General features: G+C 71.2%; 219 protein-coding genes, 4 pseudogenes and 2 riboswitches (2 of these 225 running past the window's edge). Of the genes and pseudogenes, 137 read left to right on the top strand and 86 right to left on the bottom strand.

All coding sequences use genetic code 11. The features are described from left to right. The 5 genes and pseudogenes from trxA to QWU11_RS07150 form a co-directional block, all read right to left on the bottom strand. On the bottom strand, positions 1–311 hold the 5' portion of the coding sequence (trxA, locus tag QWU11_RS07170; RefSeq protein ID WP_290104244.1) for a thioredoxin. 4 nt of this gene lie to the left of the window's left edge; 311 of the gene's 315 nt are visible here — the first part of the coding sequence; its start codon is at positions 309–311; the stop codon falls past the left edge of the window. A 16-nt stretch (positions 312–327) separates the two neighbouring features. Then, positions 328–687, bottom strand: a pseudogene (locus QWU11_RS07165) (MerR family transcriptional regulator); the annotation flags it as partial. 56 nt (positions 688–743) lie between these two features. Further along, a pseudogene (locus tag QWU11_RS07160) lies at positions 744–1,570 on the bottom strand (membrane dipeptidase). Next, on the bottom strand, positions 1,570–2,571 hold the full coding sequence (locus QWU11_RS07155) for an NAD-dependent epimerase/dehydratase family protein (protein WP_290104242.1): 1,002 nt from the start codon (positions 2,569–2,571) through the stop codon (positions 1,570–1,572). The pseudogene QWU11_RS07160 and the gene QWU11_RS07155 overlap by 1 nt, the downstream one beginning before the upstream one ends. Positions 2,572–2,629: 58 nt before the next feature. Beyond that, positions 2,630–3,052, bottom strand: coding sequence for a rhodanese-like domain-containing protein (locus QWU11_RS07150; protein WP_290104241.1), 423 nt, complete (start codon positions 3,050–3,052; stop codon positions 2,630–2,632). A gap of 71 nt (positions 3,053–3,123) precedes the next feature. Between QWU11_RS07150 and QWU11_RS07145 the strand changes: the two genes are divergently transcribed. Both QWU11_RS07145 and QWU11_RS07140 read left to right on the top strand, forming a co-directional pair. Further along, a complete protein-coding gene (locus QWU11_RS07145; protein ID WP_290104240.1) occupies positions 3,124–4,074 on the top strand; it encodes a helix-turn-helix domain-containing protein in 951 nt (316 codons plus the stop codon). After that, a complete protein-coding gene (locus tag QWU11_RS07140) occupies positions 4,074–4,778 on the top strand; it encodes a TioE family transcriptional regulator (RefSeq protein ID WP_290104239.1) in 705 nt (234 codons plus the stop codon). The genes QWU11_RS07145 and QWU11_RS07140 overlap by 1 nt, the downstream gene beginning before the upstream one ends. A 207-nt stretch (positions 4,779–4,985) precedes the next feature. Here the strand turns inward: QWU11_RS07140 and QWU11_RS47235 are convergent. After that, positions 4,986–5,174, bottom strand: a pseudogene (locus QWU11_RS47235) (aldo/keto reductase); the annotation flags it as partial. A 15-nt stretch (positions 5,175–5,189) separates the two neighbouring features. On the opposite strand from QWU11_RS47235, the gene QWU11_RS47230 reads away from it, so the two are divergent. Then, on the top strand, positions 5,190–5,588 hold the full coding sequence (locus tag QWU11_RS47230; RefSeq protein WP_354670814.1) for an AraC family transcriptional regulator: 399 nt from the start codon (positions 5,190–5,192) through the stop codon (positions 5,586–5,588). On the opposite strand, the gene QWU11_RS07130 is transcribed toward QWU11_RS47230, so the two are convergent. From QWU11_RS07130 to QWU11_RS07120, 3 genes and pseudogenes are all read right to left on the bottom strand, one after another. Then, positions 5,579–6,517, bottom strand: a complete 939-nt coding sequence (locus QWU11_RS07130) for a DUF523 and DUF1722 domain-containing protein (RefSeq protein WP_290104237.1) — start codon at positions 6,515–6,517, stop codon at positions 5,579–5,581. The genes QWU11_RS47230 and QWU11_RS07130 overlap by 10 nt on opposite strands. Positions 6,518–6,565: 48 nt before the next feature. Next, positions 6,566–6,709 (bottom strand): hypothetical protein, encoded by a 144-nt coding sequence (locus tag QWU11_RS07125; protein WP_290104236.1) that lies wholly within the window; start codon positions 6,707–6,709, stop codon positions 6,566–6,568. A 701-nt stretch (positions 6,710–7,410) separates the two neighbouring features. After that, positions 7,411–7,647, bottom strand: a pseudogene (locus QWU11_RS07120) (phospho-N-acetylmuramoyl-pentapeptide-transferase); the annotation flags it as partial. Between QWU11_RS07120 and QWU11_RS07115 the strand changes: the two are divergent. Beyond that, complete coding sequence (locus tag QWU11_RS07115) at positions 7,601–7,909, top strand: hypothetical protein (protein WP_290104277.1); 309 nt, start codon at positions 7,601–7,603, stop codon at positions 7,907–7,909. The pseudogene QWU11_RS07120 and the gene QWU11_RS07115 overlap by 47 nt on opposite strands. A 138-nt stretch (positions 7,910–8,047) precedes the next feature. Here the strand turns inward: QWU11_RS07115 and QWU11_RS07110 are convergent, their stop codons facing one another. Then, positions 8,048–8,173: a hypothetical protein gene (locus tag QWU11_RS07110; protein ID WP_290104235.1), complete on the bottom strand. Its 126-nt coding sequence runs from the start codon at positions 8,171–8,173 to the stop codon at positions 8,048–8,050. Between the two features lie 153 nt (positions 8,174–8,326). Continuing rightward, a complete protein-coding gene (locus QWU11_RS07105) occupies positions 8,327–8,893 on the bottom strand; it encodes a TetR/AcrR family transcriptional regulator (RefSeq protein ID WP_290104234.1) in 567 nt (188 codons plus the stop codon). 159 nt (positions 8,894–9,052) lie between these two features. Between QWU11_RS07105 and QWU11_RS07100 the strand changes: the two genes are divergently transcribed. Further along, positions 9,053–10,585, top strand: coding sequence for an MFS transporter (locus QWU11_RS07100; protein WP_290104233.1), 1,533 nt, complete (start codon positions 9,053–9,055; stop codon positions 10,583–10,585). A 28-nt stretch (positions 10,586–10,613) separates the two neighbouring features. Here the strand turns inward: QWU11_RS07100 and QWU11_RS07095 are convergent, their stop codons facing one another. Genes QWU11_RS07095 through QWU11_RS07085 form a run of 3 tightly spaced genes read right to left on the bottom strand, consistent with a single transcriptional unit; the run spans position 10,614 to position 12,942 of the window. Beyond that, a complete protein-coding gene (locus QWU11_RS07095) occupies positions 10,614–11,666 on the bottom strand; it encodes an ABC transporter permease subunit (RefSeq protein ID WP_290104232.1) in 1,053 nt (350 codons plus the stop codon). Continuing rightward, the gene (locus QWU11_RS07090; RefSeq protein ID WP_290104231.1) at positions 11,663–12,553 is read right to left on the bottom strand and encodes an ABC transporter ATP-binding protein; all 891 of its coding nucleotides are present in this window, start codon (positions 12,551–12,553) and stop codon (positions 11,663–11,665) included. The genes QWU11_RS07095 and QWU11_RS07090 overlap by 4 nt, the downstream gene beginning before the upstream one ends. Further along, positions 12,550–12,942 carry a GntR family transcriptional regulator gene (locus QWU11_RS07085; RefSeq protein WP_290104230.1) on the bottom strand — a complete coding sequence of 131 codons (393 nt, stop codon included), beginning with the start codon at positions 12,940–12,942 and terminating at the stop codon, positions 12,550–12,552. Before QWU11_RS07085 ends, QWU11_RS07090 begins: the two co-directional genes overlap by 4 nt. Positions 12,943–13,157: 215 nt before the next feature. Here QWU11_RS07085 and lon point away from each other — a divergent pair, with 215 nt between their 5' ends. Both lon and QWU11_RS07075 read left to right on the top strand, forming a co-directional pair. Beyond that, positions 13,158–15,551, top strand: a complete 2,394-nt coding sequence (gene lon, locus QWU11_RS07080) for an endopeptidase La (RefSeq protein WP_290104229.1) — start codon at positions 13,158–13,160, stop codon at positions 15,549–15,551. Between the two features lie 119 nt (positions 15,552–15,670). Further along, positions 15,671–16,132, top strand: a complete 462-nt coding sequence (locus QWU11_RS07075) for a hypothetical protein (RefSeq protein ID WP_290104228.1) — start codon at positions 15,671–15,673, stop codon at positions 16,130–16,132. Between the two features lie 5 nt (positions 16,133–16,137). Here the strand turns inward: QWU11_RS07075 and QWU11_RS07070 are convergent, their stop codons facing one another. Further along, positions 16,138–16,626 (bottom strand): nitroreductase/quinone reductase family protein, encoded by a 489-nt coding sequence (locus tag QWU11_RS07070; protein WP_290104227.1) that lies wholly within the window; start codon positions 16,624–16,626, stop codon positions 16,138–16,140. Beyond that, on the bottom strand, positions 16,626–17,654 hold the full coding sequence (locus tag QWU11_RS07065) for an NAD-dependent epimerase/dehydratase family protein (protein ID WP_290104226.1): 1,029 nt from the start codon (positions 17,652–17,654) through the stop codon (positions 16,626–16,628). The genes QWU11_RS07070 and QWU11_RS07065 overlap by 1 nt, the downstream gene beginning before the upstream one ends. Positions 17,655–17,889: 235 nt before the next feature. On the opposite strand from QWU11_RS07065, the gene ectA reads away from it, so the two are divergent. The 9 genes from ectA to QWU11_RS07020 all read left to right on the top strand — a co-directional run bounded on the left by ectA (position 17,890) and on the right by QWU11_RS07020 (position 24,957). Next, on the top strand, positions 17,890–18,351 hold the full coding sequence (gene ectA / locus QWU11_RS07060; RefSeq protein WP_290104225.1) for a diaminobutyrate acetyltransferase: 462 nt from the start codon (positions 17,890–17,892) through the stop codon (positions 18,349–18,351). Positions 18,352–18,356: 5 nt separating this feature from the next. Then, positions 18,357–19,604 (top strand): diaminobutyrate--2-oxoglutarate transaminase, encoded by a 1,248-nt coding sequence (ectB, locus tag QWU11_RS07055; RefSeq protein WP_290104275.1) that lies wholly within the window; start codon positions 18,357–18,359, stop codon positions 19,602–19,604. Positions 19,605–19,632: 28 nt separating this feature from the next. Next, positions 19,633–20,025, top strand: a complete 393-nt coding sequence (locus QWU11_RS07050) for an ectoine synthase (RefSeq protein ID WP_290104224.1) — start codon at positions 19,633–19,635, stop codon at positions 20,023–20,025. Further along, positions 20,022–20,930, top strand: coding sequence for an ectoine hydroxylase (gene thpD / locus QWU11_RS07045; RefSeq protein ID WP_290104223.1), 909 nt, complete (start codon positions 20,022–20,024; stop codon positions 20,928–20,930). Before QWU11_RS07050 ends, thpD begins: the two co-directional genes overlap by 4 nt. 383 nt (positions 20,931–21,313) lie before the next feature. Continuing rightward, on the top strand, positions 21,314–21,898 hold the full coding sequence (locus QWU11_RS07040) for a transporter substrate-binding domain-containing protein (RefSeq protein WP_290104222.1): 585 nt from the start codon (positions 21,314–21,316) through the stop codon (positions 21,896–21,898). Positions 21,899–21,904: 6 nt separating this feature from the next. Then, on the top strand, positions 21,905–22,597 hold the full coding sequence (gene ehuC, locus QWU11_RS07035; protein WP_290104221.1) for an ectoine/hydroxyectoine ABC transporter permease subunit EhuC: 693 nt from the start codon (positions 21,905–21,907) through the stop codon (positions 22,595–22,597). Further along, the gene (gene ehuD / locus QWU11_RS07030) at positions 22,594–23,247 is read left to right on the top strand and encodes an ectoine/hydroxyectoine ABC transporter permease subunit EhuD (protein WP_290104220.1); all 654 of its coding nucleotides are present in this window, start codon (positions 22,594–22,596) and stop codon (positions 23,245–23,247) included. Before ehuC ends, ehuD begins: the two co-directional genes overlap by 4 nt. Continuing rightward, a complete protein-coding gene (gene ehuA, locus QWU11_RS07025) occupies positions 23,234–24,016 on the top strand; it encodes an ectoine/hydroxyectoine ABC transporter ATP-binding protein EhuA (protein ID WP_290104219.1) in 783 nt (260 codons plus the stop codon). Before ehuD ends, ehuA begins: the two co-directional genes overlap by 14 nt. A 44-nt stretch (positions 24,017–24,060) precedes the next feature. Next, positions 24,061–24,957 (top strand): hypothetical protein, encoded by an 897-nt coding sequence (locus QWU11_RS07020; RefSeq protein WP_290104218.1) that lies wholly within the window; start codon positions 24,061–24,063, stop codon positions 24,955–24,957. A 317-nt stretch (positions 24,958–25,274) separates the two neighbouring features. On the opposite strand, the gene QWU11_RS07015 is transcribed toward QWU11_RS07020, so the two are convergent. Continuing rightward, on the bottom strand, positions 25,275–25,616 hold the full coding sequence (locus QWU11_RS07015) for a hypothetical protein (protein WP_290104217.1): 342 nt from the start codon (positions 25,614–25,616) through the stop codon (positions 25,275–25,277). Between the two features lie 138 nt (positions 25,617–25,754). Between QWU11_RS07015 and QWU11_RS07010 the strand changes: the two genes are divergently transcribed. Further along, on the top strand, positions 25,755–26,594 hold the full coding sequence (locus QWU11_RS07010) for an MHYT domain-containing protein (RefSeq protein WP_290104216.1): 840 nt from the start codon (positions 25,755–25,757) through the stop codon (positions 26,592–26,594). Positions 26,595–26,657: 63 nt separating this feature from the next. On the opposite strand, the gene QWU11_RS07005 is transcribed toward QWU11_RS07010, so the two are convergent. Beyond that, positions 26,658–27,395, bottom strand: coding sequence for a GntR family transcriptional regulator (locus QWU11_RS07005; RefSeq protein ID WP_290104215.1), 738 nt, complete (start codon positions 27,393–27,395; stop codon positions 26,658–26,660). Between the two features lie 177 nt (positions 27,396–27,572). Here QWU11_RS07005 and QWU11_RS07000 point away from each other — a divergent pair, with 177 nt between their 5' ends. From QWU11_RS07000 to QWU11_RS06960, 9 genes are all read left to right on the top strand, one after another. Then, positions 27,573–28,571 (top strand): Gfo/Idh/MocA family oxidoreductase, encoded by a 999-nt coding sequence (locus tag QWU11_RS07000; RefSeq protein ID WP_290104214.1) that lies wholly within the window; start codon positions 27,573–27,575, stop codon positions 28,569–28,571. After that, on the top strand, positions 28,568–29,419 hold the full coding sequence (locus QWU11_RS06995; RefSeq protein WP_290104213.1) for a TIM barrel protein: 852 nt from the start codon (positions 28,568–28,570) through the stop codon (positions 29,417–29,419). The genes QWU11_RS07000 and QWU11_RS06995 overlap by 4 nt, the downstream gene beginning before the upstream one ends. Continuing rightward, entirely contained in the window at positions 29,416–30,363 is a 948-nt protein-coding gene (gene iolC / locus QWU11_RS06990) for a 5-dehydro-2-deoxygluconokinase (protein WP_290104212.1), read from the top strand. The genes QWU11_RS06995 and iolC overlap by 4 nt, the downstream gene beginning before the upstream one ends. Continuing rightward, positions 30,360–31,247 carry a hypothetical protein gene (locus tag QWU11_RS06985; RefSeq protein ID WP_290104211.1) on the top strand — a complete coding sequence of 296 codons (888 nt, stop codon included), beginning with the start codon at positions 30,360–30,362 and terminating at the stop codon, positions 31,245–31,247. The genes iolC and QWU11_RS06985 overlap by 4 nt, the downstream gene beginning before the upstream one ends. Continuing rightward, positions 31,244–32,098: a 5-deoxy-glucuronate isomerase gene (iolB, locus tag QWU11_RS06980; RefSeq protein ID WP_290104210.1), complete on the top strand. Its 855-nt coding sequence runs from the start codon at positions 31,244–31,246 to the stop codon at positions 32,096–32,098. The genes QWU11_RS06985 and iolB overlap by 4 nt, the downstream gene beginning before the upstream one ends. Next, a complete protein-coding gene (gene iolD / locus QWU11_RS06975; RefSeq protein ID WP_290104209.1) occupies positions 32,095–33,957 on the top strand; it encodes a 3D-(3,5/4)-trihydroxycyclohexane-1,2-dione acylhydrolase (decyclizing) in 1,863 nt (620 codons plus the stop codon). The genes iolB and iolD overlap by 4 nt, the downstream gene beginning before the upstream one ends. Positions 33,958–34,060: 103 nt before the next feature. Beyond that, positions 34,061–35,038, top strand: coding sequence for a sugar ABC transporter substrate-binding protein (locus QWU11_RS06970; protein ID WP_290104208.1), 978 nt, complete (start codon positions 34,061–34,063; stop codon positions 35,036–35,038). A 60-nt stretch (positions 35,039–35,098) separates the two neighbouring features. Continuing rightward, the gene (locus QWU11_RS06965; protein ID WP_290104207.1) at positions 35,099–36,148 is read left to right on the top strand and encodes an ABC transporter permease; all 1,050 of its coding nucleotides are present in this window, start codon (positions 35,099–35,101) and stop codon (positions 36,146–36,148) included. Next, the gene (locus QWU11_RS06960) at positions 36,145–36,978 is read left to right on the top strand and encodes an ATP-binding cassette domain-containing protein (protein WP_290104206.1); all 834 of its coding nucleotides are present in this window, start codon (positions 36,145–36,147) and stop codon (positions 36,976–36,978) included. The genes QWU11_RS06965 and QWU11_RS06960 overlap by 4 nt, the downstream gene beginning before the upstream one ends. Here QWU11_RS06960 and QWU11_RS06955 read toward each other — a convergent pair. Further along, the gene (locus tag QWU11_RS06955) at positions 36,968–37,591 is read right to left on the bottom strand and encodes a TetR/AcrR family transcriptional regulator (RefSeq protein ID WP_290104205.1); all 624 of its coding nucleotides are present in this window, start codon (positions 37,589–37,591) and stop codon (positions 36,968–36,970) included. The genes QWU11_RS06960 and QWU11_RS06955 overlap by 11 nt on opposite strands. 82 nt (positions 37,592–37,673) lie before the next feature. On the opposite strand from QWU11_RS06955, the gene QWU11_RS06950 reads away from it, so the two are divergent. Together QWU11_RS06950 and QWU11_RS06945 are read left to right on the top strand one after the other, a co-directional pair. Continuing rightward, positions 37,674–38,324 carry a hemerythrin domain-containing protein gene (locus QWU11_RS06950; RefSeq protein ID WP_290104204.1) on the top strand — a complete coding sequence of 217 codons (651 nt, stop codon included), beginning with the start codon at positions 37,674–37,676 and terminating at the stop codon, positions 38,322–38,324. A 130-nt stretch (positions 38,325–38,454) separates the two neighbouring features. After that, positions 38,455–40,500 carry a TIM-barrel domain-containing protein gene (locus QWU11_RS06945; protein ID WP_290104203.1) on the top strand — a complete coding sequence of 682 codons (2,046 nt, stop codon included), beginning with the start codon at positions 38,455–38,457 and terminating at the stop codon, positions 40,498–40,500. Here QWU11_RS06945 and QWU11_RS06940 read toward each other — a convergent pair. Next, entirely contained in the window at positions 40,489–41,067 is a 579-nt protein-coding gene (locus tag QWU11_RS06940; protein ID WP_290104202.1) for a TetR family transcriptional regulator, read from the bottom strand. The genes QWU11_RS06945 and QWU11_RS06940 overlap by 12 nt on opposite strands. Positions 41,068–41,147: 80 nt before the next feature. Between QWU11_RS06940 and QWU11_RS06935 the strand changes: the two genes are divergently transcribed. The 3 genes from QWU11_RS06935 (at position 41,148) to QWU11_RS06925 (ending at position 44,396) form a co-directional block, all read left to right on the top strand. After that, entirely contained in the window at positions 41,148–41,993 is an 846-nt protein-coding gene (locus QWU11_RS06935) for an SDR family NAD(P)-dependent oxidoreductase (RefSeq protein ID WP_290104201.1), read from the top strand. Between the two features lie 97 nt (positions 41,994–42,090). Then, positions 42,091–43,482 carry a hypothetical protein gene (locus tag QWU11_RS06930; RefSeq protein WP_290104200.1) on the top strand — a complete coding sequence of 464 codons (1,392 nt, stop codon included), beginning with the start codon at positions 42,091–42,093 and terminating at the stop codon, positions 43,480–43,482. Positions 43,483–43,496: 14 nt separating this feature from the next. Then, positions 43,497–44,396, top strand: coding sequence for an arginase family protein (locus QWU11_RS06925; protein ID WP_290104199.1), 900 nt, complete (start codon positions 43,497–43,499; stop codon positions 44,394–44,396). Here QWU11_RS06925 and QWU11_RS06920 read toward each other — a convergent pair. Next, a complete protein-coding gene (locus tag QWU11_RS06920) occupies positions 44,393–46,087 on the bottom strand; it encodes an NAD-binding protein (RefSeq protein ID WP_290104198.1) in 1,695 nt (564 codons plus the stop codon). The two genes, QWU11_RS06925 and QWU11_RS06920, sit on opposite strands and share 4 nt — an antisense overlap. A 57-nt stretch (positions 46,088–46,144) precedes the next feature. Then, entirely contained in the window at positions 46,145–47,107 is a 963-nt protein-coding gene (locus QWU11_RS06915) for a Gfo/Idh/MocA family oxidoreductase (RefSeq protein ID WP_290104197.1), read from the bottom strand. A 105-nt stretch (positions 47,108–47,212) separates the two neighbouring features. Between QWU11_RS06915 and QWU11_RS06910 the strand changes: the two genes are divergently transcribed. The 4 genes from QWU11_RS06910 to QWU11_RS06895 all read left to right on the top strand — a co-directional run bounded on the left by QWU11_RS06910 (position 47,213) and on the right by QWU11_RS06895 (position 49,724). Beyond that, positions 47,213–47,611, top strand: a complete 399-nt coding sequence (locus QWU11_RS06910) for a GntR family transcriptional regulator (protein WP_290104196.1) — start codon at positions 47,213–47,215, stop codon at positions 47,609–47,611. Then, entirely contained in the window at positions 47,608–48,693 is a 1,086-nt protein-coding gene (locus tag QWU11_RS06905; RefSeq protein WP_290104195.1) for a DUF1648 domain-containing protein, read from the top strand. Before QWU11_RS06910 ends, QWU11_RS06905 begins: the two co-directional genes overlap by 4 nt. A 72-nt stretch (positions 48,694–48,765) precedes the next feature. Continuing rightward, positions 48,766–49,581: a helix-turn-helix transcriptional regulator gene (locus tag QWU11_RS06900; protein ID WP_290104194.1), complete on the top strand. Its 816-nt coding sequence runs from the start codon at positions 48,766–48,768 to the stop codon at positions 49,579–49,581. Beyond that, positions 49,578–49,724, top strand: a complete 147-nt coding sequence (locus QWU11_RS06895) for a DUF397 domain-containing protein (protein WP_290104193.1) — start codon at positions 49,578–49,580, stop codon at positions 49,722–49,724. The genes QWU11_RS06900 and QWU11_RS06895 overlap by 4 nt, the downstream gene beginning before the upstream one ends. A 16-nt stretch (positions 49,725–49,740) precedes the next feature. Here the strand turns inward: QWU11_RS06895 and QWU11_RS06890 are convergent, their stop codons facing one another. Further along, positions 49,741–51,168, bottom strand: a complete 1,428-nt coding sequence (locus QWU11_RS06890) for an aldehyde dehydrogenase (RefSeq protein ID WP_290104192.1) — start codon at positions 51,166–51,168, stop codon at positions 49,741–49,743. A 336-nt stretch (positions 51,169–51,504) separates the two neighbouring features. Here QWU11_RS06890 and QWU11_RS06885 point away from each other — a divergent pair, with 336 nt between their 5' ends. Beyond that, positions 51,505–51,933, top strand: coding sequence for a hypothetical protein (locus tag QWU11_RS06885; RefSeq protein ID WP_290104191.1), 429 nt, complete (start codon positions 51,505–51,507; stop codon positions 51,931–51,933). 9 nt (positions 51,934–51,942) lie between these two features. Then, a complete protein-coding gene (locus QWU11_RS06880) occupies positions 51,943–52,152 on the top strand; it encodes a hypothetical protein (RefSeq protein WP_290104190.1) in 210 nt (69 codons plus the stop codon). Between the two features lie 543 nt (positions 52,153–52,695). Here QWU11_RS06880 and QWU11_RS06875 read toward each other — a convergent pair. The 5 genes from QWU11_RS06875 to QWU11_RS06855 all read right to left on the bottom strand — a co-directional run bounded on the left by QWU11_RS06875 (position 52,696) and on the right by QWU11_RS06855 (position 55,585). Continuing rightward, positions 52,696–53,556, bottom strand: coding sequence for a hypothetical protein (locus tag QWU11_RS06875; RefSeq protein ID WP_290104189.1), 861 nt, complete (start codon positions 53,554–53,556; stop codon positions 52,696–52,698). Further along, on the bottom strand, positions 53,553–53,777 hold the full coding sequence (locus tag QWU11_RS06870; protein ID WP_290104188.1) for a hypothetical protein: 225 nt from the start codon (positions 53,775–53,777) through the stop codon (positions 53,553–53,555). Before QWU11_RS06870 ends, QWU11_RS06875 begins: the two co-directional genes overlap by 4 nt. Before the next feature lie 821 nt (positions 53,778–54,598). Further along, a complete protein-coding gene (locus QWU11_RS06865; RefSeq protein ID WP_290104187.1) occupies positions 54,599–54,754 on the bottom strand; it encodes a hypothetical protein in 156 nt (51 codons plus the stop codon). Further along, positions 54,751–55,047, bottom strand: coding sequence for a hypothetical protein (locus tag QWU11_RS06860; protein WP_290104186.1), 297 nt, complete (start codon positions 55,045–55,047; stop codon positions 54,751–54,753). The genes QWU11_RS06865 and QWU11_RS06860 overlap by 4 nt, the downstream gene beginning before the upstream one ends. Positions 55,048–55,303: 256 nt before the next feature. Beyond that, entirely contained in the window at positions 55,304–55,585 is a 282-nt protein-coding gene (locus tag QWU11_RS06855; protein WP_290104185.1) for a helix-turn-helix transcriptional regulator, read from the bottom strand. Positions 55,586–55,826: 241 nt separating this feature from the next. Here QWU11_RS06855 and QWU11_RS06850 point away from each other — a divergent pair, with 241 nt between their 5' ends. The 6 genes from QWU11_RS06850 to QWU11_RS06825 all read left to right on the top strand — a co-directional run bounded on the left by QWU11_RS06850 (position 55,827) and on the right by QWU11_RS06825 (position 62,691). After that, positions 55,827–56,957, top strand: a complete 1,131-nt coding sequence (locus tag QWU11_RS06850; RefSeq protein ID WP_290104184.1) for an exonuclease SbcCD subunit D — start codon at positions 55,827–55,829, stop codon at positions 56,955–56,957. Continuing rightward, the gene (locus tag QWU11_RS06845; protein ID WP_290104183.1) at positions 56,954–59,923 is read left to right on the top strand and encodes an SMC family ATPase; all 2,970 of its coding nucleotides are present in this window, start codon (positions 56,954–56,956) and stop codon (positions 59,921–59,923) included. Before QWU11_RS06850 ends, QWU11_RS06845 begins: the two co-directional genes overlap by 4 nt. A gap of 3 nt (positions 59,924–59,926) precedes the next feature. After that, positions 59,927–60,235, top strand: coding sequence for a YbaB/EbfC family nucleoid-associated protein (locus tag QWU11_RS06840; protein ID WP_290104182.1), 309 nt, complete (start codon positions 59,927–59,929; stop codon positions 60,233–60,235). Positions 60,236–60,243: 8 nt separating this feature from the next. After that, a complete protein-coding gene (locus tag QWU11_RS06835; RefSeq protein ID WP_290104181.1) occupies positions 60,244–60,537 on the top strand; it encodes a hypothetical protein in 294 nt (97 codons plus the stop codon). Further along, entirely contained in the window at positions 60,534–61,439 is a 906-nt protein-coding gene (locus tag QWU11_RS06830) for a hypothetical protein (RefSeq protein ID WP_290104180.1), read from the top strand. Before QWU11_RS06835 ends, QWU11_RS06830 begins: the two co-directional genes overlap by 4 nt. 172 nt (positions 61,440–61,611) lie before the next feature. Beyond that, entirely contained in the window at positions 61,612–62,691 is a 1,080-nt protein-coding gene (locus tag QWU11_RS06825) for an alpha/beta hydrolase (protein ID WP_290104179.1), read from the top strand. Here QWU11_RS06825 and QWU11_RS06820 read toward each other — a convergent pair. Next, positions 62,688–63,014: a cupin domain-containing protein gene (locus QWU11_RS06820; protein ID WP_290104178.1), complete on the bottom strand. Its 327-nt coding sequence runs from the start codon at positions 63,012–63,014 to the stop codon at positions 62,688–62,690. The genes QWU11_RS06825 and QWU11_RS06820 overlap by 4 nt on opposite strands. Before the next feature lie 111 nt (positions 63,015–63,125). Between QWU11_RS06820 and QWU11_RS06815 the strand changes: the two genes are divergently transcribed. From QWU11_RS06815 to QWU11_RS06800, 4 genes are read left to right on the top strand one after another with little or no spacing between them, the layout of a single operon-like run. Then, the gene (locus tag QWU11_RS06815; RefSeq protein WP_290104177.1) at positions 63,126–63,650 is read left to right on the top strand and encodes a PadR family transcriptional regulator; all 525 of its coding nucleotides are present in this window, start codon (positions 63,126–63,128) and stop codon (positions 63,648–63,650) included. Further along, positions 63,647–64,333 (top strand): ABC transporter ATP-binding protein, encoded by a 687-nt coding sequence (locus tag QWU11_RS06810; protein ID WP_290104176.1) that lies wholly within the window; start codon positions 63,647–63,649, stop codon positions 64,331–64,333. The genes QWU11_RS06815 and QWU11_RS06810 overlap by 4 nt, the downstream gene beginning before the upstream one ends. After that, a complete protein-coding gene (locus QWU11_RS06805; RefSeq protein ID WP_290104175.1) occupies positions 64,330–66,585 on the top strand; it encodes an FtsX-like permease family protein in 2,256 nt (751 codons plus the stop codon). The genes QWU11_RS06810 and QWU11_RS06805 overlap by 4 nt, the downstream gene beginning before the upstream one ends. Before the next feature lie 46 nt (positions 66,586–66,631). Further along, complete coding sequence (locus tag QWU11_RS06800) at positions 66,632–67,009, top strand: VOC family protein (protein WP_290104174.1); 378 nt, start codon at positions 66,632–66,634, stop codon at positions 67,007–67,009. Between the two features lie 44 nt (positions 67,010–67,053). On the opposite strand, the gene QWU11_RS06795 is transcribed toward QWU11_RS06800, so the two are convergent. From QWU11_RS06795 to QWU11_RS06785, 3 genes are all read right to left on the bottom strand, one after another. Beyond that, entirely contained in the window at positions 67,054–67,725 is a 672-nt protein-coding gene (locus QWU11_RS06795) for a hypothetical protein (RefSeq protein ID WP_290104173.1), read from the bottom strand. A gap of 68 nt (positions 67,726–67,793) precedes the next feature. Then, positions 67,794–69,194, bottom strand: coding sequence for a glycoside hydrolase family 47 protein (locus QWU11_RS06790; RefSeq protein WP_290104172.1), 1,401 nt, complete (start codon positions 69,192–69,194; stop codon positions 67,794–67,796). Between the two features lie 176 nt (positions 69,195–69,370). Next, the gene (locus tag QWU11_RS06785) at positions 69,371–70,576 is read right to left on the bottom strand and encodes an MFS transporter (protein ID WP_290104171.1); all 1,206 of its coding nucleotides are present in this window, start codon (positions 70,574–70,576) and stop codon (positions 69,371–69,373) included. A gap of 76 nt (positions 70,577–70,652) precedes the next feature. Between QWU11_RS06785 and QWU11_RS06780 the strand changes: the two genes are divergently transcribed. From QWU11_RS06780 to mgrA, 3 genes are all read left to right on the top strand, one after another. Further along, a complete protein-coding gene (locus tag QWU11_RS06780) occupies positions 70,653–71,606 on the top strand; it encodes a LacI family DNA-binding transcriptional regulator (protein WP_290104170.1) in 954 nt (317 codons plus the stop codon). A gap of 93 nt (positions 71,607–71,699) precedes the next feature. Continuing rightward, a complete protein-coding gene (locus QWU11_RS06775) occupies positions 71,700–71,900 on the top strand; it encodes a hypothetical protein (protein WP_290104169.1) in 201 nt (66 codons plus the stop codon). Between the two features lie 60 nt (positions 71,901–71,960). Next, positions 71,961–72,986, top strand: coding sequence for an L-glyceraldehyde 3-phosphate reductase (mgrA, locus tag QWU11_RS06770; RefSeq protein WP_290104168.1), 1,026 nt, complete (start codon positions 71,961–71,963; stop codon positions 72,984–72,986). Between the two features lie 42 nt (positions 72,987–73,028). Here mgrA and QWU11_RS06765 read toward each other — a convergent pair whose 3' ends face one another. Beyond that, a complete protein-coding gene (locus tag QWU11_RS06765) occupies positions 73,029–74,054 on the bottom strand; it encodes an aldo/keto reductase (RefSeq protein ID WP_290104167.1) in 1,026 nt (341 codons plus the stop codon). Between the two features lie 63 nt (positions 74,055–74,117). Here QWU11_RS06765 and QWU11_RS06760 point away from each other — a divergent pair, with 63 nt between their 5' ends. The 4 genes from QWU11_RS06760 to QWU11_RS06745 all read left to right on the top strand — a co-directional run bounded on the left by QWU11_RS06760 (position 74,118) and on the right by QWU11_RS06745 (position 76,767). Continuing rightward, positions 74,118–74,759 (top strand): TetR/AcrR family transcriptional regulator, encoded by a 642-nt coding sequence (locus QWU11_RS06760; protein WP_290104166.1) that lies wholly within the window; start codon positions 74,118–74,120, stop codon positions 74,757–74,759. Between the two features lie 219 nt (positions 74,760–74,978). Beyond that, positions 74,979–76,037 carry a pyruvate dehydrogenase (acetyl-transferring) E1 component subunit alpha gene (pdhA, locus tag QWU11_RS06755; protein ID WP_290104165.1) on the top strand — a complete coding sequence of 353 codons (1,059 nt, stop codon included), beginning with the start codon at positions 74,979–74,981 and terminating at the stop codon, positions 76,035–76,037. A 130-nt stretch (positions 76,038–76,167) separates the two neighbouring features. Further along, positions 76,168–76,395, top strand: coding sequence for a hypothetical protein (locus QWU11_RS06750; RefSeq protein ID WP_290104164.1), 228 nt, complete (start codon positions 76,168–76,170; stop codon positions 76,393–76,395). Between the two features lie 54 nt (positions 76,396–76,449). After that, a complete protein-coding gene (locus QWU11_RS06745) occupies positions 76,450–76,767 on the top strand; it encodes a co-chaperone GroES (RefSeq protein ID WP_290104163.1) in 318 nt (105 codons plus the stop codon). Between the two features lie 19 nt (positions 76,768–76,786). Here the strand turns inward: QWU11_RS06745 and QWU11_RS06740 are convergent, their stop codons facing one another. Together QWU11_RS06740 and QWU11_RS06735 are read right to left on the bottom strand one after the other, a co-directional pair. Next, a complete protein-coding gene (locus QWU11_RS06740; protein WP_290104162.1) occupies positions 76,787–78,733 on the bottom strand; it encodes a serine/threonine-protein kinase in 1,947 nt (648 codons plus the stop codon). A 63-nt stretch (positions 78,734–78,796) separates the two neighbouring features. After that, a complete protein-coding gene (locus QWU11_RS06735; RefSeq protein WP_290104161.1) occupies positions 78,797–80,125 on the bottom strand; it encodes a PLP-dependent aminotransferase family protein in 1,329 nt (442 codons plus the stop codon). An 83-nt stretch (positions 80,126–80,208) separates the two neighbouring features. On the opposite strand from QWU11_RS06735, the gene QWU11_RS06730 reads away from it, so the two are divergent. Beyond that, entirely contained in the window at positions 80,209–80,973 is a 765-nt protein-coding gene (locus QWU11_RS06730; RefSeq protein WP_290104160.1) for an enoyl-CoA hydratase-related protein, read from the top strand. 11 nt (positions 80,974–80,984) lie between these two features. Here QWU11_RS06730 and QWU11_RS06725 read toward each other — a convergent pair whose 3' ends face one another. Together QWU11_RS06725 and QWU11_RS06720 are read right to left on the bottom strand one after the other, a co-directional pair. After that, positions 80,985–81,656: a response regulator transcription factor gene (locus QWU11_RS06725; protein ID WP_290104159.1), complete on the bottom strand. Its 672-nt coding sequence runs from the start codon at positions 81,654–81,656 to the stop codon at positions 80,985–80,987. Further along, positions 81,653–82,456 (bottom strand): histidine kinase, encoded by an 804-nt coding sequence (locus QWU11_RS06720; protein WP_290104158.1) that lies wholly within the window; start codon positions 82,454–82,456, stop codon positions 81,653–81,655. Before QWU11_RS06720 ends, QWU11_RS06725 begins: the two co-directional genes overlap by 4 nt. 190 nt (positions 82,457–82,646) lie before the next feature. Here QWU11_RS06720 and QWU11_RS06715 point away from each other — a divergent pair, with 190 nt between their 5' ends. The 4 genes from QWU11_RS06715 (at position 82,647) to QWU11_RS06700 (ending at position 87,162) form a co-directional block, all read left to right on the top strand. Further along, positions 82,647–83,978 carry an FAD-binding oxidoreductase gene (locus QWU11_RS06715; protein ID WP_290104157.1) on the top strand — a complete coding sequence of 444 codons (1,332 nt, stop codon included), beginning with the start codon at positions 82,647–82,649 and terminating at the stop codon, positions 83,976–83,978. 27 nt (positions 83,979–84,005) lie between these two features. Next, the gene (locus tag QWU11_RS06710; RefSeq protein ID WP_290104156.1) at positions 84,006–85,487 is read left to right on the top strand and encodes an MFS transporter; all 1,482 of its coding nucleotides are present in this window, start codon (positions 84,006–84,008) and stop codon (positions 85,485–85,487) included. 153 nt (positions 85,488–85,640) lie between these two features. Next, positions 85,641–86,369 carry a GAF domain-containing protein gene (locus QWU11_RS06705; RefSeq protein ID WP_290104155.1) on the top strand — a complete coding sequence of 243 codons (729 nt, stop codon included), beginning with the start codon at positions 85,641–85,643 and terminating at the stop codon, positions 86,367–86,369. A 58-nt stretch (positions 86,370–86,427) separates the two neighbouring features. Beyond that, positions 86,428–87,162, top strand: coding sequence for a GAF and ANTAR domain-containing protein (locus tag QWU11_RS06700; protein WP_290104154.1), 735 nt, complete (start codon positions 86,428–86,430; stop codon positions 87,160–87,162). 49 nt (positions 87,163–87,211) lie between these two features. Here the strand turns inward: QWU11_RS06700 and QWU11_RS06695 are convergent, their stop codons facing one another. Beyond that, the gene (locus tag QWU11_RS06695) at positions 87,212–88,627 is read right to left on the bottom strand and encodes a hypothetical protein (protein WP_290104153.1); all 1,416 of its coding nucleotides are present in this window, start codon (positions 88,625–88,627) and stop codon (positions 87,212–87,214) included. Between the two features lie 80 nt (positions 88,628–88,707). After that, positions 88,708–89,961 (bottom strand): serine hydrolase domain-containing protein, encoded by a 1,254-nt coding sequence (locus QWU11_RS06690; protein ID WP_290104152.1) that lies wholly within the window; start codon positions 89,959–89,961, stop codon positions 88,708–88,710. Positions 89,962–90,274: 313 nt separating this feature from the next. Between QWU11_RS06690 and QWU11_RS06685 the strand changes: the two genes are divergently transcribed. From QWU11_RS06685 to QWU11_RS06650, 8 genes are all read left to right on the top strand, one after another. After that, on the top strand, positions 90,275–90,943 hold the full coding sequence (locus QWU11_RS06685) for a ThuA domain-containing protein (RefSeq protein ID WP_290104151.1): 669 nt from the start codon (positions 90,275–90,277) through the stop codon (positions 90,941–90,943). Beyond that, entirely contained in the window at positions 90,928–91,830 is a 903-nt protein-coding gene (locus tag QWU11_RS06680; RefSeq protein ID WP_290104150.1) for a nucleoside hydrolase, read from the top strand. Before QWU11_RS06685 ends, QWU11_RS06680 begins: the two co-directional genes overlap by 16 nt. Before the next feature lie 40 nt (positions 91,831–91,870). Further along, positions 91,871–93,058, top strand: coding sequence for a Gfo/Idh/MocA family oxidoreductase (locus QWU11_RS06675; protein ID WP_290104149.1), 1,188 nt, complete (start codon positions 91,871–91,873; stop codon positions 93,056–93,058). A gap of 56 nt (positions 93,059–93,114) precedes the next feature. Next, positions 93,115–94,188 (top strand): Gfo/Idh/MocA family oxidoreductase, encoded by a 1,074-nt coding sequence (locus tag QWU11_RS06670; protein ID WP_290104148.1) that lies wholly within the window; start codon positions 93,115–93,117, stop codon positions 94,186–94,188. A gap of 148 nt (positions 94,189–94,336) precedes the next feature. Then, positions 94,337–95,095 (top strand): phytanoyl-CoA dioxygenase family protein, encoded by a 759-nt coding sequence (locus QWU11_RS06665; RefSeq protein ID WP_290104147.1) that lies wholly within the window; start codon positions 94,337–94,339, stop codon positions 95,093–95,095. Then, complete coding sequence (locus QWU11_RS06660) at positions 95,092–96,009, top strand: sugar phosphate isomerase/epimerase (protein ID WP_290104146.1); 918 nt, start codon at positions 95,092–95,094, stop codon at positions 96,007–96,009. The genes QWU11_RS06665 and QWU11_RS06660 overlap by 4 nt, the downstream gene beginning before the upstream one ends. Before the next feature lie 25 nt (positions 96,010–96,034). After that, a complete protein-coding gene (locus QWU11_RS06655) occupies positions 96,035–98,110 on the top strand; it encodes a hypothetical protein (protein WP_290104145.1) in 2,076 nt (691 codons plus the stop codon). Next, on the top strand, positions 98,107–99,060 hold the full coding sequence (locus tag QWU11_RS06650; protein WP_290104144.1) for a zinc-binding dehydrogenase: 954 nt from the start codon (positions 98,107–98,109) through the stop codon (positions 99,058–99,060). Before QWU11_RS06655 ends, QWU11_RS06650 begins: the two co-directional genes overlap by 4 nt. 16 nt (positions 99,061–99,076) lie before the next feature. Here the strand turns inward: QWU11_RS06650 and QWU11_RS06645 are convergent, their stop codons facing one another. Further along, entirely contained in the window at positions 99,077–100,060 is a 984-nt protein-coding gene (locus tag QWU11_RS06645; protein ID WP_290104143.1) for a LacI family DNA-binding transcriptional regulator, read from the bottom strand. 95 nt (positions 100,061–100,155) lie between these two features. On the opposite strand from QWU11_RS06645, the gene QWU11_RS06640 reads away from it, so the two are divergent. From QWU11_RS06640 to QWU11_RS06610, 7 genes are all read left to right on the top strand, one after another. Further along, on the top strand, positions 100,156–101,079 hold the full coding sequence (locus tag QWU11_RS06640; RefSeq protein ID WP_290104142.1) for an AraC family transcriptional regulator: 924 nt from the start codon (positions 100,156–100,158) through the stop codon (positions 101,077–101,079). A gap of 67 nt (positions 101,080–101,146) precedes the next feature. Beyond that, positions 101,147–102,463 carry a sugar ABC transporter substrate-binding protein gene (locus QWU11_RS06635; RefSeq protein ID WP_290104141.1) on the top strand — a complete coding sequence of 439 codons (1,317 nt, stop codon included), beginning with the start codon at positions 101,147–101,149 and terminating at the stop codon, positions 102,461–102,463. A 77-nt stretch (positions 102,464–102,540) separates the two neighbouring features. Further along, positions 102,541–103,539 (top strand): sugar ABC transporter permease, encoded by a 999-nt coding sequence (locus tag QWU11_RS06630; protein WP_290104140.1) that lies wholly within the window; start codon positions 102,541–102,543, stop codon positions 103,537–103,539. After that, positions 103,536–104,528: a carbohydrate ABC transporter permease gene (locus QWU11_RS06625; RefSeq protein ID WP_290104139.1), complete on the top strand. Its 993-nt coding sequence runs from the start codon at positions 103,536–103,538 to the stop codon at positions 104,526–104,528. The genes QWU11_RS06630 and QWU11_RS06625 overlap by 4 nt, the downstream gene beginning before the upstream one ends. Before the next feature lie 2 nt (positions 104,529–104,530). After that, positions 104,531–105,742, top strand: coding sequence for a hypothetical protein (locus QWU11_RS06620; RefSeq protein WP_290104138.1), 1,212 nt, complete (start codon positions 104,531–104,533; stop codon positions 105,740–105,742). After that, complete coding sequence (locus QWU11_RS06615; RefSeq protein ID WP_290104137.1) at positions 105,739–106,737, top strand: Gfo/Idh/MocA family oxidoreductase; 999 nt, start codon at positions 105,739–105,741, stop codon at positions 106,735–106,737. The genes QWU11_RS06620 and QWU11_RS06615 overlap by 4 nt, the downstream gene beginning before the upstream one ends. Further along, the gene (locus tag QWU11_RS06610) at positions 106,738–107,766 is read left to right on the top strand and encodes a Gfo/Idh/MocA family oxidoreductase (protein WP_290104136.1); all 1,029 of its coding nucleotides are present in this window, start codon (positions 106,738–106,740) and stop codon (positions 107,764–107,766) included. 27 nt (positions 107,767–107,793) lie between these two features. Here QWU11_RS06610 and QWU11_RS06605 read toward each other — a convergent pair whose 3' ends face one another. Further along, entirely contained in the window at positions 107,794–108,144 is a 351-nt protein-coding gene (locus QWU11_RS06605; protein ID WP_290104135.1) for a Rieske (2Fe-2S) protein, read from the bottom strand. Between the two features lie 105 nt (positions 108,145–108,249). On the opposite strand from QWU11_RS06605, the gene QWU11_RS06600 reads away from it, so the two are divergent. The 3 genes from QWU11_RS06600 to QWU11_RS06590 all read left to right on the top strand — a co-directional run bounded on the left by QWU11_RS06600 (position 108,250) and on the right by QWU11_RS06590 (position 111,113). Next, on the top strand, positions 108,250–109,389 hold the full coding sequence (locus QWU11_RS06600; RefSeq protein WP_290104134.1) for an amidohydrolase family protein: 1,140 nt from the start codon (positions 108,250–108,252) through the stop codon (positions 109,387–109,389). 106 nt (positions 109,390–109,495) lie between these two features. Continuing rightward, entirely contained in the window at positions 109,496–109,867 is a 372-nt protein-coding gene (locus tag QWU11_RS06595; RefSeq protein ID WP_290104133.1) for a YciI family protein, read from the top strand. A gap of 31 nt (positions 109,868–109,898) precedes the next feature. Further along, the gene (locus tag QWU11_RS06590; RefSeq protein WP_290104132.1) at positions 109,899–111,113 is read left to right on the top strand and encodes a DUF6596 domain-containing protein; all 1,215 of its coding nucleotides are present in this window, start codon (positions 109,899–109,901) and stop codon (positions 111,111–111,113) included. Positions 111,114–111,203: 90 nt separating this feature from the next. Here the strand turns inward: QWU11_RS06590 and QWU11_RS06585 are convergent, their stop codons facing one another. Continuing rightward, complete coding sequence (locus QWU11_RS06585) at positions 111,204–112,106, bottom strand: LysR substrate-binding domain-containing protein (protein WP_290104131.1); 903 nt, start codon at positions 112,104–112,106, stop codon at positions 111,204–111,206. 93 nt (positions 112,107–112,199) lie between these two features. On the opposite strand from QWU11_RS06585, the gene QWU11_RS06580 reads away from it, so the two are divergent. Both QWU11_RS06580 and QWU11_RS47225 read left to right on the top strand, forming a co-directional pair. Beyond that, positions 112,200–112,955 (top strand): SDR family oxidoreductase, encoded by a 756-nt coding sequence (locus QWU11_RS06580; RefSeq protein WP_290104130.1) that lies wholly within the window; start codon positions 112,200–112,202, stop codon positions 112,953–112,955. A 158-nt stretch (positions 112,956–113,113) separates the two neighbouring features. Next, positions 113,114–113,737 (top strand): helix-turn-helix domain-containing protein, encoded by a 624-nt coding sequence (locus tag QWU11_RS47225; protein ID WP_354670810.1) that lies wholly within the window; start codon positions 113,114–113,116, stop codon positions 113,735–113,737. Between the two features lie 68 nt (positions 113,738–113,805). Here QWU11_RS47225 and QWU11_RS06575 read toward each other — a convergent pair whose 3' ends face one another. Beyond that, positions 113,806–117,045 carry a glucodextranase DOMON-like domain-containing protein gene (locus tag QWU11_RS06575; RefSeq protein ID WP_290104129.1) on the bottom strand — a complete coding sequence of 1,080 codons (3,240 nt, stop codon included), beginning with the start codon at positions 117,043–117,045 and terminating at the stop codon, positions 113,806–113,808. A gap of 176 nt (positions 117,046–117,221) precedes the next feature. Here QWU11_RS06575 and QWU11_RS06570 point away from each other — a divergent pair, with 176 nt between their 5' ends. Then, a complete protein-coding gene (locus QWU11_RS06570) occupies positions 117,222–117,914 on the top strand; it encodes a maleylpyruvate isomerase family mycothiol-dependent enzyme (protein WP_290104128.1) in 693 nt (230 codons plus the stop codon). A 3-nt stretch (positions 117,915–117,917) separates the two neighbouring features. Here the strand turns inward: QWU11_RS06570 and QWU11_RS06565 are convergent, their stop codons facing one another. Further along, positions 117,918–118,247 (bottom strand): helix-turn-helix domain-containing protein, encoded by a 330-nt coding sequence (locus QWU11_RS06565; RefSeq protein WP_290104127.1) that lies wholly within the window; start codon positions 118,245–118,247, stop codon positions 117,918–117,920. Positions 118,248–118,330: 83 nt separating this feature from the next. Between QWU11_RS06565 and QWU11_RS06560 the strand changes: the two genes are divergently transcribed. Further along, a complete protein-coding gene (locus QWU11_RS06560; protein ID WP_290104126.1) occupies positions 118,331–118,684 on the top strand; it encodes a DoxX family protein in 354 nt (117 codons plus the stop codon). A gap of 47 nt (positions 118,685–118,731) precedes the next feature. Here the strand turns inward: QWU11_RS06560 and QWU11_RS06555 are convergent, their stop codons facing one another. Then, positions 118,732–119,742: a CU044_5270 family protein gene (locus QWU11_RS06555; protein WP_290104125.1), complete on the bottom strand. Its 1,011-nt coding sequence runs from the start codon at positions 119,740–119,742 to the stop codon at positions 118,732–118,734. Further along, positions 119,739–120,335 carry an RNA polymerase sigma factor gene (locus QWU11_RS06550; RefSeq protein WP_290104124.1) on the bottom strand — a complete coding sequence of 199 codons (597 nt, stop codon included), beginning with the start codon at positions 120,333–120,335 and terminating at the stop codon, positions 119,739–119,741. The genes QWU11_RS06555 and QWU11_RS06550 overlap by 4 nt, the downstream gene beginning before the upstream one ends. Positions 120,336–120,467: 132 nt before the next feature. Between QWU11_RS06550 and QWU11_RS06545 the strand changes: the two genes are divergently transcribed. Beyond that, positions 120,468–121,907 (top strand): NAD(P)/FAD-dependent oxidoreductase, encoded by a 1,440-nt coding sequence (locus QWU11_RS06545; protein ID WP_290104123.1) that lies wholly within the window; start codon positions 120,468–120,470, stop codon positions 121,905–121,907. 14 nt (positions 121,908–121,921) lie between these two features. Then, positions 121,922–122,812, top strand: a complete 891-nt coding sequence (locus tag QWU11_RS06540) for a hypothetical protein (protein ID WP_290104122.1) — start codon at positions 121,922–121,924, stop codon at positions 122,810–122,812. 463 nt (positions 122,813–123,275) lie between these two features. On the opposite strand, the gene QWU11_RS06535 is transcribed toward QWU11_RS06540, so the two are convergent. Continuing rightward, complete coding sequence (locus tag QWU11_RS06535; RefSeq protein WP_290104121.1) at positions 123,276–123,671, bottom strand: acyl carrier protein; 396 nt, start codon at positions 123,669–123,671, stop codon at positions 123,276–123,278. Between the two features lie 72 nt (positions 123,672–123,743). Then, a complete protein-coding gene (locus QWU11_RS06530) occupies positions 123,744–124,985 on the bottom strand; it encodes a D-alanyl-D-alanine carboxypeptidase (protein ID WP_290104120.1) in 1,242 nt (413 codons plus the stop codon). A gap of 120 nt (positions 124,986–125,105) precedes the next feature. On the opposite strand from QWU11_RS06530, the gene QWU11_RS06525 reads away from it, so the two are divergent. Next, entirely contained in the window at positions 125,106–125,840 is a 735-nt protein-coding gene (locus tag QWU11_RS06525) for an SDR family NAD(P)-dependent oxidoreductase (RefSeq protein WP_290104119.1), read from the top strand. Positions 125,841–125,945: 105 nt separating this feature from the next. Next, positions 125,946–126,725, top strand: coding sequence for a serine protease (locus QWU11_RS06520; protein WP_290104118.1), 780 nt, complete (start codon positions 125,946–125,948; stop codon positions 126,723–126,725). Positions 126,726–126,780: 55 nt separating this feature from the next. Here the strand turns inward: QWU11_RS06520 and QWU11_RS06515 are convergent, their stop codons facing one another. Both QWU11_RS06515 and QWU11_RS06510 read right to left on the bottom strand, forming a co-directional pair. Continuing rightward, positions 126,781–127,143, bottom strand: coding sequence for a hypothetical protein (locus QWU11_RS06515; protein ID WP_290104117.1), 363 nt, complete (start codon positions 127,141–127,143; stop codon positions 126,781–126,783). A 70-nt stretch (positions 127,144–127,213) separates the two neighbouring features. After that, positions 127,214–127,738 (bottom strand): MarR family transcriptional regulator, encoded by a 525-nt coding sequence (locus tag QWU11_RS06510; RefSeq protein WP_290104274.1) that lies wholly within the window; start codon positions 127,736–127,738, stop codon positions 127,214–127,216. A 67-nt stretch (positions 127,739–127,805) separates the two neighbouring features. Here QWU11_RS06510 and QWU11_RS06505 point away from each other — a divergent pair, with 67 nt between their 5' ends. Together QWU11_RS06505 and QWU11_RS06500 are read left to right on the top strand one after the other, a co-directional pair. After that, a complete protein-coding gene (locus QWU11_RS06505) occupies positions 127,806–128,984 on the top strand; it encodes a cupin domain-containing protein (protein ID WP_290104116.1) in 1,179 nt (392 codons plus the stop codon). 190 nt (positions 128,985–129,174) lie between these two features. Next, complete coding sequence (locus tag QWU11_RS06500; RefSeq protein ID WP_290104115.1) at positions 129,175–129,519, top strand: hypothetical protein; 345 nt, start codon at positions 129,175–129,177, stop codon at positions 129,517–129,519. A 119-nt stretch (positions 129,520–129,638) separates the two neighbouring features. Here the strand turns inward: QWU11_RS06500 and QWU11_RS06495 are convergent, their stop codons facing one another. The 5 genes from QWU11_RS06495 to QWU11_RS06475 all read right to left on the bottom strand — a co-directional run bounded on the left by QWU11_RS06495 (position 129,639) and on the right by QWU11_RS06475 (position 135,128). After that, positions 129,639–131,234: an ABC transporter ATP-binding protein gene (locus QWU11_RS06495; protein WP_290104114.1), complete on the bottom strand. Its 1,596-nt coding sequence runs from the start codon at positions 131,232–131,234 to the stop codon at positions 129,639–129,641. Then, entirely contained in the window at positions 131,231–132,220 is a 990-nt protein-coding gene (locus QWU11_RS06490; protein WP_290104113.1) for an ABC transporter permease, read from the bottom strand. Before QWU11_RS06490 ends, QWU11_RS06495 begins: the two co-directional genes overlap by 4 nt. Positions 132,221–132,227: 7 nt before the next feature. Next, positions 132,228–133,184, bottom strand: coding sequence for an ABC transporter permease (locus QWU11_RS06485; RefSeq protein WP_290104112.1), 957 nt, complete (start codon positions 133,182–133,184; stop codon positions 132,228–132,230). 6 nt (positions 133,185–133,190) lie between these two features. Next, entirely contained in the window at positions 133,191–134,900 is a 1,710-nt protein-coding gene (locus QWU11_RS06480) for an ABC transporter substrate-binding protein (protein WP_290104111.1), read from the bottom strand. A 138-nt stretch (positions 134,901–135,038) separates the two neighbouring features. Next, complete coding sequence (locus QWU11_RS06475; RefSeq protein WP_290104110.1) at positions 135,039–135,128, bottom strand: putative leader peptide; 90 nt, start codon at positions 135,126–135,128, stop codon at positions 135,039–135,041. 169 nt (positions 135,129–135,297) lie between these two features. Here QWU11_RS06475 and paaI point away from each other — a divergent pair, with 169 nt between their 5' ends. From paaI to QWU11_RS06455, 4 genes are all read left to right on the top strand, one after another. After that, entirely contained in the window at positions 135,298–135,678 is a 381-nt protein-coding gene (gene paaI / locus QWU11_RS06470) for a hydroxyphenylacetyl-CoA thioesterase PaaI (protein WP_290104273.1), read from the top strand. 219 nt (positions 135,679–135,897) lie between these two features. After that, positions 135,898–136,827, top strand: coding sequence for a hypothetical protein (locus QWU11_RS06465; protein ID WP_290104109.1), 930 nt, complete (start codon positions 135,898–135,900; stop codon positions 136,825–136,827). A 234-nt stretch (positions 136,828–137,061) separates the two neighbouring features. After that, positions 137,062–137,655, top strand: coding sequence for a hypothetical protein (locus tag QWU11_RS06460; protein WP_290104108.1), 594 nt, complete (start codon positions 137,062–137,064; stop codon positions 137,653–137,655). Between the two features lie 90 nt (positions 137,656–137,745). After that, positions 137,746–138,267, top strand: coding sequence for a hypothetical protein (locus QWU11_RS06455; protein ID WP_290104107.1), 522 nt, complete (start codon positions 137,746–137,748; stop codon positions 138,265–138,267). 1 nt (position 138,268) lies between these two features. Here QWU11_RS06455 and QWU11_RS06450 read toward each other — a convergent pair whose 3' ends face one another. Further along, a complete protein-coding gene (locus tag QWU11_RS06450; protein WP_290104106.1) occupies positions 138,269–139,006 on the bottom strand; it encodes a M50 family metallopeptidase in 738 nt (245 codons plus the stop codon). 100 nt (positions 139,007–139,106) lie between these two features. Here QWU11_RS06450 and QWU11_RS06445 point away from each other — a divergent pair, with 100 nt between their 5' ends. Further along, complete coding sequence (locus QWU11_RS06445) at positions 139,107–140,231, top strand: DegT/DnrJ/EryC1/StrS family aminotransferase (protein WP_290104105.1); 1,125 nt, start codon at positions 139,107–139,109, stop codon at positions 140,229–140,231. Between the two features lie 66 nt (positions 140,232–140,297). Here QWU11_RS06445 and QWU11_RS06440 read toward each other — a convergent pair whose 3' ends face one another. Then, positions 140,298–141,626 (bottom strand): tetratricopeptide repeat protein, encoded by a 1,329-nt coding sequence (locus QWU11_RS06440; protein ID WP_290104104.1) that lies wholly within the window; start codon positions 141,624–141,626, stop codon positions 140,298–140,300. Between the two features lie 179 nt (positions 141,627–141,805). Here QWU11_RS06440 and QWU11_RS06435 point away from each other — a divergent pair, with 179 nt between their 5' ends. Beyond that, positions 141,806–143,137: a class II 3-deoxy-7-phosphoheptulonate synthase gene (locus QWU11_RS06435; RefSeq protein WP_290104103.1), complete on the top strand. Its 1,332-nt coding sequence runs from the start codon at positions 141,806–141,808 to the stop codon at positions 143,135–143,137. Position 143,138: 1 nt separating this feature from the next. Here the strand turns inward: QWU11_RS06435 and QWU11_RS06430 are convergent, their stop codons facing one another. From QWU11_RS06430 to grpE, 10 genes are all read right to left on the bottom strand, one after another. Further along, positions 143,139–144,368: a hypothetical protein gene (locus QWU11_RS06430; protein ID WP_290104102.1), complete on the bottom strand. Its 1,230-nt coding sequence runs from the start codon at positions 144,366–144,368 to the stop codon at positions 143,139–143,141. Positions 144,369–144,436: 68 nt separating this feature from the next. Then, positions 144,437–145,462, bottom strand: a complete 1,026-nt coding sequence (locus QWU11_RS06425; RefSeq protein WP_290104101.1) for an NlpC/P60 family protein — start codon at positions 145,460–145,462, stop codon at positions 144,437–144,439. Positions 145,463–145,470: 8 nt separating this feature from the next. Next, a riboswitch (cyclic di-AMP (ydaO/yuaA leader) is annotated at positions 145,471–145,635 on the bottom strand. 575 nt (positions 145,636–146,210) lie between these two features. Beyond that, complete coding sequence (locus tag QWU11_RS06420) at positions 146,211–147,176, bottom strand: CHAP domain-containing protein (RefSeq protein WP_290104100.1); 966 nt, start codon at positions 147,174–147,176, stop codon at positions 146,211–146,213. Further along, a riboswitch (cyclic di-AMP (ydaO/yuaA leader) is annotated at positions 147,175–147,325 on the bottom strand. Its footprint overlaps the gene before it by 2 nt. 418 nt (positions 147,326–147,743) lie before the next feature. Further along, a complete protein-coding gene (locus QWU11_RS06415) occupies positions 147,744–148,673 on the bottom strand; it encodes an NADP-dependent oxidoreductase (RefSeq protein ID WP_290104099.1) in 930 nt (309 codons plus the stop codon). A gap of 24 nt (positions 148,674–148,697) precedes the next feature. Continuing rightward, on the bottom strand, positions 148,698–150,401 hold the full coding sequence (locus QWU11_RS06410; protein WP_290104098.1) for a hypothetical protein: 1,704 nt from the start codon (positions 150,399–150,401) through the stop codon (positions 148,698–148,700). Positions 150,402–150,405: 4 nt separating this feature from the next. Beyond that, on the bottom strand, positions 150,406–152,550 hold the full coding sequence (locus QWU11_RS06405) for a hypothetical protein (RefSeq protein WP_290104097.1): 2,145 nt from the start codon (positions 152,548–152,550) through the stop codon (positions 150,406–150,408). Continuing rightward, positions 152,550–153,734 carry a GTPase gene (locus tag QWU11_RS06400; RefSeq protein ID WP_290104096.1) on the bottom strand — a complete coding sequence of 395 codons (1,185 nt, stop codon included), beginning with the start codon at positions 153,732–153,734 and terminating at the stop codon, positions 152,550–152,552. Before QWU11_RS06400 ends, QWU11_RS06405 begins: the two co-directional genes overlap by 1 nt. Next, a complete protein-coding gene (locus QWU11_RS06395) occupies positions 153,734–156,265 on the bottom strand; it encodes a hypothetical protein (RefSeq protein WP_290104095.1) in 2,532 nt (843 codons plus the stop codon). Before QWU11_RS06395 ends, QWU11_RS06400 begins: the two co-directional genes overlap by 1 nt. 20 nt (positions 156,266–156,285) lie before the next feature. Further along, positions 156,286–157,869, bottom strand: coding sequence for an Hsp70 family protein (locus QWU11_RS06390; protein ID WP_290104094.1), 1,584 nt, complete (start codon positions 157,867–157,869; stop codon positions 156,286–156,288). Position 157,870: 1 nt separating this feature from the next. After that, positions 157,871–158,341, bottom strand: a complete 471-nt coding sequence (gene grpE, locus QWU11_RS06385; RefSeq protein ID WP_290104093.1) for a nucleotide exchange factor GrpE — start codon at positions 158,339–158,341, stop codon at positions 157,871–157,873. A 299-nt stretch (positions 158,342–158,640) separates the two neighbouring features. On the opposite strand from grpE, the gene QWU11_RS06380 reads away from it, so the two are divergent. Next, positions 158,641–160,083, top strand: coding sequence for a wax ester/triacylglycerol synthase family O-acyltransferase (locus QWU11_RS06380; protein ID WP_290104092.1), 1,443 nt, complete (start codon positions 158,641–158,643; stop codon positions 160,081–160,083). 4 nt (positions 160,084–160,087) lie between these two features. Here the strand turns inward: QWU11_RS06380 and QWU11_RS06375 are convergent, their stop codons facing one another. The 5 genes from QWU11_RS06375 to QWU11_RS06355 all read right to left on the bottom strand — a co-directional run bounded on the left by QWU11_RS06375 (position 160,088) and on the right by QWU11_RS06355 (position 165,302). Next, complete coding sequence (locus QWU11_RS06375; RefSeq protein WP_290104091.1) at positions 160,088–161,020, bottom strand: ankyrin repeat domain-containing protein; 933 nt, start codon at positions 161,018–161,020, stop codon at positions 160,088–160,090. 4 nt (positions 161,021–161,024) lie between these two features. Beyond that, complete coding sequence (locus QWU11_RS06370; RefSeq protein WP_290104090.1) at positions 161,025–161,639, bottom strand: ATP/GTP-binding protein; 615 nt, start codon at positions 161,637–161,639, stop codon at positions 161,025–161,027. After that, a complete protein-coding gene (locus tag QWU11_RS06365; protein WP_290104089.1) occupies positions 161,620–161,982 on the bottom strand; it encodes a DUF742 domain-containing protein in 363 nt (120 codons plus the stop codon). Before QWU11_RS06365 ends, QWU11_RS06370 begins: the two co-directional genes overlap by 20 nt. Before the next feature lie 111 nt (positions 161,983–162,093). Beyond that, positions 162,094–162,498, bottom strand: coding sequence for a roadblock/LC7 domain-containing protein (locus tag QWU11_RS06360; RefSeq protein WP_290104088.1), 405 nt, complete (start codon positions 162,496–162,498; stop codon positions 162,094–162,096). Beyond that, positions 162,498–165,302, bottom strand: a complete 2,805-nt coding sequence (locus QWU11_RS06355) for a nitrate- and nitrite sensing domain-containing protein (protein ID WP_290104087.1) — start codon at positions 165,300–165,302, stop codon at positions 162,498–162,500. Before QWU11_RS06355 ends, QWU11_RS06360 begins: the two co-directional genes overlap by 1 nt. A gap of 484 nt (positions 165,303–165,786) precedes the next feature. Between QWU11_RS06355 and QWU11_RS06350 the strand changes: the two genes are divergently transcribed. From QWU11_RS06350 to QWU11_RS06320, 7 genes are all read left to right on the top strand, one after another. Continuing rightward, on the top strand, positions 165,787–166,632 hold the full coding sequence (locus QWU11_RS06350) for a hypothetical protein (RefSeq protein WP_290104086.1): 846 nt from the start codon (positions 165,787–165,789) through the stop codon (positions 166,630–166,632). Next, on the top strand, positions 166,629–167,801 hold the full coding sequence (locus QWU11_RS06345) for an ABC transporter substrate-binding protein (RefSeq protein ID WP_290104085.1): 1,173 nt from the start codon (positions 166,629–166,631) through the stop codon (positions 167,799–167,801). Before QWU11_RS06350 ends, QWU11_RS06345 begins: the two co-directional genes overlap by 4 nt. An 8-nt stretch (positions 167,802–167,809) precedes the next feature. Then, on the top strand, positions 167,810–168,865 hold the full coding sequence (locus QWU11_RS06340; protein ID WP_290104084.1) for an ABC transporter ATP-binding protein: 1,056 nt from the start codon (positions 167,810–167,812) through the stop codon (positions 168,863–168,865). 117 nt (positions 168,866–168,982) lie between these two features. After that, a complete protein-coding gene (locus QWU11_RS06335; protein ID WP_290104083.1) occupies positions 168,983–170,188 on the top strand; it encodes an ABC transporter substrate-binding protein in 1,206 nt (401 codons plus the stop codon). Positions 170,189–170,198: 10 nt separating this feature from the next. Next, positions 170,199–171,089 carry an ABC transporter permease gene (locus tag QWU11_RS06330; RefSeq protein ID WP_290104082.1) on the top strand — a complete coding sequence of 297 codons (891 nt, stop codon included), beginning with the start codon at positions 170,199–170,201 and terminating at the stop codon, positions 171,087–171,089. After that, a complete protein-coding gene (locus QWU11_RS06325; RefSeq protein ID WP_290104081.1) occupies positions 171,086–171,892 on the top strand; it encodes an ABC transporter permease in 807 nt (268 codons plus the stop codon). The genes QWU11_RS06330 and QWU11_RS06325 overlap by 4 nt, the downstream gene beginning before the upstream one ends. Before the next feature lie 10 nt (positions 171,893–171,902). Next, complete coding sequence (locus QWU11_RS06320; RefSeq protein WP_290104080.1) at positions 171,903–173,333, top strand: gamma-aminobutyraldehyde dehydrogenase; 1,431 nt, start codon at positions 171,903–171,905, stop codon at positions 173,331–173,333. Here QWU11_RS06320 and QWU11_RS06315 read toward each other — a convergent pair. Further along, on the bottom strand, positions 173,302–174,495 hold the full coding sequence (locus QWU11_RS06315; RefSeq protein ID WP_290104079.1) for a hypothetical protein: 1,194 nt from the start codon (positions 174,493–174,495) through the stop codon (positions 173,302–173,304). The genes QWU11_RS06320 and QWU11_RS06315 overlap by 32 nt on opposite strands. A gap of 139 nt (positions 174,496–174,634) precedes the next feature. Between QWU11_RS06315 and QWU11_RS06310 the strand changes: the two genes are divergently transcribed. Beyond that, positions 174,635–175,393, top strand: a complete 759-nt coding sequence (locus QWU11_RS06310) for a dienelactone hydrolase family protein (protein ID WP_290104078.1) — start codon at positions 174,635–174,637, stop codon at positions 175,391–175,393. On the opposite strand, the gene QWU11_RS06305 is transcribed toward QWU11_RS06310, so the two are convergent. From QWU11_RS06305 to QWU11_RS06295, 3 genes are read right to left on the bottom strand one after another with little or no spacing between them, the layout of a single operon-like run. After that, positions 175,390–175,641 (bottom strand): non-oxidative hydroxyarylic acid decarboxylases subunit D, encoded by a 252-nt coding sequence (locus QWU11_RS06305; RefSeq protein ID WP_290104077.1) that lies wholly within the window; start codon positions 175,639–175,641, stop codon positions 175,390–175,392. The genes QWU11_RS06310 and QWU11_RS06305 overlap by 4 nt on opposite strands. Positions 175,642–175,663: 22 nt before the next feature. Further along, complete coding sequence (locus QWU11_RS06300; RefSeq protein WP_290104076.1) at positions 175,664–177,094, bottom strand: non-oxidative hydroxyarylic acid decarboxylases subunit C; 1,431 nt, start codon at positions 177,092–177,094, stop codon at positions 175,664–175,666. Positions 177,095–177,115: 21 nt separating this feature from the next. Continuing rightward, a complete protein-coding gene (locus tag QWU11_RS06295) occupies positions 177,116–177,706 on the bottom strand; it encodes a non-oxidative hydroxyarylic acid decarboxylases subunit B (RefSeq protein ID WP_290104075.1) in 591 nt (196 codons plus the stop codon). Positions 177,707–177,919: 213 nt separating this feature from the next. On the opposite strand from QWU11_RS06295, the gene QWU11_RS06290 reads away from it, so the two are divergent. The 5 genes from QWU11_RS06290 to QWU11_RS06270 all read left to right on the top strand — a co-directional run bounded on the left by QWU11_RS06290 (position 177,920) and on the right by QWU11_RS06270 (position 183,274). Continuing rightward, the gene (locus QWU11_RS06290) at positions 177,920–178,804 is read left to right on the top strand and encodes an AraC family transcriptional regulator (protein WP_290104074.1); all 885 of its coding nucleotides are present in this window, start codon (positions 177,920–177,922) and stop codon (positions 178,802–178,804) included. Positions 178,805–178,839: 35 nt separating this feature from the next. Then, positions 178,840–179,574, top strand: a complete 735-nt coding sequence (locus QWU11_RS06285) for a hypothetical protein (protein WP_290104073.1) — start codon at positions 178,840–178,842, stop codon at positions 179,572–179,574. Positions 179,575–179,612: 38 nt separating this feature from the next. Next, positions 179,613–180,749, top strand: a complete 1,137-nt coding sequence (locus tag QWU11_RS06280; protein WP_290104072.1) for an XRE family transcriptional regulator — start codon at positions 179,613–179,615, stop codon at positions 180,747–180,749. Positions 180,750–180,792: 43 nt separating this feature from the next. Then, complete coding sequence (locus QWU11_RS06275; RefSeq protein ID WP_290104071.1) at positions 180,793–182,850, top strand: helicase-associated domain-containing protein; 2,058 nt, start codon at positions 180,793–180,795, stop codon at positions 182,848–182,850. A 175-nt stretch (positions 182,851–183,025) separates the two neighbouring features. Then, entirely contained in the window at positions 183,026–183,274 is a 249-nt protein-coding gene (locus QWU11_RS06270) for a hypothetical protein (protein ID WP_290104070.1), read from the top strand. 209 nt (positions 183,275–183,483) lie between these two features. Here the strand turns inward: QWU11_RS06270 and QWU11_RS06265 are convergent, their stop codons facing one another. Then, complete coding sequence (locus tag QWU11_RS06265; RefSeq protein ID WP_290104069.1) at positions 183,484–184,602, bottom strand: 5-methyltetrahydropteroyltriglutamate--homocysteine S-methyltransferase; 1,119 nt, start codon at positions 184,600–184,602, stop codon at positions 183,484–183,486. Positions 184,603–184,662: 60 nt separating this feature from the next. After that, entirely contained in the window at positions 184,663–185,415 is a 753-nt protein-coding gene (locus tag QWU11_RS06260; protein WP_290104068.1) for a Clp protease N-terminal domain-containing protein, read from the bottom strand. Positions 185,416–185,541: 126 nt separating this feature from the next. On the opposite strand from QWU11_RS06260, the gene QWU11_RS06255 reads away from it, so the two are divergent. From QWU11_RS06255 to QWU11_RS06195, 13 genes are all read left to right on the top strand, one after another. Continuing rightward, positions 185,542–187,191 (top strand): serine/threonine-protein kinase, encoded by a 1,650-nt coding sequence (locus QWU11_RS06255; RefSeq protein ID WP_290104067.1) that lies wholly within the window; start codon positions 185,542–185,544, stop codon positions 187,189–187,191. Between the two features lie 167 nt (positions 187,192–187,358). Beyond that, entirely contained in the window at positions 187,359–188,363 is a 1,005-nt protein-coding gene (locus QWU11_RS06250) for a DUF4331 family protein (RefSeq protein ID WP_290104066.1), read from the top strand. Between the two features lie 51 nt (positions 188,364–188,414). Continuing rightward, positions 188,415–190,277 carry a helix-turn-helix domain-containing protein gene (locus tag QWU11_RS06245; RefSeq protein ID WP_290104065.1) on the top strand — a complete coding sequence of 621 codons (1,863 nt, stop codon included), beginning with the start codon at positions 188,415–188,417 and terminating at the stop codon, positions 190,275–190,277. Between the two features lie 173 nt (positions 190,278–190,450). Beyond that, entirely contained in the window at positions 190,451–191,029 is a 579-nt protein-coding gene (locus QWU11_RS06240) for a GAF domain-containing protein (protein ID WP_290104064.1), read from the top strand. Beyond that, positions 191,026–192,573, top strand: coding sequence for an ATP-binding protein (locus QWU11_RS06235; RefSeq protein WP_290104063.1), 1,548 nt, complete (start codon positions 191,026–191,028; stop codon positions 192,571–192,573). The genes QWU11_RS06240 and QWU11_RS06235 overlap by 4 nt, the downstream gene beginning before the upstream one ends. 12 nt (positions 192,574–192,585) lie before the next feature. Further along, positions 192,586–193,017 carry a roadblock/LC7 domain-containing protein gene (locus tag QWU11_RS06230; RefSeq protein WP_290104062.1) on the top strand — a complete coding sequence of 144 codons (432 nt, stop codon included), beginning with the start codon at positions 192,586–192,588 and terminating at the stop codon, positions 193,015–193,017. 2 nt (positions 193,018–193,019) lie between these two features. Next, positions 193,020–193,385: a DUF742 domain-containing protein gene (locus QWU11_RS06225; protein WP_290104061.1), complete on the top strand. Its 366-nt coding sequence runs from the start codon at positions 193,020–193,022 to the stop codon at positions 193,383–193,385. Beyond that, a complete protein-coding gene (locus QWU11_RS06220; protein ID WP_290104060.1) occupies positions 193,366–193,959 on the top strand; it encodes an ATP/GTP-binding protein in 594 nt (197 codons plus the stop codon). The genes QWU11_RS06225 and QWU11_RS06220 overlap by 20 nt, the downstream gene beginning before the upstream one ends. Positions 193,960–194,009: 50 nt before the next feature. After that, the gene (locus QWU11_RS06215; RefSeq protein WP_290104059.1) at positions 194,010–194,870 is read left to right on the top strand and encodes a MoxR family ATPase; all 861 of its coding nucleotides are present in this window, start codon (positions 194,010–194,012) and stop codon (positions 194,868–194,870) included. Next, positions 194,854–196,200, top strand: coding sequence for a VWA domain-containing protein (locus tag QWU11_RS06210; protein ID WP_290104058.1), 1,347 nt, complete (start codon positions 194,854–194,856; stop codon positions 196,198–196,200). The genes QWU11_RS06215 and QWU11_RS06210 overlap by 17 nt, the downstream gene beginning before the upstream one ends. A 41-nt stretch (positions 196,201–196,241) precedes the next feature. Beyond that, on the top strand, positions 196,242–197,327 hold the full coding sequence (locus QWU11_RS06205; protein ID WP_290104057.1) for a hypothetical protein: 1,086 nt from the start codon (positions 196,242–196,244) through the stop codon (positions 197,325–197,327). Between the two features lie 33 nt (positions 197,328–197,360). Beyond that, positions 197,361–198,017, top strand: a complete 657-nt coding sequence (locus QWU11_RS06200; RefSeq protein ID WP_290104056.1) for an HAD family hydrolase — start codon at positions 197,361–197,363, stop codon at positions 198,015–198,017. Between the two features lie 116 nt (positions 198,018–198,133). Further along, positions 198,134–199,417, top strand: coding sequence for an alkaline phosphatase family protein (locus tag QWU11_RS06195; protein WP_290104055.1), 1,284 nt, complete (start codon positions 198,134–198,136; stop codon positions 199,415–199,417). Here QWU11_RS06195 and QWU11_RS06190 read toward each other — a convergent pair. Next, positions 199,410–200,579: a winged helix DNA-binding domain-containing protein gene (locus QWU11_RS06190; protein ID WP_290104054.1), complete on the bottom strand. Its 1,170-nt coding sequence runs from the start codon at positions 200,577–200,579 to the stop codon at positions 199,410–199,412. The genes QWU11_RS06195 and QWU11_RS06190 overlap by 8 nt on opposite strands. Positions 200,580–200,649: 70 nt before the next feature. On the opposite strand from QWU11_RS06190, the gene QWU11_RS06185 reads away from it, so the two are divergent. Then, positions 200,650–201,276, top strand: a complete 627-nt coding sequence (locus tag QWU11_RS06185; RefSeq protein WP_290104053.1) for an RNA methyltransferase — start codon at positions 200,650–200,652, stop codon at positions 201,274–201,276. On the opposite strand, the gene QWU11_RS06180 is transcribed toward QWU11_RS06185, so the two are convergent. Then, positions 201,262–201,891 (bottom strand): TetR family transcriptional regulator, encoded by a 630-nt coding sequence (locus tag QWU11_RS06180; protein WP_290104052.1) that lies wholly within the window; start codon positions 201,889–201,891, stop codon positions 201,262–201,264. The two genes, QWU11_RS06185 and QWU11_RS06180, sit on opposite strands and share 15 nt — an antisense overlap. Before the next feature lie 82 nt (positions 201,892–201,973). On the opposite strand from QWU11_RS06180, the gene QWU11_RS06175 reads away from it, so the two are divergent. Continuing rightward, complete coding sequence (locus tag QWU11_RS06175) at positions 201,974–203,437, top strand: FAD-dependent oxidoreductase (RefSeq protein WP_290104051.1); 1,464 nt, start codon at positions 201,974–201,976, stop codon at positions 203,435–203,437. On the opposite strand, the gene QWU11_RS06170 is transcribed toward QWU11_RS06175, so the two are convergent. Both QWU11_RS06170 and QWU11_RS06165 read right to left on the bottom strand, forming a co-directional pair. Then, the gene (locus QWU11_RS06170; protein WP_290104050.1) at positions 203,434–205,332 is read right to left on the bottom strand and encodes an ABC transporter ATP-binding protein; all 1,899 of its coding nucleotides are present in this window, start codon (positions 205,330–205,332) and stop codon (positions 203,434–203,436) included. The genes QWU11_RS06175 and QWU11_RS06170 overlap by 4 nt on opposite strands. A gap of 192 nt (positions 205,333–205,524) precedes the next feature. Then, positions 205,525–206,121 carry a TetR/AcrR family transcriptional regulator gene (locus QWU11_RS06165; protein WP_290104049.1) on the bottom strand — a complete coding sequence of 199 codons (597 nt, stop codon included), beginning with the start codon at positions 206,119–206,121 and terminating at the stop codon, positions 205,525–205,527. Between the two features lie 81 nt (positions 206,122–206,202). On the opposite strand from QWU11_RS06165, the gene QWU11_RS06160 reads away from it, so the two are divergent. Next, positions 206,203–207,648, top strand: coding sequence for an NAD(P)/FAD-dependent oxidoreductase (locus tag QWU11_RS06160; protein ID WP_290104048.1), 1,446 nt, complete (start codon positions 206,203–206,205; stop codon positions 207,646–207,648). Beyond that, entirely contained in the window at positions 207,573–208,109 is a 537-nt protein-coding gene (locus tag QWU11_RS06155; protein WP_354670809.1) for a MazG nucleotide pyrophosphohydrolase domain-containing protein, read from the top strand. Before QWU11_RS06160 ends, QWU11_RS06155 begins: the two co-directional genes overlap by 76 nt. Positions 208,110–208,513: 404 nt before the next feature. Here QWU11_RS06155 and QWU11_RS06150 read toward each other — a convergent pair whose 3' ends face one another. The 3 genes from QWU11_RS06150 to QWU11_RS06140 form a co-directional block, all read right to left on the bottom strand. Continuing rightward, positions 208,514–209,365: a maleylpyruvate isomerase family mycothiol-dependent enzyme gene (locus QWU11_RS06150; RefSeq protein WP_290104046.1), complete on the bottom strand. Its 852-nt coding sequence runs from the start codon at positions 209,363–209,365 to the stop codon at positions 208,514–208,516. Further along, entirely contained in the window at positions 209,362–213,222 is a 3,861-nt protein-coding gene (gene hrpA, locus QWU11_RS06145; protein ID WP_290104045.1) for an ATP-dependent RNA helicase HrpA, read from the bottom strand. Before hrpA ends, QWU11_RS06150 begins: the two co-directional genes overlap by 4 nt. An 82-nt stretch (positions 213,223–213,304) precedes the next feature. Next, entirely contained in the window at positions 213,305–214,249 is a 945-nt protein-coding gene (locus QWU11_RS06140; protein WP_290104044.1) for a cation diffusion facilitator family transporter, read from the bottom strand. 223 nt (positions 214,250–214,472) lie between these two features. Here QWU11_RS06140 and QWU11_RS06135 point away from each other — a divergent pair, with 223 nt between their 5' ends. From QWU11_RS06135 to QWU11_RS06080, 12 genes are all read left to right on the top strand, one after another. Beyond that, complete coding sequence (locus QWU11_RS06135; protein WP_290104043.1) at positions 214,473–215,219, top strand: CoA transferase subunit A; 747 nt, start codon at positions 214,473–214,475, stop codon at positions 215,217–215,219. 26 nt (positions 215,220–215,245) lie between these two features. Further along, positions 215,246–215,875, top strand: coding sequence for a CoA transferase subunit B (locus tag QWU11_RS06130; protein ID WP_290104042.1), 630 nt, complete (start codon positions 215,246–215,248; stop codon positions 215,873–215,875). Positions 215,876–215,884: 9 nt separating this feature from the next. Beyond that, entirely contained in the window at positions 215,885–216,556 is a 672-nt protein-coding gene (gene pcaH / locus QWU11_RS06125) for a protocatechuate 3,4-dioxygenase subunit beta (RefSeq protein WP_290104041.1), read from the top strand. After that, positions 216,556–217,101: a protocatechuate 3,4-dioxygenase subunit alpha gene (gene pcaG, locus QWU11_RS06120; protein ID WP_290104040.1), complete on the top strand. Its 546-nt coding sequence runs from the start codon at positions 216,556–216,558 to the stop codon at positions 217,099–217,101. The genes pcaH and pcaG overlap by 1 nt, the downstream gene beginning before the upstream one ends. After that, positions 217,094–218,332, top strand: coding sequence for a lyase family protein (locus tag QWU11_RS06115; RefSeq protein WP_290104039.1), 1,239 nt, complete (start codon positions 217,094–217,096; stop codon positions 218,330–218,332). The genes pcaG and QWU11_RS06115 overlap by 8 nt, the downstream gene beginning before the upstream one ends. Continuing rightward, positions 218,329–219,075 (top strand): 3-oxoadipate enol-lactonase, encoded by a 747-nt coding sequence (gene pcaD, locus QWU11_RS06110; protein WP_290104038.1) that lies wholly within the window; start codon positions 218,329–218,331, stop codon positions 219,073–219,075. The genes QWU11_RS06115 and pcaD overlap by 4 nt, the downstream gene beginning before the upstream one ends. Then, positions 219,072–219,449 (top strand): 4-carboxymuconolactone decarboxylase, encoded by a 378-nt coding sequence (gene pcaC / locus QWU11_RS06105; protein WP_290104037.1) that lies wholly within the window; start codon positions 219,072–219,074, stop codon positions 219,447–219,449. Before pcaD ends, pcaC begins: the two co-directional genes overlap by 4 nt. A 123-nt stretch (positions 219,450–219,572) precedes the next feature. Next, the gene (locus QWU11_RS06100) at positions 219,573–219,929 is read left to right on the top strand and encodes a hypothetical protein (protein WP_290104036.1); all 357 of its coding nucleotides are present in this window, start codon (positions 219,573–219,575) and stop codon (positions 219,927–219,929) included. A gap of 56 nt (positions 219,930–219,985) precedes the next feature. Then, on the top strand, positions 219,986–220,786 hold the full coding sequence (locus QWU11_RS06095; RefSeq protein ID WP_290104035.1) for an IclR family transcriptional regulator: 801 nt from the start codon (positions 219,986–219,988) through the stop codon (positions 220,784–220,786). 50 nt (positions 220,787–220,836) lie between these two features. Then, positions 220,837–222,000 (top strand): 4-hydroxybenzoate 3-monooxygenase, encoded by a 1,164-nt coding sequence (locus QWU11_RS06090; RefSeq protein ID WP_290104034.1) that lies wholly within the window; start codon positions 220,837–220,839, stop codon positions 221,998–222,000. A gap of 46 nt (positions 222,001–222,046) precedes the next feature. Beyond that, positions 222,047–222,682 carry a LysE family translocator gene (locus QWU11_RS06085; RefSeq protein ID WP_290104033.1) on the top strand — a complete coding sequence of 212 codons (636 nt, stop codon included), beginning with the start codon at positions 222,047–222,049 and terminating at the stop codon, positions 222,680–222,682. A gap of 66 nt (positions 222,683–222,748) precedes the next feature. Beyond that, complete coding sequence (locus QWU11_RS06080; protein ID WP_290104032.1) at positions 222,749–223,480, top strand: hypothetical protein; 732 nt, start codon at positions 222,749–222,751, stop codon at positions 223,478–223,480. A 391-nt stretch (positions 223,481–223,871) separates the two neighbouring features. On the opposite strand, the gene QWU11_RS06075 is transcribed toward QWU11_RS06080, so the two are convergent. Then, on the bottom strand, positions 223,872–224,717 hold the full coding sequence (locus QWU11_RS06075) for a fused MFS/spermidine synthase (protein ID WP_290104031.1): 846 nt from the start codon (positions 224,715–224,717) through the stop codon (positions 223,872–223,874). A gap of 139 nt (positions 224,718–224,856) precedes the next feature. On the opposite strand from QWU11_RS06075, the gene QWU11_RS06070 reads away from it, so the two are divergent. Beyond that, a protein-coding gene (locus QWU11_RS06070) for an MFS transporter (RefSeq protein WP_290104030.1) crosses the window boundary here: on the top strand, positions 224,857–225,737 show its start. The gene runs 1,471 nt beyond the window's last position; the window shows 881 of its 2,352 coding nt (coding positions 1–881); it begins with the start codon at positions 224,857–224,859; its stop codon lies off the right edge, out of view.

Raw genomic sequence — 225,737 nt, 5'->3', positions numbered from 1 at the left:
AAGAGCCCGTCGAGGTCGGCCAGCAGGTTGCGCCTGGACCGGGCCCCGACGATCTGCCGGACGACCTCGCCGCCCCGGAAGAGGTTCAGCGTGGGGAACCCCATCACGCCGTACCGCATGGCGATCTCCGGATGCTCGTCACCGTTGATCTTCGCGATGGTCAGCCGGTCGCCGTACTCCTGCTCGATCTGCTCCAGGATCGGCGCGATCATCTTGCAGGGCGGGCACCACTCCGCCCAGAAGTCGACGAGGACCGGCTTGTCGCCGTGGAGCACCTGCTCGTCGAAGTTGTCGGTCGTCAACGTGATCATTGTTCTCCTTGGGGGACAGCACGCAGCCGGGACAGGCCTGCGCCAGTTGCTCGGCCACCTCGGCCCTGCGCCTGATCAGGGTGCGGATCTCCCCGTCGATCTCGGCGAGCTTGCGCTGGTAGACCGCGACCGACTCGGGACAACTGCTCCCGGCCTCGTTCCCGGCCCGCAGGCAGTCGACGAACGGCCGGGCGTCCTCCAGGGAGAAGCCGGCGTCGAGCAGTGTGCGGATCTCGGCGACGAGCCGAAGGTCGGACTCGTCGTACTCCCGGTAGCCGTTCTCCGCCCGCCGCGCGAGAATCAGGCCCTGCTGCTCGTAGTAGCGCAACGCCCGCTTGCTCACCCCGGCCCGCTCGGCCAACTCCCCGATCCGCATCGATCCTCCCTGATCAGTGGCGTCAGCGACGCTATCCCTTGACACCGACGTCAATGTCAAGCCCAGGATTCCCGCGCGACACGAAGGAAGTTGCCGCCGAGGATCCCCCGGACCGCCTCGCCGGGGTAGCCGCGCGCGGACAGCGCGTCCGCGAGAGGCGCGAGGTCCTCGGGCGGCATGAAGCGGATCGGCCCCCATCGCCGGTAACTCTCGGGGAACAACTCCGGGTTCTCGGCGAACTCGCGGTCGAGGTCGGTGGCGTCGAAGGGGAAGTCGGTGCCGATGCCGACGTGCTCCGGGCCCTGGCCTGCTCGTCGGTGATGTTCCGTTCGTGCTCCCACACCGACCGCATGCACGAGTGGCTGTAGACCACCGGCCGGGTGGACACCTCGCACAGGTCCAGCCCCGTACGGGCGCTGCAGTGCGAGCCGTCCGGGACCATGCCGACGCGGTTAATCTCCCGCACGAGATCTCGCCCGTACGCGGTGAGGCCGCCGTCGTCGGCGTCCATGCACCCCGACCCGGCCGCGTTGCGGTAGTTGTACGTGGGCACCAGCGTCCGTACGCCCAGCTCGTGGTAGCGCCCGACCAGGTCGAGGCGGCCGTCCAGCGGGTTGGCGTCCTCCAGGTCGAACGCCACCGCCAGGCGATCCTGCGCGTGCGCGGTGAGCACGTCCTCGGCGGAGGCGGCGAGGAGGAACCGCTCGTCGTCGGAGAGCTGCCGCCGGAACGACTTCAGGATCGCCAGCGTGGAGTCCGCGTCGTTCGGCGCGTAGCCGACGTTGACGGACATGAAGCCCGCCCCGATCTCACGGAACCGCAGCAGGTCCGCGACGTCGGCGGACGGTGACAGCGGCAGGGCGCAGTGCTGGTCCCAGAGCATCATCGGTCACCGGCGATCTCGTCGAGGACGCGCTGCTCCTTGGCGGGGTCGAGGCCGAGCGGCGGGCGGTCCGGGCGTGGTGCCGGGTCGCCCTCGGCCTGGAGCCAGGCCCACGTGTCGGCGATCGTCTCGGGCATCGGGCGGCAGGTGAGCCCGTTCTCGTACGCCGCCGAGACGTCCGCGTCGTGCATCCCGCCGTACTCCTCGTCCTGGGGCAGCCAGATCGGCAGTTCGGTCCACGGGCTGATGCCCGCCTTCTCGATCACCGAGGGGGAGACCCAGACGAGTTCGGCGTCCGACCCGGTCACCCGTACGGCCTCCTCCAGCAGCTCGCCCATCGTGCAGATCCCCGGGCGGCCGACCGCGTTGAAGGCGCCCCCGATCCCGCGCGAGGCGGCCGAGAGCATCCAGGCGGCCAGGTCGCGCGCGTCGATGTACTGCAGCGGCCGGGACCGCTCCGGGGCCAGCACCCGCCCGCCGCGCGAGATCCGGCGCAGCCACCATGGCATCCGGCCCACGTTCTCGTACGGGCCGAGGATCAGGCCCGCGCGGGCGAGCAGCGCCCGGTCGCCGAAGGCCCGGAGCGCGGCCAGCTCTCCGCCCCGTTTGGCGGCGGCGTAGTCGTCGTCGGTGGAGTCGTCGGCGTCTCCGCCGGCCAGCGGCGCGCTCTCGTCGGCGCCCAGCGGCATCGGCCAGGCGTACACCGACCGGCTGGACACGTACCCGTAGTGTCCGGCCCGCCCGGCGAGCAGCTCCGCCGCGTCGCGGACCACCCGCGGCGCGCCGCTCCAGGTGTCGATCACGGCGTCCCACTCCCGGCCCGCGAGCGCGAGGCGCAGCGCGGCGACGTCGGTACGGTCCGCCGTCAGCGCCTCGACGCCGGGCGCGGCGGCCCGGGTCAGCCCCCGGTTGACCGTCGTGACGACGTCGCCCCGCGCCAGCGCCGTCTCGACGACGGCCCGTCCGACATGCTGCGTTCCACCCAGTACAAGAAGCCTCATGACGGTCATCCTGACCGGCGGCCGTACGTACCGCATCCCCGTTTCGCCGGAGGTGTGATCAGCAGCCGCAGGCGTCGGCCGGCGCGGTCAGCGGATCGGCGGGCCGCACGACGCGCCCGCTCGCGGTCTGCACCGCGAACCCCTCCCGCACCCAGTACTCATAACCCCCGATCATCTCCTTGACCTGGTACCCGAGGCGGGCGAAGGCCAGCGCGGCACGGACCGCGCCGTTGCATCCCGGCCCCCAGCAGTACGTCACGACGCTCGTCCCGGCCGGGACCAGGGACGGCGCGCGCGCGGCGATCGACGCGGTCGGCAGATGGACGGCGCCGGGCAGGTGGCCCTGGTCCCAGGACTCGGCGCTGCGGGAGTCGACCACGACCAGGCCGGGCGTCCCGGCCTCCAGGCCGGCGTGGACGTCGGAGACGTCGGTCTCGAAGGCGAGGCGCTCGGCGAAGTGGCGTTCGGCGGAAGATGGCATGACAGAGATGGTCGCGGGCGGCCCGCGGCCGGAGAAGTGGCGGAAACGTCGCCGATCGATAAGATCCCGCCATGAAGCGTACGGTCGCGGTGCTCGCCTACGAGGGCATGTCGCCGTTCGAGACCGGGATCGTCACCGAGGTGTTCGGCCTGCCACGTCCCGAGCTGGGCGTTCCCTGGTACGACCTGACCCTCTGCGCCGAACGCCCCGGTCCTCTGCGCATCGTCGGCGGCGCGAAGATCGACACCGAGCACGGCCTGGACGTCTTCGCCTCCGCCGCCACCGTGATCGTGCCGGGCGTCAGCGACGTACGGGCCGACTGCTCGCCCGAGCTGGTCGCGGCGCTGCGCCTGGCCCGCGACCGGGGCGCCCGCGTCGTCTCCATCTGCTCCGGAGCGTTCGCCCTGGCCGCCGCCGGGCTGCTGGACGGCCGGCGGGCGGCCACGCACTGGCAGTACACCGAGCTGCTCCGCCGCCGTTTCCCGCTCGTACGGGTGGATCCGGACGTCCTCTACATCGACGACGGGAACGTCCTCACCAGCGCCGGCAGCGCGGCGGGCCTGGACCTCTGCCTGCACCTCGTGCGCCAGGACCACGGGCCGAGCATCGCCAACGCGGTGGCGCGGCGGCTGGTGATCGCGCCGCACCGCGAGGGCGGGCAGGCCCAGTTCATCGAGGCACCGGTGCCGTACGACCTCGACGACGACCGGATCACCCAGACCATGACCTGGGTCCTGGCCAACCTCCGGGAGGAGATCAGGGTCGAGACGCTGGCCCGCCGCGCGCACATGTCCTCCCGCACGTACCTCCGGCACTTCGCCCGCTGCACCGGCACGAGCCCCACGCGCTGGCTGATCGCCCAGCGCGTCCAGGCGAGCCTGCCGCTGCTGGAGAAGACCGCGACGCCGGTCGAGGAGATCGCCCGTACGGTCGGGTTCGCCAGCCCGGTCACCTACCGCTCCCACTTCGTACGGGCCATGCGCACGTCACCGTCCGCCTACCGCCGCGCCTTCCGCGCCTGATGGCCACGCGACTGCGGCCCGTCGACCTCGCGCGCGAACACGGCCTCTCCTCGCAGGCCGTACGCAACTACGAGGACGCCGGCATCCTGCCCCCGGCCGGGCGTACCGCGCACGGGTACCGGATCTACACGCCGCTGCACGCCCTGGCCCTGCGCGCCTTCGTCGCGCTGATCCCGGCCCACGGCCACCAGACGGCGACGGCGATCATGAGCGCCGTCAACGAGGACGCGGTCGAGGAGGCCCTCACGCTGATCGACGAGAGCCACGAGCAACTCCTCGGCGACCGGCGAACCCTCGCCGCCGTCGAGCAGGCCCTCCGCGACCTCGCGCCGTCCCCTCCGGCCGGACCGGGAACGACCTTCGTCGGCCCCCTGGCCCGGCGGCTGGGCGTCCGCCCCGCGACCCTGCGCAAGTGGGAACAGGCCGGCCTGATCACGCCGCGCCGCGACCCGCGGACCGGCTACCGCGTCTACTCGCCCGCCGACGTACGCGACGCCCACCTGGCCCACCAGCTCCGCCGCGGCGGCCACCCGCTGAGCCAGATCGCCCCGCTGATCGCCCAGGTACGGACGGCCGGCGGCGTGGAGCCGCTGGAGGCCACGCTGAATGACTGGCGCGCCCGCCTCACCGCCCGCGGCCGCGCGATGCTCCGGGGAGCGTCCGAACTCGACACCTACCTGGCCGAACGCGCCGAGGCTCAGTAACGAGCCGGGCTGGTGAGCAGCGACGGCCACACCGGGAGTTCGACGCCGTCCACGCTCGTCCCGCCGAAGCCGAGCATCGGCCCTGGACCCGCGGTGATGGCGGCCGGGAAGTCGAGCGCGGGCGTGGAGACCGCCTCCAGCGCGGCGGGCCTGCCCGGGCGTGAGGGTCACCTCCAGCGACGCCAGGTTCGCGCGCAGCTGCTCGACCGTACGCGCGCCGACCAGGCACGAGGTGACGGCGGCCCGGCCGCGTACCCAGGCCAGCGCCACCTCCGCCGACCCGACGCCGAGCTCGGCCGCGACCCGCGCGACCGCCTCGATCACGTCCCAGTCCCGCCCGGACGGGCCGGGCACGAGCTCGGACCGCGGGCTCGCGGCGGGCGCGCCGTCCCGCACGTACTTGCCCGAGAGCTGGCCGCCGCGCAGCGGGCTCCACGGCAGGACGCCCAGGGCGCGGCCGTACGGCAGATCGGGCTGGCCGACAGCCGGATCGCCCACCTGGCCCGCGCGATCCGCTGGATCCGCCGCCACGACGACGAGACGCTGCGCTTCGAGGACCTCGCCGGGCCGGCCGCGATGAGCGTCTCCTCGTTCCACCGCCACTTCCGTACGGTGACCTCGATGACGCCGGTCCAGTTCCAGAAGCGGATCCGCCTGCACGAGGCGCGGGTGCGCCTGCTCGCCGAGCCGGGCGACGTCGCGGGCGTGGGGTTCGCGGTCGGCGATGACAGCCCGTCGCCGTTCAGCCGGGAGTACCGCCGGATGTTCGGCGTGCCAGCGAGCGGTGAGAGTGCGGCCCGCTACAGGTGATGCCGGAGCCGTAGCCCTGCGGGGAACGGCGCGAGGTAGGTCTGCTCGGCGGTCCAGGCGACGGCCTCGGCATGGGCGTGGTGGCTCAGCAGCGCGACCGGCACGCTGAGCGGGGTGTCCCCGGTACGGAAGGACTCGACGCTGGCCAGGATGTCGTGCCGCCGCGTGTCGTCGAGCAGCTCGCTGATCTGGCTGAATGCGTGCTGAAGCGCGTTGGCGTGCATACCGCGCGTCGCCTTGTGCGCCAGCGCCGCGCGGAACACCGCGCCGTACTCCTCCTCGGTCTCGGCGCGCGGCCGTGTCCCGGCCTGCGCCACGACCCGCCCGGCGGCGCGGTACCCCTCCGGGTCGTGCGCGAGAAGCTGGAGCTTGTGGCGGGAGTGGAAGGCGACCAGGTCACGGGGGCGCCAGCCGTCGCCGAACAACTTGCGCAGCCGTGCCCCGGCGAAGATACGCTCGACGAACGCCTCGCGCAGCACCGCGTCGTTCAGCCGTCCCTCGTCCTCGACCGGCAGCAGCGGGTCCGCCTCCATCAGCCGTTCGGCGTACACGCCCTTGCCCCGGCGGTCGGCGGGCTGCCCGGAGCCGGCGTAGCGGGGGATCCCGTGGATGCCGCAGCTCGGCGACTTGGCCTTGAAGACGTAGCCGTCCAGGCCCACCGGCAGCGGCAGCGCGGCCATCGCGTCGGTGTGGTCGGGGGCGCCACTGTGGGCGATCAGCCGCCCGGCGTCGGTGAGCCGCAGCGTCTCGCGCGGCGTACCCAGCCCGATCTCCATCTCCGGGCAGTACGGCACCCAGTCGACGTACGCCGCGAGCACGTCGGTGAGGAACCGGCTGCGGCTGTGCCCGCCGTTGTAGCGGACCGGCTCGCCGAGCAGACAGCTCGAAACCCCGATCCGCGGCCTGACGTCACAGGCGCTGGCCTCCATACCCTCGACTCTATTTCGGCTGGACCGTTCCACAAACCCGCCGTGCGGTCAGGTGGGGTCGAGTATCCGCTGCGCGCGCACGAACCACCGGCCCTCGTTCACCTCACACCCGGTAAGCCGTAACCCGTTGACATCGCCCAGCAACTCACCCGGCACGATCACGGCCACGAGAGCCGCCTCGGCGGCGTCCATCAGGACGAGACCGATCCGGTCGGCGACGGCCCCGAAGCACCCGCCCGGCGCCGGAGCACCCGCATCACACCACCTCGGAAACGCCGCCGTACGACCAGTCGATCATGATCTCCGGCCGTGGACGGACCGAACTCCTAGTTCGGCCACTTCCACGCAGAATCGGCCGTCGCTACGGGAGCTGGACTTCCATCTGAAACCGACGCCATCGGCTACGAAGCTGCCACGGATGCCCGGAACGGAGGCCACCGTCTCATCCACCGGGGTTCCGGCGCCTTGCCACGGGGGAATGGTGCCGGATGTAGGGGCGCGGTTCCTCAGCGATCCGACACGGACCGACCTGGCGTTGCCGTTGACGGGGGTCAGGAAGAAGGCCGTGGAGTCGGTGTTCACCCGAGCGGGCCCACGGCGCCAGCCGATGATGTAACGGCCGATGGCGGCCAGGCAACGTGGCCGAACCATGCCGGTAGCGGTTCGCGGTGTTGCAGCCAGATGGCCGGACTGCCGGGAGTGCACGCCGCGATGGCGCCGCACACGATCGCCGCGCTGGTGTCCATGTCACCGCCGACGGCGGCGCAGGTCCGTAGCTCTGTCCATCCCCCTGTCTGACCGGGCCATGCGTCAGGTGGTCCAGCACGACCCGAAGAGGTGGTGCGGTCCGGGACCCGCGACGTGTGAGGCGGCCACCTGCTCATGCCGCTCGGTCACCCGAGGAAGGAAGGACGCGGGTTGTCCAGGTAGAAGAGACTGAGGCCGATGGCCACGCAGAGCGCCGAGATCAGCCAGGACCGCACCACGATGGTGGTCTCGGCCCAGCCGGAAAGCTCGAAGTGGTGCTGCAGAGGAGCCATTCTGAAGACACGTTTCTTCGTCATCCTGAAGCCGCCGACCTGGATGATCACCGACACTGTGATGATCACCGGCAGCCCGGCGAGGATGACCCGGCTCGGCGTGAATGACGGAGCGTTGCGGGCCGACGTAGGCGTCCTGGTCCCGGGACCCGCTGCGGTGCCGGACGGCCGGCCGGTCGGCAACCGGCCGTCCCGCGCGGGTCATCCGCTGAACGCGCGGGACCGCCGTCCCGCCGGCCCAGGCGAGCGGTCGTGGCCGGCGGCCCGGCCGTACGGCCAGGTGACCCGCGCCGGTGACCGGCGCGACCGGCCCGGCGACGATCAGGGCCGCCAGTGCGCTCAGGCCGATTGATGAGCCGAGCGGGTGGCTCGCCGCCGTCAGTGTGATCGCGGCGCCGGGTGGAAGGTGGCCGCCGACGTGTTTCGCGCGGCGGGTCCAGCACGGTGACCGCGACAGGAGCAGGACGCTGATCGCCGGACCGGCGGGCAGTCAGGGGAGCGCGATCGCGCCGGCGGTCATGGCGAGCAGTACGGCGATCTCCAGCGGGCCGGCCGTCGCCTCGGGCAGGCCGAACCGGCGGCGCCCCTCATCGGCGATCTTCCGCGGGTCGCCCAACCGGTCCAGGATGGCGTGGGGGTCCGTCTCCGTCGGGAGTCGGGGCGCCGGCGTGGCCGGCCGATCTTGCCTCGTACCGGCGGGATCGCCTCGATCAGCGGCATCAGGGGCCGCCATGCAGACGCCGAACCTCTCGCAGGGCTCAGGTTGAGGTCATAGCAATCGGTCGACCAGCCCGTCGACGTAGTCCGGGGTGAGCGGGCCGGCGCCGAACAGGACGCGGATGTACATCGGGGCCAGGATGTGGTCGACCACTCCCAGCGCGTCGGGCGGGTGTTCGCCGCGTTCGCGAGCGCGGTCGAGCATGGTCTGGAGTTGCCGGGTGCGTTCGGCGAGGAAGTCGTCACGCGCCTGCAGGCCCGGTTGGCCTTTGCCGGACAGGGCGACGGTCAGGCGCAGCACCGCCAGGCCGTCGGGTCCGGTGACCTCACGGGCCACGTTGGCCGCGTAAGTGCGCAGGTCGCCGGCCAGGCTGCCGGTGTCGGGCATCGGCGACTGCGCGGTGAGGCGTGTGATCGCCACGTCGGAGAGCAGGGCTTCCAGGTTGCCCCACCGGCGGTAGACGCTGGTGTCGGCCACGCCTGCGCGGGCTGCGACCTCGCCGACGGCGAAGTTGCCGTAGCCGCGTTCGCTGACCAGGTCGGTGACGGCCTGGTGCACCGCCGCGCGGACGCGGGCGCTGCGCCCGCCGGGCCGCCGGGCTCGCAGTCGCTCGTCCATGCCCTCCACCTTAACGCAGTCAGAACTTGCGTTTGTACGATGACCCGCTTTATGGTCCTCCTAACGCAGTCCAAGACTGCTTTTTGGGGTGCGCCCTAGCGCGGGGTAGAGCGTCGGGCCGGCCGTGGCCGGACTCAACGGACGAATGAGAGGGAAGCGTTGAGCGCACACGAAAGCACGGCGAAGGCCGGAACGGCCGTGGCCGCAGGGATCGGATCGAACCGGGCAGCGTTGCTCACGGTGACCTGCCTGGGGCAGTTCATGGTCCTGCTCGACAGCACGATCGTCGGCGCGGCGCTGCCCGATATGCAGCAGCGGCTGCACACCCAGTTGAACGGCCTGCAGTGGATCGTCGACGCCTACGTGCTGCTGGTCGCCATGCTGTTGCTGTCCGGCGGCGTCTTCGCCGACCGCTTCGGCCGCAAGCGGGTGTTCCTGACCGGGGTCGCGGTGTTCACCGTCGCGTCAGTGCTGTGCTCCGTCGCGCCCTCGATCGGCTGGCTGATCACTGGACGGGTGATGCAGGGGATCGGGGCCGCGGCGCTGAGCCCCGCCTCGCTGGCCTTGCTCGCCGCCGCGCATCCCGTTCCGCAAGAGCGCGTCAAGGCGATCGGGCTGTGGGCCGGATTCAGCGGAATCGGCCTGGCCGCCGGACCGTTGGCCGGTGGCCTTCTGGTGGAGGCATTCGGCTGGCCCGCCATCTTCCTCGTCAATGTGCCCATCGGCGCGGTCCTGTTGCTGGCCGGTCTGCGCATCCTGGGCGAGTCCTGCAATCCGAACGCGCCGGCGATCGACATGCCGGGCACGGTCCTGTCCGTCCTGGGTGTGGGGGCGCTGACCTATGGGCTGATCGAGGGCGGTTCCCGTGGCTGGACCTCGCTGCTGATCCTGGGCGGCTTCGCCGCCGCGGCGGTGATCCTCGCCATCTTCGTCGTCGTCGAAGGGCGTGGTTCGACGCCGATGCTGCCACTGCGGCTGTTCCGGCAGCGGCTGTTCACGGTGTCCAACACGGCGATGGTCGTCGTGGGTTTCGCGCTCATGGGTTCGTCCTTCTTCTTCTCCCAGTTCTTCGTGTACGTCCAGGGCAGTTCAATTCTGCGGGCCGGCCTGCAGACCCTGCCCACCTCGCTCGCCATGGTGATCGTCAGCCCATACGCGGGCCGGCTCGCCGCCAGGTACGGCTTCCGGATCATGGTCACCATCGGCCTGAGCCTGGCCGGGCTGGGGCTGGTGGCGCTGGGCTTCGTGCACGCCGACACCGGCTACGGGGACGTGTGGTGGCGGCTGGCGATCGTCGGTATCGGTTTCGCGCTGACCATGTCCCCGCTGACCGGCGCCGCCATCCAGGCGGTCGACCCACAGGAGGGAGGACTCGCCTCGGGCGTCAGCAGCACCACCCGGCAGGTCGGCGCGGTGCTCGGCGTGGCCCTCCTCGGAGCCATCGTCCACACCCGGCAATCCGGCGGCGCGTCCTTCGAGGCCGGCCTCGACAGCGCCTTCGTCGCGGCCGGCGCCGTCACCTTGGCCAGTGCCATGTTCACCGGCCTGTGGCTGGCGAGATCCAAGCCCGCCGAAGACCCCCGACCACGCACGACGACACCGTCGAGCCCCCGGACTTCGCGCGGTGAACGCGACGAACGTGGGGGCGATCCTGGTGGGCGGGACGAACCAAGGGACATCGTCCGAAGCTGATCGTTTCAGTCGGTCAATGGCATGCGGGTCAGGACAGGCGCCGGCGGATCAACCAGAAGCCGAGTCCTGCCAGGCTGAGGGCGAAGGCGGTGTAGATCCCGGTCTCGATCCACTGGAAGGTCCAGAAGCGGGTGGACGGCTGGTAGGTCAGCTGCTGCCGGTAGCCGAGCCGGTCGATCTCGGTGAGGCACGCCTGCGTCCCCGCCCCAGGTTTCTGCTCGGTCGGTGGTGCGCAGGGTCCTGTGGACGTGGACACGGAGATGTTCCCCGGGACCGTGTGTCCTGAGGCATCCACGATGTGGCTGGACAGGACCCAGGCACCGGTGTCGTTGGGGGCCTGCTCCTTCGCGCTCAGGCGTATTGAGCCGCCGCGTAGCCAATGTATGTCGTCGATGTTCGACGTGGTGAACTCGACGGCCGAGCGGGTCGGGGGAAGAAGGTGGGGGCGGACCAGCAGCGGCATGGCGATCTGGGCGGCGACGAAGACGACCAGGGTGACGGTCATGGCGGGCAGGGTGCGGTGGACCAGCATTCCGAGGGTCACGCCGAGAGCGAAGGTGAAGGCCGCATACCCGATGGGGGCGATGCCGCGTGCGCCGAACAGCAGCGGCCCCATCCGCGGGAAGCCGGGGGTGTTTCCGCCTGAGGCCTTGTCGATGGGGCCGGACCACCAGGTCACCGCGATGCTGCCCAGCCCTGCGGCGATCATGGCAGCCAAGCCGGTGAGACCGAGTTTGACGGCCAGCCAGCGGGTGCGGGAGATGCTCTGGTTCCACACAAGCCGGTGCGTGCCGGCCTCCAGCTCACGGGTGATCAGCGGAGCTCCCCAGAAGAGCCCGATGAGGGCGGGCAGGACCAGCACGACAGCGGTGACCGCGAGAAAGGGCGCCTGGTGGTCGTGGAAGAAGTCCTGGAAGAAGTTCGCGCAACCGTCGCGTTGGGTGGTGCAGCCGGCGACCCCGGTGGAGAAGTCATCAGCCAGGCCCGGACCGGTCAGGCCGAGGAGAGCGGCGAGCGCGGCGAGCACGGCGGCCATCATCGCCACGGCGGCGCGCGACTGGCGCCAGGTCAGCCAGATCATCGCTGTACCTCCAGGATGGGTCGGCGGCCGGTGCCGGCGGGCTTGGCCATGTAGGCGAGGACGAGGTCTTCCAGGTTGAGTCGGCTGACGGTCAAGGCGGGGTCGTGGATCGGAGCGCTGGTGCGGACGATCAGGGTGGTCTGCCGGTCGGTGTGGCTGGCGGAGATGACGTGCTGGTCTGCGGGGATCCGGGTGGGGTCGCGGCGCGGGCCGGTGAGCCGGTGGTGGGTGGTCAGCAGTTCCTCGACCTCTCCGGCGGCCTGGACGCGCGAGTCGACGAGAACGATCAGGTAGTCGCAGGTTCGTTCCAGATCAGAGACCAGGTGGGAGGACAGCACCACGCTGAGCTCCTGCTCGGCGGCGGCCTCCATCAAGCCCTGCATGAACTCGCGGCGGGCGAGTGGGTCGAGGGCGGCGACCGGTTCGTCCAGGATCAACAGTTCCGGCCGTTTGGCGATGCCCAGGGTGAGGGCGAGCTGGGCGCGCTGCCCGCCCGACAGCTTCCCGGCCCGGCGGGCGGGGTCGAGACCGAGCCGCCCGACGCGTTCCCGTGCCAACGCGTGGTCCCACCCGGGATTGAGGCGGGCGCCCAGCTTCAGATGCTCCGCAACGGTCAGTCCGGCGTAGGTAGGGGTGTCCTGGGCGACGAACCCGACCTTGGCCAGTTGCGCGGGGCCGGCCCCGGGGCGGCCGCCGAGTACCGTGATGCTGCCCGACGTCGGTGCCAGCTGGCCGCTGGCCAGGTTCAACAGTGTCGTCTTGCCGGCTCCGTTAGGACCGACCAGCCCCACGACGTGCCCGGCTGGGATGTCCAGGGTGCAGTCGGTCAGCGCCCAGCGCTTCCCGTACCTCTTGCCCAGGCCGTGGGCCTTCAAGACGGCGGTCATGCTATGTCCTCCTCAGTGGCGGCCCGAAAGGTCGTCATGAACAGCGCCTCGATGCTCTCCTCATCGAGGCCGGCCCTTCGCGCCCTGGCCAGCCAGCGCCGTAGCTCCTGACGCAGGGGGCCGTGCGCGGCGAGCGACGCGTCGGTCAATGTCGCCGTCACGAACGTCCCAACCCCCGGCCGGGCGGCCACGAGGCCCTCGTGCTCGAGTTCCCGGTAGGCCTTGAGCACGGTGTTGGGGTTGATCGCCAGCCGCGCCACGACCTCCCTGACCGTCGGGAGTCGGTCCCCGTCGTGCAACAGGCCCAGCCGCAGGGCCTGTCGCACCTGCCGGACCAACTGCTGGTACGGCGAGAGGCCGGACCGGTCGTCCAGGTGAAACTCGATCATGTCCCAAGCTCCATTTATCTAGTTAGCTAGCACTATAGATTGCTAACAAGATGCGCTGTCAACCCGGGGTCGAGCCGCTACCTTGAGTCCGGAACTCGCAAGGTGCGCCCGGACAGGACAGTCGGAACCCGTGCTCGCTGAGAGCGAACACCCCTCGGAAATAGATCACGGCTCTCCTTTCTTGAGTGTGAGTGACTCAATCTTTGGAGGCCCTGATGAGCAAGTCCGTCACCTTGCCGGTGCTGCCCCTTGACGACGAGGTCGTGCTCCCCGCGATGGTCGTGCCCCTGTCCCTGTCCGAGGACGAGGTGCGCGCCGCGATCGACACCGCGAGTACGACGTCGCCCGGGCTGGACCGCGAGCCGGATGACAAGCCGCGGGTGCTCATCGTGCCCCGGCTGGATGGGAAGTACGCCGCGGTCGGCACGCTGGCCGTCATCGAGCAGATGGGCCGGCTCCCCGGCGGTGACCCGGGTGCCGTCGTACGCGGTGTGGCGCGGGTGCGGATCGGCACGGGCACGTCCGGGCCCGGTACCGCGCTGTGGGTCGAGGGCACCGTGCTGGAGGACGGCGGCCTGGGGGACCGGGCCGAAGAGCTGGCCAAGGAGTACCGCGCCCTGGTCATCGGCGTCCTGGAGAAGCGTGGCGCCTGGCAGGTCGTGGACATGGTCCGGCAGATCGACGACCCGTCGGTCATGGCGGACCGGTCCGGCTACGCGAGCTACCTCGATGCCGAGCAGAAGGTCAAGATCCTCGAGACGGCCGACGTCGCCGAGCGGCTGGAGCTGGCCATCGGCTGGACGCGGGCGCACCTGGCCGAGCTCGACGTCGCCGAGACGATCCGCAAGGACGTCGAGGAGGGTGTGGAGAAGCAGCAGAAGGAGTTCCTGCTCCGCCAGCAGCTCGCCGCGATCCGCAAGGAGCTGGGCGAGCTCAGCGGCGACCCCTCCAGCGAGGAGGAGGACTACCGCGCCCGCGTGGAGGCCGCCGACCTGCCCGAGAAGGTACGCGAGGCGGCGCTGAAGGAGGTCGACAAGCTCGAACGCACCTCCGAGCAGTCTCCCGAGGTCGGCTGGATCCGTACCTGGCTCGACACCGTCCTGGACATCCCCTGGAACGACCGGACCGAGGACGAGTACGACATCGTCGGCGCCCGGGCGATCCTCGACGAGGACCACACCGGTCTCGACGACGTCAAGGAACGCATCGTGGAGTACCTCGCGGTGCGCAAGCGCCGCGAGGAGCGCGGGCTCGGCGTGATCGGCGGGCGGCGGTCCGGCGCGGTGCTCGCCCTCGTGGGCCCGCCCGGTGTCGGAAAGACCTCGCTCGGGGAGAGCGTGGCGCGCGCGATGGGCCGCAAGTTCGTCCGCGTCGCGCTCGGCGGCGTACGGGACGAGGCCGAGATCCGCGGCCACCGGCGCACGTACGTCGGCGCGCTGCCCGGCCGGATCGTCCGGGCCGTCCGCGAGGCGGGCACGATGAACCCCATCGTGCTGCTGGACGAGATCGACAAGGTCGGCGCCGACTACCGCGGCGACCCGACCGCGGCCCTGCTGGAGGTGCTGGACCCGGAGCAGAACCACACGTTCCGCGACCACTATCTGGAGGTCGAGCTCGACCTGTCGGACGTGGTCTTCCTGGCCACCGCCAACAGCCTCGACACGATCCCCGGCCCGCTGCTGGACCGTATGGAGCTGGTCTCGCTCGACGGGTACACCGAGGACGAGAAGGTCACCATCGCCCGTGACCACCTCCTGCCGCGTCAGCTCGACAAGGCCGGCCTGACCGCCGATGAGGCGTCGATCGGCGATGACGCGCTGCGGCTGCTCGCCGGGGAGTACACCCGTGAGGCGGGCGTACGGAGCCTGGAGCGGTCGATCGCCCGCGTGCTGCGCAAGGTGGCGGCGAACGTCGCGACCGAGAAGGCGGAGCTGCCGGTCACGGTCGGCGCGGACGACCTGAACGACTACCTCGGACGCCCCCGGTTCACTCCGGAGACGTCGCTGAAGGAGTCCGAGCGCCGTACGGGCGTGCCGGGCGTGGCCACCGGCCTCGCGGTCACCGGCGCGGGCGGCGACGTCCTGTACGTCGAGGCGTCGCTGGCCGACGCGGAGACCGGCGACACCGGCCTGACCCTGACCGGCCAGCTCGGCGACGTGATGAAGGAGTCGGCCCGGATCGCGCTGTCATACCTTCGCTCGCGCGGTGCGGAGCTGGAGCTTCCGGTCGGCGACCTGAAGGAGCGCGGCGTGCACATCCACGTGCCCGCCGGGGCCGTGCCCAAGGACGGGCCGAGCGCCGGCGTCACGATGACCACGGCGCTCGCGTCGCTGCTGTCGGGACGGCTCGTACGGTCCGACGTGGCGATGACCGGCGAGGTCTCGCTGACGGGCCGGGTCCTGCCGATCGGCGGGGTCAAGCAGAAGCTGCTCGCGGCGCACCGGGCGGGGATCACCACGGTCCTCATCCCCAAGCGCAACGAGCCCGACCTGGACGACGTGCCGGCCGAGGTGCGCGACGAGCTGACGGTGCACCTGGCCTCCGACGTCCAGGAGGTGCTGGACTGGGCGCTGGAGCCGGCGACCACCGCCCACGCCGTCGCGGTCTGACATAACGGAAAAGGGCGGCCCCGCAACGGCGGGGCCGCCCTTACGCCGTGTTTACCGGCCAATGTCGACAATAGTCCTGACAATTGGACTTCCAGGCCTGCTCCACTGAGGAGAACGTCATGGCCGAGCACGACGAACAACCTCCCGCAGAGAGCGGGGCGCCGGCGTCACACGGCGGCACGCCGGAGCCCACGCCCGCGACGAGAGAGACCACGCCCCCGCAGCGCGAGACGATCGAGCACGGCGCTCCGCCCAGAGAGGACCGCGGGCCCGGCCGGTTCCGCCGCCTGTCGGCGAGCGGAACGGCGCGGGTCGGCGCGGTCGCGATCGCGGCCGGCCTGATCGGCGGGCTGGTCGGCGGCGGCGTCGTGGCCCTGTTCGACCACGATGGCGGGCACGACCGGTCCGGCCCGGTGCGCTTCCAGCGGGGCTTCCCCCAGGGCGCGCCCGGCTTCCGCGGCGGGCCGTACTCGCAGTTCCGGCAGGGGCAGCAGGGCCGGCCGGGCCGGGGGCTGCCCCCGCAGCAGCTCAACCCGCCGACGATGCCGACCCCGGCGCCCTCGCCCACGGCGTCGGGCTGAGCCGATCAGGACGGCGTGAGGCGGAACACCCGTAGCTTGCGGTCGGCCCGCGCGACGTAGGTGTCGTACACCGACCAGACGCGGATGAGCTCGGGCCAGACCCGCGCGCGCTCCTCGCCCTCCAGGAGCTCGGCGATGACCGCGATCCGGCGGCCCTGGTAGGCGACCTCGGCCTTCGGCTCGGCCATGAGGTTCGCCGTCCAGGCCGGGTGGTGGTCGCGGCCGAAGTTGCTGCCCACGACCACGAAGGCACCGTCCGCCTCCGGCATGCAGATCAGCGGCGTCTGCCGGGCGAGCCCCGTACGGCGCCCGGTGGTCGTCAGCACGATGCTCGGCAGCACGATCTGCGGCAGCAGGACGCGCCCGCCCGTCAGACGGTGCAGCGCGCGGTCGAGCGGGGGTACGACCCTCGGGCCGATCTTGGCGAACCACGGGGCGCTCGCGAGCCGCCGGGCGACGGGGAAGAGCACGGACTGCAGAGCGTTGACGGGCATCAGGTGCTCCTAGGTGGGGCGAGCCGTCCGGCCCTGGACGGGCGGAGGTGTCCTGCCGCCGCGAGCCAGCGCAGGGTGTCGGCCACACTCTCCTCCACCGGGCGCAGCGTCAGGCCGAGCGCGTCGAGGGCGGCGCTGTCGTCCGAGGGGACGAGCGTCACCATCAGCTCGGCCGCGTCGCGCGTCAGCGGATACCGGAACCCGTGCACATGTTTCGCGGTATCCAGCAGGGTACCGAGGGCGATCATGAGAGGACCAGGCAAGGGGATCCGCCGGCATCGCACCCCGGTGAGCGCGTCGCACAGGTCGGCGAGTTCGGGCCAGGCGATGTAGTGGCCGCCGAGCAGGAGCCGCCGGGGCCTCTCGCCGGGCTCGACGCTCCGCGCCAGCGCCTCCCCGAGGTCGCGCACGTCGAGCAGCGACACCCCGCCGCGGCAGAGCGGCCAGGCGATGCCGAGCCCGGCGGCCAGGCCGGCCGGCATGGCGTCGAGGTGGGGCTGCGCGGGCCCGAGCACGCCGCCCGGATAGACGATGGTCACGGGCGCGCCGTCGTCCTGCAGGCCGCGTACGTAGTGCTCGGCGGCCATCTTCGAGCGCCCGTAGGCCGTACGCGGATGGGCGAGCGCCCCGGACGCGGTGATCACCGGCTCGGCGGGCGGCACGAACACCGCGATCGTGGACGTGTGGATCACCGGGTCCAGGCCACGGGCGACGGCGCCGCCGACCACGTGGCGAGTGCCGGTGACGTTGACCGAGACCAGGTCCGTACGGCGGTCGGTCACGCCGAGGGCGGCGGCGGCGTGGATCACGGAGTCGCAGCCGTCGAGGGCGCGTGCCACGGCCGCCTCGTCGAGCATGTCGCCGGGGTACATCTCGGTCGCCTCGGCGTTCACCCCGAGGTCGCCGAGCGCCTTGCCGGCCCGGCCGGGATCGCGGACGAGCAGCCGGGGCCGGTGGCCCGCGGCGAGAAGTGACTTCACCGCATGTGAACCGACATAACCCGACGCCCCGGTGACCAGTACGCGCATGGGTTCAAACTAGCGCTTGGCGATAACACCGGGATGGAGGGATTAACACAGACGCACACCATCTGTTACATGCTTGCAACATAGCGTGTGATTTACATCTCATGGAATAACCTGACCGGTGAACGACTGCCAAGTCGGATTCAATCGTCATAGGTGATCAACTTCGGCGATGAAGGGGCGCTAAAACGCGCTCGGCATGCCGGGTCATCACTGGTCGGACACCATGCCGACCGCCATGAACGACCATTCGCCCCTGGTCGACTCCGGCTCGGAAACCCGAAAACGTAGCGGTTCTCCCTACAGCTACGTCCTGTGGTGCCGTGACTTCGCGGCCACCTCCGTGGTCGCGCGGGCCGACGGCCGGGTACGCGGTTTCGTCACCGGCTTCGACCGTCCGCAGGACCCCGGGGCGCTCTTCGTCTGGCAGGTCGCCGTCGACGAGCGGTGGCGCGGCCGCGCCCTGGCCGGCCGCATGCTCGACCACCTCGCGGACCGTGGCCACCGGTTCGTCGAGGCCACCGTGACCCCGGACAACGTCCCTTCCGACCGTCTCTTCGCCGGCTTCGCCCGCGACCACGGCGCCGAGCTGCGCCGTACCCCTCTCCTGGACGGGGACCTGTTCCCCGGCGACCACCAGCCAGAGGTGCTCTACCGGATCGGTCCGCTGAACGCCCACGTCACTTCAGGAGCCAGGTGAAACGTATGGACGTGTTCGAGTCGCTCGAGTCCGAGGTACGCAGCTACTGCCGGGGATGGCCCGCCGTCTTCAACAAGGCCTCCGGGAGCCATCTGTACGACGAGGAGGGAAACGCGTTCCTCGACTTTTTCGCCGGTGCCGGGACGCTCAATTACGGCCACAACCATCCGCAATTGAAAGAGCGGCTGATCGACTATCTGGCCGGTGACAACATCGTCCACAGCCTGGACATGTACACCGTGGCCAAGCGGCGTTTCCTGGAGACCTTCCAGGAGGTCATCCTGGCGCCGCGCGGGCTCGACTACCGAGTCCAGTTCCCCGGCCCGGCGGGCGCCGCCGCGGTCGAGGCGGCGCTGAAGCTCGCCCGCAAGTACACCGGGCGCGAGACCGTCATCAGCTTCACGAACGCGTTCCACGGCATGTCGCTCGGCGCCCTCGCGGTGACCGGCAACTCGATGAAGCGCAGCGGGGCGGGCATACCGCTCAACCACACCGTCCCGATGCCGTTCGACAACTACCTCGACGGGCAGACCCCGGACTTCCTGCTGTTCGAGCGCCTCCTCGACGACAGCGGAAGCGGCCTGGACATCCCCGCCGCGGTCATCGTGGAGACCGTCCAGGGCGAGGGCGGCCTGAATGCCGCGACCCCCGAATGGCTCCGCGGCCTGGCCGCCCTCTGCGAGCGCCACGAGATCCTGCTGATCGTCGACGACGTGCAGATGGGCTGCGGGCGTACGGGCCCGATCTTCAGCTTCGAGCAGGCCGGCATCGTGCCCGACATCGTCTGCCTGTCCAAGTCCCTGAGCGGCTACGGCCTGCCGTTCGCGGTGACGCTGCTCAAGCCCGAGCTGGACGTCTGGGAGCCCGGCGAGCACAACGGAACGTTCCGGGGCCCGAACCCGGCGTTCGTCACCGCCACCGCCGCCATGGAGTTCTGGACCGGCGAGGGCATGGAGAAGGAGACCCTCACCAAGGGCGAGCAGATCGAGGAGGCGCTCACCCGGATCGCCGCGGCGTACCCGGACGCGATCGGCGGCGTACGCGGCCGCGGGCTGGCGCAGGGCCTCGTCTTCGCCGATGCCGAGGTGGCGCCGGCCGTGTGCGCCCAGGCCTTCGACCGGCGGCTGCTGATGGAGACCTCCGGCCCGGAGGGCGAGGTCGTCAAGCTGCTGCCGCCCCTCACCACGACCTCGGACGAACTCGCCGAGGGGCTCGACATCATCGCGGCCTCCGTGGACGCGGTCCTCGTCTGAGACCACCCCCTGTCGAAAGGAGACATGAATGATCGTGCGCTCGCTGAAGGAGCTCGACGGCACCGAACGTGACGTCGAGGCGCCCACCTGGCGGAGCCGCCGGTTCGTGCTGGCGAGCGAGAAGGTCGGCTTCTCGATGCACGACACCGTGCTGTACGCGGGCACGGAGACCCACATGTGGTATGCGAACCACATCGAGGCCGTCTACTGCATCGAGGGCCGGGGCGAGCTGGTCAACGAGGACACCGGCGAGAAGCACCGGCTCGAGCCCGGGACGCTGTACCTCCTCGACGGCCACGAGCACCACGTCGTGCACGCCCACACCGACCTGCGGACCGTCTGCGTCTTCAACCCGCCCTGCACCGGCAGGGAGGTGCACGACGAGAACGGCGTCTACCCCCTGATCACTGAGGAGGCATGAAGTTGATCGAACATCCCTGCCCCGGACCCAGCGATCCCTACCCCACCCGCAAGGCCGGCGAGCCCGCCCTGCTCTACCGTACGGACCCGGTCGTCTACGGAGGCACCGGCGACGGACCCATCGACGCCGAGACCCTCACCTCGTTCGAGGAGAAGGGCTTCCTGTCGGTCGAGGAGCTCCTCGGCGCCGAGGAGATCGAGCGCTACCGCGCCGAGCTGCGCCGCCTCTCCGAGGACGAGGCCGTCCTGCGCGACGACCGTACGGTCACCGAGCGCGGCTCCGACGAGGTCCGGTCCATCTTCGAGGTGCACCGCATCAGCGAGGTCTTCGCCGAGCTCGTGACCGACCCGCGCCTGGTCGGCCGGGCGCGGCAGCTGCTCGGCTCTGACGTCTACGTGCACCAGAGCCGCGTCAACTACAAGCCCGGTTTCAAGGGCAAGGACTTCTACTGGCACTCGGACTTCGAGACCTGGCACGCCGAGGACGGCATGCCGCGCATGCGCGCCGTGAGCATCTCCATCGCGCTGACCGAGAACTTCGTCCACAACGGCGGTCTCATGATCATGCCGGGATCGCACCGGACGTTCGTGTCATGCGTGGGCGAGACCCCCGATGACCACTACAAGGAGTCGCTGCGCGGCCAGGAGATCGGCACGCCGGACCCCGACAGCCTCTCCATCCTCGCCAACAAGCACGGCATCGACCTGTTCACCGGGCCGGCCGGCTCGGCGACGATGTTCGACTGCAACTGCATGCACGGCTCCAACGGCAACATCACGCCGTTCCCGCGCTCGAACGTCTTCATCGTCTTCAACAGCGTCGAGAACACCTGCGAGGAGCCCTTCGCCGCGCCGTCGCGCCGCCCCGAGTTCATCGCCGCGCGGGACTTCACGCCCATCCGCTAGCCGACGAGACACGACGTGGCCGCCCAGGGGCTCCCGCTCCCCGGGCGGCCACGCCGGACCCCGGACCCTGGAGATCCAACGATGACCTCATCACGACGAGACTTCCTCCGTACCGCCGCGGTGCTGGCCGGCGCCGCGCCCCTCGCGGCGGCGTGCTCCACCACCGACCCGGCCAAGGAGCGTTCCGGCGGCGGCACGCTCGCCAAGGCCAAGCAGCAGGGCTACATCCAGGTGGGCTTCGCCAACGAGTCGCCGTACGGCTTCACCGACAAGAGCGGCAAGCTGACGGGTGAGGCGCCCGAACTCGCGCGGGTGGTCTTCAAGGAGCTCGGCATCGCGGACGTCCGGGCGTCCAGGTCGACTTCGGCGGGCTCATCGGCGGGTTGCAGGCCCGCCGCTTCGACACCATCGCGGCCGGCATGTTCATCACGCCGGAGCGGTGCTCCCAGGTCGCCTTCGCCGACCCGGACTACGTCGCGACGACCGCGTTCATGGTGCCCAAGGGCAACCCGAAGGGGATCAAGCGCTTCGAGGACGCGGCCAAGCAGAACATCAAGGTCGGCGTGCTGACCGGCGCCGTCGAGGGGGACTACTGCGCCAAGCTCGGCGTGAAGAAGGGCAACGTCAAGACCTTCGCCGACCAGCCCAGCGCGTACGAGGGCCTCAAGGCCGGGCGCATCGACGCGATCGCGCTCACGCGCATCTCGCTGGCCGACACGCTGTCCAAGCACCCGGGCGCGCCGTACGAGATCACCGAGGCGTTCGTGCCGCAGATCGACGGCAAGGAGCAGTTCGGCGCCGGTGCCTTCGCCTTCCGCAAGGCCGACAACGACCTGCTCAGCGCCTTCAACGGCAAGCTGGCCGAGCTGAAGCAGGGCGACCGCCTGCTGCCGATCATCCAGCCTTTCGGGTTCAGCCAGTCCGAGCTGCCCGGCAGCCACACCGCCGCCGAGCTCTGCAAGGGCTGATCCACGGTGTCGGACGTCCTCAGCGGCTACCCCCTGCTGCTCCGCGGAGCGTGGGTCACCATCCAGCTGACGCTGTACGGGAGCGCGCTCGCGCTGGTGCTCGCCTTCGTGTTCGGCCTCATCGGAGTCGCGCGGTCGGCGTGGCTGCGGGCGCTCGGCCGGGTCTACGTGGAGTTCTTCCGCGGCACCGCGACCCTCGTGCTGATGTACTGGCTCTTCTACGCGCTTCCGCTGGTCGGAGCCAGGTTCGCGCCGATGTTCGCGGCCGTCCTGGCGCTCGGCCTCAACGTCGGCGCGTACGGCGCCGAGGTCGTACGCGGCGCGGTCAAGGCGGTGCCGAAGGAGCAGTACGAGGCCACGGTCGCACTGAACATGCGGCCGGCGCAGCGCCTGCGGCGGGTGCTGCTGCCGCAGGCGGTCGCGCTGATGCTGCCGCCCTTCGGCAACCTGCTGATCGAGCTGATGAAGGGCAGCGCGGTCGTCTCGCTGATCTCCATCGCCGACCTGATGCTCCGCGCGCAGCAGCTCCGCCAGTCCACCGGCCAGACCACGTCGGTCTTCCTGGTGATCCTGGTGATGTACTTCGTGATCGCGCAGGTGCTGCAGCTCCTGGTGCGCTACCTCGAACGCCGCGCCGACGTCATGCTCGGCCGCCGCCCGGCGCGCTCTGAGCTGGAGACACTGGGGGGCGCCAAATGATCTGGGACTGGCACTTCGCCGGGAAGATCCTTCCCGACCTGCTCCGCGGCCTCGTGGTCACGGTCGAGGCCACGCTGCTGGGCTACGTCGTGGCGCTGGCCCTGGGCCTGGTGTGGGCCATCCTGCGCCGCTCGCCGAGCCGCGTCATCAACCAGACGGTGCGGTGGGTCGTGGAGTTCATCCGCAGCACGCCGCTGCTGGTGCAGCTCTTCTTCCTGTTCTTCGCGCTCCCGTCGGCCGGCGTGACCTTCAGCGCGCTGGTCACCGGCGTCATCGGCCTCGGCCTGCACTACTCCTCCTACACCTCGGAGGTGTACCGGGCGGGCATCGCGGACGTGCCGGCCGGCCAGTGGGAGGCGGCCACCGCGCTCAACCTCCCGCGCCGCCGGGTGTGGTTCGGCGTGGTGCTCCCGCAGGCCGTACGCAAGGTCATCCCGACCCTGGCCAACTACCTCATCGCGATGTTCAAGGACTCGCCGCTGCTACTGGCCATCACGGTGCCGGAGATGCTGCACAGCGCGTACGACGTGGGTGCCAGGTCGCTGCGCTTCCTGGAGCCGATGACCATCGTCGGCGTGCTGTTCGTCATCGTCAGCGTTCTGTCCTCCCTCCTCCTGCGACGCCTGGAGTTCCGCTATGGCAACCACTGATCCCGGCATCCGGTTCGAGGGGGTCGTGAAGCGCTTCGGCGACAACGTCGTCCTCCGCGAACTGGACTTCGCGGTCGCCCCCGGCGAACGCGTGACGCTCATCGGCCCGAGCGGCTCGGGCAAGACGACGATCCTGCGGTTGCTGATGACGTTGGAGAAGGTGGACGGTGGTGTCATCTGGGTCAACGGCCGCTCGCTGTCCCACATGCGGCGCGGGGAACGCCTCGTGCCGGCCGACGAGAAGCACCTGCGCCGCATCCGCAGCGACATCGGCATGGTCTTCCAGCAGTTCAACCTGTTCCCGAACATGCCGGTGCTCCGCAACATCACCGAGGCACCGGTGCACGTGCTGGGCCTGTCGAGGGACGAGGCGAACGAACGCGCCCGCGGCCTGCTGGACCTCGTGGGCCTGGCGGACAAGGTCGACGCTCACCCGAGCCGATTGTCCGGCGGCCAGCAGCAGCGCGTGGCGATCGCCCGCGCCCTGGCGATGCAGCCGAAGATCCTCCTGCTGGACGAGGTGACGTCGGCGCTGGACCCGGAGCTGGTGGCGGGCGTCCTGGACGTGCTGCGCGACATCGCCAACGAGACCGACATCACGATGCTGTGCGTGACACACGAGATGGGCTTCGCCCGCGACGTGTCGAACCGCGTCCTGATGTTCGACCAGGGCCAGATCGTGGAAGAGGGCACCCCGGAAAAGATCTTCAGCGAGCCGGAGAACCAGCGCACCAAGGACTTCCTCCAGGCGGTCCTCGACCAGCACTGACAAGAGTTATCACGTTATGAAATCATGGTGTAACTTACCGTGACATGTCGTCCCCTCGTCATGACGCGATCAACCGGTTGTTCCGTGAGCGTCCCGAGCTGGCCGTTGAGATCCTTCTTGAGCTGATGGGCATCGACGTGCCGCCGGACATGCCCGTACGGCTGGACAGCAACGACTTCAATGACCGGCCGTCCAAGGACTTCCAGCCCGACACGGTGATCGCCGTCGGGCCTCCGCAGAAACCGGCGTACGGGATCGTGGTCGAGGTTCAGCAGGAGAAGTCCGATTCCAGGCGACGGCAGTTACCCCGTTACGCCGCCGCGTTGTGGCTGTTGCTGCGGTGTCCGGTCACCGTGTTGTGCATCTGTCCCGACGCTGACGCGGCCACGTGGTACGCCAAGCCGATTCGTACTGAGTTGCCGGGTTTCGTCTTTCGGGCCGAGGTATTGGGGCCGCGCGATGTCCCCGCGATCGACAGCCCGGACGATGTCGCCGCCCGACCTGAGATGGCGGCGCTGGCGGTGATGGTCCACGGGCGCGACCGACTGGTCGTCGAGACGTTCATGGCCGGGCTGGAGCTCGTGAAGCCCGAACACGCTCCGCAGTATTATGAATACGCTTATGGTATGGCCGCGCCTGCGGTTCGACGCATCCTGGAGGAGATCGTGGCTTCTTCGACCTGGCCCGTCTACAGTCCCTTCGCCCGCGAACACTACGGCCGCGGAAAGGACGACGGCCGAGCGGAGGGCAAGGCAGAAGGCAAAGCGGAAGGCAAGGCGGAGGGCAAGGCCGAAGCGGTCCTCAAGATCCTGGCAGTGCGGGAGATCGAGGTGCCCGAAGACGTCCGTGCCCGCATCAGTGCCTGCGCGGACCCGCGGCAACTCGACACTTGGCTCGACCGCGTCGTCGCCGCGACCTCCATCACCGACCTGCTCGAATGATCGGAAGTCGACGCCAGGTCCGCCGGAGCGTCAGCCGAATTTCCCATCAGAAGCCGTACGGGCCCGGCGGGCGATGCGGGCCCTCCTGGCCATGGCTGATGCGGAATTCCGCCCGGTCGGTATTGGCATACTCGCTGCGATAGCCCACCGGCTGGAAATAGACAGCGCGGCGATTTCACGGTATCCCTCGGAATCTCCCGAGAAAGAGGCCGACGCCGGCAATCTCAATGCGAACCATTTCCCGGTAGAGACCGCTAAGGAGTCCCTGTCCCGCGCGAGATGATCGCTCTAGAGATGGCCGCGGTGACGAGGCGAGGTCACACCCCGGACAGGCCGTTGAGCGCCCAGCCCGTTCCGGCGTGGCTGACCGTGCACGTGTAGCTCACCGCGGCGCGCCCGTCCGTCAGTGCCGTCCCGGTCACCACATGCCGTACGGACGACACGTCGCGCACCCTCTCGTGGGAGAAGTGCACGTCGGACACTCCCAGCCGGCCTCTGACGAAGCGTTCGCAGGCGGCTCTGGCCTCGGCCTGATGGCCCTGGCCGGTGAGCAGGAGCGTCCCGCAGCCCGCCATGACGAAGAGCAGGAGGAGGATCGCCAGGACGACCGGCCTGGTCAGTACCCGGCCCGACTTCTCAGTTGAATCCGGCAAGCTCATCTGTCAACACCCGACCACGGAGAGTACACAGTACCTGTCTCTACGAGTTTGTCCGTTTTGTCCCTTGAATCGCATAATGCGCGGAGGCCACTCTGTCACCTTGACGGTGGATGTCGGGGCGGAGCTGGGGGAATGGTCGTGGCCCATCTGAATGACTTTGCTTTGGGATGGTTCACACCCGTCCTGGCCTACGTGGCGTCGGTCACCGGCTCGCTGCTCGGTCTTCTCTGTACGGTACGCGCGCAGCAGTTCCGCGGGATCGGGCAGCACGCCCGCTGGCTCCTGCTCGCCGCCATCGCGATCGGCGGCACCGGCATCTGGCTCATGCACTTCTCCGCCATGATCGGCTTCGGCATCACCGGTTCCGTCGTGCGGTACGGCATCGTGCTCACGGTCGGCAGCGCGGTCGTCGCGGTGGTCGTGGTCGGCTGCGGCCTGTTCATCGTCGGGTACGGCGAGCCGACGCTGGCCAAGGTGGTCGCCGGCGGCGTCTTCACCGGCTTCGGCATCGCCGGCATGCACTACATGGGCATGGCCGGGATGCGCGTCGACGGGAAGATCGGCTACAACATCCCGCTGGTGATCCTGTCGCTGGTGATCGCGATCGTCGCCGCGACGGTGGCGCTCTGGTTCACCGTCGCGCTCAACGACTGGCGGGCGCTCGTCGCCGCAGCGCTGATCATGGGTATCGCGGTCTGCGGCATGCACTACACGGGCATGGCGGCGCTGCACGTGAGCATCGGCAAGGGTCAGGAGTACGTGAGCGGGGTCGACCCCGTGAACTTCATGATCCCCGTGGTCGTCGTGGCGTTCATCGTCCTCACGATCCTCCTGCTGGCGGTCATCACCGGGCCGACCAAGGAGGACATCGAGGTCCGCACCAAGCTGTTCGAGCGCCTGAACGACCCCGTGCGGCTCCCGTCGCACATGCCGCAGGACGCCGGTCCGGGCGGCCAGCACCGCGCCCCCCGCTACTAGGGCATTTCTCGAAGTCCCCGTTCGTGGCGCGCGGCGCGACGGACGGGGACCTCGAAACAGGACCTAGCGTTCGACCAGGGTGAGCGTGAACGAGTAGCGGCTGGCCCGGTAGACGTGGGTCCCGTACTCCACGGCGCGGCCCTTGTCGTCGAAGGCCGTACGGCTCATCGTCAGCAGGGGCACGCCGCGGCGCTCGTCCAGCAGGACGGCCTCCGCCTTGGTGGCGCCGCGGGCGCCGATGGTCTGGTTGGCGATGCGCAGGTTGACCCCTGCCGCGCGCAGCGTCTCGTACAGGCCGCGGCTTTCGAGCCCCTCGGCGGTGAGGTCGACGATGTCGATCGGCAGGTGGTTGGTCAGCAGCGCGAGCGGTTCGGTGTCGGTCAGCCGGAGCCGCTTCAGGCGGATCACGGGAGTGCCCGGCGGCACGCCGAGGTCCTTGGCGATGTCGTCGCCGGCCGGCACCGTGACCAGCTCCAGCACCTTCGTACGCGGTGAGCGCTGCGCGGCGGCCAGGTCGTCGTACAGGCTGGTCAGCTCGATCGTGCGCCTGACCTGCGCCTGTACGACCTGAGTGCCCACGCCGCGCTTGCGCACCAGCAGGCCCTTGTCGACCAGGTGCTGGATCGCCTGCCGTACGGTCGGGCGGGACAGGCCGCACCGGTCGGCGAGCTGGACCTCGTTCTCCAGCCGGGATCCGGGTATGAGCGTGCCGTCCACGATCGCGGTCTCCAACTGCTCCGCGAGCTGGAAGTAGAGCGGCACGGGGCTGCTCCGATCGACGATCAGTGCCGGTCGCTGCACTACTGGATCCTCAGGGTCGGGTGGAGGCGATCTTAGCGGCGCTCACCAACTTAGGTATTACCTCTTAATGTCATTACAAATCATTGACATACGCGGAGATCGCGCAGCAGACTGCGGGCACATCCAGTTAACCCATTCGTAACTCAGCTGGCATACCTCGCTACCGCGGAGGACCCTATGAGAATCGGGCTCGCCGGAGCCGGGCGAATCGGGGCCCGGCACGCCGAAACCCTGTCTGAACTGCCCGAAGTCGATTCGGTGGTGATCGCCGACGTGGACACGGGGAGGGCGCGGGCGCTCGCCGGCCAGCACGGGACGCAGGTGGCGGACTCGGTGGACGATCTCTTCGCGGCGGGGCTCGACGGGCTCGTCGTGGCCGCCGCGACCGATGCGCACGCGGAGCTGGTGACGCGCGCGGCGGAGGCCGGGCTGCCTTCGTTCTGCGAGAAACCCGTCGCTCCGGACATCGTTGGAACGCTCCAAGTCATGGCCGCCGTGAAACGGACCGGATCGCCGGTCCAGGTCGGCTTCCAGCGCCGCTTCGACGCAGGTCACGTGGCCGTTCGCGACGCCGTGGCGGCGGGGCGGCTCGGCTGGCTCCACACCGTACGGTCCTGCACGCTCGATCCGGCCCCGCCGCCGCCCGGCTACATCCCGGTCTCCGGCGGAATCTTCCGCGACTGCGCGGTCCACGACATCGACGGCGTACGGTTCGTCACCGGCCGGGAGGTCGTCCAGGTCGTCGCGGTCGGTGCCAACAAGGGCGAGGACTACTTCGCCGAGAGCGGCGACGTCGACACGGGCGCGGCCCTGCTGACGCTCGACGACGGCACGATCGCGATCATCTGCGAGACCCGCTACAACGCCGCCGGCTACGACGTACGGCTGGAGGCGCTGGGAGCCAAGGACAGCCTGGTCGCGGGCCTGAACGAGCACACGCCGCTCATGTCGGCGGACGGCCGCGGGCTGGAGGACGGCACGCCGTACACCGGTTTCCTCCAGCGGTTCGGCGACGCGTACGTCGCCGAGATGCGCGCCTTCCTGCGGGTCGTGACCGGGCAGGCCGAGAGCCCGTGTCCGCCCGCCGAGGCGCTGGAGGCGTTCTACGTCGCCGAGGCCTGTGAGCGGTCCCGCCGGGAGGCCCGCGCGGTCACGATCGAGGAGGTTCGCAAGTGAGGATCGCCGGTGCGCCGATCTCCTGGGGAGTGTGCGAGGTGCCGGGCTGGGGCCACCAGATGTCCCCGGACCGGGTGCTCGGCGAGATGCGCGACGCGGGCCTGCTGGCGACGGAGTTCGGCCCGGACGGGTTCCTGCCCGCCGATCCGGGTGAGCGGTCCGCGCTGCTGAAGTCGTACGGGCTCGGCGCGGTCGGTGGTTTCGTCCCCGTGGTCCTGCACGACCCGGGCGTCGATCCCTTTCCCGACGTCGAACGAGCGCTCGCCGGGTTCGGCGACGCCGGGACGCTCGTGCTGGCCGCGGCCACCGGCCTGCACGGTTACGACGAGCGGCCGGCCCTGACCGAAGACGCCTGGCGCACGCTCCTCGCCAACCTCGACCGCATCACCGAGTACGCGGCCGGTCTCGGTGTGCTCGCGACCCTGCACCCGCACGTCGGCACGGTCGTCGAGGGGCCGCAGGAGGTCGACCGGGTGCTCGCCGGCTCACGCGTACCGCTCTGCCTGGACACCGGGCACCTGCTCATCGGCGGCACCGACCCGCTCGACCTGGCCCGTACGGCCGGCGACCGGGTCGCGCACGTCCACCTCAAGGACGTCGACGCGGGCCTGGCCCGCCGCGTGCGGGCCGGCGAGCTGACCTACACCGAGGCCGTACGGAACGGCATCTACCGGCCGCTCGGCGACGGCGACGTCGATGTTCCGGGCATCGTCGGCGCTCTGACCACGGCGGGCTACACGGGCTGGTATGTCATGGAACAGGACACGATCCTCGGCGCCGAGCCGGCGCCCGGCGCGGGTCCCGCCGGAGACGTGCTGCGCAGCGTGGCGTTCATGGAGGCCGTATGAGTGGTCATGACCTCATCACGATGGGGCGGGTGAGCGTCGACATCTACCCGTTGCAGGTCGGCGTACGGCTGGAGGACGTGGAGACCTTCGGCAAGTATCTCGGCGGCAGCCCGACCAACGTCGCGGTGGCCGCCGCCCGGCACGGCCGGAACGCCGCGGTGATCACCCGGACCGGCGACGACCCGTTCGGCCGCTACATCCACCAGGCCCTGCGCGGATACGGCGTCGACGACCGGTTCGTCACGCCGGTTCCGGGCCTGCCCACGCCGCTGGCGTTCTGCGAGATCTTCCCGCCGGACGACTTCCCGCTGTACTTCTACCGCTATCCCAAGGCCCCCGACATGGAGATCCGCGCCGGGGAGCTCGACCTGACCGCGATCCGCGCGGCCAAGGTCTTCTGGGCCACCGTGACCGGGCTGTCGGACGAGCCGAGCCGCTCGGCCACGCTCGCCGCGCTGGAGGCGCACGACGGCATCACCGTCCTCGACCTGGACTACCGGCCGATGCTCTGGTCCTCACCGGACGAGGCGCGGCACTGGGTCGACAAGGCGCTGGACCACGTCACCGTCGCGGTCGGAAACAGGGAGGAGTGCGCGGTCGCGGTAGGTGAGAGCGACCCGCACCGCGCGGCCGCCGCCCTGCGGGACCGCGGCGTACGGCTCGCCATCGTCAAGCAGGGGCCCAAGGGCGTCCTCGCGGCCGACGACGAGGGTGTGGTCGAGGCGCCGCCGGTCCCGGTCGAGGTCGTCAACGGCCTGGGCGCGGGCGACGCGTTCGGCGGCGCGCTCTGCCACGGCCTGCTGGACGGCTGGGACGCCGGCCGCATGATCCACTTCGCCAACGCGGCCGGCGCGATCGTCGCCTCGCGGATCGCCTGCTCCGAGGCGATGCCGACCACCGGAGAGGTCGAGGCGCTGCTCTCCGGGCGAGGGGAGGAGTCGTGATCGATGACTTCGCGGAGCGTCTCGCCTCGCTGACCGAGACCCGCGCCCGCCACCCGGAGGCGGTGGCCGAGGCGGCGGCCCGCCGGGTCCGGCGGCCGTCACTGCTCGGCCCGTCCGGCCGGCTGATGATCGTCGCGGCGGACCATCCGGCGCGCGGCGCGCTCGCCGCCGGCGACCGGCCGATGGCCATGGCCGACCGCACGGAGATGCTGCGCCGCGTCTGCGTCGCGCTCGGCCGGCCCGGCGTGGACGGCGTGCTCGGCACGCCCGACGTCATCGAGGACCTGCTCCTGCTCGGCGCGCTGGACGGCAAGGCCGTCATCGGCTCGATGAACCGCGGCGGGCTCGCCGGGTCCGCGTTCGAGATCGACGACCGGTTCACCGCGTATGATCCCGCGACCATCGCCGCGCAGGGCCTGGACGGCGGCAAGATGCTGCTGCGCATCGTCGATGAGGACCCGGACACCGTCCGTACGCTCGAGTCCTGCGCGCACGCCGTGACCGGGCTGGCCCGGCAGGGCCTGATGGCGATGATCGAGCCGTTCGCGTCCCGCCGCGAGGGCGGCCGGGTGCGCAACGTGCTCACCGCGGACGCCATGACGCGCGCCGTGGCGATCGCCTCCGGGCTCGGCGCGACCTCGGCCTACACATGGCTGAAGGTGCCGGTCGTGGACGACATGGAACGGGTGATGGCGGCGTCCACGCTGCCCGTGCTGCTGCTCGGCGGCGAGGTCTCCGACGACCAGGACGCCGCGCTGGCGGCCTGGCGCAAGGCCTTCGCACTACCCGGCGTGATGGGCCTGGTCGCCGGCCGCACCATGCTGTACCCACCCGGAGACGACGTAGCGGCCGCCGTGGACGCGGCGGTGGAGGTCATGGCATGACAAAGCACCACCTGCCCTTTGGAAGCACGAAGGCCGAGCCGTACGGGCTCGTCGTCACGCCCGAGGACGCGGGCTGGACCTACTCCGGCCTGCGGACGCTGGAGCTGGACGGCGGCGGGCACGTCTTCGAGACCGGCGGCGACGAGATGCTCGTCCTGCCGCTGAGCGGGAGCTGCGCGGTCGAGTGCGACGGCGAGACCTTCGAGCTCACCGGCCGCCGCGACGTCTTCTCCCGTGTGACCGACTTCGCGTACGTGCCGCGCGACGCGACCGTACGGGTGCGGGGGAGCGGGCGGTTCGCGCTGCCCGCGGCGCGGTGCGGGAACCGCCTGACGCCGAGGTACGGCCCGGCCGGGGACGTGCCCGTCGAGCTGCGCGGCGCGGGCGTCGCGAGCCGCCAGGTGAACAACTTCTGCACCCCCGAGGCGTTCCCGTACGCCGACAAGCTGATCGCGTGCGAGGTGCTCACGCCCGGCGGCTGCTGGTCCTCCTATCCGCCGCACAAACACGACGAGGACGGCCCCGGCGAGTGCCGCCTGGAGGAGATCTACTACTTCGAGGTGGCCGGGGAGGGCATGGCCTACCAGCGGGTTTACGGCACCGAGGAGCGGCCGATCGACGTGCTCGCCGAGGTGCGCACCGGCGACGTCGTGACCATCCCGCACGGCTGGCACGGCCCGTCGATGGCCACCCCGGGCTATGACCTGTACTACCTGAACGTCATGGCCGGCCCGGGTACGCAGCGGCAGTGGCTGATCTGCGACGATCCCGCGCACACGTGGATCCGTGGGACCTGGGAGGGTCAGGAGCCCGACCCGCGGCTCCCCCTCACCTCGGCGGAGGAGCGATGAGGCTCACCACCGGACAGGCGGTCGTCCGGTTCCTCGCGAACCAGTGGACCGAGCGCGACGGCGTCGAACAGCGGTTCTTCGCGGGCTGCTTCGGCATCTTCGGGCACGGCAACGTGGCGGGCGTCGGCGAGGCGCTGCTGGAGTACGGCCTGGAGGAGAACGCCGAGGAGCTTCCTTATTACATGGCCCGCAACGAGCAGGCGATGGTGCACACCGCCGTCGGCTTCGCGCGGGCGCACGACCGGCTGCGGGCCTTCACCTGTACGAGCTCGATCGGTCCGGGCGCGACCAACATGGTGACCGGCGCGGCCCTGGCGACCGTCAACCGGATCCCGGTGCTGCTGCTGCCCGGCGACGTCTTCGCCACCCGCGTGGCCAACCCGGTGCTGCAGGAACTGGAGGACCCGCGCTCGTACGACGTGTCGGTCAACGACGCCTTCCGGCCGGTCTCGCGCTTCTGGGACCGGATCAACCGGCCCGAGCAACTCCCCTCGGCGCTGCTGGCCGCGATGCGCGTGCTCACCGACCCCGCCGAGACGGGCGCGGTGACCCTGGCCCTCCCGCAGGACGTCCAGGCCGAGGCGCACGACTGGCCGGACGAGCTGTTCGCCAAGCGTGTGTGGCACGTCGCGCGGCCGGTGCCCGAGCCCGCCGCGCTGGAGCGGGCGGTCGCGCTGATCCGCGGCGCGGAGCGGCCGCTGATCGTGGCGGGCGGCGGAGTGATCTACTCCCGCGCCACAGACGAGCTGCGCGCCTTCGCGGAGGCGACCGGCGTCCCGGTGGGGGAGACCCAGGCCGGCAAGGGCGCGCTGCCGTGGGACCACCCGCAGGCGGCGGGCGCGATCGGCGCCACCGGCACCACGGCCGCCAACGCCCTGGCGCGCGAGGCCGACGTGGTCATCGGGATCGGCACCCGCTACAGCGACTTCACCACGGCCTCGCGCAGCCTGTTCGGCCGCACCCGGTTCGTGAACCTCAACGTGGCCGCGTTCGACGCGGCCAAGCACGCGGGCACCTCGCTGGTCGCCGACGCGCGCGCCGGCCTGGCCGCGCTGCGCGGGGCGCTGGACGGCTGGTCGGTGCCCGCCGCGTACCGCGAGGAGACCCGCGAGCGCGTCGCCGGCTGGAACGCCCTCGTGGACGAGGCGTTCCGCGGCACCGGCGAGGGCCTGCCCTCGCAGTCGGAGGTGCTCGGCGTCGTCGGCGAGGCGGCCCACGCACGCGACGTCGTGGTCTGCGCGGCCGGGTCGATGCCCGGTGACCTGCACAAACTCTGGCGTCCACGGGATCCGAAGGGCTACCACGTCGAGTACGGTTACTCATGCATGGGGTACGAGATCGCCGGCGGTCTGGGCGTGAAGATGGCCCTGGACCCCGGCCGCGAGGTGTTCGTCATGGTGGGCGACGGCTCGTACCTCATGATGTCCAGCGAGCTGGTCACCGCCGTGCAGGAGGGCGTCAAGCTCATCGTCGTCCTCGTCCAGAACCACGGCTTCGCCTCGATCGGCGCGCTGTCGGAGTCGGTGGGCGCGCAGCGGTTCGGCACGCGTTACCGCTACCGGACGGGCTCGGGCCTGGACGGCGACGTGCTCCCCGTCGACCTCGCCGCCAACGCGGCCAGCCTCGGCGCCCAGGTGATCACCGCGCGTACCCCCGTTGAGCTGCGTGACGCCCTCGCGAAGGCCCGCGCCGCCTCCGTCACGACCGTCGTGCACGTGGAGACCGACCCGCTGCGGCCCTCCCCGGACGGCGAGGCGTGGTGGGACGTCCCGGTGGCCGAGGTCTCCGCGCTGGACACCGTACGCGAGGCCCGTGCGCGTTACGACAAGGACAAACAAGGCCAGGGCGACTACCTGTAGCTGGATCCCCTGTAACCGAACAGAGATGGTGTGCCCCGGTTTGGTGGCGGGCGTAGCCGATAACCTCCACGGTCAGCGTGCCACCGAGAGGAGACCGATACATATGAAGCGCAAGGTGATCGCCGCGGCCTTGACGGGGCTGCTGGCGCTGAGCGCGTGCAGCAGCTCGGGCGGAAAGAAGGCCGACGACCAGGCGACGAAGGCGCTGGGCGGCGGCGGCCCCCGGATCAAGATCGCCATGGTCACGCACTCCGCTCAGGGCGACGCGTTCTGGGACATCGTGCAGAAGGGCGCCCAGTCGGCCTCGGCCAAGGACAACGTCCAGTTCCTGTACGCCGCCGACCCGGACGGCGGCAAGCAGGCCCAGCTCGTGCAGTCCTACATCGACCAGCACGTCGACGGGATCATCGTCACGCTGGCCAAGCCGGACGCGCTGAAGGACGTCGTCGCCAAGGCCGTCGCGGCCAAGATCCCGGTCGTGACGATCAACTCCGGTGCGGAGGACTCGGCCAAGTTCGGCGCGCTCGCCCACTTCGGCCAGGACGAGAACATCGCCGGCCAGGCGGCCGGTGAGCAGCTCAACAAGGCCGGCGTCAAGAAGGCCGTCTGCCTGATCCACGAGCAGGGCAACGTCGGTCTCGAGGCGCGCTGCGCCGGCGCGAAGAAGACCTTCTCCGGCCAGATGCAGAACCTCTTCGTCCAGGGTTCGAACATGCCGCAGGTCAAGTCGGCGGTCACCGCCAAGCTCCAGGCCGACAAGGGCATCGACGGCATCCTGGCGCTGAACGCCCAGATCGCCCTCACCGCCTCCGACGCCGCCAAGGACAGCGGCGGCAAGGCCAAGGTCGCCACGTTCGACATGAACAAGGACCTCATCGCAGCGATCAAGGACGGCCGCATCCAGTTCGCCGTCGACCAGCAGCCCTACCTCCAGGGCTACGAGGCCGTCGACGAGCTGTGGCTGTACAAGCGCAACGGCGACATCCTCGGCGGCGGCCAGCCCGTGCTCACCGGGCCGGCGATCGTCGACAAGTCCAACGCCGACGCCGTCGCGCCGTACGCGGATCGCGGCACTCGCTAAGCCAGCCGCGGGCCCGCCCGTGCCGTGGGCGGGCCCGCACCGAAACCCTGGAGTTTCCCCGTGAGTCAGACCATCGCGCCACCCGCGCCGGCCGGGGACGAACGCCTCGCCGCCCGCTCGCCGTTCCGCAAGCTGCTGGGCCGCCCCGAGATCGGCGCGCTCGTCGGCGCCATCGTGTTGTTCGTCTTCTTCTCACTGGTGGCCGACGCCTTCCTGCGCGCGTCGTCGTTCTCCACCGTCCTGTACTCCAGCGCGTCGATGGGCATCATGGCCGTGTCGGTGTCGCTGCTGATGATCGGCGGAGAGTTCGACCTGTCGGCGGGCGTGATGGTCACGTCCTCGGCGCTGATCGCGTCGATGTTCAGCTACCAGCTCACGCTCAACGTCTGGGCCGGCGTGGCGGTCTCCCTCGTGGTCACGCTCGCGCTGGGCTTCGTCAACGGCCTGATCTACGTCAGGACGGGCCTGCCGAGCTTCATCGTGACGCTCGGCACGTTCTTCATGCTCGCCGGCCTGAACCTCGGCTTCACCAAGCTCATCACGCACAACGTCGCCACGCCGTCGATCGAGGACATGGACGGCTTCTCCCAGGCGCGCGACGTGTTCGCCCGCAACTTCACGGTCGGCGGCGTGCAGGTCAACATCAGCGTGCTGTGGTGGATCGTGTTCGTGGCCATCGCGACCTGGCTGCTGCTGCGCACGCGTTCCGGCAACTGGATCTTCGCCGTCGGCGGGTCGGCCTCCAGCGCCCGCGCGGTGGGCGTCCCGGTCACGCGTACGAAGATCGCCCTGTTCATGGGCGTGTCCTTCACCGCGTGGTTCTACGGCATGCACATCCTCTTCAACTTCAAGTCCGTGCAGTCCGGTGAGGGCGTCGGCAACGAGTTCTTCTACATCATCTGCGCGGTCGTCGGCGGCTGCCTGCTGACCGGCGGGTACGGCTCGGCGATCGGCGCGGCCATCGGCGCGTTCATCTGGGGCATGACGAGCAACGGCATCGTGTACGCCGAGTGGAACCCGGACTGGTTCAAGTTCTTCCTGGGGGCGATGCTTCTCGCCGCCACCGTTGTCAACCTCGTCGTACGGCGCCGGGCGGAGGCAGGAAAATGAGTGAGCCACTGGTCGCGCTCGAGGGAGTCGGCAAGCGCTACGGCAACGTCATCGCGCTGCGCGACATCGACCTGGAGGTCGCCGCCGGCGAGATCACCTGCGTCCTCGGCGACAACGGGGCGGGCAAGTCGACGCTCATCAAGATCGTCGCCGGCCTGCACAAGCACGACGAGGGCGTGTTCCGCGTCGAGGGCCAGGAGGTGTCCTTCGGCTCGCCGCGCGAGGCGCTCGAACACGGCATCGCGACGGTCTACCAGGATCTTGCGGTCGTGCCGCTCATGCCGGTGTGGCGCAACTTCTTCCTGGGCTCGGAGAAGCGCGTGGGCCCGGTGCCGTTCAAGCGCCTTGACATCTCCTTCATGCGCGAGACCGCCAAGAAGGAACTCCTCGACATGGGCATCGACCTGCGCGACGTCGACCAGCCCATCGGCACGCTGTCGGGCGGCGAACGTCAGTGCGTCGCGATCTCCCGGGCGGTCTACTTCGGCGCGAAGGTCCTGATCCTGGACGAGCCGACCGCGGCGCTGGGCGTCAAGCAGGCGGGCGTCGTGCTCCGTTACATCGCGGGGGCGCGCGAGCGCGGCCTGGGAGTCATCTTCATCTCCCACAACCCGCACCACGCGTACCCGGTGGGGGACCGGTTCCTGCTGCTCAAGCGGGGCCGCAGCATCGGCTACTACACCAAGGAAGAGATCAGCCTGGCCGAGCTCACCGCGCAGATGGCGGGCGGCGCGGAACTGGACGAACTGGCCCACGAGCTGGAGAGCGCGGGCGTCAAGGGCGCCCCGGAGCTCCGCGAGGACGCACGGGACCTGGGCGTCACGGACTGATCGTCTCCAGGAGCAGCACCCTGGCCGTCGCGGCGAGCTGGGCCTGGGCGTCGTCCCAGGTCCAGCCGGAGTCCTCGACCAGCGCCCGCCAGGCATGGGGGCCGAAGCAGAACCACAGCACGTCGGCGCAGCGGTCCACCGGGGTGCTCACCGCGCCCAGCTCCGCGAGATGGGCGGCCACCGCCCGGAGGGACGTCCGGTAACTCGCCCTGACCCGGTTCCACAGGGCGTCGGCGGACTCCAGCACCGGCATGGCGCCCGCGAGGATGGTCAGGACCTCGCGGTGACCCTCGTAACCCAGCCTGGTGCCGTGGGCCAGTTCTCCCAGGCACTCCAGCGGGTCCGTCATGGTGAGGATCCGGATCGTCGTCTCCTCCGCGCCCGACTCCTTCACGGCGTCTTCCAGGATCTCCCGCAGGATCTCCGCCTTGCCGCCCACGCTCGCGTACATCGTCTTCACCGCCGTGCCCGCCTCACGGGCGATCTCGGCGACCGTCACGTGGGCGTAGCCCCGGTCGGCGAACAACCGCCGGGCCGCCATGAGCAGATCCCGCCGGGTCGCGGCGGCACCCAGCTCTCGCCTCGGTGAGTGGTACGGGCGCGCCTGGGACATCCGATCAGGATATCGCTCTGCATTCGATGCACTACGCTTCACTTCGTTGCACATTCATTTACCTCAATATTGAGGGGATCCCATGACCGTGCCGACAGCGCCGACCGAGGGCGCGAACATGTACGACGAGCTCATCGCCGTGCACACGATCATGCGACGCGGGGCCGAGCTCACCGCGGACGCCTTCGCCCGGCACGCGGCCGGCGAGAAGATGCGCACCAAGACCCTGCTGAGCACCGCGAACTGGCTCGTGGAGTTCGTCCATCACCACCACGCGAGCGAGGACGAGCTGTTCTGGCCCGTGCTGCGCGAGCTGTTCCCGGCCAAGGTCGCCGAGCTCGACGGGCTGACCGCCGAACACGAGGCCCTCGACGCCGAGCTGCGCAGGCTCGGCGCGGCGATCCACGGAGCCGGGGACGAGGCCGCCCAGGCCGCCCAGGCCGCGGCCAGGGTCCGCGACCTCCTCGTGGCACACCTCGGGACCGAGGAACCGGCCCTCGCCGAGATGTTCCCCCAGGTCCCCGACGCCGAGATCGTCCGGCTCCGCAAGGCCATCGTCGACGGTGCTCCCCGCTCCGGTCCGGACCTGGTGTTCGGCCTGCTCGAAGACCCGGACCGGCCTCGGGGGTACGCGCTCATGATGGGCGCCTTCCCGCCACCGCTGCGGTGGCTCCGCCCTGTACTCCTGGGCCGCTATCGCGCGCGCAAGAAGGCCCTCGGCGCCACGGCCTGACGGCCGCGACTCGGGTCAACACCGGCGAAGATCTTGACGGGACGCTCATTCATGCGCAGTATCCCGGAGTAGTGCGCACGAATGAGCAACCCAGCCGGACGGTTCCCGACCGGCCAAACACCACCGCGAGGTGATCGCGCTGAGACCCCGCCGACTTCCGCTCTCCCTCGCCGCCCTTCTTCTCGTCGCCGCCGCGTCGGTCGACGCGAGCGCCGGCGCCGCGGCGGCCTCCGGTCGCGTCACCTTCCGGGGCGGCGCGACCTCACTCACCCTGACCACCCCCGCGTACCAGGTCGTCATCGCCAAGCGGCACTTCCAGATCACCGCCCGCCGCGCCGGCCGTACCGTCCTGGCCACCACGAACACGGACGCCCTCGACCTCACCGGCCCGAACGGCCGCGCGACCGCCACCGACGTGCGCAAGGCGGTTTGGTCCCACGGCGTTCTCACGCTCGAGGTCGCCACCACCGACGCCTCCGCGACGCTGGAGGTACGCCTCACCCCGGGCGCCGATCGCTACAAGGTCGAGAGCACGGTCCAGGGCGTGACCGCCACCGCGACCGGCATGCACTTCGCCATGGCCTCCGCCGGCCACTGGTACGGCCACGGCGAGGCGACCACCGACGCCGGCGGGCCGTACACCGACCAGCCGTGGCCCCTCGACGCGGGCAAGGTGGCCGATGATGCGTTCGGCCCCGCCTCGTACCAGATGGTGGATCCGTTCTGGTTCACCCAGTCATCGGCCGGTATCTGGTTCGACACCCAGGACCTGATGAACGTCTCGCTCGGCAAGGACACCGCCGGCGTCGCGGGCCTGGAGGTCACCGGGACGCCGAGCCTTGCCGCGACCTTCTTCGTGGAGAAGACCCCGAAGGCGGTCTACGACGACTACATCGGCATCACCGGCAAGCCGGCCAAGAGCGACGCCGAGCCCTACCAGTACGAGACTCCGCTCTGGAACTCCTGGGCGCAGTTCTACACGAACGTGGACCAGCAGGGCTTCCTGGACTACGTACGCCGCCTGCACGCGGCCGGCGAGCCCGGCCACACGGCCTCGCTGGACGACGGCTGGATGAGCCATTACGGCGACTTCACCTTCAACGACAAGTTCCCCGACCCCAAGGGCATGTCGGACGAGGTGCACGGGCTGGGCGACAAGTTCGGCCTCTGGGTGACGCTCTGGATCAACCTCGACGCCGACAACTACAAGGTCGCCGCCGACAAGGGCTACCTCCTGAAGTCCAAGGACGACCCGGCCAAGCCGTGCACCGTCGAGTGGTGGAACGGCAGGGCGGGCATCGTTGACCTGGGCAACCCGGACGCCCGAGCCTGGTACGCCGACCAGCTGCGTGCCCTGCAGAGGACGTACGGGGTGGACGGCTTCAAGTTCGACACCCGTTTCTACGACGAGACGTGCGCGCCGGCGGCCGGTCACACGGCCAACGACTACGTGAAGCTGGGCGCGCAGCTGACCGATGAGTTCGACCAGCAGGGCGTGGGCGTACGGATCCACTGGACGGGTTCGCAGAAGTACGGCTTCGTGACCCGCGAGATCGACAAGGGCACGGACTGGACGTCGCTCCAGGCCGCCGTCCACCAGGACCTGGCCGTCTCGACGATCGGCTACCCGTTCGTGGAGACCGACATGGTCGGCGGCTCGGAGGGCAAACCGCCGCCGTCGAAGGAGGTCCTGATCCGCTGGGCCCAGGCCGCCGCCGCGATGCCGCTCGTCTACTCCTCCACCTCCCCGGTCCGCGTGTACGACTACGTGAACGACAAGTGGGTGAACTACGACCCGGACACCGCCAGGCTGTACGCGCGAGCGCTGGACGTCCACAAGCGCCTGGCGCCGTACATCCTGAAGCAGGTCCAGGCCACCGTGAGGACCGGCGACCCGATCATGCAGCCGCTGTTCTTCGACTTCCCGTCGGACCAGCGGTCGTACACCATCTCCGACGAGTGGCTCCTGGGCGACTCACTGCTCGCCGCCCCGCTGCTGAAGCCGGGCACGAGCCGCGACGTCCACCTCCCGCCGGGCGAGTGGTACGACGTCAAGCGAGGCAGAACCGTACGAGGCGACCTCCACGCGTACGAAGCCGACCTGGGCACCCTGCCGCTGTTCGTCCGTGTAGGCACCCCGGACACGAAGTCCCTGATCGCCGCCCTACGGCACTGAGGGAGAGGACAGGAGGGCGCGTACGGCGTCGATGACGACCTGGCGGCGGTGGGCGCGCGTGTGCCCGCCCACCAACGCCACGTACTCAGGCGTCATCGACGTCCACATCGACGCGATCGTCAGCACCAGCGCCAGGAGGTCCTCCGGCGCCAGGTGACGGGGGAGCAGGCCGCCCTCCTGCGCCCCTGCGATCGCCTCGACCTTGGCGCGGTTGCTCGTCACGATGATGTCCAGCGGCGAGTGCGTGTCCGCGCGTTCCAGCCGGTACCACGTCGCCAGCCGCTGCACGTCCGGGCGCTCCTCGTAGCCGTCGAACAGCCGCGCCGCGTAGCCCGGCAGGTCGGCGGGGTCGATCGGCACCTCCCGTACGGTACGCACGACGAGCTCGTTGAAGACCGCGTCGAACAGCGCGTCCTTGCTCCCGAAGTAGTGGTAGATCTGCGCCTTGTTCGACTTCGCCACGGCGGCGATGCGGTCGACGCGCGCGCCGGCGATGCCGTACGCGGCGAACTCCTGCGTCGCCGCGTCGAGCAGCCGCCGTCGGGTCGCCTCAGCGTCACCTGCCATGCCCCCAACCGTACAGCTAACCGGTTAGTTGACACCGCGACTAGTATCCAACTAACCGTTTAGTCGAAAGGAAATGAAACATGAGCGTCTTCCTCGTCACCGGCACCTCCCGCGGCCTCGGACGGAGCATCGCCGAGGCGGTCCTCGAAGCCGGCCACTCCCTTGTCGCCACCGCCCGCACCCCCAACCTGCCGGACGACCACGGCGACCGCCTCCGCCAGGTGAGGCTCGACGTCACCGACCCGGACGCCGCCGAGGCCGCCGTACGCACGGCCGTCGAGGCGTTCGGCCGCCTCGACGTCGTCGTCAACAACGCCGGCTACGCGAACCTCGTCTCCGTCGAGGACATCACGGCAGAGGACTTCCGCGCCCAGATCGACACGAACCTCCTGGGCGTCGTCAACGTCACCAAGGCCGCCCTGCCGGTCCTGCGCGAGCAGGGCGGCGGCCACATCATCCAGATCTCCTCGGTGGGCGCGCGAGTGACCACCCCGGGCCTGTCCGCCTACCAGGCCGCGAAGTGGGCGGTCGGCGGCTTCTCCGAGGTGCTCGCAAAGGAGGTCGCGCCGCTCGGCATCAAGGTCACCGTCCTCGAACCCGGCGGCATGCGCACCGACTGGGCCGGCTCCTCGATGACGATCCCGCCGGTCAGCGAGCCGTACGCGCCGACCGTGGGCGCGCTGGCCGCACACTTCGGCGGCGGCGGCGTCCCGGCCGCCGGTGACCCGGCGAAGGTCGCGCAGGTCGTCCTCACGATCGCCGGCACCGACGACCCGCCGGTACGGCTGGTGCTCGGCAGCGACGCGGTCCGCTACGCGACGGCCGCCGGACGGGCCCTCGCCGAGAGCGACGCCCGCTGGCTCGGCCTCAGCCTCTCCACCGACCACGACGCCGCCACCGAGGCCGAACTACGCCCCCTCGGGTGAGCGGACGTTACCCCACCCTGCGACCGGGGAATGATCGCCAGGAAGGAAGGGCCGTGATCCCCCCAAAGGCCAACGTCGCCGCTAGTGGGGGTAAGCAGTGTTCATCGGGACCAGACGCGGCATCGCCGTGATCGCATGCGGCGGACTCGCCGTCGCCGGATGTGCCGGGCACTCCGAAAAGCCTCCCGTCGTCTCCAAGGCGACGGCGATCGCTCCGGTCGCCACCGAGGTGCACGGCTACGTGGCCAAGGTGTGGCCGGACGCCGGGCGCATCTGGCCCGGCGTCGTCCTCAAGGACCGCCGGATCATCCTCGGCGACGGGAAGGACGCCCGGCTGATCACGGTCGAGGGCATCAAGAACCTGTCGGCCGCCGATCTCATCCAGCACAAGGTCGTGATCCCGCAGTCCGGCTCGCTCTACACGACGTGGGACGGCCACCCGGCCATCGTGATCAACGCCGCCGACCCCTCGTACGCCGAGGAGGCCAAGAGCGAACACGCGAGCCTGTCGGAGATCCTGTACGGTGCGGCCACCGACGAGCTGTTCCACTCCTGGCAGCAGCGCGGCCGGCCGTCGACGCAGATGCGGGGCACGGAGTACCCCCTCGCGGTCACGCCGAGGCTCTACCGCGCCATGCTCTACGACGACGTGGTCGTCGCCTACCACGACCCGAACCAGCGGCGGCAGCGACTCGGCAACGCCGCCTACTGGTACGGCAAGTGGAGCAAGGAGTACCCCGACGAGGCCAAGCGCGCCGTCGCCACCGACGGCGCCGAAGGTGCCTCCGGCTACTTCGACGCGATCTCCGCCGCCATGGCCCAGGGCGCCGACCGCAAGAATCGCGCGGACATCCGCGAGCACGTCGCGTACCAGCCGCTCGACCAGGGCGGCATGGACCCGCGGCACCTGACCGTCGACGGCGAGGCCGCGCCGCTCGGTGCCCTCGCCGGCCTGATCCTGGACGAGGAGAAGAAGCCCTGGCAGAAGCAGATGGTCCAGGGCGGCCAGACCCCGGTCGGCCTGCTGCTGCAGGGGGTTCCGCCGACCGCCGAGCAGCCCTCGGACGAGCTGCGGCAGGCGATCCAGGACGCGCTCGCCAAGCAGAACAGCGACCTGATCCCGAGGTTCAACCCGCTCGTACGGGCCTACAACGACAATGGCGACAAACTGCTGCTCATCCCCCTGGAAGCGGCGACCGGCGACCTGGAGACCGGCGGCTACTACACGACCAAGAACGTCCCGTACGCGATGCTCGCCCGGCTGACCGGGACGTTCGAGTTCCCGAGCGGCCGGCTGCAGGCCAAGGAGGCGTCCGTGCTGACCGGGACGATCGACGGCCGGCAGTACGTGATCGTGCCGCTCGACACCGAGCACAAGAGGACCCGCGTGTCCGACAACCGGATCCGGCTCGACACCGGCCCGCTCGTCGGCGCGTTCAAGGTGAAGACGCACAGGATGCACGGACGGGACGGGCTCGTCGCGCAGTAGGGCACACTGTGGCGATGACGATCGGCCTGCTGTCCGCACCGACCAACCTGGGCCTGCGCCCGCCGGCGCAGACCAGCGTTCCCGGCTGCGCCAAGGCGCCGGAGGCGCTGCGCGAGGCTGGCCTTCACCGGCGCCTCGCCGAACTCGGCGCGCAGGAGCGGGGCGTCGTGCTGCCGGGACGGTACGCCGACGAGGCGAAACCGGGCGAGCTCCGCAACCAGCTCGCCATCGTCGAGCACGCGCGGCGGCTGGCCGACCGCATCGGGGGACTGCGCGCGGACGGGCTGGCCCCGCTCGTCCTCGGCGGTGACTGCAGCATCCTGGTGGCGGCGGGCCTCGCGCTGCGGCGTACGGGCCGTCATGGCCTGGTCCACCTCGACGGGCACACCGACTTCCGCCACCCCGGCAACTCCGAGCTGTGCGCGAGCCTGGCCGGTGAGGACCTGGCCGCCGCGGTGGGCCGCCACTGGCCCGCGGTCGCCGACCTCGACGGGCTCGCCCCGTACTTCGACCCGGCCGACGTCGTCCACGCGGGCTGCCGCGACTACGACGAGGAGCTCCAGGAGACCAGGGCCCTGCTCGGCGCCGTCATCCCCGCCTCACGGATCCGGCACGAGGGCGTCGAACGGGCCGCGCACCGGATCCTGGAGGTCGCCGGCGAGGCCGAGGGCGGCTACTGGCTCCACCTGGACGTGGACATCCTCGACCCGAGCGTGATGCCGTCGGTGGACAGCCCCGACCCGGACGGCCTCGACCCCGACGAGCTCACCGGCCTGCTCACCGCCCTGGCCCCACGCGCGATCGGCGCCCAGGTGACCGTCTTCGACCCGGACCTGGACCCGGACGGAGGCCGCGCCCGCCTCCTGGCCGACATCCTCGTCGCCGGCCTGGCCGACCTCGGCCGCGACGCCTAACCCGGCCCCCACGCCGCGGACGGGGAGATGCTCCGGGCCCGTACGTTGCCGATGCCCGTACGGGTGGCCAGCACGATGAGCCGGTCGCCCCGTACGAGCATGTAGCCGTTCTGCGGCTCCCAGTCGAAGTGCTGCCCGCCGCGGCGGCCGACCGCGAGCACGCGTGACTCGCCCGGCTGGTTGGCGTCGCTCAGCGGGCAGCCCTCCAGCGCCGAGCCCGGCACGACGGGCACCTCCGCGATGAGCATCACCTTGCGGCCGACCGGGATGGTGCCGATGACCTGGCGCTCCATCATCGCGGCGGCGAAAGCGGGCGCGGCCAGGAAGGACACGCTCCGCGACACCGGGATCCGGAAGTTGCGGTGCACCCGCCCCGCCAGGTCGTCGTCGAACAGCCGCAGCACCACCCGTACGTTGTCCTTCAGCTCGCGCGAGCTCAGCCCGGCCTCGAGGTTGGTGATGTCGTCGCTGGTGACGGTGACGACCGCGCGGCAGGTGTTGACCCACGCGCTCCGCAGCGTCTCCATCCGCGTGGCGTCGCCGATCACGATCGGCAGCCTCTCGCGGCGGGCCATGGGCACCCCGACCGCGTCCTCGTTGATGTCGACGCACACGACGGGGACGCCGAGGTCGTTGAGCTGCGCGACGACGCGTACGCCGACGCCGCCGAGCCCGACGACCACCACGTGCCCGCTGATCGGCTGGCGCAGGCGGTCGAACGGTCCCGCGAGCCGGGCGCGCACGATCGCGTCCACGACCGCCGCCGTGACCGCGGGCACCAGGGCCAGGCTCGCGAGCGTGACCACCACCTGCGTCACCTTGCCGAGGGCGCCCATCTTCGGGTCGGGGTCGGCCGCGCCCGCGACGTCGAGCAGCATGAAGTAGATCGCCTTGCCGACGCCGTACCCGTCGGCGACGCTGAGCACGACCGTGCCGGCCACGATCACGCCGAGCAGGACGAGCACCACCTGCATCAGCCGGCGGTTGAAGATCAGCGGCAGGCTGCGCGTCAGCGCGGTGAACGGGCTGCTCTGCGGCCGGTGCTGCAGCAGCGGGTCGCGCGGGGTCTTGTCGGCCACCGCGAGGACGAGGTTCGCGCTCTCGCCCGGGTCCGGCAGCAGCCGCGGATTGCCCTCCGAGTGCCGCGTGTCGGCCAGGCCGCAGATGATCGTCGACGGCCGGTCGCTGCGCCGGGCGACGTACAGCGTCCGCCCCGCCACACGTACGTGGCTGGGCGCCGGGTCGCCGAGCGCGGCGGCCACGAACGACGGTGCGGCCATCGCGCCGTCCGACAGCACCGCGCAGTCGTTGAACAGCGTGCGGATCCGCGCTCCGAGCGAGGTGTTCGACATCCGGATGACGAGCCGGGCGCCGGGGTTGAGCTCCTGTACGCGCAGCGCGGCGTGGATGTTGCCGACCTCGCTGTTGCCGACGAGCGCGACCGCGCGCGCCGCCTCCGCGTTGACGTCGCGGAACGTCTCGTCGTTCAGCTCGGGCGCCTCGTGCACCTTCACCCGCGGCAGCTCGGCGATCTGCGGGCCCTGGTTGCGTTTCTTGGACGGGAGGATGACGGTGACGTCCTGCAGATATCGCGTTGCGAGCTCGTCGGCGAGCCGGAAGGCGAGCGGCGTGTCGCCGCAGACGACCAGGTGCCCACGCATGGCGCTGCGACGTCGGGGGACTGTCGGCACGACGTGATCCTAGTCGCCGTACCTGAATAGTTACGTGACCACCTGCACGTTCGCGGGCTACTCCTGCGACAGGCGGGTGGTGATGGTGTCGAGGGCGCGGATGATGGCGACGCTCTCGTCCAGCGGCATCGTGGGCGACTCTGTGAGACCGGCGTCGAGACAGCGGGCGACCTCTTCGGCCTGGTATGTGTAGCCGTGTCCGGACACCTCGACCGTGAACGTCTCCGGCTCGGCGCCGTCGCGGTGCAGCGTCATCGCGTTCGGGTGCCAGAACGGCCCGGCCACCTCGATCCACCCCGCCGTCCCCGTGATCGTCGCGCTCTGCGGCGTCTTGGCGAGGAACCCGCAGTGCAGCAGCGCCACCGCGCCCGACTCGTACCCGAACAGGATCCCGGTGTTCGCGTCCACCCCGGTCGGCGCGGGCGTCGTCACCGCCTGGACGGTCGCCGGCGCGCCGAGCAGCATCCACGCGAACGAGACCGGGTAGACGCCGAGGTCGAGCAGCGCCCCGCCGGCCAGCTCCGGAGCGTACAGCCGGTGCGACGCGTCGAACGGGAAGTTCTCGCTGAAGTCGGCGTACACCGCCTTGACCTCGCCGATCGCGCCGTCGCCGACGAGTTCGCGCACGCGGGCGATGAGCGGGTTGAACCGCGTCCACATCGCCTCCATCGCGAACAGGTTCCGCTCACGGGCCAGACTCACCAGCTCCGCGGCGTCGGCCGCAGACGTCGTGAACGGCTTCTCAACGAGCACGCCGCGCCCCGCCTCCAGGCACGTACGGGCGGCGGAGTGGTGCACGTTGTGCGTGGTCGCGACGTAGACGACGTCGACCTTGTCGTCGGCGGCGAGCTCGGCGTAGGACCCGTACGCCCGCGCGATGTCGTACCTGCCGGCGAACCCCTCGGCGGTCTCCGCCGCACGCGATCCGACCGCCGCCACCTCGTGTCCGAGGAGGAGCAGGTCCTCGGTGAACGTGCGGGCGATCCCGCCGGTACCCAGAATTCCCCACCGAATCGTCACGATCGCCGATGGTACGGGGAACATGCCGCGTTTGGTCGGGCCGGGAGGGTTGCGCGCTCTTTGTTCTAGTTGTTATATAGCAATCAACCGTCCCTGGAGCCTCGGATGATCCTCATGGTCGAGCCGGACGACGAGGTACCGCTGTACCAGCAACTGCGCGACCGCGTCGTCGAGGCGATCGCCGGCGGCGAGCTCCGCGCCGGCGACTCACTGCCCGCGACCCGCGCGCTGGCCGCCGACCTGGGCATCAACATGCACACGGTGAACAAGGCGTACGACCTGCTGCGCCGCGAGGGCCTCATCCGCCTCGGCCGTCGTACGGGCGCGGTGGTCGTCCGCGACGCGTCCCTCCCGCCGGACGGCTCGCTCGCCTCCCAGTGGGAGGGACGCGCGCGGACGCTCCTCGCCGAGGCCGTCGCCCAGGGCCTGTCCGAGGCCGAGATCCAGCGTCGCTGCCGGGCGATCCTCGACGGTTTCCGAACCTCTTTGGAGAGCCGATCATGATTCACGTCGTCTCGGTCCTGCCGGTCGTCCTCGTCGGGTTCACGCAGTGGCTCGTACCGGCGATCGTCCCGCCCACGATCCCGTTCGGCGTCCGCGTCCCGTTCGACCGCGCGGAGGCGCCGGTCGTGCTCGCGGCCCGACGCCTCTATCGAGTCGTGACCGCCGTCGTCACCGTGGCGGCGGCGGTGTTCGCCCTGGTGGCGCCCTGGGCCGGCCCGGTCGCGGTCGGCGCCGAGCTCCTCACGGGCCTGGCTCTCTACCTGGGCGCCCGTCGCCGGATCGCCGAGGCCAAGACCGCCGAGCGCTGGTACGGCGGCCGCCGCCAGGTGACGGTCGCCGACACCTCACTCCGTACCGATCCCGAGCGCTACCCCTGGCCTTGGGCCCTCCCGGCGGTCCTCCTGACGGCCGCGACGGTGGTCACCGGAATCGCCGCGTACCCGCACCTGCCTTCCCGCCTTCCCACCCACTTCGGCCTCTCCGGCCGGGTCGACCGTTTCGCGGCCAAGTCCGTGGCCTCGGTGTTCGCCCCGGTGCTGATGCAGGTCGCCGCGACGGTCCTGCTCGTCGCGGTGGCGGGGGCCGTCCTGCACAGCCGGGCCTGGCTGGACGTGGAGGACCCGGCGGCGTCGGTACGGCACCGGCGGTTCGTCGCGGCCGTCTCCCGGGTGCTGCTCGTGCTGGCCGGCTGCACGAGCGCCACGTTCCTCTTCGGGGCCCTGGCCGCGTGGGACGTGGTGTCACCGCCCGCTCCCGTACGCTCCGCGCTCGGCTTCGCGCCGGGCCTGGTCGGGGTGGCGGTCGTGCTGCTCGTGGCGGTGCGCGTCGGCCAAGGCGGGAGCCGCCTTCACGTCACGGGGGGCGGGCGTACGGGGCGTGGGGCGCGCACGGTCAACCGCGACGACGACGCCCTGTACCGCTGGGGCGTCTTCTACTTCAACCGCGACGACCCGTCGGTGCTGGTGCCCAAGCGGTTCGGCTTCGGCTGGACTCTCAACATGGCCCGGCCCGCGACCTGGCTGATCATCGCCGCGATCGTCGGCTCTCTGGTCCTCGGAGAAGTTGTCCACAGCCTTGGCTGATCAGGGTGACTAAATGGATTCGTTCGATTACTGTTTGCGACGAACCGTTTAGCCCCCCCGGAGGTCGCTGTCATGGTGGCTCAGAAAGACCCTTACGAATCCCCGGCCGTCCGCGCCTTCGCCGGCGAGTTAACGGCCTGGCGCGGCGCGATGTCCAAGGTCGAACTCGCCGAGACGCTCGGATACACGCCGCAACTCATCGGCCAGATAGAGGCGGGCAAGAACATCCCGTCCAAGCAGTTCGCCGAGGACCTGGATACCTACTTCAAGACCAACGGCGTCTTCGTACGCCTCTGGAAGCTCATCACAGAAACCCGTCACCTCACCGCTGTGCCGCCAGGCTTCCCGGAATTCGTGGAACGCGAGCTCGTGGCGACGGTGATGCACGTCTTCGATCCGATCGTGGTCAACGGAATCCTCCAGACCAGGGAGTACGCCTACGAGGTGCTGAAGGCGGGCCGAAATCCGGAGGAGATCGAGCATCTCGTCACGAAGCGTCTGGAGCGCCAGGAGATCCTCGTACGTCCGAAGCCACTTCGCATCGTGGCGGTCATGGACGAGATGGCCTTACGGCGCACCATCGGCGGTCGCGAGGTCATGAAAGGTCAGATCGAGCACCTCATAGAGAGGGCGAGGCAACCCAACGTCACTCTGCAGATTGTCGCGGCTGACAAGGGTTCCTACGCCGGGCTCCCTGGAGCGTTCACGTCAATGGGCTTCGAAAGCGGCCCCGACCTGGTCTATCTCGAAGGGCACCTGGACGGTGAGCTCATCGGGAATCCGGCTACTGTCCGCGAATACGGGTTGCGTTACGACTTGATCAGGGGCGCAGCGATGTCAGACGATGAGTCTCTGAAACTGCTCCAATCAATTCTGGAGAGTCCATGATCACGTTGGACCAGTGGCGCAAGAGCAGCCGAAGTACCGACACCGGCGGTCAGTGCGTCGAACTCGCTGTCACATGGCAGAAGAGCAGCCGCAGTGGTGACACCGGTGGTCAGTGCGTCGAGGTCGCCGCACTGACCCGGTAGCTCGTCCGTTGTTCGCTTATCCCAGGCGGGCGATCGACTTGTACTCCAGGTAGGCGGAGAGGCCTTCCGGGCCGAGTTCGCGGCCGACGCCGCTGTTCTTGTAGCCGCCGAAGGGGGAGGACGATTCGATCATGTACGTGTTGACGCCGTAGGTGCCGGCGCGGACCTGGCGGGCGATGTCGAGTCCGTGGTCCGCGTCGGCGGTCCAGACCGTCCCGGCGAGCCCGTATTCACTGTCGTTCGCGAGGCGCACGGCGTCGGCTTCGTCGTCGTAGGGAATGACGGTGAGAACGGGCCCGAAGATCTCTTCCCGGGCGATCCGCATGTCGTTGGCGACGCCGGAGAAGACGGTGGGGGTGACGTACCAGCCGCGATCGTAGGGGCGGCCGGAGCCGCCGAGGGCGACCTTGGCGCCTTCGTCCTGGCCGATGCGGATGTAGTTCTCGACGCGGTCGCGCTGGCGTGCGGCGACCAGCGGCCCGATCTCGGTCGCGGGGTCGGCCGGGTCGCCGACCGCCATGCCGCGCACGGTCTCGGTGAGGGCGCCGACGACCTCGTCGTAACGCCCGCGCGAGGCGAGAATGCGCGTCTGCGCGATGCAGGCCTGCCCGTTGTTCATGAGCGACGCGAGCTTGAGCCAGCCCATCGTCGAGTCGAGGTCGGCGTCGTCCAGAATGATCGCCGCCGACTTCCCGCCGAGCTCCAGAGTGCACCGCTTGAGCTGTTCCCCGCAGATCGCCCCGATCTTGCGCCCGGCCGCCGTGGAGCCGGTGAACGCGACCTTGTCGACGCCCGGGTGCCGCACGAGGTGCTCCCCGGTCTCCCGCCCGGCCGCAACGATGCTGACCACACCCTTGGGCACGCCGGCCTCGGTGAGCATGTCCGCGAGCGGGTAGGAGTCGAGCGGAGTCTCGGGCGCCGGCTTGATCACGATCGTGCACCCGGCCAGAAGCGCAGGGGCGAGCTTGAGCGCCACGATGAACTGCGGGACGTTCCAGGGAATGATCGCCGCCACCACGCCGACCGGCTCCCGCCGGACGGTGACGGGCCCGAGCATCCCGGCGCGCTCTTCCTCCCAGGGGATGGAAAGCTCGGAGAAGTAGCTGTAGACGGCATGCGCCTGCCCGGTCTGCCCAAGCTGGGAGAACGAGATCGGCGCCCCCATCTCTTCTGTGATCAGCTCAGAGAGCTCCGGCATCCGCTCCCCGAAGATCGCGGTAAGCCGAGAGAGCACCGCCGCCCGCTCGGCGGGCTCCATCCGAGGCCAGGGCCCAGAGTCGAACGCCTCCCGAGCGGCAGCGACCGCCCGATCGATATCGGCCGGCGTGGCATCGGGCACCCGCCCGATCACCTCTTCGGTATGGGGAGAGATGACGTCGATGGTCCCAGTACCAGCGGGAGCAACCCACTCGCCACCAATGTAGAGCCGATCGTGCTGCCGCATGCCGTACCTCCGGAGGCAGGGAGGATGTAACCGAGTGCTTGCTTGGGCATCTTCGCCGCCCGTCCGTACTTTTGTCCACCGCCCCACCGGCCTCGGCGGGGGAAATCAACCGAAATCACACACAGCCCCACCGCCAACCCACTCCCCATAACCCCGCTTGCGCGGCCACGCACCCCGCACGGTCCGTCAACTTCCATTCCGGGCCGTCCGTCAACCGCGGCCCCGCGACGCCTGCCGTTCTCAACCCAGAGCATCCTTGCGCTTACACGGGCGCGACATACCCCGGTCCGGAGGAGGTCCCGCCGCCGTGCCCGAGTCCGTTCCGTCCTGACCGGTGTGCGGCGGCGAGCTACCCGTCCGTGCCACACCGGCAGGCCCGCCGTCTACTGCAGTAAGGCGCACTACCAAGCGGCCAGCCGTGCCAAGCAGCGCGCTCAGATCACCGCCGGGCACGCCGTGCGGTTGCGCACCAGCGTGAACCACGACCTGCAGGCCGCCGCCGAGGCGCTGGCCGAGGTCCGCCGCCTGCTCGCGGAGCCGCTCCGGCTCGGCGAGATGACGGCGGAAAGGAGGAGGACTGGCAGGTCACACCGCACACCGGCTGGGAGGGACCTGTGCGGGAGCTGGCGGCCGCGGCGGCCCGGCACGCGGGCGAGCTGGCCGACAGTCTCGGCGAGCACGCCCGGTCCGCCGCGGAGCATGCTCGGGCCCGTACGGCTGGCCGGGATTCGTCGCGCGCTGGCGCCGAGGCCTTCCCGCGACTAAACACCAGTGGTGGGAAACGTCGCCGTCGCCGAGGCCTCGGCCGCCGCGACGAAACCCGGCGCCGGTCCCGGCGTCGAGCGCGACGTCGACGTCGACGCGGTGTACGACGTGATCGAGGACCTGGTGATGGCCACGGACGTCACCACTGCGGCAGGCGGCCGCCTGGCGGCTGGGCGTCGCCGACGCCGTCGCGGGTCCCGCCAGCGCGCCGATGTCTGAAGGCACGTCCGCGCGTGCGCTCGACAGCCCGGCCCGGGCCGCGTAGCCGGCCACCGTCACACCGGCCGTCCCCGAAGCGGCCGCCAGCTCGGCGAGCTCGTCGGCGGGCAGCCGGAGGTTCACCCGGCACTCCCGCCGTCGGGCCCTCCCGTCGACGCTGCCCCCAACCCCCCTCGCAACGGTGCGACACGAGCCTCTCGCCGACCCCCTCGCAACGGTGCAACGACCGTTCGCCGGGCAAGCGCGGCATCACGTTGAAGGGGAGGCTGGCGGGAAGGACGTCGACCACGACCTGTCGGCTACGGCCGAGGCACCAGGCCGTCCTTTGAGGCCAGATCGCCCGGGCACGCCAGGGGAAAACATGTCGGCAGACTGGCCAACCTTGCCGCACCGTCCCCGAGCTGCCTCGACGGCGAGGGCCTGGCCAACGTCGCCGTAACCAACTCCGGCACCGACGGTGACAATCCCTGGACAACTCTCGGCCCCCGCGCCGTACGGGGACGCGGGGGCCGAGTTTCGCAGGGTTCACCTGCAGGCCGAGACTCAGCCAGTCTCAGCCCATGGGTCGGCGGCCCACGGGGAGATGCTCCTGGGCATCGGCATGACGAACCTGCGCCATGCCGTCATCCACTGCCCGACGTCCTTCTCTTCGAGACCGAGTGCCGTGATGAACGCGCGCACCGGCTCGAACTTGGGCGGCACGGTGGAGACACTGAGCATCTTGCTGAAGCTCGAATGTGTCGGTGACCCCCCACACCGCCGGGAGATCTCCCGGAGACCGGGATTGCCCGCCCACACCACCAGCTCACGCAGGGCCTGGACGAAGTTCTCTTCAGTCTCGACCTCGAGCGGATCAGGCTTATAGACATAGCCGGCCGCATCGGGGATAGCGCACGGTGTCTGCGGCTGGCCAACGGTCCGTAGGGGAGCAAACGCCTCAGCCGCTGCGGCGCCGCGCTGCCGAGCCTCCATGTCACGCAACCGCAGGTTGGCCGAGCGGTAGGCGTCATGAGCCTCATTTTGCATTTGTCGGACGTGGGCCAGGTTCCCGAGGAGATCCTTTAGCCGTTCCCCGTCTTCACGGCTTACAACGGCGACGGTCGACAGCTGTGAGATGAAGTCCTCGGTCTTAGCCGGGTGACGCCCCAGGAGAATCCCCGAGACGATGCTTGGGCTTGTCTCGGTGATCGCCGCGAGCTTGGGTACAGCAGACGGATCGGCGGGGTCGACGATGCTTCTGATCAGATTGCTGAGAGCCAAGACGAGCTGAGCCTGGACGCTCGTCCTCGTCTCCTCCGTCTTGGAGATCTCCTCGGCCGCCAGCGTCTTCTGCCGCTTCGCGCGGTCACGGGGAGAAAGCTCAGAGATGCCTGTTGCGTTGGTCTCGCCGCTGGGGGTAGTCATCGCCGATCCCGACCGTCGTTCCCTCCACGGATGTGCCGGATCACCTGGGCGCCGCCCAGCCCAAGCGTGATGGTGAGCCCCATCGCCTCGTGGGCGGAATACCCCTGCCCGATGAGGGCGAAGAAGCCGACGATCAGGACGACGAAGACGCCGACCTCCACCACGGCATCGGGGTCGGGCAGGTTGTTGGGACCGGGTGTGGGTACGCCGATGAGAGCCATTAAACTTCTCCTCTGCTGTGGGCCCTTTCGAGGGCATGGCTGTGGTGCAGACAGGACTTCGCAGGAAATGGCGTACCGGGGATGTGCAGTCCAAGGCAGCGGCCAAATGCCTGGTGCATATGATGCCATGCCCGGGCGTAGTTCGCGGGGCTCGACAACGTGTCCGGACCCCCGGCTACGCATGGTCTCCGCTCCTACTTAATCAGCTTTTGGCGAACGTTGGCTCTAGATGGTCGAGAGTGGTTCCGAATGGGCGTGAAAAGCCCGTAGCTGGTTTTACGGCTCGCATTGAAGCAGATTTTCTTGTCTAATACAGGACGGGCGATGCACCCTGACTTAGCGGTGCGCTCGCACTCCCTCTGCTTGGTCTGGTGGTGCAGACAGGAGCGGGAACCACAAGGGTGGACTGGTCCAGTGCAGTGGACCGCCCCCACCGAAGGACCCGGGAGATCCCCCGGGTCCTTCGTCGTATCAACCTACATACGCCAGGGGTCCACTCGGGTGAGGCCAGCTGACAGCGGGTAGTCCCGCCCCCCTTCGTGAGTCGACTCACAAACCCCCGGGGAGGAATATGTCGGCAGGCTGGCCTTGCCGCACCATCCCTGAGCTGCCTCGACGGCGAGGGCGCCTGGCCGACGTCGCCGTGACCAACGCCGGCACCAACGGTGACAGTCCCTGGACAGCTCTCGGCCCCGCGCTGTACGCGGACGCGGGGGCAGAGTTTCGCAGGGTTCACCTGCAGGTGTGGGTGCGGTAGTCGATCGCGTTCTTGAATGTGACGGTGCAGGTCTGGCAGGTGACCTTGCCGTCGTCGTGGAGGATCACCGCTTGGTGAAGCTGACGGCGGCCTGGGCATGGGCGCCGTCCGGCTGGGTGCCGGATCGGCGTTCGTTGTCGCGGCGGCGGGCGTGCTGGCGACGTCGGCGACGTTCGGCGGTCGCTCCGGGGTCGTCGGCGCCGAACAGGTGCGTGCTCATCGGGCCACCACGTCCTTGTTCAGGCCGCAGTGGATGATGCCGGTCGCCACGTGCCACAGGTTGATCAACGCGGCGGCCAGGTGCATGCCCACGACCGCGGCCCGGTGGCGGCCGCTGGCGCAGCCGATGGCCACGGTAAGCGGGCCGGCGGACGGGCCGGACAGGCCGGACAGGTAGGCCGCCACCACGGAGGCGGTGGCGTCGATGAGGTCCTGGACGCCCGGCGTGGTGAGCACCTCGGCCGCGGCATGGGCGGTCGCGGCCTCGGCGGCCAGCCGTTCGGCCTCGGCCACCCGCCCGCTGGCAGCCTCCTGGACGAGCGCGCCGGGGGTCGGGGGGTACGGGGGCGTGGCGGTTGAAGGCGACGGCTGCTGCAGATGACGGGGGCCAAGGGCAGCGGGCAACCGGGGCGGGGCCGCCGCGTGAATACTGCGGTCCGCCGGACCAGAGGGAGGTGCGGGCGCTGTCTTTGGCCGGGAAGTCGCCGGTGCCCGGCGATGTACGTGAGCCGTGAGATCACGTCGCACCGCCGGGGCGGGGGCGTAGAGCCTAGATGGCGCCGACCTGGGTGTGGGCCTGGGCGAGGGCGAAGCGGGAGTGTTCGACGCCGTCGGGGGTGAGGCGGTAGTAGCGGCGGCGGGGGCGGCCCTCGTTGTGAGGGTCGGTGTCCTCCCAGCGGGATTCGAGCCAGCCGATGCCTTCGAGGCGGGCCAGGATCGGGTGGATGGTTCCGCTCGACAGACCGGCAATCTGCCCGATCTGCAGGCCGTACATCTCACGCACGGGGTCTTCCAGCAGCGCCCGCAGGACAAGCTGCGTCGGCAGCGTCATTCGTGGCTTGGCTCGTCGGGTCAAGGTTTAACTGCACCTAGGGGCTAGGTAGAGAACAATCCTCTGCATCGGTTGGGTCGGACGATGTGGATGGGCGCCGCATGAGGCTGCTGATCGACGTCATCCGCGGCGGAGACCGCCGCCACCCGCCCGAGTAGCCACAGGCGCGAAAGATGTCAAAGCGGCATCAGACGGCGTGTGAGAGCGATGTTGTCAGTGCGGCCTGTTAGCTTCCGGCCTCATGCGGTTGCTGCACACCTCCGACTGGCACCTCGGCCGGTCCTTCCACCGGGAGGACATGCTCGGCGCCCAGGCACGGTTCGTCGACCACCTCGTCGAGACCGTACGCGCCGAGAGCGTCGACGCCGTGCTCGTCTCCGGTGACCTGTACGACCGCGCGCTGCCGCCCGTCGACGCGGTCGCCCTCTGCGACGATGCGCTGAAACGCCTGGCCGCCGAAAAGGTCCAGGTCGTCGTCATCAGCGGCAACCACGACTCCGCCCAGCGCCTCGGTTTCGGCTCCGGCCTCATGGACGCCGCGGGCGTGCACCTGCGCGCCGACCCGCAGCGCGTCGGCGAGCCCGTGCTCCTCGCCGACGGCACCGCCGTCTACGGCATCCCCTACCTCGAACCCGAGGTCGTACGCACCCGCTGGGACCTCCCCGAACGCGGCCACACCGCCGCCCTCACCGAGGCCATGCGCCGCGTCCGCGACGACCTGAAAAACCGCGACGCACCACGTTCCGTCGTCCTCGCCCACGCGTTCGTCACCGGGGGAGAGGCCAGCGACAGCGAGCGCGACATCTCCGTCGGCGGCGTCGCGAGCGTGCCCATGAGCGTCTTCGACGGCGTCGACTACGTCGCCCTCGGCCACCTGCACGGCCGCCAGCGCATGTCCGAGACCGTGCGCTACTCCGGCTCCCCGCTGGCGTATTCGTTCTCCGAAGAACACCAGGTCAAGGGCGCCTGGCTCGTGGACCTGCAAGACAAAGCGCACGCGGAGTTCGTCGAGGCCCCGGTCCCGCGCCGCGCAGCCCGCATCAAGGGACGGCTCGACGGCCTCCTTACAGAGGAGCGCTACGCCGCGTACGAGGACCACTGGCTCCAGGTCACCCTCACCGACGACGACCGCCCGGCCGGCGCGATGGACCGCCTGCGCAAGCGGTTCCCCCACACGCTCGCGCTGGCCTTCGAGCCCGAGAGCGCCACCGCCGACGACCGCAGCCGGACCGAGCGCATCCGCGACCGCTCGGACCTGGAGATCGCCTACGACTTCGTCAAGGAGGTACGCGGCGCGCCCGCCGACGAGGCCGAGCGCGACCTGCTCCACGAGGCGTTCGAGTCCTGTCGGCAGGCGGAGGCCGCCCGATGAGACTGCACGATCTGACGATCACCGCCTTCGGCCCCTACGCGGGTACGGAGCGGGTCGACTTCGAGGCGCTGTCCGGCGCGGGCCTGTTCCTCATCAACGGCCCGACCGGTGCCGGCAAGACGAGCGTCCTCGACGCCGTCTGTTTCGCCCTGTACGGCCGGGTGCCCAGCGTCCGCAACGACGCCAAGGACCTGCGCAGTCAGCACGCGCCGGCCGACCGCGCTCCCGAGGTCGTCCTCGACGTGACGATCCGGGGCCGCCGCTTCAAGGTCACGCGTTCGCCCAAGTGGGAGCGGCCCAAGCTCCGCGGCGAGGGCACCACCGAGCAGAAGGCCAAGGTCCTGCTGCAGGAGTGGCGCGGCGGTGAGTGGGAGACCTGGTCGACCCGGTTCGACGAGGCCGGGCAGATGGTCACCGACCTGCTCGGCATGTCGGCCGAGCAGTTCTGCCAGGTCGTGCTCCTGCCGCAGGGCGACTTCGCGGCGTTTCTGCGGGCCGGCGCGGAAGACCGCCGCGCGGTCCTGGAGAAGCTGTTCGCCACCGAGGTGTTCGCCCAGGTCGAGAGCTGGCTGTCCGAGCGCCGCCGCGAGGCCGGGCGCGAGGCCGACGACCTGCGGGCGGCGGCCGAGTCCGTCGCCGACCGCGCCGCCGAGGCGGCCGGCGCGGCCCGCCCCGAGCTCGACCCCGCGGCCCTGGCCGCGTGGGCCACCGAGCTGACCGGCCACGTCGAAGACGTCGCCGCGGCAACCGCCGACCTGGCGAAGGAGACCGCGGCCGATCGTGAGACCGCCCAGAAGGCCGCCGCCCAGGCCCGTACGGTCGCCGCACGCCAGGAACGCCACGCCGACGCCCGCCGACGCCAGGCCGACCTCGCCGCCCGCGCCGGCGAGCGCGAAGAGCTCGCCGCCACGCTGCGCGCCGCCGAGCGGGCCGGCCGCGTCCTGCCGCTGCTGCGCGTCGCCACCGCCCGCACGACCGAGCACGACAAGCTGAAGGACGTCATCGCGGACCGCCGCTCCACGCTCGCCGGCCTGCTGCCCGACGACGCCGACGCCGACCTCATGCGCAAGGAAGAACGCGCCCGCCGCGACGAACTCGTCGAGCTCGGCCAGCGGCGCGAGGACGCGGTCCGGCTGACGGCGCTGCACGACCAGCTCCGCGCCGCCGCCGACGAGGCCGACGCGCTGGAGACGAAAGAGGCCGAGCTGGCGCTGTTCCTGACCGAGTCCCCGGCCTACCGCGCGATCCTCCAGAGCCGCCTGGACGAGGCCCGCGCCCGCAAGGCCGGGCTGCCGGTGGCCGCGGCCGCCGTCGACGCCGCGGCCGCCCGGCTGGAGGCCGCGCGGTCGCGCGACGCGCTGGCGGCCGGGCTGGCCGAGGCCGAGGCCGCACATCGCGCGGCCGTCGACGAGGCCCAGGCCGCCCGCGACCTGGCACAGGAGCTCCGGCAGGCACGGCTGGAGGGCATGGCCGCCTCGCTCGCCGAAAAGCTCGCGCCGGGCGAGCCCTGCCGGGTGTGCGGGTCCGAGGAGCACCCCTCGCCCGCCCACGCCGGTGAGGAGGGCCCGGGTGAGGAGGCCGTGGCCGCCGCCGAGGCCGCGTACGACGAGGTCCTGACGCGACGTGAGGAGACGGGCAGCCGCGTCAGCAGGCTGACCGCCGAGCTGACGGCCGCCGCCGAGCGGGCAGGGGAGGCGAGCGAGGCGGACCTGGCGGCCGAGCTGGCCGCCGCCCAGGACGAGCTGACCGCGATGGCCGGCGCCGAGGACGACATCGACCGCGCCGAGGAGGAGATGCGGCAGGTCGACGCGGAGTTCGAGGACGCCCGCGACCGCCACGGTGAGCTCCAGACCGCTTTGGCCGCCAACCTCACGCACCGCGACGCCCTCACCGAGGAGACCGGGCGTCTGGGCGCGCGCATCGACGCGGCACGCGGCGGCGACCCGACCCTGGAGGCGCGCATCCGCCGCCTCGGACGGGAGGCCGACCTGCTCCGCGACACGGCCATCGCGATCGACCAGCTTCGCGCCGCCGCCGGGGACGCCAGTACGTCATGGGCCGAGGCCGGCGACGCGGCGACCGCCGAGGGCTTCGCGACGGCCGGAGACGCCCAGGCCGCCGCCCTGGCCGAGCCCGCCCGCGAGGACCTGCTGCGCAGGGCCAAGACCCTGGACGACGAGGAGGCCAGGGTCGCCGAGCTGCTCGAAGACCCCGAGCTCACCGCCGCGGCCGCCCAGCCGGCCCCCGACCTGCCCGCGACAGAGGCCGACCTGGCCCAGGCCGAGGAGCGTCACCAGACCGTGGGCTCGGCGCTGGACCGCTTGCGCAAGCGCCGCGACCGCCTGACCAGGCTGGCGCACGAGCTGAGCGCCCGCGCCGCCGACTGGCGCCCCGCCGCCGGCCGCCACGCCCTGGCCGTACGCGTCGCCGCCCTGACGTCCGGCGACCCGACCGCGAACCGCACGCGGATGCGCCTGTCCGCCTACGTCCTGGCCGCACGCCTCGAACAGGTCGTGGCCGCCGCGAACGAACGCCTGGCCCGGATGTCGGGCACCCGCTACTCCCTCGAACACACGGTGGACCGTACGGCCGGCGAGCGCGGCCGCCACGGCACCGGTGGCCTGGGCCTGCGCGTCATCGACGGCTGGACGGGCCGCCACCGCGAGCCGGGCACGCTGTCGGGCGGAGAAACGTTCATCACGTCCCTGGCCCTGGCGCTGGGCCTGGCCGACGTGGTCACCACGGAGGCCGGCGGCACCGAGATCGGCACCCTCTTCGTGGACGAGGGCTTCGGCACACTGGACGAGGACACCCTGGACGAGGTCATGGAGGTGCTCGACGCCCTGCGCGACGGAGGCCGGGCCGTCGGCATCGTCAGCCACGTGGCCGAACTCCGCACCCGCATCCCCGCCCAGCTCCGCGTGGGCAAGACCAGGACCGGCTCGTCCCTCACCGTCAGCACCTGACCGATGGGCGGAAAATCGGCTGACGAACGGTCTCTGGACGGCCTGGTGACCGCCGACATCGGGGCCGACGGGCTGCTGGAAGGCCTGCGGCTGAGCCCGCGGGCGCTGCGCCTGGGCTCCGAGGCGCTGGCCGAGCACATCGTGTCGGCCGTACGCGCGGCCCAGCAGGATCAGCGTGACAAGACCGGGGAAGGCGCGCGCGAGGGACTCGACACGATGGTCCGGCGGCTGGACGAGATGGAGGTCCAGGCCGAGCGCGCCTTCGGTCATCTGACCTCGACGCTCGACGAGGCACTGCGGCGATTGGAATGATGATCCCCATGGATGAGCGGATCGTCATCGACGCCGAGGGGCGCGCTTCCTCCGGCCGTTCCTTCCAGACGCTGGCCAGCGATTACGCGCGCTTCGTCGAACGGCTGCGCAGCCAGTGGCCGGAACAATCGCCATTGCCGTACGCGGAGTTCGCGGGCCCTTATCTGGAGTCCAGGAACGCGCTGTTGCAGGGCTGTGAGCAACTGGGCACGGCGACCCGCGACGCCGGCGAGGGCCAGGCCGTCATGGCCGGCCGCAACCGGGAGACCGAGGACATCAACACCGGTCGTGTCCAGGCGTGAGCGGCCTGATGAGCGACCCGTACGTCGTCGCCGGTCTCGCCATTCTCGGAGTCCCCCCGCTGCCGGACCTGAACGCCCTCGACGACCACATCGCCGCCGTCGACGGCGCGGGCACCTTTCACGAGCAACACGCCACGGACGCCGCGCACGCGTACCGGCTCGCCGGTGTCAACGAGGGCCCCGCCGCCGACGCGGTGAACGCGAGCCTGACCGGCCCCGGCGGCGCGCTCGTACACCCGTCCGACATCGCCGGCCACTTCGCCGCCAACGGCGGCGTCCTGCGTACGGCGCGGCAGGTGGTCGAGTGGGCGGCGGCGACCCTCGGCGCGCTCGCCGTCGCCGCCGGGATCGCCTTCGCCTTCTTCCCCGAACTCCTGCCCCGCCTGGTCGCCATGGCGCAGCGGATCACCGCCATGATCCGCGCCGCGATGCAGCGAATCGGCCTCATCTTCACGCGTCTGACGGACCGGCAGATCGCCAAGAAGGTGGACGCCGTGGCGAGCAGCTTCCACGAGGACTGGCGAGCCTCACGCAAGCTGCCCGGCGGAGGCTACGAACCCCGGCCCAAGACGACCGTCGACCAAAAATGGATCCGAGCGCATGGCACTGATCGGGTCGACGTCGCCAACACCCGCTATCGCGACCTGCCCGCGGACTGGCAGCAGAACAACAAGGCGTCGGCGGACGTCGCGGTCAGGTCGATCTACGAGGGAAAACGGCAGGGTGCCGACGTGAGGAGCCCTGAGTTCATCGAGTCGGCCAGCAAGAACGTGCACGATGCCTGGCTGGACCGCAACGGCGAACTCGCCCCACTGGATCAGCGACTGGCGTACGAGGACCTGACGGAGGAGGAGAAGGCGAAGGACCGCGCCTTCGTCCTCAAGGCACTGGCCCTCTTCTAGCCAGGCGTTTTGTCCACGAGATTCCTGTTTCTGGCCTCTTGTCCGTTCTTAACGGAATGGGTTTTGATCTTCCGTTAATGGTATTTCGGACAAGTCCATGTCACTCTTTCCCCGGAAGCGGCCTCACGTCACACCTGCGTCCGTTGGCCGCTCTCCTGGGTGAAGGAGCGACATGCTGAAAAGAGCGACCTTGGCGCTGGTGGCGGGGGTCGCCGCCGGCGTCCTCGCCGCCCCGGCGGCTCGGGCGGACCACGTACGCGACGGCGGACCGAGCCTCTCGGCGGCCGCGATCGCCCGCCGGGACGGCTGTGAGCGTACGACCACCTCGGTGCGCCTGACCGCGGCGGACCCCGGGTCGTACCGGGTGGCCGGCTGGCTGTGCGGCCCACGCGACCCGCGCGGCGGCGAGGTGCAGTTCCTCCTGCCCGGGTTCTCCTACAACCATCTGTACTGGATGGGTCTGGGGATCGACCGGCTCGACTACATCCGCGCCACGACCCGGCAGGGCCGTACGACGTTCGTCATCGACGAGCTCGGCTCCGGCGCCTCCGACCACCCGGATCCGGACCAGGTGACCTTCACGAACCTGGCCTACACGGTTCATCAGCTCGTGGGCGAACTCCGCTCCGGCGGGATCGGCCGTGCCCACACGCGGTTCCGCCGGGTGATCGGCGCCGGGCACTCGATGGGCGCCGGGGTGTGGATGGTCGAAGCCGGCACGTACGGCGACGTGAACGCCGTGATGCTCGCCGACTTCCTGCACGTCACGGACCCGGACTTCGTGAACGAGCTCCGCGCGCACTACATCGCCGCCGCGACCCAGAGCAGGTTCGCCACGCTGCCCGCCGGATACCTCACCGTGCTGCCGCGCAGCCTGTTCTACGACACCGGTCTGGTGAACCCGAGCGTGCTCCAGCGGGACGAGGAGATCGGCATGGACACCGGCACCACCGGCCTGACCACGACGCTGGCGCTGGCCAGGGACCCGAAGTACAGCCAGGCCATCGCGGTACCGGTGCTCCTCGTCACCGGGCGGGAGGACGCCCTGGGCTGCAACGAGGTGACGCCGGGACTGTCATGCGCGACCTCGCAGGCCGTCCTCGACCGGGAGCTGCCCGACTACTCCTCCGCTCCGCGCGTCGACGCCTTCGTCTTCGACTCCGGGCACGACACCAACCTGCACAATGCCGCGCCCGAGTGGTTCGCGTACGCGAACCGGTGGCTGAACTCCGTCGGACGAACAGGACGCTAGTTCCCGTACTGCTGGGTCTCCGGACGTTCGAGCATGAGGGCGTGGGCGGGGTGCTCGGCCACCGGCCGGTGACGCGTGTGCCGGGGGACGACGAAGAGCTCGCCCGCCTTGAGCGTGACGGGCTCTCGGTCCGCCAGCTCGATGACGAAGCTCCCGTCCCAGCAGAGGAAGAGCTCGTCCTCGTCGTGCTCGTGCCAGGGGAACTCGCCCTCGAACCGGGCGATGCGGACGACGGCGTCGTTCGCCGTCACCAGGTCGCGCTGCTGCCAGGGGCCCGGCAGTGTCGCGATCACGTCTTCGATGGACACGGGTCGTGTGGTCATGGATCCCATCCTTCGACCGCACGTGACCACGACACCAGGGCCAATCCACCCGAGTGGCTCACGACGCTGAGCGTATAGACGGCGCGTATACGCTGTGCGTATAGTTCGGCCATGAGCGTCCCCCTCACCCTCCTCGGCCTGCTCGAACGAGAGCCGAGCCACGGCTATGACCTCAAACGCGACTACGACGCCTTCTTCGGCCGCGGCAGACCGCTGTCGTTCGGCCAGGTCTACGCCACCCTCGGCCGGCTGGCCAAGGCGGGAAAGGTCGTGGTCGGCGAGTCCGAGGCCGGCGCCGGGCCCGACCGCAAGCGCTACGTCATCACCGACCAGGGGGCGACCGAGTTCGAGACCTGGCTCGCCGAGCCGGTCGAGGCCGAGCCCCACCTGCAGACGGTCCTGTTCGCCAAGGTCGTGCTCGCGCTGATGCTGGACCGCGACGCCGGGCACTATCTCGACGCGCAGCGCGCCGCCCACCTCCAGCGCATGCGCGAGCTGACCGAGACGAAACGCAGCGGCGGCCTGGTCGACGCGCTCCTCGCCGACCACGGCCTGTTCCACCTGGAGTCCGACCTGCGGTGGATCGACCTGACGGCCGCCCGTCTCGACGCCCTCGCCGAGGTCGTGCGGTCATGAGCGCCCTCATCGAGGCCGACGACGTCGTCCTGTCCTTCGGCCGGACCCCCGCACTCCAGGGCGCGAGCCTGTCGGTGGCCGCCGGGGAGATCCTGGCGATCATGGGCCCCAGTGGCTCGGGAAAGACCACGCTGCTGCACTGCCTGGCCGGCATCCTCACGCCCGACGCGGGCGAGATCCGTTTCGAGGGGCGCCGCCTCGACACCCTCGGCGAGGCCGACCGCAGCGCGCTGCGCCGCGACCGGTTCGGGTTCGTCTTCCAGTTCGGTCAGCTCGTCCCCGAGCTCACCGCCGAGGAGAACATCGCACTGCCCCTGCTGCTCGGCGGCACCCGGCGGGCGGCGGCGCTGAAAGAGGCGGGCACCTGGTTCGAGCGGCTCGACCTGGAAGGGCTGGAAAAGCGCCGGTCCGGCGAGCTGTCCGGCGGGCAGGCCCAGCGGGTCGCGCTCGCGCGCGGCCTGGTCGCCCGCCCCGAGATCCTCTTCGCGGACGAACCCACCGGCTCGCTCGACTCCCTCACCGGCGAGCACGTCATGGACCTGCTGGTCGACGCCGCCCGCGAGCAGGGCACGACCGTCATCGTCGTCACCCACGAGCCCCGCGTGGCCGCGTACGCCGACCGCGAGGTCATCGTCCGCGACGGCAAGGCCAGCTCGTTCTCACCCGTACGGACGACTCCGTGATCGGCTTCGGGCTCCGCCTCACCCTGCGCGGCGGGCGGGAGGCGGCCGTACGCCTGGTCGTCACCGCCGCCGCCGTGGCGCTGGGCGTCGGCCTGCTCCTCGTCACCCTCGCGGGCATGAACGCGGTCAACGCGCAGAACGCCCGGTACGCCTGGCTCAACTCGGGCATCGCCCACTCCGACGCCGCGCCCTCGCCGGACCCGCTCTGGGGCACGCTCGACTTCGACCACTACCGCGGGAGGACCATCACGCGGGTCGACGTCGCCGCCACCGGCCCCCGCTCACCGATACCACCCGGCATCCCACGCCTGCCCGGCCCAGGTGAGTACTACGCGTCGCCCGCGCTGAGCGCACTCCTGCGCACGGCCCCGGCCGCCGAGCTCGGCGCCCGCTATCCCGGTGGCCGGATCGGCACGATCGGCCCGGCCGCCCTCCCCGCGCCCGACTCCCTGATCGTCGTCGTCGGCCACACCGCCGCGGAGCTTTCGCGTACGCCCGGCGCGGTCCGGGTGACCGCCATCGCGACCGCGTCGCCGGACCACTGTTCGGAGTGCCGGGTCGGCACCAACGCGAACGGCATCGACCTCATCCTGTCCGTCACGTCGGCGGCGCTGCTCTTCCCCGTCCTCATCTTCATCGGCACGGCGACCCGCCTCGCCGCCGCGCGCCGTGAGCAGCGCTTCGCCGCGATGCGCCTGATCGGCGCGACGCCCCGGCAGGTATCGGTGGTCTCGGCGGTCGAGTCGACGGTTGCGGCCGTCGTGGGCACGGCCGTCGGATTCGCACTGTTCTTCCTGTTCCGCACCCCGCTCGCGGCGCTGCCCTTCACGGGCGAGCCGTTCTTCCCGGGCGACATGTCGCTCGGGGTGGCGGACGTCCTCGCGGTCGCGCTCGGGGTCCCGCTCGCGGCGGTGGTCGCGGCGCGCGTCGCACTGCGGCGCGTACGGATCTCCCCGCTGGGCGTGAGCCGGCGCGTCACCGCGCGCCCGCCGCGTGCGTACCGGCTGATCCCGCTGGTCGCGGGCGTCGCCGAGCTGACCTACTTCGTCGGCCGGCGCCCCACCACGACGAGCGGCCAGACCGAGGCGTACCTCACCGGGATCCTCCTGATGATGGCGGGCCTGATCATCGCCGGCCCGTGGCTCACCATGACCGGTTCCCGCGTCCTGGCCCGGCGCGCCGGCCGCCCCGCGACCCTCATCGCCGCGCGACGGCTCTCGGACGATCCGCGCGCCGCCTTCCGCGCCATCAGCGGGCTCGTCCTCGCCCTCTTCGTGACCAGCACGGCCGTCGGCGTGATCACGACCTTCGTCGCCGAACGCAGCGAGCCGACCGGTGACGCGACGGCGCGATCGACGCTGGTGTCGGACTTCTCCGACGGCTGGACGAAGGTCATGGGCGTACCGAGGGCGCACGTGGCGCCGGTGCCGGACGCGGTCCTGGCCTCCCTGCGCTCGATGCGGGGCGTCTCCGGCGTGACCCTGGTCCACACGAACCCGCTGGGCACGACACTCCGGCTCGGCGGCCCCGAGCCGGTCGTGGCCGGGCTGGTGTCGTGCGACGAGCTGGCCACCGTACCGGGCTTCGGCCACTGCGCCGCCGGGGCGCACGCGGCGTCGGTCTCACCGCTCCTCGCGTACGACCGGCGGTCCGACGTCATACCGCCGGCCTGGCCCGCGGCCCCCATCTCGGCCGCACGTCTGAGGGGCCTGCCGGTCCAGATGATCATGGTGCGTACGGACGGGTCGCGGCAGGCCGTCGAGCAGGTCAGAACCGCCCTGACGACCACCTTCCCGGGCCGGGACTCACCGGCCACCCTCGCGGAGAGCCAAGCGGACGCCGAGGCCGCCAAGCTGCTGAACGGCTACAAGAAGCTGGCCGACGTCGTGATCCTGGTGAGCCTGTGCATCGCGGGCTGCAGCCTGGCGGTGAGCGTGGTCGCGGGGCTGAACGACCGAAAGCGCCCGTTCAGCCTGCTCCGCCTGACCGGCGTGTCACTGGGCACCCTCCGACGCGTGGTGGCACTGGAGACCACGGTGCCACTGCTGGCGGTCGCGGTGGTCGCGATCGGCAGCGGATTCCTGGCCGCGCACCTGTTCCTCGAATCCCAGCTGGACTACTCGCTCCGGGCGCCGGGAGCCGCGTACTACGTCACGACCCTGCTCGGGATCGCCGCCTCCCTGGGAGTCATCGCCTGCACACTCCCGCTGCTGAGACGGATCACCGGCCCCGAGACCGCGAGGAACGAGTGAGGAAAACCGTTCGACACGGGGCCGCCGGAGCACGTTGAGTCGTCTCATGACGTTGAGGATCCAGTGCCTGGACATCGACTGCCGCGAGCCGGGGACCGTCGCGGACTTCTGGGAGGCGGCCCTGGGCTGGCGCCGTACGCACGAGGCCGCCGACCAGATCGTCCTCGAACCCCCGGAGGGCAGCCCGGAGGACGGCGTGTCCCCGGACCTGCTCTTCCTGCGCGTTCCCGACCCGACCCCGGGCAAGAACCGCCTCCACCTGGACCTACGCCCGGACGACCAGGAACGGGAGGTGGAACGCCTGGAGGCACTCGGCGCGAAACGAGCACGGGTCGGCCAACCGGAGACCGTCCGGTGGATCGTGATGTCGGACCCGGAGGGCAACGAGTTCTGCGTCCTGCCCCCGCTCAGCCCCGACCAGTGACCGCGAGCCACCACTGATCGACGAGGCCGGCCGACGCCCGGGCGTCAGGGCCCTTTCGCCGGTCGAGGATCGTCAGACTCGACGTTCAAAAGCGTTGCGTAGAACGCCTCGGTGAGGGTCTCGTTGACGCGTCGGGAAAGCCGCTCGGCGCGGGCTCGTCCGCGCGGGAGATTCTTTCGAGAGTGGATGTCGTCGGAGACGAACGTGCGTAGCGCGACCAGGAGCGGGTTCGGGTCTCCCTCCTCGACCCACCCGAGAGCGTCGGCCCACTCACCGACGTCGAACGACGGCATGTGCCGGTGGCAGCGCTCGCAGAGCAGCACGTAGTTACCCGGCTCGTTCGCCGCCTCGACCTCGCCGATGTCGCGTAGCGCCCGCCAGTCGATCAGATGCGCGCGTTCAAGCCACCCACCCGCGTTGTTCCAACCACGCCACCCCCGCCCGTCGGCGACGGGAGCGAGCCATCCACAACGAAAACAGAACGGCTCATCAGTGCCGATCTCCCCGAATAGGAAGCCGGGCGCGCCGTCGTCGTCGCGACAATTCTCATACCACCAGCGCGCGATTCTCGCCGCCGACGGTGGCGTTGGTCTGTCGACGACCGGTGCACGTTCGGCCGCCGGGTCGAACGGGATCTGTGCCGCGGCCGGGACCGTACGAAAACGTTTCTCACGCTTTCCGCAGTCGGTCGACCTCGGTACGTCAGTGGCGCTCATGCCATCGAATCATTCCGAAGCGCGATTCCGGCCGAGGGAAGAACCGAGGGTTTCTGCCCTTGTTCAGTTCAGTGCCGGATGACGCCGCGGAGCACCGCGCCCTCGGTAGACAGGTAGTTGTTCCGGTAGTCGAAGCGCGGGCTGTCGGCGAACATCAGGTACCAGTACTTCATCTGTTCCGCCCACCAGTACCCCGACGTCAGGTCGCCGACCTTCGCCGGAGAGGTCGTCACGTCCGTGACGATCGTCCAGCCGTTCGGGACCCGCGACGCGCGCTTCTGCCGCACGTAGTAGTCGTACGCGCGTTCGCGGTAGAGCTCCTTACCCGTCAGCAGCCACAGGTTGAACGCCGCGTCCACGTACTCCGGGCGGAGCTGGTTGCCCGGGTCCGTCGCCGTACCGGTGCCGTAGTCATAGCCCTCCGGCAGCAGCGCGTACGTGTCCAGCACCGACGCCCATGACGAGTGGTACGCCTCGCCCTCGCGCAGGTGGCCGCCCTGGCCCAGCAGGCCGGCGTAGAAACTGGTGAGCTCCGAGGTCTCGCGGCTGACCAGGTCGCCCGTCGCCATGTCCGCGCGGTGGAACCACAGTCTCCCGCCGTACCGCTCCTCCTCGCGCCGCAGCACGGCCGCCGTCAGCGTGTCGTACCAGTGCTTGATCTCGCGGTCGTGGAACAGGTCCCAGCCGTCCCACAGGTACTCGAAGAACGAGTCCACCGGCGGGTCCACGCGGGCGCTGGTGTCCGTCCACTCCCCGGTCTCGATATTGATCTCCGTACCGACCAGGTCCAGCGGCGAGCGGCGGTCGAACACGGCGCGCTGGGCCTTCTTCGCGGCGTCGAAGTACCTCGGGTCGTGCACCAGCCGCGACAGCGTGCCGAACTCCGCGATGATCGTGCCGATCTCGGCGAGCACGTTGACGTTCCCGGTGATCTCGCCCGTGGACGGGTTGACCCGGCGGTACGGCATGCCGGTGGGGGAGTGGGTGAAGCACGGCAGCAGGATGTCGGCGATCTCGCGGGCGTTCGACAGGAGGGCGCGCTCACCGGTGCACAGGTAGCCCGACAGCAGCCCGCCGACCATCCGGATGTTGGTCTCGAACACCTGGACGTCGGCGTTGACCTCGCCGAACGCGAGATTGTCCCGTACCCATCGCACGCCCTCGGCGAGCTCGTCGTCCAGGCCCATGAAGTACAGCGTGCCCAGCGCCTCGACGATGCTCAGCCCCACCGGATGCGCGTCGTCGAAGAACTCGCTGTGCCCGCCGCTCACCGGCAGCAGGTGATCGTGACCCCACGCGAAGCGCTTGTACGACCGCCAGGCGTGCCGCACCTCGGCGCGTACGTCGTCGGCGGCCCGGTGCCAGCGACGGTCGGCGGCACCGGCCGTACCTGCGGAAAGACCGGTCACGGCGAGCCCGCCGGCGGCGGTCAGCGTGCCGAGGAAGGCTCTGCGGGAGAAGGGGGCCATCGTTCACCGCCGTGTTGTCGGGACATTTGACAACGTTGTCGTACCACTCGTAAGGATCGTTGGCGATGAGGCTGACCGATCCCGGCCGCCTCCGCCGCCCGCGGGGCGACGTTGCGGGTGAAGACGTACCGGTCGGCCGTGTCGGTGCCGCGCTGGTTGACCGAACTACGCGGCGATCACAACTGATCCTGGCCGACGGCCGATTCCCGCGCGAGCGGCGCGGGCCGGATCGGGCCGCCGGCGAGCAGCGTCAGCAGCGCGACCGCGCCGCCCGCCCCCGCCACGGCGAACGCCCCGCGCGCGCCCGCGGCGTCGCCCGCCAGCCCGGCCAGCGCCGCGCCGAACGCGCTGCCGACCCCGAACGCCGTCACCAGCCAGGCGAACGCCTCCGTCACCGTGCCGCGCGGCGCGAGCCCGTCCACGAGCGTGAACGTGCAGGCCAGCACGGGGGCGAGGAAGACGCCGCTGAGCAGGGCCAGCAGCACCATCACCGGGAACGCCGGCGCCCACATGAGCGGCAGGTACCCCGCGGCCAGGCCCGCCATCAGCAGGGCCAGCCGCCGGTACGGCGGGCCCGTCCGCGGCCGCCGCCCGTACGCCACGCCGCCGACGAACGCGCCCAGCGCGTTGAGCGCGAGCATGCTGCCGGAGGCGTAGGAGAGATGGCGCTCGTCGGCGTACGTGACGACGGCGACGCTGATCACGCCGAGGGCGACGCCGACGAAGGTCAGCGCGGCGATCAGCACGCGGATGCCGGGGGAGCGCAGCGGCCCGGCCCAGTGCCCGCCGGCGCGTTCGCCCTGCCAGGCGCGCGAGGGCCGCGACGAGGTGACCACGAGCGTGCCGGCCACGCCGAGCAGTCCGGTGAGCAGCAGCGCGACCTCCTTGGAGATGGTGGCGGCGGCGATCACGAGGAGCGGCCCGCAGGTGAACAGGAGTTCCTGGGCGGCGGCGTCCAGCGCGTACGCGGCCTGCACCTCGGCGGGCCCGGCCAGGACCGACGGCCACAGTGCCCGTAGCCCCGCCTCCAGCGGCGGGGTCGCGAATCCGGCCAGCAGTACGCCGGCCACCGCCACCGGCAGCGGGTGCAGCCCGAACGCCGCGAGCGTCGCGAACCCGGCGGCCGCCGCGACCGCCCCGGACGCGAGGATGCGCGGCTGGCCGAACCGGTCCATCGCCCGCCCGAGTACGGGCTGGCCCGCCGCCATCGCCAGCCCGTACAGGGCCGACAGGACACCGGCGAGCGTGTAGCCCCCGCCGTGCGCGCGGACGAACAGGACGATGGCGAGGGCGCTCATCCCGTTCGGCAGCCGGCCGAGCAGCGTGCCGCCGAGCAGGCGGGCGGCGTACGGCTTGCGGAGGAAGTCGAGATAGGCGCGCATCGGGTCCCGTCATACGTATTACGGCGTTGTCCGTCATACGTATCACTAAAGGGGGGTGAGGCTCTACCCTTGTCGCGTGTCCAAGAGACCGACCAGCCGTGACGTGGCGCGAGTCGCCGGGGTGTCCCAGTCGACCGTGTCCCTCGTGCTGGCCGGCAAGTCCGAGGGCCGGGTCAAGCCGGAGACGGGCCGGGCCGTACGCGAGGCGGCGCGCCGTCTCGGCTACCGGCCCAACCTCGCCGCCCGCAACCTGCGCCTGGGCCGCACCCGTACGGTGCTGCTCGTCGTGCCCACCCTGGCCAGCCCGTTCTTCGGCGCCGTGTACACCGGCGCCGCGCGCGTCGCGGGGGAGCGCGGTTTCGGCGTCATCGTCCACCCCTGGAACGACGACGCGGTCCCCGCCCGCAGCCCGATCGACATCGAGGCCATCGACGGCGTGCTCGCCTCCTCGATCGGCGGCGGCATGACGGGCCTGGGCGACCTGCCGCTGGTCGTGATGGACAACGACCCGGCGGGTCAGGCGCCGTCGGTCAACTTCGACGTGGCCGGCGGAATGCGGTCGATCATGGGCCATCTGCACGGCCTCGGCCACCGCCGCATCGGCCATCTGGCCGCCGCGGTCGACGCGTGGACGTTCCGCGTACGCGGCGAGGCGCTGGGCCCGGTCGAGTGCCGCGCGACGACCGCGATCGACGTGGCCGCCGCCCGAGCCGCGGCCCTGACCGTACTCGACCGCCCGGACCGCCCCTCGGCCCTGGTCTGCGACGACGACCTGATCGCGGCGGGCGCGTACAAGGCCGCCCGCCACCTGGGTCTGGACGTCCCGGGCGATTTGTCGGTGACGGGCTTCGACGACATCTTGGTCGCGACCGCCCTGGAGCCGGAACTCACGACGATCCGCCTGCCCGCCGAAGAACTCGGCGCCCGAGCCATGACCGCCCTGCTGGAACGCCTGGACGGCGGAATCCCGGGGGACGTGTCCCTGCCGGGCGAACTGGTCGTCCGCGGCTCGACGGCCCGGCGCGGCTGAATCTGTCGAAAGTCTTACCGCTCGCCCGCCTTCGGCCGGTTTCCGCAGCGGCGGGAGTAGCGTCGAGGCTTCCTTCGGATACGGAGCGGCACCATGGTGATTCGCGGCCTCATCGGCATCGTCCTGTGCGCGTTGGGCGGCATCTGGATCGCCCAGGGCGAGGGAGCGATGAAGGGCTCCTCGATGTCGGGCCACGGCCAGTACGCGGTACTGGGCGCCGTCGCGGTCATCATCGGCCTGGCCTTCCTGGTGTGGTCCTGGCGCGTCCACACCCGCCGCCGCTCCTCCACCTGACCGGCGCCCGCACGGACCTCGCTGTTCACCGGCGGTTGGCGGCAGGGCAGACTGCGGCTTATGAGTTACGAGGCCGCCGATGACAGGTATGACCAGATTTCCTACCGCCGCACCGGGCGGAGCGGGCTCAAGTTGCCCGCCATCTCCCTTGGGCTGTGGCACAACTTCGGGGACGACAAGCCGCTCGAGACGCAGCGTGCGATCCTCCGGCGTGCGTTCGACCTCGGGATCACTCACTTCGATCTCGCCAACAACTACGGGCCGCCCTACGGCTCCGCCGAGGCCAACTTCGGGCAGATCTTCGCGCAGGACTTCCGTCCGTACCGGGATCAGCTGATCCTGTCCACCAAGGCCGGGTACGACATGTGGCCCGGCCCGTACGGCGAGTGGGGTTCGCGCAAGTATCTCCTCGCCAGTCTCGACCAGTCGCTCGCCCGCATGGACGTCGACTACGTCGACGTCTTCTACAGCCACCGCCACGACCCCGAGACGCCGCTCGAGGAGACGATGGGCGCGCTGGACCAGGCGGTCCGTTCCGGCAAGGCGCTGTACGCCGGCATCTCCTCCTACTCCCCGGAGCGCACCGCCGAGGCCGCCGCCATCTTGCGCGGGATGGGCACGCCGCTGCTGATCCACCAGCCTTCGTACTCCATGCTCAACCGCTGGATCGAGGGCGGTCTGCTCGACACGCTGGAGCAGGTGGGCGCGGGCTGCATCGCGTTCTCGCCGCTGGCCCAGGGCATGCTGACCGACAAGTACCTCAACGGGGTCCCCGACGGTTCGCGGGCCAGCCAGGGCAAGTCCCTGTCCACCGACCTGCTCACCGACGAGACCCTTGCCCATGTACGGACGCTGAACGAGATCGCGAAGAAGCGCGGGCAGTCGCTCGCCCAGATGGCGCTCGCCTGGACGCTGCGCGACCCACGCGTCACCTCGGCGCTGATCGGCGCCAGCAGCGTCGCCCAGCTCGAGGACAGCCTCGGCGCCCTGGACAACCTCGACTTCGCCGAGGACGAGCTGGCCGCCATCGACGCGGACGCCGTCGAGGCCGGCATCAACATCTGGGCCGCCTCCAGCCGCCACTGAGAAGATCCCCGGGTCGCCCCCGAAGAGAGGGCGACCCGGGGTTCACCGCGGCGCGTTCCGCGCGACGACGTCCCGGTCCACCGCCCCGTACACGAACTCCTTGGTCGAGCCGATGAAGTCGTGCGGGAACCCGAGCTCGATCGCGCTCGCCTCGTCCAGCCGCCGCAGCGCCTCCTCCGGCAGCCGTACGTCGAGCGCCGCGAGGTTGGCGGCCAGTTGCTCCGGACGGCTCGCGCCGAGGATGGGGTGCACCCACGGCCGGTGCGCCATCGTCCAGGCGATCGCGACCTGGGCGGACTCCATGCCGAGCTCGTCGGCGACGGCGTCGACCGTACGCGCGATCCCCAGGTCGCGTTCGGAGATCTCGGCGCGCTTCACCCGTGAGGACTCCACCGGTGCCGAGCGGGTGAACTTGCCCGACAGCCGCCCGCCGGCCAGCGGCGACCACGCGGCGACGGACAGCTCCAGGGCGTCCGCCATCGGCAGCAGGTCGCGTTCGATGTCGCGCTGCGCAAGGCTGTACGGCACCTGTAGCCCGGTGAACGGCGTCAGGCCGCGCGCCTCGGCCAGCGCGTTCGCCCGCGAGACCACCCAGGCCGGGGCGTCGGAGACCCCGACGTAGAGCACCTTTCCCGCGCGTACGGCGTCGTCCAGGGCGCGCATCGTCTCCTCGACGGGCGTGTGCGCGTCCCAGATGTGCACCCACAGGATGTCGACGTAGTCCGTGCGGAGCCGCCGGAGGCTCTGTTCGAGGGAACGCGTGAGGTTCCTGCGGTGGTTGCCCGCCGCGTTCGGGTTCGCGGCGTCGCGCGTCAGCGTGTACTTGGTGGCCAGCACGAACTGGTCGCGGTCCGCGCCCAGCAGCTCGCCGACGATCCGCTCGCTCGCGCCCTCGGTGTAGTTGCTGGCCGTGTCGATCACATTGCCGCCGGCCTCCGCGTACGCGGTGAGCATCTTGCGGCAGTCCTCCGCCGAGGCGCCCCAGCCCCAGTCGCTTCCGAAGGTCATCGTGCCGAGGAACGCCTCGGAGACCCGCAGGCCGCTACGGCCGAAGATTCGATATCTCATGAGCGCGACCATACGTGCCGTCTAGACACTCTGTCTAGACAGCGTATCGATAGGCTGAGCCGCATGGTGAAAGGCGAGAACCCCGGCCCGCGCCGCGCACGGCGTACGGAGACGGCCGGCCGCGACGACCGCGACATCCGTACGGTGATCCTGGACGCCACCCGCCGGCTCCTCGGCGAGCGCCGGTTCGACGAGATCGCGGTGGCCGACATCCTGGCGGCGGCCGAGATCTCGCGCGGCAGCTTCTACTTCTACTTCGAGAGCAAGCACGACGTGCTGGCCGAGCTGGTCCGCCAGGCCGTCGGCCAGGGACACGTCGCGTCCGAGCCGTGGCTGCGCCACGAGAACGAGAGCGAACGGCACGCCACCGTACGCCACGGCATCAGCGTGGGCGCCCGGCTGTGGCGCGAGCAGGCGCCGGTCCTGCGCGCCATCGTGGAGAACTGGCGCACCGACCCGAAGCTCACCGAGCTGTGGCTCCAGCAGATGAACGGTTACACCGACAACACCACCGAGCGCATCGAGCGGGACGGGGTGGACGCGGTCGACCCGCGCGCGCTCGGGACCGCCCTCACCTGGCTCGGCGAACGCCTCTACTACCTCGCCGCCATCGGCGTCCCGCCGTTCGACGACGAGGAGGCACTCGTCGGCGTGCTCACCCACATCTGGATGTCCTCGCTCTACCCTGGGGACGCCGCGCCGTGATCGGCCGGCGGCGAGCGTTTCGCAAAGTTCCGGCCGGCCGAGAGGGAAAGAATGCTTGGGCGTCCGAGCATCTGTCGGGTCCGGACAGGTCGGGGTTCCCCGGCTTGTACCCGCACGCATGCCGCTGCCTGCCGGGGGACTGGCAAAATCAGCTGACGTGATCGAGCGAAGCGCGGGAACCAGACGGCATGTGGTCGCGGGACCGGCCGAGGAGGCCGCGTGACCGAACTCGTGCAACTCCTCAGCCCGGAGGGCGAGCGCCTCGACCACCCCGACTACCCCCTCGAGCTCACCGCCGGGGAGGTCCAGGGGCTGTTCCGCGACATGACGCTCGCGCGGCGGCTCGACACCGAGGCGATGGCGCTGCAGCGGCAGGGGGAGCTCGGGCTGTGGGCGCCGCTGCTCGGCCAGGAGGCCGCGCAGATCGGTGCCGTACGCGCGCTCGAAACCGAGGACTACGTCTTCCCGAGCTACCGCGAGCACGCCATCGCGCTGTGCCGCGGCGTGACGGTGAGCGAGCTGCTGAAGCTCTGGCGCGGCACCGAGCACGGCGGCTGGAACGCCGAGAAGGTGCGCATGGCCTGCTACGCGCTCGTGCTGGGCACGCAGACGCTGCACGCGGTCGGGTACGCCATGGGCGTCCAGCGCGACGGCGCGGCCGAGGCCGTGCTCGCCTGCTTCGGTGACGGCGCGAGCAGCCAGGGCGACGTGAACGAGGCGTTCGTGTGGGCCGGCGCGCAGAACGCCCCCGTCGTCTTCCTCTGCCAGAACAACCAGTGGGCGATCTCCGCGCCGCTGGAGACCCAGACGCGGGTGCCGCTCTACCGGCGCGCGCACGGCTTCGGCTTCCCGGGCGTACGCGTCGACGGCAACGACGTGTTCGCCTGCCTGGCGGTCACGCGCGCCGCGCTCGACCGCGCGCGCGGCGGCGAGGGGCCGACGATGATCGAGGCCCACACCTACCGGATGGGCGCGCACACCAGCTCGGACGACCCGACCCGCTACCGGCCCAGCGCCGAGCTGGAGGCGTGGCGGATGAAGGACCCGATCGAGCGCGTCCACGCGTACCTCACCAAGAACGAGCTCGCCGGCGACGACTTCTTCGAGGCGGTGGACGCCGAGGCCGACGACCTGGGCCGTCAGGTACGCGCCGACTGCCGCGCGCTGCCCGAGCCGGAGCCGCAGGCCATGTTCGAGCACGTGTACGCCGGCCCGCACCACCAGCTCGCGGAGGAGTACGCGGCCCTGGGTTCCTACCTGGACGCCTTCACCGACTGAGACCGGTTCGGCCACCTCGGGTGGACGTGACCCGGGGTGACCTGCCTAGGATGTCCTTTCCTCGACATCCGCGGTGGCCGCCCCCGGCCGAGCACGGCTTGAGCCGCCGCGATCCGGAGGAGGAGGATCGTTGAGCACCTCGAAGACGCGAGACAACCTCGACCTGGCCACGACCGCACGCGAGATGGCGGATCAGGCGCCGGCCGGGTCTTTGGAGAAGGCCGTCGCCGGCTCGGTGGCCGTGACGTGCGCCACCACCCGTACCTTCGAGGAGGCCAGGGACGTTCTCGGCGGCGTGGTGCCGATCGAGGTACGCCGGCCCGCGATCCAGCTTCTCGAACGCCTCGCGGTCGAGTAGCCCGGATCGGGCTCGGGCCTTCGGAAACTTCCGCCACAAAGTAGACTCCCGACCGTGGCCGAGGCGAAGTTCGAGATCCAGATGCTGGCCGACCGCGTCATGGTGCGCCCCGACAAGGAAGGGGAGCGCCGCAGCACCGGCGGCATCGTCATCCCCGCGACGGCGGAGCTGGCGAACCGGCTCGTCTGGGGCGAGGTGTGCGGTACCGGCCATCACGTGCGCTCGGTCAAGGTCGGCGACAAGGTCCTGTTCAAGGACGAGGACCAGTTCGAGGTCGAGGTCCAGGGCGCGATGTACTTCGTCATGCGCGAACGCGACCTGCACGCCGTCGCCAGCGAACGCCCGGAGTACGGCACCGGCCTCTACCTCTGAGTTCGCCTCCGGGTGCGCGTCAGCCCGCGGAGAGCCGCCACAGAAGGGTCGCCTTGTCGTCGCCGCCGCTGAAGAGCGTCCGGCCGTCCGGGCTGAATCCGACCGACTGAACGCGCTCGGTGTGACCGCGGAGGACGGCGGTGTTGGTCTGATCCGCCGTGGTCCACAGCCGGACCGTGTGGTCCGTGCCGGCGGTGGCGAGCCGCTTGCCGTCGGGACTGAACGCCGTCGTGAGGACGCTGCCCGTGTGCCCGGAGAAGGTGGCGACTTCGAGAGCCTCGCCCACGCTCCACAGTCTGGCGGTCTGGTCCCCTGAACCGCTGGCCAGCCGGGTGCCGTCAGGGTTGAAGGCCAGCGAGTAGACGGTGTCGGTATGGCCCGTCATCGGGGTGAAGATGGTTTTCCCGGCCTGGACGTTCCACACGCGGATGTCGAAGTCGGCGCCGGCGCTGCACAAGGTGGTGAGATCCGGGCTGAACGCCACGGCGTACACGCCGGCGGTGTGGCCACGAAGGGGATCGCCGAGCGCGGTCCGGCTCGGGACGTCCCACAACCGTACGGTCTTGTCGTCGCTTCCGGTGGCCAGAATCCGCCCGGACGGGTGGAAGACCACCGAGTTGACGTCCTTGGTGTGACCGGCGAGATCCGAACCGATCTGGGTGCGGGAGGCGGTGTCCCACAACCGGACCATGCCGGCGCCACCGGCCGTGGCGAGTGTCCTGCCGTCCGGGCTGATCGCCACGGCGAAGACGCCGTGCGTGGGGTGGGGAAGGCTTGCCACCTTGGGGCGGTGCGTCAGGTCCCAGAGGTTGGTCGTTCCGTCGGAATGGCCGGTCACCAGGGTCCGGCCGTCCGGGCTGATCGCCAATGAGTAGACCTTGGCGTTGCCGACGAGGCTGGCTTCTCGAAACGGCCCGCGTGGTGGCTGGGGACGAGGGGGTGAGCGGTGGGTCAGCGATCTCCCCAACGGGACGCCGGCGGCGAGTAACGCGCCGCCGAGCCCGCCCGCCAGCACCGCGCGGCGAGGGACCCGGCGCAGGCCCTTGCGAGCGGGCTTCCGGTCGTCCTCGGTCGTGGCCGGCGACGTGGCCCGCTCGACGGAGAGCGGTGAGACGGGCCGCGGAGGGCCGCCGGCGTCCATACCGGTGCCGCGTCGCCGGTCGTGATCGGCCAGCCCGGCGAGCAACTCGGCGGTCGTGGGCCGGTCGGCGGGGTTCTTCGCGAGACAGGCGCCGATCAGGTGGTGCAGGTCGTGCCCGGTGGGAAGACCGCTCAGGTCGGGTGACGCGTTGATGATGCGGTGGACGACGGCCGGGAGCGGCGCGGAGCCGAACGGAGGGTGCCCGCAGGCGGCGAAGGTCAGCACGCTGCCGAGGGAGAACACATCGCTCGGCTTCTCCACGGGCCGGTCGGCGAACTGCTCCGGGGACATGTAGGGAAGCGTCCCGAGCATCACGCCGGTCTGCGTCATCGAGGGCACGTCGAGTGCCCGCACGATGCCGAAGTCGATGATCCGTGGCCCGTCCTCCGACATGATCACGTTGCCGGGCTTGAGGTCACGGTGCACCAGGCCGCACGCGTGGATCGCGGCCAGCCCCTCGGCGAGCCCGGAGCCCAGAACGCGTACCCCGCCGGGCGTGAGCGGCCCGTGGGCCGCGACGGCCTCGGCGAGGGACGGGCCGGGGACATAGGCCGTCACCATCCACGGTGGGTTCGCGGTGGGGTCCGCGTCGACGACCTGTGCGGTGTGGAACCCGCCCACCCGCCGGGCCGCCTCGATCTCACGGACGAACCGGTCGCGGAACCTCGGGTCGTCGAGTCTGTCGGTGCGCATCAGCTTGACCGCGACCCTGCGGCCTCCCGGAGATCGGCCGAGGAAGACCCGCCCCATGCCGCCCGCGCCCAAGCACTCCAGCAGCCGGTAGCCACCGACATGCGTCGGATCTTCTTTACCGAGCGGAACCATGACCCCTGCGCTTCCTCAACAGTGCCATGAACGAGCTTATCCGTCGGAGCCGGACCTGCTGCCTCATAGCGGTATCGCCTCGATGGCGGTACGCAGGCGGTGCAGCGCGGGTTCCAGCTCATTTCGCGGCGGTGTGCCCAGGGCCAGCCGGAGGGCGTGCGGGCGGTGCGGGCCGACCGCGAAGGCGTCGGCGGTGGAGACCAGGATGCCCTCGCCGGCCAGGACCTCGGCCACGTGGTCGGGCCGCTGGTGCGCCCCCAGACCGAGCCACAGCAGGTACGACGCGGGGTGCCCGGTGACGTCCATGCCGGCGAGCGCCTCGCGGGCGATGCGCTGGCGGGCACGGGCATCCTCCCGGCGGGCGCGTTCGAGGCGGACGACCGTGCCGTCGGCCAGCCAGCCGGTGGCCAGCGCGGTGATCAGTGCCGGCGAGCCCCACGCGGCCGCGCGCAGGCCGCGCGTCACCGGGCCGACGTGCTCGCCGGGGACGACCGCGAAGCCGAAGCGCAGGCCCGTCGCCACGTTCTTGGACAGCCCGGCCACGTAGCACGTGCGCTCGGGGGCCAGGGATCGTACCGGCGGGGGCGGAGCGGCCTCCAGGAAGGCGTACGTCCCGTCCTCGACGATCACGCAGCCGGCGCCGCGGGCGATGGCGACGAGGCGGTCCCGCCACCGCCGGTCCAGCACCCAGCCGAGCGGGTTGTGCATGGTCGGCATCGTGTAGATCGCGCGGACCCGTCGCGTACGGCAGAGAAGGTCCAGCGCCTCCAGGTCCGGGCCGTCAGGCGTCACGGGGACCGGGGCGAGCTCCAGCCCGTGCGCCGCGGCGACGAGTTTGACCCCGGGATAGGTGAGCGCGTCCACGGCGAGGACGTCGCCGGGCCGGGTCAGCGCGCCCAGCACCGTGTCCAGGGCCTGCTGGGCGCCGCTCGTCAGCAGCACGTCGTCCGGCGCGGTGTCGATGCCGCGGTCGAGCAGCGCGGTGGCCACGATCGCCCGGTGGTGGCGGTGCCCGCCGGGCGGGTCCTGGCGGAGCAGCGTCTCGGCCTCGCCCGAGGTCGACAGCGCGCGCAGGGCGGCGCGCAGCTCGCCGGCCTGTTCCGGGGCGAGCGGCTGGTTGAACGACAGGTCGGCGACGCGGGGCACCGGCAGCGCGCGCGAGGGTTCGAGCCCGTCGTAGCCGGACCGCGTCCGTACGAACGTGCCGCGGCCCTGCTCGCCCGTGACCAGGCCCATCGCGGCCAGCTCGGCGTAGACGCGGGTGGCCGTGGCCGGCGCGATCCGCCGTTCGCGGGCGAGCCGGCGGTGGGTCGGCAACCGGGTGCCCGCCGGGAGCGCGCCGGAGCGGATGGCCGCGGCGAGCTCGTCGACGAGAAGCTTGTAAGAAGCCATGTACCTAGGACAATAACTGGATTGTCCCAAGCGAGGCCCATAGCTTCGGCGAGTCCACCCTCCGCAGCCCCGGGGAGCCCCGCATGACCGTCCACGCCGACCAGGACGATCTCCTCGTCACGCTCACGATCGACCGGGAGCACAAGCTCAACGCCCTCGACTACCCCACGATCGACGCGCTGCTCGCCGCGCTGGACCGCGCCGAGGCCGACGACTCCGTACGCGCCGTCGTCGTGACGGGCGCCGGCGGCAGGGCGTTCAGCGCGGGCGCCGACATCCCCTCCCTCGCGCGGAGCATCGAGGGCGGTACGGAACGCGCCCTCCGCGACATCGTCCGGCGTGGCCACGCGCTGACGCGCAGGATCGAGGAGTTCCCCAAGCCGGTGATCGTCGCGGTCAACGGCCTCGCGTACGGCGGTGGCTGCGAGATCGTCGAGGCCGCCCCGCTCGCCATCGCCGCCGAGCACGCGGCGTTCGCCAAGCCCGAGATCACCCTCGGCTTCCCGCCGCCCTTCGGCGGCTCACAGCGGCTGCCCCGCCACGTGGGCCGCAAGCGCGCCCTGGAGATGATCCTCACCGGCGACCCGATCCCCGCCGCACGCGCCGCCGAGATCGGCCTGGTCAACGCCGTCGTACCCGCGGGTGAACTGCCCGCCGCCGCCCGCGACCTGGCCGCCCGCATCGTACGGCACGCGCCCACCGCCGTCGCGGCCTGCCTGCGCGCGGTGACCCGGGGCATCAACCTCCCCATCGAGGAGGGCCTCGCCGTCGAGGCCGCCTGGTTCGGCGCGGTCGTCCCCACCGACGGCGTACGCGACGGGCTCCGCCGGTTTCTCGGGCGGCCCTGAGCCCGGGGGACTCAGGGGCGGCCCGGGTCGCGGGCGCTGACGAGGCCGGACTGATAGGCGAAGACCACCAGCTGAGCGCGGTCGCGGGCGCCGAGTTTGACCATCGCGCGACTGACGTGGGTCTTGGCCGTGGCGGGGCTGAGCACCATCGACGCGGCGATCTCGTCGTTGTTGAGCCCGTGCGCGGCCAGGGCCACCACCTCGCGCTCCCGGTTGGTGAGGGCCTCCAGGCCCGCCGTGCCGAGGGCGTCCGGCGGGCGGGCGACGAACTCGGTGATCAGCTGCCGGGTGACCGCGGGGGACAGCAGGGCGTCGCCGCGCATCACCACGTGCAGCGCCTGCAGCAGGTCGGCCGGCTCGGTGTCCTTCAGCAGGAACCCGCTGGCGCCCGCCCGCAGCGCACGGAAGACGTACTCGTCCAGCCCGTAGTTGGTGAGGACGACGACGCGGACCGCGGCGAGCTGCTCGTCGCCGGCGATCTGCCGGGTCGCCTCGATCCCGTCCAGCACGGGCATCTGGATGTCCATCAGGGCGATGTCGGGCCGGTGCTCCCTCGCCAGGTCGACCGCCTGCCGGCCGTTGGCGGCCTCGCCGACCACCTCGATGTCGTCCTCGGACTCCAGGAGCGCCCGGATGCCGTTGCGGATGAGCGCCTGGTCGTCGGCGAGCAGGATCCGGATCACGCGGACGCCCGCGCCGGGAGCTCGGCCCGTACGCGGAAGCCGCCCTGCGCGCGCGGCCCCGCCTCGAGCCGGCCGCCGAGGGTGGCGACCCGCTCTCGCATGCCGATCAGCCCCAGCCCCCGGGCGTTCGCCGGCTCCGTGGCGTCGGGCCGGATGTCGTCGGCCGTGTCCGCGCCGTCGGCGGCGTCGTTGTCGACCTGTACGGTCAGCGCGTCCGGCGCGTACCGGATCCGCACCGACGCGTACGCCGTGCCGGCGTGACGCGAGACGTTGGTGAGCGCCTCCTGAACGATCCGGTAGGCGGCCTGGTCCACGTCGGCCGGCAACGCCCGCTCGGCCCCGGTCACCGTGACGGTCACCGTCAGCCCGGCCGCCTGCGCCCGGGAGACCAGGCCGGCCACCTGGCCGAGGCCGATCGCGCCGTCGATGTCGCCGTTGCGGAGCACGCTGAGAGTGGCGCGCAGCTCACGGGCGGCGTCGGCGCTCGCCTCCGTGATCGCCAGCAGCGCGGGCGCGACCTCCTCGCCGCGCTTGCGGGCCAGGTGGGCGGCCACGCCGGCCTGCACGCGGATCACCGAGATGCTGTGCGTCAGTGAGTCGTGCAGGTCGCGGGCGATGCGCAGCCGCTCCTCCACCGCCCGCCGCAGGGCGACCTCGTCGCGGGTGCGCTCCGCCTCCTCCGCGCGCTGCTCGACCTCGCGCAGATGGAGGTACCACATGCGGAACGCCACCACGGTGACGCCCGCCGAGATGAGCCAGCCGGCGCCGTAGAACCGCCGCAGGCCACGATCCGTACGCATCCCCCGAGCCTACGTGCCGGGCTCCACGCCGTCGTACCCCCCGCGGAGGCATTCGCGACTGCTCCCGCCGGGGTAGTACGGCCCCTCCCGCGGGAGTAGCGGAACGGTCCGCCCGCTCCCCGCCGACCAGGCGGGAAAGACGCCCTGTGCACGACGACGCGGACCCCCGCGCCCCGGCAGCATCCCCGGCATGACACAGACATCACATTCGGAGATCCACGGGGGCCTGTGCGGTGTCGCCGGGCGGCTGCCCGGCGAGGTGCTGGCACCCGGAATGGACGGCTACGCCGAGGCCGCGGCCGCCCTGTTCGCGACGGGCACGCCCGACCTGGTCGTACGCCCGCCCGACGAGGACGGGGTGGCCGCCGCCCTGCGCCACGCCACGTCCGCCGGGATGGCCGTCACGGTACGGTCCGGCGGGCACAGCATGGCCGGGCTCAGCACGCATACCGGCGGCATGGTCATCGACCTGCGGAACCTGTGCGGCGTCGAGGTCCTGGACCTGCCCGGCCGCCGGGTCCGCGTCGGAGCGGGCGCGACCTGGGGCGCGGTGGCCGACGCGCTGGCACCGTACGGGCTGGGCCTGACCGCCGGCGACACCCGCGAGGTCGGCGTCGGCGGGCTCACCCTCGGCGGCGGGATCGGCTGGCTGGTGCGCCGCCACGGGCTGGCCGTCGACAACCTGGCCGCCGCGGAGCTGGTCACCGCCGACGGCGAACGGGTCCGCGCCGACGCCGGGCACCACGGCGACCTGTTCTGGGCGCTGCGCGGAGGCGGCGGCAACTTCGGCGTGGTGACCTCCTTCGAGTTCGTCGCCCAGCCGGTCACCACCGTGCACTTCGGGACGATCGGCTACGAGTGCGCCGACCCGAGGTCGCTCATCGCCCGCTGGCGGGACCTCGTACGGGACGGCGACGAGAATCTGACCACCATCCTCAACCTGATGCCGTCGGCGGTCATGCTGCAGTGCTGCTACGACGGCCCCGACGCCGAGGCCGCTCTGCGCCCGTACCGCGCGCTCGCCCCGGTGACCGCCGACACCGTACGCGCGATGCCGTACGCCGACGTGCTGGAGTCCTGCCCCGCGCTGCCGCCCGGAGCCCGGATGGAGATGCGCAACGCCCTCGTCCCGGCCCTGGACGACGCGACGATCGAGGGCGCCGCGGACCTGCTGGCCGACGGCGCGATGGTCACGCTGCGCAGCCTGGGCGGCGCGGTCGCCCGCGTCGCGCCGGACGCCACCGCGTACGCCCACCGGGACGCAGAGGCGCTGGTCATCGCGGGTGTGATGGTGCCGTCCGGCGCTCCGCAGCGGATCGCCACCGCGCCGCTCGCCCGGTGGTCCGCGATCGCGGACCGGAGCCGCGGCGCGTACGTCAACTTCCTCGGGACCGCGACCGGCGCCGACGTCGCGCGCGTCTACCCGCCGGACACGTACCGGCGGCTGGCCGAGGTCAAGCGGGGTTACGACCCCGGCAACGTGTTCCGCCGCACCCACAACGTCGCCCCCGCGCGCGGCTGAACCCGCCGTCTCAGGAAGAGGAACCTCATGTACGAGAGCCGCGATGCCGCCCGGCCTCCCCGGCAGGGCCTGTCACTGCTGGTCATCGCCACCGCCCAGCTGATGGTGGTGCTCGACTCGACCGTCACGAACGTCGCGCTGCCCCGCATCCAGGACGCGCTGCACTTCTCCGGCGCGAACCTGGCGTGGGTGGTCAACGCCTACGCGCTGGCGTTCGGCGGCCTGCTGTTGCTCGGGGGCCGGGCCGCCGATCTGCTGGGCCGCCGCCGGATGTTCGTCATCGGCCTGCTGGTCTTCTCCGCCGCGTCGCTGGCCGGAGGGTTCGCCACCTCGCAGGCGTGGCTGCTGGCGGCCCGCGCCGTACAGGGCGCCGCCGGCGCGATCGTCGCGCCGGCCGCGCTGTCGCTGATCGTCACGGCCTTCCCGGAAGGCAGGCCGCGCGCCCGCGCCATGGGTGTGTACTCCGCGATGAGCGTGGCGGGCGGCGCGATCGGGCTGGTGGCCGGGGGACTGCTGGTCAACTATGTCTCCTGGCGGTGGGTGCTGTTCGTCAACGTGCCCTTCGGCGTCGCCGCGGCCCTGGCCGCTCCCCTGGTGCTGGCCGGGACGCCACGGCTGGCCGGCCGCCTGGACATCCCGGGCGCGCTGACCGGTACGGCCGGGCTCTCCGCGCTCGTCTACGGCCTTTCCGGCGCGGCGACCGGCCCGGACGGCGTGTCCCACTGGGGCGACGCCAGGGTGGTCGTCTCACTGACGGCCGGCGTCGTACTGCTCGCCGCGTTCGGCCTCATCGAGGCGCGGAGCCCGCACGCCCTGCTGCCCGGCAGGCTGCTGCGCGACCGCGGCCGGCTCGGCGCGAACCTCCTCATGCTCGGCGTGGGCACCGTGCTGTTCGGCGTCTTCTACTTCCTCACCCTGTTCGTCCAGGAGATCTGGGGGTATTCGGCCCTGCGGGCCGGGGTGGCGTTCCTGCCGCTGACCGCAGCGGTGCTGGCCGGTTCGGTGGCCGCCTCCGCGCTGATGCCGCGGATCGGCGCCCGCCCGCTGCTGCTGGCCGGCACCGCCGGCTGCGCAGGCGGCCTGTACTGGCTGTCACTGGTGTCCGAGCACGCCGGCTACGCGGGCGGACTGCTCGGTCCCATCCTGGTCACCAGCGCCGGGCTGGGCCTGCTGTTCGTGCCGCTGCCGCTGGTCGCGCTCTCCGGCGTCGCCGACGCGGACTCCGGGGTGGCCGCCAGCGTGCTCAACGCCGGCCGGCAGATCGGCGGTGCCGTCGGGCTCGCCGCGCTGAGCACCGTCGCCTGGACGGCGGCCGCGGGCTCCGCCCGTGCGGGCCACGCCTACAAGCACACGCTGGTCACCGGCTTCGACCGCGCCTTCGCCGTCGGTGCCGGGATCGCGATGCTCACCCTGATCGGCACGATCTTCATGATCCGGAACCGCCCCACGGGCGCAGGGGAGTCCGCGCCGGACGAGAGCGTCGTGGCGCAGATGGTGGAGGCGGGGTGAGGACACGGGCCGGGTGACCGCCCTGGCGGACGACACGGACGGCCGGGAGGGGAGAACCCTCCCGGCCGTCATCGCGTCACCGTCACCGGCGAGCGCGGAAGCGAGAAGTGGCCTACGGTGAGCAGATCATGACAGCGGATGCGGGTGCCGGGCGTGGGTGAGAGCCGGGCGGACCGAATCTGGGCGTCGATCGCCGGGTACGCCGTCGGCGGCACGGTCTCGGTCGGGTCCCTGTGCGCCGCGTGTGTGCCCGTGCTCGGGGTGGACGGCGCGGCGTTGTGGCTGGCCAGCGACCTGAACCGGCGGCTGCTGATGCACGCGACCGATCCGGTCTCAAAGGTCCTGCACGAGGCCCAGTTCACGCTGGGAGAGGGGCCCTGCGTGCAGGCATGGACGGAGCGGACGATGGTGCTCGCCCCCGATCTCGCCGCCGGCGACGCCGCGATTCTGTGGCCGATGTTCGTACCGGCGGCGGTCACGGCCGGGGCCGGGGCGGTGTTCGCGTTTCCGCTGCAGGTCGGGGCGATCCGGGTGGGTGTGCTCGACCTGTACCGGGTACGGCCGGGACCGCTGGAGGACGCACAGCTGGCCGACGCGCTGACGTTCGCCTCGGCCGCGCTCCACCTCGTCCTCCACCAGTCGCGGGCCGACGCGGACGGGGTCGCGGAGCCGGAGCAGCGATGGCCCCATGGCGGCCTGTCGTCCGGACAGGTGGAGATCTACCAGGCGACCGGAATGGTCGCCGCCCAACTCGACGCCGGGCTGGAGGAGGCACTGCTGCGGCTGCGCGCCTACGCCTTCGCCCACGAGATCAGCATTGGCCGGACCGCTCGTCTGGTCATCGACCGTCGGCTGCGGTTCAGCGGTGAAGACGATGACTGACGGCCCGGAGCGGACGCCTTCGATGTCCGTGAGCGGCGAAGGGGAAAGAGGAGTGACGATGTCAGCCGAAGAGCGATTGTCGCGCGTGTTCGTGGAGCTGGCCGACACCTTGGTGGCCGACTTCGACGTCATCGACTTCCTGCACACGCTCACCGAACGGTGCGCGGAGCTGCTGGAGGTCGACGCCGCCGGAATCCTGCTGACCGACCAGCGGGACCACCTGCAGCTGGTCGCCGCGTCCACCCTGCAGGTCGAACAGCTCGAGCTGTTCCAGCTGCAGAGCGAACGGGGCCCGTGCCTGGACTGCTTCACCACCGGAGAACCGGTCGCATGCCCCGACCTGCGCGCGGCGCCGCAACGGTGGCCGGAGTTCGCCGCGGCGGCCGCCGAGACCGGTTTCGTCGCGGTGCACGCACTGCCGATGAGGCTGCGGGAACGCGTCATCGGCGCACTGAACCTGTTCAGCGCGCGGCCCGACGGGCTGAACCCGGCCACCACGGCCCTGTGCCAGGCCTTCGCCGACGTCGCCACCATCGGCATCCTGGCCGAGCGCTCGACCCGCGAGCAGCAGGTGCTCTCCCAGCAGCTCCAGAGCGCGTTGAACACCCGCATCATCATCGAACAGGCCAAGGGCCTCCTCGCCGAACGCCGGGGCCTGTCGATGGACGAGTCGTTCACCGCCCTCCGCGGCTACGCCCGCAGCCACAACCGCAAGCTCACCGAGGTCGCCCTGGCCCTGATCGAGGGCGACGAGACCGTCGCCGACCTCGCCCACCCGCCACAGCCCTCCTGACCGACTCAGCGGACCTGGTGATCTCCCGGCAGACGCGCTCTGGCCGTGCTCAGCGCATCGCTTGCTCCACGAGTGCGGCGATTCCGGTATAGACGTTGGATGACACGACGACGTGCACGTCGAGATGACTTATGTACTGGGCAAGGAAATATTGCAGTTCCGCCGTGCATGTCTCCGCCAGAGTGGATGGGAGCGTGCAGAAAATGGTCTCTGCGCCCTGCGGTCCGTTTTTCCCGAGGTAATCCGCGACGAGCTCGACCGAGGGGCCGCCGATTTTCTTGGACGATCGCATGGATCGGCCGGACGGGTCGGATACCAAGGAGGCATAGAGCCCCTCGGAGCCGGTCGGTATCTCGGATACGTGCTGATCACCGGTCGGGTGGGCACTTCCACAGAGATCATCGGTCGGATCGCCACGAAGGATGTAACGCGCAATTTCTGGGAAGAACTCGCATTCGACGATGGAATTCACGGCGACACCACTGGGCACGTCGTACACGATTCCGTTGTCCCTGCTTCCCACGGTCAGTGTTTCGTGGCCGTCTCCACTGACGGTCGCCTTGCACGGCCCTCCGGGTGGCCCTACGACGTAGTACGGCGTATCGCCCTCCCTCCTCGGGAGAGAAGTGCCGTAGACGCTGGTGTCAGGTGGCCGCTGGACGATGGCGGGGAGCTTGACCGAGGCGGGGACCGGTCCGGCCGGCCCCCCGCCTGCCGTGTTCGAGGTGGTGCATTGCCGGACGTCGGCGACCAAGAGCGCTGGTGTCTTCACCGGTATGGCTTCGACGGGTTTTGGGATGATGAGGTGTTTGAGTATCGCGGTCAGGTCGGCAGGTGTCCTGGCGAATTCGGGTGCCTGTGCGTTGACGGCGGAGGCGAGTTGGGTGAGGTTCGCCTGTTCGCCGATGGGGGTCAGGTAGCCGACGAACCGGAAGTCCAGGCCGAGCCCGGCGGCCTTCACCTTCTCCTGCAGCGTCCTCTTCACCGCCGCTTGGTCGCGGGTGCAGGCGTCGGTGCCGCGACCGGTGATCACGATGATGCGGTTGCTCTTCCTGCCGCGGAACGGGTAATGGCCGGAGAAATCCTTGATCGCGGCCAGGACCCCGTCCTCCAGCGTGGCCGAACCCCCGGTCGCCAGCCCGCGGACCGAACGGCTGATCCGCGCGGCGTGCCCGGCACCTGCCCCCACGACCTGTGCCGTGTCGTCCGGGTCGCCGCACCGGCCCCCGAATCGGCGCAGGGACAGCGCGTCATCGTCACCGGTGTTCTGCACCGCGGCGCCCACCGCGCCCGCCACCGCCGTCGAGGCCTCGGCCGTCGAGGTGTCGACCAGGAACGCGATGCGATAGTCCGGCATCGACCGCCACACGACCACGGCGATCGCGCCGATCGTCACTACTACGACGCAGAGCAGCGCCACGACCGAGTGCCGCCGGCGTAAGCGCGGCCGGATAGCGGCGGTCACCGCATTACAGTGTCTGCTAAAACAGTCATTACGGACCTTTCCAGCAGACTATTTTAGTGGCGATATCGGAATGGTTCTGCTCATCCATCCTGGCCGGTGACGGCCTTTGTCTCATGTTCGGCCATCTCCTGCAGCGGCACGCCGTCGCGGTTGCCGAGGATGACGCCGACCCAGCCGCTGTACGGGTAGATGTTCCAGCTGGCTCCGACACCGGGGTTGGCGCCGGCACGTCCGTACACCCACTGGCCGTCGACGATGTGAACCGGCAGGTGGTACGCCCCGAACGACGCGTCGGCGGTGGTCGGCGCCTGGAAGCCCTGGGTCTGGGGCGGGTGGGGGATCTTGGCCCCGGTGAGCAGGTCGGCGTAGGGCCGGTCCAGCACCGTGCCGTCGGCCAGTGCGTGCGCGAAGCGGACCAGGTCCGGGGCGGTGGCGAAGCCGCCGTCCCCGGGGGCGTCGATGAAACCCCGACCCGGGTTCTTGTCCAGCTCGTACGGGTAAGGACTGCCCTTGTCGAGATTGCGGACCGCGTCCACCTGGCTGCCGTCGGCCAGCGTCATGTACGGGTGTGCGAGGTGCTCGTCGGTGAGCCACTGCGGCCTCGTGGAGAACGCCGTGCCGGTCATGCCGCAGCGCTCGAAGACATGCTCCTCGACATAGTCCCAGTAGGTCTTGCCGGTCACGGCCTCCACGATGAGCGCGGGGATGGCGATCTCGGAGCCGGCGTGGTCGGTGGGAGTGCCGGGGGCGGCGACCAGCTTCGACTTCCTGGCCCACTGCTCGTAGTACGCCTGCACCTCATCCCGGCTCTGGAAGACGCGTTGCACGTCCTCGTCCGGGCTGTCCATCCCGGAGGTGCCAGAAAGCATGTGGTGGATGGTCACCTGCTCGGCGATGTCCTTGGCGAAGCCCGTCAGGTACGTGCCCACCGTGTCCCACAAGCGCAGTTCGCCCCGCTGTGCCAGTTGCAGGATGGCCACCGCGCCGAACGGCTTGCCCGCCGAGCTGAGGCTGAACGCGGTGCCCTCGTGGTTGCGGATCCCCTTCTCCTCGTCGGCCATGCCGTAGCTGCGGGACAGCACCGTCCGGCCACGGTGGGACAACAGCACCACGCCGGAGAATTTCCCCTCGGCGGCCAGCTTCGCCACGTACCGGTCATAGGCCCCGCCGGGCCGGGTGGCCGGCGGGACGCCGTCGCCGGTCGAGGCCGGATCGGCGTAGCCGGGGCGGACACCGGCCAGCGGCGCGCCGGCCGCCATCACGCCGACGGCCGCCAATCCGCTCCACCCGAGCAGCCGTCGCCGGTCGACGCCGCGTACGGATTCCGAGTCCATGATCACGATCCTCTCCTGGGGCGAACCGGGCCGCGGACGGCCGATCACCCATGCGTTCCATCCCTCTACTGAAGACAGAGGGCCGTTGCGTTGGCGTATGCGCTTTCCGATACGCCCGCGATACCGGCGGCGGTGCGGGGTGCGGCACGCGTCTCGCCCTGGACGCGAGAGAGCGACGACACCGTCGCCGACCTGGCCCGTACGCCGCAGACCTTCTCGGCCACCCCGCAGCGCGGGTCGCGCCGGCGGATCCCTGGCCTTTCGCAAATCGATTGGCTAGTGTGCCGATCCAGACCTCTCACCTAGGAGAAGCATGGACAGTGGGCGCACCCGTCAGGCTCTGGTCGTCCGGGGCGGCTGGGAGGGGCACAGCCCGATCGAGGCGACCGAGAGGTTCATCCCGTTCCTCGAGGAGCACGGCTACGCCGTCGAGGTGCACGAAGGCCCCGAGGTGTACGCCGACGGCGAGAAGCTGGCCGCGACCGACCTCGTCGTGCAGTGCTACACCCAGGGCGTCGCCACCGACGAGCAGGTGCTCGGGCTGTCCGCCGCGGTCGCGGCCGGCACCGGTCTCGCCGGCTGGCACGGCGGCGTCTGCGACTCCTTCCGCGGCTCACCCGACTACCTCCACCTCACGGGCGGGCAGTGGGCCGCGCACCCGGGCGGCTTCGTCACGCACGAGGTGGCCGTCGTACCGGAGAGGCGCGGGCATCGGATCGTCGAGGGCCTGGACCGCTGGGAGCTGAACACCGAGCAGTACTGGGTACTCACCGACGAGCTGAACGACGTGCTCGCCACGACCACGTTCGGCGTGGGTGACGAGACGCCGTGGCGTGATGAGCTGACCTGCCCCGCGGTCTGGACCCGCCAGTGGGGGAAGGGCAAGGTCTTCGTCTCGACGATCGGCCACAAGCTGGAGGACCTCGACCACCCCGATGTACGGACGCTGACCGAGCGAGGTCTGCTGTGGGCGAGCCGCTGACCTCGGAGCCGACCCGGATCATCCTCGACACGGACCTGGCCATGGGGGCACCGGGGTCGGACATCGACGACGGCTTCGCGCTCGCCTTGGCCCTCGCCGACCCCGGCCTCCGCGTCGAGCTGGTCACGACGGTCGGCGGCAACAGTGACGTCGTGACCTCGACAAGGCTGACCCGCGAGCTGCTCCAGGTGCTCGGCCGCGGCGACGTGCCCGTGGTGCAGGGTGCCCCGGCCGATGGCGTCGCGGCCGAGGAGATCGCGCGCCGGGTGCTCGCCGAGCCGGGGCTGTTGACCATCGTCGCGATCGGGCCGCTGACCAACGTCGCACGCGCGCTCGCGGTCGCGCCGGGGGTCGCCGGCGCGGTCCGCGAGGTCGTCGTCATGGGCGGGGTGTTCCTGGAGCAGACCAACGTCGCGGCGATGCCGGGGGAGTACAACTTCTGGTGCGACCCGGAGGCGGCCCAGGCGGTCTGTGAGAGCGGCGCGCGCCTGCGGTTCGTCGGACTCGACGTGACCCGCCGGGTACGGCTGAGCCGCGAGGACGCGCGGGCCCTGGCGTCCGGAGGAGAGTTCGGCCGGATCGCCGCACGCCACACCGAGGCCTGGATCGACTTCCAGGAGCGGGTCAAGCCGCGCGAGGCGATCGAGCAGGGCAGCTGCGCGCTGCACGACCCCCTCGCCGTCGCGGTGGTCACCCGTCCGGACCTGGTGACCTGGAACGAGGCGCACGTCGCCGTCGAGACGGCCGGCCGGGTCACGCGCGGGGTGGCGGTGGCCGACCTCCTGATGTGGGAGGACCCGCCCGAGTCCAACTGCCGGATCGCGACGGCGGTGGACGCGCCGGCCTTCCGGAAGCTGTTCCTCGAACGGATGGGCGCCCTGCCATGAGCCGGCCGAGGAACAAATCGATTTGCATCAAGGAGCAAGCATGAGTGCGCACAAGCCCGGCGGCCCGCGGCCCGGACTCGGAGTGGCGATGATCGGCTACGCGTTCATGGGCGCCGCTCACTCCCAGGGGTGGCGCAACGCCCACCGGTTCTTCGACCTGCCGGTCCGTCCGGAGATGAACGTGATCTGCGGCCGTACGGAGTCCGCCACCAGGGCGGCCGCCGACAAGCTGGGGTGGGCGGACTGGACCACGGACTGGCGGCGGGTACTCGACCGGGACGACGTCCAGGTCGTCGACATCTGCACGCCGGGTGACACCCACGCCGAGATCGCCCTCGCGGCCCTGGAGGCCGGGAAGCACGTTCTGTGTGAGAAGCCGCTGGCGAACACCGTCGCCGAGGCCGAGGAGATGACCGCCGCGGCCGAGGCGGCACAAGGGCGAGGCGTCCTGTCCTCCGTCGGGTTCAACTACCGGCGTACGCCGGCGCTCGCCTACGCGAGGCGGCTCGTCGAGGAAGGCGCCGTGGGCACGGTGCGCCACATACGTGCCCACTACCTGCAGGACTGGATCGTGGACCCGGAGTTCCCGCTGGTCTGGCGGCTGCAAAAGGACAAGGCCGGGTCCGGCGCGCTCGGCGACATCGGCGCCCATGTCGTCGATCTCTCCCAGTTCCTCACCGGCCAGCGCCTGACCGAGGTCTCGGGCCACCTCACCCGCTTCGTCGAGCGCCGTCCCCTCGCGCAGGAGACGTCCGGCCTGAGCGCGAGCGGCGGCGCCGAGACCGGCGAGGTCACCGTCGACGACGCCGCGGTGTTCTTCGGGCGCACCGACGGTGGCGCGCTCGCGACCTACGAGGCGACCCGGTTCGCCACCGGGCGCAAGAACGCCATGCGGATCGAGCTCAACGGCTCGGCCGGCGGCATCGCCTTCGACTTCGAGTCGATGAACGAACTGCACGTGTACGACGGCACCGCGCACCCCCGCGACGCCGGGTTCCGCCGGATCCTGGTCACCGAGCCCGACCATCCCTACACCGGCGCCTGGTGGCCTCCGGGCCACGGACTGGGCTATGAGCACACGTTCGTGCACGAGATCGCCGACTTCGTACGCGACGTCGCGGCGGGCACGCCGCCGACGCCGTCGTTCGCCGACGGCCTCCAGGTCCAGCGGGTGCTGGACGCCGTCGAGCGATCCTCGGCCGCGGGCGCCGGCTGGACGGCGGTCTGACCCTCGCGTTCTCCACCGGCCGCCCTGCCGGACCACCCTTACCGAGAGGTACAACAGTGAGCAAGCTGCGCGTCGGCGTCATCGGACTGGGCGAGGTCGCCCAGGTCATCCACCTGCCCGTCATCGAGTCACTGCCCGATCGCTACGAGCTCGCGGCGATCTGCGACATCTCGCCGAGTCTGGTGGAGCGCCTGGGCGGTCGCCACCAGGTCGAGCACCGCTACACCGACTTTCGCGAGATGCTCGCCGCCGGCGGCCTGGACTGCGTGATCGTGCTCAACAGCGACGAGTACCACGCGGACTGCACGATCGCGGCGCTCGACGCGGGCCTCGACGTGCTCGTCGAGAAGCCGATGTGCCTCAGCCCCCGCGAGGCCCAGGAGATCATCGCGGCGCGCGACCGGTCGGGGAAGACCGTGATGGTCGCCTACATGCGGCGCTTCGCGCCGGCGTTCACCGAGGCGGTCCAGAAGCTGCCCGAACTCGGCCCGATCCGCTACGCGCGCGTCCACGACGTGATCGGCGAGAACCGGCTGATCGTCGACCAGACGTCATACGTCGACCGGCCGGCCGACGTCCCCCAGGAGGCGGTCGACGAGAAGTGGGCGCGCCGGTCGGCGCTGGTGAAGGAGGCGCTGGGCGAGGTTCCGCAGGAGCTGGAGTGGACCTACGGGTTGCTCTGCGGCCTCGGCAGTCACGACCTCTCGGCCATGAGGGAGCTGCTCGGCCGCCCGAAGGAGGTCTCGGCGGCGAAGATGTGGCGCAGTGGCGGATACGTTGTCGCTCTCCTCGATTACGATGACTTCGTCGTCACCTACGAGACAGGGGTGGACGAACAGCTGCGTTACGATACGTATATCGAGGTTTACGGCGCGAGCGGCACGATGAAGGTGGAGTACGACACGCCCTATGTCCGGCACTTCCCGACGACGCTGCATCTGGAGCTCACCGACGGTGACTCCTACGAGCGTTCCGTGCGGCGCCCGCACCTCAAGGACCCCTACACCTACGAGCTCGAGTACTTCCACGAGGTGGTCACCACGGGGGCGACGCCCAAGACGACCCCGGAGGACTACCTGCAGGACATGGAGCTCTTCGTCGACATCATCCGAGCTCTGGACAAGGGCTGATCGCGCCCGGGACGACGTCCGGCGACGCGCCTTCGGAAGATAAGTCGAGCCCAGCCGAAGATAGGCGTCGTGACCCCCGGCCGCGTGACCGTAGCGTCGTCCTCGCCCACTCCCCGGATCACCTCGTACCTGGAAAGGCGTCACCGCCATGACCGAGACCCTGACCGACGCCGACGTGGCGTTCTTCCGTGAGAACGGCTATCTGCTGCCCGGCCGCCGGTTGTTTTCGGAAGATCGCCTCTCGCAGCTCGAGCTGATCTTCAACGAGCACCTCGACGACAAGGGCGACAAGCTCTCCGACGAGCTCGACACGCCGCACTACCGCGACGAGCGGCTGCTGGACCACCTGCTCTCCGACGAGGTCCTCGACTGGATCGAGCCGCTCGTCGGCCCGGACATCGCCCTCTGGTCGAGCCACTTCATCTCCAAGGACCCCTTCACCGGCCGGGCCACGCCCTGGCACGAGGACAGCGCGTTCTGGAAGGGCCGCTTCGACAGCTACGACCACATCGTGACGATCTGGCTCGCCCTGGAGGACGGCTCGTTCCAGGAGAACGGCTGCATGCGCGTCATTCCGGGCTCCCACCTGAACGGCGGGTTCTCCGACGACTACCGGCCGACCGACATGACCGAGCAGACCTTCCACGCCGAGCTCGCCGGTGTGGACGAGGCGAAGGCCGTCTACTTCGAGCTGGGGCGCGGCGAGTTCTCGATGCACGACGGCCGGATCGTCCACGGCGCCCGGGCCAACACCAGCGCCACGCGTCGCACCGGCTACACCATGCGCTACTTCCCGAGCTCGGTGAAGATGCAGGACGTCCCGCAGAACGAGGGCTGGAGGATCTGGCTGGCCCGGGGGGCCGACCTCGCCGGCAACGACTACGCGAACGCACCCGCCCGCGCGTGAGACTAGGACTTCTGACCGCCTGCCTGCCGGGCGAGTCGCTCGAGGACATCGCCCGGTGGGCCGGCGACCACGGGTACGCCGCTCTCGAGGTCGCCGCCTGGCCGGACCGGCCCGGCCGCGACTGGGAGGCCGGCCACCTGGACGTCGAGACGTTCGGACCGGCCGACGCCGGCCGGGTTCGGTCGATCCTCGACCGGCACGGCCTGACCCTGTCGGCGGTCGCCTACTACGAGAACAACCTGCACGAGAACCGCGAGGTCCGCGAGGCGACGCACGCGCACCTGCGCCGGTGCGTCGACGCCGCCCAGCTGCTCGGCGTGGGCCTGGTCGGCACCTTCGTCGGCCGCGACGTGACGCTCACGATGGCCGAGAACCTCCGGCTGGCCGAGACGGTGCTGCCACCGCTGGTCGAGTACGCCGCGGCCCGCGGCGTACGCCTCGTGATCGAGAACTGCCCGATGGAAGGCTGGCATCCCGACGGCTACCCGGCCAACCTCGCGTACTCACCCGAGCTCTGGGGCTGGCTGGCCGACCTCGGGCTGTGGCTCAACTACGACCCCTCGCACCTGGTCTGGCTCGGCATCGACCCGCTGGCCGCGCTCGAGGCGCACGCCGACCGGATCCTGCACGTTCAGGCCAAGGACATCGAGGTGCACGCCGCCGCCCGCGATCGCTACGGGGTGTTCGGGCAGGTGCTCGGCAAACAGCCCTGGGTGAGCGGGTGGTGGCGCTACCGCATCCCCGGCCTCGGCGAGGTCGACTGGCGGCGCCTGATCGACGCGCTCCACCAGCACGGGTACGACGGCGTCGTCTCCGTCGAGCACGAGGACCCGGTCTGGAGCGGTGACCCCGGCCGGGTCCGCCAGGGCCTGACCATCGCGCACCGCACCCTCGCCCCCCACGTCCACGTCTGATCCACCGCCCCAGGAGGGCCCGCCCATGCACCGCGGTGTCTACTTCGATGCCTGGTTCCCCCGCCAGCACTGCTACCACCCGAGTCTCCCGCCCCGGCGCCTGCGCATGGTCGACGATCTCGTCGACTACCGCGCCACGGTGCTGGTGTGGTCGTCCATGGGCGGTGGCTCGCTGGCCCTGCCGTACCTCGAGCAGGAGGCGTACGGCCCGGTCGACGCCCGCTCGCGCTTCTACGGCTTCGTCAACGACAGCGAGTTCATCGCCGCCTGCCACGAGCGGGGCATCAAGGTGCTGGGCATCGTCTTCGAGGCCCAGGGCTGGGAGTTCCCGGTCGAGCTGACCGAGGCCGAAGATGCCGTCCTCGCCCTCAACGAGCTGCGCGGCGTGGGAAAGCGCGGCTGGCTGGGGTTGCGTGAGTTCTCCTCCAACCGGTACCCGAAGCTCTGGAAGCCGGTCGAGCACTACTTCCCCGGCGGGCTGGTGAACTCCGACGGCGAGCCGGTCACCGACCTGATCGAGGAGTGCGTGGTCCGCGACATCCACGGCCGGCCCTGCCACGCGCACTGGGTGGAGTGCCCGGATCGCGAGCACCAGTGCTTCTACATGGACCGCAACAACCCGGTCTGGCGGGAGTACCTCAAGGCGGTGATCAGGATCCAGGTCGACGCCGGTGTCGACGGGATCCAGCTCGACGAGGCCGAGCTGCCGATGGGCGCGTTCCAGTACGGCGCCTGCTTCTGCAAGGACTGCATGAAGGGGTTCCGCGCCTACCTCCAGGGGCTGAAGCCCTCGAAGGTGGACGTCGCGCTCGACGGGGTCGATCTCGAGACCTTCCACTACGGCGACTGGCTGCTCGCGCAGGGCCACGACTTCATGTCGGACCGCGAGTCGACGCCGTTGTTCGGCGACTACTACGCCTTCCAGTGCCTCTCGATCAAGAAATACTTCGCCGAGCTCGCCGACTACGCCCGCGAGTACGCCCGGTCGTCGGGCCGGGAGATCATCGTCTCCGGCAACTTCTTCAACCTCGAGCCGATGTACCTCGCCCTGGCCGACGACGTCGACCTGGTCATCACCGAGATGCGGAACACGACGTACCGCCAGCCGGATTGGTACCGCTACGTCGCGGCGTTCGCCGGTGACAAGGACGTCGTCGTGGTCGAGAACCCGTACGGCGGCGTGGTTCCGGAGCTGATCGACCTGCTCGGGAAGGGCAAGGGGTATGACCTGTTCCGGCTCTCGCTGTTCGAGGCGGCGGCGCTGGGCGCGAACATGTCGGTGCCCTACGGCTCGTGGATGGGCAGCGTCATCGAGGACTCCTTCTACGCGCCCCACGGGCTGGCGAGCGGGATCCAGGCGTTCCTGGCCGACAACGAGCGGCTGTTCGCGCGCCGGACCGTCAACGAGGTCGCGGTCGTCTTCGGCGTCGAGAGCACCCGCGAGCTGATCGGCAAGGCGGACGCCAGCGACAACACCAGCAACGCGCGCGACGAGTCGGTGGTGGTGCCCTACCGCGTCGTGACGAAGACGCTGTCGGACGCAGCCGTGCCGTACGACGTGGTGATCTGGCCGGACGGCGTCACCGCGCCGGACGGCGCGAGCGCCGAGGCGCTGCTGCGGTACTCGACCGTGATCCTCCCGGACGTCTTCGCGCTGACCGAGGGCCAGGCCGCCGCCATCGAGGGGTACCTCGCGGCGGGCGGGACGGTCGTCGTCACCGACCGGGCGGCGGGCTCCCTCCCGCGGCACGCGAACGTCCGGACCGCGGGCCATGCCGTGCTCGGCGAGCTGCTCCCGCACGGGCGGCAGGTCGAGACCACGGTGTCGGTCGCCGCGAACCTCCAGCACCTGGCCGACGGCTCGTACGCGCTGCACCTGGTCAACTACGACTACGACCACGACACCGACGCGGTGCGCACGCTCACCGACGTCCCGCTCCGCGTGCGATTGCCCGAAGACCGGGAGCACGCGACCGCGGTGGCGAGCGACGGGACGCGAACGCCGCTGGAGGTGGTCCGCGAGGAGAGCGCGCACGTCCTACGCCTCGGCTCGCTGGGCGTCTACGCGATCGTGGTCTTCCACGACGGGGAGCTGCCGTGAGGATCGCGGCGCTGCGCGGGCCCGAGACCTGGGAGGTCGAGGAGGCCCCGGTCCCGTCGATCGAGCCGGACGAGGTGCTGGTCCGCGTCGTGGTCTCGGGCGTGTGCGCGTCCGAGCTCGAGCAGTGGCAGACCGGCCCGCCGGCGGGTGAGGTCCGCTACCTGGGCCACGAGGTCAGTGGCGTGGTCGTCGAGATCGGCGCCGAGGTGACCGCGCCGGCGGTCGGGGACCGGGTCGGCGTCTGGGTCACCGAGCGCGGTTTCGCCGAGTACGTCGCGGTGCGCGCGGCGTACTGCTTCCCGGCGGGCGACGGCCCGCTCGACGAGGCGCTCGCGGAGCCGATCGCCTGCTCCGCCAACGCCGTCGAGGCCGCCGGCGTCCGCCTGGGCGACGACGTGGTCGTCATCGGGGCCGGGTTCATGGGGAACCTGGTGCAGAGGCTCGCCGCCCTGCGCGGCCCGCGGCAGCTGATCGTGGCCGACGCGCGCGCCGACGCCCTGCGGCGCGCCGCCCGGCTCGGCGCCACGCGGACCGTCGACGTGACGAAGGAGTCGCTGCCCGACGTCGTACGGTCCCTCACCGGCGGGACCGGCGCCGACATCACCTTCGAGTGCACCGGCACCCAGCGCGCCCTCACGGTGTGCGGTGACACCACCCGGATGAGCGGCACGATCGCGATCGTCGGCTTCCACCAGGGCGCCGACCGCACCATTCCGCTGGCCTACTGGAACTGGATGGCGTTCACGCTCGTCAACGCCCACTTCCGCGACCTCGCGGTGATCATGCGCGGCATGTCGGTCGGCATGCGTCTCCTCGCCGGCGGGGTGCTGTCGATGGACGGCCTCATCAGCCACCGCTTCCCGCTCGAGGAGATCAACGCCGCCTTCACCACCCTGCGGGAGAAGCCGGAGGGGTTCGTGAAGGCAGTCGTGACGTTTCCGGAGGCGTGAGGTGGCCGGCCGCCGTTCAGGCGGTGCCGCGCTCGATCAGCGGGCAGGGGAGTACGACGGTCCGCCCGGCACCGGTGTAGCGGCCCGACATCCGGCTCATCAGCAGGTCGCCGGCCGTGCCGCCGGCCTCGTACGCCGGGTTGCGGATCGTGGTCAGAAGCGGTGTGACGATGGTGGCGGCGTCGACGTCGTCGAAGCCCACGATGGCGACGTCCTTCGGGACGGAGAGTCCCCGTTCGTGGGCCACGTCGAGCGCTCCGATCGCCATCAGGTCGTTCGCGCAGAAGACGGCGTCGGGCCGGGCCTTGAGCGCCATGAGCGTCTTCATGGCCTCATAGCCCCCCTTACGGGTCCAGTCGCCGCGCACCATGCGTTCGGCCGGGAGCTTGCGCTTCGCGGCCTGCATGGCCGCGCGGAAGCCCGCGGCGCGCGCCACGCCGTAATGAGACGGGCCCTGGATCATCGCGATCCGCTGGTAGCCGCGCGAGGCCAGGAAGGAGCCGGCCGCGCGAGAGCCGGTCTCGTCGTCCGGGACGACCGCGTCGCAGAGGGGGTGGTCGAGCTGGTCACCGATGCAGACGATGGGGGTCTGCTGGTCGGCTTCCCCGAACGTCACCTGCGACGCGGTCTCGCCGGACGCGAAGACGATGCCGTCCACTCCCCGGTCCATGGCGTCCTGGAAGAACTTGCGCTCCCGGTCGTGCTGGCCGTCGGTGTTGCAGACGTACGTCCCGTGCCCGGCGGCGTCGACGGCGTCCGCCAGGCCCCGGGTGAGCACGGCGTAGAACGGGTTGGTGATGTCCGGGACGACGACCGCGATCATGTGCGACTTCCGGGTCCGCAGGTTGCGGGCCACGATGTTCGGCCGGTAGCCGAGCTCGCGGATCGCCTCCATCACGGTGCCCCGGGTGGCGGCCCCGACCGCGCGCTTGCCGGACATCACGTGGGAGACGGTGGTGGGGCTCACCCCGGCGCGGCTGGCGACCTGCGCGATCGTCACGCGCGAGGGTTGGTCGGACGCTGGCTCGCTCCTCGACATGGCCGTATCCTACTGGGAAATCCGGCCGCAAAACGATTTGACAGGATGGGCGGCCCATGACCGACCCGGTCGAGCGGTTCAGCACCGAGTCGCTCCTCCTTCCCGACAGCGGCGCACGGGTGATGCGCCCGCGGCTGCGCACCGTCGACGTGCACTGGCATGACTACTACGAGCTGTGCCTGGTGGTCTCGGGTGCGGCCGAGCACGTGGTGAACGGCGTCGTGCGGCCGATCGGCAGGGGGAGTGCCTTCCTGCTGTCGCCGGCGGACTTCCACGCCATCCGGCCGGCCGGTCGCGAGCCCCTGGGCTGCTACAACACGGTCATCGACCCCGGACTCATCGAGCGGCAGCTCGCCGACCTGGGGCCGCCCTCGGTCGGTGACTTCCCATGGCAGACCGACGACTTCCTCGGCGCGGAACCGGACCTGCGCCGGCTCCAGGCCGAGTTGGAGGAGCCACGGCTGGGCAGCGCGCGGTTGGTCGAGGCGCTGGTGGGGTGCCTGGTGGTCGCGCTGGCGCGCCACCAGCCGCGCGGGGCGGCGGTCGCCGACGACCGTCCGGGCGTGGCCGACGAGCTGCGGGCCGCGGTCCGCTACGTCGACCGGCACTTCCGAGAGCCGATATCGCTCGCCGACGCCGCCCGGCGGGCGCATCTGTCGCCGAACTACTTCAGCGAGCGGTTCCGGGACTACACCGGCTCGTCCTTCCAGCTCTACCTGCAGGAACGCCGTCTTAGGTTCGCCCGTTCCCTGCTGGCGTCGACCTCGTCGTCGGTGACCGAGGTGTGTCACGCCGCCGGTTTCAACAGCCTCTCGCACTTCGGGCGTGCCTACCGGCGCCGGTACGGCACCGCCCCGTCGGACCGCTCGGGCGGGCTCGCGGCCGCCGTCCCGGGGGTCTCGGGGCCGTCACAAGGTGACGTTCGCCACCCGAATCCATTGACAAACGCTCGGCGCTTGACAAAACTGCCCGCCAGTTAGCCAATCGATTTGCATCGTGTTCACGGCTCCGTGTCCTCCACTGAGCGAGTAGTAGGGAGCAGGTCTGGTGAGAGTCCATAGGTCCTGGAAGGCTCCGGCGATCGTCACGTTGGCGCTCGCGACGTTTCTGAGCCTCGCGTCGTGCGGAAGCGATGGAAAGAAGCCGGGCGCCACCGTCGGCACGGGCGCAGGTCCGGTGAAGGACCCGACCTCGCCGCAGACCGTGACGTTCTTCTCCTGGGTCGGCAACGAACCGCAGATGAAGAAGCTGGCCGCCGCGTTCCACAAGCAGCACCCGAACATCACGATCAAATTCGAGAACGCCCCGTCGGAGCAGGCGCAGCAGGTGCTCACCACCCGCATCGCCGGCAACAACCCCCCTGACGTCGCCTACATCAACGCCAGCGACACCAGCGACTACGCCGCCAGAGGGGCGCTCGTCGACCTCGACGACTACATGGGCCGCAGCAAGGTCGTGAAGGCCGACAACTACGTCGACGGCTTCAGGACGTTCGTCACCTGGAACCACAAGATGTGGGGGCTGCCGTTCGACGGCGAGACGACCGGCCTGTTCTACCGGACCGACCGCTTCCAGGAGGCCGGGATCACCGCCCCGCCGAAGACCTGGGACGAGTTCAAGGCCGACGCCGAGAAGCTCACCGACACGGCGAACGACAAGTACGGCTACGAGATGTTCGCCTCGGAGTCGGCGTACTACTGGTACCCCTGGCTCTACCAGGCCGGTGGCGACGCGCTGACCAAGGACGGCAAGGACATCGCCTTCGACAGCCAGCAGGCCAAGACGGCGGCCGACTTCTACGTGAGCCTCGCCAAGTACTCCCCGAAGGACTACCTCAACTCCAACTCCTACGACGGCCGGGTCGCGTTCGCGAAGGGCGACGTGGCGATGTACATGGCGGGCGCCTGGTTCGCCGGCACCCTCGCGGATGAGTACCCCAAGATCAAGGGCAAGTGGGCGGCGGCGCCGCTCCCCAACGGGGTCGCCGGGTGCAAGACCACCCTCGCCGGAGACTCGCTGGTGATGTTCAACCACACGAAGGTCTCCGACGCCGCGTGGCTGTGGATCGAGTTCCTCTCACAGCCCGACAACCTGGCCAACTGGACGTACAAGACCGACGGCACGCTGCTGCCCCCGACGAAGTCGCTGATCGGCGGCGCCGACCTCGCCAAGGCCAAGCCGGTCCTGAAGCCCTTCGCCGACCTGATGTCGTGCGGCGTCGCGAGCACGGTCGCCAATCCGAAGTACCCGCGGGTCGAGACCATCCTCAACGACCAGCTCAGCAAGGCGATCTACGGCGACCAGAGCGCCGGGCAGGCGCTGGACAACGCCGCCCAGCAGGGCCGGGCGATCCTCGCCCACTGACCGAGCGTGCACAGCACCGGATGATGCGTCGCCGGGCCGGCCCGGCCCGGCGGCGCACTGAGGAGGGGGAGATGGTGATGGCGACAGCAGAGCCGCTGGCGCGGACCGAGACGGACGTGGCGCCCGGCAGAGGCAGGCGGCGATGGTCCCGGCCACGCCTCCGGTCCGAGGGCCCGCGCACGAACCGGCGCAGCCTGCCGGCCCGGGTATGGAAGGAACGGTCGGCGTACGTCTTCCTGCTGCCCGGCGTGCTGATCTTCTCGGTCTTCACGCTGGCCGCGCTGATCTTCGCCGTCTACCTGACCTTCCACCGGTGGAGCATCATCGAGCCGGACAAGCCGTTCGTCGGCCTGCAGAACTACCGCGACATGATGCACGACAAGCAGTTCACCGGGTCGGTGCTGAACACCATCTACTTCAGCGGCGCCTCGGTCCCGATCTCGATGGCGATCGGGCTGCTGCTGGCACTTCTGGTCAACCTGCCGCTGCGTTTCCGCGGGGTGTTCCGGACCGCGTTCTACCTTCCGGTCGTCACCCCGTTCGTGGTCTCGGCCATCCTCTGGAAGTGGCTCTACAACGGTGACTACGGATTGTTCAACTACTACCTGCTGAAGGCGCACATCATCGACGGCCCCCTGCTGTGGCTGTCGGACAAGAACCTCGCGATGCCGGCGGTCATCTTGATGAGCGTGTGGGCGGGCACCGGCTTCTCGATGGTGGTCTACCTCGCCGGCCTCCAGGCGATCCCCGAGGAACTGTACGAGTCGGCCCGCCTCGACGGCGCCGGCGCGTTGCAGCGCCTGCGGTACATCACGATCCCCATGCTCCGGCCGACCACCCTGTTCCTGGTCGTCATGGGGGTCATCAGCTCGCTGCAGGTCTTCACCCAGATCTTCGTGATGACCAGCGGCGGCCCGGTCAACAGGACGACGACGATGGTCTATTACATGTATCTCTGGGCGTTCAAGTACTTCGACATGGGCTATGCCAGCACCCTGGCGTTCGCGCTCTTCTTCATGCTGCTCGTGTTCACGGCGTTCCAGCTGCGCTTCGCCCGGCAGGGGTTCGAGGCATGAGCGGCGTCGTCGACGGAGTCGACCTGCGTGAGGCGGCGCCCGCGGTGCGGAAGCCCGCCCGGCGGCCACGGAAGCCGCAGTCCGGGAGCAACCAGTTCAGGTGGCGGCAGAAGGCGTTCACCTATCTGGTGCTCGCCCCGCTCGCGATCCTGTTCGTGGCCCCGTTCGCCTGGCTGATCAGCGCGTCGTTCCAGCCGATGGGGGAGATCTTCTCCTCGACGCCGCACTGGATCCCGAAGAACCCGACCCTGGACGGCTACAAGGGCTTCCTGAACGTCGGTCACCTCACCAACGCCCAGAAGGGCCAGGGACACGGTGACTGGCGGTGGTTCGCCAACAGCGCCTTCGTCGCGCTCGCGATCACCGTGCTGCAGACGTTCTTCAACGCCCTCTGCGCCTACTGCTTCGCCAAGCGCCGGTTCCCCGGACGCAACGTGATCTTCGTGTTCTTCCTGGCGACCATGATGGTCCCCGGGCAGGTCACGCTCATCCCGAACTACCTGATCATCAAGCACATCCCGTTCTTCGGCGGCAACGACTGGATGGGGGGCGGCGGGCACGGCTGGCTCGACTCCTACTGGGGTCTGATCATGCCGGGGACCGTGTCGGCGTTCGGCATCTTCCTTCTGCGCCAGTACATGCTCTCGATCCCCGACTCACTGCTGGAGGCCGCCCGCATCGACGGCGCGGGCGAGTTCCGGATCTTCTTGAGGGTCGTGCTGCCGCTGTGCGCGCCGGCGCTCGCGGCGACCGCGATCTTCACCTTCCAGGGGGCGTGGGAGGACTTCTTCTGGCCCTTGATCATCTTGTCCAGCCCCGACAAGATCACCGCACCCGTCGGCCTCGCCCTGTTCGTGGTGCAGAACCGTACGTCCTGGACGTTGTTGTTCGCCGGGTCGGTGATCGCGGCCCTGCCGATGATCGTGGTGTTCATCATCTTCCAGCGGAAGTTCGTGCAGGGCATCGCGCTCACCGGTGTGAAGGGCTGATCGTGGCGGTGGCGAACACGGGCGGGGCCCGGGACGTGCTCACGCGTCTGCTCGAAGCCGGAAACGGCGTGCTGAGGTGCGAGCCGGCCTGGGTCGCGCGCGACTTCCTGCCGCCGGGCCGGCGGCTGGGCCTTCCGGAGAACGCCTACGACGCCGGGGAACGCGGCGCGATCTGCGAGCGGTGGCTCGCCTCGACGACGAAGGCGGACAACCGCGTCGGTCCTCCGGACGAGGGGCTCAGCCACGTCGTGGGGGAGCACGGCGAGCGGCTCCTGCTGCGCGACGCCGTGGCCGCCGATCCGGCGGCGATCCTCGGCGCGGCGTACGCCGCCGCGCACCCCGCGGGGCTCGGCCGGCTGGCGAAGATCTTCGACTACGCGCACCGGCTGCCGTACCACATCCATCCGCCCCAGGCGTTCGCGTCGCTGGTCGGCCGCAACGCGAAGGACGAGTCCTACCACTTCCTGCCGGGCGCCGACCTGGGCGCGCACCCGGAGACGTTCTTCGGCGTGCACCCGTGGATCGCGGAGGAAGCCGCGCACGAAGTGCTGCTGCCCTACCTCGTCGGCTGGAACAGCGACCTGATCCTCCGGCATGCCCGCGCGGAGCTTCAGGTCGCCGGCGAGGGGTTCCACGTGCCGTCCGGCGTGCTGCACGCCCCCGGCACGGCCCTCACCCTGGAGCTGCAGGAGGACTCCGACGTCCTGTCGATGTTCCAGGCGCTGAACGCCGGCCGGATCATCTCCAAGGATCTGCTGTTCAAGGACGTCCGCCCGCAGGACCGCGAGCAGCACGGCGAGCGGTTCCCGCTCGGCTTCGTGGACTGGGAGCTCAACGGCGACCCCTGGTTCTACGAGAACCGCCACCTGAGCCCGCAGCCCGTCGCCGGCGCGGACGGCGACGGCGCGGAGACCTGGATCTTCTACAACACCGTCAAGTACGCCGGGAAGCGTCTCGTCGTCCCGCCGGGCGGCGTCCACCGGCTGCGCGAGCCCGGCGTCTACAGCGCCTTCGCCTGGACCGGGGAGGGCCGGTTCGCCGGGCAGGAGGTACGCGGCGGCGAGCCCGGCCGGGACGAGCTGGTGGTCACCCGGGACGCGGCGATCCGCGAGCACGAGGTCGCCAACACCGGAGGCGAGGACCTCGTGGTGTTCCTGTTCTTCGGGCCCGACCTCCACACGGAGGCGCCGTCCATCGCGGGCCGTACGCGGTGACCGCAGAGCTGACGGTCGGCCTGCTCGGGGCCGGCATGATCGCCGGCGTCCACGCGCACGCCTACCGCGACTCCCCGGGCGTCCGGCTGGTCGCGGTCGCCGACCCGGTGCCGGGCAAGGCCGAGCGGATCGCTCGCCGGTACGGCGCGAAAGTCCTCCCGGACCTCGGCGCGCTGCTCGAACTCGACGTCGACGTCGTCGACATCTGCACGCCGCCGACCGCCCATGCCGACGCCACGATCGCCGCACTTCAGGCGGGCAGGCACGTGCTGTGCGAGAAGCCGATCACGCGCACCATGGACGAGGCGCGCCGCGTCCTCGCGGCCGCCGAGGCCGCCCCCGGACTGCTCTCGATCGGGCAGGTGGCCCGGTACGGCCCGGACCACCGGCTCGCACGCGACCTGGCGGCGTCGGGAGAGGTCGGGCTCGTGCGCATGCTCACTCACTCGACGACGAGCTCGCCACCGGGGTGGAGCGAGACAGGGTGGCTCGCCGATCCCGCGACGTCCGGTGGGCCGCTGCTCGACCAGGGTGTGCACGGTTTCGACTACGCCCGGTGGGTGATCGGCAGTCCCGCCGTACGCGTGCACTGCATGGCGGCCGGCGGCGGCGCGGGCCCGCTGACCTACACGCTGACGACGGTCCGCCACGAGAACGGCGCCATCGCCCACATCGAGTGCGGCTGGGCCCACCCGGCCGCACGCGGCTTCAAGCTCCGGGCGGAGATCGTCGGCACCGAGGGCCGGCTGTCGTGGGACTACGACCAGATGATGGGTGGCGTACTGCACGCCCGCGAGGGCGACGCGGAGTGGTGGGACGTGCTCGGCGACCGCGAGTTCACCCACGAGCTGAGCGCGTTCTTCGACGCCTGCCGTACCGGCGGGCCCCCGCCGGTGCCCGCCGCCGAGGCGGCCGAGTCGCTGCGCACGGCACTCGCCGCCCTCGAATCGGCCCGTACCGGCCGGACGATCGACCTGACCACGTGGGAGCCGTAGATGAGCCGGAAGCCGGTCGGGGTGGCGATCCTGGGGGCGGCGCACATGGGCCACGCGTGGGCCTACTCGCGCGCGCTCACCGAGTCGCCGAACGCCCACGTCGTCGGCCTGTACGACCCCGAGCCCGAGCACACCCGGTGGATCCACCAGGACTTCGGCGTACCGCTCGCGGATGACGCCGAGTCGCTGCTGGCCTCGGCGTCGGTGGACGCCGTGCTGGTGTGCGGCGCCAACGACGAGCACCGCGTCCAGGTCTCGCTCGCCGCCGCCCACGGCAAGCACGTCCTGTGCGAGAAACCGATCGCCACGACGGTCGAGGACGCCGAGGCGATGGTCGCCGCCTGCGCTGCCGCGGGCGTGCAGCTGCACCTGGCGTTCGTGTCCCGGTTCCTGCCCCTGGTCGAGCGGGCCCGCACGGCGGTCCGCGGCGGCCGGCTGGGCGATCTGATCGGCCTGGTGGGCGCCAACCGCGGCCGCCCGCCACTGCCCCCGGCGTACCCCGGCTGGATCACCGATCCGGCGGCCGCCGGCGGAGGTGCGCTCATCGACCACGCCGTCCACGTCGTCGACGTGATGCGTCACGTCGGCGGGCTCGAGGTGGCAGAGGTGTCGGCCGAGGCCGGTTCGCTGCTCTGGAACCTCGGCGTCGACGACGTCGCGGTGGTCTCGCTGCGCTTCGAGAACGGCGCGGTGGGCAGCATCGACCCGAGCTGGTCGGTGCCGGCGGACCACCCGCAGGACTACGACTTCTCCCTCCGCCTGGTCGGCACCGAGGGCTCGCTGGACATCACCGACGGGGCCGAGGCGCTGAACGTCGTGAGCACGCGCGAGGGCGGTCCGCGGGGCCTGCGCCGGGCGTCGTTCGCCGAGGACGCCGATCGGGCGATGATCGAGGCGTTCCTCGCGTCGGTGCGCGCGGGCGTGATCGAGGACCCGTGCGCGACGGGGCGGGACGGCGCGCGCGCCCTGGAGGTCGCGCTGGCGGGCTACCGTTCCTCGGACCTGGGGCAGGTCGTCGCGCTCCGATAGCCCGGGGCCGGCGCCGTCCCGTGGTGTTCACGCGTGCAGCACGACCTCGCCGTCCTGCTGGGTGACCCGGTAGGTCCTGAGCCCGAAGCGCTTCGGCTCCAGGAGCGACCGGCCGCTCTCGAGGTCGAACTCCCAGCCGTGCCAGGGGCAGCGGATCACCCGGCCGGCCTTGCCGTAGACGTACTCCTGCGGGCCGGCGGCGACGAAGGTGCCGCCGAGGGAGCCCGTGCACATCGACGCACCCATGTGCGGGCACCTGTCGCTCACCGCGAAGAACTCCTCGCCGACGCTGATGACGCCGACCGGCCGCCCGTTCACCTCGACGGTCCGGCACCCGTCCCGGCGCACGTCCTCGACACTGCCGACCCGAATCTCCATGAGACCCACTCACTGATCGAGCTATCGCCATGCCAATCGATTTGCTATGTATGACTCTGACGGCTTCGTGCCATCTCCGCAACACGTGTCCGGACAGGAGTTCCCATGGCCGACCAGCCCACCGCCGAGCCGGTAGCGACGAGCCGCTACCGGCTCGTCGACTGCGACGTCCACCCGATCACCAAGAGCGGCCTCGGGGAGCTCCGGCCGTTCCTGTCCCAGGCCGCGCAGCGCCGGCTGGGCCTCGACGAGCGCCGTGACCTCACCACGATCGGGCATCGCGAGGCGGTGTCGATCCCGCGGAACATGCTGTACGTCAACCAGGCCGGGGTGCTCCGCGACGACGCCCGTGCTCCGGACGGGTCCGCGCCGGGCGCCGACCCGGCCTTCACTGCGCGGCAGCTGCTCGACGGCAACGGCATCGACCGCGCGGTCCTCATCGGCGGCGAGGTGCTCGGGCTGGGGGCCATGCCCGACCCGGACGCCGCGGCGATGATCGCCTCGGCGTACAACCAGTGGCTGGCCACGACCTGGTTCGACGCCGACGACCGCTACCGCGGTTACATCGTGGTCGGCGCGCAGGACCCGCTGCAGGCGGCCGGGGAGATCCGGCGCGCGGCCGGGGACGAGCGCTTCGTCGGTGTGCTGCTGCCGCTCACCAACATCCTGATGGGGCTGCGGCACTACTACCCGATCTACGAGGCCGCGAACGAGGCAGGCCTCCCGGTCGCCGTCCACCCCAACTCGGGCGAGGGCATCTTCCGCACCTCGCCGCCGATGGCCGGCGGGACACCGACGTACTACGTCGAGTGGCACACGGGCCTGAGCCAGGTGTTCCAGGCGAACCTGATCAGCCTCGTCTGCCACGGGGTCTTCGAGCGCTTCCCGAACCTCAAGGTGATCCTCACCGAGGGCGGCCTGGGCTGGCTCCCCGACGTGATGTGGCGGCTCGACAAGAACGTCAAGGGCCTGCGCGACGAGGTCCCCTGGGTCAGGCGGCTGCCCAGCGAGTACATAGTGGACCACGTCCGGTTCACGACGCAGCCGCTCCCGGAACCGAGGCGCCGCCACCACCTGCACGTACTCTGCGAGATCGTGCACGCGGACCGCACGCTGATGTTCAGCTCCGACTACCCGCACTGGGACTTCGACGACCCACGGCACGCCCTGACGTCACTGCCGCCGGCGATCAGGCAGCGGGTGAGCAGCGACAACGCCGTAGAGACCTTCGGCGACCGCCTGTGATGATTCGCGGCGAAAGATTTTCTTGGGCCGTGTCGATCCGCGGGCCGCCCGTTCGACATGTGGGTGCGAGGGCCGAGAGGCGGTCCCGCCGGATGAGGAGAACGCGATGTCGCAGTACATGCTGATCATGCGGGGCACCGACGAGTCGAACGCGGCCATGATGGCCGACATCGACGAGATGATGGCCACGACCCGCCGGTTCATCGAGGAGATGCTCAAGGCCGGCGTTCTCCTCGCGGCCGAAGGGCTGGACGTTCCGAGCCAGGGCGTCGTGGTCGACTTCAGCGGCGAGACCCCGGTGGTCACGGACGGGCCGTACGGCGAGACCAAGGAGCTGTTCGGGGGTTACTTCCTGCTCGACGTGGCCTCGAAGCAGGAGGCGGTCGAGTGGGCCAAGCGGGTGCCGGCGGCCCCCGGGTCCAAGATCGAGGTTCGCCGGGTGGCCGGGAGCGACGAGGTCCCGCAGGTCGACGAATGATCGCCGGGCGCGAGAGCGGCGGCCGGATCTGATGGGTACGGCCGACGTCGAGGCGGTCTGGCGGATCGAGTCGGCGCGGATCGTCGCCGCGCTGACCCGGCTCACCGGCGACTTCGGGCTGGCCGAGGACGCGGCCCAGGAGGCGGTGGCCGAGGCGCTGGTGGCGTGGCCGCTCGCCGCTCCGGACAATCCGGCGGGCTGGCTGATGGCCACGGCCCGGCGGCGGGCGATCGACGCGATCCGCCGCCGGACCGCCCTGCAGGACCGGTACGCCCTGCTGGCGGCCGGCCCGGCGGCCGACGACGAGATCGACCCCGATGGGATCGACGACGACGTCCTGGCACTGATGTTCGTCAGCTGCCACCCGGTGCTCTCCCGCGAGGCCCGGGTGGCGCTGACCCTGCGCGTGGTCGGCGGCCTGTCCAGCGAGGAGATCGCCCGCGCGTTCCTGGTGTCCGTGCCGACGGTGCAGGCCCGCATCACCCGGGGTAAGAAGACGATCGCGGCGGCCGGGGTGCCGTTCGAGCTGCCGGCGGCCGACGAGCGCCGAGAACGGCTGGGCGGCGTCCTCAGCGTCATCTACGTGATCTTCACCGAGGGCTCGACGGCCACGTCGGGCGACCGGCTGCTGCGCCCCGACGTCGCGTACGAGGCGATCCGGCTGGCCCGTACGCTGGCCGCGCTGCAGCCGGACGAGCCGGAGGTGCACGGCCTGCTGGCGTTGTGCGAGCTGACCGCCGCCCGCTTCCCGGCCCGGACCGCCCCGGACGGTTCGCCGGTCCTGCTGGAGGACCAGGACCGGCGGCAGTGGGACCTCTCGGCGATTCGCCGCGGGCTGGCCGCGCTGGCCAGGGCCTCGACCGGCGGCCTCGGCCCCTACGGCCTGCAGGCCGCGATCGCCGCCGCCCACGCGTCGGCACCATCGGTCGAGGCGACCGACTGGGACCGGATCGTGGTGCTCTACGAGGCGCTGGGCCGGGTCGCGCCCTCGCCGGTGGTCGAGCTCAACCGGGCCGTCGCGGTGTCGATGGCCTCGGGCCCGGAGCAGGCCTTGGCCATCGTGGACGAGCTGGTCGCCGCGGACCGCCTCCCCGGCTCACATCTGGTCCCGACCGTACGCGGGGAGCTGCTGACGCGCCTCGGCCGGCGCCCGGAGGCGCGCGCCGAGCTGGAGCTGGCCGCCCGGCTGTGCACCAACCAGCGCGAACGCTCAGTCCTGCTTCGCAAGGCGGCCGCGCTGGACTGACCCGGCCACCGCCGCGTACGGCACGTCTTTCTCCGTCACGTACTTGCCGAACCCCAGCGACCACCGTCAGCGAAACCGGTCCGCGGGTTCTCAGTCGAGTGCGGCCGCCTGCCGGGGATGGTCCGCGGCGACCTCGACGGCGGCGCGGACGAAGTCGGCGACGGCGCGCGATCGGGTGGCGTCCGGCCAGGCGGCCACGACCCTGCCCGGGCTCAAGTCGGCGACCGGTACGAAGACCAGCTCCGCCCGGCCGTGCTGGCGCGCGATAGAGGCCGGTACGTAGGCCACCGCCTGGCCGAGTGCGACCACGTCGAGTAGCTGGCTCATGTCGCTGATTTCGGGTCCGTCCGGTATCTCCCCAAAGCCGTCGGCCCAGTAGGCGGCTGTGGCCGTGTCGGTCTGCCTCGCCCAGCGTGGCATCGGTTCCCCGCTCAGGTCGTCGCGGCGCAGGCTGCGGTGCCGCGCCAGGCGGTGGCCGGCGGGCAGGACCGCGACGCGCGGCTCGACGAACAGCACCTCGGCGTCCAGGCCACGGTCGTCGAACGGGGCGTGCAGAAGCGCGACGTCGGCGGTTCCGGCGCGCAGGGCGGCGGCCGGTCCGCCTTGGACGAACTGGAGATGTACGTCGGGAATGAGCGGATCGTCCGCGCAGCGTCGTGTGATCTTTCGGAGTAGCTCGGTGCCGGCGCCCGCCTTGACGGCGACGGTGAGGCGATCGGCCTGGGCGGCCTTGCGGCGGGTGCGTTCGAGAGCGGCACCGACGGCCTCGACGGCGATTCGGCCCTGTTCGAGCAGTTCCTGCCCGGCCGGGGTGAGGTGGACGTGGCGGCTGGTCCGTTCCAGCAGAGTCACCCCGAGCTTGCGCTCCAGCTTGCCGATGGCGGTGGACAGGGGCGGCTGGGCCATGCCGAGGCGTGCCGCGGCGCGGGTGAAGTTGAGCTCCTCGGCGACCGCGATGAAGTAGCGGAGTTCGCGCACCTCCACGTCATCCATATCCGCAGTGTATGGAACGAGAGCCAACGTGTCCTTCTGCCCGGGCTCGCGCGCTGCTGGACTGGTCCCCGCCCGAAAAGGAAGGGATTCAGCATGAGTCTGAACGGCAAGGTCGCGCTGGTCACCGGCGGCAGCCGCGGTATCGGCGCGGAGATCGTGCGGCGGCTGGCCGCGGACGGGGCCGACGTCGGCTTCACCTACAACACAGGCAAGGACGAGGCGGAGAAGGTGGCCGGGCAGGTACGGGCGCTGGGACGCCGGGCCTTGACGATCAAAGCGGACCTGGCCGAGCCCGCGGCCGCCGCCGAGGTGGTGGAGGCGGTGGTGGGAGAGTTCGCGAGGCTGGACATCGTGGTCAACAACGCCGGGACCGTCTCCTGGGGGCCACTGGCGCAGACCCCGGTGGAGACCTTCGACCATCTTGTGGCCGTCGACGCACGGGCCCCCTACCTGGTGATGCGGGCGGCGGCGGACCGGCTCAGTGACGGCGGCCGGGTGGTGAACGTCTCGTCCGGGGTCACCAGCACGGCGCTGCCGGGCAGCGCGCTCTACTCGGGTGCGAAGGCGTTCCTGGACCAGGTGACCAAGGTCGCCGCGATCGAGTTCGCCGCTCGGGGGATCACCGTCAACGCGGTGGCCCCGGGCACCACCACGACCGCCCACCTGACCGACCCCTCACCGGAACGGCGTGCGCAGATGGGCGCCGCCTTCGTGCTCGGCAGGGTCGGCGAGCCCGCGGACACGGCCGGTCTCGTCGCCTTCCTGGCCTCGGCGGACGCCGCTTTCATCACCGGCCAGGTGATCTACAACACCGGCGGCCAGCACAGCCCTGTCGGCCGCGCCGTCTGACCGGGCGCCCACCGCCAGCGGCAACGTGGGTGGACACCCCCGAACGTACCTCCACCGTAGACGGTGATGGACGCGCCGACCCTGGCCCGCAGGGGGCGTGGGCGGAGCTCCTCACCTTCGGGGGTTCCAGGGAGATCGCCCCCCGGAGCAACACAACGATGCATCGATCGCCTGGGTCGCCGCCCTCGGCGGCGAAGGTCCCAATCAGCGGTCTACGGGTTCTCGACGATGTCGCCTTCGGACAGGATGACGACGCGTTCGGCGCGCGAGTGGCCTACCAGTGCACGGGCGATCACGACGCCCTGGCGTTCGTCTCCCGACAGCGTTCCGGGACGGGCGGTTGGTCATGTCCGGTCGAGGTCGGCCGTCCCGCCTTGGAAGATGTTCTGGATTTCGCTGCAGACCTTTGTGACCTTGATCGGTCCGACAGAGCCGTACGCCGAAGAGGATCGCGAGCGCGCGAGGAGACTCGGATCTGGTCCGGCGCTAAGTCGTTTGTGGCAATACACGACGGAACTCCGGAGGGTGTGGTGCGGGCATGTGGGACATCCTTTCTGATGATCACAGGTGAACTCAGGTCAGGTGTCCGAAGAACGGGGGGAGCCTCGGAACAACGGCAGATGATCGAAGACGCTGCGCGTCTGTACGAGCGGGGATTGACTATCCGCCAGGTGGCGCAACGGTTCGGATGCAGCTATGGAGTCATGCGTCGGCTCCTGAGCGAGCGGACCACATTGCGCAATCGCGGCGGCGTGACATCGGTCGATCTCCGCCGTACCTGAGTGTCTCGACGCAGGTGGTACGGCTCGCCGAAGACACGACGACGATGATGGACGCGCCAACCCCAGCCTCAGGGGATCGATACCGACCGGATCGTCGCCGGGCCCTTCGTCGGGTCAAGCTCGTCCGCCTGGGACACGCCCGGTGGGGTGATGACGTCCATGGCGCGGGGGACCGTGGCCGGGTCGGCGGCGCAGATCGGGCCCGAGGCGTCAGGCCCGCACACCCCGAAGGCGTACGGCTGAGCCGTAGGCGCGAACCCACGCGCCTGGTCCGAACTGAACCCGTCCTGGCCGTGCAGGACGGCCGCGAACTCCCACCCCGTACCCGGCGTGCCGAACGTCGCCTTCGGCAGCGCGATCGTGATCGTGCGGGCGGTCTGTGACGAGCGCACCGCCGCGCCGCCCCGCGAAGAACCGGCGGCGTCCACCCACACGGGCGAGGCGAAGCCCTGGACCTCGATCCGCTGCGTCCACGCGTCGCCGAGCGTGTAAACCCGCTGCGCCGACGCCGCCTGGGACGACGTCGGCGACACCCCGGGCTGCCGGACGTACACGTCGAGGAGCTGCGCGCCGATCGGGCTGCCGAACGTCGGAGTCAGGTCGCGCAGGCGCGCCTGCAGGTAGACCGTGTTCGCGTCGCTGATCACCTGGAACCGCTCGATGTCGTACGCGCCCGCGTGGAAGTCCGCGGCCGTCGGGTAGGCGTAGGTTCCCGGTCCGTTGTCGTCGCCGTCCGGGTCGGTGACGTCCAGGGCCGTCGTGCCGCCGGTGAGTTCGCCGACGACGGTCCGCTGGGCGTAGGCGGTACGGCCGTGGTCGGTCGCCGACACCGTCAGCACGGTGGTGCCGAAGCTCACCGGGACCGTCGCGGAGAACGTCCCGTCCGAACGGGCCGAGGTGACCGACGTGTCGCTCCCGACATCCGTGCCGGCCGAGGCGACGTCGACCACCGCACCGGGCGTAGTCGTGCCCGTGACCTGGACGGTCGTGCCGGAGACCGACGCACCGTCGGCGGGACCGGTGAGAGTGAGCGGGACCGTGCCGGGAGCGCGGGTGTACCGGTCGCGCACCGCCTTCGGCTGCTCCAGCGGGCGCGCGGCGCCGAGGTCCAGCGCGAGCCGGACGACCTGCGCCTGTGCCCAGGTGAGCGGTGAGGCCGAGCCCGCCGCCTGTCCGTTGACGAAACCGATCGAGGCGTTCGCCGGGTCGGTGCCGTACGGGCTCGCGGCCGCGTCCGGATCCTCCCAGGCCTGCTCGGGCACCAGGCCGGTCGGTGAGTAGCGGCTCATCGAGGTGAGCAGCGCCGCCGCCGACCGCTGGTCCCGTACCTGCAGGTCGTGCTCTGCCCGCTCGCCGGACAGGACCGGCCACACGTGCCCCGAACCGGCGTTCCCGGTCGGCCACGGGCGTCCTTCCGGCTCGCACGAGGTGGGGTCGGCGACGTGGCAGTCGCCGTAGCCGTCCTCGGTGCCGGACGTGTCGGAGCCGTAGCGGTACCAGCCCCGGCCGGTCGGCGTCGCACGCCCGATGACCCGGTCGAGGATCGGGAGTGAGGCGGTCACGTCCGGGTCGTCCGGGGCGAGCACGCCCAGGCGGGTCAGCTCCAGGAACCCGGCGTCCAGGACGCGCCGCTGGTCCTCGGTGGGGCCTCCGTTGCCCAGGCCGTACGTCGTCGCGGCGTCCGGGTCGCCGTTCTTGGACAGCCGCAGGAAGTAGCGCGTGCCGTACGGGCCGGTGGTCGTGACCGTCCAGCCCTTGATCGAGCGCGCGTAGTGGTCGGCGGTCGCGCGGTAGAGCCGGGCACGGGCCGCGTCGCCGTGCCGGTCGGCGATCTCACCGCCGGCCACCAGCCCGGCGATCTCGGCGGCGATGGTCGAGGGGGAGTACCCGGACTGCTCCTCCCAGCGCTCGACGCCGAAGGACGGGCCGTGGGAGACGAGGAAGTCCGCGGCCTCGCGCACGTGGTCGCGCCACAGGGCGGTGTCGCCGCCGAGCCCCGCCTGGTAGGCCATCAGCACCGGGTACGCGGTCTCGTCGAGCTGGTCCCCGCCGGTGTCCGGGGCGACCTGCCCGTTGAGCAGCGAGTTGCGCGGCAGCCGCCCGTCGGCCAACTGCTGGCGTTCGAGCAGGAACCGCGCGGTCGCCCTCGCCGTCGTCAGGTCGCCGTCGGTGAGGAAACCGGTGAACGCCTCGTACAGGTCGCGGGAGAACACCTCGCGATAAGAGCCGAAGTAGACCGGTTTCCCGCCGGAGGCGTCCGCCGCGCTGAGAGCCTGCCCCCACGGGCTCGCCAGCGACGCCACGACCGCGCCGGGGAAGGTCTTGTCCTCGCTCGCCTTGATGACGTTGGCGGACGTGAAATAGGCGCCGGCGTACGCCCCGGGCGGCCGCCGGAGGCCCCGGTCGTAGGCGCGCCAGCCGTTGGCGTAGTCGTTCGCGGTCGCGGCGAAGGGCCGCGCGGCGGCGGCGCCGGCCGTGTCGATCGCCTGGTCCGCCGTACGCCCGAAGCCGAGCGCGAAGGTCGACGCGCCGTCGTCGACCGGAAGCCGCGCCGTAGCGACGACGTTGCCGTCCGGCGCGGAGTCGCCCGGCGCGAGCGTGTGGTGCGCGTCCAGCATGGCCGCGCCGTCGCTCGCCGTGCCGACGTAGCCGACACTCGCCTGCGGCAGCGGCCGTGAGGCGCGCAGCGCGAGGTGGGTCGGGACCGCGTAGTCGCGGTTCGCGGCGCTGGTGGCGGTGTTCTCGTCGCCGACCACGGGCACGCCGTGCCGGACGCTGCCGCTGTCCGCGCCGGCGTTGGCCGTACCCCCGCCGCCGTTGCCGTTGACGCTCGTGTCGAGCCGGACGTACAGCCGCAGCGGCGTCCTGGCCTGGAGCGAGGTCCGTATGACGACGGCGTCGCGCCGGGGGTCGGTCACGTACGTCGTGACGAGGCGGTAGCGCCCGGCCTTGCTCGACGTCGTGACGGTGCACGCCATCCCGGTCGGGTCGGTCCGTACGGTGTAGGTCGTGTCGCGGCCCTGGAGTTCGGTGAACGTACGGCCGTCGGTGACCACGAACCGCATCGACTCCACGTTGGTGTTGTCGATGGTCGGCTCGTAGACGTCGGACAGCACGCCGCCGGCCACGGTGAACCAGATCTTCGAGCCGCCGTGCGCCGTGCCGACGCAGTCCTTGCGGGCGAGGTCGAAGTGGGCGGCCGTGCCGGGCCCGCCGGCGGCCGGCGCGGCGTGGGCGGCGCCGTCGATCGCCGCGACGAGCGGGACGGTCAGCGCGACGGCGAGCACGGCGGTGTGCGGACGGCGCATGGCGGGCTCCGTTGGCCGGTACTGGCGTTTGTTGTGCCGCCCAGCAAATGCCCGCCGGTGATCTCTGTCAACGTCCGGATCTGGACGTAACGTCCCGATCTGTCGGGTCCGTGCCGCGCGCGCCGGGGATGGCGGCTGAGCAGGGAAGTCGCCGTGCGGCGGGGAAGATGAGCGGCATGGGACTCGACGACCTTGACCCCTTCGCCATCCTCGACGCGGAGGCGGAGCGGCTCGACCGCCACTTCGCCGGCCTGCGCGACGCCGCCTGGACACGGGCGTCCCGGTGCGCCGGATGGACGGTACGAGACGTTCTCGCCCACCTGGCGGGCCAGGAGGCCTACAACCACGCCTGCCTGGAGGACGACCTGGAGAGTCTGTCGGAGCGGATGGTGAGCGAGGACGTCGCGACCGTCGCGGAGTTCAACGCCTGGACCGTGCGCGTACGCCGGGACCGGCCCGTCGCCCAGATCCTGGAGGAGTGGCGGGACAAGAACGGCGAGACGCGCCGCCGGATGCGCTCGCTCGGCCGGGACGCGACCTTGCCCACGATGTGCGGCCCGTACCCGGTCGGCCTGCAGGTCTTCCACTTCGCCTCGGAGTACGCCACGCACGCGGACGACGTGGGCGTGCCGGACGACGCGTCGCCGGCCCGGGTCCACTGGCGTGCGCGCGTCGGGCGGTTCGCGCTGACCGAGCGGGCGGCGCCGGTCGAGGTGGACCAGGACGGGGACGGCGACTACGCCGTGCGCACCTCGGGCGCGGAGGCCGTGCTGACGCCGCCGGAGTTCGTCGCGGCGACGGTGGGCCGGCTGCCGGAGCCGCACCCGCTCGACCCGCGCCTGCGCGCGGCCCTCCGCTGCCTGGCCTGAGGCCTACAGGAGGGACGGCCGCAGGTGCTCGTGCGCCCAGCGGCTGAGCTCTTCCAGGGCGGGCCGCAACGCCAAGCCGGCCGGGGTGAGGCGGTAGCACACGCCGAGCGGGGGGCCTTCGAGCACCTCGCGTACGACCAGGCCGGAGTCGGCGAGCTCGCTCAGCCGGTCGGACAGCATGCGTTCGCTGATGCCCGGGATCGCCCGGCGCAGATCGGCGAAGCGTACGGGCCCGCCGGTCAGCACGGCCACGACGAGGCCGCTCCAGCGCTTGCCGAGAAGAGCGAAGACCTGCGTCAGCTCCTCGCTCGCCCGCTCACAGCTTTCCCCCACATACGCCAGTGTAGTCAGTTACGTGGTATTAGTGGCTTTAGATAAGTAAGTAGGTAAGAGAGCCATAGCCGTGGAGGCCCCTCATGTTCATCGTCGCGGTCGTCCTCGCCGTCCTGCTCGCCCTGGCGTTCGGCGCGGCCGGTGGGCAGAAGGTCGCCGGCGTCAAGTCGGCCATGGACAACGCCGACCACCTCCGCTTCTCCCACAACACCTGGAAGGGCATCGGCGCGCTCGAAGTCCTGGGCGCGATCGGCCTGCTCGTGGGCCTGGCCCTCTGGCCGCTGGGCGTCGCCGCGGGCGCCGGGCTGGTCCTGCTGATGGCCGGCGCGGTCATCGTCCACATCCGCAACGGCGACCCGATCAAGGTCTTCGCCCCGGCGCTCGTGCTGGGCGTTCTCGCCCTTGCCGAGGTCATCGTCCGGGCTGCCGCCGCCTGAGCCGCGTGGCGGCGGCGGCCACCGCGGCCACCGCCGCCCGCGCGTCATCAGTCGCGCTGCCCCGGCCGGTCGACGACCGCGACGACGGTACGGACAGTGAGGTGCTGCAGGACGCCCTTCTTCACGTACCCGGCCACCTTGTCCAGGTCGCTCCCGACACCCCGCAGCGTGTGACCCTTGATCGAAATGGCCCGTTCTCCCAGGTAGGTGTAGGACTTCGGGTCGAGCATCACCTCCTCGTGGAGCCAGCCCTCGGCGGTGACGCCGAGCGCGATCGCCGGTCGGCCGGCGGCGTCGGCCGCGTGGTCCACCAGGGTCACGCCGGGGATCCTCTTCATGGCCCGGAAGATCGCCGCCTCCGTACGGGGAGGCAGGAGGTTCTCCCTCAAGATCACGCTCAACGTCTCGAAGGCGTTGCGGGGCTCCCCCTTCGAGCCCGGCTTCTCACCGTTCTCCGCGTCGACCCACCGCAGCAGCGCGGCGGGGTCGGTGGGCAGCGCCGCCAGCACGTAGTACCCCTCCGGGGGAATGGTCCGGCCGGTCTCGTCGAAGACCTTCAGGCGGCCTTCCTGGATCTCCGCGCTCTTCTTGCCGTCCGCCCGCTCCCAGTGACGTTGCGTGTAGGTCGTGTACGGGCCTTCGGTCACCCCACCGCTCGCGTGCACAGACGTGCGGACGCGGAGCTCCCTGTAGACCCACTGGCCGGGCCGCGGCGGGGTGAACGGACGGGCGTCGGCGGCTGCGGCGGCCCGGTCCAGCGCCTCGGCCGCGTTCGCGACCGGCCCGGCGGGGATCCCAGGTAGCACCGAGCGGGGCCTTCCGGTCCCGTCGGTGCCACCGGTGGTCCGCACGACGGTCACCCCGGCGGCGATGGCCGCGGCCATCGCGCCGACCGCGACGAGCCGGATGCCGATCCCCGGCGGCCGAAGGCGGCGGCGCGCGTGCCTCCGCCCCGCGGCTCGCTCCAGCAGGGCCATCCGCGCCTGTGCGCGGGCGGTCGTGGAGGGCGCCGCGGCCTCTCCCCACGCGTCCTGAAGGATCTTCAGTTCGTCCATCATGCGTCCTCTCCGCCGGCGGTGGTGTAAGCGTCGCCCAGTGCGGCGCGTACCTTCTTGCGGGCCCGGTGCAGCCGCGACCGCGCGGTGCCGGCCGGAATGCCGAGCGCCCGCGCCGCCTCCTCACCGCTCAGCCCGGCCCAGGCGACGAGCAGGAGCACGTCGCGGTCTCCGGGCGCGATCGCGGCCAGCGCCGCCGCCAGAGGCCCGCGGGCGGACTCGGCGTCGACGCGCCGTTCGATCCGGTCCGCGTGCCCGTCGACGGTGTCGTCCGTACCGGCGCGGGCGAGGGCCCGGTACTGGCGGACCTCGGCACGGCGATGGCGGGAGACCAGGTTGGAGGCGATCCCGTACAGCCACGGCCGCGCGAACGGGTGGGCCGCGTCGTACCGGTCCCGCCGGTCGAACGCGATGAGGAACGTCTCCGCCGCCACGTCCTCGGCGAGACCGGGTCCGAGCCGCCGTACGACATAGCCGTGGACCTCGGCGTAGTAGCGGTCGAAGACCTCGGCGAAGAGCTCCGGCTCCTGTGCCGACGACCGGATTATCTCGGCGTCCGTCACTCCGGTGGCGGGTCTTCGGGTCAGGGCGGTCATACGCGGCTCCGTCGGCTCATGTCGAACCTCTCTCCGGTGGAGGGTCACCCGTCGTTCGCCGACGCGCCCGAAAGCGTTCGCGCCCCTACCCGGCAGAACCGCATTCTGGTTTCATGCGGATGGGAGGCGCTCATGTCCGAACCGCTCAGTGTCGTCATCGTCGGAGCAGGGTTCGGGGGGATCGGGCTGGCCATCCGGTTGCGGCAGGCGGGAGTGCACGACGTCACCGTGCTGGAGAAGGCCGCCGAACTCGGCGGCACGTGGCGGGACAACGTCTATCCCGGTGCGGCCTGCGACATCCCCTCCAACCTCTACTCCTTCTCCTTCGAACGCGCCCGCGACTGGTCGCGGAAGTTCCCCTCCCAGGAGGAGATCCTCGACTACCTGCGCGACTGCGCCGCCAAGTACGGCATCGAGCCGAGGTTCGGCGCCGAGGTGGAGGAGGCGGCATTCGACGAGGACAGCGGCCTCTGGCAGGTCCGTACGACGGCGGGGGAGAAGTTCACCGCGCGCGTGCTCGTCACGGCGTGCGGGCAGCTCAACCGGCCCGCCTACCCGGGCTTCCCGAACGCCTTCGCCGGGACCGCCTTCCACTCCGCCCGCTGGAACCACGACTGCGACCTGACCGGCAAGCGCGTCGCGGTGATCGGCACCGGCGCCAGCGCGATCCAGTTCGTGCCCTACCTCGCCGAGCGGGCCGCGGCCGTGCACGTGTTCCAGCGGACCCCCCCGTACGTCATCGACAAGGCCGACCGGCCGTACCGCTCGTGGGAGCGCGAGGTGCTGCGGCGGGTCCCGGGGCTGCGGACGCTGATCAGGGCGAGCATCTACGCGCGGCTGGAGGCGCGCGGCCTGGCGTTCGTCGCCGCGCCGCGCCTGATGGGCCGGTACGAGCGGATCTTCCGTGACCGGCTCGCCGAGCAGGTCGGCGACCGGGGTCTGCGCGACGCGCTGACGCCGGACTACATCATGGGCTGCAAGCGCATCCTGCTGTCCGACGACTACTACGCCGCCCTCAACCGGCCGGGCGTCGAGCTGGTGACCGAGCCGATCGAACGCCTGTCGGAGACCGGCGTGGTCACCGCCGACGGCCGCGAGCGCGAGGTCGACGCGGTCGTGTACGGCACGGGCTTCCGCACGCAGGCGTTCGTGGCGCCGATGCGGGTACGCGGCCTGGGCGGCCGTGAGCTGAACGAGTCGTGGCGGGACGGCGCGGAGGCCTACCTCGGGATCGCGGTGAGCGGCTTCCCCAACCTGTTCCTGCTGTACGGGCCGAACACCAACCTCGGCCACAACTCGATCATCTACATGCTCGAGTCCCAGTTCAATTACATCGTCGGCTGCGTACGCGCGCTCACCCGCGCCCGCTACATCGACGTACGGCCCGACGTCCAGAACGCCTTCAACCGCGCCGTGCAGCGGAAGTTCCGCAAGACGGTGTGGGCCAGCGGCTGCCGTAGCTGGTACATGACGGCCGACGGCAAGATCGTCAACAACTGGCCCGGCTTCACCCTCGCCTACCGCCGCGCCACCCGCCGCCCCGACCCCCGCGACTTCCGCGTAACGGTCTAGGCGTCTCTACGATCATGAGTACGACGCTGGTGGCCTTCGACGTCGGCGGGCCCGTACGGCCGGAGCTGCGCGTGGAGGTGGCCGGCGGGCGGCGGATGCTCCTGCGCCAGGGGGCACGGCCGCTGCTGCTCGCCCGGACATCCCGCGACCACTACGGCGTGGACCTCCTGCGGGCCGGTGACGTCAGGTCGCCGGTCGCTCCCTGCCGGGCCGGCCGGGCGCGCGCCCTGGCCGGGTCCGAGGCGGACGCGCGGTGGGCGCACGTGTTCGCCGGCGAACTCGCCGCGGCGGCGGACGGGCCGCTGCACACCGGCCGGTGGATCCTCACCCGGCACGAGGCGGCCCGGCGGTACGAGCACCTGCGCCCCTCCGAGCGCTGGCTGCTGCTCGACGGTCGCATCAACTGGTTCACCACGCCCGGCGACTGGGACGTCGTACCCCTGCGCACCCCGTCCGCGCCCGGCAGCGCCCGGGTCAGGGCGTACCGCAAGCAGGCGCGCGACGGCACGCTTCCTCCGATCCTGCTGTGGTGGATCAGCGGCCTGGCCTGCCACGTACTGCTGGACGGCCACGACCGTCTCGTCGCCGCCCTGGCCGAGGACCGCGAACCGTCCGCGCTGGTCCTCGCGCTGCGGGGCGACGAGCGGGAGAAGGCCGCAAGCCGCGACTGGGCGCTGCGGGAGTACGCGCGGGCGACGGCCCACGTGGACGGTCAGGTGGCGGCGGGCACGGCCCACCCCTTCACCGGGTACGTCGCGGTGAACCGGCGGCTGGGCGAGACCCTGAGCGGCATCGAGCGGATCTGGGGACGCACCCGCGCCTGGCCGCTTCCCGGCGGCCCCGGCGCCTGGCAACGCCAGGCGGACGCCGTCGACCCCACCTGGCCCGCCGCCCGAACGGGATGACGCCGGTCGACCCGCGCTGCGTCGCCTCACCGTCGGGGTCGGTGCCTGGCAATGCCGGGCGGACGCCACGGACGCGGCCTGGCGGGCCGCCCGAGCGTGCTGGTACCAGTGAGCCGGTGGTAGGCCGCGCTGCACCGCCTCGCCGTCGGGTGCCGACGCTGGCGGGTTCGGCTTGGCGGGCCGCCTGAGCGGGCCGAGACCGCTGCGCCCGAGGTAGGCCGCCCGTCGTCAGGGCCGGGGCAGGATCGCGCCGAGCAGGCCGGGGAAGAGGCCCCCATCTCCCGGTGCGCAGCACGTTGAGGGCCAGGCCGCCTTCGCGGTGGGTGGCGATGATGCCCGCCTCGCGCAGGATTCCGTCGGCAGCGTCTGCGCGGCCCGGCGCGCCGGCCGTCCGGCCGTCGTCCCGGGCGCCGGCCAGGCGGTCCTGGCCGGCACGTTCCTGGCCGTGGCGTGGGCGGGTACCTCAGGTGCGCTCTGGCCGCCGGCGCTCGCGCTCGTCCCCGCGGGGGTTCGTCTCGGGGCTGCTCGTGACCACCATGACCTCGTGGGCCGTCGCCGCCGTCGAACCCGCCCCGCACGGGGCCGCGTCGGCGGCGTTCAACACCTCACGCCAGATCGGCGCGGCCGCCGGCGTCGCCGTCTTCGGTACCGGAAACGGCTTCGTCACCTGCCTCGTCGCCGGCTCCGCCGCCACCATGGTGACCCTCCTGCTCACCGCGCTCTCGGCCCGCCCGCCGCCGTACGCGCGGAGTGCCACGCGGCCGCGCGTCGGATGGTCGAACACCGCGGACGGCGACAGCCGCAGGCCGGTCGCCGCGCCGAGGCGGTCGCGCAGCTCGACGGCGGTCTGCGAGGTCATCCCGGGAGCGACGGCGTCGGGGAGTTCCCCGAGGAGCCGGGCGTGCGCTGCTCGCGCTGGTCCGCGCGCAGATCAGGCGCGCCGCGTCAGCCGGTCGAGCAGGGTCGGTGCGCGCAGCGGGCGGGCGAGCCGCAGGTGGATCCGGTCGCCGCCGGTCGTCACCGACGCGATCGCGGCCCCGGCCGGCGCGTGCCGGGGGACCGTGCCCTCCACGTGCAGCCGCAGCGTCAGGCCGGGCCAGCCGATCACGGTGACCGGTGTGGCCGCGGCCAGCCGGACGCGGTGGCCGAAGCCGTCGTCGACGCGGGCCACGGTCGCGCCGCGCGGCGCGAGGGTGACGCGGGTCAGGGAGTTCTCGGCGGCCTGGATCAGGGGCTGGGCGGCGGACACCGCGACGGCGGGGCTGCTCGCCTGCGGCTGCGCCATGACGGCGCCGACGAGCAGCTTGCCGGCCGAGCGCGCGGCGAAGACGTAGTTGGCGCCGGCCTGGCTCGTGAAGCCGGTCTTGCCGCCGATGACGCCGTACGACCCGAGCAGCGTGTTGCCGCCCGAACGCGTCTGGCCGCCGGTCCGCGGCGTGAACGTCGACTTGCTCACGACCTCGGTGAAGGCCGGGATCCGCATCGCGGCGCGGAACAGGCGTACCTGGTCGGCGGCGGTGCTCACGGTGGTCGCGTCGAACCCGCTCGGGTCGGTGTAGCGGGTGGCGGTCATGCCGAGCCGGCGCGCCATGGCGTTCATCTTGGCGACGAACGGCACGTCGCCGCCGGAGTCCCAGCGGGCGATCTCGTGGGCGATGTTGTTCGCCGAGACGATCATCAGCGCCTCGAGGGCCTCCCGCTCGGTGAACGGCTGGTTCGCCACCACGTCGACGTGGGTCTCCTCGCGCGCGATGCGCCACGGCAGCCGGGCCGCCTCCTCGGGGGAGACGCGGTAGGTCGGGCCCTCCTGGCCGCTGGGCAGCGGGTGGTCCTTGAGGAACACATAGGCGGTCATCACCTTGGCGACGCTGGCCGTCGGCGTCGGCTGCAGGCTGCCCGAGCTGCCCATCCGGCCGAGCCCGTCGACCTCGACCACCGCCTGGCCCACCGAGGGCCACGGCAGGCTGAGCGTGCCGGGCACGGTGTGGCTCGCGGCCGTGACGAGCCGGAGGCGCGCCGACGGCAGCGGCCGCAGCATCTGCGCCGCGACCAGCGCGAGCAGCAGCACGCCCGCCACCGCACAGATGATCGCAACGATCCGGCCGGTGTGCCGCGTCGGCCCGCCGGTCTCCTTGGCAGGCGGCAGCGCCATGCGTTCCGCGATCCCCGTCACCGCACTACCCCCGTCGTCCCCAGAGCGGCGCAGAAATGCCCCGCGACCAGAGTAGATGCACGGAAGCGGGAATCGGTTCGGACAGGCCGACGTATCAAGCGACGCAGTAACGTACGCCGCATGCCCACCGCACTCATAACCGGCGCCACGGCCGGAATCGGCGCGGCCTTCGCCCGCCGGCTCTCGGCCGATGGCTTCGACCTCATCCTGCTCGCCCGTGACGGAGAGCGGCTCGCCCGCGCCGCGGAGGAGTACGGCGGCGCGGAGGTCGTCGTCGCCGACCTGAACACCGACGAGGGCATCGCCCTGGGCGAGGAGGCCGCGCGCCGCGCCGACCTGCTGATCAACAACGCGGGGTTCGGGCAGAAGGGCCGCTTCCTCGACGTGCCGATCGAGCAGGAGCTGACCATGCTGCGGGTGCACTGCGAGGCGGTGCTCCGGCTGACGCACGCCGCGCTGCCCGCCATGCGCGAGCGCGGCCGGGGCGGCGTGATCAACGTCGCGTCCGTGGCGGCGTTCTTCTCCCGCGGCACGTACGGCGCGTCCAAGGCGTGGGTCGTGAGCTTCAGCCAGGGCGTGGCGCAGGACGTCCCCGGCGTCCACGTCATGGCGCTGTGCCCGGGTTTCGTGCACACGGAGTTCCACGACCGGGCGGAGATGGACATGTCCGGGATGCCGGAGGCGTTCTGGCTGGACGCCGACAGGGTCGTCGGGGACGCGCTGCGCGACTTCCGCCGGGGCGTCGGCGTCTGTGTGCCGGGCGCCCAGTACAAGACGCTCGTGGGGGCCGGCCGTCTCGTCCCGCGCAACCTGGTCGCGCGTATTTCTTCCCGTACGGGCCGGAAGTACCGCTGACCTCACGGTAGGCGCGATCTGACCGTTTCGACAGGCTTTCACCGGCTCGCGCGGTGGGTGTCGGGAACGCTAGGTTTGCCCCATCCGGACGGAGGTTCTCCCCCCATGCCCCTGTTCCTGCGCCGCCTCGCAACGGTCGCCTCGGCGGCTCTGCTGTCCGCCGGCCTCGTCTCGGCCCCGGCCGCGCACGCGGTCGTCGGCGGAGGCACCGTCGCCGTACCGCCGCCGTGGCTCGCCGCCATCGGCACCCCGGCCTTCTTCATCCGGCCCTCAGGTCAGTTCTGCGGCGGGGCGCTCGTCGCCCCGACCAAGGTCGTGACGGCCGCGCACTGCGTCGACTTCCTGCGCGCCGTGCCGAACCTCCTGGCCGCGACGTTCGGCCGCGCCGACCTGTCCAAGAAGGACGGCGAGAGCGTCCAGGTGAAGTCGATCTGGGTCCAGCCGAACTTCCGCGAGACGGAGTTCAAGGGCGAGACCGTCGAACATCACGACGTGGCCGTGCTGACGCTGTCCCGCCCGGTCCTGGACCGCGTGACCGTGCCCCTGATCGACCGCGCGGGCCAGTACCCGCCGGGCGCCCCGGCACAGGTGTACGGCTGGGGCACGACGTCGGAGACCGACCTGGTCAACGACCGCCTGCGCGGAGCGACGATCCCCCTGGTCGCCGACGCCCGCTGCTCCGCGGCGTACGGGGATTCCTTCGACCATCGCGACATGGTCTGCGCGGGCTCGACCCACGGCGACACGTGCCAGTTCGACAGCGGCGGCCCGCTGATCGTCCAGGGCCGCCTGGCGGGCGTGACGTCGTGGGCCTACGGCTGCGCTCGCGAGGGCTACCCCGGCGTGTACACCCGCCTCGCGCCCTTCACCCTGCCCCTGGCCTGACGAAGAGTCCGCGGCGGTCTCGCGACCGCCGCGGACGTCCCGGCCGGCGGACGGGTCAGCGGCCCCGGTAGTGGAACGTGACGCCGTACGTCCCCGTCTTGGGGGACATGGCGAGCTTCACGCCGGTGAGGGTGAAGTGGCCGATCAGCGCGCCGTGGGCGCGGTTCGTCACGGTGATCGTGCGGGCGGCGTGGCCGTTCACGTCCGTGACGGCCACCCTCATGCGGCCCGGGTGCAGGGCGCCCGTGTGGATCCTCAGTCCGTCCGCGGTCTTCACCGTGCCCGCGGACTGCCACCACGTGCCCGAGACCGCTTTCCTGGCCGTCGCCGTCGGGCTGGGGGAGGCCTTCCGCGCTGCGGCGCGTTCCCTCCGCACCGCTCCGGCCGGGTCACTGCAGCCCGCCAGCAAACCGATCACGATGACCATTGCCGGAAGGCGTAGGCCTCCGCGCATGCTTCCTCCTCGATGAAACGCAAACGAGGAAACCCTATCGGCGGCGGCGCACCCCTTCGCGGGCGCCGAGCTTGGCCAGCAGCCGTACGAGGGTCTCGCGCTCCTCGGCGGACAGCGTCTCGGCCCACAGGCTCTCCCGCTCGTTGTGCGTCACGAACGTCTCGCGGATCGCCGCCTCGCCCTCGCCGGTCAGGCTGAGGCGTACGGCCCGGCGGTCCTTCTCGTCGGGGACCTTGCTGACCAGGCCGTCGCGGTCGAGGGTGCCCACGAGCGCCGAGACGGCCTGCCGGCTCATGCCGGACAGCTCCGCCGCGCGCTTGGCCTCCATCGGGCCGGCGATCCAGAGCGTGAACAGGAGCCGGAACCCCGGATAGCTCCAGCCGCGCGGCCGGTGCACCACCGACTCCATGTCGTACACGACCATGTTCGTCACCCGGTAGAGGGTCAGGATGAGGCGCATGGCCTCGGGCTCTATCCCCGGGAGGCGTTCGTCGGCCCGCTCGACGGCCGCGTCGACGAACGTCCAGAAGTCGAGGTCTTGTGCGCTCACGATGCACAGCTTAGAGTCGGATACAAGAACTAATCAAAGCTTTGATTACTTGCCGAGGCCGAGTTCCGGAGACGAGATGCCCTACTACCGCCGCGTCGGGGAGGTCCCCCGCAAGCGCCACATCCAGTTTCGCAAGCCCGACGGGGGCCTGTACGCCGAGGAGCTGATGGGGGAGGAGGGGTTCTCCTCCGACTCGTCGCTGCTCTACCACGTCAACCTGCCGACCGCGATCCTCAAGAGCGAGGGCGTGGACCTGCCGGCCCACAGCGCGGGCGCGAGCCCGAACCACCCGCTGATGCCGCGCCACTTCAAGCCGCACGACCTGACCACCGGCGGCGACCCCGTCCTCGGCCGGCGCCTGCTGATGGCCAACGACGACGTCCGCGTGTCCTACGTCGCGGCGGACTCCGACGGCGAGCTGTACCGCAACTCCGCGGGCGACGAGTGCGTCTACGTCGAGTCCGGCACGGCACGCCTGGAGTCGACCTACGGTGCCCTCGACGTCGGCCCGGGCGACTACGTGATCGTCCCGACCGGCACCATCCACCGCTTCGTACGGGCCGGCACGGACCTGCTGCGGCTCATGGTGTTCGAGGCCTCCGGGCACATCCGGCCGCCCCGGCGTTACCTGTCGCAGTACGGCCAGTTCCTGGAGCACGCCCCGTACAGCGAGCGCGACCTGCGGACGCCGGACGAGCCGCTCGTCCTGGAAGGGGAGGACGTCCCGGTCCTCGTACGCCACCGGGGCGGGCTGTCCCGCCTGACCTACCGGCACCACCCGCTCGACGTCGTCGGCTGGGACGGTCACCTTTATCCGTACGCGTTCAACATCGACGACTTCGAGCCGATCGTGAAGCGCACGCACGCCCCGCCGCCGGTGCACCAGACGTTCGAGGGCCCGAATTTCGTGATCTGCTCATTCTGCCCGCGACCGCTCGATTTCCACGGCGACGCCATTCCAATCCCGTACAACCACCATAATGTCGACTCCGACGAAATGATGTTCTACGTCGGCGGTGACTATTCGGCGCGTAAGGGATCCGGCATCGATGTCGGATCGATCAGCCTGCATCCGTCCGGATTCACCCATGGGCCGGCGCCGGGTGCGGTCGAAGGCGTCATCGAGGCGGTTCGCAAGGGACACACGGAAACGACCGAGATGGCCGTGATGGTGGACACCTTCCGGCCGCTCAACATCGGTTCTCAGGCATCATCGGTCGAGGTGGGAGACTACGCCTGGACCTGGGCGCGCTAGCGCTCCTCCGCATTTTTCGCAGATCTCAGCATGAATAGATCGACCATTGATCATGGCGCAGAAGCTGCGTGTGAAGAATGGTGGTCCGGGTAGAAGACGCTCCAGATCCGGGTGCTCGGCCGTCGCGGTTTCGGGCCGGGTGCCCGGTTTCCGGAAGTCACCACTATTTCTACCTGATCGGAGATCATGTATGCGAAAACTGTGCACCCCCGGTACCGGGGCACTGGCCATCGCCGCGGTGATGGGCACCAGCCCGGCCGCACGCGCGGACAACGTGCGCCCGGCCGCCGAGCACAAGGTCCCGGGCTATCAGATCGTCACGCTTCCCAACGCCAACGTCCCGAACTTCACCCGGCGGACGGTCTTCTGCCCGCTCGGCAAGCACGTGACCGGCGGTGGTGGCGAGGCCCAGGGCCCCGGCGCCGTTCTCGTGGGCAGCTTCCCGAGGACGGACGGGCGCGGCTGGATCGCGCTCGGCCGCCAGGCCGGCGCCGGCTCGGTCGGCATCAGCGTGTACGCGATCTGCGCGTTCTAGCGCTGAAGCACAGCGGTCTCCACCCGCCCCGATGGCGCGAGCGGGCGGCCGGAGACAACGGCCCTCACACCCCGCGACCGCCGGGTGGCCCGGGACGCCGGGCGCCCGGCGGCCTGCGCTCAGGCCAGCGCGGGTACCGCCGCCAGCAGCGTGCGGGTGTACTCATGCCGCGGCTTCGCGTACAGCTCGCCCGCGTCCGCGAGTTCGACCAGCTCGCCGTCGTGCATGACGGCCACGCGGTCGCTCACCTGGCGCACGACCGCCAGGTCGTGGGAGACGAACACGATCGTCAGCTCGTACTCCTCCTGCAGGCCCGCCAGCAGCTCCAGGATCTGCGCCTGCGTCGACACGTCCAGCGCCGACACCGGCTCGTCGCAGACCAGCAGGCTCGGCCGCAGCGACAGGGCGCGCGCGATGCCCATGCGCTGACGCTGACCGCCGGAGAACTCATGCGGATACCGGTCGTGCCGCGCGGCGTCCAGGCCCACGCGTCCCATCAGTTCACGCGCCGTCCGCAGCGCCTCGCGATCGCCGGTGCCCTGGACGCGCAGCGGGTCGGCGATGCTGTCGCCGACCGTACGGCGGGGGTTCAGCGAGGAGACCGGGTCCTGGAAGACCATCTGCAGGTCCCGGCGTACGGGACGCAGGTCGCGCTCTCCCAGCCGCGTGATGTCCCGCCCGGCGAACTCGATGCGGCCCGACGTCGGCGCGAGCAGCCGTACGATCATCCGCGCGAGCGTGGTCTTGCCGCTGCCGCTCTCGCCGACCACGCCGAGCGTCTCGCCGCGCCGGATCTCCAGCGACACGTCGTCGACCGCCCGCAGCGCGTCGTGGCGCAGCCCGCCGCCCGGCCGCCGGAACTCCCGGGTGAGGCCGGTGACCGTCAGCAGCGGCTCGCCGGCGGGCGTGCGCCGGGCCGGGAGCGGGCCGTCCAGGCGGGGGACGGCGGCCAGGAGCGCGCGGGTGTACGGCTCGGCCGGCTCGCGCAGCACCTCGCCGACCGGGCCCTCCTCGACCGCCCGGCCGTCCTGCATGACCAGCACCCGCTCCACCGAGCGCGACACGACGCCGAGGTCGTGCGTGACCAGCAGCAGGGCCATGCCCGTGTCGGCGCGGAGCTCGTCGATCAGGTCGAGGATCTGCGCCTGTACGGTCACGTCCAGCGCGCTGGTGGGCTCGTCGGCGACGAGGATCTCCGGCTCGCAGGCCAGCGCCATCGCGATCAGCGCGCGCTGGCGCATGCCGCCGGAGAACTCGTGCGGCCGGGCCCGCGCCCGCCGCGCCGCGTCCGGGACGCCGACGCGGGACAGCACCTCGACCGCGCGTGCCCAGGCGGCCCGGCGGCTCGCGCCCGAGTGCGTGCGGTACACCTCGGAGATCTGGTCGCCGATCCGGTAGTACGGGTCCAGCGCGGACAGCGGGTCCTGGAAGATCATCGCGATGCGGTGGCCGCGCAGCCGCCGTACGGCCTCGTCGCCCAGCGTGTTGACATCGTCGTCACCGAGCAGGATCTCGCCCGACACCCGCGCGGAGGAGCGCCGGTGCAGCCCGAGCAGCGCGAGCGCGGTCGTGCTCTTGCCCGACCCGGACTCGCCGACGATGCCGAGCGCCCCGCCCGCGGCCAGGTCGAAGGAGACCCCGTCGACCGCGCGCAGCGAGGAGCCGTCGTCCGCGGGGAACTCCACGGTCAGGTCCCGCACCGAGAGGACACTCATGCCAGTACGACCCTCCGGTCGACCACCGCGTACAGCAGGTCCGCGGCGGTGTTGGCGACCACGATGGCGGCGCCGGCCACCAGCGTGAGCCCGGCCACGACGGGCAGGTCGACGTTGTTGGACGACTGCACGATGAGCTGGCCCAGGCCGGGCAGCCCGAACAGCGTCTCGGTGAGCATCGCGCCGACCAGGATGTAGCCGAAGTCGTACGCGCTGACCGTGATGATCGGGGTGAGCGTGCCGCGCAGCGCGTGCCGGCCGACGATCCGCCGCTCCCGCAGGCCGTACGCGCGGAAGGTGCGGATGTGGTCCTCCGACAGCGTCTCCAGCATTCCCGTACGGGTCAGCCGCGCGTAGATCGCGGACTGCGCGATGGCGAGCGTGAACCAGGGCAGCAGGAGGTTCTTCGCCCAGGCGGCCGGGTCGTCGGTGAGCGGCACGTAGACGGGGAAGTCGAGCCAGTGCAGGTAACCGCAGAACAGCATGAGCAGCAGCATCCCGCTCACGAAGATCGGGGCGCCGTACGCGAGCACCGAGGCGGCGGTCACCACCCGGTCGGTGAGCCGTCCCGCGCGCAGCGCGGACAGGATGCCCGCCGACACGCCGATCAGCAGCCACAGCACCATCGCGCCGGTGGTGAGCGACAGCGAGACCGGCAGCCGCTGCCCGATCAGGGACAGCACCGGCTGGTCGTTCTGGAACGAGAAGCCCAGGCAGGGCGCGGCGCAGTGGGAGACGTCCGGGCCGGAGCTGTAGTCGCGGCCGACGAAGATCCCTACGAGGAAGTGCCAGAACTGGACGTACTCCGGCTGGTCGAGGCCCAGCTTGTGGTGGATCGCGGCGAGCTGCCCGCCGCCGCAGCCCTTGCCGCAGACCAGGACCGCGGGGTCGGAGGGCAGCGCGTAGAAGATGACGTAGACGAACGCCACCATCACCAGCAGCAGCACGACCGTGCTGGCGGACCTCCGCAGCAGATAGCGGGTCATCGGTCGCTCACCGCCGGCCTCCCCGCAGTGACGGCGCCTTGGGGTCCAGGGCGGTGCGCACGCCGTCGGCGAGGACGGTGAAGGCGAGCACGTTGACGAGCAGCAGGAGGCCGGGCACCAGGACGTACATCGGGTCGGCCTGGAACCAGGTCGTCGCGCTGGAGAGCATCTGCCCCCACGAGGACGCCGGCGGGCGCACGCCGACGCCGAGGAAGGACAGGCCCGCCTCGGAGATCATGTTGTTCGGGAGCAGCAGCGCGGCGTACGTGACGAGCGGCGCCGAGACGCCGGGCAGGATCTCCCGCAGCGCGATGCGCGTACGCGACGCGCCGGACAGGCGCGCCGCCGACACGTAGTCGCGGGTCTTCAGCGACAGCACCTGGCCGCGGATCAGCCGGGCCGTGCCGCCCCAGCCGAACAGGCCGATGACCATCATCAGCAGGATCGGGCGCGGGAACGTTCCCGGGACGATCGCCAGCAGCGCGATGGCGAAGATGAGCTGGGGGAAGGAGATGGCCAGGTCGATCAGCCGCCCCAGGAAGGCGTCGGCCACCTTGCCGCCCAGCCCGGCCGCCAGCCCGATCCCCACACCGAGCAGGATCTGCACGATCAGGGTGCCGAACGCGACCAGGAAGGAGATGCGCGCGCCGCCCAGGGCGCGGGCGAACAGGTCGCGGCCGGTCGTCGGCTCCACGCCGAGCCAGTGCGCCCCGCTCGCGCCGCCGAACGATCCGCGCGGCACACCGCCGCGCGCGGAGTCCAGCAGTTCGGGGTGGTACGCCGTGGCGTCCTGCCCTTCGAGGTGGACGAGCAGCGGCGCGGCGAGCGCGGCGACGATCATGAGGACGGCGATGACGAGACCGGCCATCGCCATCCGGTCGGCGTACAGCCGCCGCCGTACCTGACGACCACGGGCCGGCGCCTCCGGAGCGGCGCCGGCCTCAGCGATCAGTTCTGTGCTCACCGGTCCCTACTTGACCGACACCATGGCGGGATCGTAGGAGCCGCGCCACTGGTCGAGGTAGGCGTTCTTGACGTTCTTGCCGGTCAGCCGGATGTAGATCGGGTGGATCAGCGGCACGGTGAGCGCCTGCTTGCCGATCGCGGCGTCCAGGGCACCCCAGCGCGGCCGGGCCTGAACCGGGTCGGTGATCTTGTTGATGGCGTCGAACTCGGCGTTGACCTTCGGGTCGTCCAGCTGGGAGGCGTTGAAGTTGCCGCCGTCCTTGAGGATCTGCCGCCCGTCGAAGATCGGCGCGAGGAACGGCCCGCCGGTCGGCCAGTCGGCGCCCCACGTCGTGAGGTACATGCCCGGCTCGCTCGACGGCTTCTGGATCACGTCGCCGTACCCGGCGTCGTCGTAGGGCTTGAGGTTCACCGTGATGCCGGACTGCTTGAGCGAGGCCTGCACGGCGGTGGCCACGGCCGGGCCGTCGTGGTTGTAGTCGGCGTTGCGGTGGGCGAGCGTGACGGTCAGCCCGTTCGGGTGCCCGGCCTGGGCCAGGAGCTCCTTGGCCTTGGCGGCGTTGCCGTTCGCCCCGGCGGGGAAGTAGTCGTACGGCTGGTAGCCGAACGCCGCCTGGTCGGGCAGGAACGTCGTCGCGGGCTTGGCGAGCGAGCTTCCGCCGGCCGCGTTGACCACCGACTGGCGGCCGATCGCGTACGAGATCGCCTCCCGCACGCGGGGGTCGTCGAACGGCTTGACCTTGGGGTTGAACGCGATGTAGTCGGTCTCGCCGAACTCACCCTTGACCGCGCGCTTCTTCAGGTTCGGGTCGCTGGAGATGCGGGCCAGCTCGGCGGGTGACAGGTCGGTGTCGGTGGTGATCGCGTTCGCGTCCTTGCCGGCGCTGGAGGTGAGCCGCTGGTTGATGACGGCCGAGTTCAGGCCGTACGTGCCCTCCAGCCGGTCGGGGCAGGCGAGGCGCTGGTCGTCCACGGTGCGCGACCAGTACGGGTTGCGGACGAGCACCAGGCTCTTGTCCTGCTCGTGCGACTGGACCTTGTACGGCCCGCTGGAGATCGGGTGCTTCTCGTACCCGGTGCCGTCGTCCTTGGCCTTGGGCACGGGCGCGAACTGCGTGGCCGTCGTGACGTACGGGAAGTCTCCCTCGGGCTTGCGCAGCTTGAAGATGATCGTCTTGTCGTCCGGCGTCTGGATCGAGTCCAGCTCCTTGCCCTTGTACGGCCCCTTGTAGTCCGCGCCGCCGGCGAGCCAGTCGCGCAGGTAGGGGATGCCGCCGGGCAGCTCGGGCGCGAACGCCCGCTCCACGCCCCACTTGATGTCCTTGGACGTGATCGGCGTGCCGTCCTCGAACTTCAGGCCGTCCTTGAGGTGGTACGTCCAGGTCTTGGCGCCGTCGCTCGCCGTGCCGGTGTCGGTGGCGAGGTCCGGGGCGACCTCGTCGCCGGCCTGGCCGGGCACCCGGTGCCGGGTCGTCAGCGTACGGAAGATCAGGGAGGTCACCGCGCCGCCGCCGGAGGTGTAGATCCGGGCGGGGTCGAGGTGGTGGGCGGTGGCGTCGGACTGGTTCAGGACGTAGAGCGTGCCGCCCTGGCAGGTCTTGGGGTCGAAGGCCGAGCTACCGGATGAGGAGGAGGACGAGCCGCCGGACGAGCAGGCGGCCGCGGCGGCGGCGAGCAGGGCGGCGGTGGCGAGCAGGGCGGGACTTGTTCGCATCAGGGCTTCTCATTCGCGAAAGGATGACTGCGACATGACACGGCTGTAACAGAGAATGACAGGCGTGACTTGAGCAGGAAAGAGGGAGATCACGAGCGGGGCGCGGACGCGCCCGCCGATGGGTGACGGAGGCTCAGGTCAGGCCGCACACAGCGCGCTGGCCTGCCGCCGAAGATCGACGTGCAGGCGCGCGACGAGGGGCTCGCTCCGGTACACGGTCAGCATCATCGCCGGTTTTTGCTCCTTACGTCAACTCGGGTCAGGGATTCTCCATATTCCAGACGGGAATACTTAAGATAGCCCACGGGCGGCCGGGGTGTTCCCTTGATCATCGATGCGTGGTCCACTGGTGGGCGTGACGGAGGCCGACGAGGTGGCGCGACGCTGCGCGGAGAAGATGTACGCGGCCGACCGCTCCTCTCAGCACCTCGGCATCGAGATCGGCGAGGTCGCCGCGGGCCGCGCCCGGGCGACCATGACCATCGCCGACACGATGACGAACGGCCACGGCATCGCCCACGGCGGCTATGTCTTCCTGCTCGCCGACACGGCCTTCGCGTTCGCGTGCAACACCTACGAGATCGCCACCGTCGCGGCGGCGGCGGACGTGGTCTTCGTGGCCCCGGCCCGAGCGGGCGACGAGCTGATCGCCGAGGCGGCCGAACGCGTCCGCTTCGGCCGCAGCGGCGTCTACGACGTGACCGTCCGCCGAACCGACGGCACCACCATCGCCGAGTTCCGCGGCAACAGCCGCGCCCTGCCGGGAACCACCCGATGACCAGACGAGCCGAGGACGTACGGACGCTGAGGACATCACCGGTGGTGTGCCCCGGCCCCGGCCACGGCCCCGGCCACGGCCGTGACGATGTGCCTGGACCACCCGCGCGCCGAACCGGCGGCAGCCGCCGGGTCCTGCCGGGGACGACCCGATGACCGCGCGGACGCGGGAGCCGTCGCCGCTCACCGCCTCCGATGGTGCCTCGGCGGAGGTGGGGCGATGAACGCGCGGCGTGAGGCGTGGGAACTGCTCGGAGGGGAGTACGACGTCCGGGTTCTGGAGCCTTCGCCGCCGGCCGTGACGGTCGGGCCGTGGTTCGCCGACGATCCGCTGGCCGGGCCGTACGGCGTGCGGCTCGTCACGCCCCTCGCCGGGCTCGGCCGTAGCTGGGACGACCTCAGCCGCGAGCGGCCCGAGCTGGCCGGATTCTGCGCCGACCGCTGGCTCGGCGCCTGGCGCCGGCTCGCGCCCCTGCCGCGCGCCTTCGTCGCCGGCCGCCGGTCGCTGCACGCCCTCGCCGAGCACATCGTCGCCGCGGCGCGCTACACCGCCAACGGCAAGATCGGGCTGAGGTTCACCCGCCAGGGCTTCGGCACGCCGTACTTCGGCGCCGGCCACCAGGTTCGCGTCGAGGCGGGACGGCTGATCGTCGACGGCGCCGCCCACACGCCGGCCACGCTCGGCGAGGCCGCCTCGATCGCCGGGATACCCCTCGGCATGCCGCCGGACGTCTACAGCCCCTCCACGCCCGCCGCGCCCGACACCCACCTGCCGCTCAACCTTCCCGCGGCCGAGGCGCTCGGGGCCTGGTTCGGGTTCGCCTGGTCGGTGCTCGAACAGCTCCGCTTCGACGGCCGGTCGCTGTCGCCCGGCCGCGTACAGCTCTGGCCCGAGCACTTCGACCCCGCCGTCGACCTCGGCGAGGAGTCCGCCGGGCGCCGCGCCTCCTTCGGCGCCTCCCCGGGCGATGACGCCCACCCCGAGCCGTACCTCTACGTCGCCCCCTGGCAGAAACGCCCCGGAGCGTTCTGGAACGACGCGACCTTCGGCGGCGCGGCGCTCTCGTACGCCGCGCTGCTCGGCGCCGACGACCAGCGGGCCGCCGCGCTCGGCTTTTTCCGCCGCGGGCTCGAAGAGCTGAACTCCTGATCCCCCAGGCTCGGGAACCTTTTGCCACGCCGTGCTTTCCCAAGCTCAGTTAAGGACTGCATCGGTTCCCGTTTAACAACGGACGGGCAGTGTCCTCAGTGCGGGGGCACACGGGGGGACGGCCTCGACATGCAGGTCAGACGTTCCCGCCTTCGGCGAACGCGGGGCATAACGGCGGACCACGTCGTGCGCCTGCTGGTGCCTTCCACGTCACCGTGTGAAAGGAGCGATTAAATGCGCAAGGGAGTCAAGGCCGTCTGCGTGCTGGCCATTGGTCTCGGCATGGTCGGGACGGGTTGCGGCGGCAAGCACAAGGCGGTGCCGTCGTCAGGCGGGTTCGCCCAGCCGTCATCGCCTGGGCCGGAGTCTTCGCCGCCGTCGACGGAGGCACCCGAGTCCTCGCCGCCGGCCACGGAAAGCCCGGAAGCCTCACCGTCCGCCGAGTCGATGGCCCCGGCCGGGCCGGCGGAGCTCAAGGCCAAGGACACCAGCGTCGGCAAGATCGTGGTCGATGGCCAGGACATGACGCTGTACGTGTTCGGGAAGGACAAGGGCGGCAAGCCCACCTGTACCGGCGAGTGCGCCACGGCCTGGCCGCCGCTGCTCACCACGGACAAGGTCACCCCGGGGGCCGGCGTCAACGCGGCCTGGGTCGGCATGGTCGACCGGGCCGACGGCACCAAGCAGGCCACCTACCACGGCTGGCCGCTGTACCACTACGCCAAGGACACCAAGGCCGGGGACATGAACGGCCAGGGCGTGGAGGAGTTCGGCGCCAAGTGGCACGTCATCGACGCGACCAAGGGCGACAAGATCGAGAAGAAGTAACCACCGAGCAGGGGAAATCGCCGGTGGCGGCCGTGCCCGTACGGGCAGGTGCCGCCACGGCGACCCATCGCCTGAAGGAGGGGGCTGCGGATGCGGGAGCGAGTCAGGGCGGCCGGCCTGCTGGCCGGCGGCGTCTGCCTGCTCGTCTCCGCCTGCGGCGCGGAGCACCGGCCCGGCACGGAGTCGGGCGGGTACGCCCAGCCGTCGTCGGCCGCTCCCGAGTCGCCGGAGCCGCCCTCGGGCCCCGGCCCGATGGAGATCGTGGCGAAGGAGACGAGGTGGGGCCGGATCCTCGTGGACGGCGACGGCATGACGATCTACGTCTCCGAGCGGGACAACGCCGACTTCGAGTCCACCTGCACCGGGCCGTGTACGAAGGAGTGGCCGCCGTTGTTCACCAACGGCCAGGTCAACGCGGGTCCCGGCGTGAACTCCGCCTGGCTCGGCACGATCGGCCGGTCCGACGGCCCGACCCAGGTGGAGTACAACGGCTGGCCGCTCTACCACTCCGCGCGTGACACCGCGCCCGGAGAGATCAAGGGCCAGGGCGCGACCGCGTACGGCGGCCGCTGGTACGTCATCGACGCCGACAAGGGCCGATCGGTGAGGTGAGTCACCAGTTCGGCAGATCGGGCAGCGAGGACGGCAGCAGCCACACGCCGCCGGCCAGCAGCGACACGACCGCGACCAGGCCGAAGCCGAACACCCACATCAGGCCGGGCATGCCGGTGAGCCGGGCGAGCTGGTCGGCGTCGGAGTCGGGCGCCCGCCCCCGCGCCCGCTTGCTCTGCAGCTCCACGACCGGCCGCGCGCCCGCCAGCAGCAGGAACCAGGTGAAGGCGTACGCGAAGGCGGCCTGCACGGTCGAGGACCCGAACCACGACACCACGAAGAACAGGGCGCCGGTCGTCAGGACCGACACCACGCCGTACACGTTGCGGATCAGCACCAGGATCGCGGCGAGCAGCAGGATGCCCGCCCAGAGCAGCGCCGTGATGTGCCCGATCGCGAGCAGCCCGGCCGCCCCGAGACCGAGCAGCGGCGGCGTGACGTAGCCGGCGAACGCGGTGATGATCATGCCCGGCCCGTACGGCTTGCCGCTCGAGACGGTCACGCCCGAGGTGTCGGAGTGCAGGCGGATGCTGTGGAGCTGGCGGCCGGTGACCAGCGCGGCGAGCGCGTGCCCGCCCTCGTGCGCGATGGTCACGACGTTGCGCAGCACGTGCCACACCGAGTGGACCGAGACCGCCGCGAGCGCCGCCACGCCGGTCACCGTGACGAGCCACCAGGGCGGGTGCGGCTGCGTGCCGATGACGTCATGCCAGACGTCGCCGAGTGTGGACAGATCCATACATCACCTCTGACGGGTACGACGTGCCCGGGGGCCGGGAAGTTTCTGGGGCGGGCGAACCCATATCTTGTCCCATGTCGGCCAGTAGGGTGTTGCCACTATGAGCGACCCGATGATGAGCGTTTATCCGCCACTCGAGCCGGCCTCCCTGGTGACGCGGCGGTCCCGGCTCTTCCCGTTCGATTCGGACGGTCTCACTCTCACCCATCTGGGCCGCGGTGCCATCTGGCTGGCGCTGAAGGCCCTCGGCCTCGGGCCCGGCAGCCGGCTGGCGATGCCGGCCTACCACTGCGGCTCCGAGGTCGAGGCGGCCCGGCTGGCCGGCTGCGAGGTCGTCTTCTACCGCGTGCTGCCGACGCTGCAGGTCGACGAGGAGGACCTGATGCGGGCGTCGAGGCAGAGCGACGCCACCTACCTGATCTCCTACTACGGCTTCCCGATGCCGCCCCTGCCGCCCGGCACCCGGGTGATCGAGGACGCCGCGCACGCGCTGTTCTCCTACGACGGCGGCGGCGCGATCGGCTCGCGCGGCGACGCGGCGATCTTCTGCCCGCGCAAGTCCCTCGGCGTGCCCGACGGCGGCGCCGTGCTGATCCGCGGCGGCTCCATCGAGGCGACCGGCCGCCCGCCGTGGAAGCGCATGGCCCGCTCGGTCGCCTCCCAGGGCATGGGCTGGGCCGCCCAGTCGCGCTCCGGCGTGCTGCGGGCCCCTGCCACCAAGGTCTTCCGCAAGGTCAGCAAGGCCGAGCAGGCGGTCGAGGAGGGCACGCTCACCGAGACCGTGATCGGCGAGTGGAACCTCGAGGTCGCCGACCTGGAGGTGGCCGCCTCCAAGTGCTCCCGCGTCACCGAGTGGGCCGTCCACGGCGCGGACGGCGAGCGCATCCGCGAGCTGCGGCGGCGCAACTACCGGATCCTGCTCAACTCGCTGCCCGAGGTCTGCCTCGACCGCTTCCGCGGCCTGCCGGACGGCGTCGCGCCGCTCTACTTCCCCGTACGCGTGCCCGAGCGCGACCGGACAATCGCCGAGCTGCAGAAACGCGGCGTCCGCTCGATCGAGATCTGGCCGGTGCCGCACCCGCTGCTCGACCGTACGCGCTTCGCCGAGATTGAGCCGCTCCGGCACCAGATGCTCGCCCTCCCGGTGCACCAGGGCCTGAGCGAGTGGCACGTCGAGCAGGTCGCCCAGGCGGCCCGAGAGGCGATCACCGCCGCCCACAGATGAGCGTGAGACGCACAGTGCCCGGCACCGCATCCGCGGTGCCGGGCACTGTCGTTCGCGGAGCGGTGCTCAGATCTTGCGGATGAGCACGATCGGGGTCTGCTCGTCCTCGTTGCCCGCGGGGTTGTCCGAAAGGACCTTCTCCACCCACTTGCGGTCCACGCCGGCCGAGGCGCCGACCACCCACGCGCCGGTCAGGTGGTTGGCGTCCACGACGCAGACGTGGCAGCCGAGCGCCGCGGCGAGGTCCTCCGACAGCTTGTCCGGGCGGCCCGGGCCGAAGAGCAGGTGGTGGTCGTGCGGCGGCAGGGCGGCGGCGACGTCGTCGATCATCGCCGCGCCGGGGCCCGCGACCCGGTAGAACCAGCCGCGCTTGCCGACCAGCTTGCCGGCGGCACCGGCCGCGGCGCCCAGCAGCACCTTCGTACGGCCCGCCTCCAGGATCGCGCCCTGCATGCCGGCCGGGCTGTGCAGCGGGCCGATCTTGCCGACGAACTTGCTGAGCTGCTTGGCCATGCCCTCAGGCGTGATCATCTCGAGCGGGATCATGCGGCCCTGCCCGGCCGAGGCGGGGCTTTCCGACAGCGCGAGGATGTCGTCGGGCTGGAGCTGCCCCTGGGTGGCCTCCAGGATCACCGGCAGGATGCCGCTGCGCAGCGTGATCATCTTGGTCTTGATCGGGATGCGGCGCGCGCCGACGGCCCGCTCGTCCACCGGCGGGATGTTCGGGGCCTTCTCCGGCGCCGTCTCGCCGAACTGGCGGTGCAGCATCTCCTTGATCTGGGCGTTGCGCGGGTAGATCGACGCGCCGCGCTGCAGGATGTCCCGCGCGCCCGCGGTGTCGCGCGCCTCGAGCCGCAGATGGGCCAGGAGCGTGTAGTCCGAGGCGTACACGAGGTAGTCCGGCGCCAGCCCGATCAGCTCGGTCTGGTATTTGAGACCGCGGACGTTGTCGCCCCGGTCCACCGCCCACTTCGACAGGCGCTTCAGCGCGTGCCGGCGGAGCTGGGAGTCGTTCACGACGGACTCGAGCAGGGCCTCGGCCTCGTCGATACGCCCGCCGTCCTTGAGGACGTCGGCGAGCGTCAGCGCGTACCAGGGAATGGTGGGGTACTTCTCGCGCGCGCCGCGGACGATGTCCGCGGCGCGGTTGTAGTCGCCGCGCCACTTGAAGACCTCGGCGAGCGCGGCGGTGGCGAACCTCGTGTCGCCGCCGGCCGCGGCGGCCGCGTTGGCGATCTGCTCGGCCTTCAAGTCGTCGCGCTCGTTGGTGAGGACGAGCCACGACAGCAGCGACAGCCCGTCACCATCGAGCTCGTTCCGCTTCGACTCGAGGAGCTGCTGGGCCTCTTCCGGCTTGCGGAGCCAGATGTCATAGGCGCGGCTGGTGGTGCTCATGTCAGAACCTCATGCGTCGTCGGCTGTCTGTGGGGAGTCGGCCCATCATCGCAGACCTTCGCGGCGGCCGTAGCGTCAGTGATCAACCGGAAAAATGCGGACCAAGCCGGGGTAACGCCGCGACGTTCTGCGTGGTGGGCTGCCGTGGCACGGCGTAGCGGTCGATACCCTAGGTTCTCGTGGACCTCCTTGACGCCTGGCGCACCCTTCCCGCGGCCCAGCAGCCCGAGTGGCCCGACCCCGGGCAGGTGCTCGCGGTGGCCGAAGAGCTGTCCAAGCTCCCGCCGCTCGTCTTCGCGGGCGAATGCGACCGGCTCCGTACGCAGCTCGCCGCCGTCGCCCGCGGTGAGGCCTTCGTGCTTCAGGGCGGTGACTGCGCCGAGACCTTCTCCGGCGCCACCGCCGACGACGTACGCAACAAGCTCAAGACGCTGCTGCAGATGTCGGTCGTGCTGACCTACGCGGCGAGCGTCCCGGTCGTCAAGATCGGCCGGATGGCGGGGCAGTTCGCCAAGCCCCGCTCCAAGCCGGTCGAGGTACGCGACGGCGTGGAGCTGCCGGCGTACCGCGGCGACATGGTCAACGGCTTCGGCTTCACCCCCGAGGAGCGCGCGCCCGACCCCGGGCGCCTGCTGCGCGCCTACCACGCCGCCGCCGTCACGCTGAACCTCTGCCGGGCGTTCACCCAGGGCGGCTACGCCGACCTGCGTCAGGTCCACGCGTGGAACCAGGACTTCGTCTCCTCGAGCCCGGCCGGGCGGCGCTACGAGCGCCTCGCCGGCGAGATCGACCGCGCGCTGGCGTTCATGAACGCCGCCGGGGCCGACCCCGAGGAGTTCCACCGGGTCGAGCTCTACTCCAGCCACGAGGCGCTCCTGCTCGACTACGAGCGCGCGCTGACCCGCATCGACTCACGGTCCGGCCTGCCCTACGACGTGTCGGGCCACTTCCTGTGGATCGGCGAGCGCACCCGGCAGCTCGACGGCGCGCACGTGGAGTTCATGCGCCACATCCGTAACCCGATCGGGGTCAAGCTCGGCCCCACGACGACCGCCGAGGACGCCCTGGCCCTGATCGAGCTGCTCGACCCGCAGCGTGAGCCGGGCCGGCTGACCTTCGTCGTACGCATGGGCGCGGGCCGCGTACGCGAGGCGCTGCCCCCGCTGGTGGAGAAGGTCACCGCGAGCGGCGCGCGGGTCGCGTGGATCTGCGACCCGATGCACGGCAACACCTTCGAGGCGCCGAGCGGCTACAAGACCCGCCGCTTCGACGACGTGCTCGACGAGGTCGCCGGCTTCTTCGACGTCCACCGCTCTCTCGGCACCCACCCGGGCGGCGTGCACATCGAGTTCACCGGCGACGACGTCACCGAGTGCGTCGGCGGCGGCCACGAGATCGTCGAGGACGACCTGCACCAGCGCTACGAGACCGCGTGCGACCCCCGGCTCAACCGGGGTCAGGCGCTCGACCTGGCGTTCATGGTCGCGGAGATGTACCGCACCGCGAAATAGGTCACGTCGATGAGAACGGCTCCGTGGCGCGCAGGCCTCCGGTGGGCGGCTCCTGCTCTCGCCAGTATGTGCCTTCTCTTATTATCGCGGACGAGGACGAGGCGGCCGAGGAATTCTCGGCCGCCGGGATGGCCGTCGCTTCCGGGTCCGACCGGGTGAAAAGGCTCGCCCTCATCGCTACCTCGCTGGGCAGAACCAACGGGAAGTCGGTCAGTCTCTGCAAGGCTTCCGCCGCGTCCACGAAGACGGAGAAGTCGCTCCGGTCGTCGACCATCGCCAGCGCACTGACGGAATCGGCGAGGTCGTCGCAGTGCTCCGCATAGGAACCGCGGAGCCCGTCGTCCCAGTCCGCTAGCAACGCCAGCCGATGTCCGGCGTGCGCCAACCCGTGAATGTCGACTGCTTGACCCCTGACCACTTCCAGCAGCGACGCGTCCCCCGCAGAGTGCAACGCGTCGAGTAGGACGACGAGCTCTTCCCTCTGCGTGTCCAGCGTATCGATGACCTTCGCTAGCTGGGGAGCCAGATCGGGCGGGCTCAACCACGATTTGACGGTGCCGGCGGCTCGCAACGCGACAGCGGTGGCGGTGACCACGATGGTCGCCTTGATCATCTCCGTAACGGGTGAATCATCGACGGTAATGGCGGCGAGGCCAGCCGCCAGGATCTCGATGCAAGCCACCTTGATGAATTCGATGAGAGTCGCGAACAGACTGTCCGTTTCCGGCTCCCGGGACTCGCCCCGCTCTCTGCGGAGTAAGTCCTTGACGACGTTGGACGCGGTCTCGATGAGGGACAAAGGATTTGTCCCATCCGCAGATGTCTTCGCTCGGATTCCGGCGTATCTTTCGAGCTCTGCGGTCAGGTGATCGAGGCGTGCCGTCAGCAGAGGATCCAGGAACTCCTCGTGTCGTCGCCAGACCAGCGCGTCGATTGACACATCAAGGATGTCCATCGAACCGAGTTCGATCAGTTCGGCACGCTCCCGATTTCCTTCCTTGAGGTCTTTGCGGAGTTCATCGAGAGCGATCTCGAGGTTCTTGAGGATCACGCTCGTGTTCCGGGACGCGTCACGCCGCGCGTCGTCCGCATCAGTGGCCCGGTGAAGAAGATCCTCAACTTGGAGACACATCCGGCGGTACTCACCGCATTCCAGGAATCGCGTCCGGATCTCATGGATACGGCGTCGATCGGGGTACGTTTCGTCCCATCCGTACCTGAGCTCGCTCATCCCGGTCACCTCACGAGGCCAAAGATGCTGTGGTCCGACGCTACGTCACGCGTCCCCGACTGGGCGTGTCACACGACGCGTACGGCTCCGGCGAAGGGCCGGGTGGCCAGGTCGGCGACCCGGACCCGGTCGCCGGTGTGCGGCGCGTGCACGAACTTGCCGTCGCCGAGGTACATCCCCATGTGGTGGATGTCGGAGTAGAAGAAGACCAGGTCGCCGGGTTGCAGCTGGCTCCGCGCGACGTGGACGCCGGCGTTCCACTGGTCGCCGCCGTAGTGCGGGAGGTTCACCCCGACCTGGTGGTAGGCCCACATGGTCAGGCCGGAGCAGTCGAAGCCGTGACCGGGCGTCGCGCCGCCCCAGACGTACGGGACGCCGAGCTGCGACAGCGCCGCGCGGATGGCCCCGATCGCCTTCGTGGGGCCGCCGGGGATCGAGGGCACGGCCTGGCCGCGACCGGCCCGCTCGACGGCGTCCCTCAGCAGCGGCTTGCGCACCTTGTCGAAGGTCTTTTGGATGTTCGTCTTCTTCTGCTTGAGCTGGGTCTTGAGCTGCGCGGCCTGCGTGGCCCGGTCCTGGGCGTTCTGCCCGGCCCGCTGGGCGTTCTGGATCGCCTGGGTGAGCTGTCGCACCTGGACGTCGTCCTGCTGGGTGAAGAAGTGCAGGGTGGCCGCCTGGTCCAGCAGCGCCTGCGGGTCACGGGCGGAGAACAGCGCCGGGGCCTCGTCGGGGCCACCGTGCATGTAGCGCAGCGCGGCGAGCCTGCCGACGCGGTGCTGGATGCTCTTGAGAGCGCTGGTCTCGCGCTTGGAGGTCGCCGTGGCGATCTGGGTGGCGCGCTGCGCCTGCTGGAGGCGTACGCGCAGCCCGTCGTACTGCTCGGTGAGCTGCTCGAGCTGGGTGTTCAGCTGACCGGCCTGCTGCCGGAGCGCGTCGATGCCGGGCCCCGGCTTGGTGGCCTTCCTGTGCGCGGCCCTGGCGCCGGCCGCCTGCGTCTGCAGGGCCAGGCCGGCGGCGAGAAGAATGCCGGTGATAACGGTATTTCGCGTGCGGTGCTGCCCATAATGCGCTTTCGCGGGTCGCGAAGGCTCCATCCAGGTGCTCCTCTGCTCCTAGGCCGCCTACCGGGTTAGCTGACGGGTTCGGGCAAGGAGAAAGCCCTACCGGTTACGGATTCACCCCGGGATCGGGGAGCGGTGGGAGAGCCCCAGAAGCTCCGCGAGTGGGTCCCCGGCCCTTTCGCGCGCTGGCTGCGCGACGAACGATTCGGCGGTCCGGCCGGTGACCGGCCGGTGACACCGCTGGACATTAACGGACCGTGACGGGATGGCCAACCGGAACATGCGGAGATGGCCTTCCGTCTTTGAGGATGGTCACTGTGGGTGATGCGAGTCTGGCCCATTCCACCTAGTGCCCCGCCATTGACGCCGCCGAATCGGAAGGTATCTGGCGGCATTTCGTAAATGCGAGTGGCCGAGAGCGACGGCAGGCCAGGCTGCCGTGTCCCGGGCTCCTCAGGCGTCTCCCAGGAGTGGGCCGCGCCCGGACGGGCGCGTGGGGACCACAAGCCACCAGGGACGGCCTCATGGCCGGGCGGCGTAGGGGTGAAGGAGAGGTCGCGCGCCGGGAAAGGCCGCGCGGAGGGCATGCCCTGGGGAAGAGCCTGCGCGGAGGGGCTTACCTTTCCCGGCGCGAGTCACGTGGCAGGCCCACCGCTCGAAACCGGTCACCCGCGCGCGACCCCGGGCAAATCAGCCCGTAAGGTCGCGCGGCTCGGTGACGGCGAGGACTCCGAGAGCAGACCTTCGGGCCCTCCTCCCGGAGGAGGAGGACCCCAGAAATTCAGGCGTCGAGGAACTCGGCGGAGCTCGGCTGGGCGACCGCGGTGTGGAGGGTGTTCCAGAACGCCAGCTCGACGTCGTCCTCCAGCTCGGTGATCTTGCCCCAGAACTCCTTGTCCTCGGCGAGCGCGGCGGCCTCGGCGGACAGGATCGGCATGACCGTCGTGCCGGCGTCGGCGAAGTCCAGGTCGGAGACGCTGACATCGGCGGGCAGCTCGACCGGCGTGCGGTGGTGCTTGCCGCGCTTGCGGACGCGTACGTTCGGCGCCGCCGGCATCGGGACACGGACCTTGGACTTGCTCAGCGCCAGCGCGACCGTGCCGAACACCACGACCGCCAACAGCCCCGTAAGGGCGGCCTGCTGGTCCGGCAGCGGCGGCGCGGAGTCGTGCTGCGCGGTCGTCTGCGTCTCGTGGAGCGCGGTGCCGGGCTGGGTGGTGAGGGACTCCGCCGACGGGGGCGGAGCCGAGTGCTTGGGGACGTACTTCTGCTCCGCCGGGGAGGCCTTGACCTTCACCTTCGACGGGTAGCCGTATCCCACCACCTGGCTGGTGTCGCGCTCCGCGCGGCCGAGGTGGTCGTAGTGGTTGGCCTCGATCGTGTGGAGCGTGTGGCCGTGGACCGACTCGACGATGCCGACGTGGTCGATGTCGCCGATGCTCTTCCCTCCGCCCCAGGAGAAGAAGACGATCGCGCCCGGCTCGGGGTGGTGGCCCCAGGCGTCGTGCTTCTTGAAGAAGTTGGCGTGGGCGGGGGTGGAGGCGAACTCGCCCGCCGAGTCCGCGACTCCGGCCTTGTCCGCTGCCCAGGCGAGGAACATGTCGCACCAGGGAGCGTCCTTGAAGACGGGGTCCTTGCCGACGTGCTTGCCATACCAGTCGCCGTACTTCGTGTACCCGCTGGCCTTCTCGGTATAGCCGAGCTGGCTCTTGGCGACATGCAGCAGTTTCTGACCTATCGGATCCATGTCTCCCCTTATGCCGCCTACCGGGTTAGCTGACGGGTTCGGGCCAGGAGGAGCCCTACCGCACGAGTGCGGATTCACCCCAAGGGACTTCGTGGGTCCCCGGTTCCCGCTGCACTGGGGGCGCAGAAGGGATTCGGCGGTCGGTCTGTCACCTCCCGGGTGGAGGTAAGTCACAGGCCGATTACGGCGCAATGTATCGGAAGTTTCGCGAGAACGGCAACGCGTTCGGAGGGGAAAGTATGGAGCGAACTACTTACCCAGTGTAACCAAGCCCCGCCGGGGTGCCGTATCCAAAGCCGAAATGACCACTCTCACCTGCGGAAATGTGATGCCGCTCACGATGGAGAGGGGCGGCGTCCGGCGCACAGCGTAGCGCCGCGACGACTTCGGGCAAGGAGCCCAAGAAGGCCGAGTCGACCGCTTTGCGGGACATTCGGCGGCTCGTGGTAACGCCAGGGCGGACAATTACCAAAGGGCAACAGATCACTACAAAGAGCGACCGGCCGGAGCATGCCGCGAGTGAGGTTGGTCACCCGGCGCTCCCGCCGGTGCCGGGTGAACCTACTCCTAACCGATCTCCAGCACGACCTTGCCCCGCGTGTGGCCGGAGGCGACCAGCCGCTGCGCCTCCGCCGCCTCCGCGAGCGGGAACGTCCGCGCCACCGAGACCTTCAGCCGCCCGTCGTCGGCGAGGCTCGCCAGCGACGCCAGATCGTGCGGATCCGGCCGTACAAAGACATAACGCCCGCCGCGTTCGGTCACGGACGGGTCGACGATCGAGGCCCATCGGCCCGTGGGTGTCAGCAGCTCCGGAGTGACCTCCAGCGCCTCGCCGCCGACCAGGTCCAGCGCCGCGGACACGCCGTTCGGGGCGAGCCGCCGCACCCGGTCGGCCAGGCCCGAGCCGTACGTCACCGGCTCGGCGCCGAGCTCGCGCAGATGGTCGTGGTTCGGCTCGCTCGCGGTGCCGATGACGTGTGCGCCCTTCGCGACGGCGATCTGCACGGCGAAGGTGCCGACGCCGCCGCTCGCGCCGTGGATGAGCACCGTGTCGTCCTCGTTCACGACGAGCGCCTTGGCGAGCGCCTGGTAGGCCGTCAGCCCGGCGAGGGGCAGCCCGGCCGCCTCGGTCCACGACAGCGTCGCGGGCTTGCGGCCGAGCGTGCGCACCGGCGCGGCCACGAGTTCGGCGTACGTGCCGCGGCCGACGTGGTCCTCGCGGACATAGCCGATGACCTCGTCGCCGGGGGAGTACTCACTGACGGCGGGGCCGACGCTTTCGACCACACCGGCGACGTCCCAGCCCGGGATGACCGGGAAGTCGGTCTGGAAGAGCCCGTCGAGCGAGCCTTCCCGTATTTTCCCGTCCACCGGGTTCACGCCGGCCGCCTTGGCGCGGACGAGGACGAAGTCGGGGCCGACCTTCGGATCAGGCGCGTCCGTGGCGAGTTTCAGCACGTCAGGACCGCCATATTCGTTCATCACGATGGCTTTCACACTATGAGCGTTACCCCGGGCTCCTCAGTGGAATCGTGCGTAGAGGGACAAGCCGAGCACCACCATGATCACCGGGCCGAGGAGGACGAGGGCGGCGAGCAGCGCGCCGCGGCCGGCCTGGTGCCCGTACGGGATCTGCCCGGCCGGGCGGCCGGCGACCGGCCACGGCTCGCGCATCTCGTCGCTGGTCGGCCGGTCGTCGAACGCCGGGTCGGCCCGGCCGCCCAGCGGCAGCCCGGCGGCCCAGCCGAACAGCTCGGCCAGCGCGGCGGGCGGGCTGTCCAGGCCCGACGCGAAGTAGCGGACCTCGCCCGCGGTGCGCTCCAGCGTGCGGATGGTGTTGCCGAGGCCCAGGCCCTCGAGCCAGCCGCGGGCGTCGCCGTCGAGGCCGCCGCCGACCGAGGTGCGCCGCAGCACGTCGGCCTTGGTGACGACCACCGCGATGCGCCGCTGCCGCCCCTGGTCATCGCGGGACCGCAGCTCGGTCAGCAGCCGCTGGAGCGTGTCGGAGGGATCCTCGTCGGAGGAGGCGGCGGCGTCCGCCGCCAACCGGCGCTCGTCCGTGGACAGCGCGAGCCGCAGTTCGGGCAGCGCGAACGGGTCGATGACGAACAACAGCGCCTCGCCGTGGTCGAGATAGCGCAGCCGTTCGACCTGGGTCGCGCCGGTGTGCAGCTCGCCGGCCGGGTCGAAGAGGTACAGGATGCGGTGCGCGGCCGGGAGGTTCAGGTCGAGCATGGTGGCGACGGGCAGCTCGGGGCCGGTCTTGGCGAGCCGCTCGCCGCGGTCGAGCTCGGCCACCGCGCCCGCGTACGCCCGTGCGTCCCGTGCCTCCACGAACTCCGCCCGGCCCTGCGCCCCGGCGGCGCTCGCGCGCAGCGCCCGTACGGCCAGGAACATCAGTGTCGTCTTGCCGGCCGCCGGCCCGCCGACGAACGGCAGCGGCTCGACGCGCGCGCGCCCGATCCGGCCGGGCAGCCGCCGCCGGCAGTGCGGGCAGTACGCGCCGAGCCGGAACCGGCCGAGCAGGATCGTCGTGGGCAGCCGGGTGCCGCAGCGGCACACGTGCCGGAAGGCGCCGAGACGGCCCGGAACGAGCCGCGCGTGCCGCTCCTCGCAGTTCGGGCAGGCGTACTCCGGCAGCGCGAACCGCTGGTAGCAGCCGGGATGCGGGCAGGCGAGCAGGATGCGGCGGTACCCCATCCAGACGCGCTCGACCGCGCCGAGGACGATGACGCAGGCCGACCACACGACCAGCCCCGGGACGACCATCAGGAGCATCGCCGCGCCGAACGCCAGCGCCGCCACGGCGAGCGGCACCGCCGCGAGCACGACGCCGGCGCACAGCCCGAACCACAGCGGGAACAGCGCGAGGCCCTGGGGGACCGGCAGCAGCGTCTCGGTCAGCGTGCCGATCGCCCAGCGGACCTGGGCCACGCACCAGGGCAGGGTGCGGCCTTCGAGACTCCGTACGTCACGCCACACCTGGAAGAGCAGATAGTGCGGGTACGCGGCGTCGGGCGGGCCGGGCGCCGGGCGCGGCACGGGGGAGGGCCCGGCGGCGTCGGTGGTCAGGAGGGTGCGCCACGCGGTCTGGAAGAAGCGGCCGAGCCCGAGACCGAACCCGGCCAGCAGCGCGAGCGCGAGCGCCAGCGGCACCACGAAGACGAACTCGGCCAGGACCAGGCCGACCCACAAGATGGCGACGAGCACGTAGACGAAGGGCACGGCCTCACGCCCCCCGCCGGCGCAGCGCCCGCCACGCGGAGGCGAGCTGCGGGTCGCGGTCGGTGAGCGCGGACTCGACGTGCCGCCGCGCGAACCGCCCGAGCCCGTCCCCCCACGCGGTGAGCCGGGACACCGGCGCGTGCGCCCGGTGCAGGCGCACCTCGATCTCGGCGAGGTCGACCCGGCTCATGCGGTCGCCGCCGGCGTCGAGCCAGTGCCCGGTCAGGTCGGCGCGTACGGTGTCGGGGGAGGCCGCCAGGATCGCGGCGCGCGACCGCGCGGAGCGCTCCGCGAGCGCGCCGGCCACGCTCGCGCACACCCGGCCGGTCAGCGGGTCGGCCGAGTCCATCCGGGCCAGGACGCGGGCCACGTCGTGCTCGCGCTCGGCGCGCAGCGCCTCCTCGCGGCCGAGTACGATCCGGGCGGGCCCGGCCAGCTCGGGCAGCCGGTCGCGGACCAGCTCGGCGAGGCGTACGGTCTCCTCGGCCTCCAGCGGCGCGGCCTCGAAGACCCGCCGCGGCAGCCGCCGCAGCGTCGCGAACCGCGCCATCGCGGGCCCGAGCCGCCCGATCAGCCGGGCGCAGTCGCCCGGGGTCGGCGGGGCGTCCCAGAGCGCGGCGAGGAGCTCGTCGATCTCGGGCAGGCCGTACGGCGCCAGATCGACCAGCCCGGCGGTGGCCTCGTGCCGGTCGCCGCGCGCGGACAGCACGAGCCCGCCGGTACGCGGCGCGCGCGTCCAGTCGTGCTCGCCGAGCGCGTCGCACGCCTCGGGGGTGAGCATGGCCCGGCGGGTCGCGGGCTCGGCCGCCTCCAGACCGGCGAGCACGCCGGAGACCACGGCCGCCCGCCAGGCGCCGGGCGTGGCGCGCAGGGCCGCGGCGACGTCACCGTCGCCGCGCCGCGCGCATGCCGCGGCGGAGGCCGTCACCGCCGCGGTCTCCAGGACGCCGCCCACCTGGTCGGCGAGGCGTACGGTCTCGGCCAGCGCGTCGAGCCCGGGCGCGGCGGCCACGGCGGCGCGGAACCGCTCCGGCAGCCCGTCGTCCAGCCGGAACGCCGGCAGGTCCGGCCGCAGCGCCGGATCGGCGAGCGCGAGCGCCACGCAGTGCTCGGCGATCTGCGGTGCGACGTCCGCGAGGGCGGTGGCGAGGTCGAATCCCAGGCCGGGCAGCGCGGGCGCCAGCGCGGGCCAGACCCAGCCGGGCGCCCCTCCGCGCCGTACGAGGCCCGCCGCGGCCGACTCCTCCGCAGCGGAGACGGAGGCGTCACCCCGGCAGAGCGCCAGTAGCGCCGCCGCGCCGTCCGCCGCCGTCAGCGCGCCGCCGTCCGGCCGGTCGCCGGCCCCGGAGGTGAGGAGCTCGCCGACGGCGTCGATGGCGTCCAGGTCGCCGGTGCGCCAGCAGTCGGCGAGCACACCGGCGAAGCGGCCGGGCTCGGCGCCGGCGTGGGGCTCGTCGAGGCGGAAGCCGCGGCCCGGCCAGGCGTCCGGCACCGTGCCCACCACGAGCTGCGGCGCGGACTCCGGGTCGGCGGTGTAGGTGGTGAACGACAGGTGCGCCGCCAGACCGGCGGGCAGGGAGTAGGACAGCAGCGCGATCCACCGGGCGATGAGCCCGGCGTCCCCGGCCACCAGCACCACCCGGCCGTGCCCTTCGGCGAGCGCGGCCGTCACGGCGTCCAGCAGCGCGGCGAGCCGGGCGTACGCGTCCTCGCGGGCGAGCCAGGCCACCAGCGAGTCGGGGTCGAACGCCTCTCCGGGCACCAGGTCAGGCGCGCCGCCCGCCGGGCCGGACCACACCGGCGACTCCCACAGCTCGATCGGCCGCAGTCCCTCCATCTCCTGCGGGGCCGCCACGACGGCGTGCCCGGCGAAGTTGCCGTAGCGGCCGGAGTAGTCACGGCCGGTGTAGCGGCAGCGGACCAGGACGGCGTGGTCGCCCTCCCGCCCGTAGGCGAGTGAGATCGGGAAGCGGGAGAGCTCCGCCGGGCCGGGCGCGGACGGCGCGGACGGCGGTGGCCGGTAGGTCATGTAGGGCGTGACGGCCAGGGTGACCTCCGGCGGTGTGCCGGGGGTGGTGGCGACGAACTGGAACCCCGACCGGCCGGTCGGGCCGGTCTCGGCCGAGGTGTACCGCAGGTCCCACGCCATCAGCGGACTCCGTCGAGCATCCCGAACTGGTGCAGCAGCCACAGCAGCGGATCCTCGACGCGGTAGGGGCGGATGCCGCCCGTGCCGACCGCGCCCTCGCGCGGCACGCCGCCGAGCGCCGACACCCCGAACAGGCCGTACTCGGCGTACTCGTGGCTCAGATAACGGTCCAGCTCACCGGCCTGCCAGTCGTACAGCAGCGCGCGTACCTGCTCCTGCACCGCCTCCCGGTCGCCCAGGTCGAGGGCGGCCACGGGAGTGCGGTCCTGCTGCAGCGCGCCGTCGAGCGGCAACGCGTCGATCTTGGTGAGGGCGACCGCGGCCGGCACCGGGAGCCGCCGCCCGTGCGGGAGGTCCCGGCCGACGTGCAGGAGCTCGGTGACGCGGGCGATGACGTTGATCGGCTCGCCGTCCGGGTCGCCGCCGCCCGCCTTCAGCTCCAGCGGGTCGACCAGGAAGATGATCGCGTCGGCCGCCGCGAGGTAACGCAGGTGCAGGTCGGTCACGTCGCGGCTGCGCAGGTCCTCGCCCGCGGTGTCGAACAGCACCAGCGTCAGTGACATGTCCTGCTGCCGCATGCGACGGCGCCGGGTGCGGGTGAGGAGGTACACCAGCGGGTCGCGCGGGGTGGTCACCGCGCTGGCGGTGGCGGGCAGCAGCCGGCGGTCGCCGAACAGGGGCCGGTGGAAGTCGCGCTTGTAGCGCTCGATCGTACGGTCGTCGCAGGCGACCAGGGCGGTGCCCAGCTCGGCGCCGATGCGGTGCGACAGCTCGTGCAGCAGCACCGCGATGTAGGTGCTCTTGCCGGAGTTCTTCGCCCCGACCAGCGCCACGATCTTGCCGGGCGTCTCGCAGTACGCCCCCGGCAGTGGGTTGTGGCACTCGGGGCACACGCGCCGGGCGGTGTCCTGCCCGCACTCGGGGCAGGCCGCGCGGCGCACCATGTTTCGCCCCACGGTCCACCCCACGTTTCGCCCCACGTTTCGCCCCAGCCGACGCCCGGCGTCGGGCGCGGCGAAGACCGGCGGCAGCGAGGCCGCCGCGGCCGAGCCGGTGTAGGCGGCGAGCTTGTCATCCAGGCGCGGCGCGCAGCCGGGCCCGCGCCCGGGGCTGCCCGCGCAGCGGAAGGCGATCCGCTCGCGGGCCAGGCGCGCGAAGCAGTAGGGACAGGTGATGGAGGCCATCAGCCCACCTTCAGGTGGCGGACCGGGGGGTCGCGCAGCTCGATTGTCGCGTCTTCGGCGAAGCAGCGTAGCCAGAACGGCCGGGGCAGCCGCGGCATCGCGGCCTGCAGGCGTACGGGGAGTTCGAGGTCCTCCCAGCTCATCACGGTCTCGCCGTCGGCGACGCGCTGCGGCATCGGGCCGGACCGCGCGACCAGCACGAGGCGCCCCAGCCGCGCGGGCGCCGGGGCGGACAGCGAGACGACGAGCGGGCCCCGCAGCCGCGACCGCCGGAGCTCGTACCCGACGATCGTCCGGCCGGGCACCACGACCGTGACCGGTGTGCCGGTGACCCGGCGGCCGTACGCGGTCGCGGCGGCGGCCACCTCGACCGTCACCGTCTCGCCGCCGGGCGCCGCGAGGCGTACGCCGCCGTGCGCGTCGTAGCCGGCCCGGCCGACCGGCATCCGGAGCGTGTCGCCGTCGCCGCACCGCCAGCTGATCTCGGCCTCGGTGACCTCGGCGGGCCAGTCGAAGCCCAGCACGACCACCTCGCCGCGCCGCTGGGTGACCAGCTCGCGCGGCGGCGTGAGGTTGACGTGCTCGCGGTGCGCGCCGATCGTGGCGACGTCGCCGCTGACCGACACCGCGAGCAGCACGCCGGGGCCGGTCCGCAGCGCGACGCCGCCGGGCACCGGGGCCGTGTGCAGGACGCGCCCGGCCCGGTGCACCTCCTCGACCGCGAGCGTCGTGCCGGCCGGCCACGGGGGCGGGCCGCTCATCGCGAGCATCTCCACCTGGCCGTGCCGGGGCTCGTCATAGGTGACGACGAGGTGCCCGGCCGGGTCCTGCTCGACGCTGAGGTCGCCGACCGGGTCGGGCCGGGCGGCCGGCGTCGCCGCCGCGTGCACGCCGTCGGTGATGGTCTCGTGGCCGTCGGCGCCGAGGTAGGCGGCGGCGATGCGGTAGTGGTACGTCGTGCCGTTGCGGACCGTCTCGTCGCGGAAGGCGTTTCGCTCGGACGGGATCGGCGTGCCGTCGCGCGTGACCAGGACGCGTACGGCCTCCGGCGGGCAGGTCCAGTGGGCCGCGACCACGCCGTCGGCGGCGCGCAGGAACAGCTCGGAGGGCTCGGGGCGTACGTGCAGCGGGCCGGCGGCCGAGGCGGGCGAGGCCGCGGTGCCGCGCACCGCGAACACCGCGTAGAAGAGCGGGGCGTTCAGCGGCGGGGCCGTGTCGCGGGCGAAGGCGTCGCCGCAGCGCAGGGCCTCGCCGTCGCCGGGGTGGCGGGGGGTCCGCCCGAGGCAGCGGGTGACGATGTAGCCGATCTCCCCGACCCGCGACGGCGTCGGCGGCCACGACAGCGCCACCTCCCCGTCCTCGACGGTCGCCTCCAGCCGGCCGGGCGTGCGGGGCGGCAGCCCGGCCTGCACGTCGGCGGCGCCGGGCAGGTCGCCGACGAGCCGCAGCGCGTCGGCGAGCCGCAGCCACGCCGCGTCGGGATCGGTCAGAACGAGTGTGGAGGCCTCCTGCCGCAGGGCGGTGGCGGCCGAGATGCGGCGTTTAGCCTCGGCGGCCAGGATCTCCGCGTCGCCGGTCAGCTCGGCCGGGCCGGCCGCGCCGGCCAGCTCGGCGGCGGCGTGGATCTCACCGCCGTCGATCAGGGCCCGCAGCCGCGCGGCGAGGCCGCCCGGCGGCCCGCTCTCGCGCAGCACCGCGAAGACGAGCCGCCGCGCGTCGCCGTCGTCCACGCCCAGGTCGTCGGCGGCGAACCGCAGCAGCGCGCCCTCCGAGGCCCGCTGCTGGTGGCGCTCGCGCAGCCGCTCCGCCACGTCGAACAGGATCAGCTCACCGAGCCGGTCGCCGACCCGCTTGAGCGCGATCAGCACGGTGTCGGCGTTGGTGCGGTTGCCGTCGTGCGGCCGGCGGCTCCACTGCTCGCCGACCTGCCGGATCGCCGGCCGCAGGTCGAGCGTCGCGCTGAGCACCCGGCCGGCGCGCGGCTCCCCGGTGACGAACTCCCGCAGGTGCCGCGAACCGAGGGCGTCGAGCGCGTCACGGGCGCGCGGGTAGGCGGGGTAGGGCGGCGTGGACGGCAGCGCGTCGGGCTCGCGGATCTCGATGCCCGCCTCGCGCGCCAGCTCCGCGGCCTCACCGCCGATCTCGCGCAGGTCGCCCGGCGCCAGCATCCGCATCTCGCCCGCGGCGTCGAGCAGGCGGTGACGGAGCTCGTCGCGCCGGCGGCCGGCCTTCTCCGTCGTGGTGGTCAGCTCGGCGCGCAGCGGCGCGAGGTCGCCCAGCACGGCCCGCTCGAACAGCGGCGCGAGCCTCAGGTGGTCGCCCTCCAGCCGGTCGATGAGCCGGCGGAAGCGGAGCTGCCCGCGCGACTTGCGCCAGCACATCCGCACCTGCTTGACGCTGTCCGCCACCTCGCGTGAGTTGAGCGGCTCGATCAGGGCATAGCGGACACGCAGATCGTCGGGCGGCTGGTTGCCGGCGACCCGGGCGGGGTCCAGCACCTCGCGGACGTAACGCTGTTCGTCGAAGACCATGTTCGTACGAGCTGATCCCCTCAGTCCACGCGGACGTGGGCCAGGTCCGTACGGGAGTCCTGGACGTCGTCCTCCGACATGCCTCCGACGCGCACGTCGAGGGTGAGCTCTTCGGCGGTCTCCTTCTCGATCGCGGTCACGTGCAGCAGACCGGACGTGTCGAGCGCGAACGTCACCTCGATCGGATAGCCCGCCGGTTTGCCGGGCGGGATCTTCAGCTCGCCGTCCGCGATCGGGTTGTTGTGCGCGACCTCGGTCGACTCGGCGCTGCCGGCCTGCTCGACCACGATGATCTTGACGATCGTCTGGTCCTCGTCGACCGTGCCGAACTCGCGGGACTTGCCGCGCGGCAGCGCGTCGTTGGCGTGGACGAGGTGGACGACGTGCTCCTGCTCGGTCACCGGGTCCAGGGCGATCACGCCGAAGGCGCGGGAGGCGACCGTCGTGATCTGGCGGGCCGCCATGCGCTCCTGCTCGGCCTCGGACAGGCCGGCGCGGGCGGCCAGGTCGAGCGCCTTCTCGGTCTCGCCCTTGGCCAGGAGCTGGCGGTAGGTCTCCTCGAAGGCGTACAGCGCCGCGCCCTTGGCGACCGCGAGGTCGGGGTCCTGCAGCCTCGGCTTGAGCGACAGCTCGTTGGACAGCCGCTGCGGCACCGCCGGCATCTTGGTCGAGCCGCCGACGAGCACCAGGTCGTCGTAGTCGCCGACGCCCTTCTCCGCGGCCGTGGCGAGCGTGCGGCCGGTGATCTCGATCGTGCGGTCGAGCAGGTCCTTGGTGATCTCCTCGAACTTGTCGCGGCTCAGCTCGATCGTGGCCACCCGGCCCTCGTGCATGACGCGGACGACGTGCTGCGTGCGCAGCGACAGGGCCTTCTTGGCCTCCTCCGCGTCGTGCCGGAGCTGCTGCTCGGTGTGCCGGTCCTCGAGCGGGTCGCCGACGTCGGGGTGCTCGTCGGCGAAGCGCTCGGCGAGGTATTCGACCAGGCGGGAGTCCCAGTCGGCGCCGCCGAGCTCGTGGTCGCCGTCGGTGCACACGACGCCGATGTCGCCGTCGCGCAGGGTGATCACGGTCGTGTCGAAGGTGCCGCCGCCCAGGTCGTAGACCAAGATGGTGCGGTCCTGGTCGGGGTTGAGCACGCCGTAGGTGATCGCCGCGGCGACCGGCTCGGAGATGATGTCGATGACGTTGAGCCCGGCGATGTGGCCGGCCTTGCGGGTCGCGTCGCGCTCGGCCGCGCCGAAGTAGGCGGGGACGGTGATGACGACGTCGCCGGCCTCCTCGCCGGTGGTGGCCGTCGCGTCGGAGACCAGCTTGCGCAGGACGAACGCGGAGATCTCCTCGGGGGAGTAGTCGCGCCCGTGCAGCTCGCGCGTCACCTCGTGCCCCATGTCGCGCTTGATCAGGCTCACCACCAGGTCGGGGGAGAGCACCGCGGTGTCCTTGGCCGGGGCGCCGACGACGACGTTGTCGCCGGTCTCGAAATAGACGACGGAGGGCGTGGTGTCGGTGCCCTCCATGTTGCGCAGGACGGTGGGCCGGCCGACCTCGCCGATGCGCGCTATGCACGAGTGCGTCGTGCCCAGATCGATTCCGTAGACAGTCATGTCAATCCCCTCCGACCGGGTCGGCCGCCACCCGGGCGACGATCACCTCGGCCCGTCGTACGACCTTCTCGCCACGGACGAATCCGGCGCGCTGGACCGTCACGACGGTGCCGTGGAGCTCCGCGTCGTCCACATCGCAGGTGCCGGCGGGGCGGTGCCTCGCCGGGTCGAACGGATCGCCCTCGTCTACGGGCATGCGTTCGACCCCCGTGCGTGCGATGATCTCGGCCAGCTCGTCGGCGATCGCCGCCAGGAGCTTGGGTACGTGTGCTGGATCCGCCTCGTCCCGCTCCGACTCACGCCGGACCAGGTCGTAAAGGCGGTAGAGCGATGTGCGCACCGGCTCGAAGGCGGCCTGCAGCTCGTTGTGCCGCAGCCGCTGGTTCTCCTCGTGCAGCCGGTCGATGACGCGCTCACGGTGCGTGGCCCGGTCGTGCTCGCGGCCGGCCGCCTGGGTAAGGTCGGCCAGCACACTGTGTATTCGTTCGAGAGATGCCGCGATGACCCCATCGGCCGTGGCCGACGGGGACTCGGTCCCGTCTTTGGGGGAAGAGGGGTCATCGGGCATGGATCTCGCACCATAACTCTGAGTGAGCGAACTCGCCACTCCCCATTGTGTCCATGCCCGGATGCGGACACCAGCCTTATCCGAACTTCGCTTGGTCCAAGTGGAATAACTCGTCCACCGGGCTTGACAGACCGTTGACTTCCAGATCCACCCGTTCTAGGACAGAACGACACTGTTCCGGCACAGGCAGAGAGGCCCAGCCGATGCGCCAGCTCAGCGCGCTCGACGCGCAATTCCTGAATATCGAATCCGGCGGGACCGTCGCCCATATCGCCGGCCTGGCGATTCTCGACGCGTCCGGTACGCCGAATGGCGCGCTGACCTTGGAGGATCTGCTCGATCTCGTACGGCGGAGACTGCCGCGGATCGAGCAGTTCCGCTGGCGGCTGGCCGAGGTGCCGCTCGGGCTGGACCACCCGTACTGGACCGAGGACCCCGACTTCGACCTGGAGTTCCACGTACGGGAGATCGCGCTGCCCGCGCCCGGTGACGACGAGCAACTCGGCGAGCAGCTCGCACGCCTGCACCAGCGCCCGCTCGACCGCCGCCGTCCCCTGTGGGAGATGTACCTCGTGCAGGGCCTGGCCGGCGGCCGGACCGCGATGTACGCCAAGATCCATCACGCCCTGATCGACGGCGTCACCGCCGCGCAGGTCGTGGCCGCCCTCCTGGACCTGGAACCGTCGCCGCCCCAGGCCGACGCCGACGACGACTGGCACCCCGAGCCGCCGCCGGGCCAGTGGGGCATGCTCGCCGGCGCCGCCGCGCGCGCCGCGGTCCACCCCCTGCGCACGGCGGGCGCGCTGCTGCGGGCGGTCCCGCACCTGGACGCGCTGCCGGTCGTCGGGCGGCTCCCGGGGATCGGCCTGGTCGCCGGCACGGGACGCACCGCCGCGCGTACGGGCGAGATGCCGCCCCCGCCGAACCTGAGCGTGCCCCGCACGCCGTTCAACGGCCCGGTGACCGCGCACCGCCGCGTCGCGTTCGGGTCGCTGCCGCTGGAGGAGATCAAGGCGGTACGCCACAAGCTGGGCATCAGCGTCAACGACGTGATCATGGCGCTGTGCGCCTCGGCGCTGCGGCGGTGGCTGATCGACCACGAGGCACTGCCCGCGCGGCCGCTCGTCGCGGCGGTCCCGGTGTCCACCCGCGAGACCGAGGACGGCTCGCACGGCAACCAGATCTCGGCGATGTTCACCTCGGTGCCCACGCACCTGGCCGACCCGAGGGAGCGCGTCGCGGCCGTACGGAGCACGATGGACGTCGCCAAGCAGCGCCTCGGCGCGACGCCGGACCAGTGGCTGGCGCAGCTGACCGCCACGGTGCCGCCGGCGTTCGGGAGCCTTGCCGCGCGTGCGCTGTTCCGGCTGGCCCCGGCCGCCGTACCGCCGATCAACCTGGTCATCTCGAACGTGCCGGGCCCGCAGTTCCCGCTGTACCTGTGCGGCGCGCAGGTGCTCGGCTACTACCCGATCTCGGTGATCAGCGACGTGAGCGGCGGCCTCAACATCACGGTCTTCTCCTACAACGGCAGCGTCGACGTCGGGATCGTGGCGTGCCGGGACATGGTCCCGGACGTGTGGAGCATCGTCGACCACCTGCGCGAGGCGCTGGACGAGCTGACCGCCCTCTCCGCCGAGCCCTAGAAGCTCAGCGGGGCAGTCTCAGCCAGAGGTCCGGCGGGCCCTGGACGGCGCGGCCGTCGGGCGGGCGCAGGCCGGCGTAGGCGAGGGTGTACGCGACGGCGTTGCCCGACGTCAGGTGGCCGGCCAGGACCTCGCGGGCCGTCGCGTCGGGGAACGGGTCGCCTCCCGGGTGCAGGTCCCACTTCTCGCACGCGCCGTCGCGGAAGACGCAGCCCTGGCTTCCGCTCTTGGGGTTGACGTAGAGCCCGTAGGCGAAGGTGCCCGCCGACAGCGGGGCCATGACCTCGGACAGCTGCGGGGCGTACCCCCAGGGCTGGGTGATGACGCAGCCGCCCGGCACGTCGGTGGCGCCGACGATCTTCAGGTCGTCGTCCGGCCGCGGCGGCTCGTGGCAGGGACCGGCCTCGGTGACGGCGAATGGCGTGGCGTCCAACCGCCGTACCGCCTCGGCCGCCCCGATGCCCGCGACGCACGCCAGGCCCAGGCCGTCGAGGTGATCGGCGAAGATCTCGGTCAGCCGCGGAGCGGCGGCGGCCATGGCCGCCTCCTCCCCGGACAGCGCGGCCTCGTTTCCGGGCAGAGTGAACAGGCCGGGGCTCGCGAGGGCGAGCCGTCCGGGCGACCAGCCCGCCATCATCGGCCGCCACGGGTCCGCGCCGGCAGCCAGCAGGGCGCGCACGTTGTCCGGGCGGCGGTGGTAGACGGCGTTCCAGAGCGCGGTGCGGCCCCGGTTCACGGCGTCGACGTCGGTCACGCGCCCGGCGAGTTCGGCGACGACCTCGGGGGAACCTTCCTCGGCCGCGACGTGTAACGGCCGCTCGTCGTCCCAGACCGGGCCGTCGGGGTCGGCTCCGGCGTCGAGCAGCGCCCGGATCCTGGCGAGATCGCCCCAGGATCCGTGGACGACGCCCGACCATCCGGGCCGATCGCCGGCCATGCGCCTAGCGGACGGCCGCGCCGGGCTGGCGCTGCCGTTCGGCCATCACGGCCAGCACGTGCTCCACCAGCGTGATCAGCACCTGCTTGCCCGACTCGCGCTTACGCACGTCGCACAGGATGACCGGGATCTTCGGGTCCAGGTCGAGGGCGGCACGGATCTCCTCGGAGTCATACCTCAGCGCGCCGTCGAAGCAGTTGACCCCGATGATGAACGGGAGCCGCCGGCGCTCGAAGTAGTCGATCGAGGGGAAGCAGTCGGCCAGCCGACGGGTGTCGGCCAGCACGACCGCGCCCAGCGCGCCGAGCGCGAGTTCGTCCCACATGAACCAGAAGCGGTCCTGGCCGGGTGTGCCGAACAGGTAGAGGACCAGGCCGTCCCGGATGGTGATACGGCCGAAGTCCATCGCCACGGTCGTGGTGGTCTTGCGCTCGACGCCAGAGACGTCGTCGACGCCAACGCTGCGATCGGTGAGCTGTTCCTCGGTCCGCAACGGCTTGATCTCGCTGACCGCGCCGACCATGCTCGTCTTGCCGACACCGAATCCACCCGCCACGAGAATCTTCACGGCGAGCGGCATCGCAGCGCCCCGGGAGGGGTCAGAGCGCTTGGAGTCCATTAAGCACTTCCTTCAAAAGCCGTTCATTGGGAAGACGGTTGTCCGGCTCGGGCCGCCGTACAGCGATCAAGCCGTATTCGAGTAGATCACCGAGAAGCACCCGGACGACGCCCAGGGGGAGCCTCATTTTCGCGGACACCTCCGCCACCGAGAGCGGCCGGACGCACATCTCCAGGATCGCGAGATGCTCCGGGCCCGCCCCGGCGGGTGCGAACGTCGAGGTCGCGGCCGTCGCGATGATCGCGATCAGCTCGAAACCCTCCCGGGACGAGCGGGTGCGACCTCGCGTCAGCGCGTAGGGCCGGACAACCGGCCCCGCCTCGTCGTCGAGCCATTCGCTCATTCAACTGCCTCGCCTGAAGGCTTCGCACTGCGGGGCCGGAGAAGCCGCCTCCGCCCGTCTGTGTGAGGACCTCAGCGCATAGGTGTGACCGTTCCCCTGGCTCATCCCGCGTCACGATTCCACGGCCGAGCGAGGAAGGGTGGACATGTGCTGCCCCACCCGCTTGACCAGCATCGCCATCTCGTACGCGATGAGGCCCACGTCCGCGTCGGACCCGGCCAGGACGGCGAGACACGCGCCCGACCCGGCGGCGGTCACGAACAGGAAGGCATGGTCCATCTCGACGATGGTCTGGCGTACCGCGCCGCCGCCGAACTGACGCCCCGCGCTGCGCGCGAGGCTCTGGAAGCTGGCGGCTACCGCGGACAGGTGCTCGGCGTTCTCACGGGTGAGCCCCGTGGAGGCGCCGACCAGTAGCCCGTCGCTCGACAGCACGACCGCCTGGTGCACCTGGGCGACCTGCTTGACGAGACTGTCCAGCAGCCAGTTGAGTTCCCCCGCAGAACCCGCTGACATCAGATGTCCTCCTCTTCGTGGTCGGTCGTGGTCTCCTCGGCGTCCGAGCGACCGCGCAGCCAACCCTTCTGGATGGAGCTCAGCATCGTGCGGAGCTCGTCGGGCGAACGCTCACCGCTCGCGGTGTCACTGACCGGTTCGACCTCGTCGCGAAGCTGTGGTGCCAGACTCGCCTGGCGCACGCGACGGGGCAGTGAGGGCTTGCCCGCGCCGTTCTCCGGGGCGGGCGCAGGGGTCTCCTGCTCGTACGCCGGCGCCTGCTCGTCGGACTCCTCGACCGGCTCGAACACGGAGCGGCCGCCCACCGGCACGTCCCCGGTCGGGATGCCCGGCATCTGCTCGCCGGCGCTGCGGCGTGGCAGAGGCGGGCGTCCGGCCTCACCGGCGGGCGGAAGCGACCAGTGCCCGGTGTCGGGCCCCGCGTCGTACCCGCCGTCGCCCGCGCCGAACTGTCCGGAGGCGGGGCCCGGGTCCTGGTAGGCCGGTTCACCCGACCCGAACGCGTTGGTCTCGTACGGCGTCGGGTCGTACCCGCTCCCGTACGCCGGGCCGGCCTCGTGCGGGTTCGCCTCGTAAGGACCGGCCTCGTAAGGGTTCGCCTCGTAGGGGCTCGGCGGCGGCGCGTCGTACCGGCGCGGGCCCGTGTCGTACGACGGCGCGTCGAACTGTCCGGTGTCGTACGGCACCGGAAGTGCGCCGGTGCCGTAGTGCGCCGGACCCTGCGGCGCCGGACCCTGCGGAGAACCAGGCGGCGGACCCAGTGGCGGGCCCGGCGGAGGCTCGTACGCGGCGGGCGCGACCTCGTTGTGCCGCTGGGGGAGCGGCGGGCGCTCGCCGCCACCGGGCGCCAGCGGCATCGGCCCGGTGTTGTTGCGGTTGTCGTAGGAGGAGGGCGGCCCGATCGCGCCGATCGGCACGAGAGCGTCCTCGCCCCGGCGGGTCACCGCGAGGCGACCGGAGTCGCCCAGCTCGGCCTGGTCGGTACGGACCACGATCGAGTCGGGCAGCAGTACGATCGCGGTCGTCCCGCCGTACGGCGACGTGCGGAGCGTGACCTGGATGGAGTGCCGCTGGGCCAGCCGGCCGACGACGAACAGTCCGAGCTGCGCGCTGTTGGACAGGTCGAAGTCCGGCGGCCGGGCCAGTTTCTCGTTGGCCTGCGCCAGCGAGGCCGGGTCCATGCTCAGACCGCGGTCCTCCACCTCGATCGCGAAGCCGTGCGCGACGACCTGGCCGGTGACCTGAACGGTCGTGTCCGGCGGGGAGTAGAGCGTGGCGTTCTCGATCAGCTCGGCGAGCAGGTGGATGAGGTCGGCGACCGCGGGACCGGAGATGGCGACCCGCGGCATCGTCGTGACCGTGACCCGTGCGTAGTCCTCGACCTCGGCCGCGGCGGCGCGGCCGACGTCGACGGCCGGGACCGGGTTGCGCCAGCCTCGTCCGGGCGCCTGCCCGGAGAGGATGATCAGGCCTTCCGCGTGACGGCGCATGCGGGTGGCGAGGTGGTCGAGGCGGAAGAGGTCGTCCAGTTCCTCCGGCTCGGAGATCCGCCGCTCCATGGCGTCGAGCAGGGCCAGCTGCCGGTGCAGCAGCGCCTGGTTGCGGCGCGCCAGGTTGAGGAAGACCTCGCTGATGCTGCGGCGCAGCGTCGCCTCCTCGACCGCGCCCTGGATGGCGGTGCGGCGGGCGGCGTTGAATGCCTGGCCGACCTGGTCGATCTCGCGGGTGCTGAACGACAGCGGCGGCGCCTCGGCCGCCACGTCGACGTCCTCACCACGGCGCAGCCGCCGGATGACGCCGGGCAGCTTCTCATTGGCCAGGTCGAGCGCGGCGCGCCGCAGCCCGGTCAGCTCGCGGATGACCGAGCGGCCGACCCACAGCGACAGGATCAGCGACGCGATGACCGCGACCAGGCCGAGGGCGCCGGCCAGGACCACGCGCAGGATGATGCCGTTCGAGATCGGCTTCGACCGGTCGTTGGCGGCCGAGGTCGAGACCAGCTCCAGGCCACGGAACCTCGTGAGCACCGAGGAGACCGTGGTGTGCCACTCGGCCTGGGTGCTCGGCGTGATCTTGGCGCCGACCGGCATCCCGGCCGTCGGCGTCTGCGTGGTCGTGCCCATGCCCGCCGGCCGTTTCGGCGCCGGCATGTTGTCGGTGAAGCGGTTCTCCAGCGACTGGAGCCGGGTGTACTCCGGCGTGCTCGTGATCCTCTGGTAGAGGGCACGGTCGTCGGGGCGCAGGTCCGGCAGCAGGTCGGCGTACAGGTTGCGCTGGGTGCCGACGAGCTTGGTGAACTGCACGTGCTCGGGGAAGGTGAGCTGACCGGCGGCGAGCGCGCCGGACAGCAGCGCGTCCTCCTGTGACAGCACCTCGCGGGCACGGGCCAGGGCGACCTGTGTGCTGGCGTCCTTGGTGACCTCGGGGTCGCTCAGTGTCGCCAGCGAGGCCTGCAGCTGGTTGATCGTGGAGATCGTGGTCGTGTACCGGGTGAAGACCTGCGCCCGGGTGACGGACGCGCCGTCGACCTGGCGGCGTCTGGCCGGCAGGCTGTCCAGGTACTGCAGGATCTCCTTGGTCCAGTCCCGCGCTTGGGGACTGATGACGTTCTGCGCGTCTTTGTCGACGGCCAGGCGACGGAACTGCTCCGCCTGCCGGTCGGTGACGAGACGCCCCGATTCCATTGCGGCCCGGTCGCCTTCGGCCTTGCTGCCGAGGAACACCAAGGACAACCGGCGTTCCTGTTCCAGAGCGCTGCCCAGCGCTCCGGACGGATATCCGAGATGGTCCTGGATGGTGTTCACGTGCCGCAGGTTGAGGCCGTCACCCAAGGTGATATTCGCTGCGAAGGCCCACAACGTGCTCAGTGACACGAGAGGCACGATCAGCAGCAGGATGATCTTGAATCGAACTGACCGGAATACGCGGCCGGCCTGGAACCGAGACGGCCGCTCACTGACATCTGATCCCACTCGACGGTCCTTTGATTGCACCGCGCCAGGCTCGACTTTCAGTTAGACGGAGGGGGACCCCGATGGACGGATGAAACACCCAAAGCGAACGCGCAGGACTCTACTACGCAGCGCTTCGAAGGCCGACCATGTCCGTAAATATCTCCCTACCAAGCGCAGCATCGTACGACGAAATAGAGGGGTAGCAGGTCAGATATTGCCTGGTAGCGCGGCATGTCATGGGTTGGGTGCAACTGGCCCGGCCAAGACTCAAATAACGGACGTTCGGTGACAAGCGCCCCACGGGCCCCTCGGACAACCTCTAGACTCCGCCATCGTGATCTATGACGACCAGCCCCCGGAGACGCTCCCTGTACGCGGGCGCTCATCGCTCCCCAGCGGGCGACACCGTCGGCCGGCGTCCGCCGATCTTCCGCCGGACGCCCCCGTCCTCGTGCTGGCGGTCCCCGGCGACCAGCCGGACGTCGCCGACGAGATCGCCTCTCTCACGCGGGCCGCACGCGCCGAACTCGACGTGCGGGTCGCACCTCTCAGAGGTTCGAGATTCGCCGAGACGTTGCGCGGTCTTCCTGAAGACCGTTCCGCCGTGGTGGTGCCGCTGGTCACCGGCCCGCACCCACAGGTCTACCGCGACATAGACGCGGGTCTGGATGAGGCCGGGGTGCCGGCGGTGGTCACCGACCCGCTCGGCCCCCACCCTCTGCTCGCCGAGGCCCTGCACGTACGGCTCGCCGACGCCGGTCTGGCCCGCGCGGACCGCATCCGGCAGTTCAGCATCGGTGCCGCGGTCGACGGCGTGATCGTCGCCGCGATCGGCGGCACGGAGGCGGCACTCCAGGCCGACATGACGGCCGTGCTCCTCGCCGCCCGGCTCGCCGTCCCGGTGGTCACCGCCGCGGTCGACGGCCCGCCGACGGTGTCGGACGCCGTGGCGCGGCTGCGCGAGGCCGGTGCCCAGCGGCTCGCCGTGGCGCCGTACGTGATCGGCCCCGAGCTCGACCACGAGCAACTCGCCAAACTCGCCGCCGAGGCCGGACTCGGCTGCGGGGCTCCACTCGGCGCGCACAGCTCGGTGGTGCGCCTCATCAACCTCCGATACGAAGTGGCCCTGGAACAGCTGGAAAGCAGCAGGGAACCGGACCAGGACGAGGAACGGTCATGAGACTGACGAGGCTCGCCTGCGCGGCTGCACTCATCCTGGCCGTCGGCGCCTGCGGCGCCGGCGGTTCGGAAGGCAAGCAGGCGTCGGCGCCACGGCTCAACGCCCAACAGGAGATCGGGGCCTCCGAAGGCACCCTCAACCTCGTCATCTGGGCGGGCTACGCCGAGAACGGGTCGACGGACCCGACCGTCGACTGGGTCCATGGCTTCCAGCGCAGGACCGGCTGCCGGGTCAACGCAAAGGTCGCCGACACGTCCGACTCGATGGTCGCGCTGATGAACTCCGGCCAGTACGACGGCGTCTCGGCCTCCGGCGACGCCTCGCTGCGGCTCATCTACAGCGGCACGGTCGCCCCGGTGAACACGAATCTGCTCCGCAACTACGGCGACGTCGCGCCGTACCTGCGGGACCAGCCGTACAACTCGGTCAAGGGCCAGATGTACGGCATGCCGCACGGTTACGGGGCCAACTACCTCACCTACCGCACCGACAAGATCCCGCAGAAGCCCACCTCGTGGAGCATCGTCTGGGACAAGAAGTCCGCGGCAGCGGACCACGTCGTCGACTACGACTCCCCGATCTACATCGCCGACGCCGCGCTCTACCTCAAGTCGCACCGTCCGGACCTGAAGATCACCGACGTGTACGAGCTGACGCAGGAGCAGTTCGACGCGGCCATCGACCTGCTGAAGCAGCAGCGGCCCAACGTCAACCAGTACTGGTCGAACTACCTGGACGAGATCCAGTCGTTCAAGGCGGGTGACAACTACGCGGGCACCGCCTGGCAGGTGACCGCCCAGCTCGCCAAGTCCGAGGGCGCGCCGATCGCGACGACGATCCCGCAGGAGGGCGCGACCGGCTGGTCGGACACGTGGATGATCGCCACCCGCGCCGAGCACCCGAACTGCATGTACAAGTGGATGAACTGGATCAGCGAGCCGAAGATCCAGGCCGCGGTGGCCCAGTGGTTCGGCGAGGCGCCGGCCAACCCCAAGGCGTGCCAGTACGCCGCGAAGGGGTTCTGCTCGCAGTTCCACGTCGGTGACGTCGACTTCTACCGGCGTCTGGCCTTCTGGAAGACTCCGGTGGCGGACTGCGGCGACTCTCGCGGCGCCGTCTGCGTGGACTACTCCAAATGGACCGAGCTCTGGTCGCAGATCAAGGGTTGAGCAGCACAATGAAGATTGAGGACAGCGGCGGGGCGTCGGCCGTGAGCCTGCGCGGGGTCCGCAAGACCTTCGGCGACGTCACCGCCGTGGACAACGTGGACCTGGACGTACGCGACGGAGAGTTCTTCGCGATGCTCGGCCCGTCCGGCTCCGGCAAGACGACCGTGCTGCGGATGATCGCCGGGTTCGAGACGCCGACCGAGGGCCACGTGCGCCTCGGCGGCCGCGACGTCACCCGCCAGGCGCCCTTCGACCGTGACGTGAACACGGTCTTCCAGGACTACGCGCTGTTCCCGCACATGAACGTGCTCGCCAACGTGGAGTACGGCCTCAAGGTCAAGAAGGTCCCCGCGAAGGAGCGCCGCGAACGCGCGCTCCGGGCGCTGGCGACCGTACGCCTCGAGGGCTATGACAAGCGCAAGCCGGGCCAGCTGTCCGGCGGGCAGCGGCAGCGCGTCGCCCTCGCCCGCGCGCTGGTCAACCGGCCCAAGGTGCTGCTCCTGGACGAGCCGCTCGGCGCCCTCGACCTCAAGCTCCGCGAGGAGATGCAGGTCGAGCTGAAGGCCATCCAGCGCCAGATCGGCATCACGTTCCTGTTCGTCACGCACGACCAGGAGGAGGCGCTCACGATGAGCGACCGGATCGCGGTGTTCAACGCGGGCCGGATCGAGCAGATCGGGACGCCCGCGGAGGTGTACGAACAGCCGGCCTCGGCGTTCGTGGCCGGGTTCGTCGGCACCTCCAACCTCATCGAGGGCGAAGCGGCCCTCTCCATTCTCGGCCGGGAGGGCGTCTACAGCGTCCGCCCGGAAAAGCTCCGCGTCGACACCGAACTCGACGCGGAACTGCCCGAAGGCGACCACTCCGCGGTAGGTACCGTCGCGGAGGTCGTCTACGCGGGGGCGGCCACCCGATTCGTCGTGGACCTCGACGCGGGTGGCCGGCTGGTGGCCATGCAGCAGAACTTGCAGGCCTCTTCGATGGACGTGCTCAAGCTGCGCGACGCCCGGGTCAGGCTCGCATGGCGGCGGGAGCACGAATTCTCCATCACCGGTCCGATGTGACCCCGATGTGACACCGGCCGGTCTCTGACCGGCCGACCGTCACGCCGCGGTCCCCTCATCGCGGCGTCCACCGGAAGAACCCTCATCCGATACCCCCATTTTTTGATCGGAGTCCCCATGCGGTCCACGCGCCTCGCGGTCATCGCGATGGCAGCCGTCGCACTGCTCGCCGCCGGTTGCGGCAACGACAGCGGCACCTCGAAGAGCAGTGGCGGCAGCGACGCCGGCTTCACGCCACCGAAGATCTCCGCGTTGCAGACCCTCGGCCAGGGCGAAGGCCAGGTCAACCTCGTAGCCTGGGCGGGCTATGCCGAGGACGGCTCGAACGACAAGACGGTCGACTGGGTCCACCCGTTCGAGAAGGCGACCGGCTGCAAGGTCAACACCAAGGTCGCCGGCACGTCCGACGAGATGGTCAACCTGATGAAGACCGGGCAGTACGACGCCGTGTCGGCATCGGGCGACGCGTCGCTGCGGCTCATCGCCGGCGGCTCGGTCGCGCCGGTCAACACGAACCTCGTGCCCAACTACAAGGACATCTTCCCCGACCTGAAGATGAAGCCCTGGAACTCCGTCAACGGCGTGGCCTACGGCATCCCGCACGGCCGCGGCGCCAACCTGCTGATGTGGCGGACCGACAAGGTCAAGCCCGCCCCGACCTCCTGGGGCGCGGTCTTCGACGCGAACTCCCCTTACAAGGGCCACATCACCGCGTACGACTCGCCGATCTACATCGCCGACGCGGCGCTGTACCTGTCGGCCACGCAGCCGAACCTCGGCATCAAGGACCCGTACGCGCTGGACCAGAAGCAGTTCGACGCGTCGGTCAACCTGCTCAAGCAGCAGAAGAACAACATCGGTGAGTACTGGTCGGACTACCTCAAGTCCCAGCAGTCCTTCAAGAGCGGCGACACCGTCCTCGGCACCACCTGGCAGGTGATCGCGAACGGACTGACCGCCGACAAGGCGCCGGTCAAGACGATCCTGCCGGCCGAGGGTTCGACCGGCTGGTCGGACACCTGGATGGTCGCGGCCAAGGCCCAGCACCCGAACTGCGCGTACAAGTGGATGGACTGGATCGTCTCGCCGAAGGCGAACGCCCAGGTCGCCGAGTGGTTCGGCGAGGCGCCGTCCAACAGCAAGGCGTGCGCGCTGACGAGTGACAAGACGTTCTGCGACACCTACCACGCCGCGGACGAGCCGTACTGGACCAAGGTCCACTACTGGAACACCCCGATCTCCCAGTGCCTCGACGGTCGCAAGAACGTCAAGTGCGTCGACTACGCCAAGTGGACGCAGGCCTGGACCCAGATCAAGGGCTGATGACCATCTGATGGCTGGCATCACCTCGCCCGGCGGGCCGGTTCGCCGGCTCGCCGGGCTGTTCCACCGGCGGCCCTGGATCCGGCTCGCCGGACTGCTGTCCGCGCCACTGCTGTGGCTCGTCGTGGCCTACCTCGGCTCGCTCGCGGCGCTGTTCGTCACCGCGTTCTGGACCACGAACGAGTTCACCGGCGACGTGGTCAAGGTCTTCGACCTGGGCAACTTCCAGGACCTCGTGAACCAGAGCGTCTACCGGACGATCACGCTGCGAAGCGTCGGCGTCGCGGTGGCGGTGACGGTCATCGACAGCGTCGTGGCCTTCCCGATGGCGTTCTACATGGCCAAGGTCGCCTCGCCGCGCGCCCAGCGCTGGCTGGTCATCGCCGTGCTCACGCCGCTGTGGGCGGGCTACCTCGTCAAGGCGTACGCCTGGCGGATCATGTTCTCCGGCTCCGGCGTGCTCGACTGGTTCCTCAGCCCGGTCGGCGGCCACGGCCCGGGGTACGGCCTGCCGGCGACCATCGTGACGCTGGCCTACCTCTGGCTGCCGTACATGATCCTGCCCGTCTACGCAGGGCTGGAGCGGCTGCCGAACTCCCTGCTCGACGCGGCGGGAGACCTGGGCGCGCACTCGTTCCGCAGCTTCCGCACGGTCGTGTGGCCGCTCGCCTTCCCGGCGGTCGTCGCCGGATCGATCTTCACGTTCTCGCTGTCCCTCGGCGACTACATCGCGGTGAAGATCGTCGGTGGCCGCAGCCAGCTCATCGGCAACGTGGTCTACGACAACGTCGGCACCGCGAACAACCTGCCGTTCGCCGCGGCCGTCGCGACCGTGCCGGTCGCGGTCATGGTCATCTATCTGCTCGCGGTCCGCCGCACCGGCGCCCTGGAGAACTTGTGAGTCTCTCGCGAGGAGCCCGCATCGCCCTGCGCGTGGCGATGATCCTCGGGCTCGCCGTCATCTACGTGCCGCTGTTCGTCGTGCTCATCAACTCCTTCAACGCGGACAAGACGTTCGCCTGGCCGCCGACGCACCTGACCGGCGAGTGGTGGACGCGCGCGTGGCAGAACGGCGGCGTGCGCTCGGCGCTGTGGACATCGGTGAAGGCCGGGCTCGGCGCCACGGCGGTCGCCTGCGTACTCGGCACGATGGCGGCCTTCGCCGTGCAGCGCTACCGGTTCTTCGGCCGGGAGACCGTGTCGCTGCTGGTCATCCTGCCGATCGCGCTGCCCGGCATCGTGACCGGCATCGCGCTCAACAACGCCTTCCGTACGGTGCTGGCGCCGCTCGGCATCCAGCTCGGCCTGTTCACCGTCGTGGTCGGGCACGCGACCTTCTGCATCGTCACCATTTACAACAACGTGCTGGCCCGGCTGCGGCGGATGGGCACCAGTACCGAGGAGGCCTCGGCCGACCTCGGCGCGGACACGTTCCAGACGTTCAGGTACGTTACGTTTCCGCTGCTCCGTTCCGCGCTGCTCGCCGGTGGCCTGCTGTCGTTCGCGCTCTCGTTCGACGAGATCATCGTGACCACCTTCACGTCCGGCGCGGGCGTGGAGACGCTGCCCATCTGGATCTTCGACAACCTTTTCCGGCCCAACCAGGCGCCCATCGTCAACGTGGTGGCCGCCGCACTCATCGTGCTCTCGGTGGTGCCCGTCTACATCGCCCAGCGCATCTCCGGAGACACCCGCGCCATCTGAGGAGGACGCAATGAAGCGCACCGTCCGAAACTTCGTCAACGGCTCGCATTCGGACGCCACCGACGGTCGTACCGCCGACCTGATCAGCCCGGTCACGGGTGAGGTGTTCGGCACCGCCCCGGTCTCGGGCCAGGCCGACGTCGACACGGCGTTCTCCGCCGCGGCCTCCGCCTTCGAGGGCTGGCGCGACACGACGCCGGGCGAGCGCCAGCTCGCGCTGCTGCGCATCGCGGACGCCTTCGAGGCCCGCGCCGACGAGCTCGTCGCGCTGGAGTCGGAGAACACCGGCAAGCCGCTCGGCCTGACGGCGTCGGAGGAGATCCCTCTGATGCTCGACCAGCTCCGTTTCTTCGCCGGCGCCGCGCGCGTCTTGGAGGGCCGGTCGGCGGGGGAGTACATGGCCGGCCACACCTCGATGGTCCGGCGTGAGCCGATCGGGGTGTGCGCGCAGGTCACGCCGTGGAACTACCCGATGATGATGGCGGTGTGGAAGTTCGCCCCGGCGATCGCGGCGGGCAACGCCGTCGTGATCAAACCCTCGGACACGACCCCGGCCACGACGTCGCTGATGGCCGAGATCGCGGCGGAGTTCCTGCCGCCGGGCGTGTTCAACGTCGTCTGCGGCGACCGTGACACGGGCCGCCTGCTCGTGGAGCACCCGACGCCGCAGATGGTCTCGATCACCGGTTCGGTGCGCGCGGGCATCGAGGTGGCGCGGTCGGCCGCCAACGACCTGAAGAACATCCACCTGGAGCTCGGCGGCAAGGCGCCGGTCGTCGTCTTCGACGACGCGGACGTCGAGGCCGCCGCCGCGGCCATCGCCGAGGCCGGCTACTTCAACGCGGGCCAGGACTGCACCGCCGCGACCCGCGTCCTCGCCGGTCCCGGTGTGCACGACGACTTCGCCGCGGCCCTGGCCGAGGTCGCCGCCGCGACCAAGACCGGCCTGCCGGACGACGAGGACGTGCTGTACGGCCCGCTGAACAACGCGAACCAGTTCGACCGCGTGAGCGGCATCATCGACCGGCTGCCGTCGCACGCGTCCGTGCGCGCCGGCGGCTCGCGCGCCCGTGAGCAGGGCTACTTCTACTCACCCACGGTCGTGTCCGGCCTGCGGCAGGACGACGAGGCGGTCCAGGACGAGATCTTCGGCCCGGTCATCACGGTGCAGAGGTTCTCCGACGAGGACGAGGCGGTCCGCTGGGCCAACGGCGTGCGCTACGGCCTCGCCTCCTCGGTCTGGACCCGCGACCACGGCCGCGCGATGCGGATGGCCAAGCGCCTCGACTTCGGCTGCGTGTGGATCAACACCCACATCCCGCTCGTCGCCGAGATGCCGCACGGCGGCTTCAAGCACTCCGGCCACGGCAAGGACCTGTCGATGTACGGCTTCGAGGACTACACCCGCGTCAAGCACGTGATGTCCAACATCGAGGCCTGACCTCCACCTGACGCGCCGGGGACCGCCCGCCCCGGCGCGTCAGCTCGTCTGCTCCTCCTCCTGGTCCAGGAGGAGGAGCAGGTGGGAGACGTCTCGCGCGGAGTTCACCGTGCCGGCGAACGTCGGCGTCGCCTGGATCCGGAAGCGCCCGCCGTGTGAGCGGTACCAGGACGTCCACGCGCTCCCGCCCGTCCGGCAGGAGAACGCGACCGGGAGCTTGGACGTGGCCATGGCCGAGTCCGTACACCGGGAGACGACGCGGCCGGAGGCCTCGCGGAAGTCCACGGTCGTGACGACGTGGATCGCTCCCGAACCGCCCCACGCGTCCGGCTGCACCTTGCCGCTGACCGTGCACCCCGCCGGACCGCACGCGCTGAACCGGGGTTTCCCGCCGGTCGGCTCGAAGATGACGTTGGGGTTGTAGGCGTCCTGGAGGTCCGCGAACGTCCTTGCGCAGCGCCGCGAAGAACGCGGTCGTCTCCCGGAGCGGCGCGAGGTCGAAGGAGAACGTGTTGCTGACCGTACGGCCCTGCACCCGCAGGACGCGGTGTGGTGCCTTCGCGGAGACGAAGTACGTCAGCCCGGCGGCGGTGAGACGGATGGCCCCGACGCCGTTCAGCGATGTCCTCGCCGGGGCGAGCACGGTGCCCGGGTCCAGCAGGTTCTGCCCGAGGTGTTCGGGGGAAAGGCTGCTCAGGCCCAGCTCTGCGTAGCCGTCCGGCGCCTTGGCCCACCGGCCGCCGGCCTCGTCGGCGATCGCGGGCGACTCGCCGTGGGCCTTCCAGAAGTTCGTCCCGGCCCTGAGGTAGGTGGTGGCGTCGATGTCGACCCGGCTCACCTGCTCGCCGCCGGCCGCGTACGAGCCGCGAGCCGTGCCGGCGCCGCCGACCGTGAACGTCGCCGGGCCTCCGCCGTACGTGCCGTCGAGGGACAGGGCGGGCGCCTTCGTGAGCGCGCCGCCCGCCTCGCGCGCCGCCCTGCCGTACGCCTTCTCCGGGTCCCCGCCGGTCAGGCGGACGACGGTCACCACCAGGGTGATCCCGGCGAGGCCGCAGGCCACGGCGAGGACACGTCTTCTCCTGCCTCGCGACGGAGGTTCCGGGCGTCCGCCCGGCCCGTCCATCGCCTCGGCGACGCCGGGGCTCACCGGCTCGAAACTCACGGTTCCCCCCTGGATCCGCTCGATGTCGAGGTGACCGTACGCCCGGACGAAGCGCCCGATACGTTACAGAGCGCTTCCGTTATCCGACGGAGACCGGCGCCGTCGACGGCGACCGAAGACGCACGCTGGAGGCGTTTGCATGCGCAAGACGATGGTCGATGTTCCCGCTCAGGACGGGACCGCCGACGCGTACCTGGTCCGGCCCGACGGCGAGGGACCGTACGCCGGGGTGCTGATGTTCCAGGACGGGTTCGGCCTGCGGCCGCGGCTGGAGGAGATGGCCGACCGGATCGCCGAGCGCGGGTACGCGGTGCTCGTGCCGAACCTGTTCTACCGGTCCGGGCGCGCGCCGCTGTTCGACACGTCGCGGCTCCGTGAGCCCGAGCAGCGGGAGAAGACCATCCAGCAGGTCATGAAGCTGGCCGGCGGCCTGACCCCGGCGGCGATCGTCGGCGACACCGAGGCGTACCTGGACTTCCTCGCCGCCCAGGACGGCGTCGACCCCGGGCCCGTGGTGATCACCGGGTACTGCATGGGCGCGATGAACGCGCTGCGCGCTATCGAGGCCTATCCCGGGCGCATCGCGGGGGCGGCGTGCTTCCACGGAGGACGGCTCGTCACCGACCAGCCGGACAGCCCGCACCTGCGGGTCGGCGAGATCACCGGCGAGGTCTACCTCGGGCACGCCGACGAGGACCCGTCGATGACGCGGGAGCAGATCGCCACGCTGGAGACGGCGCTCGACGCGGCCGGCGTGACCTACCGCTCGGAGGTGTACGACGGCGCCCCGCACGGCTACACGATGTCGGACACGTCCACGTACGACGAGGACGGCGAGCGGCGGCACTGGACGAACCTGTTCGAGCTGCTGGACCGCGTCCAGGCGAAACGGCGTTAGGAGGGCGGCGCGGCGGCCCGCAGCGGCGGGACGGGAGGCATCTCGGAGGCGCCGTCGATGTCGTCGAGGGTCATCCGGAACGCCTCCGGGTAGGCGTCGCGCCGGGTACGGCGGGCGGGCTCGCTCGTACGCCACATGTAGTGGCACTGCCGGCACTGCAGGACGTCCCAGACGTCGGGGATGGGCGAGGAGAAGATCTCCTCGACGATCCGGTACGCACAGCGCGGGCAGATCGTGGTGTCGTCCATGGTGGCGGTTCCTCCGGTCGGGTCAGGCGGGGCGGCGGGCGGCGAGCTCGTGGAGCCTGGCGAGCCACGCGCCGGTCTCGGGCAGGTCGTGGACCTGCGTGCTGTAGTGGCCCCGGGCGTCCGGGGAGACCGGGGTCGTGGCGTCGATGATGAGCTTGTCGACGATGCCGGGCGGCTGGGCGGCCGGGTCGAGTCCGACCACGGACAGGTTCGGGATGTGGATCAGGTCGCCGGCCGGGTTCATCTTGGTGGACAGGGCCCACATGACCTGCGGCAGGTCGAAGGGGTTGACGTCCTCGTCCACCACGATCACGGTGGTCGCGTATCCGAGGCCGTGCGGGGTGGTCAGCACGCGCATGCCCACGGCCTTGGCGAAGCCCCCGTACCTCTTCTTCGTCGAGACGATGACGACCAGGCCGTGGGTGTACGTCGCGTTGACCGCCTGGACCTCGGGAAAGTCGGCCTTGAGCTGCTGGTACAGCGGCGCACAGGTGTTGGCCGCCATCAGGTGGTCGATCTCGGTCCAGGGCATGCCGAGGTAGAGGTGCTCGAAGACGGGGTCCGTACGGTGGGAGATCCTGTCGATGCGGATGACGGCCAGGCTGCGGCCGCCGGAGTAGTGGCCCGTGAACTCCCCGAAGGGGCCCTCGATCTCGCGTTCGCGGCCCACGATGACGCCCTCGATGACGACCTCGGATCCCCACGGCACGGGCAGCCCGGTGAGCGGCGCCTCGGCGATCGGGGCGGGAGCGCCGCGCAGGGCGCCGGCCAGCTCGTACTCGTTCTCGTCGTACTTCATCGGCGTGGCGGCGACGATGGAGATCACCGGGTCGTTGCCGATCGCGATGGCGACGGGCAGGTCCTCGCCCTTCTCCTCGGCCTTCCACAGGTGCTGGGCGAGGTCGTGCATCGGCACCGACTGCAGGGCGAGCCTGGCCTTGCCCTTCACCTCGATGCGGTAGACGCCGAGGTTCTGCCCGCCGCTGTCGAGCGGGTCGTCCGGGTCCCTGGAGACGACCGCCGCCTTGTCGATGTAGAAGCCGCCGTCGCCGTCGTTGAGGCGGATCAGCGGGAGCACCGAGAAGACGTCGAGGTCGTCGCCTTCCATGGTGTTCTCGGCCCAGGGCGGGTTCTCGCGCACCTCGGGCCTGACCGGAAAGTCCGCCCAGCGCCGGATGAACTCCTCGACCTGCTCCCTGGCGCCGGTCTCCTTCGGCAGGCCCAGCGCGAGCGCGTGGTTGGCCCACGAGCCGTGCACGTTCATGGCGATCTTCGCGTCGGTGAAGCCGGCGACGTTGTCGAAGTAGAGCGCGGGGGCCGCGTCGCCCAGGCGCGGGGCGGCGTTCGCGGCGGCGGCGATGTCCGGCTCCGGCATCACCTCGTCGGTGATCCGCAGGAGCTGGCCCTCCTTGTCGAGGGTGTCGAGGAAGCTTCGCAGGTCGTCGTAGGGCATGGGTGCACCTTTCGGGAGGAGTCAGGCCGTGGAGCGGAGTTCGCGAGCGGCGCGGATGCCCTCCCACCGCTTGGCGTCCGGCGCCGGCAGGTCGAACTGGTCGAGGATCCTGGCCGTGATGTGGTCGACGATGTCGTCCACCGACCGAGGGTGGTTGTAGAAGGCCGGCATGGGCGGCACCAGCCGCACGCCCTGGCGGCTGAGCGCGAGCATGTTCTCCAGGTGGATCTCGCTCAGCGGCGTCTCGCGCGGTACGAGCACGAGCCTGCGCCGCTCTTTGAGGACCACGTCGGCGGCGCGGGCCACGAGTCCCTCGGCGTACCCGTGGCGGACACCGGAGAGAGTCTTCATCGAGCACGGCACGATCACCATGCCGTCCGTCCTGAAGGAGCCCGAGGCGATGGCCGCGCCCTGGTCCTCGGGCCGGTAGGTGACGTCGGCGAGCGCGCCGACCTCGGCGGCGGTGCGGCCGGTCTCCAGCTCGACCGTGGTCCGCGCCCAGCGGCTGAGCACCAGGTGGGTCTCCACCTCCGGCAGCGCGGCGAGGTTCTCCAGCAGCCGGACGCCGAACACGGCGCCCGTCGCACCCGTCATGCCCACGATCAGTCGCACGGTGGTCGGCTCCTCTGGATCTCCGGACGGCATCGACACTTTCGGTCACCCCGTCGCCGGACGGTTTACGGCCGTGCTGATCCGTACCACCTGTGACCAGCTCCGATGTGCTCCACGTTAGGTGTGCATCGGGCGTGCGAGGCCGTATGCTGGCGACAGGCCATGGACAGAAACGGACACACTGCCATCACGGAAGTCCCGTACCGGGACTCCGTGGGAGCCCCGCCGGGAGTGGAGATCCTCGACTTCGCCGGGCTGCTCGCCCGCGCCCGCGGGCACGGCATCGACCCCTACTCGCCCAGACGGCTGGCGTTCCACGAGCTCATCACCGTGCGATCGGGCGTCCTGCGCTGCTCGGTGGACTTCGCCGAGCACGTGCTGACCGAGGACGCCTGGCTGTGGGTGCGTCCCGGCCAGGTCTACCAATTCCACTCCGGCCTCACCGAGGCCGAAGGCGCCGTCGTCCTCTTCCAGTCCGGTTTCCTGAGCCCCGCCACCGTGGACGCCGCCCGCGTCGACCACCCCGCCCGGCAGCGGCCGCCGACCCCCGGGGCCGCCGGCCAGGACACCGCGCGGCGGGTCCTGGACCTGCTGGAGCGCGAATACCGCGGGCCGGCCGGCCTGTCGCTGGAGGCGCACACCGAGGTCGTACGCCACCTGCTCGCCGTCCTGGTCCTGCGCCTGGCCGGCGTACGAGGCGACGAAGGGGACGCCGAGGGGGCCGGCAGCGAGGCGTTCCGCCGTTTCCAGCAGGCCGTGGAGCGCGACTTCTCCCGGACCCACAGAGTCGGGGACTACGCCCGGCGGCTGGGCTACAGCGTCCGCACCCTCACTCGCGCGACCTACGCCGCCGCCGGCTGCGGTGCCAAGACCTTCATCGACGACCGGGTCCTGCTGGAGGCCAGGCGCCTGCTCGTGCACACCGACCTGGCCGCCGCCACCATCGGCGAGCGGCTCGGCTTTCCGGGCGCCACGGTCTTCACCAAGTTCTTCCGGCGACGGGCCGGTGAGACGCCGGCCGCCTTCCGCTCCCGGGCTCGCGGAACGCGCCACGCCGACGGATCAGGTGGCCCCGGAGAAGATCAAGTGAGAGTCTGAACCCTCCAAAGAACAGATCAGGTGGGGAGTCCGGCGTGTCCATTCTCGCAACCGCCGAGGCCGCTCCCGGTGACTGGCTGGGGACGCTGCTCGGCCCGCGTACGGCGCGGGTGCTGACCACGTACGCCGTGCCGTGCCTGCACTACGCGCACTGGCAGGCGCTGTGGAGGTTCCGGCTGGCCGACTGGACCAACGAGACCACGTACGGCACCGACCGGTACCACTGCCTCTGCGAGACCTTCGGCCGGATCGCGGCGGACCGGCTGCCCCGCGCTCACGTGCACCGGCCCACCGAACGTCTCGGCACGCCGTTCACCATCGTGACCGGCAACTGGCTGATCTACCCCTGGCGCTACGGCCGTACCCGTGACGACCGGCACCAGGGCCTGCCGGTCACCGAGGAGACCGGCATCCGCTCGCGGATCGTCGGCGGCGGCCCGCCGGGTCAGCAGATGCTGGACTACGAGGGGCTGCCGGCCGTGCCGCTGTCCAACGTCGTCGTGCTCGGCTGGGCCGGCAATCGGCACGAGGGCCTCGTACGGGCGTTCCTCGCCTCGCCGCGCCTGCACCGTGACCTGGTCTACTGGCAGGAAGACCGGTTCGTCGAGCTCGACGTCGAGGCGGGCCGCCACCCGTACGGGCTGCCGTCCGATCCGTCCCCGGTGGGGGAGCCGGACGTACCGCCGCCACCGGAGTTCGACCTCAGCCTGATCGACGGAGGCGCCGGCTTTTCCGCGTGGGACGCTGAGCCGACCGGGACGGATGGCTAGGGTGAAGGACCGCCGATGACGAGAGGGGACGGACGTACGTGGACGCGCGTGAGCCGCACCTGTCCGCGGTCCCGGCCCCCGTCGTCGCCGCCTTCGACCCCGATCGCCTCACCCTGGCCCGCGAACGCAGCGGCCTGACAAAACGCGACCTGGCCACCAGGGCCGGCGTCACGGCCGCCGCGATCACCCGGTTCGAACGCCGTCAGGCCGGTCCGTCGGCGCCGACCCTGGCGAGGCTCGCCGCCGAGCTGGGCCTGCCGGTGGGATACTTCGCCGCGGGCCGCCCGGTGCTGCCGGTCGCCGAGGAGGCCACGCACTTTCGCAGCCTGCGCACGACCCGGGCGTACGAACGCCGCCAGGCGCGCGCGACCATGAGCCACCTGGCCGAGGCGGTACGCGAGATCCAGGCCGTCGTACGCCTGCCGGCACCGCGGCTCCCGCGCCTGGGCGGCGACCCGGAGAGCGCCGCCCGCAACCTGCGCGCCGCCTGGGACCTGCCCGCCGGCCCGGTCCACCACCTGGTCCGCCTGCTGGAGGCCAACGGCGCCGTCGTCAGCATGGCCCGCTTCGGCGCGGGAGAACGGATCGACGCGTTCTCCTGCCGCCCGTCCGGGCTGGACCGTCCGCTGATCTGCCTGTCCCGCGACCGCGGCAACCCGCTACGCCGCCGCTTCAGCGCCGCGCACGAGCTGGGCCACCTGCTGCTCCACCGCGAGGCGTCCCCGGGCGACCGCGCGCATGAGCAGGAGGCGAACCGCTTCGCGGCGGAGTTCCTCACCCCGGCGCCGCAGATCGCCGACCTGCTGCCGACCCGCCTGGACTTCGCGCGGCTGCTGGAGATCCAGCGGGCGTGGGGCGTCTCGGTGCAGGCCCTGCTGCGCCGCAGCCGGGAGCTCAACCGCATCGGCGACGACCTGTACCGCCGCGGCCAGGTGACCCTGACCAGGCTCGGGTGGCGCCGCGACGAGCCGAGAGGCGACTACCCGACGGAGTGGCCGGCCGTCCTGGCCGAGGCGGTCGCCCTGGGCGGGAGACACGGCCTGACGGAGGAGGGCCTCGCGATCCGGCTGCGTCTGCCGGCGACCGAGATCCGGGAGCTGGTGAGTCATGTCATCGACGATCGCCCCCGGCTCCGTCTCGTCCCGTCCGGTGGGGCGGGCGTGCCTGCGAGATGACCCGGCTCTCCGCCCTGATCGCGCCGCTCGGAAGAGGGTTCTCTTGACGATTGAGGAATCGCTGGCCTGCTGGCTGGAGTCGCTGGACGTCGGCCGGTACCGTGACCTGCTTGCGGCCCGTGCCGACGCCGTACTCCTGTGGCACCTGGGGGATCCGCGGGTGGACGTGCGAGGCTTCGCCGGTCCGGGCCCGGCCGATGAGCCGATCCAGGGCACGGACCCGGCTCCCGGTGACCTCGTCGGGCCGCTCTTGGCGCCCTCATCGGCCGTTGCCGCCGCTGAGCGCCTGACCACACCGCAGATCCAGGTGCTGGAGACCGTCCAGGTACTCGGCGACGGCTGTCGGCGCGCCGATCTGCCGCTGCTCCTGGACGTTCCCGACCCGTCCGCGCTCGACCGCGTGCTGGGCGAGCTCGCCGGCCTCGCGCTGGTCTGGCCGGAAGGAGAACGCCTCCGGCTCGGAGCGGCGACCGCCTCGCTGGAGACCCGCCCCGGCGGCCCCTTGGGCGCGGGACTGGGCCTGGAGGTGTTGCTGCCGGACCTGCCGAACCGCGCGCTGCGCGAGATCGCGCTCAACCTCGGCCTGAACATCCGCGGTGCCGGGCACCGCGACACACTCACCGGCCTGGTATCTCGCGCCCTCGCCGACCGGGACCTCGTCCGCTCCGTCGCGGCGCGGGCACCGGCCCGTACCGGAGGGATCCTCACCAGGCTCGCCTCGTTCGGCCTGCCGGGCTCTCCCGGTACGGATTCTGAGTCCATCACGATGAACGACGTCGTCTGGGCGGCGGAGCACGGGCTCGTCATCCTGGACGGCCACCTTCTGGCGATGCCGCGCGAGGTACGCCTGGCACTGCGCGGAGAGGACTACCGCGCGCCTTTCGAGCCGGCACCTCCGGCTCCGGCGGTCGTCGCCGCCGACTCCGCGCCGGGTACGGCCGCGCACGCCGCGATGCGGGCGGTCGAGCTCACCGAGGCGGCCCTGCACGCCTGTGCGGCGGCGCCTCTCACGCCTCTCAAGACGGGCGGTGTCGGCGTACGCGACTTGCGCCGGCTGGCGAAGGCCACGGACGGCGAGATCACGACGCTGCGGCTGGTGCTGGAGATCGCGCAGGAGGCGGGACTCCTCGCCTGGGAGCGTGACGCCGCGTTGCCCACTGCGGAGTTCGACGCCTGGCTCGCCACTTCACCGGTGGATCGGCTCGCGACGATCCTCGACGCCTGGTGGCGGATGGAGCGGCTGCCGCTCCTGGACCCGGGCGAGGGCGCGAAGCCGGAGCCCTGCCTCGATCCAGACGCGGTCGAGCCGTACGCGCCGAGGCTGCGCGTCGCCTTCGCCCGTACGGCCGCGACCGTGCCGTCCGGGCACGCGGCCACGGGACCGGACGCGCTGGTGGACGGCATGCTGTGGCGGTTGCCGTTCGACTTCGAAGACCCCGCCGACGCCGGGTTCTTCGCCGCCGCGCTCTGGGCCGAGGCGACCGCGCTCGGGGTCATCGCCGACGGCCGGCCGAGCGCACTTCTCGGGGGCCTGGTCGAGGGCGGAGTGGGCTCGTCGGTGAAGGAACTGTTCGCCGATCAGCTCACCACCGCCCTGTTCCAGAACGACCTGACGGTGGTCGTCACCGGCCTTCCCTCGCTCGACATGGGTGAGCTGCTCGACAGCGTCGCCGACCGGGAGGCCCGCGGCGCGGCGTCGACCTGGCGTTTCTCGCCGGACAGCATGCGGCGTGGCCTCGACCGGGGCCGGTCGGCGGGGGACCTTACCGAAGAGCTCACCGCGATGTCCCGCACCGGCGGCCTGCCGAACACCTTGACCCGCCTCATCGAGGATGTCGCCCGGCGACACGGGGAGGTGCGCGTGGTCGCGTCCGGTTGCTGCTTGCGCGTGGCCGACGACGCCCTGGCGATCGAGCTGACCCGCGCACGAAGCCTTACGAGACTGGCACTGCGTACGATCGCCCCGGGCGTGCTCGTCAGTGCACGGGGACCGTCCGAGACGCTACGCCTGCTGCGCCAGGCGGGATACGTACCCGCCGCCGAGGCCCAGGACGGCACCCCGTACGTCGAGCGGTCGACCGCGAGGGCCGGGGCGCGGTAGCGGCGCTGCTCAGGGGACGTGGTGTTCCTCCCCGCCGAACAGCGGCTGCCCGTCCACTGGTCCTGACGAGAGGGGCGACCGAACGCCCGGTCCGCCGCGAGCGCGCAGACACCCTGGCCCCGCCTCGGCCATGTGCTCGGGGACGTAGTCGATCACTTCTTCGGCCGGTGTCGGCTTGACCAACGCCCAGGGCAACTCCGGAATCGCCGTAGGAGTCCCACCAGCCGCGTTCGGCGGCGTCACGGGCGATGCGGACGACCTCCTTCTCCCCGCCGGCGAGTCCGTCGTCAACGCGCTGCGCCACACCGAGTCGGCGCGCGGCCTGCGGACGGCCGCGACTCTGGCCGTCGGCTGGGGCGGGCCCGGCAACGAGCACGGCCGCACGGTCACCGCCGTCTTCGTCGCCGCGGCACGGTCTGCCTGACGGGCCCGGCTCTGGGCAGAGCACCGCGACGATCGGTGTTCGCCGTGCCCTGTTCCGATGACGACTTGATGACACCGCGAGAGGCGGCGGCCGTGCTGGGTGTGCGGGTGGCGACGTTCTGGCGTTGGGCGACGCCTGCCGGCCGTCTGAAGCGGATCCGGCCCCGTCACCACGGCCTCGTTGACCGCACGAGCGAGGCGCTCGGGCGGTCAGCCCCAGACCTCGGCGGCGGTCTCCACGATGAGGCGGAGTTTGGCGACCTCCTCCTCGTACGTCAGGACGTTGCCCTCGACCGTGGAGGAGAAGCCGCACTGCGGGGACAGGCACAGCTGGTCCAGGTCGACGAACTTCGACGCCTCCTCGATGCGCCGCTTCAGCGTGTCCTTCGACTCCAGGGTCCCGTGCTTGGTCGTCACCAGCCCCAGCACGACCCTCTTGCCCTTCGGCACGTACCGCAGGGGCTCGAAGCCGCCCGACCGCGCGTCGTCGAACTCCAGGAAGAAGCCGTCCACCCCCAGTTCCCCGAAGAGCGCCTCCGCCACGAAGTCGTAGCCGCCGGAGGCCACCCACGAGGAGCGGAAGTTGCCCCGGCACATGTGCGTCGTGATCGTCATCCCGTCCGGGCGGCCGGCGAGGGCGGCGTTGATCTGCTTGATGTACCGGAGGTGCATGTGCTCGGCGTCGTCGCCGCGGGCCGCGATCTCCGCGCGCTGGGCAGGGTCGTTCAGGTACGCGAGGCTGGTGTCGTCGAACTGCAGGTAGGTGCAGCCCAGCTCACCGACGCGGCGGACCTGTTCGGCGTACGCCGCGCTCAGGTCCGACCAGAACTCCTCGACGTCCGGATAGACCGAGGGGTCGATCGAGGCCGGGCCGCCGCGGTAGTGGACCATGCTCGGTGACGGGATGGTCAGCTTCGGGGTGTTCGACGTGACGAGGCCCTGGAGCACCTGGAAGTCGTCGGCGAAGATCGTGTGGTCCAGCCGTACGCGCTCGTGGACGTTCAGCGCGGCGGAGGTGAAGGAGAGGTCGCCGGCCTCGTTGCGAAAGTGGATCTGCATCTTCTCCGTGGCCGGGTCGATGCCGCCGAGCTGATAAATAAAATCCATGTGCCAGGTCGTACGGCGGAACTCCCCGTCGGTCGCGGTCTGCAGGCCCACCTCTTCCTGCATGGCCACGACCGTACGGATGGCCTCGTCCTCGGCGGCGCGCAACTCCGCGGCGGTGATGCGCCCGCCGGCGAGGTCGTCGCGGGCGCGCAGGAGCTCCGGTGGCCGAAGCAGGCTCCCGACATGGTCGGCGCGGAACGGGGGAGTCGCGTGGGCCGGCATCGTCGCCTCCAGGTGATTGATCGTTTGATCAGTCTCCTCCCGCCGCGCCGTGCCGTCGAGTCAGCTCTTCTCCTCCGCGGAGGACTCCAGGAGCTCGATGCGGCGGACCAGCGGCTCCATCTCCTTGCGGATGGCCGCCGACAGCATCGCCCTACGATCCGCTCCGCCGGACGCCTCCGGGGCGGCGGTCTGGGCACGCAGGTGCGCGTAGCCCGCCACCGCCGCGCTCACCGTACGGCGGAGCACGCGGGCGTCGGCGCCGGCCGCGCGCAGCGCGACGCCGGCCGCGCCGTCGGGCTCCAGCGCCAGCGCGATCAGCAGATGCTCGCAGCCGATGTAGTTGTGCTGCATCCCGATCGCCTCGGTGGCGGTCAGCTCCAGCGCGTTCGCCGCCGGTCCGCTGAACCGCCGTCCCGCCTCGGCGCCGGAGTCCCCGGGTACGGCCACGCGCGCGAGCTCGCGGGTCAGCTGCTCCGGCTGGATCTCCAGCACCTGCAGGGCGCGCACGCCGAGGTTGGTTCCCTCGGCGAGCAGACCGCCGAGGAGGTGTTCGGTGCCGACCTCGGGCGCGCCCTGCTCGCGCGCCTGCCCGACCGCGAGACGCAGCGCCGTACGGGTCCGCTCGGTGAAGTTCGGCAGCCGTGCGGCGAGGTCCTCCTCGCCCAGGTCGCTCAGTGTCGCGGCGCGGATCGCGTTGACCCGGCGTACGGCCTGCTCCAGGGCGCGCTGGCAGATCGCCGACACGGGCACCCCGGAGTCCTTGACGGCCTCGGCCAGGTCGTCGGGCAGGTAGACGTTGATCTTCGGCATCATGCCTCCTGATGAAGGAACCTACCCCTACTGTAACCCCAATGGGGTCATGTAGAACACATAACCGGTCGCCGCGACCCAACGGCGGCTTCTCTGGTGAAATGTCGGATTGTGCATAGAGGGCCGGGAGTGGAACAAGGGCTGGAACTCGCCGGCCGGTACCGCCTGGACGCGCCGATCGGCGCGGGCGGCATGGGCGACGTCTGGCGCGGCGTCGACCTGCGGCTGCGGCGGCCGGTCGCGATCAAGATCCTGCCCACCGAGCTGGCGGCCGATCAGTCGGCGGTCGAACGCTTCCGCCGCGAGGCGGAGACGACTGCGGGGCTCCAGCATCCGGGCATCACGGTCACGTTCGACATCGACGAGCACGGCCCCCTGATCTTCCTGGTCATGGAGCTGCTCACCGGCCGGGACCTCGGCACGGTCCTCGCCGGGGCACCCGGCGGGATGCCGATCGCGACGGCGGTCTCCCTGGTGTCCCAGGCGGCCGACGCGCTGGCCGCGGCGCACTCGCGCGGCATCGTCCACCGCGACATCAAGCCGGCCAACCTGTTCCTGCTGGACGACGGCCGGGTGAAGCTCTGCGACTTCGGCATCGCCCGTCTCGGCGGCGCGACGCAGCTCACCGCGGCCGGCAGCTTCATCGGCACGCCGTCCTACATGGCGCCCGAGCAGTTCCGGTCCGAACCTCTCGACGCCCGGTCCGACCTGTACTCCCTGGGCTGTGTGCTGTACGAACTGCTCACCGGGAAGCCGCCGTTCGAGTCCCCGGCCGGCCCGGCCGCGCTCATGTACCAGCATCTCAACGCGGTCCCGGTGCCCCCGCGCACGCACCGGCCCGAGATCCCGGCGCACCTGGAGCGGCTGACCCTCGACCTGCTGGCCAAGGACTCCGGTGGCCGGCCCCCGAACGCGGCGGCCGTCATCACGGCCCTGCAGGCCCCGCCGGGAACGACCATCGACTGGACCCCGGCACCACAGAGCCCGGAAAAGGCCCCCAGGCGCCGCAGACGCCTCCTCTTCGGCCTCACCGCCGCGGCCCTCGCGATCGCCGTGGCCGGTGGCACCGTCCTGGAGTGGGGCCCGGCGGACGGCGGCCCCAAGCCCAGGCCCACTCCCGCCCCGACCAGCGGCCCGCCGAGCCCGCCGCGCCCGGTGGTCACCGGCTGGACGGTGAACCTCGTCCCCCAGTACGGCATCGCCTACGACGCGCCGCCGGGCTGGAAGATCCACGACCCCGACTACGCCGCCTACTTCCAGGACACCCACGAAACCGTTCTCGCCGCGGAGAAGGGCGTCTCCGAGGCGGACAGCGGCAAGTGCACCCGCGCCGTGGCCGGCGTACGCGGCGGCGCGCGCCCGGTCCTGAAACCCACGCCGGACCAGCTGGGCGTCCTGCGGTCGGCGGCCGGGGACGAGGCGCGCAAGTGGGGGGCGGCGGCCTACGGCGCGGCCGACTCGCCTCCTCGCGAGCCGAAGGTGACCACCGGTTCGAGCGGGACGATCCTCATCAACGGCATCACCGCCGCCCGCGCCTCCGTCAGGGTCACGCCGGCCGCCGGTGGAGACGCCTGCGCTCCGGCGCACGCGCTGGTGGAGACGATCGCCATGGCGGCGTCGTCGGCATCGTCGCTGGGGCCGGTCTTCTTCACCGTCTTCGCCGACCGGAACGTCTCCGGCCAGGCCACCACCGACGAGATCAAGAAGATCCTCGGCAGCGTCCGCCCGTACACCTGTCCTCCGGGCACCGCCTTGCAGAAGACCCAGAGATGCGCGTGAACGGCCGGTCGGCATCGCCGCCCGAACCGACTCAGCATTCGGAAACCCGGTGACCGCGTCGCGGTGCAAGGTGATTCTGGTCGGCGCCTGTCGCGGCCCCTAGGCTCGGCCGGTCTGGCGCTCAACGCAGCGCGACCGCCCAAGAGAATCCGCGATGGAGCATTCCTGTGTCCCACCATCTTGATTCGCCGCTCGCACGGCAGGACCCGCGCCTGGACATCAGCGATGTCTACGTTTTTCGCGGCACCGCGGCGACCGTCTTCGTCATGAACGTGAATCCCCTCTCCGGGGCCGGTGGCTTTCACCCGGAGGGACGGTATGAATTCCGCGTCGACACGGACGGCGACGCGGTCGAGGACCACACTTTCGTGTTCACCTTCGGTGAGCGCGACGCCAGGGGTGATCAGGCCATGGAGGTGCGGCGGCTCGACGGGGCCGACGCGCGGGTCCGCGAGGCGCCCGGGCTCCTCCTGGCATACGGCCGGACGGGTCAGGAGGTCGGCGCCGGTGGAGTACGCGTCTGGGCCGGCCCGGCGGCGGATCCGTTCTCCATCAACGGCGCCGTCATCGGCGCGGTCAAGGCGGCCGTCGCGAACGGCCTGCCCTTCGACCTCGCCGCCGTCGGCCAAGGCGACGCGGCCAACCCGTTCGCCGGGACGAACGTGCACGCCATCGTGCTGGAAGTGCCCGACGACGCCTTCGCGGTCACCGAGATCGGTTTCTGGGGGACGACGGCTCTGGCGACCGACGCCGGCGGCTGGGGGCAGATCAATCGCTGCGCGACTCCGCTCATCAACACGATCTTCAATCCGGACGACTCGGAGCGGTCGAGTGAGTACAACCTGACCCACCCGAGCGAGGACCGCGCGCGGTACGGCCCGATGGTCGGCGACCTGGTCACGAAGGTCGTGGCGGCCACGGGCAGCAGCGACGACCCGGCGGCGCACGCGAGCCGGGTGGTGGACGAACTCTTCCCCGACGTGCTCCGCTACCGGATCGGCACCCCGGCGGAGTTCGGGTTCACCGTCCGCAACGGCCGCGGGCTCGCCGACTGCGTACCCGAGGTGATGTTCGCCCTGGTGCTCAACAAGGCCGTGCCGCTCGGTCTGGACGGCACGTCGGCCACCGGCGTCCGAACCCGCGACTTCCCCTACCTCGCTCCTCCGGTGTGACATCGGCCCTCCGACGCCGGTGTGGCACCGGACGGAGAAAGGGATGGTGACGTGCTCACGCTCAGCGTGCTCCTGAACCGGTCCGTGCCCGAAGCGCGGTGTCTGGCCGGGGAGACCGGCGGCACCCTGCGGGTCGAGACGGCGATCATCGTCCCGGACGGCGACCTGGCTCACTGGTCCGACACCGACGTGGCGGAGCTCCGGCAGGTCGTCGTGATCCTGCCGGTGCCCGCGGTGCCGCGGCACGACCGGATCCAGGCCGCGGTACGACGGGCGGGCGCCGGGCACGCCGCGGCCGTGGTCCTCGCCGAGGGTTCCGCGGAACCGGGCTCGCTCGATCTCGAGGCGGTGGCGGCGTCGGCTCGCCCGTACCGGACACCGCTGTTGCTGGCACCACACGACCCTTCGAGGGTGTGGGCGCGGATGATGACGGTCATCCGGAATGGTCGGGACGACGCCGTGAAGCCCATGAGCGGCGAACTGCGTGAGATGCACCGTGAGGCGGCCGGGCCCGACGGCCTGAAGCGTCTCCTCCGGCGGCTGGCGCGGCAGGTGAGCGGAACCGTCGTACTGCTCGACCGGGACGGCGCGCCGCTGCACGCCTTTCCGGAGATCCCCGGCCACGTGCTCGACCAGATGGCGACCGAGATCGAGCGGGTGGTGACCGGTGAGGTAAGGGCCGTGGCGGCCGACCTCGGCGATGGCGTCGTGCGCATCCAGGCGATCGGCGGGGACACGACGGGCGCGACGCTGGTCGTGATACGGAAGGAACGGTTCTCCTCGGCCGTTCAGGACTTCGTCGCGGACGCCTCGCGGCTCATCGCGCTGCGCTGGCGAGTGGATGACCTCACCCGCCGGCAGAGGCGGGTGGACGACGTCGAGACGCGCACCCGGGAAGTGGTGCTCCAGCTGCTGATGACGGGCAACCTGCAGGCCGCCCGGCGCGTCGCGGGAGCGCTCGGGCCGAGCCTCGCCGAGCGGATCCGCGTCTACGTGCTCACCGGTCCGGCGGCGAGGCGGGACAGGTCCGTGGCCTACTGCCGGCAGATGTTCGGCGACCGGGCATGGGTCGTACGGTGCCCGGTCTACATCGGCCATGTCATCATCCTCGCCCCATTCACGAACGACGCCGTGGACGAGACGGCGGACGCCCTCCGCGTCTACGCCGGCCAGACGGAGGGCCTCGACGTCGGGGCCAGCACTCCCGTGGCGCTCCGGGAGACGGAGTCGGGGTACGGCCAGGCCTTCCACGCCCTCGCGGTGGCGAGGGGAAGCACCGGGCACTACGCCGAGTTCGACTCGCGCGGCGACGTGGCGTCCCTCGTACGACCGCGGGGGCATCGCTGGGCGAGGTCGACGCTCGAACCGCTCAGCTCCTACCGGCCCCCGCGCGCCCAGGATCCGGCCGCCGACGAGCTGATCGCCACGCTCCGGGCCTGGTTGGACTTCGGCGGTGGCGCCGCGCGGCAGCTGAAGATCCACCGCAACACCCTGGCCGCGCGGCTGCGGCACATCGAACGACTCATCGGCCACCCGCTGGACGATCTCGAGACGCAGTCGCGACTGCATCTCGCGATGCGCGTCCTCGACGGCCCCGCGGCCGGCGACGGTCCGGGGACCCTGGAGGAGCTGCTGGATGACCTCGAAGTGCGCCGGTGGGCCGATAGGCAGATGACGCCGCTGTCCGGGCGGGATTCGGAGCTCTTCTCGAAGACCTTGCGCGTGTGGCTGGAGAGGAACGCACGCATCGAGGCGACCGCGTCAGTGCTCGGAATCTCCGTCCCGGGCACACGAAAGAGGCTGACCCGTATCGAGGAGGTCCTCGGCCGCGCGCTTCTGAGCGGCCCGTCGGCACGCTATGAGCTCTGGCTCGCCCTGCGAGTCCAGGACGGTTTCCGCGACGGCGCAGGGTAAACAATACGGCGGGAGACGCGGAAGTATCACTTCGCACAGCGAGCCTTTTATTCGGTTGGGAATTGCTGAATCAGCTCCTGCGGTGGCGATACCGTGCTTTATGGTACGTCGCGGCGATATTCTCGGCGCATCTCATCTGGTGCAGACCGTCAATGGCCGGACAGGAGCCCGTCTTGAACCATTCCCCCGCCTTTCGCCTGGTGACTCCCGCCGACCGGGACGCGCCTCGCCGCACGGCCCGGCTGCGGGAGCTGGACGTTCGGGAGGAGCCCGACCCCGAGTTCGACGACTTCGCCCGCGACCTGGCCCAGGCGCTGGACGCCCCGTTCGCCATGGTCAACCTCATCGGCTCGGAGCGGCAGTACTTCGCGGGCCTGTACCCGTCCTCGCGCGACCGTGGCGTCGACCCGGCGACGGATCCGTTCCGGACGATGGCCTGTGACCACGGATACTGCATGTACGTGGTGACCCGCGGGCACGCGATGGCCTTGGACCAGGTAACGGACTATCACCTTTTCGCCGGCAATCCGGTCGTCGAGGAGGTCGGCGTTCGCGCCTATCTCGGCGCTCCGCTGATCGACGAGACCGGGACACTGGGCACCATTTGTGTTCTGGACACCGAACCCCATGATTGGGGGGCCCAGGGAGTCGCCTTCGTCAAAGCCCGGGCCGCCGAGCTCGTGCAGAGAATCCATCAGCGGGCGGAGGCCCGCCACGGTTACGCCTCCGACATCGCCTCCCGGGAAATATGAGCGTCCCCGACCCGCGAGGTGACGGACGCCATCACCGGCGCGCGGGCCACGGAAAGCGCCGCCTGACGACGGCTCGTTCGTTCGACGCCTATCTCGCGCTGGTCCCTGCGGCTCTCATCACCTGCCTCGGCGCGGCCGCGATGACCGTCCTGATGGTCGCCGGACCCTCGTCTCCCGAGGCGAAGCCGACGCTGGTCCTCGCGGCCGCCGGGGCCATGGCGGTGCTGTGCGCCGCCGTCCTCACCGCGGGCCGGACGACTCGGCCGACGCGTCCGGCGTTCGACGAGGATGCTCTGCGGCAGCGGCTGTACGGACTCGGATCGCTGGTGTTCCACGGCCGGCAGGAACTACAGGTTCTCGCGGAGCGGATCGCGGCCGGCGAGATCCCCCATGTCCGCCACGTCGACACCCGGCCCACCGAGGATCCGGTCGGCCAGGTCGAGCAGGAGCTGCGCAGAGGTCAGGCGGAGGCGTGGAACGCCGTCATCGGCGCGGCCGGCCGGAGCGACGGTGACGCCGCGAAGCGGGTGGAGATCTTCGTCAACCTCGCCCGGCGGATGCAGACACTCTCGCACCGGGCCCTTCAGGGACTCGACGAGCTGGAGAGCCGGGTCGAGGACCCGGATCTCCTCAAGGGCCTCTTCAAGGTCGACCACCTGAGTACCCGGCTGCGCCGCCAGGCGGAAAGCCTCGCCGTGGTCGGCGGGGCGGCGCCCCGGCGCCAGTGGAGCAGGCCGGTGGCCGTCTATGAGGTGCTGCGCTCGGCCGTCGCCGAGGTGGAGCACTTCAGCCGGGTCAGGATCGTCCCGCCGATCGAGGGCACGCTGGACGGCGGCGCCGTCGCCGACCTCATCCACCTGCTCGCGGAACTGGTGGAGAACGCCACCAAGTTCTCGCCCCCGCACACACGGGTGCTCATCCGCGCCGAGGCCGTCGCGGCCGGTCTGGCCGTCGAGATCGAGGACCGCGGCCTCGGTATACCGCGGGACGGCCGGAGCCGGCTGAACGACCTGTTCGCCGGCTCCGAGACGAGCGACGGCGACGCGTTGGTGCGGGACGGACGGATCGGGCTGCTGGTGGTGTCCGCCCTCGCGCGCCGGCACAAGATCGCGGTAGACCTGCAGACCAACGTGTTCGGCGGCACGCAGGCCGTCGTCGTGATCCCGGGCGAACTGATCGATCCGGTGGGGGAGCGGACCGGAGTCCAGCCGGCGGAACTCACCGGCCCTCCGGACGCGGCACCCGCCCCCACGCGCTCTCCCGGATCCGGCGTGCCCGCGGTCCGTACCCCGGCACGGCGCGAGAACGACGCGGACGCCGTCGCTCCGGCGAACGCCGGCCGGCGGCCGGAACTGCCGAGACGCCGCCCGCAGGAGAACCTGGCGCCCGAGCTCCTCAACGCTCCCGCGCCCCGGGACGACGACGGGGACATCGGCCACAACCACCACCTCATGGCCGCGTTCAGGAAGGGCATGCGCAGCGGAGCCGAAACGAGGCCGGCGTACGGGACCGACGAGCCCGGCGCGGACAAGACAGAGATCTAGAAGGAGCATCCGTTGAGCACAGTCTCCCCGAATCAGACCGCGGACCTCGCCTGGCTGCTGAGAGGGCTGGCCGAGGAGGTTCCCGCCATCCGAGGCAGTGTGCTGCTGTCCTCCGACGGGATCATGAAGGCGGCCCACGGCCTCGACCGCGCCGACGCGGAGTATCTCGCGGCACTCGCCTCCGGATTGTTCTCGATGGCGCGCAGCGCCGGTACGAGACTCGACGGCGGCAACAAGGTGCACCAGGTCCTGGCCGAACTGGAGTCCAGCCAGCTGTTCATCTCCTGGGCCGGCTTCAACTCGGTCTTCGCGGTCCTGGCCAAGGCGGAGGCCGACCCGGCCGTCGTCGGGTTCGAGATGGCCCGCCTGATCAAGGCCGTCCAGCCCTTCCTCGGCACGGCGACCCGCCCGCCCGTCGTCCGCCCGGGTGACGAAGGTCGATGAACGTGGCCGCCGGTGACGACGAGGTATGGCTCGACGACGACGCCGGCCCGCTCATTCGCCCGTACACGGTGAACGAAGGGCGTACGCACCCCACCGTGGCCCTGGACATGCTCTCCATGGTGATCGCGACCGGCCGGCCCGCACCCGAGATGGACCAGGAACACGTCCAGGTGCTCGAGATCTGCCACGCCCCGATCTCGGTCGCCGAGGTGGCGGCGCACGTCCGTCTTCCCCTGGCCGTCACCAAGGTCCTCATCGCCGACCTCGTCGATCAGGGAGCCATGGTGGTCCGGGCGTCCTCGCCGCTGCCCGACGCCGGCGACCGAGTCCTGCTGGAGAAGTTGCTCGATGGCCTACAACGAATCTGAGACGTCCCCCACCCAGGTCAAGATCCTGATCACGGGAGGCTTCGGGGTCGGGAAGACGACCTTCGTCGGTGCGGCGAGTGAGATCGAACCGCTGAACACCGAAGAGCTCATCACCACGGCCAGCGCGGGCATCGACGATCTGGGCGGCAGGCAGGGCAAGTCCACGACCACCGTGGCCTTCGACTTCGGCCGGATGACCCTCCACCGGCACGACATCGTGCTCTACCTGTTCGGGACGCCCGGGCAGGAACGCTTCTGGTTCGTCTGGGACGAACTCTGCGCCGGCGCACTGGGGGCGATCGTGCTGGCCGACACCCGTCGCCTCGCCGACTGCTTCTCGGCCATCGACTTCCTGGAGAGCCGGGGCGTTCACTTCATCGTCGCGGTGAACGAGTTCGACGACGGGTTCTCCTACCGGCCCGAGGAGGTACGCGCCGCACTCGAGCTCGACCCGCGCGTGCCGATCGTCTGGTGCGACGCCCGTGACCCTCGTTCGGCGACGTGGGTGCTCCGGTCGCTGATCCAGGATCTCCTTCTCGCCGCTCCCTCCCCGGCTCGCCCGGCCGGCTCCTGACCGGGTGGGGTAGTTTCGAACGCGGTTCGGATCCACCCCGGGAGGCTCGAGTGACCTTCACATCCCCCGCCGACGTGCGCGAGCGGCTCGCCGCCGTGGGCTACCTGCCCGACGACGCCATCGCGACGACGGTCTATCTGGCCATGGCGCTGGGCAAGCCGCTGCTGGTCGAGGGTCCGGCCGGGGTGGGCAAGACCGAGCTGGCCAAGGCCGTCGCCGAGATCACCGGTGCCGAGCTCGTACGGCTGCAGTGCTACGAGGGCCTGGACGAGCCGCGAGCCCTGTACGAGTGGAACTACAAGAAGCAGCTCCTGCGCATCCAGGCCGCCGGCGGGCAGGACTGGAGCTCCACCCACGACGACATCTTCACCGAGGAGTTTCTGCTGGAGCGCCCGCTGCTGGCCGCGATCCGGCGCGAGGACCCCACGGTGCTGCTCATCGACGAGACCGACAAGGCCGACGTCGAGGTCGAGGGCCTGCTGCTGGAGGTGCTGTCGGACTTCCAGGTGACCATCCCGGAGCTGGGCACGATCACCGCCGTACGCCGGCCGTTCGTCGTGCTGACCTCCAACGCCACCCGCGAGCTGTCCGAGGCGCTCAAGCGGCGCTGCCTCTACCTCCACCTCGATTACCCCACGCCCGAGCGCGAGCGCGACATCGTCAAGGCGCGGGTGCCCGGTATCGAGGACGCCCTCGCCGAACGCCTCGCCCGGCTGGTGGCGACCCTGCGCGCGCTGGAGCTGAAGAAGTCACCGTCCATCGCCGAGACCATCGACTGGGCCCGTACGCTCCTCGCGCTCGGCCTCGACCGGCTCGAACCGGACACGATCAACGCGACCCTCGGCGTCGTGCTCAAGCACCACTCCGACCAGGAGCGCGCCCGCAAGGAACTCGATGGCCCTTCTCGATAGGCACATCGGGTTCGTCGCGGCCCTGCGGGAGGCGGGGCTGCCGGTCTCGCTCGCCGAGGGTCTCGACGCCGTACGCGCCCTGGAGACGATCGAGCTGAGCGAGCGGTCCTCGCTGCGCGCGGCGTACGCGGCCACGCTCGTCAAGCGGCCCGCGCACCGCGACGCGTTCGACATGCTGTTCGACCTGTGGTTCCCGCCCGCCGTGGGCAGCCCGGAGGAGGCCAGGGACCGGCCCGCGTACGACGATCCGGAGCTGGGCCGCCTCCGCGACGAGCTGAGCCGGATCCTGCTGAGCGGCGACGAGGCCGCCCTGCGCGCGTACGTCCGCGGCGTCGTCGGGACGTACGGGCGCGGCAACGGAGGCACCGGGCAGTGGTTCTCCTACCAGGTGCTGCGGATCGTCTCGCCGGAGACGCTGATGGCCGGGCTGCTGAACGCCTTCCTCGCCGAGCGCGGCGGCCTGGAGGAGAAGGTCGCGCGCCGGATGTTCACCCAGCGCATCGCGCGGTTCGAGGAGCTCGTCGGCGAGGACGTACGCCGGCGGCTGGCCGAGGAGACGAGCGTCGAGCGCGTCGCCCGCTCCAACGTACGGCCGCCGCTCGAACAGGTCGACTTCCTGCGTGCCACCCGCGCCGACCTGGCCGCGCTGCGCAGGGAGATCCACCCGCTCGCGCGCCGCCTGGCCACCCGCCTCACGATGCGCAACCGGCACGGCCGGCGCGGACGCCTGGACTTCCGCCGTACGGTGCGGACCTCCCTGTCCACCGGCGGCGTGCCCCTCACCACCCACCACCGGCCGCGCCGCCCGCACAAGCCCGAGCTCATCGTCCTCTGCGACGCGAGCGACTCGGTGTCCTCCTTCGCCCACTTCACGCTGCTGCTGACATACGCGCTGCGGGAGCAGTTCGCCAAGGTGCGCGCGTTCGCCTTCATCGACGGCCTGGACGAGGTCACCCGCTTCTTCGCGCCGGGCGCGGACGTGGTCGAGGCGATCACCCGCATGACGAACGAGGCCGACATCGTGTGGGTCAGCGGCCACAGTGACTACGGGCGCGCGTTCGGCGTCTTCGAGGAGCGGTACGGCGACGCGATCACGCCGAAGACCTCGCTGCTGGTCCTCGGAGACGCCCGGACCAACTACCAGAACCCGAACCTGGAGACCGTACGGCGTCTGGCCGGCCGGGCGAGGCACGCGTACTGGCTCAACCCCGAGCCCGCCAAGGACTGGGACTCGGGTGACTCGGTGGCCTCCGCGTACGCGGAGGTGGTGCCGATGCACGAGTGCCGGAACCTCACTCAGCTCGCGGAGTTCGTCGAGACTCTCGCCTGACCTGGCCCTTAGCTCGGCCAGGGGCGGGTACCGCAGCCCATATGGACCTATTGTTCCTCCGGGCTCTGTACGACCACCCGGGGCCTTTCGCGTCCGTGTACCTCGACATGCGCCGTACGGAGGCGTCCCGCACGGTCGAGGCGCGATGGCACGCCCGGCGCAGGGAACTGGCCGGCCAGGGAGCCCCGCCGGAGACCGTCGAGGCGATCGAACGCGTCGTACGGGACGAACGGGAACCGGGGTGCCTGGCGGTGTTCGCCACCGGCGACGAGGTCGTCTACGCGAAGGTGCTGGACGGCCCGCCGAGGGCGGAGTCGGCGAGGTACGCTCCGCTACCGCACGTGGGCCCGCTGCTCGAACAGCGCGGCGAGCCGGTCTCCCGCCTCGTCGCCGTGGTCAACCGCCTGGGCGCGCGGCTCACCTGCGTCGCCGCGGACGGCACGTGGTGGAACATCGACGTGCCGCCGAAGGTGGAGTTCCCGGTACGCAAGCCGAAGGGCGGCGACATGCAGAGCCAGCCGCACGCCCAGAACGCCGCCGAGGACACCTGGCGCGCCAACGCCAAGCAGGTCGCCCTGGTGATCGAACGAGCGGCCGGCGCCTGCGCGGGCGAGGTGATCGTCCTGGCCGGGGACGTCCGCGCTCGCGCGGCGGTACTGGAACACCTGTCGGAACCCATGCTGACGCGGATAGCGGAGTCGCCGAGCTCGTGCGGCCCAGGCCTGGACGCGGAGGTCGCCGCGGCCGTCGAACGCCGGCGCACGGCCCGGCTCCGGGCGGCGGTCGACCGCTACGAGGAGCAGCTGACGAAGGGCCGGCGCGCGGCGGGCGGCTTGGCCGCGGTGGTGGGAGCTCTGCGAAACGCCCAGGTCGCGAGCCTGCTGATCTCGCCGGACGTGTTCGCGGACACGCCTGTGTGGACCGGCCCGCGCGGCACGGACCTGGCCACGTCCCCGGGCGAACTGAGAGATCTGGGCGTCGCCGAGCCGACCGAGGACCGCGCGGACGCGGCCATGATCAGAGCGGCGGCCTGCACGGACGGCGAACTGCTCCTGGTGAACCTGGACGACTGGCACGCCGACCAGGGCCTGGGCGCCCTGCTCCGCTACGAGACCGCCGCCCGCTGATTACCTCGCAGGGGGTCGGGTAGGCGTCGAGGCATGGTGGATGCGGTGATCTTCGACGTCGACGGGACCCTGGTCGATACCAACTACCTGCACGCCGTGTGCTGGTGGGAGGCGTTCCGGCAGTACGGCCAGCAGGTGGACATGGCCGACATCCACCGCGCCATCGGCATGGGGTCGGACAAGCTGCTCGACCACCTGCTGCCCGACGACCGTGACCGTGACGCCGACGACGACATGCGTGCCGCGCACCGGTCGCTGTACGGCACCTACTGGACCCGTCTGCGGGCCTTCGACGGGGCGGCGGACCTCCTCCGCGCCTGCGCCGCGCGGGGGATGAAGGTCATCCTGGCCAGCTCCGCCGCCGCGCGCGAGCTCGAGACGCTGCGCGAGACGCTCGACGCCGATGACGCGATCACCGACGCGACCTCCTCCAGCGAGGCGGGGGAGAGCAAGCCCGCGCCCGATCTCGTGCGGATCGCGCTCGATCGGGCCGGCGTGCCGCCCGACCGTACCGTCTTCGTCGGGGACGCGGTCTGGGACGTGCACGCCTGCCGCAAGGCCGGGGTGCCCTGCGTCGCGGTGCTCACCGGCGGGTTCGGCGCCGAGGAGCTCCGCGGAGCCGGGGCGGTGGCGATCTACGAGGGCACCGCCGACCTGCTCGGCCACTTCGACGAGAGTCCCCTCGCCTGAGGCGAGGCGGCCTGTTCAGGTCGTGTCCGCAAGCGGCCTGCGGGAGTTAACCAACCAGTAGCTTCCGCCGTCGTACTCTGCTCGGGCTCAGGCCCCCGGACGCAGGGAGACAGACGGTGAACGATGTGAGTCGGCGCGGATTCATGGCCGGAACCGCAGGAGTGGTCGCGGCGGGCGTCGCCACCCCGCGCCGGGCGCGGGCGGCGAAACCCGCGGCGGCGTCCCTGCCCTCCCCAGGGCAGTCCGGCATCGACCACATCGTCGTCGTGATGATGGAGAACCGCTCCTTCGACCACTACCTCGGCTGGCTCCCGGGCGCGGACGGCAGGCAGGCCGGGCTGACCTACACCGACACCGCCGGCGCCGCGCACGACACCCATCACCTGACCACGCCCTCGGGCTGCGGCTTCAACGACCCCGACCACTCCTACGAGGGCGGCCGTACCGAGTTCAACGGCGGCGCCTGCGACGGCTGGCTGCGGGCCGGGGAGAACGACGAGCTGTCCATCGGCTACTTCGAGGCCGCCGACCTGGCCTTCTACGGCCGCGCGGCGCGTGAGTGGACCGTCTGCGACCGCTACTTCGCCGCGATGATGGGGCCGACCTTCCCCAACCGGTTCTTCCTGCACTCCGCCACGACCGACCGTACGACGACCTCGATCGACCGGATCGCCACCATGCCCGCCATCTGGGACCGGCTCGCCGACGCGGGCGTCGACGGGCGCTACTACTACAGCGACGTGCCGATCACCGCGCTGTGGGGCACGAAGTACCTCGGCATCAGCCACCAGATCACCGAGTTCTACCTGGCCGCGGCGACCGGAACGCTGCCCGCGGTCTCCTACGTCGACCCGGGCTTCCTCGGCGAGGCCATCCCGGGCATGGCCGAGGACGAGCACCCCCTCGCCGACATCCGCCTCGGCCAGCACTTCCTCGGCAAGGTCCACGACGCGATCGTCACCAGCCCCAACTGGGAGCGCACCGTCCTGGTCATCACCTACGACGAGTGGGGCGGCTTCTTCGACCACGTGCCGCCGACGGTCGGCCCCGACCCGAACCCGGCGCTCGGCGCGGGCCTGCGCGGCTTCCGTGTGCCCTGCGTGGTCATCTCCCCGTGGGCGCGGCGCGGCTACGTGGCGCACGACCTGTACGACCACACGTCCGTGCTGAAGATGATCGAGTGGCGGCACGACCTGGAGCCGCTGACCGTACGGGACGCCGCCGCGAACAACCTCGCCGACGTCCTGGACTTCGCGAACCCGCCGAACCTCACCGCCGCGCGCTACAAGGTGCCGCTGCCGATCACGCTCGGCTGCCTGATCCCCGACCACGCGCACTCCGGCGAGGACTGGCCCGAGCTCAAGGCCCGGGCCCGGCAGCGCGGCTTCAAGGTCAGGTAGCCAGCTCCCGTTCGAGCGGGGTGCGGAACCGCGGTTTGACGCGTACGGGGGCGAGCCCGCCGGCCAGGCGGGCCGCCTCGTCCGCGACCGCCGCCGCGGTCGCGGCGCCGACGTCCTCCAGCAGCCGGTGGACGACCTCGCCGTCCTCGCGCTGCGCCCAGCCTCCGACGATCCGCCCGTCCGCCCAGACCGTCGGGCCGGCGTTGCCCGACCGGTCGAACAGGGCCGGGCCGTGCTCGCCGAGGTACCACCCGCGCCCGGCCCAGCCCATGACGGCCGGGTCGAGCGCGGGCAGCAGCGCCACCCACGGCTCCGGCGCGGCCACCGGCCCTGCGTCCGAGGCGAGGACGACGCCGGGCTCGCCGTCCAGGTCGACGTCCTCGGTGTCGAGCGCGGCGAGCGCCTTCCGGACCTGCGTGAGGCTCAGGCCGGTCCACCACTTCAGGTCCGCGGGCGTGCCCGGCCCGTACGAGGCGAGCCAGCGGCGGACCAGCTCGGTCCGCGCGGTCTCGGCGGGCAGCTCGGGTATGCCGTCCGGCAGCACCGACTCGATCGGCGACCACTGGAACTGGCTGCTGATCCACGACCCGCGCGGGCGGCCGCGTACGATCCGGCCCTCGGCGGCCATGCCGAACAGCACCCGGCTCGCGACCGCCGGCCGGGCCTCGTACGTCTTGCCCTGGGAGAGCACGATCCGCTCCTTGAGCCGCGGCTCGTCCGCCGTCAGCTCGGCCGCGAACGCCGCACCCCGGGCGCGCAGCGCCGCGAGCGTGGCCTCCTCGACCGAGCGCAGCCACTCGTCGCCGCCGACGCCCGCCTGGTCGAGGAGCAGCAGCGTACGGCGGCGCTCGATCCGGGCGATGTCGTTGGCGCAGGCGGCCTGCGCGACCGGCACCAGCTCGGCCGGGACGGTGAAGACCGTACGCCGCATGCCCAGCATCCGCACCAGCCGCCGCTCGTCGTACAGCTCCCGCTCGACGGCGGCGACGCCGGGGGAGCGCATCCGGGCCATCGCGGACAGGAACACCGACGCCGGGTCGGACCCGTGCAGCGCGACCACGGCGCGCGCGGCCTCCAGCGCGGTCTCGCCTCGCGCCGCGAGAAGGTGCCGTACGCCCAGCCGGGCGCGCCGCTCCGTGACCCCGATCCGCCGTGTCGCCATCGGGCGATTATCCCCGTACCCGGTGACACTCCGGCCGGGCCGACCCACGCCACCCCCTAGGCTCGGGGCCATGACCTCCGAAGTCGACGAGCGGCCCGGCGTGGGACCGCATCCGCGGCCCTGGCCGGACGACGCGCGCCTGGACCCGGCGCTGCTCGCCGAGGGCGACCGGCGCAACGTCGTCGACGAGTACCGCTACTGGAGCAACGCCGCGATCATCGCCGACCTCGACGCGCGCCGGCACCCGTTCCACGTCGCGATCGAGAACTGGCAGCACGACTTCAACATCGGCGCGGTGGTCCGCAACGCCAACGCCTTCCTCGCCGCCGAGGTGCACATCGTGGGCCGCCGCCGGTGGAACCGCCGCGGCGCGATGGTCACCGACCGCTACCAGCACGTCCGCCATCACCCAGAGACGGGCGACCTGGTCGCGTGGTGCCGGGAACGGGATCTGCCGGTCATCGGCATCGACAATCTGCCCGGTTCCCGCCCGATCCAGACCGCCGACCTGCCGCGCGCCTGCCTGATGCTGTTCGGCCAGGAGGGCCCCGGCCTGTCGGAGGAGGGCCGGGCCGCCGCCGACGTCATCCTGCACATCCCGCAGTACGGCTCGACGCGCTCGATCAACGCGGGCGTGGCCAGCGGCGTGGCGATGTATGAGTGGATCCGCCGCCACGCCGGATCAGAGACCTTCTAGCCCGTTCGCGAGCAGGGCGAACGCGTACTCCGCGTCGCTCACCGCCCCCGCGTACCGCTCGTCGGCGGCCTCGCCGTCCGCGAGGCGCGTGGCGTTGTCCAGCGTCAGCGTCCACTGAACCGCGACGAGCTGGGCGGAGGCCAGCCGCGCGGTGAGGTCCGGAGCGCCCGCCGTCTCGCGCAGCGCCTTGGCGAGCGAGAGCTCCGCGCCGTTGCGGAACCGCTGCATCCGGGCGACCAGGGCCGGCGTACCGAGGATCATCCGGAAGAGCGCCCGGACCTGCGGGGCGTCGTTGATCCCGGTGACCGGGTCGCGCCTGCGCAGTCCGTCGAGGAAGTTCGCGCGCAGCGCGGCCAGCGGTGTCGTGCCCGCCGGCCGGGCCCGTACGACCCGGGCCGCCTCCGTCTCGTGGTCGGCGAGGCGGTGCACGACGAGGTCTTCCTTGGCCGGGAAGTACGCGAAGAGCGTGCGCTTGGACACCTCGGCCGCCTCGGCGATCTCGGCCACCGAGACCTCGTTGAAGCCGCGCTCGAAGAACAGGGCGATCGCCGCGTCCGAGATCGCCGCGTGCGTCCGCTGCTTCTTGCGCTCGCGCAGGCCGGGCTGGTCGGTCACGCCGCCGACTCTAGCAGCTTTATGCACTCGTCTTATTCTTGCACCTGGTATATATTTGCACCGAGTCGAGCGGGGAGGAAACGTGGAAGAGACCGAGGTCGTCATCGCGGGGGCCGGGCCGACCGGCCTGACGCTGGCTTACGAACTGGCCCTGGCGGGGGTCCAGACGCTGGTGCTGGAGAAGCTGCCGCGGCGCATCGAGCAGGTGAAGGGCGGAGCGATCCAGCCCCGTACGGCCGAACTCCTGGAGATGCGCGGGCTGCTGGAGCCGCTGCGCGACCGGAGCCTGCCGCGCGAGCCGGTCGGCGGGCACTTCGCGATGCTGCCCGTACCCCTGGACTGCACCCCGTGGGACACGCGGTGCCCCTATCCGATCTCGATCCCCCAGTGGAGGGTCGAGGAGCTGCTGGAGGAGCGGGCGACCGCGCGCGGCGCGCGGATCCTGCGCGACACCCCGGTCACCGCGGTCGAACCGGGCGACGGCGTGACCGTGGAGGCGGGCGGGCTCCGCGTACGGGCACGGTACCTCGTGGCGTGCGACGGCGGCCGCAGTACGGTGCGCAAGCTGCTCGGTCAGCCTTTCCCCGGCCGGCCCGGCACCTACCTGGCCGTGCTGGCCGACGTACGGCTGTCCGCGACCTCGTCCCTGGTGCCCCGGCGGATGGGGCACATCAGCACGATGACCCGCATGGCGGGCGGCTACTGGGCCATGCTCGTGCCGATCGGCGGCGAGCGGTACCGGTTCACGTTCGGCCGGGAGGGGGACGCCGATCTCACCAAGGACACCCCGGTGACCGAGGAGGAGATCGCCGCCGCGCTGCGCGCCGTCTACGGCGAGGAGACCGTCCTCGGCGGAGTGGACAACGCCTCACGGTTCACCGACGCGACCCGGCAGGTGGAGCACTACCGGGTGGGCGACGTGCTGTTCGCGGGGGACGCCGCGCACATCCACCCGCCGCTCGGCGGGCAGGGCCTCAACACCGGCGTGCAGGACGCGATCAACCTCGGCTGGAAGCTGGCCGCCACGATCCAGGGCCGGGCGTCGGCCGGCCTCCTGGACACCTACGAGACCGAACGGCGTCCGGTGGGGGCGGGGGTGCTGCACCACACGTCCGCGCAGCGGGTGCTGGCCGATCCGCGGCCGGGCGAGGACGTGCTCGCGCTGCGGGACATCTTCGTCGACCTCCTGCGGCTGCCGGACGCCAACCGGCACCTCGCGGGCCTGATGTCCGGCCTGTCGCTGAGGTACGACCTGCCCGGCGACCACCCGCTCACCGGTCATCGGATGCCGGACGCCGACCTGATCACCGACGCCGGTCCCGTACGGGCGTCCACGCTGTTCCGCTCCGGGCACGCCGTCCTGCTGGACCTGGGCGGCGTCGTCCCGCCCGACCTGCGGCTTCCCGCCGGGGTCGACCTCGTACGCGCCAAGTCCGGCCTGGACGCCGCCGCGGTGCTCATCCGCCCCGACGGGTACGTCTGCTGGGCGACCGACGGGGCCACCGGCACTCTGCTCCCCGCGATCAAGGAGCACCTCTCGCGCTAGCCGAGACGGTACGCGCGGGCCTGCAGGCCGTACAGCTCGCCGAACACCCCGCCCGCAGCGAGGAGTTCGGCGGGCGGGCCCTGCTCGACCAGCCGGCCGTGGTCCAGGACGTAGACCTGGTCGGCGTGGCGGACGCTCGCGAGCCGGTGCGTGATGAGCAGTACCGTACGCCCGTCGGCGTGCTCGCGTATCCGCTCGAACAGGGCGTGCTCGGCACGGGCGTCGAGGGCGGCGGTCGGCTCGTCGCAGATCAGCAGCGGCGCGTCGCGGTAGAAGCCGCGGGCGACCGCGATGCGCTGCCACTGCCCGCCGGACAGTTCGTGGCCGTCCTTGAACCGGCGGTCGAGCAGCGTGTCGTACCCGTGCGGCAGCGCCGCGATCACGGCGTCGGCGCCGGACGCCGCCGCGGCGTCGGCGATCGGCGTCTCGTACGGCTCCCGGCCCATCGCGATGTTGTGCCGTGCCGTCATCGGCCAGTGCGTGTAGTGCTGGGGGATCATCGCGACGTTCTGCCGGAGCCGGTCGAGGTCGACCTCGCCGAGGTGGGTGGCGTCCCAGTGCACCTCGCCCTCGTCCGGCGCGTACAGCCCGGCGAGGATCTTGGCGAGCGTCGACTTTCCGGAGCCGTTCTCACCGACCAGCGCCACGACCTGCCCGGCGTGGATCTCCACGGACACGTCGCGCAGCGCCGGCCGGTCGGCGCCCGGGTAGGTGAACCCGACGTTCCGCGCGGTGATCACCTCGAAGCCGTCCGGCACCGGGCGGTCCCGCGCCTCCGGGATCCGGCGCTCTGCGTCCGCGCAGAAGTCCAGGTAGTCGGAGAAGTACAGCCCGGACTCATAGCACCGGTTGACCGCGAACAGCAGGCTGGCCAGGGAGGTCTGTCCCGTACGGATCGCGAGCACGGCGGTGCCGGCCACCGCGAGGTGCACGGCCCCGATCGCGAGCAGGACGCCGAGCGCGACGTAGACCGCGCCGGTCGCCACGCCGCCGGCGACGTCGCCCAGGATCCGTACGACGGTCTGGCGGCGGGCCAGGTCCACGTGGATGTCGCGTTCGCGGACCGCGAGCCGGTCGTGCTCGCGGGCCAGGAACGGGCGCATCGTGAACGCGCGGATCTCGGCCGCCGACTCGCGGTCGGCCATCAGGTCGGCGAGGATCCACTTGCGGCGCCGTACGGCCGAGAGCACGAACATCGCGAGGTAGCGCATCCGCGCCGCGCGCGCCGCCGCCCAGCCGTCGGGGATCGCGGTGATCAGCAGCAGCGGCAGCAGCACGGGATGCAGGACGCCGAGGGCACCGGCGGCCGCTGCGAGCCCGATCACCCCGGTGAGGACGTCGATCGTCGCCTCCACGACCGGTGCCGCCTCCATGAGGCCGCGGTCGCGCGCACGGTGCATCGCGTCGTGGAACTGCGTGTCGTCGAAGCACGGCAGCTCGACCCTCGTGGTCAGGTCGAACAGGCGTTTCTCCACGAGGTGGTCGACCTGTGGTTTCAGCCGCGCCTGCGCCCAGCCCGCGCCCGCCTGCAGCCCGGCGCGCAGGGCCGTCGCGCCCGCGACGAGGGCGAGCGAGGGCAGCGCCGCGCGTACGCGGTCAGGGGTCGCGCCGCCGGCGAACAGCGCGCGCAGCACACCGGTGGTCGCGAGCAGGCCGTACGCGGTGAAGACGCCGGCGAGCAGGTGCAGCGTGACGGTCATGAGCGTGTCGGCCGGGGAGGCACGCCAGGCCAGCCGCGCCGCCGCGGCGATCAGGGTCGGCAGCCGCCGGGTCATCCCGCCGAGACCGGCCTCGGCGAGGGCGGCGAGGTGGGTCTGCCAGGGCGGGAGGTTCATCTCCGCGGCGTGTTCGGCGGGCTCGGGCAGGCCGGTCTGCTTCTGGAAGAGGCGCCGCATCGCGCGCTCCACGCGTGGCCGCCCGGGGCCGTCGTGGTCCGGGGGCCGGGAGGGCGGCCTGCCGGCCGGCCGCCCACGGCGCCTCGTCACGTGCGGTGGTGCGTGTCGCTCGCCATGGCTGTATCGTTCCCCGCCGCGGTCGAGAACATGACGTGATCGCCGGACAACTTGGAGTAGCCGGACAATTCGGGGTCAGGCGCCGTCCAGTGAGCCAAGGCCGTGCCACGTGAGGTCCATCATCTGGCGTGCCGCCTCCTCGACGCTGACGTCGGGGTTGCGCGTACGCCACAGCGCGAGCCGCTCGCTGGCGCCGACGATGATCTCCGCGTACGCCTCCAGGTCGCGCCGCGGCCGGTCGGGGACGAGCTGCGCCATCTGCGCGGCGATCAGGTCGGTCTGCTGCCGGCGGGTGGCCTCGATCTCGCCGGCGGCGCCGCGGTGCAGGATCGGCTCCTGGAGGAGGACGAGCCAGGCGCGCCGGTGCGCCTCGTTGAACCGGAAGTAGGCGAGGTAGCCGCTGCGCAGCTTGTCCTCGGCGGACGCGGCCGCCTCGATCGCCTGCGCGGTGGTCTCGAACAGCTCCGTACGGGCCCTGCCGATGGTGGCGAGCAGCAGGCCCTCCTTGGAGCCGAAGTACTCGTACAGCATCGGCTTGGACACGCCGACGCGTGTGGCGATCTCCTCCATGGAGGCGGTGGCGTACCCCTGTTCGGCGAAGACCTCCTCGGCCACGTCGAGCATCTGCCGCTCGCGCTCCGGCCGGCTCATCCTGCGGCGCGTGGTCTTCACCTGTGAACTGTATCTCACACCTACCGACGGTAACTTACCGTTGGTAACCTACTCCGGGTAGGCAACCGTACGGGAGGACCCGTGAAACTGGCGATCATCGGCTCGGGCTTCGCCGGCCTCGGCATGGCGATCCAGCTCAAGAAGGCCGGGTACGACGACTTCGTCATCCTGGAGAAGGACTCCGACCTCGGCGGCACGTGGCGCGACAACCGGTATCCGGGCTGCGCCTGCGACGTGCCGTCTCATATGTACTCCTTCTCGTGCGAGCTGAACCCCGAGTGGTCGCGGATGTTCGCCCCGCAGGAGGAGATCTGGGAATACCTGCGGCGTTGTACGGCCAAGTACGGGCTCGAGGCGCACATCCGTTATGACAGCGCCGTCGAGGCGCTGGAGTGGGAGCCGTCGGGGCACTGGCGCGTGACGCTGGCCGACGGCTCGGTGCTGACACCGAAGGCGGTCGTGTCGGGCATCGGCGCGCTGCACGTGCCGTCCGTGCCCGCCATCCCGGGCGCCTCCCGTTTCGCCGGGACGGTCTTCCACTCGGCCCGGTGGGACCACTCCTGCGACCTGCGCGGCAAGCGCGTGGCGGTCATCGGCACCGGCGCGTCGGCCATCCAGTTCGTCCCGGAGGTCGCCTCTTCGGCTTCGCGCCTGACGGTCTTCCAGCGGACGCCGCCGTGGATCCAGCCGAAGCCGGACTTCGCCATCCCGCCGTGGGCACGATTCACCTTCCGGCACGTCCCGGGCGCGACGCGGGCCTTCCGCAACGCGATCTACTGGGTGCTGGAGACCCGCGCGGTCGGCTTCACGATCGACCCGAGGCTGATGGCGCCGCAGGAGAAACTCGCCCGCGCGCACCTCGCCCGCCAGGTGCCGGACCCTGTTCTGCGAGCGAAGCTCACCCCGGACTACACGATCGGCTGCAAGCGCATCCTGCTGTCCTCGGACTACTATCCGGCGCTGTCCCAGCCGCACGTGGACGTGACGACGTCGGGCATCTCCGAGATCACCCCGACGGGCCTGGTGACCGCGGACGGCGTTTCGCACGACGTCGACGTCATCATCTACGGCACCGGCTTCAGGGTCACGGACGCCCTGGCCGACCAGCGCATCATCGGCCGCGACGGCCTGAAGATCCAGGAGGCGTGGGCGGACGGCATCGAGGCCCACCACGGGATCACGATCGCCGGCTTCCCGAACCTGTTCTTCCTCCTGGGCCCGAACACGGGCCTCGGCCACAACTCGGTCGTCTTCATGATCGAGTCCCAGGTCCAGCACGTGCTGAGCTGCCTGCGCCGGCTCGCCGGCACCTCCGCTGAGTCCATCGAGGTCCGCCCGTCCGCCCAGCGCCGCTTCAACAAGGGCCTGCGGAGGCGCCTGGGCAAGGCGGTGTGGAACGAGGGCGGCTGCAAGAGCTGGTACCTGGACGATAACGGCGTGAACCGCACCCTGTGGCCGGGCTTCACCTTCGAGTACTGGGCCCGCACGCGCCGGGCCCGGCGCCGCGACTACACGCTTTCCCGCTGAGGGCCGCCGGCTGTGCCAGGCTCGGCGTATGTCTTCTCCGGAGGAGCTCCGTACCGAGCCGCCTTTCGGGCGTCGCACCCGCCGTGGCCGCGTTCCACACCGCGTTCGGTGTGCACCGCAATGACGCGCCGACCGCGGACGTTCCCGCCGAGGTGGCGGCGCTCAGGATCCGGCTGCTGGCCGAGGAGGTCGGCGAGTACGCCGAAGCCGTCGCCGATGGAGATCTCGTCGGCATCGCCGACGCGCTGGCCGACATCGTGTACGTGGCGTACGGCGCGGCCGTGACGTACGGCATCGATCTGGACGCGGTGCTCGCCGAGGTGCACAGGTCGAACATGACCAAGGCGGACGAGGACGGCCGAGTGATCAGGCGTAAGGACGGCAAGGTCCTGAAGTCGGCCCGGTACACCCCACCGGATGTGGCCGCCGTCCTCCGCGCCCAGACCGAGGTGCCGTGGTAGCCGCCCTCCAGGCAGGCGTCCGTGTGCGCAGTACGGCGACCAGGGCGTCGATGTCATCACGCGCCCGGTGGGAGCGGACGGGGTCGATGTGGTCGCGCGATTCGACGATCTGACCGTCCCGTACGCGTATGACGAGACGCAGGGAACCTTGGTCGCCGACCCATCCGGCATCGGGAACTCGTAGGCGAACTCAGCGACGATCACCTCAGGATCCGCGGTCTCGTGAACGACGATGTCGACGACCCGCCTCTTGGGAGTGGAGGCTTGAGCCCCAGGTGGCACGGCAAAGTGCTCCCTGATCGCCCCCCGACTCGTCAACGGCTCGACCGCAGGAGTCACCATCGGATGCCGTGGCAGAACCCACCGGTCACGCTTAGCCGAGATGCCCGCTTCGTCGCACGCGGTCAGGCTTCGCCCTCAGCGGGCTGGGGCGGTGGTGACCAGATGATGGACACGATCTGGAGGGCCGCTGTCGCGAGCCGGGCATCGCCCTCGACGCGGGCGCGGGCCGCGGCCTCCTCCGGCGTTATGCCACGGGTGCACAGGCGCCACGTCGTGTCGGTGTCCAGTTCGAGGCGGGCGGCGGGACCCGGGACCGGCCCGCGATCGAGCGCCCAGTGGCCGCCGGTGCGGGAACACGCCCAGACCCCGACCCCGGTCACCGTCACCTCAAGGCCAGCCCCCTCCGAGGCGGGCTCCTCGCGCAACGTGTGCGGCAACGCTCGCAGGAACGTGTCGATCACCGCGGCGACCGCAACGGGATCGCCGAGGCCCGGCCGCCCGACGGCGTCGCGGATCTGCTGCTCGTGGGTCCAGTACTCGGTGAAGTCGCGGGCCGCGTCCAGCCACACCGGCGCCGGCGGAGGGCCGGCCCACGTCACCGGGCCGCCCAGCGCCTGCATGTCCACCGTCTGCCAGAACGCCACGACCTCATCGCCCACCGAGGACAGCAGGCCGTTGAGCAGGAGCGGGCTCAGGCGGCGGCAGGCGGTCACCCACTCCGCATTGATGCGGTCGATGAAGGCGGGGAACGGCTCGCCCTCACGCGGGTGAAGCGCCTGGAACGAGTCGCGGAGCATCGACAGCCGGCCCAGGTGGTCGCCGAGGACGTGGATGGCGACATCTCTCACGTCCCAGCCCCGACACACGGTCGGCCGCGTCCAGTCTCCCTCGTCCAGATCCCGCAAGAGGGAGACGAAGCCCGCCTGCCAGCCCGCGAACAGCGGCCGTACGTCGAGAGGCGGCCCCAGGCTCATGAGACGGCCTGGTCCAGCGCCTTCAGGATGCGTTTCTCCGAGATCGGGTACGCCGTGCCGAGCTGCTGGGCGAAGAAGCTGACCCGCAGCTCCTCCAGCATCCACCGCACGTCCCGGACCTTCACGACACCCGGATGGGCGTCGCGGGTCCGGACATACCGCGCCTCCAACTGCTGGATCTGCTGCATCCGTTCACGGTCGCGGTACGGGTCCTCCGGCAGACGCTCCAGCCGCCGGTCGATCGCCCGCAGATAGCGCAGCACGTCCGCCAGCCGGCGGGCGCCCGCGGCGGTCACGAAGCCCGGGAAGATCAACCGTGACAGCTGCGCCCGTACGTCGGCCAGCGACGACTCCACGGAAGCGCCGGGGATGCCCTTCAGCCGCGCCTCGATCGCGTGCGCCGCGGCCAGAATGCGCTGGGCGTTGGCGAAGACGACCTCCGTCGTGTCCACCAGCGACGCCCGTACGTGGTCCTTCAGCGCGAGGAACGCCGCCTCGTCCCAGGCCGGCCCGCCGGCTTCGGTGATCAATTTGTCGGCGGCGCACGCCACGCAGTCCTCCAGCAGCGCCGTCACACTGCCGTGCGGCGTGTTGCTCAGCACCAGTTTGGCCTGGTTGCTCAGCTTCGACTGCAGGAGCTTCACCGGCGACGGGGAGTTCAGCAGCACCAGCCGCCGGGTGCCGCGCCACATCGAGCGCTGCTGCTCGGCCTCCGTCGCGTAGGTGCGGATGGCGACGGAGTCGCCCTCGTCCGCCAGGGCCGGATACGCCTTCACCCGGCCCCGGGAGTGGACCTGCGGGAGGGCGCCGAAGTCCCACGTCCGCAGGCCCGAACGAGAGATGGCGTCCGAGGCCCGCGACAACGTGGCGGACACCTTCGGGGCCAGCTGCTGCTTGAGCGACGCCAGATCCTTGCCCTCGGCCAGCGTGTCCCGCCGGTCCACCACCCGGTAGGTGATCTTCAGGTGGTCGGGCACGCGGGACAGGTCCCAGGCCGAGACCGGCACCTCCACGCCGGTCATCGCGCGCAGTTCGCGCGAGAGCGCGTCCAGCAGCGGGCCCGACGACGGGTCCAGGCGCGCCAGCACCGTACGCGCCACGTCCGGGGCCGGGACGAAGTTGACCCGCAGCCGCTTGGGCAGCGACCGGATCAGCTCGACGACGAGGTCCTCGCGCAGGCCCGGGATCTGCCAGTCGAAGCCGTCCGAGGAGACCTGGTTGAGCACCGGCAGCGGGATCTGCACCGTCACGCCGTCGGCGTCCGTGCCCGGCTCGAACTGGTACGACAGGGGCAGGCGCTGGCCCTCGACCGCCCAGGCGTCCGGATAGTCGTCCTGGCTGATCGACCCAGCGGTGTCGTTGACCAGCATCGACAGCGAGAACGTCAGCAGGTCCGGCGACTCGTGCCGCTCCTTCTTCCACCACGAGTCGAAGTGCCTGGCCGAGGCCACGGAGGCGGGAAGACGCTCGTCGTAGAACTCGAACAGCGTCTCGTCGTCCACGACGATGTCGCGCCGGCGCGCCCGGTGTTCGAGCTCCTCCGCCTCGTCGAGCAGCTCCCGGTTGTCGCGCAGGAACCGATGGTGGGTGTCCCAGTCGCCCTCGACCAGCGCGTTGCGGATGAACAGGTCCCGGCACAGCGCCGGGTCGATCTTCGCGTAGCTGACCTTGCGCTGGGCCACGATCGGCACGCCGTACAGCGTGACCCTCTCGTACGCCATCACGGCGCCCTGTTTCTTCTCCCAGTGCGGCTCGCTGTACGTGCGCTTGACCAGGTGCCCGGCGAGCGGCTCCACCCATTCCGGCTCGATCCGGGCGGCGATGCGGGCCCACAGGCGTGAGGTCTCCACCAGCTCGGCGGCCATCACCCAGCGCGGAGGCTTCTTCGACAGGGGCGAGCCGGGGAAGATCGCGAACCGGGCACTCCGCGCGCCGTCGTACTCCCGCGGCCCCCGGCGGCGGTCCGGGCCGGAGCCGGAGTCCTTCTCCTCCATCAGCCCGATGTGCGACAACAGCCCGGACAACAGGGAGATGTGCACCCGGACGGGATCGGCGGGCGCGCTGTTCAACGTGACGCCGAGGTCCTTGCCGACCTGCCGGAGCTGCCCGAAGACGTCCTGCCACTCACGAACGCGCAGGTAGTGAAGGTATTCCTGCTTGCACAGCCGGCGGAACTGGTTGCCCGACAGCTCCTTCTGCCGCTCCCCGAGGTATTCCCACAGGTTGAGGTACGCGATGAAGTCCGACTCCTTGTCGGCGAACCGCGCGTGCTGCTCGTCGGCCGCCTGCCGCTTCTCGGCCGGGCGCTCGCGCGGGTCCTGGATCGACAGCGCGGCGGCGATGACCATGACCTCGCGTACGCAGCCGTTGCGGTCCGCCTCCAGCACCATCCGGGCGAGGCGGGGGTCGACCGGGAGCTGCGCGAGCTTGCGGCCGAGCGGCGTGAGGGCGCCCGACGCCAGGGCGCCGAGCTCCTCCAGGAGGTCGACGCCGTCCTTGACGTTGCGCCGGTCGGGCGGGTCGATGAACGGGAAGTCCTGGATGTCGCCCAGACCCAGGCTGGTCATCTGCAGGATGACCGAGGCGAGGTTGGTGCGCAGGATCTCCGGGTCGGTGAACTCCGGGCGGGCGAGGAAGTCCTCCTCGGCGTAGAGCCGGATGCACACACCCTCCGAGACGCGCCCGCAGCGGCCCTTGCGCTGGTTGGCCGACGCCTGAGACACCGCCTCGATCGGCAGCCGCTGGACCTTCGTACGGTGGCTGTAGCGCGAGATCCGGGCGTTGCCGGGGTCGATGACGTACTTGATGCCCGGCACCGTCAGCGAGGTCTCCGCGACGTTGGTGGCCAGCACGATCCGGCGGCCCCGGTGCGACTGGAACACCCGGTGCTGCTCGGCCGCCGACAGCCGCGCGTACAGCGGCAGGACCTCGACCCCGCGCAGCTTCTGCTTCTCCAGCGCGTCCGCCGTGTCGCGGATCTCGCGCTCGCCGGACAGGAAGACCAGCACGTCGCCAGGGGGTTCGAGGGCCAGCTCGTCCACCGCGTCGAGGATGGCCTGGGTCGGGTCGTCCTCCTCCTCGACCGGCCGGTAGCGGACCTCGACCGGGAACGTGCGCCCCGAGACCTCGATGATCGGCGCGTCGGAGAAGTGCCGGGAGAAGCGTTCGGGGTCGATCGTCGCCGAGGTGATGATCACCTTGAGGTCGGGCCGCCGGGGGAGCAGGCGCTTGACGTACCCGAGGATGAAGTCGATGTTCAGGCTGCGCTCGTGCGCCTCGTCGATGATCAGCGTGTCGTAGCGGCGGAGCATCCGGTCGCGCGCCAGCTCGTTCAGCAGGATGCCGTCGGTCATGACCTTGACCAGCGTGGCGTCGCTGGAGTGGTCGGTGAACCGCACCTGGTAGCCGACCGCCTCACCGAGCGGGGTGTCCAGCTCCTCGGCGATGCGCTCGGCGACCGTACGGGCGGCGAGCCGGCGCGGCTGGGTGTGCCCGATCGCGCCCTTGACGCCCAGCCCGAGCTCGAGGCAGATCTTCGGGAGCTGTGTGGTCTTGCCGGACCCGGTCTCCCCGGCGACGATCACGACCTGGTTCTTCTCGATGGCGTCGCGGATCTCGTCCTTGCGCCGGCTGACCGGCAGGGCCTCGGGATAGGTGATCGACGGCATCGCCGCGCGGCGGTGCGCCACGCGGCGTTCGGCCGCCTCGACCTCGGCGGCGACCTTCTCGATGATGTCGTCACGTGCGGCGGCGTCGCGTTTGCCGCGGATGCCGTCGAGACGGCGGCGCAGCCGATGCTGGTCGCGCAGCATCAACTCGGGCAGCCGTGACCGCACGTCAGAGAGCGAAGATCCCATACAACCGGACAGAATAGGCAAGCTGCCGGACCACCCGGCGCCAGGGATCACCACGGTGCCGCACGATGAGGCGTCCCGCCACTCATTTTCCCCGATGGCTCGGCCCGTGCGCGTCGTCGCAGTGCCGCCGCTCGATGGTCAGCAACTGCTCCGAGGCGTGGTCGACCTGAAGGGTCGTGTGGGTGATCTGGTAGTCCTGTTCGAGGACGTGCTCCAGGTCGGCGCGTACGGCGTGACAGTCCTCACCGAGCGCCACGAGCACGTGCGCCGAGGCGGCCGGCATGCCGGAGGTGATCTGCCATACGTGCAGGTCATGCACCTCGACGACGTTCGGGCGTCCCGCCAGGACACGCCCGATCCCGTCCGGGTCCAGGCCCGCGGGAGCGGCCTCCAGGAAGATCCGCCCCGAGTCGCGTACGAGGCCGGCGCCGGCCCTGAGCATCAGCGCGACGACGAGGAGCGAGGCGATCGCGTCCGCCCGCGAGAAGCCCGTGAGCAGCACGACGAGCCCGGCGATGGCCGTGGCGACGAAGGCGTACAGGTCGGTCACGATGTGCTGAAAGACACCCTCGACATTGAGGCTGTCGCGGTTGGCCCGGCCGATCAGCCAGGTCGCGGCGAGGTTGACCACCACGCCGGCGAGGGCGGTGCCGAGCACCAGGCCGCCGGTCACGTCGGGCGGGTCGATCAGGCGGCGGACGGCCTCGTAGACCAGCCACGCGGAGAGCACGAGCAGGGTGATGCCGTTGGCCTGGGCGGACAGGATCTCGGCGCGGGTGAGCCCGTAGGTGTAGCCGCCACGCGGGGGCCGGGCCGCCAGGCGCATGGCCACCAGCGCCAGCGCGATCGCGGCGGCGTCGGTGAGCATGTGCGCGGCGTCGGAGATCAGCGCGAGCGAGTGGGCCAGGATCCCGACGACGACCTCTCCGGCCATGAACGCCAGGATCAGGCCGAGCGCCGCGGTCAGGAGGCGCCGGTCCGATTCGGGGCTGACCCCGTGGCTGTGCCCGTCATGCCCGTGGCTCACGGCCCGTCGGCCGTCTCGATCACGGCAGACGGAACGCTGGTGGTACGCACCCGGCCGGTCCGCTGCATCCGGTGCTCCTCCTCCTCGTCGCCGCCCCGTATCGACGTTATCAAGAGCGGCGGGCATCTCACCCGTGTCCGGCGCCGTGTTCGACGATCACCGTCGCTTCCGCTGAGCGGAAGAACGATCACGGACGGTCCGGACGTCTTGGCAGGGTGGGAGTATGGACAAGGTGGTGGCCTCCGCCGCGGAGGCGGTCGCGGACATCGGCGGCGGCGCCTCGATCGCCGTCGGCGGGTTCGGGCTGTGCGGAGTGCCCTTCACGCTCATCGACGCGGTGTACGACGGAGGCTCCGGCGACCTGTCGATCGTGTCGAACAACTGCGGGACGATCGGCCTCGGCCTCGGGCGGCTGCTCGACGCCGGCCGGATCGCCCGCGCTCGCGGCTCCTACGTCGGCGAGAACAAGGAGCTGGCCCGCCGTTACCTCGGCGGGGAGATCGAACTCGAGCTGATGCCCCAGGGCACGCTCTCGGAGAAGCTGCGCGCCGGCGGCTGCGGCATCCCGGCGTTCTACACGCCCGCCGGCGTGGGCACGCTGGTCGCCGAGGGCGGCCTGCCGTGGCGGTACGCCCCGGACGGGGGAGTGGCGGTGGCCTCGCCGCCCAAGGAGGTACGCGAGTTCGGCGGCCGGGAGTACGTCCTGGAGGAGAGCATCACCACCGACTTCGCCCTCGTACGCGCGGTCCGCGGCGACCGGCACGGCAACCTGGTCTTCGACAAGTCGGCCCGCAACTTCAACCCGCTGTGCGCGATGGCCGCCCGGGTCGCGGTGGCCGAGGTCGAGGAGCTCGTCGACGCGATCGACCCGGACGCCGTGCACCTCCCGGGGATCTTCGTCCAGAGGGTCCTGGCACTGACTTCGGAACAGGCCGCCGACAAGCCGATCGAGAAGCGGACGACGACGTGAGCTGGAGTGAGGAGGGCGAGCGACCAATGAGCTGGAGCAGGGACGAGATCGCGGAGCGGGCGGCCCGGGAGCTGTCGGACGGCATGTACGTCAATCTCGGTATCGGGCTGCCGACGCTGATCCCGGGCTTCCTGCCGGCGGGCGTCGACGTCGTGATCCATTCGGAGAACGGCCTGCTGGGCGTCGGCCCGTACCCGGGCGAGGACGAGATCGACCCCGACCTGATCAACGCCGGCAAGGAGACGGTGACCGTACGGCCCGGAGCCTCCTACTTCGACTCGGCCCTGTCGTTCGGCATGATCCGCGGTGGCCACGTCGACGTCGCGGTCCTCGGCGCGATGCAGGTCTCGGCCCGCGGCGACCTCGCCAACTGGGCCGTCCCCGGCAAGATGATCAAAGGCATGGGCGGCGCGATGGACCTCGTGCACGGCGCCCGCAGGGTGATCGTCGTGATGGGCCACAACGCCAAGGACGGCGGCTCCAAGATCGTCGAGGAGTGCACCCTGCCGCTGACCGGCGCGGCCTGCGTCGAGCGGATCATCACCGACCTCGGCGTCCTCGACGTAACCCCGGACGGCCTGGTCCTCGTGGAGACCGCGCCGGGCGTGAGCCCGCAGGAGATACGCGACCGCACCGATCCGCCGATCGGAACGTAAGGAGAGCCCGTGAGCGATCCGCACCCGCCCCACCTGCACCCGCCCTACACCAGTACGGTCCTCCGGGCACCGAGGCGACCGCTGGTCGTGCCCAAGTACGGGCCGGACGCCGTCGAGCTGACCGGCCCGGTGTTCGGCCGGGCCGAGCTCGGCCTGCTCGACAACGACCTGACCAGACAGCACGCCGGAGAGCCGCTGGGCGAGCGGATCGTCGTGACCGGCCGGGTGCTCGACTCCGGCGGGCGCCCGGTGCCGGACACCCTCGTGGAGATCTGGCAGACCAACGCCGCCGGCCGCTACATCCACCTGCGCGACCAGCACCCCGCGCCGCTCGACCCGAACTTCACCGGCGCCGGCCGCTGCCTCACGGACTCGGCCGGACGGTACGAGTTCGTCACCATCAAGCCGGGCGCCTACCCCTGGCGCAACCACGAGAACGCCTGGCGGCCCGCGCACATCCACTTCTCGGTCTTCGGCACCGCGTTCACCCAGCGACTGGTGACGCAGATGTACTTCCCCGGCGACCCGCTGTTCGCCTACGACCCGATCTTCAACTCGATTCCGGACGAGAAGGCGCGGCAGCGCCTCGTCGCCCGGTTCGACCTGGACGCGACCGTGCCCGAGTGGGCTCTGGCGTACCAGTGGGACATCGTCCTCGGCGCGACCCCGGCGGAGGACTGATGACCACTCCCTCCCAGACGCCGGCCCAGACACCCTCCCAAACGGTGGGTCCCTTCTTCGGCTACGCACTCCCGTACGGTGACGGCCCGCGCGTCGTCCCCGAGTGGCATCCGGACGCGATCCGGATCCACGGCCGGGTGCTGGACGGCGAGGGTGCGCCGATCCCCGACGCGCTCCTGGAGATCTGGCAGGCCGGTCCCGACGGGCGTGTGCCGGACGCGCCCGGCGCGTTCGCCCGCGCCGGACGTGACTTCGCCGGCTTCGGCCGCTGCGGCACCGACGCCGACGGCCACTACTGGTTCTCCACCCTGAAGCCGGGCGGGCCCGTCCCGTACATCGCGGTCCTGATGTTCGCCCGCGGCCTGCTCAAGCCGGTGACCACCCGGCTCTACTTCCCCGGCGAGGACGGGAACGCCGCGGACCCCCTGCTCTCGGGGATCCCCGCGGACCGGCGTGACACCCTGGTCGCGGTGCGGGAGGACGAGCGGACCTACCGCTTCGACGTGCACCTCCAGGGCGAACAGGAGACGGTCTTCTTTGGCTGACCTCCTCTCGCCGGTCGCGGCCGGCACCGCGGCCGAGACGGCGACCTCGGGCGAGGCGTGGCTGCGCGCCCTGCTGGACGCCGAGGCGGCGCTCGCCCGCGCCCAGGCGCGCCTCGGCGTCATCCCGGACGGCGTCGCCGACGCGATCGCCGGTGCCGAGGTCGACCTGGAGGACCTGGCCGTACGGGCGCGGGGTGCCGGCAACCCGGTCGTCCCGCTCGTGGCCGACCTGCGGGTGGCCGCGGGCGAGCACGTCCACCACGGCGCCACCAGCCAGGACATCATGGACACCGCGGCGATGCTGGTCGCGGACCGCACCCGCCGGATCATCCTGGCCGACCTCGACCGCACGCTGGAGGGCCTGGCCGCCCTCGCGAGGAGCCACCGGGACACGCCGATGGCCGGCCGCACGTTCGGGCAGCAGGCCGTGCCGACGACCTTCGGGCTGCGCGCGGCCTGCTGGCTGACCGCCGTCGCCGAGGCCCGCGTGGCGCTCGCGGACCTGCGCCTGCCGGCCCAGCTCGGCGGGGCGGCCGGCACGCTCGCCGCGTACGGCACCCTGCGGCTGACACCGCTCTTCGCCGAGGAGACCGGCCTGGCCGAGGCCGTCCTGCCCTGGCACACCCTCCGGGGCCCCGTCGCGGGGCTCGGCGGGGCGCTGGCCCTCGTCGCCGGCGCCCTCGGCAAGTTCGCGACGGACGTCGTGCTCCTGGCCCAGACCGAGGTCGGCGAGGTCGCCGAGCCGGCCGCGCCGGGACGCGGCGGCTCGTCGGCGATGCCGCACAAGCGCAACCCGGTGCTCGCCACCATGATCCGTTCTGCGGCGCTGCGCGTCCCGGCGTACGCGCAGGTCCTGTTCGCCGCGCAGACGGCCGGCCTGGAGCGCCCCGCGGGGGAGTGGCACGCGGAGTGGCTGCCGCTGAACGACGCGCTGCGCCTGACGGGCGGCGCCGCCGAGACCGCGGCCGAGCTGGCAGGCGGCCTGGAGGTCTTCCCGGACCGGATGCGCGGCAACCTGCGCGACGAACTCCTGTCCGAGTACGCCGCCGCCGAGCTCGCCAGGCTCTCCGAGGGGTCCGGCGACGCGCGCGAGCGGGTGGCCGAGGCGCTGCGCGCCGGCCGTCCGCTGAGTGACCTGGTCCCCGGCGCCGACCCCGCCGACGCCGTCGGGTGCGCGCCCGAACTCGTGGACCGTGCCCTGGACGCGTACACGCGAAAGGTGACCGGATGACGCGGCTGCACCACCGCTTCGACGGGCCGGGCGACGCGCCCGTGCTCGTCCTCGGCTCCTCGGTCGGGACCACGATGGACCTCTGGGACCCGCAGCTCCCGGACCTGACCGCCACCTGGCGGGTGCTCAGGTACGACCTGCCCGGCCACGGCGGCTCCGACGTGATCCACGGCACGATCGGCGACTTCGCCGACGCCGTCGTAGCGTTACTCGACGCGCTCGGCGTGGAGAAGGCGGCCTACGGCGGCGTCTCGCTCGGCGGGGCGATCGGCACCACACTGGCGCTGGAACACCCGGAGCGGATAACGAGCCTGATCCTGTGCTGCACCTCGGCGCGGTTCGGCGACCCGTCGGCCTGGCACGAGCGGGCCGCGAAGGTGCGCGCGGGTGGGCTGGAGCCGCTGGCCGACATGCTGGTCGGGCGCTGGTTCACCCCGCTGTACGCGGACACGAACGGCGCGCGGGCGATGCTCACGAAGGTCGATCCGGAGGGCTACGCCGCCTGCTGCACGGCCCTGGCCGGCTTCGACGTACGCGACCGGCTCGGGAGGGTGCTCGCGCCGACGCTGGTGATCGCCGGCGCGGAGGACGTCGCCACCCCGCTGGACCACGCCGAGACGCTCGCCCAGGGCATTCCCGGCGCCGAGCTCGTCGTCGTGCCCGCCGCCGGCCACCTGGCCAACCTCGAACGCCCTGAACCCGTCACGCACGCGATGCTCCGTCACCTCGAAAGGACGTCATGAGCGAAGGAATGAGGGTCCGCCGCGAGGTCCTCGGCGACGCGCACGTCGACCGGGCGCAGGCCCGTACGACCGACTTCACCGCCGACTTCCAGGACTTCATCACCCGCTACGCCTGGGGCGAGATCTGGACCCGCCCGCTGCTCGACCGCAAGACCCGCAGCTGCGTCACTCTGACCGCGCTCGTCGCCGGCGGCCACCTGGATGAGCTGGCCATGCACGTACGCGCCGCGGTGCGCAACGGCCTCAGCGCCGGCGAGATCAAGGAGGTGCTGCTGCAGACCGCGGTCTACTGCGGCGTCCCCGCCGCCAACTCCGCCTTCGCCGTCGCCCAGCGCGTCCTGATCGAGGACGGAGTGATCACCGAGCGTAAGTGATCGATTTCTTTCCGGCCCTGTGCGGACCGTAATATGTCGGTCGCACTCCGTACCCCTCCGAGTGTGTGAACGAGTCTCCCGACCCCCCGGGAGACGCGACAGAGGGGAGATAGGGTCATGCTCATGGAAGACGCTGAGCGCAAGATGAATCAGCTCTACAACGACGTGAACGCGATCTACGGCATGCTGGGCGACATCCAGAAGCAGCAGGGTGCGCACACGACGCAGATCGAGTCGTTGCAGACGAGCGTCACCACGATCTCCGCGACCCAGATGCGCCACGGCAACCGGCTCAACGAGCTGGACTCGGCGGTCGCGGGAGTCAGCGATCAGATCAAGGAGATGCGGGTCACCCAGCTGCGCCACGAGAACCGCTTCACCGAGATCGACCAGCGGTTCGACGGGATGGACCAGCGGTTCGACGGGATGGACCAGAAGCTGGAACTGATCATGAAAGCGCTGAACATCGGCGCCAACTGATCGCCTGGCGGCGCGGCGCCCCGGCAGGGTGCCGCGCCGTCCTATTGTTGATGGCCGTGGCGGGACGAGCGGGCACGACGAGCGCGGGCCGGCCGCCGAGCGTGGCGGGCAAGGTGATGGCGATCCTGGAGGCGTTCGCCCCCGGTGGGGTCCGCCTCACCCTCACCGAGATCTGCCGCCGCGCTGACCTGCCGCTCGCCACCGGCCACCGCCTCGTCGGCGAGCTGACCGGCGGCGGCTTCCTCGAACGCCTGCCCGACGGGTCCTATCGCATCGGGATGCGCCTGTGGCGCATCGGCGCGCAGGCCTCGGCCGCGACCGCCCTGCGCGAGCTGGCGCTGCCGCACATGGAGGACCTCTACGAGGCGACGCACGAGAACGTCCAGCTCGCCGTCGTCAGCGGCCACAAGGCGCTCTACCTCGAACGCCTCCGCGGCCCGCGTTCGGTGCCGATCGTCACCCGGGTGGCGGCGGAGCTGCCGCTGCACTCGACCGGCGTCGGCCGGGTCCTGCTGGCCTTCGCCTCCGAGGAGTTCGCCGAGGACGTCATCGCCGAGGGCCTCGCCTCCTTCACACCGAACACCGTCACCGACCCCGGCCGGCTGCGCGCCCACCTCGTCGAGGTGCGGCGCACCGGCTACGCGGTCACCAGCGAGGAGATGACGCTCGGCTCCTGCTCGGTGGCCGCGCCCGTGCGCGACGCCGGCGGTTCGGTGCTCGCCGCGATGTCGCTGGTCACCCGGCGGCAGGGCGCCGACCTCCGTCGGCTCGTCCCAGCGGTGCTCGCCGCCGCGCGGGCGCTGTCGAACGACGTCGCCACCCACGGCGGTTCCACTGAGTGGAAGGACCTGGCCTGATGAGAGCGGCCGGAGCGCCACGATGTCGGAACGAGACCGGAAGGGGATGAATGCGTACCCAGGTGGCGATCGTCGGCGCCGGCCCCGCCGGCCTCCTGCTCTCCCAACTGCTGCACCTGCGCGGCGTCGACTCGGTCGTCCTGGAGAGCCGGGACCGCGCGTACGTCGAGCGGCGGCAGCGGGCCGGGATGCTCGAACAGGGCACCGTGGACGTGCTGCGGAGCAGCGGAGTGGGCGAGCGACTCGACCGTGAGGGCCTCACCCACCACGGCCTGGAGCTGCGGTTCGGCGGCGCCGGGCACCGCATCCCGCTGACCGAGCTGACCGGTGGCCGTACGGTGACGATCTACGCGCAGACCGAGATCGTGAAAGACCTGATCGCCGCGCGGCTGGCGGCCGGCGGCGACGTCCGGTTCGGCGCCGAGGCGCTCGCCGTCGACACGGGCGCGCCGTCGGTGACCTTCCGGCAGGACGGCGAGACCCGCACGCTCGACTGCGACGTCATCGCGGGGTGCGACGGCTTCCACGGCGTCGGCCGGGCGGCCGTGCCAGGGCTGCGGACCTACGAGCGGGACTACCCGTACGCCTGGCTCGGCGTGCTCGCCGAGGTGGCGCCCTCCACGGACGAGCTGGTCTACGCCCACAGCGAGCGCGGCTTCGCCCTGCACAGCCTGCGCTCCCCGCGGGTCAGCCGGCTGTACCTCCAGGTCGACCCCGGCGACGCCATCGAGGCCTGGCCCGACGAGCGGATCTGGTCCGAGCTGCGGGCGCGGTTCGCCACCAGCGATGGGTGGGAGCTGCGGGACGGGCCCATCGTGGAAAAGTCGATCACCCCGATGCGGAGCTTCGTCGCCGAGCCGATGCGGCACGACCGGCTGTTCCTCGCCGGGGACGCCGCGCACATCGTGCCGCCGACCGGCGCCAAGGGCCTCAACCTGGCGATCTCCGACGTCATCGTGCTCGCCGAGGCGCTGGTCGCGCGGTACGACGAGGGCTCGGACAAGCTGCTCGACGCCTACTCCGCCACGTGCCTCAAACGCGTCTGGCGAGCGCAGCAGTTCGCGTCCTGGATGACCACGCTGCTGCACAGGGACCCGGCCGGGGACTCCTTCGAGCACCGCAGGCAGCTCGCCTACCTGGACTACCTCGTCGCCTCGAAGGCAGCCGCGACCACCCTGGCGGAGAATTACGTCGGCGCGGCGCCCACGCTCTGAGAAATCGCGTTGTCCGGCCGGCGGGCGCGCGCCTACCGTCGGATGCGTGATCTCCGTTTCCCAGGCGCTGGCCTTCGGCCTCGCCTCGCTGCTCATCATCGTCATCCCCGGCCCGAGCGTGCTGTTCGTCGTCGGCCGCGCCCTGGCGTACGGCCGCAGGACCGCGCTCGTCTCCGTCATCGGCAACGAGGTGGGCGCCCTCGTCGTGGTCTGCGCCGTCGCGTTCGGCGTCGGCGCGGTGGTCGAGAGCTCCGTCGTGGTCTTCACCGCGATCAAGCTGTGCGGCGCGGCGTACCTCGTGTTCCTCGGCGTGCGCGCGCTGCTGCGCCGCGGCGCCCACGCCGGCCTCCAGGACGAGCCCGGCGATCGCGGCGGCTGGCGCGCGGGCCTCGACGGGTTCCTCGTGGGGGTCGCCAACCCCAAGACCGCGGTGTTCTTCGCCGCCGTGCTGCCGCAGTTCGTCGACCGCGAGCGCGGCGGTGTGCCGTTCCAGATGTTCGTGCTCGGGCTGATCTTCGTGCTCATCGCGCTGGTCTGCGACTCGACCTGGAGCCTGGCGGCGAGCGGCGCGCGGGCCTGGTTCGGGCGTTCGCCGCGACGGCTCCAGATGATCGGCGGAGCGGGCGGCCTGGCCATGATCGGTTTGGGCCTCGGCGTCGCCGTCACCGGCCGCAAGGACTGAGTCTTCAATGACCTGCGTCGCCGCGGACACCCGCGATAGCGTGCATTCCGCCTGAAAGGGGGCAAGGTGGCGAAGCTCAACCAGATCATCGCTGTGGAGAAGGGCGTGAAGAGCGGGGCTCTGCGCGACCTGACCGACGCGCACCACGGCCTGCAGAAGCCGGCGCTGCTGGCTGGCATCTCCCGGGTCTACCAGCCGAAGGACGAGGAGGGGGAGCAGCTCCCGCCGGAGTCCACGCGGGTCCAGGTCAAGGCCGACGAGGTCATCGCCCGGACGGCGGCGATCATGGCGCGGCTCTTCGACGTGACGGCCACCAAGGACTGGGCCAACTGCTCGGCCAAGGCCGACGTCACCGTCGACGGCCGCACGATCCTGCGCGACGTCCCGGTGTCCTACCTTCTGTTCCTCGAGAAGCAGCTCACCGACCTGCACACCTTCGTCAAGAAGCTGCCGGTCCTGGACGCGGCCGAGACGTGGGCGTTCGACGAGTCGGCCGACTGCTGGAAGACCGAGCCCGTACGGACCAACCGCACCAAGAAGGTGCCGCGCAACCACGTCAAGGCCGAGGCGACCGACAAGCATCCGGCGCAGGTCGAGGTGTACTACGAGGACATCTCCGTCGGCTACTGGACGACGACGAAGTTCTCCGGCGCGCTGCCGGCCAAGCGGGTCAACGACCTGCTGGACCGGGTCGACCGCCTCCAGCGCGCGGTGAAGTTCGCCCGCGAGGAGGCCAACGGCGCCGAGGTCGTCGACCAGCGGACCGGTGACGCGGTCTTCCGGTTCCTCTTCGAGTAGTGTCACAGACTCCCCCGCGCGAGTGGGGGAAGCGCAAGGAGCGCAAGCTGAAACTGAACGTCAGCCTGATCAGCGGTGAAAAGTGGGGGTTCGAGTCCCTCTCCCGGCACGCGCGCCGGGATGGCCCAACAGGCAGAGGCAGCCGCTCAATCTCAGACTCTCGCTCCAGATTCAGCATTCGCCACCGAACACCGGATCGACCGAGTGCGGACGACACTCGCCGGGGTGCTGGTTCGAGTCCGGCATGCGGCTCCACGTGCCGCGTTAGCTCAATAGGCAGAGCACGGCGACCTCAGGACTGATCCGCGCTCTTAAACGTGCCGGTGTGTGCAAATGGGTGGCCCACCGGGGTCCGGGGGATGGACAAAGCCCCCGGACCCCACCGAAATCCTCAGAACACGCCGTCGGGCGGTTGCGGCGACGGCCGCGCGGTCGCGTCAGTGACCGGCGGCGCCCCGCCCGCGAACCTCCTCAGTTCCTCGCCTTCCACCACGCGTCCCGGGAACGGGTCGCCGGCGGCCCGGCGGGTCAGCTCGGCCACCGGCGGCGGCACCCGCCCCGCGATCAGCACCAGGTTGCCGAACCGCCGGCCCCGCAGCACGGCCGGATCGGCGATCAGGCAGGCCTCGGGCAGCACCGAGCACAGCGTCGACACCTGCGCGCGGGCGAACGCCAGCGGCGCGCCGTCGGCGAGGTTCGCCGCGAAGAACCCGCCGGCGCGCAGCGTGCGCGCGGCCGCGGCGAAGAACTCCGCCGAGGTCAGGTGCGCGGGGGAGCGGCCGCCGGCGTACACGTCGCCGACGACCAGGTCGAAGGTGTCCTCGGGCGCCCGCATGAGGATCTCGCGGGCGTCGCCGGTACGGATCCGGATCCGGGCGTTCCGGTCCGGTGGCAGCCGCCGCCGTACGAGGTCGATGAGGGCGGCGTCGACCTCGGCCACCTGCTGGGTGGAGCGCGGCCGGGTCGCGGCGACGTAGCGCGCCAGCGTCAGCCCGCCGCCGCCGAGGTGGAGCACCCGCAGCGGGCTCCCGGCCGGGGCGATCAGGTCCACGACGTGGCCGAGCCGCCGGATGTACTCGAAGTCGAGATAGGCCGGATCGTCCAGGTCGACGTGCGACTGCGGAGTCCCGTTCACCAGGAGGGTCCACGAACGCGGCCGGTCGGGGTCGGGCACGAGCTCGGCGACGCCCGAGTCGATCTTCTCCTCGACGCGGGCGGGACGTTGTCGATGGGCCATCTCACCAGTATCGACGCCTGGCGGTCCGAGGAGTGTCTTGTCACACTGCGTAGGGGATGGAGAAGGTTCGCCGCAGGCGTATGGTTAGTTAGCACTAAGCAACGAATATGACGAAGACGAAGCGGGAGCTCAGTCCCTTATGACGACGTCCGCCCAGACGCACAGACGAGCGGAGCAGACCAAACCCCTCGGGGACGGCTACAAGTGGATCGCGCTGTCCAACACCACGCTCGGCGTCCTGATGGTGACGATCAACCAGTCGATCGTCCTGATCGCTCTGCCGAACATTTTCGACGGAATCGGCCTAAATCCGCTCGATTCTGGCAACACGAGTTACCTGCTGTGGATGATGATGGGCTTCATGGTCGTCACCGCCGTTCTGGTGGTGGCGTTCGGCAAGCTCGGCGACATGTTCGGCAGGGTCCGCATGTACAACCTCGGCTTCGCGGTGTTCACCGTCTGTTCCATCCTGCTCTCTGTGTGCTGGATGCACGGGTCGTCCGCGGCTCTATGGCTGATCGGCTGGCGCATCGTCCAAGGCGTCGGCGGCGCGCTCCTCTTCGCCAACTCCACGGCGATCATCACCGACGCGTTCCCCGCCACCCGGCGCGGGACCGCGCTGGGCATCAACGCCATCGCGGCGATCGCCGGATCGTTCATCGGCCTGATCCTCGGCGGCGTCCTGGGCCCGGTGAACTGGCACTACATCTTCCTCGTCTCGGTGCCCGTCGGCGTCTTCGGCACCTTCTGGGCGTTCATCAAGCTGCACGACACCGGCGTCCGGCGTAAGGCCAAGATCGACTGGTGGGGCAACGTCACCTTCGCGGTCGGCCTCATCGCCGTGCTCGTCGGCATCACGTACGGCCTGCAGCCCTACGGCGGCCACACGATGGGCTGGACCAACCCCTGGGTACTGGCCGCGCTCCTCGGCGGCATGGCAGTATTGGTGATCTTCGTTTACATCGAGAGCAAGATCGCTGAGCCGCTCTTCAACATGTCGCTGTTCCGTGACCGCACCTT

Source organism: Actinomadura sp. DC4, assembly GCF_030406325.1.
GTDB lineage: Bacteria > Actinomycetota > Actinomycetes > Streptosporangiales > Streptosporangiaceae > Actinoallomurus.
Note: the sequence above shows the minus strand (reverse complement) of the source record. Positions and strands in the feature narration are given on the sequence as shown.

Bases quoted from the DNA above. Each gene is read 5' to 3' on its own strand.
- QWU11_RS06460 (WP_290104108.1), top strand. From the start codon at position 137,062: ATGCGCAAGGGAGTCAAGGCCGTCTGCGTGCTGGCCATTGGTCTCGGC.
- QWU11_RS06675 (WP_290104149.1), top strand. From the start codon at position 91,871: ATGAGTGCGCACAAGCCCGGCGGCCCGCGGCCCGGACTCGGAGTGGCG.
- QWU11_RS06465 (WP_290104109.1), top strand. From the start codon at position 135,898: ATGAACGCGCGGCGTGAGGCGTGGGAACTGCTCGGAGGGGAGTACGAC.
- QWU11_RS06795 (WP_290104173.1), bottom strand. From the start codon at position 67,725: ATGAGCGCCACTGACGTACCGAGGTCGACCGACTGCGGAAAGCGTGAG.
- QWU11_RS06200 (WP_290104056.1), top strand. From the start codon at position 197,361: ATGGTGGATGCGGTGATCTTCGACGTCGACGGGACCCTGGTCGATACC.
- QWU11_RS06330 (WP_290104082.1), top strand. From the start codon at position 170,199: ATGGCTGGCATCACCTCGCCCGGCGGGCCGGTTCGCCGGCTCGCCGGG.
- iolB (WP_290104210.1), top strand. From the start codon at position 31,244: ATGACAAAGCACCACCTGCCCTTTGGAAGCACGAAGGCCGAGCCGTAC.
- QWU11_RS06370 (WP_290104090.1), bottom strand. From the start codon at position 161,639: ATGGACTCCAAGCGCTCTGACCCCTCCCGGGGCGCTGCGATGCCGCTC.
- QWU11_RS07155 (WP_290104242.1), bottom strand. From the start codon at position 2,571: ATGAGGCTTCTTGTACTGGGTGGAACGCAGCATGTCGGACGGGCCGTC.
- QWU11_RS06540 (WP_290104122.1), top strand. From the start codon at position 121,922: ATGAGTACGACGCTGGTGGCCTTCGACGTCGGCGGGCCCGTACGGCCG.
- QWU11_RS06535 (WP_290104121.1), bottom strand. From the start codon at position 123,671: ATGACCTCGCAGACCGCCGTCGAGCTGCGCGACCGCCTCGGCGCGGCG.
- QWU11_RS06395 (WP_290104095.1), bottom strand. From the start codon at position 156,265: ATGGTCTTCGACGAACAGCGTTACGTCCGCGAGGTGCTGGACCCCGCC.
- QWU11_RS06890 (WP_290104192.1), bottom strand. From the start codon at position 51,168: ATGCGGCAGCACGATCGGCTCTACATTGGTGGCGAGTGGGTTGCTCCC.
- QWU11_RS06310 (WP_290104078.1), top strand. From the start codon at position 174,635: ATGCGCAAGACGATGGTCGATGTTCCCGCTCAGGACGGGACCGCCGAC.
- QWU11_RS06360 (WP_290104088.1), bottom strand. From the start codon at position 162,498: ATGTCAGCGGGTTCTGCGGGGGAACTCAACTGGCTGCTGGACAGTCTC.
- QWU11_RS07105 (WP_290104234.1), bottom strand. From the start codon at position 8,893: ATGGACGAGCGACTGCGAGCCCGGCGGCCCGGCGGGCGCAGCGCCCGC.
- QWU11_RS06380 (WP_290104092.1), top strand. From the start codon at position 158,641: ATGCGCCAGCTCAGCGCGCTCGACGCGCAATTCCTGAATATCGAATCC.
- QWU11_RS06320 (WP_290104080.1), top strand. From the start codon at position 171,903: ATGAAGCGCACCGTCCGAAACTTCGTCAACGGCTCGCATTCGGACGCC.
- iolD (WP_290104209.1), top strand. From the start codon at position 32,095: ATGAGGCTCACCACCGGACAGGCGGTCGTCCGGTTCCTCGCGAACCAG.
- QWU11_RS07090 (WP_290104231.1), bottom strand. From the start codon at position 12,553: ATGACCGCCGTCTTGAAGGCCCACGGCCTGGGCAAGAGGTACGGGAAG.
- QWU11_RS06820 (WP_290104178.1), bottom strand. From the start codon at position 63,014: ATGACCACACGACCCGTGTCCATCGAAGACGTGATCGCGACACTGCCG.
- ehuD (WP_290104220.1), top strand. From the start codon at position 22,594: ATGATCTGGGACTGGCACTTCGCCGGGAAGATCCTTCCCGACCTGCTC.
- QWU11_RS06575 (WP_290104129.1), bottom strand. From the start codon at position 117,045: ATGCGCCGTCCGCACACCGCCGTGCTCGCCGTCGCGCTGACCGTCCCG.
- QWU11_RS06955 (WP_290104205.1), bottom strand. From the start codon at position 37,591: ATGTCCCAGGCGCGCCCGTACCACTCACCGAGGCGAGAGCTGGGTGCC.
- QWU11_RS06740 (WP_290104162.1), bottom strand. From the start codon at position 78,733: ATGGTTCCGCTCGGTAAAGAAGATCCGACGCATGTCGGTGGCTACCGG.
- QWU11_RS06710 (WP_290104156.1), top strand. From the start codon at position 84,006: ATGTACGAGAGCCGCGATGCCGCCCGGCCTCCCCGGCAGGGCCTGTCA.
- QWU11_RS07065 (WP_290104226.1), bottom strand. From the start codon at position 17,654: ATGCGCGTACTGGTCACCGGGGCGTCGGGTTATGTCGGTTCACATGCG.
- QWU11_RS06375 (WP_290104091.1), bottom strand. From the start codon at position 161,020: ATGGCCGGCGATCGGCCCGGATGGTCGGGCGTCGTCCACGGATCCTGG.
- ectA (WP_290104225.1), top strand. From the start codon at position 17,890: ATGAACGACCATTCGCCCCTGGTCGACTCCGGCTCGGAAACCCGAAAA.
- QWU11_RS06730 (WP_290104160.1), top strand. From the start codon at position 80,209: ATGACCGTCCACGCCGACCAGGACGATCTCCTCGTCACGCTCACGATC.
- QWU11_RS06840 (WP_290104182.1), top strand. From the start codon at position 59,927: ATGGGCGGAAAATCGGCTGACGAACGGTCTCTGGACGGCCTGGTGACC.
- hrpA (WP_290104045.1), bottom strand. From the start codon at position 213,222: ATGGGATCTTCGCTCTCTGACGTGCGGTCACGGCTGCCCGAGTTGATG.
- QWU11_RS07050 (WP_290104224.1), top strand. From the start codon at position 19,633: ATGATCGTGCGCTCGCTGAAGGAGCTCGACGGCACCGAACGTGACGTC.
- QWU11_RS06580 (WP_290104130.1), top strand. From the start codon at position 112,200: ATGAGTCTGAACGGCAAGGTCGCGCTGGTCACCGGCGGCAGCCGCGGT.
- QWU11_RS06445 (WP_290104105.1), top strand. From the start codon at position 139,107: ATGAGCGACCCGATGATGAGCGTTTATCCGCCACTCGAGCCGGCCTCC.
- QWU11_RS06960 (WP_290104206.1), top strand. From the start codon at position 36,145: ATGAGTGAGCCACTGGTCGCGCTCGAGGGAGTCGGCAAGCGCTACGGC.
- QWU11_RS06605 (WP_290104135.1), bottom strand. From the start codon at position 108,144: ATGGAGATTCGGGTCGGCAGTGTCGAGGACGTGCGCCGGGACGGGTGC.
- QWU11_RS06800 (WP_290104174.1), top strand. From the start codon at position 66,632: ATGACGTTGAGGATCCAGTGCCTGGACATCGACTGCCGCGAGCCGGGG.
- QWU11_RS06405 (WP_290104097.1), bottom strand. From the start codon at position 152,550: ATGGCGTGGGACCTGCGGTACACCTCGGCCGAGACCGGCCCGACCGGC.
- QWU11_RS07070 (WP_290104227.1), bottom strand. From the start codon at position 16,626: ATGCCCGTCAACGCTCTGCAGTCCGTGCTCTTCCCCGTCGCCCGGCGG.
- QWU11_RS06440 (WP_290104104.1), bottom strand. From the start codon at position 141,626: ATGAGCACCACCAGCCGCGCCTATGACATCTGGCTCCGCAAGCCGGAA.
- QWU11_RS06340 (WP_290104084.1), top strand. From the start codon at position 167,810: ATGAAGATTGAGGACAGCGGCGGGGCGTCGGCCGTGAGCCTGCGCGGG.
- QWU11_RS06765 (WP_290104167.1), bottom strand. From the start codon at position 74,054: ATGAGATATCGAATCTTCGGCCGTAGCGGCCTGCGGGTCTCCGAGGCG.
- QWU11_RS06665 (WP_290104147.1), top strand. From the start codon at position 94,337: ATGACCGAGACCCTGACCGACGCCGACGTGGCGTTCTTCCGTGAGAAC.
- QWU11_RS06260 (WP_290104068.1), bottom strand. From the start codon at position 185,415: ATGATGCCGAAGATCAACGTCTACCTGCCCGACGACCTGGCCGAGGCC.
- QWU11_RS06075 (WP_290104031.1), bottom strand. From the start codon at position 224,717: ATGGCCCATCGACAACGTCCCGCCCGCGTCGAGGAGAAGATCGACTCG.
- QWU11_RS07020 (WP_290104218.1), top strand. From the start codon at position 24,061: ATGTCGTCCCCTCGTCATGACGCGATCAACCGGTTGTTCCGTGAGCGT.
- QWU11_RS06390 (WP_290104094.1), bottom strand. From the start codon at position 157,869: ATGACTGTCTACGGAATCGATCTGGGCACGACGCACTCGTGCATAGCG.
- QWU11_RS06300 (WP_290104076.1), bottom strand. From the start codon at position 177,094: ATGCCCTACGACGACCTGCGAAGCTTCCTCGACACCCTCGACAAGGAG.
- lon (WP_290104229.1), top strand. From the start codon at position 13,158: ATGAGCAAGTCCGTCACCTTGCCGGTGCTGCCCCTTGACGACGAGGTC.
- QWU11_RS06815 (WP_290104177.1), top strand. From the start codon at position 63,126: ATGAGCGTCCCCCTCACCCTCCTCGGCCTGCTCGAACGAGAGCCGAGC.
- QWU11_RS06735 (WP_290104161.1), bottom strand. From the start codon at position 80,125: ATGGCTTCTTACAAGCTTCTCGTCGACGAGCTCGCCGCGGCCATCCGC.
- QWU11_RS06870 (WP_290104188.1), bottom strand. From the start codon at position 53,777: ATGGCTCTCATCGGCGTACCCACACCCGGTCCCAACAACCTGCCCGAC.
- QWU11_RS06235 (WP_290104063.1), top strand. From the start codon at position 191,026: ATGAGCGTCCCCGACCCGCGAGGTGACGGACGCCATCACCGGCGCGCG.
- QWU11_RS06720 (WP_290104158.1), bottom strand. From the start codon at position 82,456: ATGCGTACGGATCGTGGCCTGCGGCGGTTCTACGGCGCCGGCTGGCTC.
- QWU11_RS06625 (WP_290104139.1), top strand. From the start codon at position 103,536: ATGAGCGGCGTCGTCGACGGAGTCGACCTGCGTGAGGCGGCGCCCGCG.
- QWU11_RS06425 (WP_290104101.1), bottom strand. From the start codon at position 145,462: ATGGAGCCTTCGCGACCCGCGAAAGCGCATTATGGGCAGCACCGCACG.
- QWU11_RS06785 (WP_290104171.1), bottom strand. From the start codon at position 70,576: ATGCGCGCCTATCTCGACTTCCTCCGCAAGCCGTACGCCGCCCGCCTG.
- QWU11_RS07085 (WP_290104230.1), bottom strand. From the start codon at position 12,942: ATGATCGAGTTTCACCTGGACGACCGGTCCGGCCTCTCGCCGTACCAG.
- iolC (WP_290104212.1), top strand. From the start codon at position 29,416: ATGAGTGGTCATGACCTCATCACGATGGGGCGGGTGAGCGTCGACATC.
- QWU11_RS06545 (WP_290104123.1), top strand. From the start codon at position 120,468: ATGTCCGAACCGCTCAGTGTCGTCATCGTCGGAGCAGGGTTCGGGGGG.
- QWU11_RS06265 (WP_290104069.1), bottom strand. From the start codon at position 184,602: ATGCCGGCCCACGCGACTCCCCCGTTCCGCGCCGACCATGTCGGGAGC.
- QWU11_RS47225 (WP_354670810.1), top strand. From the start codon at position 113,114: ATGCATCGATCGCCTGGGTCGCCGCCCTCGGCGGCGAAGGTCCCAATC.
- QWU11_RS06875 (WP_290104189.1), bottom strand. From the start codon at position 53,556: ATGACTACCCCCAGCGGCGAGACCAACGCAACAGGCATCTCTGAGCTT.
- QWU11_RS06810 (WP_290104176.1), top strand. From the start codon at position 63,647: ATGAGCGCCCTCATCGAGGCCGACGACGTCGTCCTGTCCTTCGGCCGG.
- QWU11_RS06505 (WP_290104116.1), top strand. From the start codon at position 127,806: ATGCCCTACTACCGCCGCGTCGGGGAGGTCCCCCGCAAGCGCCACATC.
- QWU11_RS06835 (WP_290104181.1), top strand. From the start codon at position 60,244: ATGGATGAGCGGATCGTCATCGACGCCGAGGGGCGCGCTTCCTCCGGC.
- QWU11_RS06925 (WP_290104199.1), top strand. From the start codon at position 43,497: ATGACGATCGGCCTGCTGTCCGCACCGACCAACCTGGGCCTGCGCCCG.
- QWU11_RS06950 (WP_290104204.1), top strand. From the start codon at position 37,674: ATGACCGTGCCGACAGCGCCGACCGAGGGCGCGAACATGTACGACGAG.
- QWU11_RS06865 (WP_290104187.1), bottom strand. From the start codon at position 54,754: ATGAGCACGCACCTGTTCGGCGCCGACGACCCCGGAGCGACCGCCGAA.
- QWU11_RS06910 (WP_290104196.1), top strand. From the start codon at position 47,213: ATGATCCTCATGGTCGAGCCGGACGACGAGGTACCGCTGTACCAGCAA.
- QWU11_RS06480 (WP_290104111.1), bottom strand. From the start codon at position 134,900: ATGCGAACAAGTCCCGCCCTGCTCGCCACCGCCGCCCTGCTCGCCGCC.
- QWU11_RS06570 (WP_290104128.1), top strand. From the start codon at position 117,222: ATGGGACTCGACGACCTTGACCCCTTCGCCATCCTCGACGCGGAGGCG.
- QWU11_RS06210 (WP_290104058.1), top strand. From the start codon at position 194,854: ATGGCCCTTCTCGATAGGCACATCGGGTTCGTCGCGGCCCTGCGGGAG.
- QWU11_RS06430 (WP_290104102.1), bottom strand. From the start codon at position 144,368: ATGAGCGAGCTCAGGTACGGATGGGACGAAACGTACCCCGATCGACGC.
- QWU11_RS06335 (WP_290104083.1), top strand. From the start codon at position 168,983: ATGCGGTCCACGCGCCTCGCGGTCATCGCGATGGCAGCCGTCGCACTG.
- QWU11_RS06640 (WP_290104142.1), top strand. From the start codon at position 100,156: ATGACCGACCCGGTCGAGCGGTTCAGCACCGAGTCGCTCCTCCTTCCC.
- QWU11_RS06475 (WP_290104110.1), bottom strand. From the start codon at position 135,128: ATGATGCTGACCGTGTACCGGAGCGAGCCCCTCGTCGCGCGCCTGCAC.
- paaI (WP_290104273.1), top strand. From the start codon at position 135,298: ATGTACGCGGCCGACCGCTCCTCTCAGCACCTCGGCATCGAGATCGGC.
- QWU11_RS06555 (WP_290104125.1), bottom strand. From the start codon at position 119,742: ATGATGGACGAACTGAAGATCCTTCAGGACGCGTGGGGAGAGGCCGCG.
- thpD (WP_290104223.1), top strand. From the start codon at position 20,022: ATGAAGTTGATCGAACATCCCTGCCCCGGACCCAGCGATCCCTACCCC.
- QWU11_RS06690 (WP_290104152.1), bottom strand. From the start codon at position 89,961: ATGGACTCGGAATCCGTACGCGGCGTCGACCGGCGACGGCTGCTCGGG.
- QWU11_RS06855 (WP_290104185.1), bottom strand. From the start codon at position 55,585: ATGACGCTGCCGACGCAGCTTGTCCTGCGGGCGCTGCTGGAAGACCCC.
- QWU11_RS06170 (WP_290104050.1), bottom strand. From the start codon at position 205,332: ATGCGGCGCCTCTTCCAGAAGCAGACCGGCCTGCCCGAGCCCGCCGAA.
- QWU11_RS07095 (WP_290104232.1), bottom strand. From the start codon at position 11,666: ATGATCTGGCTGACCTGGCGCCAGTCGCGCGCCGCCGTGGCGATGATG.
- QWU11_RS06630 (WP_290104140.1), top strand. From the start codon at position 102,541: ATGGCGACAGCAGAGCCGCTGGCGCGGACCGAGACGGACGTGGCGCCC.
- pcaC (WP_290104037.1), top strand. From the start codon at position 219,072: ATGAGCGAAGGAATGAGGGTCCGCCGCGAGGTCCTCGGCGACGCGCAC.
- QWU11_RS06090 (WP_290104034.1), top strand. From the start codon at position 220,837: ATGCGTACCCAGGTGGCGATCGTCGGCGCCGGCCCCGCCGGCCTCCTG.
- QWU11_RS06500 (WP_290104115.1), top strand. From the start codon at position 129,175: ATGCGAAAACTGTGCACCCCCGGTACCGGGGCACTGGCCATCGCCGCG.
- QWU11_RS06590 (WP_290104132.1), top strand. From the start codon at position 109,899: ATGGGTACGGCCGACGTCGAGGCGGTCTGGCGGATCGAGTCGGCGCGG.
- QWU11_RS06685 (WP_290104151.1), top strand. From the start codon at position 90,275: ATGGACAGTGGGCGCACCCGTCAGGCTCTGGTCGTCCGGGGCGGCTGG.
- QWU11_RS06940 (WP_290104202.1), bottom strand. From the start codon at position 41,067: ATGGCAGGTGACGCTGAGGCGACCCGACGGCGGCTGCTCGACGCGGCG.
- QWU11_RS06520 (WP_290104118.1), top strand. From the start codon at position 125,946: ATGCCCCTGTTCCTGCGCCGCCTCGCAACGGTCGCCTCGGCGGCTCTG.
- QWU11_RS07140 (WP_290104239.1), top strand. From the start codon at position 4,074: ATGGCCACGCGACTGCGGCCCGTCGACCTCGCGCGCGAACACGGCCTC.
- pcaD (WP_290104038.1), top strand. From the start codon at position 218,329: ATGACGCGGCTGCACCACCGCTTCGACGGGCCGGGCGACGCGCCCGTG.
- QWU11_RS06655 (WP_290104145.1), top strand. From the start codon at position 96,035: ATGCACCGCGGTGTCTACTTCGATGCCTGGTTCCCCCGCCAGCACTGC.
- QWU11_RS06450 (WP_290104106.1), bottom strand. From the start codon at position 139,006: ATGGATCTGTCCACACTCGGCGACGTCTGGCATGACGTCATCGGCACG.
- QWU11_RS07115 (WP_290104277.1), top strand. From the start codon at position 7,601: ATGATCACCGACACTGTGATGATCACCGGCAGCCCGGCGAGGATGACC.
- QWU11_RS06610 (WP_290104136.1), top strand. From the start codon at position 106,738: ATGAGCCGGAAGCCGGTCGGGGTGGCGATCCTGGGGGCGGCGCACATG.
- QWU11_RS06345 (WP_290104085.1), top strand. From the start codon at position 166,629: ATGAGACTGACGAGGCTCGCCTGCGCGGCTGCACTCATCCTGGCCGTC.
- QWU11_RS06365 (WP_290104089.1), bottom strand. From the start codon at position 161,982: ATGAGCGAATGGCTCGACGACGAGGCGGGGCCGGTTGTCCGGCCCTAC.
- QWU11_RS06560 (WP_290104126.1), top strand. From the start codon at position 118,331: ATGTTCATCGTCGCGGTCGTCCTCGCCGTCCTGCTCGCCCTGGCGTTC.
- pcaG (WP_290104040.1), top strand. From the start codon at position 216,556: ATGACCACTCCCTCCCAGACGCCGGCCCAGACACCCTCCCAAACGGTG.
- QWU11_RS06190 (WP_290104054.1), bottom strand. From the start codon at position 200,579: ATGGCGACACGGCGGATCGGGGTCACGGAGCGGCGCGCCCGGCTGGGC.
- QWU11_RS06825 (WP_290104179.1), top strand. From the start codon at position 61,612: ATGCTGAAAAGAGCGACCTTGGCGCTGGTGGCGGGGGTCGCCGCCGGC.
- QWU11_RS06305 (WP_290104077.1), bottom strand. From the start codon at position 175,641: ATGGACGACACCACGATCTGCCCGCGCTGTGCGTACCGGATCGTCGAG.
- QWU11_RS06420 (WP_290104100.1), bottom strand. From the start codon at position 147,176: ATGGATCCGATAGGTCAGAAACTGCTGCATGTCGCCAAGAGCCAGCTC.
- QWU11_RS06970 (WP_290104208.1), top strand. From the start codon at position 34,061: ATGAAGCGCAAGGTGATCGCCGCGGCCTTGACGGGGCTGCTGGCGCTG.
- QWU11_RS06150 (WP_290104046.1), bottom strand. From the start codon at position 209,365: ATGAGCCTGGGGCCGCCTCTCGACGTACGGCCGCTGTTCGCGGGCTGG.
- QWU11_RS07130 (WP_290104237.1), bottom strand. From the start codon at position 6,517: ATGGAGGCCAGCGCCTGTGACGTCAGGCCGCGGATCGGGGTTTCGAGC.
- QWU11_RS06490 (WP_290104113.1), bottom strand. From the start codon at position 132,220: ATGACCCGCTATCTGCTGCGGAGGTCCGCCAGCACGGTCGTGCTGCTG.
- QWU11_RS06185 (WP_290104053.1), top strand. From the start codon at position 200,650: ATGACCTCCGAAGTCGACGAGCGGCCCGGCGTGGGACCGCATCCGCGG.
- QWU11_RS06220 (WP_290104060.1), top strand. From the start codon at position 193,366: ATGGCCTACAACGAATCTGAGACGTCCCCCACCCAGGTCAAGATCCTG.
- QWU11_RS06900 (WP_290104194.1), top strand. From the start codon at position 48,766: ATGGTGGCTCAGAAAGACCCTTACGAATCCCCGGCCGTCCGCGCCTTC.
- QWU11_RS06715 (WP_290104157.1), top strand. From the start codon at position 82,647: ATGACACAGACATCACATTCGGAGATCCACGGGGGCCTGTGCGGTGTC.
- QWU11_RS06135 (WP_290104043.1), top strand. From the start codon at position 214,473: ATGGACAAGGTGGTGGCCTCCGCCGCGGAGGCGGTCGCGGACATCGGC.
- QWU11_RS06100 (WP_290104036.1), top strand. From the start codon at position 219,573: ATGGAAGACGCTGAGCGCAAGATGAATCAGCTCTACAACGACGTGAAC.
- QWU11_RS06400 (WP_290104096.1), bottom strand. From the start codon at position 153,734: ATGGCCTCCATCACCTGTCCCTACTGCTTCGCGCGCCTGGCCCGCGAG.
- QWU11_RS06905 (WP_290104195.1), top strand. From the start codon at position 47,608: ATGATTCACGTCGTCTCGGTCCTGCCGGTCGTCCTCGTCGGGTTCACG.
- QWU11_RS06845 (WP_290104183.1), top strand. From the start codon at position 56,954: ATGAGACTGCACGATCTGACGATCACCGCCTTCGGCCCCTACGCGGGT.
- QWU11_RS06700 (WP_290104154.1), top strand. From the start codon at position 86,428: ATGTCAGCCGAAGAGCGATTGTCGCGCGTGTTCGTGGAGCTGGCCGAC.
- mgrA (WP_290104168.1), top strand. From the start codon at position 71,961: ATGAGTTACGAGGCCGCCGATGACAGGTATGACCAGATTTCCTACCGC.
- QWU11_RS07145 (WP_290104240.1), top strand. From the start codon at position 3,124: ATGAAGCGTACGGTCGCGGTGCTCGCCTACGAGGGCATGTCGCCGTTC.
- QWU11_RS06895 (WP_290104193.1), top strand. From the start codon at position 49,578: ATGATCACGTTGGACCAGTGGCGCAAGAGCAGCCGAAGTACCGACACC.
- QWU11_RS06850 (WP_290104184.1), top strand. From the start codon at position 55,827: ATGCGGTTGCTGCACACCTCCGACTGGCACCTCGGCCGGTCCTTCCAC.
- QWU11_RS07150 (WP_290104241.1), bottom strand. From the start codon at position 3,052: ATGCCATCTTCCGCCGAACGCCACTTCGCCGAGCGCCTCGCCTTCGAG.
- QWU11_RS06600 (WP_290104134.1), top strand. From the start codon at position 108,250: ATGGCCGACCAGCCCACCGCCGAGCCGGTAGCGACGAGCCGCTACCGG.
- QWU11_RS07000 (WP_290104214.1), top strand. From the start codon at position 27,573: ATGAGAATCGGGCTCGCCGGAGCCGGGCGAATCGGGGCCCGGCACGCC.
- QWU11_RS06790 (WP_290104172.1), bottom strand. From the start codon at position 69,194: ATGGCCCCCTTCTCCCGCAGAGCCTTCCTCGGCACGCTGACCGCCGCC.
- QWU11_RS07075 (WP_290104228.1), top strand. From the start codon at position 15,671: ATGGCCGAGCACGACGAACAACCTCCCGCAGAGAGCGGGGCGCCGGCG.
- ectB (WP_290104275.1), top strand. From the start codon at position 18,357: ATGGACGTGTTCGAGTCGCTCGAGTCCGAGGTACGCAGCTACTGCCGG.
- QWU11_RS06130 (WP_290104042.1), top strand. From the start codon at position 215,246: ATGAGCTGGAGCAGGGACGAGATCGCGGAGCGGGCGGCCCGGGAGCTG.
- QWU11_RS06550 (WP_290104124.1), bottom strand. From the start codon at position 120,335: ATGACCGCCCTGACCCGAAGACCCGCCACCGGAGTGACGGACGCCGAG.
- QWU11_RS06585 (WP_290104131.1), bottom strand. From the start codon at position 112,106: ATGGATGACGTGGAGGTGCGCGAACTCCGCTACTTCATCGCGGTCGCC.
- QWU11_RS06775 (WP_290104169.1), top strand. From the start codon at position 71,700: ATGGTGATTCGCGGCCTCATCGGCATCGTCCTGTGCGCGTTGGGCGGC.
- QWU11_RS06205 (WP_290104057.1), top strand. From the start codon at position 196,242: ATGGACCTATTGTTCCTCCGGGCTCTGTACGACCACCCGGGGCCTTTC.
- QWU11_RS06595 (WP_290104133.1), top strand. From the start codon at position 109,496: ATGTCGCAGTACATGCTGATCATGCGGGGCACCGACGAGTCGAACGCG.
- QWU11_RS06495 (WP_290104114.1), bottom strand. From the start codon at position 131,234: ATGAGTGTCCTCTCGGTGCGGGACCTGACCGTGGAGTTCCCCGCGGAC.
- QWU11_RS06760 (WP_290104166.1), top strand. From the start codon at position 74,118: ATGGTGAAAGGCGAGAACCCCGGCCCGCGCCGCGCACGGCGTACGGAG.
- QWU11_RS06935 (WP_290104201.1), top strand. From the start codon at position 41,148: ATGAGCGTCTTCCTCGTCACCGGCACCTCCCGCGGCCTCGGACGGAGC.
- QWU11_RS06525 (WP_290104119.1), top strand. From the start codon at position 125,106: ATGCCCACCGCACTCATAACCGGCGCCACGGCCGGAATCGGCGCGGCC.
- QWU11_RS07015 (WP_290104217.1), bottom strand. From the start codon at position 25,616: ATGAGCTTGCCGGATTCAACTGAGAAGTCGGGCCGGGTACTGACCAGG.
- QWU11_RS07125 (WP_290104236.1), bottom strand. From the start codon at position 6,709: ATGGACGCCGCCGAGGCGGCTCTCGTGGCCGTGATCGTGCCGGGTGAG.
- QWU11_RS06455 (WP_290104107.1), top strand. From the start codon at position 137,746: ATGCGGGAGCGAGTCAGGGCGGCCGGCCTGCTGGCCGGCGGCGTCTGC.
- ehuA (WP_290104219.1), top strand. From the start codon at position 23,234: ATGGCAACCACTGATCCCGGCATCCGGTTCGAGGGGGTCGTGAAGCGC.